The sequence below is a fragment of the Pseudomonas poae genome, from assembly GCF_001439785.1.
GTDB lineage: Bacteria > Pseudomonadota > Gammaproteobacteria > Pseudomonadales > Pseudomonadaceae > Aquipseudomonas > Aquipseudomonas poae.
The window spans coordinates 168,684-395,326 of record NZ_JYLI01000002.1 but is presented as its reverse complement, the minus strand read 5'-3'; the positions used below and the strand labels follow the sequence as shown (position 1 = coordinate 395,326).

Sequence of the window (226,643 nt, the reverse complement as noted above, 5' to 3'; positions counted from 1 at the left end):
CGCTCCAACTTGCCGCTTGCCGCTTACGACTTGAAGCTCCCCGGAGGGGCCCCATGAGCTATGTGATCGACCGACGCCTCAATGGCAAGAACAAGAGCACGGTAAACCGCCAGCGTTTCCTGCGGCGTTACCGTGACCACATCAAAAAGGCCGTGGAAGAAGCGGTCAGCCGCCGCTCCATCACCGATATGGAGCATGGCGAGCAGATCAGCATTCCCGGTCGGGACATCGACGAACCGGTGCTGCATCACGGGCGCGGCGGCAAACAGACGGTCGTGCACCCCGGCAACAAGGAGTTCACCACCGGCGAACACATCCAGCGGCCTCAAGGTGGCGGTGGCGGCAAGGGTGCGGGAAAGGCCGGCAACTCTGGCGAAGGCATGGACGAGTTCGTGTTCCAGATCACCCAGGAAGAATTCCTCGAATTCATGTTCGAGGATTTGGAACTGCCCAATCTGGTCAAACGCAACCTCACCGGCACCGACACCTTCAAGACCGTGCGCGCGGGGATCAGCAACGAGGGCAACCCGTCGCGCATCAATATCATCCGCACCCTGCGCTCAGCCCATGCACGGCGCATCGCTCTCTCCGGCAGCAGCCGCGCCAAACTGAGGGAGGCCAAGGAAGAACTGGCGCGGCTCAAACGCGAAGAACCGGACAATTTCGGCGATATCCAGCAGATCGAGGCGGAAATAGAGAAACTCAGCGCGCGTATTCATCGCGTGCCTTTTCTCGACACCTTCGACTTGAAATACAACCTGTTGGTGAAGCAACCCAACCCCAGCTCCAAGGCCGTGATGTTTTGCCTGATGGACGTGTCCGGCTCCATGACACAGGCCACCAAGGACATTGCCAAGCGCTTCTTTATCCTGCTGTACCTGTTTCTGAAGCGGAACTACGACAAGATCGACGTGGTATTCATCCGTCACCACACCAGTGCCCGGGAAGTGGACGAGGAAGAGTTCTTCTACTCGCGGGAAACCGGCGGCACCATCGTGTCCAGCGCGCTGAAGTTGATGCAGGAGATCATGGCAGAGCGCTATCCGGCCAATGAGTGGAACATTTACGCGGCCCAAGCCTCCGACGGTGACAACTGGAACGATGACTCGCCAATCTGCCGCGACATTCTGATCAACCAGATCATGCCGTTCGTGCAGTACTACACCTACGTCGAAATTACCCCCCGTGAGCACCAGGCCCTGTGGTTCGAATATGAGCGCATCGGCGACGCCTTTGCCGACACATTCGCCCAGCAGCAACTGGTCTCGGCCGGCGATATCTACCCGGTCTTCCGTGAACTCTTCCAGCGCAGGTTAGTGACATGACCGCCAAAAAAGAGACTAGGCGCCAACCTCTTTCCACTGGGTCCGAGTGGACCTTCGAACTGATCCAGGCCTATGACCGGGAAATCAGCCGTATTGCGGCCGGTTATGCGCTGGACACCTACCCCAACCAGATCGAAGTGATCACCGCCGAACAGATGATGGATGCCTATGCCTCGGTGGGCATGCCGCTGGGCTACCACCACTGGTCCTACGGCAAACACTTCCTCAGCACCGAGAAATCCTACACGCGGGGCCAGATGGGCCTGGCCTACGAGATCGTGATCAATTCAGACCCGTGCATCGCCTACCTGATGGAAGAAAACACCATCTGTATGCAGGCGCTGGTGGTGGCCCATGCCTGCTACGGGCATAACAGCTTCTTCAAGGGCAACTACTTGTTCCGCACCTGGACCGATGCCAGCTCGATCATCGATTACCTGGTGTTCGCCAAGCAATACATCATGCAGTGCGAGGAGCGTCACGGCATCGATGCGGTGGAAGACCTGCTCGACTCCTGCCATGCATTGATGAATTACGGGGTCGACCGCTACAAACGCCCCTATCCGATTTCCGCCGAGGAAGAACGCCTGCGCCAGGCGGAGCGCGAGGAGCATCTGCAGAAGCAGATCAACGACCTGTGGCGCACCATTCCTAAAAAGGCCGGCAAAAACAGCGACAAGGACAATGCACGCTTCCCCGCCGAACCACAGGAAAACATCCTCTATTTTCTGGAAAAACATGCGCCGCTGCTCGAACCCTGGCAGCGCGAAATTGTGCGTATCGTGCGCAAGATCGCGCAATATTTTTATCCACAGCGCCAGACCCAAGTGATGAATGAAGGCTGGGCAACGTTCTGGCACTACACCCTGATGAACGATCTGTACGACGAAGGCCTGGTCACTGACGGCTTCATGATGGAATTCCTCACCTCCCACACCAGCGTGGTGTTCCAGCCCGGCTTCGACAGCCCTTATTACAGCGGCATCAACCCTTACGCCCTGGGCTTCGCGATGTACCGTGACATACGGCGCATGTGCGAACACCCCACGGAGGAGGATCGCCGCTGGTTCCCGGAAATAGCCGGCAGCGATTGGCTATCGACCATCAAGTTCGCCATGAGCAGCTTCAAGGACGAGAGTTTTATCCTGCAGTATCTGTCGCCTCAGGTGATCCGCGATCTCAAGCTCTTCAGCATCATGGATGACGACCTCAAGGACGACCTGGTGGTGCCAGCCATCCACGATGAACCCGGCTACCGCACCATCCGCGAAACCCTGGCGGCGCAGTACAACCTGGGCAACCGCGAGCCCAACGTGCAGATCTACAGCATTGATGTGCGCGGTGATCGCTCGCTGACCCTGCGCCACCAGCAGCACGATCGCAAACCCCTGGGCGAATCCACCGAAGAAGTACTCAAGCACTTGCACCGGCTGTGGGGCTTCGACATTCACCTGGAAACCCTGCAAGGCGACCAGGTGATGAAAACCCATCATGTACCACCGCGCAGCGATCACGGCGATGGCGACTATGGCCGTCTGGATTTGTCCGTGGTCCATCTCTGAAACGGCAAAGCCTCCATTGGCCAGGCACAGGCGGTATCCTGTGGCGCTAATGGAGGCTTTTTCATGAAAATCTACAAAGTCGGCGGCGCCGTACGCGACCGCTTGCTGGGCATCAAGGTCACCGACATCGACCGCGTGGTGGTTGGTGCAACCGCCGAAGAAATGCTCGCCAAGGGCTACAAACCGGTGGGCGCGGACTTTCCGGTATTCCTCGACCCGAACAACGGCGACGAGTACGCCCTGGCCCGCACTGAACGCAAGAGTGGCCGGGGCTATGGCGGCTTTGTGTTTCACGCCAGCCCCGACGTGACGCTGGAGGAAGACCTGATCCGCCGCGACCTGACGATCAACGCCATGGCGGAGGACGACGACGGCCATGTGATCGACCCGTATCACGGCGAGCGCGACTTGCAAGCACGGGTTCTTCGCCACGTTTCACCTGCGTTCGCCGAAGATCCGTTACGTGTGCTGCGGGTAGCGCGCTTTGCCGCCCGTTACGCGCCCCTGGGTTTTACCGTGGCGCCGCAGACCCTGGAACTGATGCGCCAACTCAGCGAATCCGGCGAACTGGAAGCGCTGACGCCTGAACGCAGTTGGAAAGAAATTTCCCGTGCACTGATGGAAGATCAGCCTCAGGTCTTTATTCAGGTGCTGCGCGACTGCAACGCGCTGAAAACTTTAATGCCGGAAGTGGACGCCCTGTTTGGCGTGCCGCAGCCTGCAGCCCATCACCCCGAAATCGACACGGGGGTGCACACCTTGGGTGTGCTGGAACAGGCTGCCGTGCATCAGCAACCCCTGACGGTACGCTGGGCCTGCCTGCTGCACGACCTGGGCAAGGGCGCCACGCCTGTGGATAAGTTGCCGCAGCACATTGCCCATGAACAGCGAGGTTTGAAGCTGATCAAGGCAGTGAACGAACGCTTCAAGGTGCCGAGGGATTGCCAGGAGCTGGCATTGCTGGTTGGCCAATATCACACTCACGGCCACCGAGCGCTGGAGCTCAAAGCCTCGACGTTACTGGAGTTGCTGCAAAGTTTTGATGTTTACCGCAGGCCACAGCGCTTTGAAGAGTTTGTGGTGAGCTGTGAAATGGATGCGCGGGGTCGCACGGGGCTGGAACAGAGAAGTTATCCACAAGCGGACTATTTGCGCGGCGCAGCGAAAGCGGCGCGCGAGGTGCCAGTGGCGCCGCTGCTGGAAAAAGGCTTCAAAGGCCCGCAACTGGGCGAGGCACTCAAGCGCGAACGCCTCAAGGCACTGCAGGCCTATAAATCACTGTAGACGCGAGCTTGCTCGCGCCTATAGGAGGGCGTCTGGCGTCAGTTGCTGGCCTTGCCACTCGAGGCCGACAGGCGCCAGCACCTGGTCGATCTGTGCATCGCGCCACAGCTCGGCCAGGGTCTTGCGGGCCAGCGGATGCACACGATCCGGCGCCATCATCGACAGCGGCCAAAGCACGAAGGCGTTGGTGAGGATCTCTGCGCGCGGCAGGACCAAGCCTTCAAAATCACCCACCAGCTCGCCATACAACAGCACGTCGATATCCAGCGGCAGCCCTTTGCGGTCGGGTGCATAGCGGCCGTTTTCGGCCTCGATGAATTTCAGCCTGCGGTCCAGCTCCTTCAGCGGCAGGTCGGTATACGCCGACACCACCAGGTTGAAAAACGGCCCGCTCTTGATGCCAACCGGCTGGCTTTCAAACACGGCCGAGCAACGCATCCCGGTCAGAAAACCCGCCAATGCATCCAGCCCGGCGCGCAAACGAGGCTCACGCTCGATATTGCTGCCAAGGCCTAGGTAAACCTGAGTCAGCGACATCCGCGCTCGATCTCCACGCCCACGCCCCTGGCGGCCGGTACGGCGCCTGGCTTGGTCAACTTGAGGTGCAACCAGGGAATCTGAAACTCACTCATCAGTACTTGCGCAAGGCGTTCGGCGAAGGTTTCCACCAGTTGGTACTGGGACTCGTCGGCAAAGGCCTGGATGCGCGCGGACACGCTGGCGTAATCCAGCGCCAGGGTCAGGTCGTCACCGGCTGCGGCCGGGCGATTGTCCCAGGCGAAGCTCAGGTCCAGGCGCAAGCATTGCTTGATGCCGCGCTCCCAGTCGTAGGCGCCGATCACCGTGTCGACTTCCAGGCCTTCGATAAACACTCTGTCCAAGCACTCTTCTCCGCAGCACGACAAGGGCGCGATGCCCCGTTAGAATCAGGGCGTCCTCGCCCGGAATAGTTAGCATGTTTTGGTCACTGGCGATTTTCGCCTACCTGCTCGGCTCGCTGTCCTTCGCCATTTTGCTCAGCCGCCTGACGGGCAATCCCGATCCGCGAATGAGTGGCTCAGGCAATGCCGGCGCCACCAATATGTTGCGTTTGGCCGGCAAGAAACTTGCCGTATTGACCCTGCTGGGCGACGTCTGCAAGGGCGTGGTGCCCGTGCTGATCGCCAGCCTCGCCGGTCTGACCCTGCAACAGCAGGCCTGGGTGGGCGTATGCGCCGTCCTGGGCCATCTGTTTCCACTGTACTTTCGCTTTCGCGGCGGCAAAGGCGTCGCCACGGCGGCCGGCATGCTGCTGGGAATCTACCCTCCAGCAGCATTGCTGGCCATCGTGGCCTGGCTGCTGGCGTTCTACCTGACCCGCACCAGCTCGCTGGCCGCGCTGATCGCCACGCCGCTCACCCTGCCGCTGCTAGCCTGGCAGGCACCGGCAGCGTTGTTGCCGATGAGCGTGCTGACGCTGCTGATCGTCTGGCGCCACCGCGGCAATCTACGCGACCTGTTTGCCGGGCGCGAACGGCATTTTTAAATACGCCCGCTGAACCCGGCTCACGCGCAAGCCTCACAACGGTGACAGCTGCTCCATCGGCCAGCGCGCCTGCACGCTGATCGCCAGGCTTTCATGCTGCCCGGCCTGCAGGCGCTGGCAGCCCGCGTAGGCGATCATCGCGCCATTGTCGGTGCAGAACTCGGGGCGCGCATAGAACACTTCGCCTTTCATGTCTGCGAGCATTTTTTCCAGCGAAGCGCGCAAGGCCTTGTTGGCGCTGACGCCGCCAGCGATCACCAGGCGCTGCATGCCCGCCTGCTTGAGCGCGCGCTTGCACTTGATAGTCAAAGTCTCCACCACGGCCTGCTGGAATGCCAGAGCGATGTCGCAACGGGCTTGCTCACTGTCGTCCCCGGCGCTGACGCTGTGTTGCCAGGTGTTGAGCGCCGAGGTTTTCAAGCCGCTGAAGCTGAACATCAGCCCCGGACGATCACACATCGGACGCGGGAATGTGTAGCGACCGGCCAAACCCTTTTCGGCCAGACGCGCGATTTCCGGGCCACCAGGATAATTGAGGCCCATCATCTTGGCGGTCTTGTCGAACGCTTCACCGGCAGCATCGTCCAGGGACTCGCCCAACAGGGTGTATTGACCGATCCCATCGACCTGAACCAGCTGCGTATGGCCGCCCGACACCAACAAAGCGACGAACGGAAACTGTGGTGGTGTTTTTTCCAGCATGGGGGCCAGTAAATGGCCTTCCATGTGGTGCACACCGAGGGCGGGAATGCCCCAGGCAAACGCCAGCGCCTGGGCGCAAGAAGCCCCAACCAGAAGGGCTCCAACCAATCCGGGGCCGGCGGTGTAGGCGATGGCATCGATCTCGGTCGGCACACAGCCAGCCTCGTCCAGCACTTGGCGGATCAACGGCAGCATGCGCTTGACGTGATCGCGGCTGGCGAGCTCCGGCACTACGCCGCCATAGGCACGGTGCAGGTCGATCTGACTGAACAGTGCATCGGCCAAAAGCCCGCGTTCACTGTCGTAAAGTGCGACACCGGTTTCGTCGCAGGAGGTTTCAAGTCCCAGTACTAGCATGGGTTTGCGCCTTGTAGAGGCTGAATTCGAAGGCGCGCATAATAGTCGCCACTCCCCCTCCCGCCTAGCGGTTTTCGATCAGAGGCTTTGCATTCCGAGCAATGAGGGGTTAACATCCGCAACCCTTAAAAACCGACGACCTCAGCCGCGAATTTTTTGCGACGAGAACGTTGAATCCCGGTAATGAAAGAAGGTAGCTCTGGATGCCAGCCGTCAAAGTAAAAGAGAACGAACCCTTCGACGTAGCTCTGCGTCGTTTCAAGCGCTCCTGCGAAAAAGCCGGTGTTCTGGCTGAAGTTCGTAGCCGCGAATTTTATGAGAAGCCAACTTCTGAGCGTAAGCGCAAGGCAGCAGCCGCTGTTAAGCGTCACGCCAAGAAAGTTCAGCGCGAACAGCGCCGCGCCGTTCGTCTGTACTAATACACAGACGTTCGTAGCAAGCTTCTGCCAAGCCCGGCCCTCAGCCGGGCTGTTGGCATTTGCGGATATCGCTTGATGCTTCACTGTTGACGCCGCACACGCGACCGATACAACCGCTTCACACGTCAGGACTGGCTCTTTTGCCAGCGGTGCGCGTCTCTTCTGACGAGCCTAACAAGGCTACTGACGAGCACACTTATTCTTCAAACAGACGATCAACCGTGTCGGCTGTGCCCATTGACGAGTTCCGAGGCCGCCCACAGGCCAAGACCGGATACCGGGGCAACATTTCCATGCCGACTCCTGATAGAAACTTAACGTCAGAGAATATTCGGCAGATACACTTCCTGACAATCCATGCAGACGTAAGCGAGTCGAGCACGCGATAGCCGCGCTTGAACACTTTATGGACCCCGATTGACACGCAGTGATGACGAGAACGCCATGGCCGGGCTGATTCCCCAGAGCTTTATTGACGACCTTCTGAACCGCACCGACATCGTCGATGTTGTCAGCTCACGCGTGCAATTGAAAAAAGCCGGAAAGAACTACACCGCCTGCTGCCCGTTCCACAAGGAAAAGACCCCGTCGTTCAGCGTCAGCCCCGACAAGCAGTTCTACTATTGCTTCGGCTGCGGCGCAGGCGGCAACGCCCTCGGTTTCCTCATGGACCACGACAACCTGGATTTCCCCCAGGCAATCGAGGACCTGGCCAAAGCCGCCGGCATGGAAGTCCCCCGCGAAGAAAGCGGTCGCCCGCACAAACCGCGCCAGCCCACCGACTCGCCGCTGTATCCGCTGCTGACCGCTGCCGCCGACTTTTATCGTCAGGCGCTCAAGAGCCATCCGCAACGCAAGGCCGCCGTCGACTACCTCAAGGGCCGCGGCCTCACCGGCGAAATCGCCCGTGACTTTGGCCTGGGCTTCGCGCCACCCGGCTGGGACAACCTGTACAAGCACTTGAGCAGCGATACGCTCCAGCAAAAAGCCATGATCGATGCCGGCCTGCTGGTGGAGAACGCCGAAACCGGCAAGCGCTACGACCGCTTCCGCGACCGCGTGATGTTCCCCATTCGCGACAGCCGTGGTCGCATCATCGCCTTTGGTGGGCGCGTGCTGGGCGACGACAAGCCCAAATACCTGAACTCACCGGAAACCCCGGTGTTCCACAAGGGCCAGGAACTCTATGGCCTGTATGAAGCACGCAAGAACAATCGCAACCTCGATGAGATCATCGTGGTTGAAGGCTATATGGACGTGATCGCCCTGGCCCAGCAAGGTTTGCGCAACGCCGTGGCAACCCTCGGCACAGCCACCAGCGAAGAACACCTCAAGCGTCTGTTTCGCGTAGTACCCAGCGTGCTGTTCTGTTTCGATGGTGACCAGGCCGGCCGCAACGCCGCCTGGCGCGCCCTCGAAGCCACGTTGTCGAGCCTGCAGGACGGGCGCCGCGCGCGCTTCCTGTTCCTGCCCGAAGGCGAGGACCCGGACACTCTGGTACGCGCCGAGGGCACCGACGCATTCCGTGCGCGCATCAACCAGCATGCCCAGCCATTGGCTGATTATTTCTTCCAGCAGCTGACCGAGGAAGCCGACCCGCGCTCCCTTGAGGGCAAGGCCCACATGGCCACCCTCGCCGCGCCACTGATCGACAAGGTTCCGGGCGCCAACCTGCGCACCCTGATGCGTCAACGGCTGCTGGAAATCACCGGCCTGAGTGGCGAGGCCGTCAGCCAACTGGTGCACAGCGCGCCGCAAAACGCGCCACCGGCCTATGACCCGGGCATGGACTACGATGCCATGCCGGACTACGCCGACTTTCACCAGCCGCAGGACGCCCATGCGCCGCAGCAGGACTGGACGCCAAAGAAACCCGGCGCTGGCGGCAAGAAATGGGAAAAGAAACCCTGGAGCAAGAATTTCAAGCGCGGTGATCGCGACGAGGCTTATGCCCCCCGAACTCCGGTCGCCGTCGAAGCCCCTACGCTGATTGCCCTGCGCACGCTCATCCATCACCCGGAACTGGCGGGCAGGGTTGAAAGTGCCGAGCATTTTGCCAACGAGAGCAACACGTACGCTCAGGTGCTGATTGCCCTGATCGAAGCCGTGCAGAAAAATCCTAAGCTAAACTCCATCCAGCTGATGGCTCGCTGGCATGGCACCGAACAGGGCCGTTTGTTGAAAGCACTCGCGGAAAAGGAGTGGCTAATTGACGGCGATAACCTTGAACAACAGTTTTTAGACACCATTACTAGGTTATCCGCGGGTCAGCATACGCAGACCCTCGATGAGCTCATCAAGAGAGCCAGGCAGCCAGGATTGTCGGCTGAAGAGCAAATTCAGATAGCAAAACAGATGCGCGACCTATTAAAACAGAATGTTTCAGCATCTAACCCGACCTCAGCTGGCGTGTGAGGTCATAGCTCGGGTATAATCCTCGGCTTGTTTTTTGCCCGCCAAGACCTTCAGTGGATAGGGTGTTATGTCCGGAAAAGCGCAACAGCAGTCTCGTATCAAAGAGTTGATCACCCTTGGTCGTGAGCAGAAGTATCTGACTTACGCAGAGGTCAACGACCACCTGCCTGAGGATATTTCAGATCCCGAGCAGGTGGAAGACATCATCCGCATGATCAATGACATGGGGATCCCCGTACACGAGAGTGCTCCGGATGCGGACGCCCTTATGTTGGCCGACGCCGATACCGACGAGGCAGCCGCTGAAGAAGCCGCTGCCGCGCTGGCTGCGGTGGAGACCGACATCGGTCGCACGACTGACCCTGTGCGCATGTATATGCGTGAAATGGGCACCGTCGAGTTGCTGACGCGTGAAGGCGAAATCGAAATCGCCAAGCGCATTGAAGAGGGCATCCGTGAAGTGATGGGCGCAATCGCGCACTTCCCTGGCACGGTTGACCACATTCTCTCCGAGTACACTCGCGTCACCACCGAAGGTGGCCGCCTGTCCGATGTCCTGAGCGGTTATATCGACCCGGACGACGGCATTGCGCCACCTGCTGCCGAAGTACCGCCGCCGGTCGATCCGAAAGCCCCTAAAGCGGACGACGAGACCGAAGACGACGACGCTGAAGCCAGCAGCGACGACGAAGACGAAGTCGAAAGCGGCCCGGATCCGGTCATCGCTGCCCAGCGTTTTGGTGCGGTTTCCGATCAAATGGAAATCACCCGAAAGGCTCTGAAGAAGCATGGTCGCTCCAACAAGCAGGCAATTGCCGAGCTGTTGGCCCTTGCCGAGCTGTTCATGCCGATCAAGCTGGTGCCCAAGCAATTCGAAGGCCTGGTTGAGCGCGTTCGCAGCGCCCTTGAGCGTCTGCGTGCACAAGAGCGCGCAATCATGCAGCTGTGTGTGCGTGACGCACGCATGCCGCGCACCGACTTCCTGCGCCAGTTCCCGGGCAACGAAGTTGACGAAAGCTGGACCGACGCGCTGGCCAAGGGCAAGGCGAAATACGCCGAAGCCATTGGTCGCCTGCAGCCCGATATCATCCGCTGCCAGCAGAAGCTGACCGCGCTTGAGACCGAGACCGGTCTGACGATTGCCGAGATCAAGGACATCAACCGTCGCATGTCGATCGGTGAGGCCAAGGCCCGCCGCGCGAAGAAAGAAATGGTTGAAGCCAACTTGCGTCTGGTGATCTCCATCGCCAAGAAGTACACCAACCGTGGCTTGCAATTCCTCGATCTGATCCAGGAAGGCAACATCGGCTTGATGAAGGCTGTGGACAAGTTCGAATACCGTCGCGGCTACAAGTTCTCGACCTATGCCACCTGGTGGATCCGTCAGGCGATCACTCGCTCGATCGCCGACCAGGCACGCACCATCCGTATTCCGGTGCACATGATCGAGACGATCAACAAGCTCAACCGCATTTCCCGGCAGATGTTGCAGGAAATGGGTCGCGAACCGACCCCGGAAGAGCTGGGCGAACGCATGGAAATGCCTGAGGATAAAATCCGCAAGGTACTGAAGATCGCCAAAGAGCCGATCTCCATGGAAACCCCGATTGGTGATGACGAAGACTCCCATCTGGGTGACTTCATCGAAGACTCGACCATGCAGTCGCCAATCGATGTCGCCACTGTTGAGAGCCTTAAGGAAGCGACGCGCGACGTACTGTCCGGCCTCACTGCCCGTGAAGCCAAGGTACTGCGCATGCGTTTCGGCATCGACATGAATACCGACCACACCCTTGAGGAAGTCGGTAAGCAGTTTGACGTGACCCGCGAGCGGATCCGTCAGATCGAAGCCAAGGCGCTGCGCAAGTTGCGCCACCCGACACGAAGCGAGCATCTGCGCTCCTTCCTCGACGAGTGATACCAGAACCCCCGGCCCAGGCCGGGGGTTTTGCTTTCTGCATATTTCTTTCTACTTATTAACAGCTTCCCCCCTCCCTCCCCCCGCAATGCCCGTCTACACTCGAACCATTCCCCGTGCCATAACGAGACCGTTATGCCCAGATTGCCGACCGTGATACTGCTGTCGCTGCTGACCTGGACCGCAACGGCTGGCGCGTTGACGCTTACTGATGAAGAGCGTGGCTGGCTGTCGGACCATCAGGAGCTGAAACTCGGTGTGGACCCTTCATGGCCACCTTTTGAATACCGCGATGAAAATGGCCGCTACCAAGGCCTGGCGGCCGATTATGTTCGCCTGATTCAGGACCGACTGGGCGTCAGGGTCGAATTGATCGAGCCCGGAAGCTGGGGGGCGGTGCTTGAGCAGACCAAACGCAGTCAGCTCGACCTGCTGCCCAGCGTCATGTCCACTCCCGAGCGTCAGAGTTTCATCGCGTTCACGCGGCCCTACCTGGATTTCCCCATCGTCATCCTGGCCCACGAGGGCGGCGCCAAACCGCGCAACCTTCAGGACCTTTATGGGCTGAAAATCGCCGTGGTAGAAAACTACGCACCCCACGAGTTGCTGCGCAACCACCATCCCGACCTCAATCTGGTGGCCATGCCCAATGTCAGCTCGACCCTGCAAGCGCTGGCCACGGACGAGGTGGACGCGGTAGTCGGCGACCTGGCTTCCAGCGTCTGGAGCCTGCGCCAACTCAAGCTTGAAGGCCTGTACGTCAGTGGCGAAACGCCCTACCGCTATCAGTTGGCAATGGGCGTGCCGCGAGACAACAAAATCCTCGTGGGCATCCTCGATAAGGTACTTGCGGACCTCACCCCAGGCGAAACCGAAGCCATTCAGCAACGCTGGGTAGGCGGCATCAGCGATCACCGCACCTTCTGGAACGACCTGCTGACCTACGGCTTGCCCGCCGTGCTGGTGTTGATCACCGTATTAGCCATCGTAATTCAGATCAATCGCCGGCTCAGTTCGGAGATTTCCCGCCGCGTCGCCCTCGAACAGGAACTGCGCAGCAGCGAATACCACTACCGTGGCCTGGTCGAGAGCCTGTCTGCCATCGCCTGGGAAGCCAGCATCACCGATTTCACCTACAGCTACGTGTCGCCCCACGCTGAAAACTTACTCGGCTATCCCCGTGCCCATTGGCTGATCCCAGGCTTCTGGCGCAACATCATCCACCCCGCCGACCTGTCCCGCGCCGAAGCCTATTGCCACCGCGAAACCCGCGCCAACCGTGACCACAGCATCGATTACCGGGTGATCACCGCCGACGGCCATTGCCTGTGGGTGCGTGACATCGTGAGCCTGATCGAACACGGTCACGAACCGGTGCTGCGCGGGTTGATGATCGATATCAGCGAAGCCAAGCGCACAGAAGAGGCCCTGCAGCGCTCGGAGCAAAAATTTGCTTCAGTGTTCCAGCAATGCCCGGACATCCTGGTAATTGCCCGCCTTTCCGACGGTTGCCTGCTGGAAGTCAACAAAGCCTTCGAAGACCAGATTGGCCTGAATGCCGAGCAAGTGCTCGGCAAGGCCGGCACGGAGCTGGATATCTGGGGCATTCCAGGCATCGGCTCGGAGTTGCTGCAACGCGTCCAGACCACCAGCATCCGCAACCTTGAACTGCCCTTTCGGCGCAGCAATGGCCAGGCTTTTGTAGGGCTGATTTCCGCCGAACCGTTCCTGCTCGATACCACCGAGGCCATCGTCGTTGTAGTGCGCGATATCACCCAGCTCAAGGAAACCCAGCAACAACTGCAAACCTCCGAAGAGAAGTTCGCCAAGGCTTTCCATGCCTCGCCAGACGGTCTGTTGCTGAGTCGCCAGCGGGACGGCCTGTTGATTGAGGCCAACGAAGGCTTCAGCCGTCTCACCGGCTACCCCTGCGCCACGCCTCTGGAACACTCCGCCATGGAGTTGGGCATCTGGGTCGACCTCAACGAACGTAAACACATGCTGGAACTGATACGACGCGACGGCTTCGTGCGTGATTTCATTTGCCACATACGACGCAGCGACGGGGAGATCCGGCTCTGCGAAGTGTCCAGCCGGCCCCTGCCCATTGGCGATGAAGCCTGCATACTGACCATCGCCCGCGACATCACCGAACGCCAGTTGATGCAGGAGAAACTGCAACAGGCCGCCACCGTGTTCGAGAGCACCGCCGAAGGCGTGCTGATCACCGACACCTCGCAGAACATCAGCGCAGTCAACCGTGCCTTCAGCGAAATCACCGGCTACAGCGAGGCTGAAGCCCTCGGCCAAACCCCGCGCCTGCTCGCTTCCGGCCAGCACGACAGCGCGTTCTTCGCTGCGATGTGGCACCAGTTGGCCGCCCACGGGCATTGGCAAGGCGAGATCGCCAACCGCCGCAAGGATGGCGAGGTTTACCCCAGCTGGCTGACCATCAACGCCGTGCGTAATCGCGATGATGTGATCACTCACTTCGTTGCCGTGTTCGCCGATATCTCCAGCCTCAAACTTGCCCAGGCCCGCCTTGATTACCAGGCGCACCACGACCCGCTCACCGGCCTGCCCAACCGCACTCTGTTCGAAAGCCGGCTGCAGGCCGCGCTCAATGGTCACCAGGAAACCGGCCAGCAAGGCGCCGTTCTATTCCTCGACCTGGACCGTTTCAAACACATCAACGACAGCCTCGGCCACCCTATCGGCGACCTGCTGCTCAAAGGCATCGCCGTGCGCCTCAAAGAGCAACTGCGTGACATCGACACCGTTGCTCGCCTGGGAGGCGATGAATTCATCATCCTGCTGCCCGGTCTGCAAAACGCCAGCGACGCCGACTACCTGGCCAACAAGCTGCTCGCCTGCTTCACGCAGCCGTTCCAGGCGGGAGAACACGAATTCTTCATCAGTGCCAGCATCGGCACCAGCCTGTACCCCGAGGATGGCACCGACGTCGCTACCCTGGTCAAGAATGCCGACGCCGCCATGTACCGTTCCAAGGCCAAAGGCCGCAACCGGGTCGAAAGCTACACCAGCGACCTGACCACCCAGGCCAGCGAACGCGTGGCACTGGAGCACGAACTGCGCCGCGCCATTGAACGGGACGAACTGAGCCTGTATTACCAACCCAAACTGAGCCTGACGAGCCAGGAGCTGATCGGCGCCGAAGCCCTGATCCGCTGGCACCACCCCACTTTTGGCGAAGTGCCGCCCGAGCACTTCATCGCCCTGGCCGAAGAAAACGGCACCATCCTGCAGATCGGCGACTGGGTACTGGAACAGGCCTGCCAGCAGCTGCAGGCCTGGCAAGGCACCTTCGACACATTCGGCCCGCTGTCAGTCAACCTCGCCGGCGCCCAACTGCGCAGTCCCAACCTGCTGGCACGCATTGAACAACTGCTGCACGACTACCACCTCGAACCGAGCTGCCTGCAACTGGAGATCACCGAAAACTTCATCATGAGCCAGACCGAGGAAGCCCTGGGCGTGCTGCATCAGCTCAAACACCTCGGCGTGCAACTGGCAATCGACGACTTCGGCACAGGCTACTCCTCCCTCAGCTACCTCAAGCGCCTGCCCCTGGACTTCCTGAAAATCGACCAATCCTTCGTCCGCGGCCTGCCCGACGACCCGCACGACGCCGCCATCGTCCGCGCCATCATCGCCCTGGGCCACAGCATGCAATTCACCATCATCGCCGAGGGCGTGGAGAACGCGGCGCAACAGGAATTTCTGGCGGCAGAAGGGTGCGAACAGATGCAGGGCTACATCGTCAGCCTGCCACTACCGCCGCAGCTTTTTGCCGACGCGTTTCTTCGTACGAAGATTGAGAACTTTACGGATGGCACAGTGAAGAAACCGTCGTTATAATCCGCGACCTACTGAGGGCCTATAGCTCAGTTGGTTAGAGCAGGGGACTCATAATCCCTTGGTCGTAGGTTCGAGTCCTACTGGGCCCACCATACTCAAAGCCGCGCATTGCGCGGCTTTCGTCGTTTTTGGCCTCTGGAATTTCAGCGTGAATTTCCGCCGTAAACGCCAAAGTGTCCAGAAAGTGTCCACGCCCGTCTCGCTGACATCCCCATACAAGCCTGTAACATGCCCCCAAACGCCCCTCATCCCGGAGCCCCCTTTGGCCACCCTAGACGAAATCGACCGCCAACTGATCGCCGCGCTGCAACTCAACGCCCGCGAAAGCGTGGCCATGCTCGCACGGCAACTTGGCATCGCGCGCACTACGGTCACTTCCCGCCTGGCGCGGCTGGAGAAAACCCAGGTAATCACCGGGTACGGCGTGCGCCTCAGTCAACGCGTCGCCGATGGGGGTTTGCAGGCGTATGTTGGCATCACCGTGCAACCGCGCTCCGGCAAAGAAGTGCTGCGCAAACTCAGCGCCATGGCCCAGGTGCAGCAACTCTGCGCCGTCAGCGGCGAGTTCGATTACGTGGCCTGGCTGCGCACCGATTCCCCGGAGCAACTCGACCAACTGCTCGACCAGATCGGCAGTGTCGACGGTGTTGAAAAAACCACCACGTCGATCATCCTCAGCAACAAACTGGATCGCGCACAACCAATTTGATCAATCATCTCGTCATATTGGCCAAAACCAGCTCAATATGACGGCACATTGCGTCTTATTAATAACCTCTGCGCTCCCTAAACTGGCTGCCATCTTTTCCTATACTCAGCGGGTCGCGTCCCGTCGAGTCGTCCACAAGGTCAGCCATGAGCATTCCGTCCAGCACCCTCAGCAAGACCCTTCGCCACCCCGCCGACGGCAAAAAACCGATCACGATCTTCGGTCCGGATTTTCCGTTTGCCTTTGATGACTGGATCGAGCACCCGGCTGGCCTGGGCAGTATTCCTGCCGCCAATCATGGCGCCGAGGTGGCGATCGTCGGCGCGGGGATTGCCGGGTTGGTCGCGGCCTATGAGCTGATGAAGCTGGGCCTCAAGCCGGTGGTGTACGAAGCCTCGAAAATGGGCGGCCGTTTGCGCTCCCAGGCGTTTGAAGGCGCCGAGGGCATTATTGCGGAGCTGGGCGGCATGCGGTTTCCGGTGTCGTCCACGGCGTTCTATCACTATGTGGACAAGTTGGGGCTGGAAACCAAACCCTTCCCCAACCCACTCACGCCGGCCTCCGGCAGCACGGTGATTGATCTGGAAGGTGAGACTCACTACGCGCAGAAACTCTCGGACTTGCCGGCGCTGTTCCAGGAAGTGGCCGACGCCTGGGCCGATGCGCTGGAGGCCGGTTCGCAGTTCGGCGATATCCAGCAGGCGATCCGCGACCGCGATGTGCCGCGTCTGAAGGCACTATGGAACAAGCTCGTGCCGCTGTGGGACGACCGCACCTTCTATGATTTCGTGGCCACTTCGAAGGCGTTCGCCAAATTGTCATTCCACCATCGCGAAGTGTTTGGCCAGGTGGGTTTCGGCACGGGCGGCTGGGATTCGGACTTTCCCAACTCGATGCTGGAGATCTTTCGCGTGGTGATGACCAACTGCGACGATCACCAGCACCTGGTGGTCGGCGGCGTGGCGCAGGTGCCCATGGGCATCTGGCGTCATGTGCCGCAGCGTTGCGCCCATTGGCCGGCCGGCACCAGCCTCAGCTCATTGCACTGCGGCGCGCCACGAGCCGGGGTCAAGCGCATTGCCCATGCGGCGGATGGCCGTTTCGCAGTGACCGACAATTACGGTGATACCCGCGAGTACGCTGCGGTGCTCACCACCTGCCAGAGCTGGCTGCTGACCACGCAGATCGAATGCGATGAAACCCTGTTTTCGCAAAAGATGTGGATGGCCCTGGACCGCACGCGCTACATGCAGTCGTCTAAAACCTTCGTGATGGTCGACCGCCCGTTCTGGAAGGACAAGGACCCGGAAACCGGCCGCGACCTGATGAGCATGACCCTCACCGACCGTCTGACCCGTGGCACTTACCTGTTCGACAATGGCGACGACAAGCCGGGCGTCATCTGCCTATCGTACTCGTGGATGAGCGACGCGCTGAAAATGCTGCCGCAGCCCATCGACAAGCGGGTGAAACTGGCGCTGGACGCCCTGAACAAGATCTATCCGAAAGTTGACATCAAGGCGCGCATCATCGGCGATCCGATCACCGTGTCCTGGGAAGCCGACCCGCATTTCCTCGGTGCCTTCAAGGGCGCATTGCCCGGCCACTATCGCTACAACCAGCGGATGTACGCGCACTTCATGCAGAAGGACATGCCCGCCGAGCAGCGTGGGATTTTTATCGCCGGCGACGATGTGTCCTGGACGCCTGCGTGGGTCGAAGGCGCGGTGCAAACCTCCCTCAACGCGGTGTGGGGCATCATGAATCACTTTGGTGGCAGCACTCACCCCGAGAACCCGGGCCCGGGTGATGTGTTTGCTGAAATCGGGCCGATTGCCCTGCCTGAATAACTGCCCGAATCAAGGAGCTGGGTCATGCGTGTCGCCCTGTATCAATGCCCGCCACTGCCGCTGGACGTGTCCGGCAACCTAAAGCGCCTGCATCAGGTGGCGCAAGAGGCGGCCGGCGCCGATGTGCTGGTGCTGCCGGAGATGTTCCTCAGCGGCTACAACATTGGCGTCGAAGCGGCAGGCGCCCTGGCCGAGGCGCAGGACGGGGATTCTGCGCAGGCCATTGCCGAGATTGCGCGAAACGCAGGGTTGGCGATTGTGTACGGTTACCCGGAGCGCGCCGAAGATGGCCAGATCTACAACGCCGTGCAGTTGATCGATGCGCAGGGTCAGCGTCTGTGCAACTACCGCAAGACGCACCTGTTCGGCGACCTCGACCGTTCGATGTTCAGCGCCGGCGGCGATGATTTTCCGCTGGTGGAACTCAACGGCTGGAAGCTGGGACTGCTGATTTGCTATGACCTCGAGTTCCCGGAAAACACCCGGCGCCTGGCCCTGGCCGGGGCCGAGCTGATCCTGGTGCCCACGGCCAACATGGTGCCGTTCGACTTTGTGGCTGACGTCACGGTGCGGGCGCGGGCTTTCGAAAACCAGTGCTATGTGGCCTACGCCAATTATTGCGGGCATGAAGGCGAGATTCAGTATTGCGGGCAAAGCAGCATCGCCGCGCCGGACGGTCAGCGTGTCGCCCTGGCAGGATTGGACGAAGCCTTGATCGTGGGCGCGCTGGATCGCCAATCGATTCTCACTGCCCGGGCAGCCAACCATTATCTGCAAGACCGGCGCCCGGAGCTGTATGGCGCGCTGCACAAGCCCTGATCCAGCGGGTTTGTTAGCATAGGCACTTCCCTCGCTTCGGAAGTACCCATGCCCGCGCCGGCCCAATCTCATCCCATCCATCTGACCTTGACCAACGGCCTGTGCGTCTCGTTGCGCCATGCGCCGCGCTTGAAGCGTTGCGCCGCAGCCTTGCGCGTGGCTGCCGGTAGCCATGATGTGCCGTTGGCCTGGCCTGGGCTGGCGCATTTTCTTGAGCATTTGTTGTTCCTGGGGACCGAGCGCTTTCCTGCAAGCGAAGGGTTGATGGCCTATGTGCAGCGACACGGTGGGCAGGTCAACGCCAGCACTCGCGAGCGCACCACCGACTTTTTCTTTGAACTCCCGGTATTGACCTTTGCCGATGGGCTGGAACGGCTGGCAGACATGCTGACCCATCCTCGGCTGACTACCGAAGACCAGCTGCGCGAACGGGAAGTGCTGCACGCGGAGTTTATCGCCTGGTCCCAGGATGCGGCTGCGCAGCAGCAAGTGGCGCTTTTGCAGGGCCTGGCGGCCGATCATCCGCTGCGGGGTTTTCACGCAGGCAATCGCGACAGCCTGCCGGTGGAAAACGAGGCCTTCCAACAGGCCTTGCGGGCCTTTCACGCGCATTTTTATCAAAGCGGGCAGATGACGTTGAGCCTTGCAGGCCCCCAGCCGTTGGCAGAGCTCGAAGCGTTGGCGCAGCGCTTCAGTAAAGCCCTGGCTTCAGGCCCCCTGCACCCGCAAAGCGCGCCACCGACGCTGATGTCTGGCCAGGTACGGGGTTATCAACACCTGGCCGGCAATCACTTGTATCAGGTCATTTGCTGCGAAGCCCCTCGCGAAGCCCTGGAATTTCTGTCTACCTGGCTCAACGCATCGGCACCGGGCGGACTGCTGGCCGAGCTGAAAACGCAGCAACTGGCCACCGCGCTGCACGCCTCAGCGCCGTACGACTTTGCGGGGCAGGCGCTGCTGGTTATCGACTTCACCGTCGAGACTCAAGAAACGACGCAGATCGAGGCACTGCTGCACGATTGGCTAAGTTTTTTCGCCCACAGTGACTGGACGTCCTTGCGCGAAGAGTTCGCCCTGCTGGCCGCTCGCCAACAGCAGACCCAGGGCGCACTGGCACTGGCCCGCAACCACAGTGAAGCACTGTCGGAACCTGCGGTCGCAGCACTCAAGGCCATGCTCGACTCACTGCACCTGCCAAGGTCCCAACACAAGTGGCAGCTTGCTCCCAACAACCCATTCCTGCGTCCCCCCATCAAGGAGGAGCGTGCAGGCCTGATTCGCGGCCAGACCAGTGCCCACCGTGGGTTGCGCACCTTTGCCCAGGATCGTTCACGGGGCCGCAAAGACGTATCGGCGCTGACGTTCAGCCATGCGATGACCACTGACAGCGATGAAGGCGCGCTGTATCTGCAATGGCGCCTCAAGGCGGGCGCCCCTGAGCTGGGCAGCACGTCGCAGGCATTGCGCGAAAATGCCGGCCAGGCCGGCGTCGAATTGTCTTTCGAGGCTACGGGTAATGACTGGCGAGTAAAGATGATTGGTCTTCAACAGCCAATGCCTGCGGTGCTCGAAGCCGTGGCCCATGCGCTGAACCAGCCGCAAGCGCCAGCTCCCGCGCCGGTGCCGATGATCGCTATTCGGGCGCTGCTCAACGCGCTGCCTGAGTACTGTGCCAACGCAACCGCCGCCGATGAGACGCCAGCGTCATGGTCCGACGCCCGCTGGCAAGGCTTGGGTATTGGCCTGACAGCCACGTGCGAGGCAGCAATCAAAGCGGCCGCAGCGCGCTTGCCTGGGCAACCCGCGATCATCGAACGCGACGTGGCAGATCTTGCCGACCAACACCTGTGGCACGCCGTAACAACCGACACGAGCGAAGCCGCCCTGCTGCTGTTCTGCCCCACACCGAGCGGATCCCTGGCCGATGAAGCCGCCTGGCGCCTGCTCAGTCACCTGCTGCAAGCCCCCTTCTACCAACGCCTGCGCGTCGAGCTGCAATTGGGCTACGCCATCTTCAGCGGCGTCCGACAGATCAACGGGCAAACCGGACTGCTGTTTGGTGTGCAATCGCCCACAGCGTCACTGGAAGATATCGTCGAGCACCTGCAAACCTTCCTCCAGCAGTTGCCGGCGTTGATCGAGTGCAGCGACGAGTTGGGCAACCAGCCCTTGGCTGCACAGTTTGCTCCTGAAGCGCTGCCAACCGCCCAAGCCGCGGAGCTGTTATGGCACGCGCATCTGGCAGGCCACCCGTCGGATTACCTGCCGCAGTTGCAACAACGGATTCTGGCCTGCACCCAGGGCGACCTGCTGCAGGCCGCCCGGCAGTTGCAAGATGCGGCTGGCGGCTGGCGCTTTGTCGCCAATGGTCCGCGTGCGATCGGCTGAACAGCGATCATTGCTGCCTTTGCAAAAGGCTTTTTCCATCAAGACAGCGCTAACTTGAAAAGAATTGCGTAACATTCACACGCACACATCTGAACATCTCCGACAGGAGATGGACTATATGTATTACACATCCCATCCCTACGTAGGAGTAAGAACATGACCTGGTCCAAACCTGCTTACACTGATCTGCGCATTGGTTTCGAAGTCACCATGTACTTCGCCAGCCGTTAATTCGCTGGGTAATACAACGCCTCGGTTCGCCCGGGGCGTTTTTGTTTTGAGCTTTGCTTGATGGAGCGGCCATGTTTGTCCAGATTCTAGGTTCCGCCGCCGGCGGTGGTTTCCCGCAGTGGAACTGCAACTGCGTGAACTGCGCAGGTTTTCGCGACGGCAGCCTGCGCGCCCACGCGCGTACCCAGTCATCCATTGCGATCTCCGATGATGGCGTGAATTGGGTGCTGTGCAACGCCTCGCCGGATATCCGCGCGCAGTTGCAGGGCTTTGCGCCGATGCAACCGGGCCGCGCCCTGCGTGACACCGGCATCAGCGCGATCATCCTGATGGACAGCCAGATCGACCACACCACCGGCCTGCTGAGCCTGCGCGAAGGTTGCCCGCACCAGGTGTGGTGTACCGACATGGTTCATGAAGACCTGAGCACCGGCTTTCCGCTGTTCACCATGCTCACCCACTGGAACGGCGGCCTGGCCTGGAACCGCATCGAGCTGGACGCCAGTTTCACCATCCCGGCCTGCCCGAACCTGCGCTTTACCCCGCTGCCGCTGCGCAGCGCCGCGCCACCTTATTCGCCCCATCGCTTCGATCCGCATCCCGGCGACAACATCGGCCTGATCGTCGAAGACCTGCGCGCCGGCGGCAAGCTGTTTTACGCCCCAGGCCTGGGCAAGGTCGATGCGCCGTTGATGGAGATCATGGCCGGCAGTGACTGCCTGCTGGTGGACGGCACGATGTGGGACGACGATGAAATGCAGCGCCGCGGCGTCGGCACGCGCACCGGCCGCGAGATGGGCCACCTGGCGCAGAACGGCCCCGGTGGCATGCTGGAAGTACTTGAACAATTGCCCGAGCAGCGCAAGGTGCTGATCCACATCAACAACACCAATCCGATCCTCGATGAGGACTCACCCGAGCGAGCGGAACTGGCAAGGCGCAATGTCGAAGTGGCTTACGACGGCATGAGCATTGAATTGTAGGAGCGACCGAAATGACTGATACGGCCCTGACCACCGCCGAATTCGAAGCAGCCCTGCGCGCCAAGGGTGCCTTCTACCATATCCATCACCCGTACCACGTGGCGATGTATGAAGGCCGCGCCAGCCGCGAGCAAATCCAGGGTTGGGTCGCCAACCGCTTCTACTATCAGGTGAATATCCCCCTGAAAGACGCCGCGATCCTGGCCAACTGCCCCGACCGCGAAATCCGCCGTGAGTGGATCCAGCGCCTGCTCGACCATGACGGTGCGCCGGGTGAAGATGGCGGTATCGAAGCCTGGCTGCGCCTGGGCCAGGCCGTGGGCCTGGACCCCGACCAGTTGCGCTCCCAGGAACTGGTGCTGCCCGGCGTGCGCTTCGCAGTGGACGCCTACGTCAACTTCGCCCGCCGCGCCAGTTGGCAGGAAGCCGCCAGCAGCTCGCTGACCGAGCTGTTCGCACCGCAAATTCATCAGTCGCGGCTCGACAGCTGGCCCCAGCATTACCCGTGGATCGACCCGGCTGGCTATGAGTATTTCCGGACCCGTCTCGGCCAGGCGCGCCGCGACGTGGAGCACGGCCTGGCGATCACGCTTGAGCACTACACCACCCGCGAAGGCCAGGACCGCATGCTGGAAATCCTGCAATTCAAACTGGACATTCTGTGGAGCATGCTCGACGCCATGAGCATGGCTTACGAACTCAAACGCCCGCCGTATCACAGCGTGACCGAGCAGCGGGTCTGGCATAAAGGGATCACCCTATGAGCTTTGATCGCAGCAGAAAACCCGTGTGGCGCCAGGGCTATCGCTACCAGTACGAGCCTGCGCAAAAAGGCCATGTGCTGCTGTACCCGGAGGGCATGATCAAGCTCAACGAGAGCGCCGCACTGATTGGCGGCTTGATTGATGGCGAGCGCGACGTGGCGACCATCATCGCCGAGCTCGACCAGCAATTTCCCGGCGTGCCTGAACTCGGTGAAGACGTCGAGCAATTCATGGAGGTCGCCCGTGCTGAGCACTGGATCGAACTTGCCTGAAAAACCGCCTGTCGGCCTGCCGCTATGGCTGCTCGCCGAACTGACCTACCGCTGCCCGCTGCAGTGTCCTTACTGCTCTAATCCACTGGATTTTGCCGAGCAGGGCACGGAGCTGACCACGGAGCAGTGGATAAAGGTATTTCGCGAGGCGCGCGAGATGGGTGCTGCTCAGCTGGGATTTTCCGGCGGTGAACCGCTGGTGCGCCAAGACCTTGCCGAACTGATCGGCGAGGCGCGCAAACTCGGGTTCTACACCAACCTGATCACCTCCGGCATCGGCCTCACCGAACAGAAGATCAGCGACTTCAAGAAAGCCGGCCTCGACCATATCCAGATCAGCTTCCAGGCCAGCGACGAGCAGGTGAACAACCTGCTGGCCGGCTCAAAAAAAGCGTTCGCGCAGAAACTGGAAATGGCCCGCGCCGTAAAAGCTCACGGTTATCCGATGGTGCTGAACTTCGTCACCCATCGGCACAACATCGACAAGATCGACCGCATCATCGAACTGTGCATTGCGCTGGAGGCGGACTTTGTCGAGCTTGCCACCTGCCAGTTCTATGGCTGGGCGCAGCTCAATCGGGTGGGACTGCTGCCGACCCGAGAGCAACTGGTGCGCGCCGAGCGCATCACCAATGAATACCGCGCCAAGCTCGAAGCCGAGGGCCATCCCTGCAAGCTGATCTTTGTGACGCCGGATTATTACGAGGAGCGACCCAAGGCCTGCATGAACGGCTGGGGCAGCATCTTCCTGACCGTCACACCGGACGGCACTGCCCTGCCCTGCCATGGCGCGAGGCAAATGCCGGTGCAGTTCCCCAATGTGCGGGACCACAGCATGCAGCACATCTGGTATGACTCGTTCGGCTTCAATCGTTTTCGCGGCTATGACTGGATGCCCGAGCCGTGCCGTTCATGCGACGAAAAGGAAAAGGACTTCGGCGGCTGCCGCTGTCAGGCGTTCATGCTCACGGGCGATGCCAGCAATGCCGACCCTGTGTGCAGCAAGTCCGAGCACCACGGCATCATCCTGCAAGCACGCGAAGAGGCCGAGCACGCTACTCAGACCATCGAACAACTGGCGTTTCGCAATGAACGCAATTCACGGCTGATCGCAAAAGGCTGAGGGAACTTCAGGAGGTCTAAAAATGTGGGAGGGGGCTTGCCCCCGACAGCGGTGTTTCAGTCAACATATCAGTGACTGCTCCACTGCCATCGGGAGCAAGCACCCTCCCACATTTGATATTCGGCGCAATAGCGCAGACCTCAACGCTTGGCGATGATGTACACCGCATGGATGATGCCGGGGAAGTAACCGCACAGGGTCAACAGGATGTTCAGCCAGAACGCGCCGCCGAAACCTACTTGCAGGAACACACCCAGTGGCGGCAGCAGAATGGCGATGATGATGCGAATGATGTCCATGGGTCAGCTCCAGAAAATCGGCTCGTGTGAGCCGTGTAGCTAATCGACCTTGGGCGTCCGCGAGGGTTCAGTGGTTTCTGGCATTGCGCCATCGTTGGAACCTGCCTGACTTTTTCGCAGGCAAAAGAAAACCCCGCCGAAGCGGGGCTTTGCAGACTGTTTCCCTGACATCCATTTCACTCCGCCATCCTGGCAGAATCCTACGTGTCCATGTTGTTGCTTTGCGCTTCCTGCGCGACGTCCATGTGAAGTAGATTATCGATGGATCCAATTTGGCGATAGAGGACGAATAGCAGTACGTCATGTAAGAGAATGCTTACACGCCCTTCAAAGCCTTTAGAACAGGGCTTCATCCAGCAAAAACAATGATTCACTACCGGCTTTGACCGACGCACTCAGCGAATGAATACGCGGCAACAGGCGCGCAAAGTAGAAGCGCGCAGTGCCCAGCTTGCTGGCATAAAAGTCTTCCTGCGCCTGTTTGCCCCACGCTGCCTTGGCCATGCGTGCCCACATATAGGCGTAGGCCATGTAGCCAAAGGCGTGCAGATACTCCACCGACGCCGCACCGACTTCGTTCGGGTTGGTCTTGGCGCGATCCAACACCCAGGCGGTCAGCTCATCGAGGTTATCCACTGCCTTGCCGAGCGGACGGGTGAACTCGCCCAGTTCGGTGCCGGCGGTGGCGATGAACTCGCGCACCTCATCGGCGAACAGTGTGTAGAACGCGCCGTTACTGCCGACGATCTTGCGCCCCACCAGGTCAAGCGCCTGGATGCCGTTGGTGCCTTCGTAGATCTGGGTGATGCGCACATCACGCACCAGTTGCTCCTGGCCCCACTCGCGAATGTAACCATGGCCGCCAAACACCTGCTGGCCCAGCACAGTGGTTTCCAGGCCCAGGTCGCTGAGGAAGGCCTTCGACACTGGCGTCAGCAACGCCACCAGGTTGTCCGCACGCTCACGCGCGGCAGCGTCTTCGCTGAACTTGGCGATGTCCAGCTGCGTCGCAACATACGTGGAAAACGCGCGACCGCCTTCGTTTGACGCCTTCATGGTCAGCAGCATGCGACGCACGTCAGGGTGCACGATGATCGGGTCGGCCACTTTGTCTTTGGCCTGGACCCCGACTGGCGAGCGGCTTTGCAGGCGGTCGCGTGCGTATTCAATCGCGTTCTGATAAGAGCGCTCACCGGACGCCAGGCCCTGGATACCCACGCCCAGACGCTCGTAGTTCATCATGGTGAACATCGCCGCGAGACCACGGTTGGGCTCGCCCACCAGGAACCCCACGGCCCCGTCGAAATTCATCACGCAGGTGGCGGACGCCTGGATCCCCATCTTGTGTTCGATGGAGCCGCAGCTCACCAGATTACGCGCGCCCAGGCTGCCGTCGGCATTGACCATGAACTTGGGCACCAGGAACAGCGAAATGCCCTTGGGCCCGGCTGGCGCATCAGGCAGCTTGGCCAGCACCAGGTGGATGATGTTTTCAGTGAGGTCGTGTTCGCCACCGGTGATGAAGATCTTGGTGCCACTGAGGGTGTACGAACCATCCGCCTGCGGTTCGGCCTTGGTGCGGATAATGCCCAGGTCGGTGCCGGCATGGGCCTCGGTCAGGCACATGGAGCCGGCCCACTCACCGGAATACATCTTCGGCAGATAAGTGGCCTTGAGCGCTTCGGTGGCATGGGTGGCGATCGACACGCAGGCGCCGGAGGTCAGCATCGGGTACAGGCCAAACGCCAGGCTGGCCGAGTTGATCATTTCTTCAACCTGAGCCGATACCGCTTTGGGCATGCCCATGCCACCAAAGGCAGGATCGCCGCCCACGCCCACCCAGCCGCCTTCGGCGTAGGTTTTGTAGGCCTGTGGATAACCGTCCGGGGTAAACACGGCGGTGTCGTCCCAGCGACACCCTTGTTCATCGCCGCCACGGCTGATCGGGGCGATGGATTTGGCGGTGACTTTGCCGGCTTCCTCGAGGATCGCCTCGACGGTTTCGGCGTCGACGCTGTCTGCCAATGCCGGCAATTGGGCCCAGGTGGTGGCGACCTCAAACACTTCGTTGAGGACGAAGCGCATATCACGCAGCGGCGCTTTGTAATCAGCCATGGCAAACCTCGTGAGAACGTAAAAGTGATTCAATGGGATCGGTTTTACAGGCTCCAAGTGTAACCGAACAACTTTTCAGACACATAGCGTCAGTTCGTGACTACCAAGTATTTAAAAGTCACACCCAATCAATGTGAGAGGGGGCTTGCCCCCCTCCCCTACAGTTACAGCGCAAACCCATTCGCCGGCAAACTCATCAGGCAGTCACTGCCCGCCTCGACCGCCGCCCGGTGCATGCCCGTACGCGGCAGCAACCGCTTGAAGTAAAAGTCGCACGTCGCCAGCTTGGCCTGGGCAAACTCCGCATCATCCTGCGCCTGCGCGGCAATCGCCATGCGCAACCACAGGTAGGCGAGGATGATGTAACCGCTGTACATCAGGTAATCCACCGCCGCCGCACCCACTTCGTCCGGGTTCTTCATCGCCGCCATCCCCACGCTGCTCGTCAACTCGCCCCACTCCTGGTTCAGTTGATTGAGCTGCGCCACCTGCGCTTTGAGCTGCGCATGCTCGGCGTTCGCCCCACAGAACTTATGCACAATTTTAGTAAACCCGCGCAGCAACTTGCCCTGGCTACCCAGCACCTTGCGGCCCAGCAGGTCGAGGGCCTGGATGCCATTGGTGCCTTCATAAATCGGTGCAATCCGCGCATCACGCGCCAACTGCTCCATGCCCCATTCGCGGATATAGCCATGCCCGCCAAATACCTGCATGCCGTGGTTGGTTACCTCAAGCCCCGTGTCGGTCATGAAGGCCTTGCAGATCGGCGTGAGGAACGCCAGCAGGTCGTCGGCTTCCTGGCGCGCCGCGGCGTCGCTGCTCAGGTGCGCCGTGTCGATCAACTGCGCGGTGAAGTAGGTCAGCGCGCGGTTGCCCTCATTGAAGGCCTTCATGGTCAGCAGCATGCGCCGCACATCGGCGTGCACGATGATCGGGTCGGCGGCTTTGTCTGGTGCCTTGGCGCCGGTCAGCGAGCGCATTTGCAGGCGGTCGTTGGCGTATCTCACCGCCCCCTGGAAGCTCGTCTCGCCATTGCACAGCCCCTGCATCCCGGTGCCCAGCCGCGCGTGGTTCATCATGGTGAACATGCAGTTGAGGCCCTTGTTCGCCTCGCCGATCAAAAAACCCTTGGCACCCTCGAAATTCAGCACACACGTCGCGGACGCCTTGATACCCATCTTGTGTTCGATGGACCCGCAATGCACCGCGTTGCGCTCGCCCGAGTCGGCGTGGAACTTGGGCACGATAAACAACGAGATCCCCTTGGTGCCCGCCGGCGCATCCGGCAACTTGGCCAGCACCAGGTGGATGATATTGGCGCTCAGGTCGTGCTCGCCGGCCGAGATGAAGATCTTGCTGCCGCTGACCGCATAGCTGCCATCGGCCTGGGGCACGGCGCGGGTCTTGATCAGGCCCAGGTCAGTGCCGCAATGGGCTTCGGTGAGGCACATGGTGCCCGTCCACTCGCCGGCGGTGAGTTTGCTCAGGAACGTGGCTTTCTGTTCCTCGGTACCGTGGGCGTGGATCGCCGACATCGCGCCGTGGGTAAGGCCGGGGTACATGCCCCAGGACGTGTTGCTGGAACCGATCATCTCGCTCAGCACTAGGCCCAGTGACTGCGGCAGGCCCTGGCCGCCGTAGGCCGGGTCAGCCGCCAGGCCATGCCAGCCGCCTTCCACGTACTGGGCGAAGGCGTCCTTGAACCCCTTGGGCGTGGTGACCACCCCGTTGTCGAAATGGCAGCCTTCTTCATCGCCGCTGCGGTTGAGCGACGCGAGTACGTTTTCGCAGAATTTCGCGCCTTCTTCGAGGATCGCGTTGACCATGTCCGGGCTGGCGTCGGTTGCACCCAGAGCGGCGTAGTGGCCGTGGAAATCAAACACGTTGTTGATCAGAAAGCGCATGTCGCGCAGGGGAGCTTTGTATTCAGGCATGACAGTTTCTCCGGCAGCAGATGGTTTCAACCTACTGCTGGCCGCTGCCGCGAACAATCACTGTAGCGCCGCTGAATACAGCACCATCACTCAACCCGCAGCGCGCTCCATGCGTACCGCGCCGCGCCGGTTCTGCCCGGCCGCCACCACGCAGTTACGTCCCGCGCCCTTGGCCGCGTACAGCGCCTGATCGGCGGACTTGAGCACTTCTTCGGGCGTGCGCTGCTCGGCCTGGCGTTCGGCCACGCCAATGCTGACGGTCACCGATACACTCGACGCGCCGCTGTCAGCACGACGCTGGCGGCCTTGTTGATCGTCGTTGGGCCGATCCGGGTTGCGCAACTTGATGTCGTAATGGGCGACGATCTCGCGAATTTCCTCCAGGTGCGGCATGCACTCGTCCAGCGTCTTGCCGGCAAACACCACGGCGAATTCTTCCCCGCCGTAGCGATAGGCACGCCCGCCGCCGTTGACCTTTGACAGCTTGCTCGCCACCAGGCGCAGCACCTGGTCGCCCACATCGTGGCCGTGGGTGTCGTTGAAGCGCTTGAAGTGGTCGACGTCGGTCATTGCCAACACATAGTTGCGCCCCAGGCGCTGCATGCGCTCGTTCAGCGCGCGGCGCCCCGGCAAGCCGGTCAGCTCATCGCGAAACGCCATTTGATAAGCCTCATGCGCAACGCCGGCCGCGATCATCAGCATCACCTGGCTGCACATGATGTTCAGGGTAAACGGCAGGATGAACGTTTGCGGCAGCATCCAGAACAGGCCCAGCAACCCCACCACCTGCGCCGCATGCAAAGGGCGCGGCTGATACCAGTACTGGGCGGCCAGGGTGACGAACCCCACCAGGAACATCGGGTACGACAGCTGAATCAGGCTCATCCAACTGCCATGCAGCATCGGCCAGCGAATCTCCGCCAGCCAGTCCAGCAGCCCCTCGGGATAACGCTGCTCAACGGCCAGCGCTACGCTGCCCAGCGCCAGCAACACCGCGCAGCGTGCGATGAAATCGCGGAACAGGTGGGTCTTTTCCTGCCAAAGCGCGTAGACGCTGAACAGCAACGGCAGCAACAGGCAACACAGGTGAAAAACCACCGCCGCATCTGCGCGCACGCGGCCGTTATCGCGGTAGAAGTCGGTCTGGGTGTCGAGCAGGAAATACACGATGTACACGGTGATCATCAGGAACAGCTCGCGCTGACGGCGATAGACCGCGCAGTACGCACCGCCCAGCAGCAGCACCAGGGTTGGCAGTACGTTGAACAGTGAGGTGAAGAACACGTTGAGGTCCTTCAGGTACGCAGCCGAAAGCCCCGCCAGCAAGAGCAGCAATGAAGGCAGGAAATGACTGAAGCGCACTGCGGACACGCGTGACAAGGGTTGAACTCCGACCCGCAAATGGAGGATGGCATCGAGACACGGCGGCGACAGTTAAACATATTCTGCGGAGCATGCATCAAATCGCCATCACTTTAACGGCAGGCGGCCGCAATCCCTGAGCGTGACACCGTTTTTTTGTATTCAACATCAATTGAATGCGGGAAGAGGCTTGCTCCCACAAAAAAACCGCCGCCCCTGAGGGCGGCGGTTTCAGAAAACTTCGAAGGCTTAGTAAGCCAGGCCGAAGTGTTCTTCTTTCATGTCCATCAGGTTGTTGGCGCCCGACAGCATGGTAGCCACGTGGGTACGGGTACGCGGCAGGATGCGCTGGAAGTAGAAGCGCGCGGTCTGCAACTTGGCGGTGTAGAACGCCTCGTCACTGGTGCCGGACGCCAGCTTTTCGGCCGCCACTCGCGCCATGTCGGCCCAGAAGTAGGCCAGGCACGCGTAACCGGAATACATCAGGTAGTCCACCGAAGCAGCGCCGACTTCTTCACGGTCTTTCATCGCGGCCATGCCGACCTTCATGGTCAACTCACCCCACTCCTTGTTCAGCGCAGCCAGCGGCGTCACGAACTCCTGCACCGCCTCGACCCCCTCGTTGGCCTGGCAGAACTTGTGCACGATCTTGGTGAAGCCCTTTAGCGCTTCGCCCTGGGTCATCAGCACTTTACGGCCGAGCAGGTCCAGCGCCTGGATACCGGTGGTGCCTTCGTACAGCATCGAAATGCGGCTGTCGCGCACGTTCTGCTCCATGCCCCACTCGGCGATAAAGCCATGGCCGCCGTAGATCTGCACGCCGTGGTTGGCCGATTCAAAGCCGACTTCGGTCATGAACGCCTTGGCGATCGGGGTCATGAACGCCAGCAGGCCATCAGCCTGTTTTTTGGCTTCGTCGTCGGTGCCGTATTTGACGATGTCGACTTGCTTGGCGGTGAAGTACACCATCGCGCGATTGCCTTCGGCGAACGCTTTCATGGTCAGCAGCATGCGGCGCACGTCCGGGTGCACGATGATCGGGTCGGCGGCCTTTTCCGGCGCTTTCGGGCCGGTGAGGGAGCGCATCTGCAGGCGATCACGCGCGTATTTCAAGCCACCCTGGAATCCGATTTCGGCGTGGGCCAGGCCTTGCAACGCAGTGCCCAGGCGAGCGGTATTCATAAAGGTGAACATGCAGTTCAGGCCTTTGTTCGCCGGGCCGATCAAGTAGCCGGTGGCCGCGTCGAAGTTCATCACGCAGGTGGCGTTGCCGTGGATGCCCATCTTGTGTTCCAGGGAGCCACAGGTCACCGCGTTGCGCGCGCCGATCGAGCCATCTGCCTCTGGAATGAACTTGGGCACGATAAACAGCGAAATGCCTTTGGTGCCAGCCGGGGCGTCCGGCAGGCGGGCCAGTACGATGTGGACGATGTTGTCGGCCATGTCGTGTTCACCGGCCGAGATGAAGATCTTGGTGCCCGATACTTTGTAGGAACCGTCAGCCTGAGGCTCGGCCTTGGTGCGCAGCATGCCCAGGTCGGTGCCGCAGTGCGGTTCGGTCAGGCACATGGTGCCGGTCCACTCGCCCGACACCAGCTTGGTCAGGTAAGCCTCTTGCTGCTCGGGAGTGCCGTGCTCGGAGATGGTATTCATCGCACCATGGGACAGGCCCGGGTACATGCCCCACGACCAGTTGGCCTCGCCGACCATTTCGCTCACCGCCAGGCCCAGGGATTCCGGCAGGCCTTGGCCACCGTGCTCCACATCGTGGGCCAGGCTCGGCCAGCCGCCTTCGACGAACTGCTTGTAGGCTTCCTTGAAACCGGTCGGGGTCTTAACGCCTGACTCGCTCCAGGTGCAGCCTTCGATGTCGCCCACGCGATTCAGCGGTGCCAGCACCTGCTCGCAGAACTTGGCGCCTTCTTCGAGGATGGCGTCAACCATGTCCGGCGTAGCGTCCTGGCAAGCCGGCAGGCTTTGATAGTGCGCTTCATAGCCGAGCAGTTCGTCACGAACGAAGCGAATATCACGCAAGGGGGCCTTGTAGTCAGGCATAGCGATAAACCTCTGCTGATGAATCTGGGATGAACAAACCGCGCGGAAGTGCCAGGGCGGTCAAACAGGTGTTTGAAACATACGTTTACGACCTGGGGTTGTCAAGGGTCGTCCGGGCACCGTTTGTCTTGACGCAAATAAGCGCCACGCACGACAAAGCGCCCGCAAAGCCACTGTGTGAAAGTGAGTGTAAAGATTGATCAGGGGAGAAGAGGGACAACTATGGGAGAGGCAGCCCCCTCCCATATTTCAACTGTCAGGCATAGGTGTCGATCAAGCTGCCCAGCATTTCATCGGAAGCCTTGGCGACTTTTACGCCCAGCTCCACCTGAAATTTACCCTGAGCCATTTCAACCATGTTGCTCGCCGAATTGGTCGCCTGGGCACGGTCATTGGCTTGCAGCCGGTCGCTTTGCGCGGCCGAAGGCTGGGTGGTGGCGGCGCTGGCGATTTTGCCGGCGGCCTGGTCGACACGGCTTTGCCCGGTCTGAATGCTGCTCAGTCCCGAGTAAAACGCGCTGCTTCCAGAGATTTCCATGGCGTAGGCCTGCCTTTAGAGAATCGTGAACCTGAATTGAAGCAGACAAACTGGCAAAAGGCCCGCTAAAAACACTAATGGCACAATGCCTGTCGATAGCCAAAATCAGTCAAGCACGTTCAGATGCAGATAGTCGGCGACCGCTTCAGCCCCGGCGTGCGTGAGTTTCGGCACGCGCCCAAGGCAGGGCGCCGGAAGGCGCTCGGCCAGGGTGGCAAGGTTTTCTTCCAGACGGGAGGTCGCGGGATCAATGATATTCGCGACCCACCCCGCCAGCGTCAAACCGTCCCGCGCAATCGCTTCGGCCGTCAGCAGCGCATGGCTGATGCAGCCAAGACGTACGCCCACCACCAGAATCACCGGCAGCTTGAGCGCTATGGCCAGGTCCGACAGGTTGTCTTGATCCGCCAGGGGCACACGCCAGCCGCCCGCGCCCTCGATCAAGGTGAAATCCGCCTGGCGCGCAAGGATCTGCTGCATCGGCCCAAGCAATGACGGCACCGTCAAAGCCACACCCGCCTCGCGCGCCGCCAGGTGCGGCGCGATGGCTGGCGCGAAGGCGATCGGGTTGACCTCGGCATAGGTCAGCGGCACGGAACATTCGGCCAGCAACGCCAGGGCATCGGCATTGCGCAAGCCATTGGGTGTGACCTCACAACCCGACGCCACCGGCTTGCCCGCGGCGGTGCTTTTACCGGCGCGGCGCGCGGCATGCAGCAGGCCGGCGGCGACGGTGGTTTTGCCGACATCGGTGTCGGTACCGGTGATGAAATACGCTGCGTTCATCAAGGTTTCTCCAGTACGGCGTACACCACTTGATAGGTGGCCGGCAGGCCCAGGGGCTGACGAAACCGCTCATAAGCGTCCACCAGTGCAACCATCCGCGAGCGGCCGGTCAGGCCTCCCGGACGGCCCGGGTTCAGGTTGTGCGCCCCCAGCGCCTTCAGTTCGTGGGTCAGGCTGCGCACATCCGGGTAGTGCAACACATGGGCACGCCGCTCCAGGCTCACCACCCGCAAACCACTGGCCGCACACAACCGTTGATAGACCTCGAATGTGCGGAACCGATTCACATGAACCATGCCATCCGCAGCGCGCCAGCTTTCACGCAATTCATCCAGCGTACCCACGCACAAGCTGGCAAAGGCCAGCGCCCCGCCCGGTTGCAGCACGCGCGATGCCTCATCGAGCACCGCTTCGAAATGGCCACACCATTGCACCGCCAGGCTGGAGAAGAGCAGTTGCACGCTGTCAGCCTTGAGCGGCAAGCGTTCGGCATCCCCGGCGATGAACTGAGAAGCGCCACCCAGCGGCCGCGCGTGGTTGAGCATGCCTTCGGCAATGTCCAGCGCGATGCCTTGGCTGGCGGGCCAACGCTCGCCCAGCACACGGCTGAAATAGCCAGTGCCGCAGCCCATGTCCAGCCAGCGTTCTGGCGCGCAGGCCGCTGGCAAGCGCGCCAGCAGCGCATGCCCTACCGCGCGCTGTAACTCGGCCACGCTGTCGTAGCTGGCCGCGGCGCGGGAAAAAGAGGCTGCGACCTGGCGCTTGTCCGGTAAAGCGCCCGGCAAGGGAGGATGGGAGAGATCAGTCATCAACGCACTCGTGCAAAAAAGCCTGGATGGCCCCCGCGACACCGTGGGGATCCTCCAGAAGAAAAGCGTGACCGGCCTGTTCAATCAGGCCGATTTCCACATCGGGGAGCAACGCCAGCAAGTCGCCGGCCGCCTCGGCGGGCACCAGCCCGTCGTGGCCCGCAAACAGGTGCAACTGCGGCCCGCGAAACCCTTGCAGCGCGGCACGGGTGTCCAACTGGGCGAGCAATTCCAGGCCCGGCATCAGCACACTGGGGGCAGAATGCGGCGCGCCACTGACCAACAGCCGCGACATCCCGCGAGGGTCCGCGCTGCCCTTGGCACACAACAAACCAAAGCGTTTGAGAGTGACCTGGGAATCGGCGTGGCAGCCAGCGAGGAACGCATCGAAGGTCTCAGCCGGCATGCCGTGAGGCCAGCCGTCGTGGGCGACAAAACACGGGTTGCTCGCCAGGGTCAGCAGGCCACAGCAGCGCTCGCCGCGCCGCGCCGCGAGTTCCGAGGCGAGCATGCCGCCCAGGGACCAGCCGCCCAGCCAGGCGTTGTCCGGCAGCGCGGCATCGAGTTCGTCCAGCCATTCATCGAGGTTGCTGGAGGCCAGCGTCGGCAGCGGCTCGACCTGTACCTGCAGATGCGCGTCAAGCCCCAGCAGCGCGGCGGCCAGCGGTTCCAGCGGCGACACGCCAAGGCCCCAGCCGGGCAGCAGAATCAGGCGATCACGCATGCTCGGCCTCCAGGCACGCACACACTTCCAATGCGTTCAGCAACTGTTGCACTTGCGCTTCGCTGTGGGCTGCGGTCAACGTCACGCGCAAACGGGCGCTGCCGACGGGCACGGTGGGCGGACGAATGGCAGTCACCAAGATGCCGTGCTCGCGCAGCCGCCTGGACAGGCGCATGGCCTTGGCGCTGTCGCCAATCAGGATCGGCTGGATCGGCGTGAAACTGTCCATCAGCGCCAGGCCCATCTGCTCGGCCCCCTGGCGGAACTGGCGGATCAGCCCGTCAAGGTGCTCGCGCCGCCAATGCTCGGTGCGCAACAGCTCAAGGCTTTTAAGCGTGGCGCAGGCCAGCGCCGGCGGTTGGCTGGTGGTGTAGATGTACGGCCGGGCGAACTGGATCAGGCTTTCGATCAGTTCCTCACTGCCCGCCACAAACGCGCCAGCGGTGCCGAACGCTTTGCCCAGGGTGCCGACCAGTACCGGCACGTCCTCCTGGCTCAAGCCGAAATGCTCGACGATGCCACCACCATTGGCGCCCAGCGGACCAAAGCCATGGGCGTCGTCCACCATCAACCAGGCGCCCTTGGCGCGGGCTGCACGGGCCAGCGCAGGCAGATCGGCCAGGTCGCCGTCCATGCTGAACACGCCATCGGTGACCACCAGCGTATTGCCGGTGGCTTTCTCAAGGCGCTTGGCCAGACTCTCGGCATCGTTGTGCAAGTAGCGATTGAAGCGCGCGCCGGACAACAGTCCGGCATCCAGCAGGGAGGCATGGTTGAGACGGTCTTCAAGCACCGTATCGCCCTGCCCCACCAACGCCGTGACCGCGCCGAGGTTGGCCATGTAACCGGTGGTGAACAACAGCGCGCGCGGGCGACCGCTGAGGTCGGCCAGGGCTTCCTCCAGTTCATGGTGCGGCGTGGCATGGCCCACCACCAGATGCGAAGCACCGCCGCCCACGCCCCAACGCGACGCACCGGCGCGCCAGGCCTCGATCACCTGCGGGTGATTGGCCAGGCCCAGGTAATCATTGTTGCAAAAGGCCAGCAACGGCTGGCCGTCGACCACCACCTGCGGCCCTTGCGGGCTCTGTAGCAACGGACGTTGGCGGTAAAGGTGTTCGGCACGGCGGGCAGCGAGGCGCGCGGCGAGATCGAAGGACATGAGGCCTCGGTTTATCAGATTCAACTCGGCCAAAACTGTGGGAGGGGACTTGCGCCCGATAGCGGTGTGTCAGTCAATGCATCTACCTGCTGACACGCCCTCATCGGGAGCAAACCCCCTCCCACACTGGTCTCTCATTTCAATCAATCAAACAGCAGCGTTATAGAACTGCTCGCTGCTCTTGTGCTCCACCAGCGCCTGCTCGATTGCCGCCTGGTGCACCTCATCGGCGTGCTCTTCACGGGCCTCCGGCAGAATCCCCAGGCGCGAGAACAATTGCATGTCCTTGTCCGCCTGCGGGTTGGCGGTGGTCAGCAGCTTGTCGCCGTAGAAGATCGAGTTGGCACCGGCAAAAAACGCCAGCGCCTGCATCTGCTCGTTCATCGCCTCACGGCCAGCCGACAGGCGCACGTGGGACTGCGGCATCAGGATACGGGCCACGGCGAGCATGCGGATGAAATCGAACGGGTCGATGTCCTCGGCGTTTTCCAGCGGCGTGCCGGCCACTTTCACCAGCATGTTGATCGGCACCGACTCCGGATGCTCCGGCAGGTTGGCCAGTTGGATCAGCAGGTTGGCGCGGTCGTCGAGGGACTCGCCCATGCCCAGGATGCCGCCGGAGCAGATCTTCATCCCTGAATCGCGTACGTAGGCCAGGGTTTGCAGGCGCTCGCCGTAGGTGCGGGTGGTGATGATGCTGCCGTAGAACTCAGGCGACGTATCCAGGTTGTGGTTGTAGTAATCCAGCCCGGCCTGGGCCAGGGCTTCGGTCTGGTCCTGGTCGAGACGGCCGAGGGTCATGCAGGTTTCCAGGCCCATGGCCTTCACGCCCTTGACCATCTCCAGCACGTAGGGCATGTCCTTGGCCGACGGGTGTTTCCACGCCGCGCCCATGCAGAAGCGAGTCGACCCGATGGCCTTGGCGCGGGCGGCCTCTTCGAGGACCTTCTGCACTTCCATCAGTTTTTCTTTTTCCAGGCCCGTGTTGTAGTGGCCCGACTGCGGACAATATTTGCAATCTTCCGGGCAGGCGCCGGTTTTGATCGACAACAGGGTCGACACCTGTACGCGGTTGGCGTCGAAATGCGCGCGGTGCACGGTCTGCGCCTGGAACAACAGGTCATTGAACGGCTGCACGAACAGTGCTTTGACTTCGGCCAAAGACCAGTCGTGACGAAGAGTGGCAGTGAGGCTGGCGCTCATGGGCGATTCCTTGATTATGCTTGGGCAAACGCTGCGGGAAGGGCAATACCCACAGGCACGACACGGATGCTCGGCATAGTTAAGGAAGATTCATGCACTGTCAACTGAAGCGCAAACACGAAGTTTACATCTGGTTAAAAACCAACCAAACCTGTTTAGTCTGCGATGAAGCGACCCAATGCGCTGATAGTGTATGCAACGCCTGCGAAACCGAATTGCCCTGGCTGATGGACGCATGCGAAGTCTGCGCACTGCCTCTGCCGATGGAGGGTCTGACCTGCGGCCAGTGCCAGACAAAACCGCCGGCGTTTAAACACGTGATCGCGCCCTGGACCTTCAGCTTTCCCGTCGACACGCTGATCAGCCGCTTCAAGCATCAGGCCCGCTGGCCCCTCGGGCACATGCTGGCGCGCTTGCTCGGGGACTATCTGCAACACCGCTTTGACACCACCGGACTCACGCGCCCCGACTGCCTGCTGCCGGTGCCCATGGCGCCCAGGCGCCTGCGCGAGCGCGGCTACAACCAGGCCCTGATGCTGGCGCGCTGGCTCAGTACCGCCCTCAACATACCCTGCGATGCCGACCTGTTGCTGCGCCCTTTCGAGACCGTGGCCCAGCAGGATCTCGACGCCAAGACCCGCAAACGCAACCTGCTGCGCGCCTTCACCCTGGCCCCCGGCGCCCAGGTGCAAGGCCGTCACTTGGCACTGGTGGACGACGTCCTCACTACCGGCGCCACCGCCCACAGCCTGGCGCGGCTGTTGATGGCCGCCGGCGCACGCCGGGTCGACGTGTACTGCCTGGCCCGCACGCCCAAGCCCGGCGCTTGACTCTCATGCGCCACGGCGGCAACGTCCGCTCATCTCACTCACAATGTGCGCCCATGTCTCTGCCCACCTCCCTCAGCCAGCACATCATCCGCCGCCCGCAGCGCATTGCCCTGCTCGGGCATATCGCCGAGCAGGGCTCCATCACTCGCGCCGCCAAAGCGGCCGGCTTGAGTTACAAGGCTGCCTGGGATGCGATTGATGAACTCAATAACCTGGCGCAAAAGCCGTTGGTGGAACGCAGCGTCGGCGGCAAGGGCGGTGGCGGCGCCAGGCTGACGGCTGAAGGTGAGCGCGTGTTGCGCCTCTATCAGCGCTTGCAGGCATTGCAGGCCGAAGTGCTTGGCACTGACGAAGCGGCCCACGACTTCAACCTGCTGGGGCGCTTGATGTTGCGCACCAGCGCGCGCAACCAGTTGCACGGTCAGGTCATCGCCATCCAGGCCCAGGGCCGTAACGACCTGATCCGTCTGGAACTGCCCGGCGGACTTACCCTTGATGCGCGCATCACCCACGACAGCACGCAACGGCTGGAACTGGAGCCAGGCGTGGAAGTGGTGGCCCTGATCAAGGCCGGCTGGCTGCAACTGCTGGCAACCGACCACACTGCAACACCTGGACACAATTGCCTGAGCGGCACAATCGAGACGATTCTCGACGCCGACGACGGCCCCAGCGAAGTGCGCATCATCCTGCCCAATGGCCCGGTAGTGTGCGCCCTGGCGCAGCCCGCCGCGCTCACGGCACTCGATGCCGTCGAAGGCCAGCCGATCCAGGTGCAATTCGCGCCTGACAATGTCCTGCTCGGTACGCCCGTCTAGGCGCAGAGCGTCTTCAAGCTGCAACAATTTCGTCACGCGCGCTCCCTAAGGTGTCTGCAAAAACCGCTGGGAGCCTGCAATGAACCTATTAGAAGAAAACCAAGCCACCGACCTTGAACAGATGGTCGGCCTCACCCGCCGCCGCTTTATCGGCGCCGGCGCCCTGTGCGGGGCCGCGATGTTCCTCGGCGGCAACCTGCTCAGCCGTAGCGCCCTGGCCGTCAATGCCGCGTCCGCCAGTCCGCTGCTGGGCTTTGCCGGCATCGCCGCCGATACCCGCGACACCATCACCCTGCCGCCGGGTTACAGCGCTTCGGTGCTGATCAGTTGGGGCCAGCCGCTGAGCCGGCACGCTCCGGCCTTCGATCCGTCCGGCAACGGCAGCGCCAAGGCCCAGGAACAACAGTTCGGCGACAACAACGACGGCATGAGCCTGTTCGCCTTTCCCGGCGACAACAACCGCGCGCTGCTGGCGATCAACAACGAGTACACCAACTACCGCTACCTCTATGCCCACGGCGGCGCGCCGCAGTCGACAGAAGACGTGCGCAAGGCGTTGGCCAGCGAAGGCGTGTCGGTGATCGAGGTACGGCGCAGCGGCGACACCTGGCAGTTCGTCCAGAACTCACGCTACAACCGACGCATCCACGGCAACTCGCCGATTCGCCTGAGCGGCCCCGCCGCCGGCCATGACTGGCTGAAAACCAGCGCCGACAACACCGGCAAAAAAGTCCTCGGCACGTTCCAGAACTGCGCCAACGGCAAGACGCCGTGGGGCACGTACCTGACCTGCGAAGAAAACTTCACCGACTGTTTCGGCAGCAGCAACCCGCAGCAGGCCTTCGATGCCGCGCAAAAACGCTATGGCGTGGTCGCCGCCAGCAAAGAGATCAACTGGCACCCCCACGACCCGCGCTTCGACATGGCCAAAAATCCCAACGAACTCAATCGCCACGGCTGGGTGGTGGAGATCGACCCGTTCGACCCGCAATCCACCCCGGTCAAGCGCACCGCCCTGGGCCGCTTCAAGCACGAAAACGCAGCCCTGGCCGAAACCCGCGATGGCCGCGCCGTGGTGTACATGGGCGACGATGAGCGCGGCGAATTCATCTACAAGTTCATCAGCCGCGATCCGATCATCCACGACAATCCCAAGGCCAATAAAGACCTGCTCGACCACGGCACCTTGTACGTGGCGATCTTCGACGCGGGCGATGGCGACGCGGATCACCCCAGGGGCAAGGGCCAATGGGTCGAACTGACCCACGGCAAAAACGGCATCGACGCCAGCACCGGGTTTGCCAGCCAGGCCGAAGTGCTGATCCACGCACGCCTGGCCGCCAGCCTCGTCAAGGCCACGCGCATGGATCGCCCGGAATGGATCGTCGTGAGCCCCACGGACGGCCAGGTCTACTGCACCCTCACCAACAACGCCAAGCGCGGCGAAGACGGCCAGCCCGTTGGCGGGCCCAACCCGCGCGAGAAGAACGTGTATGGCCAGATCCTGCGCTGGAAGGCCGACGCCGATAACCATGGCAGCAGCACATTCAGCTGGGACCTGTTCGTGGTGGCCGGCAATCCCGGCGTGCACGCCGGCCAGCCCAAGGGGGGCTCGTCCAACATCAACCCGCAAAACATGTTCAACAGCCCCGATGGCCTGGGGTTCGACAAGGCGGGGCGCTTGTGGATTCTCACCGACGGCGACTACAGCAACGCCGGCGACTTCGCGGGCATGGGCAATAACCAGATGCTCTGCGCCGACCCGAATACCGGCGAGATCCGCCGCTTCATGGTCGGGCCGGTGGCGTGCGAGGTGACAGGCATCAGCTTTTCACCGGATCAGAAGACGCTGTTCGTGGGGATTCAACATCCTGGGGAAACCGGCGGGTCGACTTGGCCAGAGCATTTGCCCAATGGCAAGCCACGGTCCTCCGTGGTCGCGATCCGGCGCGACGATGGGGGCATTGTCGGCGCCTGACCGCTATAGCCGCCTACCTTGATTTCAGCCAACCCAAAACCTCTGTGGGGAGCGGCGCTGCGACTTGCCTGCGGAAGCGGTGGGGCAGTCGACCTCATGTTTGCTGGGCCGACGCCTTCGCGGGCAAGCCCGCTCCCACATTTGATCGCGTTCACATTCCCCATTCCGGTCGGCTCTCAGGCCGCCGCGCTTTTGCTTTTGATCTTAGGCGCCCCGTCAAACACGCTGGCCGAACGCAGGCTTTGGAGCGTGGGTAACCCGGCAGGACGCCGGGTTAGCCGCGCTGGGCCAGGGATGGCCCATCGCGGCGGCCAACGCTCCAAAGTCTGCGTTCGGGCACACCGAGCCTGGGCGAGGTGCCGAGTGTTGGGGCAAGAGCCCTTTGGTTACTTTGGGCTGGGCCGGCATTCCGGCTTTTCCAAAGTGACCCGCCGTAAGGGCGGAACCGACAGCAGCCGTTGCCGCAAAAACGGATATGTACACCGAAAAAGTCGCACCGCTCTTTACTGGGGTGCGAAGCGCCCCCAATTCAGCAACACGCGGTGTACCTGATACGGCTCAGCGCCTGGCTTTGGGGCTGCTGCGCAGCCCAACGCAGGACAAGCCTGCTCGCCACAGTTAAGCGTAAATCCCCTGTGGGGAGCGGCGCTGCGACTTGCCCGCGGAAGCGGTGGGGCAGTCGACCTCAATGTTTGCTGGGCCGACGCCTTCGCGGGCAAGCCCGCTCCCACATTTGATCGCGTTCACATTCCCCATTCCGGTCGGCTCTCAGGCCGCCGCGCTTTTGCTTTTGATCTGAGGCGCCGTAAGGGCGGAACCCTAAGTCGCCATCACCGCAGCAACGGATATGTACACCGAAAAAGTCGCACCGCTCTTTGCTTTGAACATCACGCTGGCTTAACTGAACGGCGTTGGGGTGCGAAGCGCCCCCAATCCAGCAACACGCGGTGTACCTGATACGGCTCAGCGCCTGGCTTTGGGGCTGCTGCGCAGCCCAACGCAGGACAAGCCTGCTCGCCACAGTAAGCCCGCTCGCCGCAGAGGTATCGCCACAGACACCACCCATCCCAGTCCCGGTGCGCTACCATGCGAGGCCCGACGCGGCGCCCTGCTGCGCGCAGGAGTTCGCATGGCCCACCCGTTTGAAACACTCACCCCCGATCTGGTCCTCGACGCTGTCGAAAGCATCGGTTTTCTCAGCGATGCACGCGTGCTGGCGCTCAACAGCTACGAAAACCGCGTGTACCAGGTGGGCATCGAAGACAGCGAGCCGCTGATCGCCAAGTTCTACCGGCCGCAGCGCTGGACAAACGAGGCGATCCTCGAAGAACACCGCTTCACCTTCGAGTTGGCCGAGTGCGACGTGCCGGTGGTTGCGCCGATGGTCCACAACGGCGAAAGCCTGTTCGAACACGCAGGCTTCCGCTTCACCCTGTTTCCACGCCGGGGTGGCCGAGCGCCGGAGCCTGGCAATCTGGATCAGTTGCATCGCCTTGGGCAACTGCTCGGCCGCTTGCACGCGGTGGGCTCCACCCGCCCGTTCGAACACCGCGAAGCCCTGGGCGTGAAGAACTTCGGCCATGACTCCCTCACCACCCTGCTCGAAGGCAACTTCATCCCCAAAAGCCTGCTGCCCGCCTACGAGTCGGTCGCCCGCGACCTGCTCAAGCGCGTGGAAGAGGTGTACAAGGCCACGCCGCACAAGAACATCCGCATGCACGGCGATTGCCATCCCGGCAACATGATGTGCCGTGACGAAATGTTCCACATCGTCGACCTGGACGACTGCCGCATGGGCCCGGCGGTGCAGGACCTGTGGATGATGCTCGCCGGTGATCGCCAGGAATGCCTGGGGCAGTTGTCGGAATTGATGGATGGCTACCAGGAGTTCCATGACTTCGACCCGCGCGAACTGGCGCTGATCGAACCGCTGCGCGCCCTGCGTCTGATGCACTACAGCGCCTGGCTCGCACGGCGCTGGGACGACCCGGCGTTCCCCCACAGTTTCCCGTGGTTCGGCAGCGAGCGTTATTGGGGCGACCAGGTGCTGGCGTTGCGCGAGCAGCTGTCGGCGCTCAACGAAGAACCCCTGAAGCTGTTTTAGCAGGTGGGAGGGAGCAAGCCCCCTCCCACATAAAGCAAAGCCATCCCCCAGGCTGACAAATATCCTTACAATCGCGCTTTGTCAGCTGCCTGAGCAAGGATTCTGCAATGCACGCCGCCAACCCCCGCAAGGGGTACTTTCTGGGCCTGAGTGCCTACATCATCTGGGGCCTGTTCCCGCTCTATTTCAAAGCCATCGCCAGCGTGCCCGCCGCCGAGATCATCGTGCACCGGGTGTTGTGGTCGGCGCTGTTCGGCGGCTTGCTGCTGATGGTGTGGAAACACCCCGGCTGGTGGCGCGAGCTGCGCGACAACCCCAAGCGCCTGGCCATCCTGGCCCTCAGCGGTTCGCTGATCGCGGCCAACTGGCTGACGTACGTGTGGTCGGTGAACAGCGGGCGCATGCTCGAAGCGAGCCTGGGTTACTACATCAACCCGCTGGTGAATGTGCTGCTGGGCATGCTGATCCTCGGCGAGCGCCTGCGCCGCCTGCAATGGGTGGCTGTAGGCCTGGCGGCGGTGGGCGTGGCGCAGCAGGTGTGGCAGGTCGGCAGTTTGCCGTGGGTGTCGCTGGTGCTGGCACTGACCTTCGGTTTCTACGGGCTGATCCGCAAGCAGGCGCCGGTCAAGGCGCTGCCGGGGCTGGTGGTGGAAACCTGGATGCTGGTGCCGATTGCCGTGGCGTGGTTGCTGTTCAACCCTTCGGCCCACAGCGCACAGATGGCATTCTGGAGCACTTCCGAAGCCTGGTGGCTGGTCGCGGCCGGTCCGGTCACGCTGGTGCCGCTGGTGTGTTTCAACGCCGCCGCACGGCATTTGCCTTACACCACCCTGGGCTTTTTGCAGTACATAGCGCCCACCCTGGTGCTGCTCCAGGCCGTGCTGCTGTTCGGCGAACACCTGGCGCCGGCCACGCTGGTCGCCTTCGCGTTCATCTGGGCCGGGCTTGCGGTGTACAGCGTGGACATCGGTTTGAGCGTGCGCAAACGCTGATCACTCCTCGCTGCGCAGCTCCACCATCAAGTCATCGGCCAGGGTTTCCAGGGATTCCTGCAAGGTTTCCAGGGACAAGCCGGACGGCACCTGCAGCAGGGCTTCGGCGCTGAACAGCGGGTCGCCACTCATGGGCGCCGGGCGCACATCGGTGCTCAGGCGCTCCAGGTTGACGCCCTGGCGGCTGAGCAGCGCCGTAATCTCGCGCACGATGCCCGCGCGGTCATTGCCCAGCAGCGTCATCACGATCGACTTGGACGTCGACGCCTGCCCACTGCTGCCCTCGCCCACCAGCACACGAATGCCATGGGTGGACAGGTCCTCCAGCGCGCCCACCAGCGCCTGTCGGCTCTCGGCCGGCACGCTCACACGCAGAATCCCGGCAAACTGCCCGGCCATATGGGCCATGCGGCTTTCCAGCCAGTTGCCACCGTGGGCGGCGATGTTCTGCGCAATGCGCTCGACGAGGCCGGGTTTGTCGGCGGCGATGATAGTGAGTACAAGATGGTCCATGGCATAGCCCTCTGGAAATCAATCTACAAGGTGGACCCGCAGGTCCCTGAAAACAAATCGTGTACCATTTTTATTTTTATATGGAACAATCCAGCGGTTTCTTGAGAACATCCGATTCTTCGCTGTGACCGCCTGACCAAAATGGGTCGCCAAACGACCTGTTTAGTCTGATGTTCACAAGCACAAATCATCATGTAGTATGCCCAACCGTGTACTACATAATGAACATCAGATAAAGCGCATAAGCTCCGCAGAGTGAGGCAAGCAATGACTGAACACGTTCAAGTCGGTGGCCTGCAGGTCGCCAAAGTCCTGTTCGACTTCGTCAACAACGAAGCGATTCCCGGCACCGGCCTCACGGCCGAGCAGTTCTGGGCCGGCGCCGACCAGGTCATTCACGACCTCGCGCCGAAGAACAAGGCCCTGCTCGCCAAACGCGACGATTTCCAGGCGCAGATCGACGCCTGGCACCAGGCTCATGCCGGCCAGGCCCATGACGCGGTGGCCTACAAGGCCTTCCTGCAAGACATCGGCTACCTGCTGCCGGAAGTCGCCGACTTCCAGGCCACCACCGAGAACGTCGACGACGAAATCGCCCGCATGGCCGGCCCGCAGCTGGTGGTTCCGGTGATGAACGCGCGCTTTGCCCTCAACGCCTCCAACGCCCGCTGGGGCTCGCTGTACGACGCGCTCTATGGCACCGACGCCATCAGCGAAGCCGACGGCGCCGAGAAGGGCAAGGGCTACAACAAGGTGCGTGGCGACAAGGTCATCGCGCTCGCCCGCGCTTTCCTTGACCAGGCCGCGCCACTCAGCGCCGGCAGCCATGCCGAGTCCACTGGCTACAAGATCGTCGATGGCGTGCTCATCGTCGCCCTTAAAGGCGGCAGCAACAGCGGCCTGCGCGACGATGCCCAGCTCATCGGCTTCCAGGGCCCGGCAGCCGAGCCGATTGCGATCCTGCTGAAAAACAACGGCCTGCACTTCGAAATCCAGATCGACGCCAGCACCCCGGTCGGCCAGACCGATGCAGCCGGCATCAAAGACATCCTGATGGAAGCCGCACTCACCACCATCATGGACTGCGAAGACTCCGTGGCCGCCGTTGATGCCGACGACAAAGTGGTGATCTACCGCAACTGGCTCGGCCTGATGAAGGGTGACCTGGCGGAAGAAGTCGCCAAGGGCGGCACCACCTTCACCCGCACCATGAACCCGGACCGCGTCTACACCGGCGTGCACGGCGAGGACGTGACCCTGCACGGCCGCTCGTTGCTGTTCGTGCGTAACGTGGGTCATCTGATGACCATCGACGCAATCCTGGACAAACACGGCAACGAAGTGCCCGAAGGCATTCTCGACGGCCTGCTCACCAGCCTGGCGGCAATCCACAGCCTCAACGGCAGCAGCAGCCGCAGCAACAGCCGCACCGGCTCCGTGTACATCGTCAAACCGAAGATGCACGGCCCCGAAGAAGCCGCGTTCACCCACGAGCTGTTCGGCCGCATTGAAGACGTGCTGAACCTGCCACGCAACACCCTCAAGGTCGGGATCATGGACGAGGAGCGCCGCACCACGGTCAACCTCAAGGCCTGCATCCAGGCGGCCAGTGAGCGCGTGGTGTTCATCAACACCGGTTTTCTCGACCGCACCGGCGATGAAATCCACACCTCCATGGAAGCCGGCGCGATGGTGCGCAAGGCCGCCATGAAAGCGGAAAAGTGGATCGGTGCCTACGAAAACTGGAACGTCGACGTTGGCCTGCGCGCCGGCCTGCAGGGCCGCGCCCAGATCGGCAAAGGCATGTGGGCCATGCCCGATCTGATGGCCGCCATGCTCGAGCAGAAAATCGCCCACCCGCTGGCCGGTGCCAACACCGCCTGGGTGCCGTCGCCCACCGCGGCCGCCCTGCATGCGCTGCACTATCACAAGGTCGACGTATTCGCCCGCCAGGCCGAACTTGCGCAGCGCGAACGCGCCTCGGTGGACGACATCCTGACGATTCCGCTGGCCAGCACTACCGATTGGTCTGACGAAGAAATCCGCAACGAGCTGGACAACAATGCCCAAGGCATCCTCGGTTACGTGGTGCGCTGGATCGACCAGGGCGTAGGCTGCTCCAAAGTGCCGGACATCAACGATGTAGGCCTGATGGAAGACCGCGCCACCTTGCGTATCTCCAGCCAGCACATTGCCAACTGGCTGCGCCACGGCATCGTCAGCCAGGCCCAGGTGCTGGAAAGCCTCAAGCGCATGGCGCCGGTGGTAGACCGCCAGAATGCCGGGGATGCGCTGTACCGGCCGTTGGCACCGGACTTCGACAGCAACATCGCGTTTCAGGCGGCGGTGGAGTTGGTGATTGAAGGAACCAAACAACCCAATGGTTACACCGAGCCGGTGTTGCACCGCAGGCGTCGGGAGTTCAAGGCCAAAAACGGGCTGTAAATGAAAAAGCCCTGATCGTGAGATCAGGGCTTTTTCTTTGGTTTGCGGGTAACTGGACTGGCGCTATCGGGAGCAAGCTCCCTCCCACATTTGGAAGGTATTCACAGCTGGACCTGTGGGAGTTGCTTGCGATGAGGCCAGCAACCTCATCCAACATCAGGAAATCATCCCCAACTCCTGCTTCACCATCTGCGCCAACTTCACGCTATCAATCGGCTTGAGCAAAAAATCCACCACACTCAAATGCATCGCTTCAATCACATCCGGCGCCTCGGCGTCACCCGACATGATGATGATCGGCAACGCTGCGCGGGTGGACTCACGCACCTGGCGGATCAACTCAAGACCGCTACCGGGGGCCATGCGCAGGTCGGTAATCAACAAGCCGATCGAGCTGCTGGTTTTCAATAGCTCCCACGCTGCCTCACCACTGTCGGCCGTCATGCAGCGAATGCCGTCCAGCCCCAGGATCTCCGCCAGCAGTTCACGCGCATCCTTGTCGTCATCAACAATCAACACACGTTGTGGCGGTAAATCAGGCTCCAGCATCACGGCGCTAAGCGCCTCGCGCTCGGCATCACTCAAAATATCGTGGTCGGACATACAGTTCTCAGCAGTTCTAATCAATCTCGCAGCACACTCGTCAGACATCTGCGCAAGGGCGTTCAATGTGCACTTCGTCGGAAACTTTGCCTAGTGGGCGTTCCACGGGGTTTCCATGACGGTCCCATAGGGTTTTCCCTAGTCCATGCAGTCACTTCGCTACCTAGACTTACGTCCAATGGGCACCCGCCGTGCACGAGTCGACCATGCAGCACGATAACGACAAAAACATTGCGGTCACTGTTATGAGTAAAGCTGATGCTTTCACCCAGGCGGGAAAAACCGCCGTCTTGCAGAATATCCACGGCACCCTGCAATTCCTGCAGCGTTTTCCACCCTTCAACCAGATGGAAAACGCACACCTCGCGTTTCTGGTGGAGCAATGCCAATTGCGCTTCTACGGCCCCGGCGACAGCATCCTCAAGCCGTCGGGCGGGCCAGTAGACCACTTCTATATCGTCAAGCAAGGCCGCGTGGTGGGCGAGCGCCCGGACTCGACCGAAACCACCTTCGAAATCACCACAGGTGAGTGCTTTCCGCTGGCCGCGTTGCTCGGTGAACGGGCAACCCGCACCGAACACAAAGCCGCTGAAGACACCTTCTGCCTGCAACTGAACAAGCCGGCCTTTATCAAGCTGTTTGCGCTGTCCAGCCCGTTCCGCGATTTCGCCTTGCGCGGCGTCAGCAGCCTGCTGGACCAGGTCAACCAGCAGGTGCAGCAAAAGGCCGTGGAAACCCTCGGCACCCAATACTCCCTGAACACCCGCCTGGGCGAATTGGCCATGCGCCATCCGGTCATGTGCAGCCCGCAGACACCGCTGCGCGAAGCGGTGACGCAGATGCACGAGCAGCAAGTGGGCAGCATCGTGATCGTCGACGATCAGCAGGCGCCCCTGGGCATCTTCACCCTGCGCGACCTGCGCCAGGTGGTGGCCGACGGCACCGGCGACTTCAGCCAGGCCATCGTGGGGCACATGACCCAGGCGCCGTTTTTTCTCACCCCGGACCACAGCGCCTTCGACGCCGCCATCGCCATGACCGAACGGCACATCGCCCACGTGTGCCTGGTCAAGGACCAGCGACTGTGCGGCGTGGTGTCCGAACGCGACCTGTTTTCCCTGCAACGGGTCGACCTGGTGCACCTGGCGCGCACCATCCGCAACGCGCCCAGGGTCGACCACCTGGTGGCGATGCGCGGCGAGATCGGCCAACTGGTGGAGCGCATGCTCGCCCACGGTGCTTCGTCCACCCAGATCACCCACATCATCACGCTGCTCAACGACCACACGTTGTGCCGGGTGATCGAGCTGAGCCTCGCCGAAAAGGGCGACCCGGGCGTGCCGTTCAGTTGGCTGTGCTTCGGCAGCGAGGGTCGCCGCGAACAGACGCTGTACACCGACCAGGACAACGGCATCCTGTTCGAGGCCAGGGACGCCGCTGAAGCCGCCGAGCTGCGCGGGCGGCTGCTGCCGTTGGCGCAACAGATCAACCAGAGCCTGGCGCTGTGCGGCTTCAGCCTGTGCAAGGGCAACGTCATGGCCGGCAACCCCGAGCTGTGCCTGTCACGCGCCGAATGGGCGCGCCGGTTTGCGGCGTTCATTCGCGAGGCCACCCCGGAAAACCTGCTGGGTTCGAGCATCTATTTCGACCTGCGCGTGGTGTGGGGCGATGAGCAGGGCTGCGAGCAACTGCGCCAGAGCATCCTTGACCAGGTCGCCGACAATCGGCTATTCCAGCGCATGCTGGCCGAGAACGCCCTGCGCCAGCGCCCGCCGGTTGGACGCTTCCGCGACTTCGTGCTGACGCGCAACGGCGCCGAAAAAGCCACCCTGGACCTCAAGGTGCAGGGCCTCACGCCATTCGTTGACGGCGCCCGCCTGCTGGCCCTGGCCAATGGAATCCACGCCAATAACACCCTGGAGCGCCTGCGCCAGCTGGTGATCAAGGCCGTGATCGAGCCGCTGGACGGCGCCGCGTATGAAGAGGCCTATCACTTTATCCAGCAGACCCGCATGCAGCAGCACCAATTACAAAGCCGGGAAAACCAACCGTATTCCAACCGCGTCGACCCGGACAGCCTCAACCACCTGGACCGGCGCATCCTGCGCGAATCCCTGCGCCAGGCCCAACGCCTGCAGACCAGCCTGACGTTGCGGTATCAGCTGTGAGCTGGTTCGGCTGGCTGCGTCAGAAAACACCGGGGCTCGACGCCGCGCAACAGCAGCGCCTGGCGCAACTGCCCACACCCTGCGCACTGGGCGACGCTTCTTTGCGCAGCCAGCGCTGGGTGGTGCTGGACCTGGAAACCAGCGGCCTGAACCTCAACCGCGACCAGGTGCTGTCCATCGGCGCGGTGGTGATCGAGGACGGCGCGGTGGACTTCTCGCAACTGTTCGAACGCACGCTGCACCGCGCCGACAGCCGGCTGCGCCCCAGCGTGCTGATCCACGGCCTGGGCCCCAGCGCCATCGCGGCCGGCAGCGACCCGGTAGAGGCGTTGCTGGACTTCATGGCGTTTGTCGGCGACAGCCCGCTGCTGGCCTTCCATGCGCCGTTCGATCAACACATGCTGGGCCGCGCGCTCAAGGACAGCCTGGGCTATCGCCTGGCCCACCCGTTCCTCGACGTGGCCGAGATCGCCCCGCTGCTGTGCCCCGACACGCCACTGCGTGAAGCCGGGCTGGACGACTGGATCCATCACTTTGGCCTGCACGTGGGTGAACGCCATCACGCCAGCGCCGATGCCCTGGCCACGGCGGAACTGATGCTGATCCTGTTCAGCCGCGCGCGCCGCCAACACATCGACTCGCCAAAGGCCTTGCAGGAACGCCTGGGCCAATGGAGACGGCGCAAACACGCGCCATCGTTTTAGTGTCATCTCCCGACAAACGCCAATTGCGCCTGCCCGATGCCTCTGCCACAATCGCGAATAATTCTCGTTAGTTTAAACAATTCGTTTATCCGGTGATGCCTTGTCGTCAGTCCAGCCTCCCCACAGTGAGCTTGTTGGCGCGTTGTACCGCGACCATCGTGGCTGGCTGCTGGCCTGGCTGCGGCGCAATGTGGCCTGCGCCAGCCGCGCCGAAGACCTCAGCCAGGACACCTTCGTGCGCCTGCTGGGGCGTACCGAACTGCGCGAACCCCGCGAACCGCGCGCCTTTCTGGTGGCCATCGCCAAGGGCCTGCTGTTCGACTACTTCCGTCGCGCGGCGCTGGAACAGGCCTACCTCACCGAATTGATGCTGATCCCGGAGAGCGAACATCCCTCACCCGAAGAACAGCAATTGATCCTCGAAGACCTCAAAGCCATCGACCGCCTGCTCGGCAAACTCTCGAGCAAGGCCCGCGCCGCGTTTCTGCACAGCCGCCTCGATGGCATGGGCCACGCCGAAATCGCCCAGCGCCTGGGCGTCTCCGTGCCACGCGTGCGTCAGTACCTGGCCCAGGGGATACGCCAGTGCTACATCGCCTTGTACGGCCAGCCGCTGTGATAGGCGCCAAACCGGTCTCGGCCCGAGTGCTGGATGCCGCGATTGCCTGGCAACTGTCCCTCGACGCGGGCGACGCCAGCGCGGTGGAGCAGGAAGAATTGCGCAAATGGCTGGCCAGCGATGCCGAACACGCCCGCGCCTGGCGCCAGTTGGGCATGCTCGATCAGCGTTTCAGCGCAGCCTCGGGCCCGGCACGCGCGGCCTTGCTGCAATCGCGCGACGGCATTCGCCACCGCGTGCGCAAGCTGGGCCGGGGCCTGGCGAGTATCGCCCTGGTGTGCGGGCTCGCACTGTTTGCCGGTGAGCGCTACGTGCCGCTGCATTACTGGCTGGCCGACAAACGCACCGCCACCGGCGAGCAACGCACCCTGACACTGGCCGATGGCACCTCGATCAACCTCAACACCCACAGCGCCATCGACGTGCGCTTTGATGAAAAGCGCCGCCTGATCGTGTTGCAGGCCGGGGAAATTCTGATCGAAACCGGCCATGACGACGCGCGCCCGTTTTACGTGCAAACCCCCGACGGCAGCCTGCGGGCGCTGGGCACGCGGTTCATGGTCAAGCGCGAAGACGACGCCACGCGCCTGAGCGTCTTGCAGTCAGCGGTGGCGGCGCAGCCTGAAAAGTTGCGTCAACCACAGATCGTCAAGGCCGGCCAGCAAGTGCTGATGCGCAGCGATGGCCTGGGGCCCGTGTTGGCCGCCTCCCCCGGCGCCGACGCCTGGACGCGCGGCATGCTGGTGGTCGACAACGCGCGTCTCGGCGACGTGATCAAGGAGCTCGGCCGCTACCGCAGCGGCCACCTGGGCGTGGACAAAAACGTGGCCGACCTGCGTATCACCGGCAGTTTCCCGCTGCGAGACACCAACCTGGCGCTCAATGCATTGCTGCCGACGCTGCCGGTGCAGATCGAGCAGCACACGCCGTGGTGGGTGACGGTGAGCGCCAAGCCTTAAAAAATCCAAAAAATATTGACCCCCTGCCCTATCACTTTCCAATTCTCATCCGGCACCTAGGCAATCAAGAGATATTTTCAGGAGCCGCCCTTCATGTCCCGCACGCTCAACACCCTGTTGCGCCCCAGCCTGTTAGCCGTGGCCATTGCCTTCGGCACCCCGCTCGCCAGCCCCTTGCTGCTTGCCGCCGAACAAGCCGCCAGCGTGCGCGCCTACAACCTGCCGTCTGCGCCTCTGGCCAGCACCCTGAACCAGATCGCCAGCCAGGCCGGACTTGCGCTGACCCTCAACCCGACCCTCGCCGCCGGCAAGACCTCGGCACCGGTCAAGGGTCAGTTCGATGCACAGAGCGCGCTGCGTGAAGCGTTGCGCGGGACGGGGCTGCAACTGGAGCAAGGCACGGCAGGGACGTTTACGTTGGTGCCGATTCCGGACGGGGTTGTGGCGTTGCCGCAGACCAGCGTTATCGGGCAGGGGGAGTATGAGAGTGCGTGGGGGCCGGTGGAGGGTTATGTGGCCAAGCGCACCGCCGCCGGCACCAAGACCGACACCGCACTGGTCGAAGCGCCGCGATCGATTTCCGTTGCCAACCGCCAGCAGATGCAGGACCGCAATGTCCAGAACCTGGACGATGCCGTCAAATATATGCCCGGCATTGTGTCCGCCAGCTACGGCAGCGACACGCGCTACGACTGGATGCGCGTACGTGGCTTCGAACCTACTCAATTTCTCGACGGCCTACCGCTACCGCGCGGTGTGTACGCCAACCCTAAAGCCGAAACCTGGAATCTGGACCGCCTCGCCCTGCTGCGCGGCCCGGCCTCGTCGGTCTATGGCCAGACCCCGCCGGGCGGTCTGCTGGACATGGTCAGTCGGCGTCCCAGTGCACAATCGAGTAACGCGGTGCAGGTGCAATACGGCAGTGACAACTACCGTCAGATCAACTTCGACAGCACCGGCAAAATCGACGACCAAGGCCAATTTCTCTACAGCCTCAGCGGTGTGCTGCGTGATGCGGGCACCCAGGTCGACCATATCGACAATAAGCGCTACAACATCGCGCCTAGTCTGACCTGGAATATCGACACCGATACCACGCTGACCCTGCTCTCACAGTTCACCCGTGACGATACCGGCACTACTAGCCAGTTCCTGCCGATCCAGGGCACCAAGATCAAATCGCCGCTGGGCGAGGTTTCCCACCACAAGAACCTTGGCGACCCCGATTACGATTTCTACGACCGCACCTACTACGCACTCGGCTACGCGTTCGAGCATCGCTTCAACGACACCTGGCAATTCAAGCAGAACCTGCGCTACACCAAGTCCGAGTTGGCGTTCCAGCAGTTGACGGTCGGCTCCTTCGCATTCTCCCCTGCCGATGCCAATGGCAATATCAGCCGCTCCTCGACCAATGTGGATGAGGACATCAGCCAGTTCGCAGTGGATAACAATTTCCAGGCTGACTTCGCTACCGGCGAGGTCACTCACACTCTGCTGCTGGGTCTGGATCATCAACGCACCGACACCTCTTACCTGGCGATTTTCGGCGACGGCGGCACCACTAATATTTTCAACCCGGTCTACGGCCAGCCGATCGTGCGCCCGGCGCGCTCGACGGCCTTCTATGACTACAACCAGAAAACCGTGCAGACCGGCCTTTACGTGCAGGACCAAATGGCCCTCGATAACTGGCGCCTGGCTTTGGGCGGCCGGGAAGACTGGGTACACCAGGGCACCACCTACTTCAATAAGAACGACGCCACCAATACCGACCGCAGCAAGAACTTCAGTGGCAACGCGGCGCTGAGCTATGTGTTCGACTCCGGTTTCGTGCCCTACCTCTCCTACGCAGAGTCGTTCCAGCCCGCGAGCAACGCCAGCGTGGACCCCGTCCAGTCGTTCAAACCCACCGAAGGCCAGCAGTGGGAACTGGGAGTGAAATACCAGCCGCCCGGCTCGAACACACTGCTCAGCGCGGCGGTTTACGACCTGACCCAGAAAAATGTGCAAGTCACCCGCTTCCAGTCCGGTGGCGCCTCGGTCACCGATCAGACAGGCGAAGTGAAAGTCAAAGGCCTGGAATTGGAAGCCGTGTCTGACGTGACCGACAACCTCAAGGTAATCGCGGCCTATACCCTGGCCAAGTCTGAAGTGCAAAAGGGCCAATACAAAGGCAACCGCCTGCAATTGATCCCTAATCAGCAAGCCTCACTGTGGACCGATTACACCTGGCATATCGGATCACTCGACGGTTTCGGTATCGGCTTTGGCGCGCGCTACACCGGCAACACCTATGGCGACCAAGCCAACACCTGGACCGGCAAAGCCAATGCCTACACCGTGTTCGACGGCACCGTGCACTATGACCTCGGACGTCTGGACAACAGCCTCAAGGGTGCATCGGTGAAAGTGAACGCCACCAACCTGTTCAACAAGGATTACATTTCCACCTGTGACGGTTCCTACTGCTACTTCGGCGACCAACGCAGCGTCGTCGCCAGCGCTACCTACCAGTGGTAAACCGCTGAGCTAATAACCAGGCCGTCCTCCGGGGCGGCTTCGGTGCGTCTGAAGGCTAGAAAAATGAAAAGCAAAACCATCCGCCGCTGGTCCTTCATCCACACCTGGACCAGCCTGATCTGCACTGTTTTCCTGCTGCTGCTCGCCCTCACCGGGTTGCCGCTGGTGTTCCATCACGAGATCGACCACCTGCTGGGCAACGAGCCGACGCTTGCGCAGATGCCGGCCGACACGCCGCAGCTCGATCTGGAACAACTGGTCGCCAAGGCCCAGGCCCATCGACCGGGCGAGGCCATGCAATACCTGGCCTGGGACGAGGACGACAAAAACGGGGTGATCGCGATCATGGCGGCGACGGCCGGCACCGAGCCCAATTCGTCGCACACCTTCATGCTTGACGCGCGCACCGGTGAATCGGTGGACATGCCGTCGGCCAATGGCGGCTTCACGCTGTTCGTGCTGCGCCTGCATGTGGACATGTTCGCCGGCCTGCCGGGCAAGCTGTTGCTGGCGTTCATGGGCGTGCTGTTTGTGCTGGCGATTGTCTCGGGCACGGTGCTGTACCTGCCGTTCATGCGCCGCTTGAAGTTCGGGACGGTGCGCCAGGATAAATCCACGCGCCTGCGCTGGCTCGACCTGCACAACCTGCTCGGCGCGGTCACCCTGACCTGGGCCCTTGTGGTGGGCGTAACCGGCGTGATCAGCGCCTGCGCCGACCTGATCATCGCCGCCTGGCGCACCGACAGCCTCAGCGCCATGATCGAACCCTACAAACACGCCCCGCCGCTGACGCAACGCGCACCGGCCAGCGAGTTGCTGAACATTGCCGCCAGGGCCGCGCCGGGCATGCAACCGGACTTCATCGCTTTCCCCGGTACGCGTTTTTCCAGCGAGCACCACTACGCCGTGTTCATGAAGGGCAGCACGCACCTGACCTCGCACCTGCTCACCCCGGTCCTGATCGACGCCCGCACCCTGGCCGTGACCGCCATTGCCGAGCGGCCGTGGTACATGGACGCCATGGGCATGTCGCAGCCGTTGCACTTCGGTGACTACGGCGGCATGCCGATGAAAATCCTGTGGGCATTCCTGGATGTGCTGACCCTTATCGTGCTGGGCAGCGGCGTGTACCTGTGGATCGTGCGGCGCAAGGCGGGCAAGGCATGAAACCGCGCCAGTCGAGTTTCTGGAAGGTGTTTGCCCTACCGCTGGGGATCGGCCTGCTCAGCGCGGCCGGGCTGTTTGCGGCGCTGTTGGGGGATGGGCTGTGGGACGTTTTGAGCTGGCTGGGGTTGGGGGTTCCTGCAGTGATTGGCACCTGGGGGCTGTTGGGGCGGCGCGGCCGATGAGACCCGCAAAAACACCACAATCCCCTCGCCAGCCATCGCCCAACCTTCTAGGCTAGGCTCCAGCCCATTTCGAGGAATGCCCATGTCCACGCCCAGCATGACCTTGTTCCACAACCCCGCTTCGCCCTTCGTGCGCAAAGTCCGTGTGCTGCTGATCGAGACCGGCCAGCAGGATCGCGTGGCGCTGCACAACTGCGTGCCAACGCCTGTCAGCGCGGACGCCGAGGTGGTGCAAGGCAACCCTGTCGGCAAAATCCCGGCCCTGCGCCTGGCCGATGGCAGCATGCTGCATGACAGCCGGGTGATCCTTGATTACCTCGATCACCAGCATATCGGCAACCCGCTGACGCCTCGCGACGGCTCGGCCCGCTGGCGCCGCCTGACCCTGGCCTCGATGGCCGACGGCATCCTGGATGCCGCCGTGCTGACGCGCTACGAAGTCGCTCTGCGCCCGGTGGAAAAGCACTGGGCTGCATGGCTGGATGAACAACGCAACAAGATACGCCGCATCCTCGACGAGCTGGAACACGAGGCAACGGCCGAGCTGACCAGCCACTTCGACATCGCCGCCATCAGCGTGGCCTGTGCACTGGGCTACCTCGATTTCCGCCATGCGGACCTGCAATGGCGGGCGAATAACCCCAAACTTGCGCAGTGGTATGCCGAGGTCAGCCAGCGTCCTTCGATGCTGCAGACCCAGCCACCTGCCTGACATTCTGTGGCGAGCGGGCTTGCCCTAATGCCGTTGAGTTAAGCGCAGATTCCCTGTGGCGAGCAGGCTTGTCCTGCGTTGGGCTGCGCAGCAGCCCCACAACCAGGCGCTGAGCCGTATCAGGTTCACCGCGTTTTGCTGGATTGGGGGCGCTTCGCACCCCAACGCGGGGCAAGCCCGCTCGCCACAACAGCGTGTTGATCCTGCTCACCAACTGGTCCCTTAACTGTTGATCCTCGCGCAAGCCCATCATGGCTGAGCCCCCTTGCGTCGGCCCACGCCGTACCAATCCAGTTTGCGCGTCAGCACCATCACTGTGCCGAGCAGGGCGAACAACAGCAGTGAGCCCATCAGCAGCGCATAATCCTCGGCGCTGAGCAGTCCGTACAACAGGCCATACAGTGCCGCCAACCCCGCCGAAAACCCCAGGCCATGGGCAACGCTGCGCAGCACATGACACACGTAAAACCCGATCAACAGCACACAGGCACTCGCCGAGATCAGATAGGCCAGGGCGAACCCCAGGTGCTCGGCCAACGACAGCAGCAGCAGGTAAAAGAAGGCCAGGGCCGCGCCCACCAGAGCGTACTGGATCGGGTGCACTGCCAGGTTCTTCAGCACTTCGAACAGGAAGAAGGCGCCAAAGGTCAGGGCGATGAACAGCAACGCGTATTTGATCGCGCGGTCGCTCTTGAGGTACTGGTCTACCGGGTCGATGAAGTTCACGCCGAAGCTGCGGTTGTTGAAGTCGTCACAGGCCTGGCGGTCCAGGCAGGTCTGCAGGGCCTGCTCAAGGTTGGTGGCGAAAAACGAGGTCTGCCAGTGGGCGGTAAAGCCCTTGTCCGTAACGTCCCTTTGCGTCGGCAGGAAGTTGCCGATAAAACTGGGGTGCGGCCAGTTGGACGCGAGTGACACCTGGCTGGTCTTGCCTACCGGCACCACTTGCAACTGCTCGGTGCCTTGCAGGCGCAGGTCAAAGGCGAACTCCAGCGCGGCGGGCTTGTGGCTGTCCAGCGCCGGCAGCGCCACGTGCACGCCCTCCCCCAGCCAGTCCACCTGGGAGCCCGGCGCGAATTCAAGGCGCTGGCTGCCCAGTTCCAGTTTCAGCGCATTTTCGATGCCGCGAATATCGCTGACACCCACCGCCAGAAACGCCGGCTCAAAGCGGTAATCGGCAAAATGCTCGGTAATGCCCAATTGCTCTGGCAACTCGAAACGCCCGCTGATGCGGTTATTGGCATGGAACAGCCGCGCCTGGTAAATGCCCCGTGCACGCAGTTCGGTCTGCACCTGGCCGTCGAGCTCAAAACGCTCCGGCAGGAAATACAGACGGCCGCGTTCTTCACGGGTTTGTTCGTAGCGTTGATTGAGTTTTTCATTGAGCTTCCACTCGCGCACGGTCCTGCGATACGGCACTACCATCACCGGCCCGGTGAGGCGCTGTGCGTAACTGGAGCTGCGGGCGATATCTGTCAATACGTCGTCGCGCCTCTGCTGGCGGTCACTGATGATGCCGTTGATCATCAGCAGCGGAATCAGCAACAGCAACATCAACAGCGCAATGGCGCCAAGTTTGAAAAGCAGGCTGCGGTTCATCGGGGCTCTCCCTGTTTTGGATGGGCAGAGCGTGAAACCCGCATGTGGGCGATTTATGTGGGCATCGTGGAGACTGTGTGGAGATGCAGCACCACTTGCACGCCGCCCGGCACATTGCCGATGTCCATGGCGCCGCCGTGCAGCTTCATCACTTCCTCGACAAAGTTGAGGCCCAGGCCGGTGCTTTTGCGTCCGCTGGCCGGGCGCGGCAGAGAGTAAAAGCGCTCGCTCAGGCGCGGCAGTGCGTAGTCAGGAATCGGCTGCGCCTGGTTGAACAGACTGACGTCTACATCGTGATGCAGCACCTGCGCGCTGAACCTCAGCGTGCCGCCCGCCGGGGTGAAATCCAGGGCGTTATCCAGCAGATTGCCCAGGGCCTGGCGCAACAGAAAGGGCTCGCCGAACACCTGCACATCCGCCGCAATGGCCTGCTCGACTTGCAGCCCGGCCCCTTCGATACGCGCGCATTGCGCCTTGAGCACCTCATCGACCAACGCGGCCAGCGAGATACTCGCCTGCTCGTCCAGCCCCTGGCGCTGTTCGACCTGCGCCAGATTCAGCAGGCGTTCGATCAACTGCTGCAGGCGCGCGCTTTCACTGTCGATATTGCCGACGAAGCGCTGCTGCTGCTCGCGGCTCATGTCGCCCTGCAACAACTCCGCAGCGCCGCGAATCGCCGCCAGCGGGCTTTTCAATTCGTGGGTCAGGGTGTGCACGTAATGCTCAACGTACGCCTTGCCTTCCAGTTGCGTGCGCATGTGCTCCACGGCGGTGGACAACTGCTTGAGCTCACCGCCACGATAATGCGGCAACTCGGCACGACGTCCTTCGCTGACCGCCTCGGCATAGGCGGTGAGGCGCCGCAAGGCAGCGCTCAGCCACCACGACAGCAACGCGCCGAGCAGCAGGCCGAGAACCACCAGCCCGGCGCCGTACCACAGCAAGCGGCGCTCGGTGCGGTCGACATAGGGCTGCAATGAGCTGTTGGGCTTGGCCACGGTGACCACGCCGATGATCTGGCCGTGGTCGCGGATCGGCGCGCCCACGTGCATCACCGACGAGGCCGGGTCGTCGGGGTCGCTGCGGGTGGAACGCGCGCCGTACTCGCCACGCAGGGTCAGGTACACGTCGTTCCAGCGGGAATAGTCCTGGCCCAGCGCTTGCCCCGTGGAGTCGAGCAGCACACGGCCCTGGGCGTCGGTCACGTAGATGCGGTGGTTGACCTGGTTTTTCGGCAGGCCCCAGATGGTCGCGCCCGGTTGGCGGCTGCCGTAGGCCTTGAGCAGTTCGGGCCAATGGCTTTGGCCGAGGGTGCCGTTCTGCACGTCATTGCGCAGCACTTCGGCCAGCAGGTTGGCGGTGTCCACCAGGGTTTCCTCGGTGGACTGACGCACGCCGGGGCGAATTTCGTTCATGACGGTGCTGAGCACGAAATAACCGGTAAGGCCGATAAACAGCGCATACACCAGGAAAATCCGCAGCCCCAGGCGCATCAGCTGTTGCCGGGGCTGTAGCTGTAGCCGAGGCCGCGATGGGTCTGGATCGGCTCGGCCTGCGCCGCCACGCTGCGCAATTTGCTGCGCAGGCTTTTGATGTGAGTGTCGATATTGCGCTCGTAGCCGGCGTCGGCGGGCACGCCCACCGCGTCCAGCAGTTGCTCGCGACTGAATACCCGCTCGGGCTGTTCCAGCAGGCTCTGCAGCAGGCGGAATTCATGGCGGGTCAGGCTCAGGGGCTGGCCGCGATAGGTGATCTGCATGCGCTCCAGATCGATCTGGAACACCGCCGGCGCCACCACCGGGCCGACCCGCTTGAGAATCGCCCGCACCCGCGCCGCCACTTCACGCGGGCTGAACGGCTTGACCACGTAGTCGTCGGCGCCGATCTCCAGCCCCACCACCCGGTCGATCTCGCCATCCCGGGCGCTGAGGAACATCACCGGCACTTCGCTGAAACGGCGCAGTTGCTTGCAGGTTTCAAAGCCGCTGATGTCCGGCAGGCCAATGTCGAGAATCACCAGGTCGGCCGGGGTCTGGCGCTGATGCGCAAGCGCCGCCTGGCCGAGGGTCAGCCAGGTGGTGGTGAACCCTTCGCCCTGCAGGGCGAAGATCAGCGTATCGGCAATTGCGGCTTCGTCTTCGACAATCAGGATGTGCGCCATGGCGGTCCGTCAGCAGTCCGGTTTATCGGCAGTGTAGCGCCGCGCCGGGTTCACCGCCGCGCCGAATTCGCGCAAGGCCTTGGCGCCGATCAGCAGCGGATAGTTGAAGCTGCTGCGGTCGGTGAGGTTGACCTCGACAGTGCGTTTGACGTCGCCCAGGCACATTTCCAGGTCAATCACCGGGCGTTTGGTCACGCTGGACTCGTCCTTGTCGTCATCCTCGTCGGCGCGGCTCTTGATTTTGCTGATGCGCGCAACCTTGTGCTCGTAGACCTTGTTCGACGCGTCCTGGCCGCCGAGGCGAAAGCGCACCCAGTCGTCGCCGTCGCGGGTGAAGGTCTGGATGTCGCGGGCCGACAGCGAGGCGGTGAGCGCACCTGTGTCCATCTTGGCCTTGAAGGTCTCGCCGATCTCCGGCAACTGGATGTATTCATAGCGCCCGTAGAGGGTCGGTTCGGCGGCCATGACGGGCAGGGCAACCAGGGTGAACGCGGCAAGGAGCAATTTCACGGCGTGATTTCCTCGAAAGAAGGTGGGCGGATTCTAGACCGCAAACCCGGCACTTAGTTGGATGACCGAGCATAGCGTGCCCGGTGTGAAACATTCGTCGGGCGATTTGCGATTTGGCCTGCGGACGTTGCTTGCTTATGATGAGCGGCCCACAGGAATTCCAAGAGTTGCTTATGCGCCGCCTGCTCACCGGCTGTTGCGTCACGTTGCTGCTGTTGCTCAATACGCTGATCCTGATCGGCCCGTTGCTGGTGTTCGCGCTGCTCAAGCTGGTCGCGCCAGGGCGCTGGCGTGACCATGCCTCGGCGGCGGTGATGTGGATCGCCGAGACCTGGGCCGAGATCGACAAGCTCATTTTCTCGCTGTGCATCCCGACCCAATGGGACATTCGCGGCGGCGCCGACCTGCGACGTGACACCTCCTACCTGGTGATCAGCAATCACCAGTCGTGGGTGGACATCCCGGCCCTGATCCAGGCACTCAACCGGCGCACGCCGTTCTTCAAGTTTTTTCTGAAAAAAGAACTCATCTGGGTGCCCTTTCTGGGCCTGGCCTGGTGGGCGCTCGACTACCCGTTCATGAAGCGCTACACCAAGGCGTTCCTGGCCAGGCACCCGGAGCTGGCGGGGCAGGACCTGAAGATCACCAAAGAGGCGTGCGAACTGTTCAAGCGCCAGCCGGTGACGGTGGTCAATTACCTGGAAGGCACGCGGTTCAACGAAGCCAAGCGGGCACAGCAGGCGTCGCCGTTCAGCCGCCTGCTCAAGCCCAAGGCGGGCGGCGTGGCGTTTGTGCTGGCGGCGATGGGTGAACAGCTGGACGCGATCCTCGACGTGACCGTGGTCTATCCACAGCAAAGGATCCCCGGATTCTGGGACTTGATCAGCGGCGGCGTGCCAACGGTGATCGTCGATATACGCACCCGCGAGCTGGATCCGGCGTTGTGGCAGGGGGATTACGAGAACGATCCGGTGTTTCGCCAGACCGTCCAGAACTGGGTCAACCAGCTCTGGAAGGAGAAAGACGCGCGCATCGAACAGCTGCGCGCGCAGCAGGTTTAGCTGCCGGTGCCCCAGGCCTGGGCCAGCTTGCCCAGTACCGAGCCGTTGGCCCCCTGACTGCCCAGGTATTGCAGGATCACTGGCGCAAACTGGCCGATCATCCCGCTGTCCATGCCCAGGGCGCTGAACGCCGTGTTCAGGTCATTGGTGTTTTTCACGTTGCCCAGCAGGCCGTCCAGGCCGCTGGTCTTGCTGCCGCCGCTCTGGCCGAGCATCCCGCTCAAGGCCCCGAGGCTGCCCAGTGCATTGTCGCCGGACAGCTTGTCCAACCCCGGCACGCTCTTGGCCAATTGCGAATAATCGTTGCCGCTCAGTTGGTTTTTGGCCAGGCCCAGCATGGCGCCGGTGCCGCCAACGGCCTGTTCGGGGGTAACGTTGAGTTGCGAGGTGAGTGCGCTCAGCAAACCGGCCGTCTCGGACGACGGTGCGGCGGCAGCGGCCTTGTTGTTGCCACCCTGCATGCCGGAAATCGCATTGGCCGCATCACCCAGGCTGAACCCTGCGGCAAACACCGGGGCCGCTACCAAGGTCATCAGGCAGGAAAAAGCGAAACCGCGTGAAATCTTCATCGAAACAACCTCTGCAGGTGGGGGGTGAAAGCAGGTGTTGGACTGGCGATGACAGGGCTTGTTCCCAACCGCATCCGAAACGCTGCGGCCTGCGTATAGCACTGACAGGCCGCCTCGGAGCTGGATGGAATGACTGCGCAAATTGAATTACCCTCTGCCCACCGTGCGCAGTCCCGTCGCCCTCGTTCGAGAGCCTGGAGAAACCCCATTACGCTGACCGATGCTGACCCATTACGCCCGCTGCTGGCCCAATGCGCCCTGGGCAACCGCCAGGCGTTCGAAACTCTGTACCGCAGCGTTTCGCCGCGCCTGCACGGGATAGCCTACCGCTTCATGGGCCGTTCGGACCTCGCCGAGGAGGTCTTGCAGGAGGCCTTCGTGCGCATCTGGTACAACGCGTCGCGCTACGAGCCACACCTGGCGGCGCCCATGACATGGATGGTGAACATCACCCGCAACCTGGCCATCGACCACTTGCGCAAACGCCGTGAGCAGCCTCTCGCTGATGGCCAGCAGGACGCCCTACTCGACGACAGCCCCAGCGCCCACGACCAGCTCGACAGCGAACGCAACGCCCGCGCACTCAACCGCTGCCTGGACACCCTCGACGGCATGCAGCGCCAATCGATCACCATGGCTTACTTTCGAGGCCTGTCGTGCTCGGAGCTGGCCGAACACCTGGCGGCCCCCCTGGGCTCGGTCAAATCCTGGATTCGTCGCGGCATGGAGCGCCTGCGCAGGTGCCTTGAATCATGAACTACCACACCACCGCCCTGCGCCGCGCCCTGGCCGCCGACTACGCAATCGGCCTGATGCCCGCCACCGCCCGTCGCCGCTTCGACGCCCTTCTGCTCAACGATGCCGCGCTGCGCGCAGAGCTTGGGCATTGGCAGGAGGCGCTTGCCAGCCTCACCGGCAGCCTGCCCGAACGCGCCGTGCCCGATCACGTGTGGGCAAGCATCCAGGCGCGGATCGAGCCGCAGCGGGTGCACGTACCGGCAAAAAAACCGTGGTGGATGAAGGTGCGCCTGCTGGCTGCCGCATGCGCCTTGATCGCGGCAGTGTTGACCGGCGTGCTCTACCAGCGCGACACGGGCCTTGCATACCGCGCCACGCTGGTCGCCGCCGACCAGCAGCCGGCGTTGCGGATCGACACGTTTGCCGATCACCTGCAGGTTGAACCACTGGCCCTGGCCGCAGTGACGCCTGCGCAGGCATTGGAATTATGGGTTATTCCAGCGGGTGGCAAACCGATCTCCCTGGGGTTGGTGCCGACTGCAGGCAAGGGCAGAATTCAGCTGAGCGAGGCGCAGCAAACGCTGCTCCAGGCCCCGGCCACCCTTGCTGTCACCCTCGAACCCGAAGGCGGTTCACCGAGTGGCCAACCTACCGGACCAGTGCTATATAAAGGCCAATTGGCATCACTCTGACGAAGATCGCCGACGATGGGTTCAGGAACCCATCGTCATTGGCAAGGTCCATGCTCTGACTACAAAATTTGTCAGGAAGAGACTTATGACTGCGATCCAAACCCCAGTGATTGAGCACAAGCCTCCATTCTGGAGCCGCCCTCGCCTGTTTATCGGCGCCTGTGTCGTCGTGGTGGCCGGTGTCGGCGGTGCGCTCTACACCAAAGACAGCGTCAAATCCGCCGCCACCCTGGTGACCACCGCCCAGCAGCCGGCCGCGCAGATCATGGCGCACAAGGATTACCTGGAAGTGCAGCCGATTGCCGCCACGGCACCGGCGCCCGACCAAAGCCTGGAACTGTGGGCCCTCCCCGAAGGCGGCACGCCCGTTTCCCTGGGGCTGTTGCCCGAGGACGGCAAAGGCATCATCGGCCTGAACCCGCGCCAGCAGGAAACCATCAGCAAACCAGTGGAGTTGATGGTGAGTTCGGAAACCAAGGGCGGTTCACTGAGCAAGCAACCGACAGGCCCGACGGTGTACCAGGGTGCACTGGCCACTCGCTGATTCCCCTCCCACCGTTGTTTTTCGGCAAAAAAAGGGCGACCCATGGGTCGCCCTTTTCATTGGCACAACGTTAAGCAGCGCTGAACAGCTTGTGCGGATCGATCACAAACTTCTTCGGCACACCTGAATCGAACTCGCCGTACCCACGCGGCGCGTCATCCAGGCTGATGACCTGCACGCCGACAATGTCGGCGATGTTGATGCGGTCCCACATGATCGCCTGCATCAGTTGGCGGTTGTACTTCATCACCGGCGTCTGCCCGGTGTGGAAGCTGTGGGATTTGGCCCAGCCCAGGCCAAAGCGAATGCTCAGGCTGCCCATTTTCGCGGCGGCGTCCACCGCGCCAGGGTCTTCGGTCACGTACAAACCCGGAATACCGATCTTGCCCGCCACGCGCACCACGCCCATCAACGAGTTGAGCACGGTGGCCGGCGCTTCGGCCTTGACGCCGTCATGCCCGTGGCCGCGCGCTTCGAAGCCCACGCAGTCAACGGCGCTGTCCACTTCGGGCTCGCCCAGCAGTGCGGCGATCTGTTCGTGCAGCGGGGTGTCGGTGGACAGGTCAGCAATTTCGAAACCCTGAGCCTTGGCGTGCGCCAGGCGGACCGGGTTGACGTCGCCGATGATCACCACCGCCGCGCCCAGCAGGCGCGCGGAGGCCGCAGCAGCCAGACCGACCGGGCCGGCACCGGCGATGTACACGGTGCTGCCTGGGCCAACGCCGGCAGTGACGGCGCCGTGGTAGCCGGTCGGCAGGATGTCGGACAGGCAGGTCAGGTCGCGGATTTTCTCCATGGCCTTGTCGCGGTCCGGCAGTTTGAGCAGGTTGAAGTCGGCGTACGGCACCAGCACGTATTCAGCCTGGCCGCCGGTCCAGTCGCCCATGTCGACATAGCCGTAGGCGCCACCGGCACGGGCCGGGTTGACGGTCAGGCACACGCCGGTGTGTTGTTCCTTGCACGAGCGGCAGCGGCCGCACGCCACGTTGAATGGCACCGACACCAGGTCGCCGAGTTTCAGGTTCTCGACGTCGCTGCCCTTCTCGATCACTTCGCCGGTAATTTCGTGACCGAGCACCAGGCCGGTCTGAGCGGTAGTGCGGCCACGCACCATGTGTTGGTCGGAGCCGCAGATATTGGTGGAAACCACGCGCAGGATGACGCCGTGTTCAATCTTCCTGCCACGGGGGTCCTGCATTTTGGGATAGTCGATTTTCTGTACTTCGACCTTGCCGTTGCCGAGATACACGACACCACGATTACCAGACATGCTTTCACCTCGCTGTTGTTTTTATGGAACTGCGTTGCCCTTGGGGCAGCGCGTTAAATGCTCGGGTTACAGATGCTGTTTCTTGTGTTGCTTGTAAGGGCCTCATCGCAGGCAAGCCAGCTCCCACAGTGGATCGGGTTCACACACCCAGAATGTGGGAGCTGGCTTGCCTGCGATAGCGATCTAGAGAACGACGGTGCGATTGGCATTCAAGAACACCCGCCGCTCAATGTGATACCCCACCGCCCGCGCCAACGTCAGCCCTTCGATGTCCCGCCCCTTGGCAATCAAGTCCTCGGGATAGTGGCTGTGGTCCACCACCTCCACGCCCTGGGCGATGATCGGGCCTTCATCCAGATCATTGTTGATGTAATGCGCCGTGGCACCGACCAGCTTCACCCCCTTGTTGTACGCCTGGTGATAAGGCTTGGCACCCTTGAACCCCGGCAGCAATGAGTGATGAATATTGATCGCCTTGCCGTCCAGCTTGCGGCACAGCTCCGGCGACAGCACTTGCATGTAGCGCGCAAGGATCACCAGTTCCGCGCCCGTCTCCTCAATCACCTGCCACACCTGACGCTCCTGGGACGGTTTGTCGTTGGGGTCGAGGGGGAAATGGTAGTAGGGAATCTGGTGCCAGTCGGCCAACGGCTGCAAATCAGGGTGATTGGACACCACCGCGACCACGTCCATCGACAGCTGACCGATGCGCTGGCGGTACAGCAGGTCGTTGAGGCAGTGATCGGCCTTGGACACCATGATCACCACTTTTGGCCGGTAGTTCGGCGCCGTCAGCTCGAAGATCATGCCAAAGGCTTCACCACGCGTGGCCAGGCCATCGCGGAAACCCTGCTCGTCAAAGCCGTCTGGCTGGCGAAATTCCACCCGAATAAAAAATCGTCCCGAGAGGCGGTCATCGAACGAATGGTGCTCGGTGACGTAGCAGCCCTGTTCGAACAGGTAGCGGGTGACCGCGTCCACCGTGCCGAGCACGCTGGGGCAGTCGGCAGTCAAAATCCATGTATCGGGTGCGCGGCTCATGGTTTATTCCTCAGGCGTGAACACTCAGGCCGAACTCGGCCGAGGCATCCTGCAGCCACAACCACCAGTAATCCGAGAAGCTGCGACGAATCAGCAGCTCCCAGGTGTCTTCTGCCGTGTGGCGGATCACCAGTTGCGACTTGGCGAATACCGTGCCCACCGCCTTGCCCACGGGGAAGTTGTTGGGGTGAACGTCGTAGCTGGTGGACTTCATCAGCACGTCGCGCACGTTCGGGCCGCTCAGTTCGAGAATCTGCTGGCCGCCGCTGACGTTGACGATCTGGATATGCAACTCGCCCAGGGCGGCGCGCAGGTTCTGCTCGGCGGCGAATTCTTCACCGCTTGCCACGATGAGCAACCACTCATCCGGGCCGAGCCATTGCAGGCTGGTTTCGCCCTTGATGATCACTTGCAGGGCGCCGGGCAACTCGATGCCCAGAGCCTTGTGCACGCCGGCGGCGAACGCGGCATCGTGGCCGTCACCACGAATGGTCAGGTGGCCGAGGAGTTTCTTTTCGCGCACGGTCACGCCGGCATTGTTACGGCCCTTGCCCACCAGGCTGGCGAGGTCGGCATGGTGCAGCGACGACTCGGCCTTGGCACCGGTGGTGGGGCGTTGTTGGTAAACGTTGGCTGCTGTCATAAAGCACCTGTTTGAATTCTGTAAGTCTCGCAGTGACTGTTCGGGCCTCATCGCGGGCAAGCCCGGCTCCCACATTTTTGAATTGCGAACACATTCAAAATGTGGGAGCTGGCTTGCCTGCGATGCAGGCACCGCGGTCTATCAGATGTTCTGCCGATCCCCTTTCGGATCAAAGAACACCGAAGACACAATCTCCGCCTCGATCACGCTGCCATCCGCCTGCGGCGAGAACACCCGCTCGCCGATGCGCTTCAAGCCGCCCTTGACCACACCCATGGCAAACGAATAACCCAGGGAGTTGTGTGCATAACTTGAGGTGACGTGGCCGACCATTTTCATCGGGATCGTCTGCTTGGCATCCAGCACAAGCTGCGCGCCTTCAGGCAGCCACACGTTCGGATCAATCGGCTTGAGCCCCACCAGTTGCTTGCGCTCTTCACGCACGCAGTCCTCACGGTTCATGCCGCGCCAGCCGATCCACGAGAACGGTTTGGTGCGCCCTACGCACCAGCCCATGTTCAGGTCGTCCGGCGTCATCGAGCCATCCGTGTCCTGGCCGACGATGATGAAGCCCTTCTCGGCGCGCAGTACGTGCATGGTCTCGGTGCCGTACGGGGTCAGGTTGTACTTTTTCCCGGCCTCGACGATTTTTTCCAGCACGCCCATGGCGTAGTCGGCCTGCACGTTGACTTCGTACGACAGCTCACCGGTAAACGAGATACGGAACACCCGCGCCGGTACGCCGCCGACCAGGCCTTCCTTCCAGGTCATGAACGGGAAGCCGTCCTTGTCCAGGTCGATGTCGGTCACTTCACTCAACAGCTTGCGGCTGTTGGGGCCGGACAAGGTCATGGTCGCCCAGTGGTCGGTAACCGAGGTGAAGTACACCTTGAGGTCCGGCCATTCGGTCTGCTGGTAAATTTCCAGCCACTGAAGAACGCGGGCCGCGCCGCCGGTGGTGGTGGTCATCAGGAAGTGGTTATCGGCCAGACAGGCAGTCACGCCGTCGTCGAAAACCATGCCGTCTTCCTTGCACATCAGGCCGTAGCGCGCCTTGCCCACGTCGAGCTTGGTCCACGCATTGGTGTAGATGCGGTTGAGAAACTCGCGGGCATCCGGGCCTTGAATGTCGATCTTGCCCAGGGTAGACGCGTCCAACAGGCCGACGCTGTCGCGCACGGCCAGGCATTCACGCTTTACCGCCGCGTGCAGGTCTTCACCGTTGCGCGGGAAGTACCACGGGCGTTTCCACTGGCCGACGTCTTCAAACTCGGCGCCGTTCTTCACGTGCCAGGCTTGCAGCGCGGTGTAGCGCACCGGCTCGAAGATGTGCCCACAGTGGCGCCCGGCGATGGCGCCGAAGGTGACCGGCGTGTAGTTGGGGCGGAACATGGTGGTGCCCATCTGCGGGATGGTCACGTTCAGCGAGCGCGCGGCAATCGCCAGGCCGTTGACGTTACCCAGCTTGCCCTGGTCGGTGCCGAAGCCCAGCGCGGTGTAGCGTTTGACGTGCTCGACCGACTCGAAGCCCTCGCGGGTCGCCAGTTCGATGGCGGCAGCGGTGACGTCGTTCTGCAGATCGACAAACTGCTTGGGCGCCCGTGCAGTGGCTTTGTCGTGGGGCACCTGGAACAGCGCCAGAGTCGGCTCTTCCAGACGGCTCAAGGCTTTGGGCAAGGTGCCTTCCACCGGCGCAAACCCGGCTTCGCTGGCCGCGCGCACGCCGCCTTCAAAACCGTCGGCCAACGAATCGCCAAGACCATAGACGCCATTGATACCGCCCACGCACACGCGTTTCTGCGGTGCTTCGCCCGGCACGAAACCGAGGATGTCTTCGCGCCAGGTCGGCTTGCCGCCCAGGTGCGAGGCCAGGTGCACCACCGGGCTGTAGCCACCGGAGCTGGCGACCAGATCACAGTCCAGCCATTCGCCGGGGCTGCTGACTTTGTGCGCTTTCACATCAATCGCGGCCACGCGGGCAGCGGCGACGTGCTTGCTGCCACGGGCCTCGATCACGGCGCTGCCGGTGAGGATACGAATGCCCTTGGCGCGGGCTTCTTCCACCAGCGCGCCGCCTGGGTTGTGGCGCGCATCGGCCACGGCGACTACTGTGAGGCCGGCGTCGAACCAGTCCAGCGCCACGCGGTAGGCGTGGTCGTTGTTGGTCGACAGCACCAGTTTCTTGCCCGGTGCCACGCCGTAGCGGCGCACGTAGGTCGACACCGCACCCGCGAGCATATTGCCCGGCACATCGTTGTTGCCGTACACCAGCGGACGCTCACACGCACCGGTGGCAAGCACCACACGCTTGGCACGTACACGGTGAATACGCTGACGCACCACGCCGATCGGCGCACGGTCACCGAGGTGGTCGGTGAGGCGTTCGTGAATGGTCAGGAAGTTATGGTCGTGGTAGCCGTTGACCGTGGCGCGTGGCAGCAGCACCACGTCCGGCAGGGCTTTGAGCTCGGCGATGACGCTGGCGACCCATTCTGCAGCCGGCTTGCCGTCGAGGCTTTCGCGCGAATCGAGCAATGAGCCGCCGAACTCTTCCTGCTCGTCGGCGATGATCACGCGGGCACCGCTGCGTGCAGCCGCCAGTGCAGCGGCCAGGCCGGCAGGGCCTGCGCCCACGACCAGCACGTCGCAGTGACGGTTGACGTTGTCGTAGGTGTCCGGGTCGTTCTCGGTCGGCGAGCGGCCAAGGCCAGCCGCCTTGCGGATGTACTTCTCGTAGGTCATCCAGAACGATTGCGGGTACATGAAGGTTTTGTAGTAGAAACCCGGCGGCATCAGCTTGCCGCCGACCTTGCCGAGAATGCCCATCATGTCGTTGTTCACGCTCGGCCAGCCGTTGGTGCTGGTGGCGACCAAACCTTGATACAGCGCCTGTTGCGTGGCGCGCACGTTAGGGATTTGCGTGGCTTCGGTGGCGCCGATCTGCAGCACCGCGTTCGGCTCTTCGGCGCCGGCGGCAAAGATGCCGCGAGGGCGCGAATACTTGAAGCTGCGGCCGATGATGTCGACGCCATTGGCCAGCAGGGCTGCGGCCAGGGTGTCGCCTTCAAAGCCCTTGTAGCTCTGGCCGTTGAAGGTAAACGTCAGGACCTTGTTGCGGTCGATGCGGCCACCGTTGGACAGGCGATTGATCTGGCTCATACCTTCTCTCCAGAGGCCTTGGCGGTGAATTGTGGCTGCTCACCGATCTTGTAGGTTTCAAGGATTTCGTAGGTCACGGTGTCGCGGGTGGCGTTGAAGTACTGACGGCAACCGGCGGCGTGGATCCACAACTCGTGGTGCAGGCCACGGGGGTTGTCGCGGAAGAACATGTAGTCGCCCCACTCGGCATCGGTGCAGGCGTTCGGGTCCAGCGGGCGCGGGATGTGCGCCTGGCCGGACGCGTGGAATTCCTCTTCGGAGCGCAGTTCGCCACAGTGAGGACAGAAGATATGCAACATAGGAAATTTCTCCTGTTAGTGGGCGACGGCCGCAGCGCCGTGTTCGTCGATCAACGCACCGTTGTGGAAACGGTCGATGGAAAACGGTGCCGCCAACGGGTGCATTTCACCCTTGGCGAGGCTCGCGGCAAACACGTTGCCTGAGCCCGGCGTGGCCTTGAAGCCACCGGTGCCCCAACCGCAGTTGAAGAACATGTTCGGTACCGGGGTCTTGGAGATGATCGGGCAGGCGTCCGGCGTGGTGTCGACGATGCCGCCCCACTGGCGGTTCATGCGCACCCGCGACAGCACCGGGAACATCTCGACGATGGCCTGGATGGTGTGTTCGATCACCGGGTACGAACCGCGCTGGCCGTAGCCGTTGTAGCCGTCGATACCGGCGCCGATCACCAGGTCGCCCTTGTCGGACTGGCTGATGTAACCGTGCACGGCGTTGGACATGATCACGCTGTCGATAATCGGCTTGATCGGCTCGGACACCAGTGCTTGCAGCGGGTGGGATTCGACTGGCAGACGGAAGCCCGCCAGCTTGGCCATGTGCCCGGAATTACCTGCGGTCACTACACCGACGCGCTTGGCGCCGATAAAGCCCTTGTTGGTTTCCACGCCGATGCACACACCGTTTTCCTTGCGAAAGCCGATCACTTCGGTCTGCTGGATCAAGTCCACGCCGAGTGCGTCAGCCGCACGGGCAAAGCCCCACGCCACGGCATCGTGACGGGCCACGCCGCCGCGCCGTTGCACGGTGGCGCCCAGCACCGGGTAGCGGGTGTTTTTTGAGCAGTCGAGGTATGGAATCTCGTCGGCCACTTGTTTGGCGTTGAGCAGCTCGCCGTCCACGCCGTTGAGGCGGTTGGCGCTGACGCGGCGCTCGGAATCGCGGATGTCTTGCAGGGTGTGGCACAGGTTGTAGACGCCGCGCTGGGAGAACATCACGTTGTAGTTCAGGTCCTGGGACAGGCCTTCCCACAGTTTCATCGCGTGTTCGTACAGGTGCGCCGACTCGTCCCACAGGTAGTTGGAACGCACGATGGTGGTGTTGCGCGCGGTGTTACCGCCGCCCAGCCAGCCTTTTTCGACCACGGCCACGTTGGTGATGCCGTGTTCCTTGGCCAGGTAGTAGGCGGTCGCCAGACCATGCCCGCCACCGCCGACGATGATCACGTCGTAGACCTTTTTCGGGGTCGGCGTACGCCACATCTTCTGCCAGTTTTCGTGATGGCTGAGGGAGTGCTTGAAGAGGCCGAAGCCCGAGTAGCGTTGCATAGTCATTACTCCAAAACCGCGCTCAGCGATAAACCGGGAAATCAGCGCACAGGGCAGACACGTGCTTGGCCACGTTGGCCTCGACGTCGGCATCGCCGAGGTTGTCGAGGATGTCGCAGATCCAGCCGGCCAACTCGACACACTGCGCAACCTTGAAACCACGCGTGGTCACCGCCGGGGTGCCGATGCGCAAGCCCGAGGTCACGAACGGCGACTGCGGGTCATTCGGCACGGCGTTCTTGTTGACGGTGATGTGGGCGCGACCGAGGGCGGCATCGGCGTCTTTGCCGGTGAGGCCCTGACGGATCAGGCTGACCAGGAACAAGTGGTTGTCGGTGCCACCGGAGACCACGTCATAACCGCGTTTGATAAACACGCCGGCCATGGCCTGGGCGTTGTCGATCACTTGTTGCTGGTAGACCTTGAAGCCAGGCTCGGCCGCTTCCTTGAAGCACACCGCCTTGCCGGCGATCACGTGCATCAGCGGGCCGCCCTGGGCGCCAGGGAATACGGCGGCGTTGAGTTTCTTCTCGATGGCTTCGTTGGCCTTGGCCAGGATCAAGCCGCCACGTGGACCGCGCAGGGTCTTGTGAGTGGTGGTGGTGACCACGTCGGCGTAGGGCAGCGGGTTTGGATACAGGCCGGCGGCGACCAGGCCGGCGACGTGGGCCATGTCGACGAACAGCAGCGCGCCGACTTTGTCAGCAATGGCACGAAAGCGCGGGAAATCCAGGGTCTTGGAGTAGGCCGAGAAACCGGCCACGATCATTTTCGGCTGGCACTCGACGGCCAGGCGCTCGACTTCGTCGTAGTCGATCAGGCCGGTGTCGGTGTTGATGCCGTACTGCACCGCGTTGTACAGCTTGCCCGAAGACGACACTTTGGCGCCGTGGGTCAGGTGACCGCCGTGGGCCAGGCTCATGCCCAGGATGGTGTCGCCGGCATTGATCAGCGCCAGGTACACGGCGCTGTTGGCGGACGAACCGGAGTGTGGCTGCACGTTGGCGTAATCGGCGCCGAACAGCTGCTTGGCGCGCTCGATGGCCAGGGCTTCGACCTTGTCCACATGCTCGCAGCCGCCGTAGTAGCGCTTGCCCGGGTAGCCTTCGGCGTATTTGTTGGTGAGGCCGCTGCCTTGAGCTTGCATCACACGTTTGCTGGTGTAGTTCTCCGACGCGATCAGCTCGATATGATCTTCCTGACGCTGCTCCTCGGCATTCATCGCCGCCAACAGTGCGTCGTCATATCCCTGGATCTGGTCTTGTTTGCTGAACATCGCGTCTCTCCCAGCCTTTCGTATTGTTGAGGCCCGTGCAGGGCCCTTTGATGCGATGGTAGGGCTGGGGCGTGCAGGTCAAATGCCTGCGCACGCCACGCAAAGGTGCGTTTACGACATGGACCGAAGAATGTGCAAACGCTTGCGTGGGAGCTGGCTTGCCTGCGATGGCATCGCTGCGGTGCAACTGGCAGACCGAGGTGTCTGCATCGCAGGCAAGCCAGCTCCCACAGGGGTTAGGCGATGATCTGGCGGATAAGTAGCAGCAGCAAGAAATGCAGTGGATATAAGGCATAGGCCCAACGCCGCATCGCTGGTGGCGAGACATTTTTGGCATGTCGCAACAAGACCAAACCCACCAATGGCGCAATCAGGCATGCTGCCAACCCCAACAGCGCCACCGGCGTGCCGCTATCAAGCAAAATCTGCCATTGGTTGGCAGCAACACAAACCAAGCCTGGAAGCACACTGAAATACCAAGGGCGACTGAACACCAGCAACATCGCCAAGGGCAGCAACACGCCGAAAAAGCCGAACATCAAATGCGTCGAAAACACCGCCGCAATACTGAGTGCTATCAGCGCCAAACCTCGATAAAAAAGCGCCTTTTGCTGCCATCCTCGGGCAGCCAGCAAACCTAACGCCAAGGTCGGCAGCACATTCAACGTATCGGCGTCCTCGATAAATAGCCGATATGGCACTTCGCTGATCACGCTGAACAGCAGCAACCAACCCAAGTAGCGCCAATGGCCGGTCACCGGTGCGTAACGAACGCGATGCAAATTAGCCGCAATCGCCAGGCAAAACCACGGGAACGCCAGGCGTCCCGGCACATACAGCCCATCCAGGCTCAAACCGACGTAGCGCAGGTGGTCGAGTACCATGCTCAGCAGCGCCAGCCACTTGAGCAGATCCAGACTGCCATCACGGACGCGTCCGACAGGCGTAGTGTGAGTACCGTGCATAATTCCCCAGTGACTTTGCATTTACAGCGCGTGCGCACCCCGGCCGATGTTGGGTAAAGTGCGCACCAACATCGACCACAGGAACGGGCCATGACCGACAAGAGCCAACAATTTGCCAGTGACAACTATTCCGGCATCTGCCCGGAAGCCTGGGCCGCCATGGAACAAGCCAACCAGGGCCATCAGCGCGCCTACGGTGATGATGAATGGACCCATCGCGCCGCCGACGGTTTCCGCAACCTGTTCGAAACCGACTGCGAAGTGTTCTTTGCCTTCAACGGCACCGCCGCCAACTCGCTGGCGCTGTCGTCCTTGTGCCAGAGCTACCATAGCGTGATTTGTTCGGAAACCGCCCACGTCGAAACCGACGAATGCGGCGCGCCGGAGTTTTTCTCCAACGGCTCCAAGCTGCTCACCGCGCGTACCGAAAACGGCAAGCTGACCCCGGACGCGATCCGCGAGATCGCCCTCAAGCGCCAGGACATTCACTACCCCAAGCCGCGCGTGGTCACGCTCACACAAGCCACTGAAGTGGGCAGCGTGTACACACCCGACGAAATCCGTGCCATCAGCGCCACTTGCAAGGAACTGGGCCTGAACCTGCACATGGACGGCGCACGCTTCGCCAACGCCTGCGCCTTCCTCGGCTGCTCACCGGCCGACCTGACCTGGAAAGCCGGGGTGGACGTGCTGTGCTTTGGCGGCACCAAGAACGGCATGGCGGTGGGTGAGGCGATCCTGTTCTTCAACCACGCACTGGCCGAAGACTTCGACTACCGCTGCAAACAGGCGGGCCAGCTGGCGTCGAAAATGCGCTTTCTCTCCGCGCCCTGGGTGGGCTTGCTGGAAAACGACGCGTGGCTCAAGCACGCCCGTCACGCCAACCACTGCGCACAGCTGCTGAGCAGCCTGGTGGCGGATATTCCCGGCGTGGAGTTGATGTTCCCGGTGCAGGCCAACGGCGTGTTCCTGCAACTCTCGGAACCGGCGATTACGGCGCTGACGGCCAAGGGCTGGCGGTTCTACACCTTCATCGGCAAAGGTGGCGCGCGGTTCATGTGTGCGTGGGATACCGAGGAAGAGCGTGTGCGTGAATTGGCTGCAGACATACGCGAAGTCATGAACGCCTGAGAACCAATGTGGGAGGGGGCTTGCCCCCGATAGCAGTCTTTCAGTCAATGCATCAGTGAGTGTTCCACTGCCATCGGGGGCAAGCCCCCTCCCACATTTGAACACTGTGTATCTGGGCGATCAGAACTCGATCCGCACATCCCCTTTAGGCACGCTGCAGCACGACAGGATGTAACCCTCGGCTTCGTCTTCTTCGGTGATGCCGCCGTTGTGCTCCATCTCTACCTCCCCGCCCAGCTTCATCACTTTGCACGTGCCGCAGATGCCCATGCCGCAGGCCTTCGGAATCAGCAGGCCCAGCTTGGCTGCTGCTGCATGCACGGTTTCGCCGGGAGCGACGCGGATGCTCTTGCCCGAAGCGATGAATTCCACCTGATGCAGGTCTGCCAGATCGACTTCCGGCGCGTCGGCGGCTTGTTCGGCTTGCTCGACCGCGTCGGCGCGGGCTTCCGGCGGCGTGGCGCCGAACGATTCTTCGTGATACCGCGTCATGTCGAACCCGGCCGCTTCCAGCAGGCGCTTCACCGCGCTCATGTACGGCGTTGGGCCGCAACAGAACACTTCACGCTCGAGGAAGTCCGGCACCATCAACTCGAGCATCTTGTGGTTCAGGTAGCCGCGATAACCCGCCCACGGTTCGCCCAGCCCATGCTTCTCGCAGATCAGGTGCAGGCTGAAGTTGTCGATCCGCGACGCCATGTGCTCCAGCTCGCGGTGGTAGATGATGTCTTTGGGCGAGCGCGCGCTGTGGACGAAAGTCATGTCCACATTGGCATTGGTGTCGTAGAACCAGCGCGCCATGGACATCACCGGCGTGATGCCGACACCACCGCTCAGGTACAGTACTTTGGGGCTGGGAAAGTCGATGGCGTTGAACAGCCCGACCGGTCCGTGCACCGCCAGCTCCTGCCCTTCATGCAGAGTGTCGTGCAGCCAGTTGGACACCCGGCCGCCCGGCACGCGCTTGATGGTCACCGAAAAACTGTAGGGCACCGACGGCGAACTGGAGATGGTGTAGGAGCGCATGATCGGCTGGCCTTCGATTTCCAGCTCCAGGGTGACGAACTGCCCCGGCTTGAAAAAGAACAGAATCGGCTGGTCGGCCATGAAGCAGAAGGTGCGCACGTCCCAGGTTTCCTGGATGACTTTGACGCAACGGACGATGTGCCGACCATTGGCCCAGGTCTGGGTCGTTACCGGATTCAGGAAATTGTTGGACATGCTTATTCTCCGTAGCCGTAGGTCGGCCTGATGGTGGCGATTCTGCGTAACGCCGGAACCACCCACTTACCTATCTGCGACATTCACATACTTACGGCGACCAGCCCCCAACGACAGGGGGTTGCGCGTCGGGATCAGATTGGGCCATGTCGCCCATGGATAAGGTTCGCCGCAACGCCGGCCCCACACTCACGCCCAACAAGACACTTTCTTTACGCCTTGCCTTGCAACAACCGTAGCCACTTTCACCGGCCACACAGAATGGCCTTGAGGACACACACGATGGACGTCACCGCAACCTTAAGCTTGGGCGATCCGCTGGAACCCGCACGCAAGGCCACCGCGCAAATGCTGCACGAGCGTGAGCGCACCTTTTCCCTGCCGCAGCCGTTTTACTCTGATGAGCGGTTGTTTGATATCGACATGCAGGAGATCTTCCAGAAAGAGTGGTTGATCGCCGGCATGACCTGCGAAATCCCCGCCAAGGGCAACTACTTGACCCTGCAGATCGGCAAGAACCCGATCATCGTGATCCGTGGCGCCGAAGGCGTGGTGCATGCGTTCCACAACGTGTGCCGTCACCGTGGCTCGCGTCTGTGCACCAGCGACAAGGGCAAGGTCGCCAAGTTGGTGTGCCACTACCACCAGTGGACTTATGAGCTCGATGGCCGTCTGCTGTTCGCCGGCACCGAGATGGGCGCCGATTTCGACATGAAGCAGTACGGTTTGAAGCCGGTGAACGTGAAGACCGCCGGCGGCTACATCTTCATCAGCCTGGCTGAAAACCCGCCGGCCATCGATGACTTCCTGTCGACGCTGAACCACTACATGGAACCCTACGACATGGAAAACACCAAGGTGGCGATCCAGACCACCTTGTTCGAAAAAGCCAACTGGAAGCTGGTACTGGAAAACAACCGCGAGTGCTATCACTGCAACGCGTCGCACCCGGAACTGCTGAAAACCCTGCTGGAATGGGACGACGTCACCGACCCACGGGCCGACCAGGCGTTCAAGGACCACGTCGCCGCCTCGGCCGCCGCCTGGGACGCCGAGAAAATCCCCTATGCCCACGCCAGCTTCGGCCTGCGCAACCGTATCGTGCGCATGCCGCTGCTCAAGGGCACCGTGTCGATGACCCTCGACGGCAAACAGGGCTGCGCCAAGCTGATGGGCCGCATCAAGAACCCGGACCTGGGCTCGATGCGCATCCTGCACTTGCCACACTCCTGGAACCACTGCATGGGCGACCACATCATCGTGTTCACCGTGTGGCCGATCAGCGCCCAGGAAACCATGGTCACCACCAAGTGGATCGTGCACAAGGATGCCGTGGAAGGTGTGGACTACGACGTCGACCGCATGCGCCAAGTGTGGGATGCCACCAACGACCAGGACCGTCGCCTGGCCGAAGAGAACCAGCGCGGCATCAACTCCACGGCCTACCAGCCAGGCCCGTACTCCCAGACCTATGAGTTTGGTGTGGTGAACTTCGTGGATTGGTACAGCGAGCGGCTGCTGAACAACCTCGGCGCGGCGCCAGCACCTTATCTCAAGGGTGTGGCGGCACACGAGTAACGCTTTAACTGTCTGGGTTCTGCGCTGTACAAAAAACAACCAGAACCCTGACAACCCCCACCTGCCCTGCCCTCCAGCCATTGCCCAACAACTTATCCACAGAGCCACCCACAGCAATTGTGGGCAACTGGTGTTTTTCTCTGAAATAAACTCAAGAAAATCCGTGACTTATTCAAAGTCAGAGGTTTTATCCGCTATTGGTTGTTTTTTGATCTAAAGCCTGCAAGCCACGGTTTATATGGGGTGCAGAGGAACGCAAACACCTTATCCACAGAAGCGCCAACAGACTTTGGGGGCAACTTTGGGGTGTCTGTGGAAAAGCGCGTGCGGGTGAGTAAAACCGAGGGTTTCAGCGGGATTTGGAGGGGAAAAGCCAGCATTGATCATTTTTTAAACATAACGCTACACGCCTTTATTTACGTAGCTTGCAGCGGACAGCAAACATCTTATCCACACGCAGGCTAACAGGCATTGTGGGTAAACCGGACACACCAAAAAACACTGTGGGAGGGGGCAAGTCGAATCGTCGCACCGCCCCTCCCACATTGTGTTTAGCGTACAACGCCTTCTTCTATGAGCAGCTTGAGGATGGCTTCGGCGCCGGCCTCAGGGCTGAGGCCCTTGAGCACTTGCCCACCGCCCCCACTGGCCTTGGCCGTCGCCGCCTTCATACGGTCCGCGCCGCTCTTGGCCTTGATCACCTTGAGGCGCTTGGGCCGTGGCTTGGCCGGTTGCAGCACCGCGCCTGTGAATAACTCGTCTTCTTCGATTTCAACCTCATGGGCCGCCAGCTCGCCGCGCTGCGCCGGGCCGTAAGCGCTTTGCCGTGGCTTGGGCGCCGCGTTATCCACAGTCGCCAGAAACGGCAGGCGCACTTTCAAGCGGCGCCGCTGGCCACGGGGCAAGGCTTGCAGCACATGGGCCACACCGCCGTCGATGGACTCAACCTGCGCGAGGCCCACAATCAGCGGCCAGCCCAATTGCTCGGCCAGCAGGAACGGCAGCATCCCCGAGCCTTCGCCGGTCTCCGCCTGGCTGCCGGTAAGCACCACCTGGGCGCCGGCATCGCGTAAATAATCACTGAGCACCGGCAGCGCATCGGCGCCGGCCGGCTGCTCCAACACGTGCAACTGCGGCAACCCCATGCCCAGGTAGCTGCGCAAGGTCGGTTCCTGAATATTGCCGGCGTGCAGCACCTGCAACTTATCCCCAGCCAGTTGCAGGCCCAGTTCGACGGCGCGGGCGTCCTGCTCGGCGCGGCGCGCGCGCCCTGAGGTGGGGTGGGCGCCGATGGACACCAGGCTGATTACATTGGTCGTCATGGCCATATCCTTAAGCTGCATCGCGCTTGGCGCCATTGCGGTAGGTGTCGACCGCAACGATCAAGGCTTGCAGAATCGCGGCGCTTTCGCCGATCACTGACAGGTCGGCCCGCTTGATCATGTCGCAACCCGGATCGAGGTTGATCGCCACCACCTTGTCGCAGGCACCGATGCCCTGCAGATGCTGGATCGCCCCGGAAATACCCACGGCCACATACACCCGCGCCGTGACCCAGGTGCCGCTGGCGCCGACCTGGCGATCCCGCGCCATGAAGCCATCGTCCACCGCCACTCGGGATGCGCCTTCGGTGGCGCCGAGTGCGGCGGCGGTCTGGTGAAACAGCGCCCAGTCCTTGACCCCATTGCCGCCGGAGAAAATGAATTCGGCTTCGGCCATGGGAATCGCCGCCGGATCCACCGCCACCGCGCCCAAATCTTCGATACGTGGCAGGCTGCGCGCCAGGGTTGTGGATAACTCCACGGGTAACACTTCATGCCGTGTGTCGCTGACCGGTTCAGCGCATTCCACAGCGGCGAGAATCAGGCGCGGCACCGGTCGCGCCACATCCTGCTGGCCCGCGCCGGCACGGCCGATGCACTGTTCGTCCTTGACCTGCCACACACGCGTGGCCGGACGCTCCTTGAGGCTGGCGGCAAAGCGTCGGCCCAGCTCACCGCCGCCGCTACGGCTGTCGGGCAGCAACCAGTGACGTGGGTTGAACTGGTTATCCACAGCACGCAGGCCCTGCACCCGTTGCTCCGGTGAATAACCGTCGAATTCGGAACCGTCCAGCACCAGCAGGCGGTCGACGCCAGCCGTGGCGAAGGCGCTTTCCTTGTGCTCGCCAAACACCACGGCCAGCACCGCGCCGTCGTGGCCGGCCAGTTGCCGCGCCAGGCCGAGCAAGTCGCGGTCGTGACTGCTCAGGCGGCCGCCGACCATGTCTGGCACCACGTTGATGTAAAACGCAGGCTCGGCAATCCGGTGCAACGGCAACTGCACGTCCACTGCCGCCGTCCGCTTGGCCGCGCCGCCCTGCTGGGCGCCGCTGCGGTCGATGCGCTTGATGCCGTTGGGGCCAATAAAGCCCACGCCATGCACGTTCTTGCGCATGACGCCGTTCGGGCCCATCCAACTCTGCTGCGCAGGCTGCATGGCCGCGTGCAAGGGATGCAGGCGGTTGCGGGCGATCCATTCGGCCCGTGGGTCGCGGCGGATAATGTCGCTCATCAATGCACCTCCGCAGGTTCACGTTTTAAAGGGGCTTTGGTCGGTGCCGCGTCTTCCAGCAACGCGTCAGCCACCAATTCGGCGATGTCCTTGATCAGCGGCCGCGGTTCGACCACGCCTTCAAGCATCGCCGTGCATTGCGGGCAGCCCACGGCGACCAGTTCGGCGCCGGTCTCGCGAATGTCGTCCATGCGCATGTCCGGGATCCGTTGCTTGCCGGGAATGTCAGTGATCGGCGCACCGCCACCGCCGCCGCAACAGCGTGAGCGAAAGCCCGAGCGTTGCATCTCCTTGACCTCGATGCCCAGCGCACGCAGCACCTGACGCGGCGCCTCGTACTCGCCGTTATAGCGGCCCAGGTAGCAAGGGTCGTGGTAAGTCACGCTGTTGCCCTTGTGCTGGCCCAGGTTAAGTGCGCCCGCGTCGATCAGTTCGGCCATGAAGGTGCTGTGATGCTGCACCTGATAGTTGCCATTGAAGGCGCCGTATTCGTTTTTGAGTACTTGGAAACTGTGCGGGTCGCAGGTGACGATGCGCTTGAAGCAGTACTTTTCCAGCGTCTGGATATTGCGTGTCGCCAGCAACTGGAAGGTCGCTTCGTCGCCCAGGCGTCGAGCCACGTCGCCGCTGTCGCGTTCTTCCAGGCCGAGCACGGCGAAGTCCACCTTGGCGGCCTTCAGCACTTTGACGAAGGCACGCAGGGTGCGCTGGTTGCGCATGTCGAAGGCGCCGTCGCCGACCCAGAACAGCACATCGCAGCTGGCCTTTTCGCTGAGCAGCGGCAGGTTCAGGTCCGCCGCCCAGTTGAGGCGACCGCCTGGGGCGAAACCACCGGGGTTGTCGGTGGCGATCAGGTTTTCGAGTACTTCAGCGCCCTTGTTCGGCGTGGCGCCCTTTTCCAGGGTGAGGTGGCGGCGCATGTCGACGATGGCATCCACGTGCTCGATCATCATCGGGCACTCTTCCACGCAGGCGCGGCAGGTGGTGCACGACCACAGGGTCTCGGCGTCCACCAGGCCGTTGACGATGGGTTGATGGGGGTTGCCGCTGTGTTCGCCCACCGGTTTGCCTGGATAGGGGCTGCCGGCGAATTTTGCATCGGTGCCACCCGCCAGGCCGACCACCATGTCCTGGATCAGCTTTTTCGGGTTCAGCGGTTGGCCGGCGGCAAAGGCCGGGCACGCCGCTTCGCACTTGCCGCACTGCACGCAGGCGTCGAAACCGAGCAGTTGGTTCCAGGTGAAATCCTTGGGCTTTTCCACGCCCAGGGGCACGCTTTTGTCCGTCAGGTCCAGTGGCTTCAAGCCGGTGGAGCGCCCGCCGCCAAAGCGTTCGGCGCGGCGGTGCCAGGCCAGGTGCAGGGCACCGGCGAAGGCGTGTTTCATCGGGCCGCCCCAAGTCATGCCGAAGAACATCTCGGACACGCCCCACGCCACGCCCACACTCAGCAGCGCGGCCAGCAGCCAGCCGCCGAAGTCGGCGGGCAGAATCCCGGCCACCGGCAAGGTGACGAGGAAAAAACTCACCGAGAACGCCAGCAGGCTTTTTGGCAGGCGCATCCACGGGCCTTTCGACAGGCGTGCAGGCGGGTTGCGGCGACGCAGGTACATAAAGATGGCGCCGACAAACATCAAGGTCGAGGCCAGCAGTAAGGCGTAGCCGAGAATGCGATTTTGCAGGCCAAACCCGTGCACCACGATCGCCAGCAGCGCCGACAGCACAAAGCCCAGCGCCGTGGCGACGTGGGTGTTGGCGATGTATTTGTCGCGGGCGACCACGTGGTGCAGGTCGACCATGTAGCGCTTGGGCATGGCCAGCAGGCCGCCGAGCAGGTCGACCTTGGATGCGCGGCCACGGCGCCACATGTTTGCCCGGCGCAGGGCGCCGAGGACGGCAAGGCCCAGGGCGGCGAAAAGCAGGATGGGAAGAAGGGTGTTCAACATGGTGAAGCTCCCAAAGACCACACGGGACTTGCATGGAAACCGGTTTAATGTGGGAGCTGGCTTGCCTGCGATGGCATCGCCTCGGTATCACTCAACACCGAGTCGCCTGCATCGCGGGCAAGCCCGGCTCCCACATTGACCGGTTTCCACATTGGTTCAGTGTTGGATCAGAAATCCTTGCACAAGCGCAGGGCGTCATAGATGGCGGCATGGGTATTTCGCTGCGCCACACAGTCACCGATGCGGAACAGCAAGTACCCCTCGCCCGCTTCGCTCAAGCAAGGCTGCGGCTTGATCGCAAACAAGGCTTCGACGTCGATCTGGCCCTTGTTGCGCGATCCTTCCTTGAGCCCGTAGTAAATGGCTTCGTCCGGACGCACACCGTTCTCCACCACCACCTGGTCCACCACCCGCTCCTCTTTGGCGCCGGTGTATTCGTTCTCCAGCACTGCCACCAGCTTGTCGCCCTCGCGGTAGACCTTTTCCAGCATCATGTCGCCGGTCATGATCACTTCTTTGGGGTACATGCTGCGGTAGTAGGTGGGGAATGACGTGCCGCCAATCGCTACGCCCGGCTTGATGTCGTCGGTGACGATCTCCACCTGGCAGCCCTTGTCGGCCAAAAAGTCCGCCACCGACATGCCGGTGAATTCACAGATGGTGTCGTAGACCAGCACGTTCTTGCCCGGCGCTACCTTGCCGTCGAGTACGTCCCAGCTGCTCACCACCAGGCCTTCGGCGGCGCCCCAGTGTTCGTTCTGCTCGATAAACGGATGCCCGCCCACCGCCAGCACTACCACGTCAGGGCGCAGGTCGAGAATGGTGTCGGCGTCGGCGGCCACGCCCAGGCGCAGGTCGACTTTCAAGCGCGCCAGCTCCAGCTGGAACCAGCGGGTGATACCGGCAATCTGGTCACGCTGCGGCGCTTTGGACGCGGTGGTGATCTGCCCGCCGATGAATTCCTTCTTCTCGAACAGAGTCACGTCGTGGCCACGTTCGGCCGCCACGCGCGCGGCTTCCATCCCGGCAGGGCCGGCACCCACTACCACGACTTTGCGCTTGGGCCCGGTGGATTTTTCGATGATGTGCGGCACGCCCATGTATTCACGGGAGGTGGCGGCGTTCTGGATGCACAGCACGTCCAGCCCCTGGTACTGGCGGTCGATGCAATAGTTGGCGCCCACGCACTGCTTGATCTGGTCGATCTGGCCCATCTTGATCTTGGCGATCAGGTGCGGGTCGGCGATGTGTGCACGGGTCATGCCGACCATGTCCACGTAGCCGCCTTCGAGGATGCGCGTGGCCTGGTTAGGGTCCTTGATGTTCTGTGCGTGCAGCACCGGAACCTTGACCACTTCCTTGATGCCGGCCGCCAGGTGCAGGAATGGCTCCGGCGGGTAGCTCATGTTGGGGATCACGTTGGCCAGGGTGTTGTGGGTATCGCATCCCGAGCCCACCACGCCGATGAAATCGAGCATGCCGGTGTCGTCGTAATACTTGGCGATCTGCTTCATGTCTTCGTGGGACAGGCCGTCCGGGTGGAACTCGTCGCCGCACAGGCGCATGCCCACGCAGAAGTCGTCGCCCACTTCGGCGCGCACGGCCTTGAGCACTTCCAGTCCGAACTTCATGCGGCCTTCAAAAGTGCCGCCCCATTCATCGGTGCGCTTGTTGACGCGCGGGCTCCAGAACTGGTCGATCATGTGCTGGTGCACGGCAGACAGTTCCACCCCGTCCAGGCCACCGGCCTTGGCACGGCGCGCGGCCTGGGCGTAATTACCGATCACGCGCCAGATTTCTTCCGGCTCGATGGTCTTGCAGGTGGCGCGGTGCACTGGCTCGCGCACGCCGGACGGCGACATCAGGGTCGGCCAGTTGAAACCGTCCCAGCGCGAGCGACGGCCCATGTGGGTAATCTGGATCATGATCTTGGCGCCATGCTTGTGCATGGCGTCGGCCAGGTTCTGGAAGTGCGGGATGATGCGGTCGGTGGACAGGTTCACCGAGCTCCACCATTCCTGCGGGCTGTCGATGGCCACTACCGAGGAGCCGCCGCAGATTGCCAGGCCGATACCGCCCTTGGCTTTCTCTTCGTAATACTTCACATAGCGGTCAGTGGTCATGCCGCCGTCGGTGGCATACACCTCGGCGTGGGCGGTACTGAGCACGCGGTTGCGGATGGTCAGTTTGCCGATCTGAATCGGCGCGAACATTGCTTCGAAAGCCATGGCACGGTCCTCGGCTTACAACGGCTTGACGGTGAACAAGCCATCTTCGTGACCCTCTTCGGAGCCTCCGTAGACTTGTTCGGCCACAGTGCGAATCTTGCTGCCACGGGCTTGCAGGATCTGGTCCATGGCGCCGGCAAACCAGCCGGTGAACATGTAGTCCACTTTGCGCCCGACCTTGCCATACACGTAGACGAAGGCCGAGTGTTCCAGCTTGACGCTGGCGGTGCCTTTGTCCAGATCGATGTCCTGGATCTTGAACAGGCCCCAGCCGCGTTGCGACAGGCGCTTCATGTAGTGCTCGAACACGGCGACGCCTTCCAGGCCGTGGCATTCGGCTTCCTTTTCACACCAGTGCCAGGCGGATTTGTAGCCGGCCTTGTAAAGGATCTCGGCGTAGGCGTCGGCGCCCAGCACTTCTTCGATACCCATGTGGTTGTTGACGAAGAAATGACGCGGCACGTACAGCATCGGCAGGGCGTCGGAGGTCCAGACACCGGTTTCGCTGTCGACTTCGATAGGCAATTGCGGGGCGATCTTGGCCATGGAAACTTAACTCCAGAAAAATTCGTAGTGGTGTAGCCGGTGGGTGTCTGGCTTATTCGCCCCAGACGTCCTTCAAGACGTTGACCCAGTTCTCGCCCATGATCTTGCGCACCACGCGTTCGCTGTGGCCGCGTTTGAGCAGGGTCTCGGTGAGGTTGGGGAATTCGCCCACGGTGCGGATGCCCAGCGGGTTGATGATCTTGCCGAAGCTGGTCAGGCGGCGGGCGTAGCCCTTGTCATGGGTCAGCATTTCGAAGAAATCCTGGCCGTGGCCCTGGGTGAAGTCGGTGCCGATACCGATGGCGTCTTCGCCGACGATGTTCATGGTGTATTCGATGGCTTCGGCATAGTCGTCGATGGTCGAATCGATGCCCTTGGCCAGGAACGGCGCGAACATGGTCACACCGACAAAACCGCCATGGTCGGCAATGAACTTGAGTTCTTCATCGGACTTGTTGCGCGGGTGCTCTTTAAGGCCGGACGGCAGGCAGTGGGAGTAGCACACCGGTTTTTTCGATTCGAGGATGACTTCTTCGCTGGTCTTGGAGCCGACGTGGGACAGGTCGCACATGATGCCGACGCGGTTCATCTCGCCGACGATCTCACGACCAAAACCGGACAGGCCGCCGTCGCGCTCGTAGCAGCCGGTGCCCACCAGGTTCTGGGTGTTGTAGCACATCTGCACCACACCCACGCCGAGCTGCTTGAAGATCTCGACGTAGCCCAGTTGGTCTTCAAAGGCGTGGGCATTCTGGAAGCCGAAGATGATGCCGGTCTTGCCCTGCTCCTTGGCTTTACGGATATCGGCGGTGGTTTTTACCGGGATCACCAGGTCGCTGTTCTCGCGGATCAGGGTCTGGCTGGCCACGATATTGTTGATCGTGGCCTGGAAGCCTTCCCACACCGACACCGTGCAGTTGGCGGCGGTGAGGCCACCCTTGCGCATGTCTTCGAACAGGTCGCGGTTCCACTTGGCAATAATCAGACCGTCGATAACGATGCTGTCGGCGTGCAACTCGGCTGGGCTCATCAGGCGTCCCCTTGTTTTGGCGATTCATGCGCCGAATCGTCTGCCGGCGCTTTGGGGCCAGCATATGCCCCGGGGCTGAACGGACCGGGTGCAAAAACGACAGGGGAATTGCCGAAAGCGTCAATCCGCGACAAAGGCTGTACAGACACGCCTGACTGGCGGCTGTTCTTTGTCTTACGCTTGAGCCAGAATCCGGCCATCACCTGATATGAGACGGCGCAATGAAATCGATTTTCCTGGCTTTGGCACTCATCGCAACCGGCGTCCACGCCGCCGAAGACACCGACAGCACGCCGTGCGACGGCATCGAAAACGACCAGCAGACCCTGGCCTGCGCCACCTACAACAAGACCACCGCCGAGCAATTGCTCAAGGACAACTATCAGGGCCTGCTCGATCGCATGGGTTCGACCTACGGCAGCGACAAGACCAAACTGGCCGACATTACCGCCCGTCTGAAGGACGCCCAGCAGAAATGGGAAAAACTGCGCGACGCCGACTGCGCCGTGGACACCTTCCCGGCGGTAACCGGCAGCAAGGCGTATGCGATTGCGCAGAATGATTGCCTGGCGCGGATGAGTGATGAACGGTCAGAGTTTTTGGAGTCGATTGGGCAGGAATAAGCGACAATCTGCGCCAACTTGATCTCATCCAGGGCTATTCATGACTATTTGCGGCATCGAAATCAAAGGCAGCGAAGCCATCATCGCGGTCGCCTCACTGGATAACCAGGCGCTGACCCATGTGGCCCTCTCCACCAAGAAAATCGCGCTGGAAGATGACGATGAAGCCGCCAACGTCAAAGCCTTCGCCGCCCAGGTGCAGGCGTTTGTGCAGGCCAACGCCATCAGCCGCATCGCGATCAAGAAGCGCAGCAAGAAAGGCGAGTTTGCCGGTGGCCCGACCACGTTCAAGATTGAAGGGGTGTTTCAGTTGCTGGACGGGGTTGAGGTGACGCTGCTGTCGCCGCAGACCATCAATGCGCAGAACAAGAAACACACCTTTGAGTTGCCGGCGACGCTGAACAAGTATCAGCATGAGGCCTACAAAGCCGCGTGCTCTGCCCTGGTGAAAAAATAAGCAACAACACATTTGGCCACTTTTATACCCAATTATGGAAACGGCTATAAATTATGGTCGCGACTATAATTGACTAAAAAATGATCAAACCACCTCTCGTCGCCGATCCTCTCTTGGGCACTTGGCAAACCGCGCTCTGTAGCTACGGGTGAAATACGACGGCGACTCAAACCCGCACGCAATGCTCACCTCCAGCACACTCATGCCGCTCTGGCGCAGCAGTTGCCGGGCTTTTTCCAGGCGCAGGCCGAGGTAGAAGTTGCTCGGGGTATCGTTCAGGTGCAGGCGAAACAGGCGTTCCAGTTGGCGGCGCGTCACCTTGATGGCTTCGGCCAAGGCCAGTGTGCTCAGCGGCGGTTCGGTGTGTTGCTCCATCTCGCCGATGACCTGCACCAGTTTCTTGTTGTTGATGCCGTAGCGCGTGGCGATCTGCATGCGCTGGTGGTCTTTGCGCGGGCGGATGCGGCCGAGCACGAACTGTTCGGAGACCTGGATCGCAAGGTCGGGGCAGTGGGCCTGGGCGATCAGGTCGAGCATCAGGTCGATGGAGGCGGTGCCGCCGGCGCAGGTGATGCGGCGGCGGTCGATTTCGAACAGCTCCTGGGTCACGCTCAGGTGCGGGTACGACTCTTTGAAGGCATCGATGGCTTCCCAGTGCAGCGTCACGCGGTGACCGTCCAGCAAGCCTGCTTCAGCCAGCACGCAGGCGCCGGTGTCGATGGCGCCCAGGGTCACGCCGTCATGGTCGAGGCGGCGCAGCCAGTGTTCCAGGGCGGGCGTGGCGAACTGCAGCGGTTCGAAGCCGGCCACCACCAACAGCGTCGCGCCTTTGTTCAGCGGTTCCAGCGCGGCGTCGGCGTTGACCGACATGCCGTTGCTCGCCAGCACCGCACCGCCGTCGGCGCTCAGTATGTGCCAGCGGTACAGCTCGCCGCGAAAGCGGTTGGCCACCCGCAGCGGTTCCAGCGCGGAGATGAAGCCGATGGCGGAGAAGCCGGGCATCAGCAAGAAGTAGACATCCTGGGACATGGTGGCGCGCTCGTCGGCAGGCTAAATGGCACTGTGATACTCCCGTTGCCGGGCGGTTTCAAGGGGGTAGGTCGCTGCAGTGCAAGCACCGGTCGCCGCTGTGCGTTTTGTGCGCGCCGAAGATCCGTAACGTGGCGTCACGGTGCACAAAGACGCCGGCCCCCACAATAACGAGCTGCCGAGGCCCCCACCATGAAACGACAGATCAGCCGCTATGCGCTCGCCCTGAGCGCCCTCTTGAGTACCCACGTGTTCGCGGCCGACGCAGCGTCCTGCCAGAACGTGCGCATGGGCGTGGTGAACTGGACCGATGTGATCGCCACCAGCGCCATGACCCAGGTGCTGCTCGATGGCCTCGGCTACACGACCAAGCAGACCAGCGCCTCCCAGCAGATCATCTTCGCCGGCATCCGCGACCGGCGCCTGGACCTGTTCCTGGGCTACTGGAACCCGCTGATGACCCAGACCATCACGCCGTTCGTTGACGCCCAGCAGGTCAAGGTCCTCGACAAACCCTCGCTGGAAGACGCTCGCGCCACCCTCGCCGTGCCGACGTACCTGGCCGACAAGGGCCTGAAAACCTTCGCCGACATTGCCAAATTCGAAAAAGAACTGGGCGGCAAGCTCTATGGCATCGAGCCAGGCTCGGGCGCCAACACGCAGATCAAGGCGATGATCGCCAAGAACCAGTTCGGCCTGGGCAAGTTCCAACTGGTGGAATCCAGCGAAGCCGGCATGCTCGCTGCCGTCGACCGCGCGGTGCGTCGCAAGGAAGCCGTGGTGTTCTTCGGCTGGGCGCCGCACCCGATGAACGTCAACATTGCCATGACTTACCTCAGCGGCAGCGACGACGCCCTGGGGCCGAACGAGGGCATGGCAAGCGTGTGGACCGTCACCTCGCCGACCTATGCCCAACAGTGCCCCAACGTGCACAAGCTGCTGACTAACCTGACCTTCACCGCCACCGACGAGAGCCGGATGATGCAGCCGCTGCTGGATCACAAGGATCCTCTCGCGTCCGCCCGGCAGTGGCTCAAGGACCACCCGCAGGACCAGGCACGCTGGCTCGAAGGCGTGACCACCTTCGACGGCAAACCGGCTGCGGCCAATCTGCAACTGACCGGTCAATAACCCGTTTGCAATCACCGTTTCGCGGTCGCTTTCGACCGCGAACGGACCACCACGCCTGTAAGGAACCGCACCATGAACCACGACGTCATCATCACCTGCGCACTCACCGGTGCTGGCGACACGACCAGCCGCAGCCCCCACGTGCCGATCACCCCCAAACAGATCGCCGCCGCAGCGGTGGAGGCCGCCAAGGCCGGCGCCACGGTGGTGCACTGTCACGTGCGCGACCCGCACAGCGGCAAGTTCAGCCGCGACGTGGCGCTGTACCGCGAAGTCATGGAGCGCATCCGCGAAGCCGATATCGACATCATCGTCAACCTCACCGCCGGCATGGGCGGCGACCTGGAGATCGGCGGCGGCGAGAATCCGATGGCGTTCGGCCCCAACACCGACCTGGTCGGCCCGTTGACCCGCCTGGCCCACGTCGAACAACTGCTGCCGGAGATCTGCACCCTGGATTGCGGCACCCTCAATTTCGGCGACGGCGACACCATTTACGTGTCCACTCCGGCGCAATTGCGCGCGGGTGCAAAACGCATCCAGGAGCTGGGCGTCAAGGCAGAGCTTGAGATCTTCGACACCGGCCACCTGTGGTTCGCCAAGCAACTGATCAAGGAAGGCCTGCTCGACAACCCACTGTTTCAACTGTGCCTGGGCATCCCGTGGGGCGCGCCGGCCGACACCACCACCATGAAAGCCATGGTCGACAACCTGCCGGCCGACGCGGTGTGGGCCGGCTTCGGCATCGGCCGCATGCAGATGCCGATGGCGGCGCAGGCGGTGTTGCTGGGTGGCAATGTGCGGGTCGGATTGGAAGACAACCTGTGGCTGGACAAGGGCGTGCTGGCCACCAACGGCCAGCTTGTGGAACGCGCGAGTGAAATCCTCAGCCGGCTGGGCGCCCGTGTCATGACCCCGGCAGAAGGGCGAATCAAGATGGGCCTGACCAAGCGCGGCTAACTCAGACACCACAGAACCCTGTGGGAGCCGGGCTTGCCCGCGATAGCGGTACATCTGCACCGAATACTTCAACTGGAACACCGCTATCGCAGGCAAGCCAGCTCCCACATTGATCACCGAACGCCTTAGGAATTTGACATGAGCTTTATCACTGAAATCAAAACCTTCGCCGCCCTCGGCAGCGGTGTTATCGGCAGCGGCTGGGTGTCCCGCGCCCTGGCCCACGGCCTCGATGTGGTGGCCTGGGACCCGGCGCCCGGCGCAGAAGCCGCCCTGCGCAAACGCGTCGCCAATGCCTGGGGCGCCCTGGAGAAACAGGGCCTGGCACCGGGTGCGTCACAGGATCGCCTGCGCTTTGTCGCCACTATCGAAGACTGCGTAAAAGACGCCGACTTCATCCAGGAAAGCGCCCCGGAACGCCTGGCGTTGAAACTGGAGCTGCACAGCAAGATCAGCGCAGCCGCCAGGCCCGATGCATTGATCGGGTCCAGCACCTCGGGCCTGTTGCCGAGTGAGTTCTACGAGGGCTCGACCCACCCGCAGCGTTGCGTGGTTGGGCACCCGTTCAACCCGGTGTATCTGCTGCCGCTGGTGGAAGTGGTCGGCGGCAAAAACACCGCGCCTGAAGCCATCCAGGCCGCGATTCAGGTGTACGAAAGCCTCGGCATGCGCCCGCTGCATGTGCGCAAGGAAGTCCCCGGGTTTATCGCCGACCGCCTGCTCGAAGCGCTGTGGCGTGAGGCGCTGCACCTGGTGAATGACGGCGTGGCCACCACTGGTGAGATCGACGATGCGATTCGCTTTGGCGCCGGGTTGCGCTGGTCGTTCATGGGCACGTTTCTTACTTACACCCTGGCGGGTGGCGATGCCGGTATGCGGCACTTCATGGCGCAGTTCGGCCCGGCGCTGCAATTGCCGTGGACCTACCTGCCCGCGCCGGAATTGACCGAAAAGCTGATCGACGATGTGGTCGACGGCACCCGCGATCAATTGGGTAAACACAGCATTTCGGCGCTGGAGCGCTATCGTGATGATTGCCTGCTGGCGGTGCTTGAAGCGGTGAAAACCACCAAGGCAAAACACGGTATGACCTTCGCCGAATAACCCAATGTGGGAGCGGGCTTGCTCGCGAACGCGGTGTGTCAGGCAACTAATTGGCTACTGATGTACCGCATTCGCGAGCAAGCCCGCTTCCACATTTTTGACCGAGTACAAAGCCCATGCCGCTACTGAAAACCTACACCACCAAGATCCAACCCGCCTGGGTGGACTACAACGGCCATTTGCGCGACGCGTTCTACCTGCTGATTTTCAGCTACGCCACCGACGCGTTGATGGACACGCTGGGTCTGGACAGCGACAACCGTGATGCCAGCGGTCACTCGTTATTCACCCTGGAGCTGCACCTGAACTACTTGCACGAAGTCAAACTCGGCGCCGAGGTGCAGGTGCACACCCAACTGATCGCTTTTGATGCCAAGCGCCTGCACCTCTATCACAGCCTGCACCTGATCGAAGAGGAAAAAGCACTGGCCGGCAACGAACAGATGCTGCTGCATGTCGACCTGGCTGGCCCGCATGCGACGCCGTTCAGCGAAGCCACACTGGCAAGACTCATGGAGCTCAGCGCCGGGCAGAAAGACCTTCCCACGCCTGCCCTGCTGGGCCGGGTGATCGGTTTGCCAACAAAAAAAGCCCCGAACCAGCCGTGACGGGATCGGGGCAGAGGTGCCTTGTGTGAGCCTGCATCCCGAGGGTGACCAAACCGTCAAGCTGCTTGCCTGGGTGCAGTGTGCCGGTTCATGGACCTGGCACCTGGCCCCAAAGCGACACGCTCATAGCCATCCGAGGCATTCGGGCATTCTGCCCTTGCCGACCGGTCGAGGGCCTACCAGAATCCGAGTCAATCCAGCTCCGTTAACCAGGGTAAACGTCATGATGCACGCTGATTTGATTGACCAGGATGACCTGCTGAGCCAGCTGCGCTCGCTGGGTTTCGAGGTGTCCAGCGGCGCCAGCGCCGAGCAGGCCTGCGAGTGTGCGGTGCGCGGCTTGAGTGAAGCCCGGGCGAAGGCACTCAAGGGGATGGTCGAGCAGATGTATGGCGGCAGTGCGACTATCCTGCCGGCGGTGAGGCAGGCGATTGACAAGCAGTTGTTGCCGGCCTTGATGCAGTTCAAACAGAACGCCAGCGCCTGACAGAGCGCTATCGGGAGCAAGCCCCTCCCACAGTTTGATTTTTGAACACAGTCAAATGTGGGAGCTGGCTTGCCTGCGATGCAGGCGACGCGGTCTACAGCCTTACACTGGCAAACGTCGACTCATTGCGCGCCTGGCTCAACGCCGACATCGGCCCCGACAACGGTGACAACAACGCCTGCGGAATCGGCAGCATCGCGACCTGCTGGGTGGTATTGGAACCGACGCGCTCATCGCGTGGCGGAATGCCGAAGTATTCGCGGTAGCACTTGGAAAAATGCGGCGTGGACACAAACCCGCACACCGACGCCACTTCGATGATCGACATCGGCGTTTGCTTGAGCAACTGCCGTGCACGGATCAGGCGCAGCTTGAGGTAGTAGCGCGACGGCGAGCAGTGCAGGTATTTCTGGAACAACCGCTCCAGCTGGCGCCGCGACACGGCGACATACACCGCCAGCTCGTCCAGGTCGATCGGCTCTTCGAGGTTGGCTTCCATCAGCGCGACGATTTCCTGCAGCTTCGGCTGGTTGGTGCCGAGCATGTGCTTGAGCGGCACGCGCTGGTGATCCTGTTCGTTGCGGATGCGTTCGTAGACAAACATCTCGGAGATAGCGGCCGACAATTCACGGCCGTGGTCGCGGCTGATCAGGTGCAGCATCATGTCCAGCGGCGCGGTGCCGCCGGAGCTGGTGAAGCGGTTGCGGTCGAGGGTGAACAGACGCGTGCTCATGGCAACGCGCGGGAAGGCTTCCTGCATCGACGCAAGGCATTCCCAGTGCACGCTGCAATCGAACCCGTCGAGCAAGCCGGCGCAGGCCAGTGCCCAACTGCCGGTGCACACCGCGCCCAGGCGGCGCGACTGGCGCGCCTGGCTTTGCAGCCACGACACGTGCTCGCGTGTCACGGTGCGCTGGATGCCCACGCCGCCGCACACAATCACGGTGTCCAGGGCCGGGGCTTTGTGCATGGAAGCATCGGGCGTGATTTGCAGACCGTCGCTGGCCCACACCTGGCTGCCGTCGGCACTCAGGGTGGTCCAGCGATACAGTTCACGGCCGGACAGCTGATTGGCCATGCGCAGCGGTTCCACCGCCGACGCCAGGGAAATCAGCGTGAAATTGTCCAGCAGCAAAAAGCCGATGGATTGAGGCGTACGGTTCTGGGGTTGGGCCCCTGAGTTGGACGACGACATCGCGGTATCTCCTCACACAAAGCAGTGGGTGGCCTCAGGCGAGGCTCTTGTTATTGCGCTCTTTATCCATAAAGAAGAGAGGCTTTGAATTGGTAGAGCAAATGCCGTGCCTGAATTTGAATGCCTATTCAATAAATCCTGAAAACGACCTGTTGACGCGTCTATATAAGCCCACGCGGGGAGTACGGGATAGAGCCGAAAAAGGCGCTCGTTCAAATGGGGTGAGCAGATCGGTAGCACTTGTGGGAAGGCGCTTTGCGGGCGTAGGAGAAGTCTGTAACCCCATGCGCGGATGACGGGTGCTGGAGGGGGAAATCGTTCGCTGGCTACTTATCTGTTTGCGACGCGCTAAAAGGTGGCGCTTTTGGGTTCGGGTGTTCACTTTATGAGCAGCTTTGTTTGAACCACCGCTATCGCAGGCAAGCCAGCTCCCACAGAAATACGCATTTCAAATGTGGGAGCTGGCTTGCCTGCGATGAGGGCATCATTGACTCAACACTCAACCGCGCTGACCGCCAGGCCACCGCGCGACGTTTCCTTGTACTTGTCATGCATGTCCGCACCGGTATCGCGCATGGTGCGGATTACCCGGTCCAGGGAGATAAAGTGCTGACCGTCACCCCGCAGGGCCATCTGCGCCGCGTTGATCGCTTTCACCGCGGCAATCGCATTGCGTTCGATGCACGGCACTTGCACCAGGCCACCGACCGGGTCGCAGGTCAGGCCGAGGTTGTGTTCCAGGCCGATTTCGGCGGCGTTGCACAGTTGCTCCGGGGTCGCGCCAAGAATCTCCGCCAGCCCCGCCGCCGCCATGGCGCACGCAGAACCCACCTCGCCCTGGCAACCGACTTCGGCGCCGGAAATCGACGCGTTCTTCTTGCACAGAATCCCCACCGCCGCGGCACCGAGCATGTAGTCGACCACGTTGGATTCGGTGACGTCTTCGCTGAATTTCATGAAGTAATGCAACACCGCCGGAATGATCCCCGCCGCGCCGTTGGTGGGGGCAGTGACCATGCGGCCGCCGGCGGCGTTCTCTTCGTTGACCGCCAGGGCGAACAGGTTGACCCACTCCATGGCGCTCAGGGTCGAGCCGATCACATTCGGCTTGCCCAGCTCCTGAAGGCTGCGGTGCAACCTGGCTGCACGGCGCCGCACGTTCAGACCGCCAGGCAGGATGCCTTCGTGCTTGAGACCTTGCTCCACGCAGTCCTGCATGGCGCGCCACAGCTTCATCAGGCCACTGCGGATTTCCTCTTCGGAGCGCCACACCTTTTCGTTGGCCAGCATCAGTTCGGCGACGCGCAGGTTGTGGGTCTTGCACAACTGCAACAACTCGGCCGCGCTGGAAAAATCATAGGGCAGCTCGGTGCGGTCCATGTCGGCCACGCCGCTTTGCGCCTGGGCCTCATCCACCACAAAACCGCCACCCACCGAGTAGTAGGTGTCTCGGTGCAGTTCACCGCGCTGGTCAAACACCACCAGGGTCATGGCGTTGGGGTGGAACGGCAGGTTTTCGTCGAGCAGGCGCATGTCTCGCGCCCACACGAAAGGCACCGGCAAACGCCCGTCGAGCAGCAGTGTGTCGGTTTCGCGCAGGGTGGCGATGCGGATGCCAATCTGCGACGGATCGATGGCGTCCGGCCACTCGCCCATCAGGCCCATGACGGTGGCGGTGTCGCTGCCGTGACCGATGCCGGTGGCCGACAATGACCCGTACAGCTGAACTTCAACGCGGCAAACCTGTTCCAACAGGTCACGTTCACGCAATGTCTGAACGAACAACGCCGCGGCGCGCATGGGGCCGACGGTGTGAGAACTCGAAGGCCCGATGCCGATCTTGAACAGGTCGAAAACACTGATAGCCATTAACGTGAAACTCCTCGGTGGACACAAATCGGACACCAGGGAGCTGCTACGCTCAGAGCGCCCAGATGGCGGCATCATCCGGCTTTTATCCGCCGTCACGGCGTCTCACACCGACGCAACCATGCTCACCAGCGTCGCCTGCGTGCAATCGTCTGTTTTGGCCGTTTTTGCGGTGTGCAAGGTTGAAAACTGCGGTTTTGCCTTGGGAAAAATCTGTAAGCGACGTCACCAATACTGGATACGACCCTCCCTGTACTGGATACGACGCCCCCTGTAGGCGTCAGATTTTCACTGGTACATGATCAGTCCCGACTCGTTTGCAAGGCACCGTGCCAAAGCGGCATCGCACGCTCCAACCGCAACACTTATAAAGCGCGGCGATTGCCGCCAGAAAAAACAGGAGTCTAGCCCTATGAAAGCTTCACCCTCGTTGTTGTTGGCCGCCATGCTGAGTCTGCCCGTCATGACTCACGCTGCAGAACCGGAACAGTGCAAGACCGTCAACTTCTCCGATGTCGGCTGGACCGACATTACCGTCACCACCGCGACCACCAGCGAAATTCTCAAGGGTCTGGGCTACAAGCCGCGCACCACGATGATTTCGGTACCTGTGACCTACAAGTCGCTGGCCGACGGCAAGAACATGGACATCTTCCTCGGCAACTGGATGCCGACCATGGAAAACGACATCAAGCAGTACCGTGATGCCGGCACCGTGGAAACCGTACGCGCCAACCTGGAGAACGCCAAATACACCCTGGCCGTGCCGGAAGCGCTGTACAACAAGGGCCTGAAAGACTTCGCCGATATCGCCAAATTCAAGGACGAGCTGGACGGCAAGATCTACGGCATCGAGCCAGGCAATGACGGCAACCGCACCATTCAGACCTTGATCGACAAAGACGCCTTCGGCCTCAAGACCGCTGGTTTCAAAGTCGTTGAATCCAGCGAAGCGGGAATGCTTTCGCAGGTGGAACGCGCAGCCCGGCGCGACAAGGCCATCGTGTTCCTCGGCTGGGAACCGCACCCGATGAACACCCGCTTCAAGATGAAGTACCTGACCGGGGGTGATGATTCATTCGGCCCCAACTACGGCCAGGCCACCATCTACACCAACACCCGCAAGGGCTACACCCAGGAATGCAGCAACGTGGGCCAATTGCTGAAAAACCTGGTGTTCAGCCTCGACATGGAAAGCACCCTGATGGGCAAGGTTCTGGACGACAAACAGAAGCCCGACGCCGCCGCCAAAGCCTGGCTCAAAGCCAACCCGCAAGTCCTCGATACCTGGCTCGCCGGTGTCACCACCGTTGATGGCAAACCCGGGCTCGACGCCGTTAAAGCTTACCTCGCCAAGTAACCTCCGCTGACCCCGGGCCGGTGCGCTGGCCCGGGATGTTTTCCCCTTCGCATGTGGACATTCACTACCATGCTGACTGAACAGAAAATCCCACTAGGCCAGTACATCGCTGCCTTCGTCGAATGGTTGACCGAACACGGTGCCAACTACTTCGACGCAATCGCATCGACACTGGAAACGATGATCCACGGCGTGACGTTCGCGCTGACCTGGTTCAATCCACTGGCATTGATCGGTCTGATTGCGCTGCTGGCTCACTTTATTCAACGCAAATGGGGACTGACTGTTTTCGTCATCGTCTCCTTCCTGCTGATCCTCAACCTGGGGTACTGGCAGGAAACCATGGAAACCCTCGCGCAGGTGCTGTTCGCCACCCTGGTCTGCGTGGTCATCGGCGTGCCGCTGGGCATTGTTGCCGCGCACAAGCCGATGTTCTACACCATGATGCGGCCGGTACTCGATCTGATGCAGACCGTACCGACCTTCGTCTACCTCATCCCTACCCTGACCCTCTTCGGGCTGGGTGTGGTGCCTGGTTTGATCTCCACGGTGGTGTTCGCGATTGCCGCGCCCATCCGGCTGACCTACCTGGGCATCCGCGATGTACCGCAAGAGTTGATGGACGCTGGCAAGGCCTTCGGCTGCTCGCGCCGTCAGTTGCTCTCGCGCATTGAACTGCCGCACGCCATGCCGAGCATTGCCGCCGGCATTACCCAATGCATCATGCTGTCGTTGTCGATGGTGGTGATCGCCGCCCTGGTGGGCGCCGACGGCCTCGGCAAGCCGGTGGTCAACGCACTGAACACCGCCGATATCGCCCTGGGCTTTGAAGCTGGCCTGGCGATCGTGTTGCTGGCCATCATGCTCGACCGCATCTGCAAACAACCCGAAGCCAAAGCAGGGGGTGATGCATGAGCATTATCCGATTCGACAAGGTCGACGTGATCTTCTCCAAAGACCCACGCGAAGCGCTCAAGCTGCTGGACCAGGGCATGAGCCGCAACGAAATCCTGAAAAAGACCGGGCAGATCGTCGGCGTGGAAAACGCCAGCCTGGACATCCAGAAAGGCGAAATCTGCGTGCTGATGGGCCTGTCCGGTTCCGGCAAGTCGAGCCTGCTGCGCTGCATCAACGGCCTCAACACCGTGAGCCGTGGCCAGTTGTTCGTCGAGCATGAAGGCCGCCAGATCGATATCGCCTCGTGCACACCCGCCGAGCTGAAGATGATGCGCACCCAACGCATTGCCATGGTGTTCCAGAAGTTCGCCCTGATGCCCTGGCTGACGGTGCGCGAAAACATCAGCTTCGGCCTGGAAATGCAGGGTCGCCCGGAGAAAGAACGACGCAAGCTGGTGGATGAAAAACTCGAACTGGTGGGCCTGACCCAATGGCGCAACAAGAAGCCGGACGAGCTGTCGGGCGGCATGCAGCAACGCGTGGGCCTGGCCCGTGCGCTGGCGATGGACGCCGACATCCTGCTGATGGACGAACCCTTCTCCGCCCTCGACCCGCTGATCCGCCAAGGCTTGCAGGATGAACTGCTGGAACTGCAGCGCAAGCTGAACAAGACCATCGTGTTCGTCAGCCACGACCTGGATGAGGCTCTCAAACTGGGCAGCCGCATCGCGATCATGAAAGACGGCAAGATCATCCAGTACAGCGTGCCCGAGGAGATCGTGCTGAACCCGGCCGATGACTATGTGCGCACTTTCGTCGCACACACCAACCCGCTGAACGTGCTGTGCGGTCGCAGCCTGATGCGCACGCTCGACAACTGCACGCGCGTCAACGGCTCGGTATGCCTGGACCCGGGCGGCGACTCGTGGCTGGACCTGGCCGAAGGCAATACCATCCAGGGCGCACGCCAGAACGGTGTGGTGATGAATCTGCAGAACTGGGCACCGGGCCAGGCGGTGGAAAGTCTGGAGCGGGTGCCGACGCTGGTGGATTCCAATATCGGCATGCGCGATGCGCTGCAGATTCGCTACCAGACCGGCAACAAGCTGGTGTTGCATGACAACAACAAGGTGGTGGGCATCCTGGGTGACAGTGAGCTGTACCACGCCCTCTTAGGCAAAAACCTCGGCTGACAGGCACTGCAAAAAATACAGGTGGGAGGGGGCTTGCTCCCGATAGCGGTGCATCAGCCACAAAGAGTGTGGCTGACAGCCTGCAATCGGGAGCACGCCCCCTCCCACATTTTTTTGTTGACGATTCCAGCCTGTGATTTTTTATTGATTGAACGTTCAATAAAAACAAAATAGACTGGCCCTCAAGCCGATGGACGCATTTGGCCCATCAGCGGCCTGAGAAAGAGGTGAAACATGCCCAAGGTCGGTATGCAACCCATACGCCGCCAGCAATTGATCGAGGCTACGTTGACGGCCATCGACCAGGTTGGAATGGCAGATGCCAGCATTGCGCTGATCGCGCGTTTGGCAGGTGTGTCGAACGGCATCATCAGTCACTACTTTCAGGACAAGAACGGCCTGATCGCGGCAACCATGCGTTACCTGATGAACGTGCTGACCGAGCGCGTCCAGGAGCGTCGACGGGCGTTGGAAGACGACAGCCCCCGAGCCCACCTGCAGGTGATCATCGGCGGCAACTTTGACGCCAGCCAGGTCAGTGGCCCGGCAATGAAAACCTGGCTGGCCTTCTGGGCCGCCAGCATGCACCACCCGTCATTGCACAGGTTGCAGCGGATCAACGATCACCGCCTGTATTCCAACCTGTGCTGCCAGTTCCGCCGGGTGCTGCCGCTGCCCGAAGCACGCAGCGCAGCCCGCGGCCTGGCGGCCCTGATCGACGGTTTGTGGTTGCGCGGCGCCCTCTCGGGAGACGCTTTCGACACGGCGCAGGCGCAGCGGATCGCTTACGAATACATGGACTTCCAATTGGCCAAGCAGGTGAGCTAGAGCGCGACTACGCGCTCAACTCCCGAACCGCGCCAACCACTTATGCACATGCGAGGACTTTATGGCCCGTTTCGAAACGCAAAAACTCTACATTGACGGCGGCTACAGCGACGCTGGCAGCGATGCCACCTTTGAAGCCATCAACCCGGCTAACGGTGAAGTGCTTGCCCACGTGCAACGCGCCACTGAAGAAGATGTCGAGCGTGCCGTGGTCAGCGCCGAAAAAGGCCAGAAGATCTGGGCTGCGATGACCGCCATGGAGCGTTCGCGCATCCTGCGTCGCGCCGTCGACATCCTTCGCGAGCGCAACGATGAGCTGGCCGCCCTGGAAACCCTGGACACCGGTAAAGCTTTCTCCGAAACCCAATTCGTCGACGTCGTCACCGGCGCTGACGTGCTGGAGTACTACGCAGGCCTGGTGCCCGCCATCGAAGGCGAACAGATCCCGCTGCGCGACACTTCGTTCGTCTACACCCGCCGCGAACCGCTGGGCGTAGTAGCCGGTATCGGCGCGTGGAACTACCCGATCCAGATCGCCCTGTGGAAATCCGCACCGGCCCTGGCCGCCGGTAACGCGATGATCTTCAAGCCCAGCGAAGTCACTTCGCTGACCACTCTGAAACTGGCCGAGATCTATACCGAGGCCGGCGTACCGGCAGGCGTGTTCAACGTGCTCACCGGCAGCGGTCGCGAAGTCGGCACCTGGCTGACCGAACACCCGCGCATCGAGAAAGTCTCGTTCACCGGTGGCACCGACACCGGCAAGAAAGTCATGGCCAGCGCTTCGAGCTCCTCGCTCAAGGAAGTGACCATGGAGCTGGGCGGCAAGTCGCCGCTGATCGTGTTCGAAGACGCCGACCTGGACCGCGCCGCCGACATCGCGATGATGGCCAACTTCTACAGCTCCGGTCAGGTCTGCACCAACGGCACGCGCGTGTTCGTGCCCAAGCAGCTGCAAGGGGCGTTCGAAGCCAAGATTCTTGAACGTGTGGCGCGCATTCGCGTTGGCGACCCGCAGGACGAAAACACCAACTTCGGCCCGCTGGTCAGCTTCGCTCACATGGAAAGCGTGCTGGGCTACATCGCCAAGGGCAAAGAGCAAGGCGCACGCCTGCTGTGCGGCGGCGACCGCATGACCGAGGGCGACCTGGCCAAAGGCGCCTACGTGGCGCCGACCGTGTTCAGCGATTGCACCGACGACATGGTGATCGTGCGTGAAGAAATCTTCGGCCCGGTGATGAGCCTGCTCACTTATGAGACTGAAGAGGAAGTGATCCGCCGCGCCAACGACACCGACTTCGGTCTGGCTGCTGGCCTTGTGACCAAGGACCTGAACCGCGCCCACCGCGTGATTCATCAGCTCGAAGCGGGCATCTGCTGGATCAACGCCTGGGGCGAGTCCGACGCGAAGATGCCGGTGGGCGGCTACAAGCAATCGGGTGTGGGCCGTGAGAACGGGATCAGCTCGCTGAACAACTTCACCCGCATCAAATCGGTCCAGGTTGAACTGGGCGATTACGCCTCGGTGTTCTAACACCCTGAGTTTTGTATTGCCTGTGAGGCCGCCATCGCGGGCAAGCCCGCTCCCACACTTGGAATGCATTTTCCTGTGGGAGCTGGCTTACCTGCGATGGGGCCAGACCTGACCAACTCCAAAGAGGGTGCATCCAATGTCCCAAGAATACGACTACATCATTGTGGGTGCCGGCTCCGCCGGTAACACCCTGGCGACCCGTCTGACCGAAGACGAAGGCGTCACCGTTCTGCTGCTGGAAGCCGGCGGCCCCGACTACCGTCTCGATTTCCGCACCCAGATGCCCGCAGCGCTGGCGTTCCCGCTGCAAGGCCGTCGCTACAACTGGGCCTACGAGACCGATCCCGAGCCACACATGGACGGACGCCGGATGGAATGCGGTCGTGGCAAGGGCCTGGGCGGTTCCTCGCTGATCAACGGCATGTGCTACATCCGTGGCAACGCGATGGACTATGACAACTGGGCCAAATTGCCAGGCCTGGAAGACTGGACGTACCTCGATTGCCTGCCGTACTTCCGCAAAGCCGAAACCCGCGACATCGGCCCGAACGACTGGCACGGCGGCGACGGACCGGTCAGCGTGACCACGCCCAAGGCCGGCAATAACCCGCTGTTCAGCGCCATGGTGGAAGCCGGCGTGCAGGCCGGTTACCCGCGTACCGAAGACCTGAACGGCTACCAGCAGGAAGGTTTCGGCCCGATGGACCGCACCGTCACGCCCAACGGTCGTCGCGCCAGCACCGCGCGCGGCTACCTGGACACCGCCAAGAAGCGTTCGACCCTGACCATCGTCACCCACGCCCTCACCGACAAGGTGCTGTTCGAAGGCAAACGTGCAGTGGGTGTGCGTTACCTGATCGGCGCCGCCGAAGAGCGCGTTGAAGCCCGTGCACGCAAAGAAGTGCTGGTGTGCAGCGGCGCCATCGCCTCGCCGCAACTGCTGCAACGTTCCGGCGTGGGCCCGGCCAAACTGTTGGAGAGCCTCGACATCCCGGTGGTCCACGACCTGCCCGGCGTCGGCGAAAACCTGCAGGACCACCTTGAGCTGTACCTGCAATACGCGTGCACCCAACCGGTGTCGCTGTACCCATCGCTGCTCTGGTACAACCAGCCGGCCATCGGCGCCGAGTGGCTGTTCAACGGCACCGGCATCGGCGCCAGCAACCAGTTCGAAGCCGGCGGTTTCATCCGTTCGCGCCCCGAGTTCGAATGGCCGAACATCCAGTATCACTTCCTGCCGGTGGCGATCAATTACAACGGCAGCAAGGGTGTGCAGGAACACGGTTTCCAGGCGCACATGGGCTCCATGCGTTCGCCAAGCCGTGGCCGTGTGCAGGTGAAGTCGAAGAATCCACGGGACTACCCGAGCATCCTCTTCAACTACATGGCCTCGGAGCAGGACTGGGAAGAATTCCGCGACGGCATCCGCCTGACCCGCGAAATCATGCAGCAGCCGGCGCTGGACCCTTACCGTGGCCGCGAAATCAGCCCCGGTATCGAGGTGCAAACCGATGAACAGCTCGACCAGTTCATCCGCGAGCACGCAGAGACCGCCTACCATCCGTCCTGCTCGTGCAAGATGGGCACCGACGAGATGGCCGTGGTCGATGGCGAAGGCCGCGTGCATGGCATGCAGGGTCTGCGTGTGGTGGATGCGTCAATCATGCCGATCATCACCACTGGCAACCTGAACGCGCCAACGATCATGATCGCCGAGAAAATCGCCGACAGGATCCGCAACCGCCAGCCGTTGCCGCGCAGCACGGCCGACTACTACGTGGCGGGCGATGCGCCGGTGCGCGGCAAGCCAATGCGTGAAATTGCGCAGTAACTGATACACCTTGTGGCGAGCAGGCTTGTCCTGCGTTGGGCTGCGCAGCAGCCCCAAAACCAGGCGCTGAGCCGTATCAGGTACACCGCGTTTTGCTGGAGTGGGGGCGCTTCGCGCCCCTACGCGGGGCAAGCCCGCTCGCCACAATAAGCCCACACATTTTCCTTAACTGAACGGCATCAGGGCTCGCCACAACGGTGCACCTGCCACAAAGAACTGCCTTTTCTTGATCAGCTCCCCGGCCCAGGCCTACTCTGTTCGCCTGCCCGCGCTGAGCCGCCCACAAGGAAGGCCCCATGTTCGACCACCACGCCACACTCAAACAGCACTTCAACGCCCTGCGCACCACCGCCGAATTCTTTTCGCTGCGCTACGTGCGCGAATCCGGCCAGCACCTCTCGGTCCGCAAAAACGTCGCCGAACCGCCGCACCTCAGCCATGACGAAGGCGCCATGCTCACCGTGCGTCTCAACGGCGTGCAGGCCTACGCGGCGACCAACGACATTTCCCCTGCCGGCCTGCAAGCCGCCCTTGAGCGCGCCGAACAGCAAGCCCGCCAGATCAAACCCCATGCCCTGCTCGACCTGCACCAGCAGCCGGTGTCCAGCGACGTGGCCGATTACCTGTCGCCCAATCTCGAACACGCCTTCCCGTCCCTCAGCGACTGCTACCAACTGCTGGGCGATGAATCCGCCGCCGTGCCCAGGGACGAGCGCCTGGTGAGCTGGGACGTGAGCCTGGGTCTCACCCACGTCGAGCAGATCTACCTCAACAGTGCCGGCGCCGAACTGCGCCAGGCCCAGCGCTTCGTGTTTCCCGGCGTCAACGTCACCGCCTTTGATGGTCACGACAGCCAGACCCGCACCCTGGGCGGCAGCAACTTCGGCCAGCAGGGCGGCTTTGATGTGATCAGTCGCTTCGGCCTGATCGGCGCCGCGCCGCGTGTCGCCGATCAAGCGCTGCAACTGCTGCTCGCGCCGAACACGCCCCAGGGCCCGCGCGACCTGCTGTTGATGCCCGACCAGATGATCCTGCAGATCCACGAGTCCATCGGCCACCCGCTGGAGCTCGACCGCATCCTGGGGGATGAGCGCAATTACGCCGGCACCAGTTTCGTCAAGGCCACAGACTTCGGCCATCTGCAATACGGCTCGCCGCTGCTCAACGTGACCTTCGACCCGGACATCCCCGAGCAGTTGGCCAGCTATCAGCATGACGATGACGGCACCCGCGCCAGCAAACAGTTCCTGATCCGCGAAGGGCTGCTGCTCAAGCCGCTGGGCGGCGCCTTGTCGCAGTTTCGCTCGGGGCTGCCCGGCGTGGCCAACAGCCGCGCCAGCGGTTGGAACCGTCCGCCCATCGACCGCATGGCCAACCTGAATATCGAGGCCGGCGACCAGAGCCTGGCGCAGATGATTGGCGCCATCGAGCACGGCATCCTGATGTCGACCAACCGTTCCTGGTCCATTGACGATGCGCGCAACAAATTCCAGTTCGGCTGCGAATGGGGCCAGTTGATTGAAAACGGCGAGCTCAAGGGCGTGGTGAAAAACCCCAACTACCGGGCCATTTCCGCACAGTTCTGGCGCAACCTCAGCGCCGTGGGCGACGCCAGCACCTTCCAGGTATTGGGCACGCCCAACTGCGGCAAGGGCGAGCCCAACCAGGTGATCCGCGTCGGCCATGCGTCGCCGGCCTGTGTGTTCAGCAACATCGATGTTTTCGGGGGAGATGCCTGATGAACGATTTCAAGGCGCTGGTGCAGTGGCTTCAGCAGGCCGTCACCGACAACGAACAATTTCACCTGGGCTACGCAGCCGAGTCGTCCGAATTCGTCCGTTTCAACCACGCCAAGGTCCGCCAGGCCGGGCATGTGCAGCAGGCCAGCCTGAACCTCAAGCTGATCAGCGATGGCCGGCATGCCGACCTCGGCATCACCCTGGCCGGCTCGCCGGCACTGGATCGCCAGCGCCTCGCCGATGGCCTGCAGCAATTGCGCGACACCTTGCCGTTACTGCCACAGGACCCTTACCTGCTGCTCAACGAGAACCCTTGGCAAAGCCACAATGAACAATCCAGGCCGCTGCCGGACCTGGCCCGCGTGCTGGAGGAAATCAGCCAGGCCGCCGCCGACGTTGACCTGGTCGGGTTCTACGCCGCAGGCCCGATCAGCCGTGGTTTTGCCAGTTCGAACGGCGCGTTCGGCTGGCACCAAGCCAATAGCTTCAACTTCGACTTCAGCGTGTTCCATGCCAACGGCGAGGCGGTAAAGGCCAGCTACGCCGGGCATACGTGGGACAGCGCCGAATTCGCCGCGCGCCTGCAGCAGGCGCGTGCGCAGTTGGCGTTTCTCGGTCGCACGCTGCACCCGTTGCCGCCCGGGCAATACCGCGCTTACCTGGCGCCGGCGGCACTGGAAGAGATCATCAGCATCATCACCTGGGGCGGTTTTTCGGCCCAGGCCATCGCCAGCAAAGGCAGCTCGCTGCAAAAGCTCTATGCCGGTGAACAGCCGCTGAGCCCATTGGTGACCGTCACCGAGCAGATCAGCGGCTCGCTGAGCCAGGCGTTTTCCACCGAAGGCTATCCGCGCAGCGATGTCACGCTGATCAAGTCTGGTGCTGCCTGCGACCAACTGGTGAATTCGCGCAGCGCGGCCGAATACGGCCTGCACGCCAACGGCGCCAGCAGTGATGAATCCCCCAGCGCCCTGCAGATAGCGGCGGGCACGCTGGCCCAGGCCGATATCCTCAAGCAACTGGGCACCGGGCTGTACATCAGCAACCTGTGGTACCTGAACTACTCCGACCTGCCGGCCGCCCGCCTCACTGGCATGACGCGCTTTGCCACGTTTTGGGTGGAAGACGGCGAAATCAAGGCACCGGTCAGCACCATGCGCTTTGATGACAGCGTCTACAGCCTGCTTGGCTCGCAGTTGGAAGCGCTGACGGCAGAGCGGGAATTGCTGTTGTCGCCGAGCACCTATGGCCAGCGCAATACCGCTTCCAATCTGCTTCCGGGCGCGCTGGTCAAACGGCTCACCCTCACCCTCTAATCCCTGTGGGAGGGGGGCAAGCCCCCTCCTACGTTGCTTTGTGTTGCTTTCTTACATCTCCTTCCGAACTTGCATGACTCCCTGTGCAGCCTGTTGTCGCCTTCTGAAAAGCTCGCTATAACGGTTAGTGGAATACCGCCACCTCACAGGAAGTGCGACGATGAATCATGGAAGTTTCGTCATAGAGAAGCTGTTCAAGCATTACAACATTCACGTAGAGCAACTGGGCAGCGACCCGCAGAAGAAAACCGTGCTGATGGTCAATGGCGCGCTGTCCACCACGCGCTCCTTTGCGCGCACCAGCAAGTGCCTGGCCGAGCATTTCAATGTGCTGCTGTTCGACCTGCCGTTCTCCGGTTACTCGCGCGAACACAACACCGACCTGGACCTGGTGACCAAGGACGACGAGGTGCACATCCTGTGTGCGCTGGTGGAGCGTTTCGAGGTCAACCACTTGGTGTCGGCATCCTGGGGCGGCATTTCCACATTACTGACCCTGGCCCATAACCCGCCGTCCATCGAAAGCTCGGTGGTGATGGCCCTGTCGCCCAACCTCAACCCCGTGATGCTCGACTACGTGGAACGCGTGCGCGTGCTGATCGAAGCCGATGACAAATCCGCCGTTGGCCATCTGCTCAATGAGACGGTCGGCCAGTACTTGTCGCCGCGCCTCAAGCGCAACAACCACCGCCATCTGTCGAACATGGCCACCACCGAGTACCGCCAGGCACGCTTTCATATTCATCAAGTACTGGCGCTGAGTGACGGCAACTACCTGCCAGCGCTGCGCCAGATCGACACCCCGGTGCACTTTCTCAATGGTGCGCTGGACGCCTACACGCCGGCCGCCGATGCGCGGTTGTTCAAGCAATACGTGGGGCGCAGCAGCTTTGCCGTGGCCGAACACACCGGCCACCTGCTCGACTTGGAATCGCGCGAGGCAGCGGCGGCAGTGCACCGGGCGCTGCTGGATTTCCTGGTGGGCAAGCACGCAACGCTGTCGGAATTAGACGAACCGCCAATGGGAAAACGCGCGGAGGATGGCGCATAATCGCCGATACATAGCCAGCTAACCAAAGGATTGCCATGCCGACCCGCGCTCCTCTCGATGCCAAGACCGCTCGCTGGCTGCCCTGGGTGGTGGCGATTGCCTTCTTCATGCAGTCGCTGGACGGGACGATTCTCAACACGGCCTTGCCGGCCATGGCGCAGGACCTCGCGGAAAACCCACTGCGCATGCAAGGGGTGGTGATCGCCTACATGCTCACCGTCGCCTTGCTGATCCCGGCGTCGGGCTGGATCGCCGACCGCTTCGGCACCAAGAAAATCTTCTTCGGCGCCATCATGCTGTTCAGCATCGGCTCGCTGCTGTGCGCGCTGTCCAGCAGCCTGAGCATGCTGGTGGGCGCGCGGGTCGTGCAGGGCCTGGGCGGCGCGCTGATGCTGCCGGTCGGCCGGCTGGTGGTGCTGCGCGCCTACCCGCGCTCCGAGCTGGTGCGGATCATGGGCTTCATCACGATTCCCGGCCTGCTCGGTCCGCTGCTCGGCCCGACCATGGGCGGCTGGATGGTGCAATACATGACCTGGCACTGGATCTTTCTGATCAACCTGCCGGTGGGCATCATTGGCTGCTTCGCCGTGTGGAAATTCATTCCTGACCTGCGCGGCAGCGAGCGCACGCGCTTTGACAGCATGGGCTTTGTGCTGTTTGGCGCGGCGATGGTGCTGATCACCATTGCGATGGAAGGCCTGGGCGAACTGCACCTGCCGCACCTGCGTGTGATGCTGCTGCTGTTCGGCGGGCTGGCCTGCCTGGCGGCATACTGGCTGCGCGCCGGGCATATCGAGAACCCGCTGTTTTCGCCGGTGCTGTTCAAGACTCGCACCTTTGCCGTGGGCATTCTCGGCAACCTGTTCTCACGCCTGGGCAGCGGCGCCCTGCCCTTTCTGGTGCCGCTGCTGCTGCAGGTGGCGCTGGGTTATTCGCCGTCCCAGGCCGGCATGAGCATGCTGCCCCTGGCAGCGGCGGCGATGTTCGCCAAGTCCATCGCGCGGCCGCTGATCGAGCGCCTGGGTTATCGCGTGGTGCTCACCGGCAACACCCTGGCGCTGGGCCTGATGCTGGCGAGCATGGGCCTGGTCAGCGAGCAGACGCCCTACCCGCTGCTGCTGGCCATGCTCGCGGTGTTGGGTGCGATCAACTCGTTTCAATTTACCGCGATGAACACCGTCACCCTGATCGACCTCGATGACGCGCAGGCCAGCAGCGGCAACAGTTTGCTGTCGGTGGTCGCGCAATTGTCCCTGAGCCTGGGTGTGGCCTGTGCTGGTGCGTTGCTCGGCGGGTTCACCGCCGAAGCCGGCAACGACGGCGTGAACACTGTGCTTGGCGCGTTCCAGTTGACCTTCCTCACCGTGGGCGTCATGGCGATGCTGGCGGCGGCGATCTTCCTGCAACTGTCGCCAAGCGACGGCAAGCGGGCGATCAACCGCGAACACGACCTCGAACACTGACGGGCGTCTCGCTCGTCTAGAACTTGCGGGGAAAATCCCACAGGGCTGCTACACTGCGCGACATTTTGTTTTGCAGAGCCAGTCCCGTGACTACCATCGCCACCGCTTTTAATACTTTGCCCCTGTCCGCCGCCATGCTGGCTAACCTCGACTCGCTGGGTTACGTCGAGATGACGCAGATCCAGGCGCAAAGCTTGCCGGTGATCCTCAAGGGGCTGGACCTGATTGCCCAGGCCAAGACCGGCAGCGGCAAGACCGCCGCCTTCGGCATCGGCCTGCTGAACCCGATCAACCCGCGCTACTTCGGTTGCCAGGCGCTGGTGATGTGCCCCACCCGTGAGTTGGCCGACCAGGTCGCCAAGGAAATCCGCCGCCTGGCCCGCGCCGAAGACAACATCAAGGTACTGACCTTGTGCGGCGGCGTGTCCCTCGGCCCGCAGATCGCCTCCCTCGAACATGGCGCCCACGTCATCGTCGGCACGCCGGGGCGCATCCAGCAACACCTGCGCAAGGGTTCGCTGGTGCTGGACGGCCTGAACACGCTGATCCTCGACGAAGCCGACCGCATGCTCGACATGGGCTTCTACGACGCCATCGAAGACATCATCAGCAAGACCCCGCCACGCCGCCAGACCCTGCTGTTCTCGGCCACCTACCCGGTGAGCATCAAGCAACTGGCGTCCAAGTTCATGCGCGCGCCGCAACAGGTGAAGGCCGAAGCGTTCCACTCCGATGACCAGATCGAGCAGCGTTTCTACGAGATCTCGCCGGAAGAACGCATGGACGCCGTGACCAAGGTGCTGGCGCATTTCCGCCCGGCATCGTGCGTGGCGTTCTGCTTTACCAAGCAGCAAGTGCAGGAAACCGTGGATCACCTGACCGCCAAGGGTATTTCCGCGGTTGGCCTGCACGGCGACCTGGAACAGCGCGACCGTGATCAGGTGCTGGCGATGTTCGCCAACCGCAGCACCTCGGTGCTGGTCGCCACCGACGTCGCCGCGCGCGGCCTGGACATCGACGCGCTGGACATGGTGATCAACGTCGAACTGGCCCGCGACTCGGAAATCCATATCCACCGCGTGGGCCGTACCGGCCGCGCCGGTGAGACCGGCATCGCGATCAGCCTGGTGGCGCCGTCCGAAGCACACCGCGCCCAGGCCATCGAGCAACTGCAGAAGTCGCCGCTGAACTGGGACCAACTGGACAACCTCAAGCCACAAGGCGGTGGTCCGTTGCTGCCGCAGATGAGCACCCTGTGCATCGCCGCCGGCCGCAAGGACAAGGTTCGCCCGGGCGACATTCTTGGCGCGCTGACCGGTGACGCGGGTATCCCGGGTGCCCAGGTCGGCAAGATCGCAATCTTTGATTTCCAGGCCTTCGTGGCTGTGGAGCGCGGCATCGCCAAACAGGCGCTGCAGCGCTTGAACGACGGCAAGATCAAGGGCCGCTCGTTGCGCGTGCGTATCCTGTAAGAACAACGAGTTCCTGTTGAAGGGGCCGAATCAATGTGGGAGCTGGCTTGCCTGCGATAGCGGTGGTGAATTCACTACAGCCATCGCAGGCAAGCCAGCTCCCACATTTGATTGCATTTCAAACCATAATTTGTGAGGACATGGCTGTGCGCTCGACCGAAGTTGTGATCATTGGCGCCGGCGCCGCAGGCTTGATGTGCGCACTGACCGCCGCCGGGCGCGGTCGCCAGGTGATGTTGCTGGACCACGCCAACAAGGCCGGCAAAAAGATCCTGATGTCCGGCGGTGGCCGCTGCAACTTCACCAACATGTACACCGAGCCTGCCAACTTCCTCTCGCACAACGCGCACTTCTGCAAGTCCGCGCTGGCGCGCTACACCCAGTGGGATTTCATCGCGCTGGTGGCCAAACACGGCGTGCCGTACCACGAGAAAAAACTCGGCCAGTTGTTCTGCGACAACAAGTCCAGCGACATCCTCGGCATGCTGCTCGACGAATGCATCCAGACCGGCGTGAGCCTGCACCTGGACACCTCGATCGAGACCATCGCCAGGGTCGACAACGGCTATCGGTTGCAGACCACCCTGGGGGAGCTGCACTGCGAATCGTTGGTGATCGCCACCGGCGGCCTGTCGATCCCGACCCTGGGCGCCACCGGCTTTGGCTATCAGGTAGCCAGGCAGTTCGGCCACGAACTGCTGCCAACCCGCGCCGGGCTGGTGCCGTTCACCATCACCGACCAGCTCAAGGAACTGTGCGGCGAGCTGTCCGGTACGTCGGTGGATTGCCTGGTCAGCTGCAACGGCCAGAGTTTTCGCGAGAACATCCTGTTTACCCATCGGGGCCTGAGCGGGCCGGCGATCTTGCAGATTTCCTCGTACTGGGAATCCGGCGACACGGTGGAGATCAACCTGCTGCCCGATCACGACGCGCACACCTGGCTGCAACAGCAACAGACCGAGCGCCCCAACAGCGAGCTAAAAACCCTGCTGGGCGAAATATTCACGAAAAAGATGGCCAACCTGCTGGCCGATACCTGGTTTGTGTCCAAACCGATGAAGCAGTACACCCATGCCGAAATCGCCGACATCGCCAACAAGCTGGGCAACTGGCAATGGGTGCCGGCTGGCACCGAAGGCTATCGCACCGCCGAGGTGACGCTGGGCGGGGTGGACACGCGGGAAGTGTCGTCCAAGACCATGGAGTCCCTGAAAAGCCCGGGCCTGTATTTTATTGGCGAAGTGCTGGACGTGACCGGGCATCTGGGCGGGTTCAACTTCCAGTGGGCCTGGGCGTCCGGCTATGCTGCCGCGCAATACGCCTGACGCCGCTTAAACCTTGAAATGCAAAAAACCTGTGGGAGCTGGCTTGCCTGCGATAGCGATGGTGAATCCAACGCCGCTATCGCAGGCAAGCCAGCTCCCACATTAGATTTGTGGTGCCTGGAAGTTATTTTGCGCAATCGATGTGATCGCTACGCTTGCCCTGGCGTCCTTGATAGCTCAATTTAGCGACATCGCTCTGGAAGACGCCCGACTTCATGTCATCGACCTCGTTCAAGCACTCCCTGCGGCGCCTGTGGGCGCTGGATAAATTCAGCTACAGCATTCGGGTGTTCATCGCCCTCACCGGCAGCATGGCGCTGTGCTGGTATCAGAATGAAATGGCACTGCTGATTCCGCTGTTCCTGGGGATCATCGCCAGCGCCCTGGCCGAGACCGACGACAGTTGGCAGGGCCGCCTCAACGCCCTGGCGGTGACGCTGGTGTGTTTCAGCATCGCCGCGCTGTCGGTGGAGCTGCTCTTCCCCTACCCCTGGTTTTTCGCCATCTCCCTTGCCCTGGCGACGTTTTGCCTGACCATGCTCGGTGCGCTGGGCGAACGCTATGGCGCGATTGCTTCGGCCACGCTGATTCTGTCGGTGTACACCATGATCGGCGTCGACCAGCGCGGTGGTGCGGTCAGCGACTTCTGGCACGAGCCGCTGCTGCTGGTGGCCGGTGCGGCCTGGTATGGCGTGCTGTCAGTGCTGTGGCAGGCGCTGTTTTCCAATCAGCCGGTGCAACAAAGCCTGGCACGGTTGTTTCGGGAATTGGGGCGTTATCTCAAGCTCAAGTCGTCGTTGTTCGAACCGATCCGCCAGTTGGACGTGGAAGCACGCCGCCTGGAACTGGCCCAGCAGAACGGCCGGGTGGTCGCCGCGTTGAACGCCGCGAAGGAAATCATCCTGCACCGCGTGGGCAATGGTCGACCGGGCTCGAAAGTCAGCCGTTACCTCAAGCTGTACTTCCTCGCCCAGGACATCCACGAACGCGCCAGCTCGTCCCACTACCCGTATAACGCGCTGGCCGAGGCGTTCTTCCATAGCGACGTCCTGTTCCGCTGCCAGCGCCTGTTGCGCCAGCAGGGCAAGGCTTGCCAGGCGCTCGGCGAGTCGATCCAACTGCGCCAGCCGTTTATCTATGACGACAGTTTCGCCGAGGCACTCGGCGACCTGAACGCCTCGCTGGAACACCTGCGCCTGCAAAACAATCCGGCCTGGCGCGGACTGTTGCGTTCGCTGCGGGCGCTGGCGGCCAACCTGTCGACCCTCGACCGCCTGCTCGGCGACGCCAGCAACCCCGACGCCCTGGCCGACGCCACCGACAGCAACCTGCTGGACCGAGCGCCGCGCAATCTCAAGGAAATGTGGACACGCCTGCGCACCCAGCTCACGCCGACATCGCTGCTGTTCCGGCATGCGTTGCGTCTGTCCCTGGCGCTGACCATCGGCTACGCCACCCTGCACGCCATTCACGCGTCCCAGGGTTACTGGATCATCCTCACCACGCTGTTTGTCTGCCAGCCCAACTACGGCGCGACGCGGCGCAAGCTCGGCCAGCGGATCATCGGCACGGCCATCGGCCTCACGGTGGCCTGGGCGCTGTTCGACCTGTTCCCCAGCCCCCTGGTGCAATCGATGTTCGCCATCACCGCTGGCCTGGTGTTCTTTATCAACCGCACCACCCGCTACACCCTGGCCACGGCCGCCATCACGCTGATGGTGCTGTTCTGCTTCAACCAGGTGGGCGATGGCTACGGGCTGTTCCTGCCAAGGCTGTTCGACACCTTGCTCGGCAGCCTGATCGCGGGCCTGGCGGTGTTCCTGTTCCTGCCGGACTGGCAGGGTCGGCGCCTGAACAAAGTGCTGGCCAACACCCTGACCTGCAACAGCATCTACCTGCGCCAGATCATGCAGCAATACGCCGCCGGCAAAAGCGACGACCTGGCCTACCGCCTGGCGCGACGCAACGCACACAACGCCGACGCGGCGCTGTCCACCACCCTGGCCAACATGCTGATGGAGCCTGGGCACTTTCGTAAGGAAGCCGATGTGGGGTTCCGCTTTCTGGTGCTGTCGCACACCTTGCTCAGCTATTTGTCGGGGCTGGGCGCGCACCGCGACACCCAACTGCCGGCGCAAATGCGCGAGGCGTTGATCGATAGCGCGGGCAGCAGCCTGGCGGCGAGCATCGATGAGATCGCCAGCGGCCTGGCCGACAAACAACCGATTGCGATTCAGAGCGATGCCGAAGAAGCCCTGGCGGCGCAGCTTGAGCAGATGCCGGACGAGATCGATGAAGGGCAGCGACTGGTGCAGACGCAGTTAGCGTTGATTTGTCGGCAGTTGGGGCCGTTGCGCACGCTGGCGGCGCATTTGATCAAGGATACCCGCGCGGCTTGAATCGCTATCGGGAGCAAGCCCCTCCCACAGTTTGATGTGTGAATACCTTTCAAATGAGGGAGGGGGCTTGCTCCCGATTGGTCCTCAAGAACATTACATTCCGTGCTGTTTCATCAACCGCGCATAACTGCCATCAGCCTTCATTCTGGCAATCTCGCGATCAAATCCCGCCACAATCTGCGCATGCTCGGGATTCTTCAGGCTCACCAGAATATGCAGGCTGTTTTCACTCAGTGGCTTGGGCAGAAACTCCACCGCATTGCGCACCCGCGCCGACTCACGCGCCAGGTAAAAGCGCGCCACGTATTCATCCTCCACCGTCAGCCGCACCCGCTCGGCCGCCAACATGCGCACGGCCATGGCGAAGTTGTGCACCGGGATCTTCTGTAACTGCGTGTCGGCATCGAACGTCGCCGAATACGCATAGCCGCGCACCACCGCGATGGGCGCCTCGTGCAATTGCGCCAGGTTCTCGAACTCGATGGGGTCTTCACGGCGCTTGATGAATCGCACGCGATTGAGTAGGTATTCGGCGGAAAACTGCCCCAACTGCGTGCGCGCCTCGTCATACCAGGCATTGATCAGCACGTCATAACGCCCATCGCCTACGCCCTTGAGCGCGCGGGCCCAGGGCACCTGCTCGAAGTCACTGGCGTAGCCTGCGCGGGCCAGGGCAGTGATGACGATATCGGTGGCCAGACCGCCATTGACCAGCGTGGCGTCGGTAAACGGCGGCCATGCATCCGCAGCCAGGCGCAAGCGCTGCGCACACGCGGGCTGGGCCAGCAACAACACTCCAAATAAAGCAACGGCACGAGAGAATCGCGGCATGCTCAAAATCCTTGGCAGGCAGGCGGTGGCCTTGGCTCAGGGCAGTCCTGAGGTTGTAACAGTAGCTCAGATTACACAAACCAGGCGGTGGTGCATGCAGACAAAGATGGCAAATTGAGGTCACTCACAAAAAAAGACCCTTTAGACACAAACCCGCGCCGCGCTTACTATCGGTCGCAGGCATTTATCGGGATTTCACCATGACAGTGGATTGGCTCTGCAAGCATCACACCGACCTGGGCAAGGAGCAGCTGTACGCCATCCTGCGCCTGCGTTGCGAAGTGTTCGTCGTTGAGCAGCAGTGCGTTTACCAGGACATCGACGGACAGGACCTGGACGGGGACACCCACCATCTGATGGCCTGGAAAGACGATGAACTGATGGCTTATCTGCGCCTGCTTGATCCGCAGCTACAGGGCGGCGATGTGGTCATCGGTCGGGTGATCGTGGCGCCCTCGGCGCGCGGTACGGGACTGGGGCACCAGATGATGAAGGAGACGCTCAGGCAGATTGAGCATATCTGGCCGGATACACCGATTTACCTGTCGGCCCAGGCGCATTTGCAGGGGTATTACGGGCGGTATGGGTTTGTGGCAGAGGGAGAGCAGTATCTGGAGGATGGAATTCCACATCGGGGTATGCGCCGTGCTTGAGGGCGCTATCGGGAGCCCAACCACCGCCGGCTTCAGGGATACCCCAACACCCGCTTGATCGATGCCAGATTTGCTTCAATCCACTTACGGTCTATCGCCCCCCAACTGCGCACCCGATAGCACCCCGCGTGGTTACGGGCGCCGTCTTGCTGCTCGAACTCACACACAATATCCAAATCCGCCAACGCCGCGATCGTGTCCTGAGCCGTGCGCCGGGGCATGCCCGTCACCTCGGTCAACGCCGGCACGCTGCTGGCCTGCCCGCTGTCGATCAGGTAGGCCACGTACAAGCGGCGGTAGAAACTGCTCTTGGTCTTGCTTACGTCCATGGTCGGTTGCCTTGTGGTTAGGGCTTGCCCTGCAAGTCGCGCCAGGTGAGGTACACCCGCAGGTCGAATTCCACCTGATGGTAGCCCGGCATCATGTATTCGCAGAGTTTGTAGAACGCCTTGTTGTGGTCCGATTCCTTGAAGTGCGCCAGCTCGTGCACCACGATCATGCGTAGAAATTCCGGCGCCGCCTCTTTGAACAACGCAGCGATGCGGATCTCTTTCTTGGACTTGAGGTTACCGCCCTGCACCCGCGAAATGGTGGTGTGCAGGCCGAGGGCACGGTGCGTGAGATCCAGACGGTTGTCGAACAGCACCTTGTCGATGGCTGGCGCATTGCGCAGGTGTTCCTGCTTGAGCGCCAGGGCGTACGCATACAGCGCCTTGTCGCTCTGCACGGCGTGGCGTTCGGGATAGCGTTGCTCGAGGTAGGCGCTCAACTGATCCCTGGCGATCAATTGGCGGACTTGTTCCTGGAGGGCCGCAGGGTAGGCCTGGAGGTATTTCAGGGTGGTCATTGAGGTCTGCAACAGGCTTGGAATGGGCGCCAGTGTAGCGAATTCAACGTTGGCAGGCGCGTGCCCAGTCGACGATCTCGTCGGCCATCAAGGGCTTGGATGCCCATGCGCCCTGAATGAACCGGCAGCCATTGGCCTTGAGCCAATCGGCCTGCGCCTGGGTGTCAACGCCCTCGGCCACCACCAGCACGTCGAAATGCGCGCACAACTCGATGATGCTGCGGGCCATCGCCGCATCTCGTGCCGACTCCGGCAGCCGGGCGACCAATTGCGGGTCCAGCTTCAGGGTGTCGAACGCCAGGTCGCGCAGGTGGGCGAGTGAACAGTTGCCTAAACCGAAATCGTCCAGGGCAATCCGTACACCGATGCGGCGCAACAGCTTGAGCTGCTTGATGGACTCTTCAAGGTTGCTCATCAGACTGTCTTCGCTGATTTCCACCTCCAACTGACGGCCATGCAACCCATGTCGGTCAAGGACCTGCTGCAACTGGGTCGCCAAGTTGGGCATATTGAACTGACTGCCGCTCAGGCTCACGCTCAGCACCAGTTCATCGTCGAAGCAGGTATGCCAGGCCTGGCGTTGCGCGGCGACATGCTGGTAAATCCAGGCGCTCAACTGGCTGATCAGCCGCGCCTCTTCCAGCAGCGGCAGGAACAGCCCCGGCGGCACGTCGCCGACGCTCGGGTGCTGCCAGCGCAACAGCGCTTCAACGCCGCGCAGACGACCGTCGTCCAGCGACACCTGAGGCTGGTATACCAGCGTAAATTCCTTGTTGTGGATCGCCGTGCGCACGCTGTCTTCCAACATCAGGCGCGAGCGTGCGCGGCCGTTCATTTCCTGGTCGTAATAGCGATACTGCTGACGCCCCGCGCGCTTGGCTTCGTACATGGCAATGTCAGCCGCGCGCAGCAGGCCGTTCAGGTCAGAGCCACAATCGGGGAACGTGGCAATGCCGATGCTGACCCCAAGCATCACATCCAAACCGTCAACCTGGTGACACACAGATACCCGCTCGATCAGTTGCTCTGAAATCTTGGCCGCCTGCTCCGGGAATTCCAGTTCCAGCAACGCGGTGAATTCATCACCCCCCATGCGCCCGATAAGGTTGCACGAGCCCAGGCACACCTTGATCTGCTCGGACACCCAGCGCAGCACCCGATCACCGGCGTCGTGACCCAACGAATCGTTGACCCGCTTGAACCCGTCAAGGTCCAGGTACAGCAGCACCAGCGACGTCTCACCGCGTTCGCTGCGCAGCAGAATGCTGTCCACCGCCTGTTGAAAGCCGCGGCGGTTCAACAGCCCGGTCAACGGGTCGGTCACGGCCTGGAACTCCAGCTGCTGATGCAGGTGACGCACTTCGGACATGTCCAGCACCGTCACCACCATGGCCTTCTGCTCGACGGGCAGGCGCGCGCAGGACAGCGCCACCGGCACCTGCTGGCCTCGGCTGGTGCGCAGGATGGCGTCGTGCAGGCGCCAGGTTTCGCCGCTGCGATAACCTGCGTACATCTGCGAATCGAGCCAGGCCGGCACATGGGGTTTCTGCAGGAAGCGCAGAAACTCCTGGCCCTGCAGCTCATCCGTCTTGGCATTGAGCAGGCGCGAGATCGCCGGGTTGGCGTACTGGATCACGCCGTCTTCGCCCACCACCAGGATGCCTTCGGCGGCATTGTCGAGCACCGAGGCGTTGAATGCGCGGGCCAGCTCCAGATCATGACTCAGGCGCTGCAGGGCCCGGCGGTTGCGCTGGTGGTCGAGCAACGCCTGGACCTTGGGTTTAAGGATAAGCGGGTCGAAGGGCTTGAACAGGTAGTCGATGCCGCCGCTGGCATAGCCCTCCAGCACGGAGGCCGGTGACTGCGCGTTGGCACTCAGGAAGATGATCGGCGTCATGCAGGTGCGCTGGCTGCCGCGCATCAGCCGGGCGACTTCAAAACCGTCCATGCCAGGCATCTTCACGTCCAGCAGCACCAGGTCGACGTCATGCGCCAACAACAGTCCCAGCGCTTGCACCCCGGAATCAGCGGTTATCACCTGCCAGTCGTCGTGCTGCAACAGCGCGCGCATGCTGACGAGGTTTTCCGGGTAATCATCGACCACCAGAAGAACCGAACTGCCATCGCGGTGGTGTGGAGCGCATTCCATGCTACGTCTCTTCCTTAGGAACTGACCCGGTCACTTCCGACAGAAAACCCGGACAAATACTGAGGCCTCACTCTAGCCTTGGAACCTGCAAATCAGAAGTGACGCAGGTGCCATCATTGCGCCAAAGCCAGGGAAGCCGACTAACGGTCGAGCGCTACACCCCACGGCGTACGGGAACATGGCTTTTTGGTATTCCTTTGACGCCAGAAATTTGCCACAAAATAATTAACAACCTGGTGAGTACCGCCTATAAATAACCTCTGGAGCCCTCGGGCTAAAGCCTTCTCCTTCTTTAAAAGGCCAACACCATGATCGACCTTTCCACCTGGAACCTGAGCATTCCGGTAGGCTCGCCCCCCTCGACCATCGACACGCCCAAGCTGATGAACGGCTTCAAGGATCAATACTTCCAGGCCGAAGGCAGCAACGTGCAATTCTGGACACCGGTGACCGGCACCCGCACCGACAATGCCATCTACCCCCGCAGCGAACTGCGCGAAACCTACGCTGACGGCCGCCTGCGCAACTGGAACTACCCTGACGCCGATAACTTCCTGCGCGCTACCCTGGAAGTGAATCAGGTGCCCTCCAGCGGCAAGGTCGTGATCGGTCAGATCCACGCTTACGACAGCCAAAAACCGCTGATCAAGCTGGAATATCAGTTCAAGGAAAAAACCCAGAGCGGCAACATCGTCGCCAAAGTGCGCATGCGCCCGGATGACGGCGAAAGCCGGGTGATCACCGTCGCCACCAATGTGCCGATGGACAAGAGCTTTACCTACGTCATCAACCTCAATAAAGCCGGGCTGCTGAGCGTGGAGGCTGCGGATGGGCAATGGAACGATCGCATCGGTGCGGCGTGGGGCGCGAAGCCTTTGTATTTCAAGGCGGGGGTGTATGTACAGGACAACAGCGGGGACAGCAAGGAAGGCGCGCGGGTGACATTTGCGAAGTTGGATATTGATCACCAGTGAACTGATTTGCCCCTGGCGACGCCAAGCCTATTCGCGCGTGAGCGCCGGACATGTCCGGTGCTCACGTAGCGCCGCTTCAGAAAATCAACACTATGGCGCCACCAACGTTATCTGTTTTGGTTGAAAAAGATAAATCGTATTAGCGGAAATTGAGGTAAAGGTAGAATTAATCTCAATATCTCCCGGCCCGAGGGTGCGCATTGAGGGCATATCCACGACCACCCTCAGGCTACTCGGGGTGGTGCCAGCTATTACCGTGTATAAATAATTAAAAACCGCCAAAGGATTGCCTGTTGTTATATTTTGAACATTGACCTCCCATGTATCGCCTGCCTGTGGCTTAACCGGCAGTACACTGACGGGCACCTTCAAACCAAAGCCGCCATAATATTGAAACGTCGCATAGGGTTTATTATATAGGGTGTAGGCCACGTTTGATTTATCGGTGGGATCAAACCCTACTTGATCCTCAAGTTTATCCGCAAAAAAGTCCGAATAGTAAGCGTCGGGCTCAACCGAGAGCACTCTGTATTTGAACGGCATCGCGCACCTCACATTGCAGTTGGTTAACTCATGTCTCTTGAAAAAGGCAGCCGTGCGTACCGGACTTGTCCGATGCTCACATTGCCCTCCCCACCCCTACATCACTACGGCATCACCAACGTTAGTTGTTTGGTCGGAAACACATAAACAGTGTTCGTGGCGTTGGATGTAAAAAAAGACTCAATCTCAATAATTCCCGGTCCGAGGGTATACATTCCGGGCCTGATACTTACCCCCGTGGCAAAATACTGCGGCGCGGTGCCAGGATGCACCGTCGACATATGATTAAATATGGCCGAAGGATTACCCGTCGTTATATTTTGCATATCCACGTTCCATGTATCACCCGCCTGCGGATTAACGGGCAACATACCGACGGGCACCCTTAAACTAAAGCCGCCATGGTATTGAAACCTCGCATAGGGTTTATTGTATAAAGTATATGCAACGTTTAGAGGATCTTTATGATCAAACCCGGCATAATCTTCGAGTTCATCCTGAAAATAGTCCGAATAGTAATAGTCAGGCTCATTCGAAAGCAATTTGTATCTGAATGGCATCATGCACCTCACATTACGACGGGGCCAAGATCTCGCCTAGTGCAAATTGATCATATTAGCCCTGCGAGGCAACGCAACTGTCAACCTTGACAGTTGACAACGTCCACTCATTGTCTTCCAGCGAAAAAGGCGCATGATGCCTGTGAGTTTCTTCACAGGCATCATGCGCCTACATCATGTTATTCACTGCACATCAGCATAAAGCCCATGGAAGAATCACCTGCGGGTTTGTTATCACCTACCTTGAGGGTCAGAACGTTAACGTAATTGATAGCGGGCGCACTGCCCAGCTTGGCGTGACCGTAGAAAATGTGATCATTGGAACTGACGTCAATAACCGATACCGTGCAGAAACCCGGTTTTTCTTTAAACGTACCAGGGATAAATCTGACTTTGTAATCTGAAAAATAGTCAGGTTGGGCAGTCAACTTCACCTCCTTTATCCACTGCGGTGATTGCGTGATAATCGTGCCATCTGTATCAATAGACGCCGTGAATATCTGATTTTTTGCGAATACGGGCACAGCCGTAGCCATCGCCAGCAAGGCCATGATTGCGCCAGCAGCTTTGATAAATCTCATCATCAATGTTCCTTTATTGAATGGGGCGTAACGCGTTGTAGCCGCTACCTTAAACCACCCATTCCGGATAAGATCACCGTTTCAAAGACCGTCAGACAAAATAGAAATGACTGCAGGCATTGAGGATTTAAACTTACAAAAGCAATGGAACACCCAAGCCACTTCCCAGCATCACGAGGTTATTTACGTTTGCCAGTCCAGCAGGAGGACACAAAACCGGACCTTGTCCAGCCTTAGCCCTTACGACTCGCTATTCATGAATAGCAAAAACTAAGACAGTATTAAATTTATACTTCCCGGCTGAAAAACATAGACTGCATTAGCAGAATACGATTTAAAATTACAATTGATTTCAATCATACCTGCCCCCAGCGTTCTAATCGCCGGCATATTTAAAAAAACACGCACATCCTGTTTACTGCCAGCATCAATTGTGCCCTTAGCATTAAAGACCGCTGCGGGATCATTCGTCGTGACATTCATAACATCAAAAACCCATTCATCGCCCACACCGGGCTTAACTGGCAATACACTGAAGGGCATCACTAACCCCATCCCCCCCAAATACTTAACTGCCACATCGGTATTGTTATTTGGGGTGCTTGCAGCGTTCAACGTGTTCTCAGGATCGAAATCCATTCCATCTTCGAGTTTGTCCGTATAAAAATCCGAACCATACACATCGAGGGATATCGACAGCAATTTATATTTGAATGGCATCGTACACCTCACACGGTTACTTAAAAAACGCCGTCTGTTGAACGATGATCATAGAAGCCTTACCCTTGAAAACAACTGCCAACCTTGACAGTTGACAAGCCTCATAACACCTACAACTCACAGCCACCGCATGTATTCTGGAAACGTGTGATCATTCGCTTCAAGGCAAATCCGAATAGCACAAAAAGTCCTAGCGTCGCCACTCTCTATTTCTTATAAATCTAGAAACCTGTCATTGTTCACAGGTCATTGACTGCAACGATAACCATACACTCTTGAAAGCGGTTAATAACCTAACACTTATTACTCGTTTCTGACGGCAGACATTCCTGTTACCTCAACCGACTGAGAAGAGAAAGGATCAATGTTCATTACCCCCATCACGGCACACGCAGCGTTTCCTGCATCAGCGGTTATCGATCTATTTCCTCAGTATAAAACACCGTACACCGGCCCTGTTCTAGTGGCCCTCCGACCTAAAATATTAACGACTGCCAGGCTAGATGTATTTGATATCGAGGCTTACCTTCCAAGGTGCATTAGAGCAAATTACACCCTGGAACTCAGACTTGAAAACCTTGCCACTAACACGATCAGTATCCTGACCATCGTCCCGTTGACTGACCGCATTGTTTATGAAGACATGGAACATCAGGGAGGTAAGCATCTAATAAAAAATTTTGATATGCGCAATACGACGTTCTCTCCCGGAGATTACGAATTCAGCTTCGAATTACGAAACGCCTCAAATGCGACGATGGCTGTATCTCTGCCGCAAGCGTATAAAATAACTTAACCCCTTGGCAGCCAACGTCAGCGCCCATTCAGCGACCTCATTAAGACATTGGGCGGCTGCTTATCGAAAAGCACATCCGGAAAACAAAAAAACCCGCCTTCCGGCGGGTTTCTTTTAAATCAACTCAACGCTCAGGATCAATTCACCTTAGCGTTCAACTCACCCTTCAAATACCGCTGATACATCGCTTCCAACGAAATCGGCTTGATTTTCGAAGCATTGCCCGCCGTACCAAACGCTTCATAACGCGCAATGCACACATCACGCATCGCAGTCACGGTGGCGCCGAAGAACTTGCGCGGGTCGAATTCGCTCGGGTTGGTGGCCATCAGGCGACGCATCGCACCGGTGGAGGCCAGGCGCAGGTCGGTGTCGATGTTGACCTTGCGCACGCCATGCTTGATGCCTTCAACAATTTCTTCAACCGGCACGCCGTAGGTTTCTTTGATGTCGCCGCCGTACTGGTTGATGATCGCCAGCCACTCCTGGGGCACGGAGGAAGAACCGTGCATCACCAGGTGGGTGTTGGGGATGCGCTTGTGGATTTCCTTGATGCGGTCGATGGCCAGTACGTCGCCGGTCGGCGGCTTGGTGAACTTGTAGGCGCCGTGGCTGGTGCCGATGGCGATGGCCAGGGCATCGACCTGGGTCTTTTTCACGAAGTCAGCGGCTTCTTCCGGGTCGGTCAGCATCTGGCTGTGATCCAGCACGCCTTCGGCGCCAATGCCGTCTTCTTCGCCGGCCATGCCGGTTTCAAGCGACCCCAGGCAACCCAGCTCGCCTTCCACCGAAACGCCGCAGGCGTGAGCCATGGCCACGGTTTGCTGGGTGACGCGTACGTTGTACTCGTAGTCAGTGGGGGTCTTGCCGTCTTCGCCGAGGGAGCCGTCCATCATGACCGAGCTGAAGCCCAGTTGGATGGAGCGCTGGCACACGTCAGGGCTGGTGCCATGGTCCTGGTGCATGCACACCGGGATGTGCGGGAATTCTTCGATAGCGGCGAGGATCAGGTGACGCAGGAACGGCGCACCGGCGTATTTGCGGGCACCGGCCGACGCCTGGACGATCACGGGGGAGTCGGTCTTGTCAGCGGCTTCCATGATGGCGCGCATCTGCTCAAGGTTGTTGACGTTAAAGGCTGGGACGCCATAGCCGAACTCGGCTGCGTGGTCCAGCATTTGACGCATGCTGATAAGTGCCATTGTGTTGTCTCTCCCGGTAGAGGGTCGTTAATCGTGCAAGCCTGCCGTAGCGGCGGCTGCTATTCAAGTTATTGCAGATCAAGGGGTTAAGCTTGATCTGCTGAATCGTTATTGCAATGTCCGGCTCACACATAAGTCACTTTGGAACCGGATCAATGTGGGAGCTGGCTTACCTGCTCCCACACTTGGATCTCATTTATCTTGAGATCGTGTTCTTACTGCGCCTTACAGCCGCGCCCAATCAAATCATCGGTGGCGACCCAGTAAACCAGGCCTTCCTCACCTTTTGTGTGAAACGCCAATTGGCCGTCGCTATACAGCACACCCGAGGCAGCAACCTCTTGCTTTAGGCGATAGACCTGGTCCGAACCGCCGAGGCGTACATCCACTTCGGAGCGGGCCGCATTGGCAAAGCGCCAGTTCACCTCGGCCTTGCTGTCGCACGTCCAGGTCGTCCACTTGTCAGCCGGCTCAGCCTTGCTGAACATGTTCATGCTGCTGCAACCGCCCAATAGGGCCACTGCCGCCAGGGCGAAAACGCCTTTCATTGCCAATCCTCGCAGGGCGGCCAACGGCCGCCAGTTGATCAGACCCATCAAGGGCAACCCTGTTCCTGACCGTTGGGCGCGGCGTCATATTTCTCCAGCCGTTCGTTGCCGATGCGCTTGTTGATCACCGGCATGGTCTCGGCTTGCCAGTCGGCCTGGTAGCAGCTCTTGTTCTGCGGCGCATCTGCCTTTTCGGGCGCAGGCGGCGCGCTGGGCGTGCTGCCGCAGCCGGCCAGCAGGCCCGCTGCGATCACCAGTGCCAACGACTTGATCATGGGAATGCTCCTTTTCCGGATCATGACGGGGCTCAGCCCTTGGCCCGGCTTTCCAGCACTTCCACGGCCGGCAGGACTTTGCCCTCGACGAACTCAAGGAACGCGCCGCCACCGGTGGAAATGTAGGAGATCTGATCAGCAACGCCATATTTATCGATGGCCGCCAAAGTGTCGCCACCACCGGCGATGGAGAATGCCGAGCTGTCGGCGATGGCCTTGGCCAGCACTTTGGTGCCGTTGCCGAACTGGTCGAATTCGAACACGCCGACCGGGCCGTTCCACAGAATGGTGCGGGACGCCTTCAGCAGTTCAGCAAAGTTGGCTGCGGTTTGCGGGCCGATATCCAGAATCATGTCGTCATCGGCAACGTCGGCGATGAGTTTGACGGTGGCCTCGGCGCTTTCCGCGAACTCCTTGGCAACGACCACATCGACCGGCAATGGCACGCTGACCTTGGCGGCAATGGCGCGGGCGGTGTCCAGCAGGTCCGGCTCGTACAGGGACTTGCCCACCGGGTGGCCGGCTGCGGCGAGGAACGTGTTGGCGATGCCACCGCCGACGATCAACTGGTTGCAGATCTGGCTGAGGCTGTTGAGTACGTCCAGCTTGGTGGACACTTTCGAGCCAGCCACGATGGCCGCCATCGGCTGTGCCGGCGCGCCCAGCGCCTTGCCCAGTGCATCCAGTTCAGCCGCCAGCAATGGGCCGGCAGCGGCAACCTTAGCGAACTTGGCCACGCCGTGGGTCGACCCTTCGGCGCGGTGGGCGGTGCCGAAAGCGTCCATCACGAACACGTCGCACAGGCCCGCGTATTGCCGGGCCAGTTCGTCGCTGTTCTTTTTCTCGCCCTTGTTGAAGCGCACGTTCTCGAACAGCACGATGTCGCCGGCTTTCACCTCGACGCCATCCAGATAATCGGCCACCAGCGGCACGTCACGACCCAGGGCCTTGCTCAGGTATTGCGCCACCGGCTTGAGGCTGTTTTCAGCCGAGAACTCACCTTCGGTCGGGCGACCCAAGTGGGAGCAGACCATCACGGCCGCACCTTTTTCCAGAGCCAGCTTGATGGTCGGCAGCGAGGCCAGGATTCGCGCATCGCTGGTGACTACACCGTCCTTGACGGGGACGTTGAGGTCTTCGCGAATCAGTACGCGCTTACCTTGCAGATCGAGGTCGGTCATCTTCAACACGGTCATGGGTCGCAGTTCCTGAATTACTGTTGAGGTTGTTGGGGTGAGGCCACTTGCAGGTAGTGCTGGGCGACGTCGAGCATGCGGTTGGCAAAGCCCCATTCGTTGTCGAACCAGGCCAGGATGTTCACCAGCCGTGGGCCGGAGACGCGAGTCTGGCTGGCGTCGACAATCGCCGAATGCGGGTCGTGGTTGAAATCACAACTGGCATGGGGCAACTCGGTGTAGGCCAGCAGGCCTTTGAGCGGGCCGCGGGTGGCAGCGTCGCGCAGTATCCGGTTGACCTCCAGCGCATCGGTATCGCTGATGCTCTGCAGGGTGATGTCCAGGCAAGACACGTTCACCGTCGGCACCCGTACGGCTTTGGCCTGGATTCGTCCGGCAAGTTCCGGCAGCAATCGCTCGATGCCACGGGCCAGGCCGGTGGACACCGGGATCACCGACTGGAACGCCGAGCGCGTGCGGCGCAGGTCTTCATGATGATAGGCGTCAATCACCGGCTGGTCGTTCATCGCCGAGTGAATGGTGGTGATCGACACGTAATCGATGCCGATGGACTGGTGCAGCAGGCGCAACAGCGGCACGCTGCAGTTGGTGGTGCAGGACGCGTTGGACACCAGCAGCTCGGCGCCGGTCAGGCAGTCCTGGTTGATGCCGTAGACGATGGTGGCGTCGACATCCGCCTCGCTGGCCATCGGCTGGGAAAACAGTACACGCGGCGCACCGGCGTCGAGAAAACGCTGGCCGTCGGCGCGAGTGTTATAGACACCGGAACATTCCAGCACCAGGTCGACGCCCAGTGACTTCCAGTCGATGCCTTCGGGGGTGGCACTGCGCAGCACTTGCACGCAGTTGCCATTGATATGCAGACAATCGTCTTCAACCCGCACTTCGCCTGGGAAGCGGCCGTGGGTGGAGTCAAAGCGTGTCAGGTACTCGATGCTGGCCATGTCGGCCAGATCGTTGATCGCGACAATCTCAAACCCGGCTGCCGCCCCTCGCTCGAACAGCGCACGCAAGACGCAACGACCAATGCGGCCGTAGCCGTTGAGTGCAACTTTGTAGGGACGCGGTGGGGCCATGGGGTTCTCGATCAAGGTTAGTTCGGTGTTGAATGCACCATCGCCATCGCGGGCAAGCCCGCTCCCACAGTAGACCGCAATCCACCTGTGGGAGCGGGCTTGCCCGCGATAGCGCCAGTACAGACAACGCAGACTGACTTAGTCTTCCAGCAGCTCTTCAGCCTGACCCAGGATGTTTTCCAGGGTGAAGCCGAACTCTTCGAACAACGCAGGCGCCGGCGCCGACTCACCGTAGGTGGTCATGCCGATCACGCGGCCTTCCAGGCCCACGTACTTGTACCAGTAGTCGGCGTGTGCCGCTTCAACGGCGATACGCGCGCTGACCTGCAACGGCAAAACCGATTGCTTGTAGCCGGCGTCCTGGGCTTCGAACACGCTGGTGCACGGCATGGACACAACGCGTACGTTGCGGCCTTGCGCGGTCAGCTTGTCATAGGCCTGCACGGTCAGGCCCACTTCGGAACCGGTGGAGATCAGAATCAGCTCGGGCTCGCCGATGCAGTCCTTGAGCACATAACCGCCACGGCTGATGTCGGCGATCTGCGCGTCGGTACGCACCTGATGCTGCAGGTTCTGACGCGAGAAGATCAGCGCCGAAGGGCCGTCCTTGCGCTCGATGGCATGCTTCCAGGCCACGGCGGATTCCACCGCGTCGGCTGGGCGCCAGCAATCCAGGTTCGGCGTGGTGCGCAGGCTGGTCAGTTGCTCGACCGGCTGGTGCGTCGGGCCATCTTCGCCCAGGCCGATGGAGTCGTGGGTGTACACATGGATCACGCGCTTTTTCATCAGCGCGGCCATGCGCACGGCGTTGCGCGCGTATTCCATGAACATCAGGAAGGTGGCGCCGTAAGGCACCAGGCCGCCGTGCAGGGACACACCGTTCATGATGGCGCTCATGCCGAACTCGCGCACACCGTAGTACATGTAGTTGCCGCTGGCGTCTTCGGCCGACACGCCTTTGCAGCCTTTCCACAGGGTCAGGTTGGAACCGGCCAGGTCGGCCGAACCGCCGAGGATCTCGGGCAGCAGCGGGCCAAAGGCGTTCAGGGTGTTCTGGCTGGCTTTACGGCTGGCGATGGTTTCGCCCTTGGCCGCGACTTCGGCGATGTAGGCCGAGGCTTTTTCCGAGAAATCGGCAGGCAGGTCACCGGCCAGGCGACGCACCAGTTCGTTGGCCAACTCCGGGAATTCGGCGGAGTAGGCTGCAAAACGCTGATCCCACTCGGCTTCAGCAGCCAGGCCTTTTTCCTTCGCGTCCCATTCGGCGGCAATGTCGGCCGGAATTTCGAACGGGCCGTAGTTCCACTTCAGCGCTTCGCGGGTCAGGGCGATTTCCGCGTCACCCAGAGGGGCGCCGTGGCAGTCTTCCTTGCCCTGCTTGTTCGGCGAGCCGAAGCCGATGGTGGTCTTGCAGCAGATCAGGGTCGGCTGCACGCTCTTGCGCGCGGTGTCGATGGCAGTCTTGATTTCTTCCGGATCGTGGCCGTCGACGTTGCGGATCACCTGCCAGTTGTAGGCTTCGAAACGTTTAGGCGTGTCATCGGTGAACCAGCCTTCGACTTCGCCGTCGATGGAGATGCCGTTGTCATCGTAGAAGGCAATCAGCTTGCCCAGGCCCAAGGTGCCGGCCAGGGAAGCGACTTCGTGGGAAATGCCTTCCATCATGCAGCCATCACCCAGGAACACATAGGTGTGGTGATCGACGATGTCATGGCCAGGACGGTTGAACTGCGCGCCCAGGACTTTTTCAGCCAGCGCAAAACCCACGGCGTTGGCCAGGCCCTGGCCCAGGGGACCGGTGGTGGTCTCCACGCCCGGGGTGTAGCCGAATTCCGGGTGACCCGGGGTGCGGCTGTGCAACTGGCGGAAGCTCTTGAGGTCGTCGATGGTGACGTCGTAGCCGGTCAGGTGCAGCAGCGAATAGATCAGCATCGAGCCGTGGCCGTTGGACAGCACGAAGCGGTCGCGGTCGGCGAAGGAGGGATTGCTCGGGTTGTGTTTCAGGTAATCACGCCAAAGTACCTCGGCGATATCCGCCATGCCCATCGGGGCACCGGGATGGCCGCTGTTGGCTTTTTGCACGGCATCCATGCTGAGGGCACGAATGGCGTTGGCACGCTCACGACGGCTGGGCATCGCTGTTCTCCTGCGGATATTGAATCGAGAATGAATAAAAGAAACGAAAAAAGGACCGGCATTTTCCCTCAGCCACCGCCTGCGGGCAATGACAGATACTCACTTGAGGCCCTTTTTCCTGTGGCGGGTGTACCAATGCCCTGTAGAACAGTGCCACCCACTCGTTCAGAAGACAGAACGGCGTCTTATAACCGCCACTTATCGCTCAATATCAAAACTTTTTGATATTGGTCTTGCAGGGACTCCACCCCGTCACTAGACTGCTGGCCTTATGAACATGACCGTGCCTTCCCTGCGTCCCGACGATAGCGATGAGCTGGCCGCCCTGTGCAAGGCCGCCGGTGATCCGTTGCGCCTGAACGTATTGCGCGCGCTGGCCAACGATTCGTTTGGCGTATTGGAGCTGTCGCGGATCTTCGCCATCGGTCAGTCCGGCATGAGCCACCACCTGAAGGTGCTGGCCCAGGCCGACCTGGTGGCCACACGCCGCGAAGGCAATGCGATTTTTTACCGACGCGCCCTGCCCCACACCGAGTTGCTCGGCGGCAAGCTGCACGGCGCCCTGCTCGAAGAAGTCGACAACCTGCACCTGCCCGGCGACGTACAAACCCGCATCAGCGAAGTGCATGGGCAACGCGCAGCCGCCAGCCAGGATTTTTTCTCACGGGTGGCCGAGAAGTTCCGTGCCCAGCAGGACTTGATTGCCGGCCTGCCTCAGTACCGCGAAAGCGTATTGGCGCTGCTCGACAAGTTGAGCTTCAGTAACAAGGCCACCGCACTGGAAGTCGGCCCCGGCGACGGCGGTTTCCTGCCGGACCTGGCGCGGCGCTTCGTGCAGGTTACAGCGCTGGACAACAGCCCGGCGATGCTGGAGCTGGCCCGCCAGCTGTGTGAACGCGAGGCGCTGGGCAATGTCACCCTGCAACTGGCTGATGCGTTGAGCGACACGCCCCTGCAGGCCGACTGCGTGGTGCTGAACATGGTCCTGCACCATTTCGCCGCCCCGGCAGACGCCCTCAAACAAATGGCCGGGTTGCTGCACCCCGGCGGTAGCCTGCTGGTTACAGATTTATGCAGCCACAACCAGAATTGGGCCAGGGAGGCCTGCGGTGATCTCTGGTTGGGTTTTGAACAGGACGATCTGGCCCGTTGGGCCACCGCTGCGGGACTCGTTCCCGGGGAAAGCCTCTATGTAGGTTTACGTAATGGTTTCCAGATCCAGGTCCGCCATTTTCAGCGACCGGCTGGCGACACTCACCATCGGTAAATATCAGGAAATCATCGAGATGAGCGAATACTCCCTTTTCACCTCCGAGTCCGTGTCTGAAGGGCATCCGGACAAAATCGCCGACCAGATTTCCGACGCGGTGCTGGACGCCATCATTGCTGAAGACAAATTCGCCCGCGTGGCGTGCGAGACGCTGGTGAAAACCGGTGTAGCGATCATCGCAGGCGAAGTGACCACCACCGCCTGGGTCGACCTGGAGCAGATCGTTCGTGACGTGATCACCGACATTGGCTACAACAGCTCCGACGTTGGCTTCGACGGCGCCACCTGCGGCGTGATGAACATCATCGGCAAGCAGTCCCCGGACATCAACCAGGGCGTGGACCGCGCCAAGCCGGAAGACCAGGGCGCCGGTGACCAGGGCCTGATGTTCGGCTACGCCAGCAACGAAACCGACGTACTGATGCCGGCGCCGATCACCTTCTCGCACCAGTTGGTGCAGCGTCAGGCCGAAGCGCGCAAATCCGGCGTGCTGCCGTGGCTGCGCCCGGATGCCAAGTCTCAGGTCACCTGCCGCTACGAAGGCGGCAAAGTCGTCGGCATCGATGCCGTGGTGCTGTCGACCCAGCACAACCCGGACGTTTCCTACGCCGACCTGCGTGAAGGCGTGATGGAGCTGATCGTCAAGCACGTGCTGCCGGCCGAGTTGCTGACCAAGGACACCCAGTTCCACATTAACCCGACCGGCCAGTTCATCATCGGCGGCCCGGTGGGTGACTGCGGGCTCACCGGGCGCAAGATCATCGTCGACAGCTACGGCGGCATGGCCCGTCACGGCGGCGGTGCGTTTTCGGGCAAAGACCCGTCCAAGGTGGACCGTTCGGCCGCCTACGCCGGTCGTTACGTGGCCAAGAACATCGTGGCCGCTGGCCTGGCCGAGCGCTGCGAGATCCAGGTTTCCTACGCTATCGGCGTGGCCCAGCCTACGTCGATTTCGCTGAATACCTTTGGCACCGGCAAGATCAGCGACGACAAGATCGTCAAGCTGGTGCGTGAGATCTTTGACCTGCGCCCTTACGCGATCACCACCATGCTCGACCTGCTGCACCCGATGTACCAGGAAACCGCAGCCTACGGCCACTTCGGTCGTACCCCTGCGCAGAAGACTGTCGGCGACGACACCTTCACCACGTTCACCTGGGAAAAAACCGACCGCGCCAACGACCTGCGCACCGCCGCCGGCCTGTAACTTCGGCAAGCGGAAATACCCGGTAAAAAGCCCCGCCCTGTCGGGGCTTTTTTGTGGCTGGGGGAATCATTTAGGCTGAGGACCCTTTTCGAGCAAGGATGCTCATCATGCGTCTGGCGATTGTTCTCTTACTCTGTACCCTGGCCTGTCGAGCATGGGCCCAGGACTGCCCCCCACAAGCGCAAACGCAGGTTGGTACCCTGGCTGAACAGATACGATTGTGGGACGACAGCTACCATCGACTGGGTCAGTCGCCCGTCAGCGATGAACTCTACGATCAGGCCCGTCAGCGCTTGGCCAGTTGGCGCGAGTGTTTCCCCCAGACCACCACGGTCGCTGATCAGCCATTGGCCAGCGCACGGGGAACGTTGCGCCATCCGGTCGCCCATACCGGTCTGGAAAAGCTGGCCAACGAAGCGGCAGTCGCCGCCTGGCTGGGCAGCCGGCATGACGTATGGGTGCAGCCCAAGGTCGACGGCGTTGCAGTCACGCTGCTGTACCGCAAAGGCCGTTTAACGCAGGTGATCAGTCGCGGCGATGGCCTGCTTGGCCAGGACTGGTCGGTGTCCGCGCGCAGAATCCCCGGTATTGTCCAGCAACTGCCGGAGCCCCTCGACCTGCTGCTGCAGGGCGAACTCTACTGGCGCCTCGACGACCACGTGCAATCGGCGCAAGGCGGCCTCAACAACCGCGGCAAAGTGGCCGGCCTGATGAACCGGCGGCAGTTGAGCGACGCCGAGGCCGCCGGCATCGGCCTGTTCGTCTGGGCCTGGCCGGAAGGCCCGTCCTCCTTCGTCGAGCGCCTGACCAACCTTGAACGCTTGGGTTTCACCGACACCCTGCGCTACAGCCGTCCCATTCAGAGCATCACCGACGCCACACACTGGCGCGCCTATTGGTACAACCAGCCCCTGCCTTTCGCCAGCGACGGCGTGGTGCTGCATCAGGCGCAGCGCGCACCCGCCGAGCGCTGGAAAGCCAGCCCGCCTTACTGGGCGGCCGCCTGGAAATACCCGGCGGCCAAAGCCCTGGCGCTGGTGCGTGACGTGCAGTTCAAGATCGGCCGCACCGGACGCATCACGCCCATACTGGAACTCGAACCGGTGCGGTTGGAAGACCGGCAGATCAGCCGGGTGAGTGCCGGCTCGCTGAAGCGCTGGCAGGCCCTGGACATACGCCCTGGCGACCAGGTGTCGATCACCCTGGCCGGCCAGATCATCCCGCACCTGGATCAGGTCATCCTGCGCAGCACCCACAGGGAGGACCTGGCCATACCCGACCCGCGTCACTATCACGCCTTGAGTTGCTGGCAACTGGACCCGGGGTGCGATGAGCAGTTACTCGCACGCCTGACCTGGCTAAGCGGTAACCAGGGACTCGCACTGCCCCATATGGGTCGCGAAACCTGGAGCCTGTTGATCGAGGCAGGTCTGATCGCCAGCCTGCTCGATTGGTTGACCCTGGATGCGACAGAGCTTGCTAACATTGACGGCTTCGGTGATCGCAGCCGCGCGCGGGTCATTGACAGCCTGCACAGCGCCCGGCAACGGCCGTTCGCGCAATGGCTCAAAGCCTTGGGCGTACCGCCTGCGGCCCGCAACAATCTGGAAGGCGACTGGCAGACGCTGGTCGCCAGAGACCACCAGGCCTGGCTCGCCATCGATGGCATCGGTCCGGGACGCGCGGCGCAACTGAGCGCTTTTTTTCGCGACCCGCACGTGCTGAGTCTGGCTGAAACTTTACGGGTGGCCGGTATAGACGGCTTTTGAACCTTGCCAGCCCCCTTCGATTGCGACCCTGGAGTAATACATGAAATTTCTAGCCCCTTTCGCCCTGTTTACCGTCGCCAGTTTCATGACCATGCCGCTGCTGGCCGCGCAAGAAGCCGACCCACTCACCGGCTGCGCCGCCAAGCGCCAGGCCATCAGCACCCAGATCGAGCAGGCCAAGACCCAAGGCAACGGCGCACAGCAGGCTGGCCTGGAAAAAGCCTTGAGTGAAGTCACCGCCAACTGCACCGACGCGTCCCTGAAGAAGGAACGCGAAAACAAGGTGCTCGACGCCAAGCACGAAGTCAGCCGCCGTCAGGCCGATCTCGACAAGGCGATGAAAAAGGGCGATGCCGACAAGATCAACAAGCGCAAGGACAAGCTCGCCGAGTCACGCAAGGCATTGCAGGACGCCGTGGAAGAGCTCGACCAATAACAGCCGTCAGTGATCGCGAAATCGTTTTCAGGAAGTGCATGCATGAATGTCACCGTTAAACCCTGGGGCCGCCGCCTGGCGTGGGCCCTCCCGATGATCGCGCTGCTGGCCGGCTGCGACATGGGCAAAGACACCGGCAACGTCGCCGTTGAACCAGAGCCTGCCAAGCCGCACGCCATCGCCACGTATGTCGGCGCGCCGTGGGAGGCCTTGCCGGCCGTGTCCGACAGCGATCTGCTGGCCGGGTTCGAATCCTGGCGCAGCGCTTGCCAGCGGCTCAAGGCCGACCCGGTCTGGGGCACTACCTGCGCCGCAGCGGCCAGCGTGCCCACCGATGCCGTGGCAGTGCGCGGTTTTCTCAAGGAGCGCTTGGATGTGTTCGGCCTGCGCTCGGCGCAGGACAGCGCAAACGGCTTGATCACCGGCTATTACGAGCCGGTCTACCCCGGCAGCCTGACCGAAACCGCCAGCGCCCATGTGCCGGTGTACGGTGTGCCGGACGACCTGATCATCGTCAATCTGGAGAGCATCTACCCCGAACTCAAGGGCAAGCGCCTGCGCGGGCGCCTTGAAGGCCGCGTACTCAAGCCCTATGACGATGCGGCCACCGTTAACAGCCAAGGCTCCACGGCCAAGCCGATTGCCTGGCTGACCAACCCCATGGACCTGCAATTTCTGCAGATCCAGGGTTCCGGGCGCATTCAACTGGCCGATGGGCGCCAACTGCGCGTCGGCTATGGCGACCAGAACGGCTATCCCTACCGCCCCATTGGACGCTGGCTGGTGGAGCAAGGCGAGCTGAAAAAAGAAGACGTGACCATGGGCGCCATCAGCGCCTGGGCCAAGGCGAACCCGCAACGCATCCCCGAATTGCTGGCAAGCAACCCCAGCTACGTCTTCTTCAGCGCCCGTCCCGACAGCAACGAAGGCCCACGCGGCTCGCTCAATGTGCCCCTGACCGCCGGCTACAGCGTGGCGGTGGACCGCAAGGTCATACCGCTGGGCAGCCTGCTGTGGCTGTCGACCACAAAACCGGACGGCTCACCCATCGCCCGACCGGTGGCCGCGCAGGACACCGGCGGCGCAATCACCGGCGAAGTGCGTGCAGATCTGTTCTGGGGGACCGGCGAGGCGGCGGGTGAGTTGGCAGGGAACATGAAGCAGCAAGGCCAGATCTGGATGCTCTGGCCCAAGGGCGTAGCGTTGCCGCACGTACCGGATGCGCCGACCGGGACCTGACAACGCTATCGCCCAGCACAAACTGAGGCTTTGTTGAGAGCAGGTCTGTTGTGGCGAGCGGGCTTGCCCCGCGTTGGGGTGCGAAGCGCCCCCCCCCAATCCAGCAACACGCGGTGTACCTGATACGGCTCAGCGCCTGGTTGTGGGGCTGCTGCGCAGCCCAACGCAGGACAAGCCTGCTCGCCACAGGGAGTCTGCGCTTAACTGAACGGCATTGGGGCAAGCCCGCTCGCCACAGATCAGCCCCGCCAAGACAGGCAGGCTTGCATCAGGCTTCAGATCGAAACGAAGAAGAAGCTCGCGATCAGCGCCATACCCACAAGCCACACCACCGAACGCAGCATCGCCCAGTCCGCCAGGTAGCAAATGATGTACAACAGGCGACTGGTGATAAACAGCACCGCCAGCACATTGATGGTCACCAGTTCGGCCGTGCCGGCCAGGTGCGCGATGATCACCGCTGCAGCGAACGCCGGTGTCACCTCAAAACTGTTGAGTTGCGCACTGTGGGCGCGCTTGGCAAACCCATCGAGGGTGTCCAGGTAGGCGCGGGGGTCGTGGTTCTGCCGTGGGCCGAACTTGCCGCCGCTGAATTTGGCTACTCCCGTGCACAAATAAGGCAAAAAAATCGCAATCAATACACACCAGAACGCTACCGTCATCACTGAATTCCTTTTGTCGTTTTATGCAGCGATTAGACTTCTAGCACTAAAAATGCCCAATCGCACCTAATCGCTTAGGTGCCATGGCACGCAGAAAGGTTCTATCGCGCTTTCGCCCTGGCGACCTGCAACCTCATGTTGATATTGCGGTCCATGCCCCATCAATCACTTTGCTTCTCTTCCAAGGACCCCGGATGCTTGAACTTGTCGCCGCCTTCATTTGCCTCACCACCCTGCTCACCTATGTGAACTATCGGTTTATCGGGCTGCCGCCCACCATCGGCGTGATGGTCACTGCGCTGCTGTTTTCCCTGATTCTGCAAGGCCTGAGCTTTCTCGGCTTTCCTGGCCTGGAAGAACGCATCCAGCAGCTCATCGGCCAGATCGACTTCGGCGACCTGCTGATGAACTGGATGCTCTCGTTCCTGCTGTTCGCCGGCGCCCTGCACGTCAACCTCAACGACCTGCGCAGCTACCGCTGGCCCATCGGCCTGCTGGCGACCTTCGGCGTACTGATCGCCACCGTGGTGATCGGCAGCCTGGCTTACTACATCTTTGCCCTGTTCGGCTGGCACGTCAGCTTCCTGTACTGCCTGCTGTTCGGCGCGTTGATTTCGCCCACCGACCCGATTGCGGTGCTGGGCGTTCTGCGTACCGCCAACGCCTCGAAGCCGCTGAAGACCACCATCGTCGGCGAGTCGCTGTTCAACGACGGCACTGCGGTGGTGGTGTTTACCGTGCTGTTGGGCATCGCACAGCTGGGAGAAACCCCCACGGTGGGCGCCACCGCAATGCTGTTCGCCCATGAGGCGATTGGCGGCGTGGTGTTCGGCGGACTGATCGGCTACCTCGTGTACCTGATGATCAAGAGCATCGAGCAGCATCAGATCGAAGTGATGCTGACCCTGGCGCTGGTGATCGGCGGCTCGGCGATGGCGTCCGAATTGCACGTCAGCGCGCCGATTGCGATGGTGGTGGCCGGCCTGATCATCGGCAACCTGGGGCGCAAGCTGGCGATGAACGACATGACCCGGCGCTACCTGGACGGCTTCTGGGAATTGCTCGACGACATGCTCAACGCGCTGCTGTTTGCGCTGATTGGTATGGAATTGCTGCTGTTGCCGTTCAACTGGCTGCACGTGTTTGCGGCCAGTTTGCTGGCGGTGGCCATCCTGCTCTCGCGCCTGCTCACCGTGGCGCCGGCGATTCTGCTGCTGCGACGCTGGCGCACTGTGCCACGCGGCACCATTCGCATCCTCACCTGGGGCGGACTGCGCGGCGGCGTTTCAGTGGCCTTGGCCCTGGCGTTGCCGCTGGGCCCGGAACGCGACCTGTTGTTGAGCATCACCTATATCGTGGTGCTGTCGTCGATCCTGCTGCAGGGGCTGAGCATCGGCAAATTGGTCAAGCGCGTGACCCGGGGTGAACCCGAGGCCACGCCCGACGCTCACTGATCCTTCTTCTTCACCTGCTGCGGATGCCTGGGGTCCGCAGCCTGTTTGCCGGGCAGGCTGCCTTCGCTGCGGATCTGCGCATGGCTGATCAAGGCAAAAATAAAGCTGCCGCCGATGATATTGCCGGCCAGGGTCGGGCCGGCGAACACCAGCCAGAAGTCATGCCACGACAGCTCACCGGCAAACACCAGGTAGGACACCTCCGCCGAGCCGACGACGATGTGGGTGAAGTCGCCCAGCGCCATCAGGTAGGTGATGAGGATGATGATCCACATCTTGGCGCTTTCCATCGACGGAATCATCCACACCATGGTGGCGATCATCCAGCCCGAGATGATGCCCTTGGCAAACATCTGACCCGCGTCGTTTTCCATGATCTTGCGGCCGATCTCGAGGAAGGCCATGTCGGTCTTGGCGTCAAAGATTGGCAGGTGCAGCATCACATACGCCACCAGCAAGGTGCCGCACAGGTTGCCCACCAGCACCACCGACCACAGGCGCAACAGCCGGCCGACATTGGCCAGCGTCGGCTTGCTCATCACCGGCAGCACGGCGGTCAGGGTGTTTTCGGTAAACAGTTGCTGGCGCGCGAGGATCACCGCCAGGAAGCCTGCGCAATAACCGAAGCTGGCGATGACCTTGAAGGCTTCACCGTCCGGCAGGCGTGAGTTGAGCAACCCCATGGCCATCAGCGACAGGCCCATGGTCAAGCCGGCGGCCAGTGCTGACCACCACAGTGCGGCGACATTGCGCTCCAGTTCCTGGTCGCCCTGAGTGCGGATAATTTCGTGCAGCACCGCCGCGCGAGGCGGCTGGTTCTCGTCTACGTCCTGCTGCTCTTCCTGCGACAGGTTGGGAGTCTTGCCGTCTGCTTGCGTGGCCATGGTGATACCTGAACGGGGGGCGATGTTCAGGTACGACCTATGGCCATTCAATAGCGTTCACTGGCCCCGGCAGTATTATTCGCTGAGGCCATCTCCCTGGAATTGGTCCTTCACGTACTTGATCTCGGTACGCCCGTGCGGCGCGGGCAAACCGTCCTCGCCGAGGTTCACGAAGACCATTTTCTCGACGGTCAGGATGCTCTTGCGGGTGATCTTGTTGCGCACTTCACAGGTGAGCGTGATGGAGGTTCGGCCGAACTCGGTGGCCGTAATGCCCAGCTCGATGATGTCGCCTTGGCGCGAGGCGCTGACGAAGTTGATTTCGGAGATATATTTGGTGACGACGCGCTGGTTGCCCAGCTGGACAATCGCATAGATCGCCGCTTCTTCGTCGATCCAGCGCAGCAGGCTGCCGCCGAACAGGGTGCCGTTGGGGTTGAGGTCTTCGGGTTTAACCCATTTGCGGGTGTGGAAGTTCATGGGTGACGGGCTCCGAGGGGTTTGAACGATAGAGTTCACCCCCCAGCTTCAAGTTTCAAGCGACACGCTGCAAGTAAAAGCCGATTCGCTTTTACTTGCAGCGTGTCGCTTGTTACTTGCCACCGGCCGGATAAAGAAAGCTATAATCGCCCCCGATTCAGAACGGCCACCACCGTTCTCCCGCCACCTGTCCGAGGGGCGCTGCAGCAGGTTCACCCTGTCAGGCTCGGATGGGGCGTTGCCCGGCCAGGTTTCACGGCTGGATACCAAACGCACAACGGCGCCCATTCGCACACTACGAATGGAGGCTCTCTATGAGCGCTGTCATCACGCCTGCAGAATTCAATGACTACAAAGTCGCCGACATGTCCCTCGCCGCCTGGGGCCGTCGCGAAACCTTTATCGCCGAATCCGAAATGCCTGCCCTGATGGGTCTGCGTCGCAAGTACGCCGCTGAGCAGCCGCTCAAGGGCGCGAAGATTCTCGGCTGCATCCACATGACCATCCAGACTGCCGTGCTGATCGAAACCCTGGTTGCCCTCGGTGCCGAAGTGCGTTGGTCGTCGTGCAACATTTTCTCGACTCAGGACCAGGCCGCTGCTGCCATCGCCGCTGCCGGTATCGCGGTATTCGCCTGGAAAGGCGAGACCGAAGAAGAGTACGAATGGTGCCTGGAGCAAACCATCCTCAAGGATGGCGCGCCATGGGATGCCAACATGATCCTCGACGACGGCGGCGACCTGACCGAGCTGCTGCACAAGAAGTACCCGGCCATCCTCGACCGCGTCCACGGCGTGACCGAAGAAACCACCACCGGCGTGCACCGCCTGTTGGACATGCTGGCCAAGGGCGAACTGAAAATCCCGGCCATCAACGTCAACGACTCGGTGACCAAGAGCAAGAACGACAACAAGTACGGTTGCCGTCACAGCCTCAACGATGCCATCAAGCGCGGCACCGACCACCTGCTGTCGGGCAAGCAAGCGCTGGTGATCGGTTATGGTGACGTGGGCAAGGGTTCGTCCCAGTCCCTGCGTCAGGAAGGCATGATCGTCAAGGTTTCCGAAGTTGACCCGATCTGCGCCATGCAGGCCTGCATGGACGGTTTCGAAGTGGTTTCGCCGTTCATCGATGGCGTCAATGACGGCACCGAGGCAAGCATCGACAAGGCCCTGCTGGGCAAGATCGACCTGATCGTCACCACCACCGGTAACGTGAATGTCTGTGATGCGAACATGCTCAAGGCCCTGAAAAAGCGCGCCGTGGTGTGCAACATCGGCCACTTCGACAACGAGATCGACACCGCTTTCATGCGCAAAAACTGGGCATGGGAAGAAGTGAAGCCGCAGGTGCACAAGGTTCACCGCACCGGCGCCGGCCAGTTCGATCCACAGAACGACGACTACCTGATCCTGCTGGCCGAAGGCCGCCTGGTTAACCTGGGCAACGCCACCGGTCACCCAAGCCGCATCATGGACGGCTCGTTCGCCAACCAGGTACTGGCGCAGATCTTCCTGTTCGAACAGAAGTACGCCGACCTGTCGCCCGCCCAGAAAGCCGAGCGCCTGACCGTGGAAGTACTGCCCAAGAAACTCGACGAAGAAGTGGCCCTGGAAATGGTCCGCGGCTTCGGCGGCGTGGTGACCCAACTGACCAAGACCCAGGCCGACTACATCGGCGTGACGGTCGAAGGCCCGTTCAAGCCGCACGCTTACCGCTACTGATCGGCCTTGCTGGCGCCGGCTCTTCTGTGGGAGCCGGGCTTGCCCTCGATGCAGACGCCTCGGTGTTCCAGTAACACCGAGCTGATGCTATCGCAGGCAAGCCAGCTCCCACAGAAAGCCAGGCACCCGCATCGATTGCGTATGCCTTCCAGGCTTTCGAGTTTCCAAGGGTATTACCATGTCCCAAGACCGTCGCTACAGCTTCGAGTTCTTCCCGACCAAAACCGATGCTGGGCATGAAAAACTGATGGCAACTGCCAAGCAGTTAGCCAGCTTCAACCCCGACTTCTTCTCCTGCACCTACGGCGCCGGCGGTTCGACCCGTGATCGCACGATCAACACCGTGTTGCAGCTGGAAAATGAAATCAAGGTTCCCGCCGCGCCGCACTTGTCGTGCGTGGGCGACAGCAAGGCCGATCTGCGCGGCCTGCTGACCCAATACAAAGCCGCCGGCATCAGGCGCATCGTCGCCTTGCGTGGCGACCTGCCATCCGGCATGGGCATGGCCAGCGGCGAGCTGCGCTACGCCAATGAACTGGTGAGCTTCATCCGCGAGGAAAGCGGCGATCACTTCCACATCGAAGTGGCGGCTTACCCGGAGATGCATCCGCAGGCGCGCAATTTCGAACACGATCTGCAAAATTTCGTGCGCAAGGCCAACGCCGGCGCCGACAGCGCGATCACCCAGTACTTTTTCAACGCCGACAGTTATTTCTATTTTGTCGAGCGCGTTCAGGCCATGGGCGTGAACATCCCGATCGTGCCGGGCATCATGCCGATCACCAACTACAGCAAGCTGGCGCGCTTTTCCGACGCCTGCGGGGCCGAGATCCCACGCTGGGTGCGCAAGCAACTGGAAGCCTATGGAGACGACGTCAAGAGCATCCAGGCGTTCGGCGAGCAGGTCATCACCGAGATGTGTGAACAATTGTTGCAAGGTGGCGCGCCAGGGTTGCACTTCTATACCCTGAACCAGACCGAGCCCAGCCTGGCCATCTGGAACAACCTCAAGCTGCCACGCTGAAGTTTGCCCGACCGTGCCAAGGCCCTCGTCTTTACGAGGGCCTTTGACGTTTTACCTGCCCACGGAACCCAGCCGTCCATGAATACAGCGTCCCCGACTTCCCGCCCGCAACTGGTGTACCTGGTCTTCGGCTCCGAGACCTACCACCAGGAAGCCGTCTTCAGCATCGCCAGCGCGCTGGCTTTTCTGCAGGCCACTCCGGACGCCGTGGATATTCAGGTATTCAGCGATAACCCCGAGCCGTATCGCCTGCTACCGGTGCGTGTGCGCCCGCTGGACGAAGCCACGCGCAAACGCTGGAGCGAGCCCCACGGCTACCACTTTCGCACCAAACACGTGGTGTTGCGCCAGGTGCTCGAAGAGTCGCCGGTGGCGATGCTGATCGACACCGATACCTTCTTCCACCATTCGCCCCTGGCCCTGTTCGAACGCGTGCAGCCCGGCACCCTGCTGTGCAACGCCTTCTACACCCGATACGGCGACAACCACGAAAGCATTCTCTACAGCGCGCTGCACCAGCGCCTGCTGGACATGGGGGTGGCGGACGATGACATGATGACCCTCAACTCCGGGGTCATGGGCCTGACCCGGCAGGATGTGGCGGTGCTGGATCGCTCGATTGAACTGATGGACGAGCTGTTCCCCCACGCCCAGGGCGCCTACACCCTGGAAGAGTTCTGCCTGTCGATTGCCGCCTACCGCACCGTCAACGTGCGCGAATGCCCGGACCTGATCCACCATTACTGGAGCCGCAAGCAGCTGTTCCGGGCCAAGGTCAAGGCGTGGATCGCCAAGCACGCGGCAGCGCCCACCAGCGCGCAGGCGTTGGCCGACACGCGCCAGGTGTCCGCGCACCTGCCACGCCCGCCACGCGTGCAACGCCTGATGTATAAATTGATCACGCTGATGCTGCCCAAGCATCAGCAACAGTTCATCCGCGAAATTCTCTACGGCTGCTACGAACACGAAAACGAATTCGATCAGGCATGTGGCCCGGTTTGGTGGGACAAGGCACGACAGAATCAGGAAGAGCGCCAGAAACGCCCCCTCGATGCCCACGAGCTTGAACACTGGTTCGCCAACCCCGTGGTGCGCCTGATTCTGGGCCAGCGGCGCACGGCAATCTACCAGCACCTGATGACCACGCCGAGTCAATAGCCCTCGCCGCAAAAGCCCGTGCCAGCGCTTCTCTTTAGTGCTGGAGCGTCGTAATCTCAGGGCATGCCTGCCCTTTTCAAGCTGTTGAGCGCTGCCCTTTTCACTTGCCTGAGCCTGGCCGCTCACGGCGAGACATTGCGCATTGTCACCGAGCCCTGGGCGCCCTATGTGTACGACGACAAGGGCACCATGCGCGGGCTCGACTATGAAACCACGGTCATTGTGTTCGAGCGCCTGGGCGTGGAGGTGCAATGGCAGTTCCTGCCCTGGAAGCGCTGCCTGGCGATGCTCGAGCAGGGCCACGCCGATGGTGTGCTGGATATCTTCCGAAACCATGAGCGCGACGCCCAGCTGCTGTACCCCAGCGAACCGCTGTCGACCGTGGAATTCGTGTTGTTCTATGCCAACGACCGCCCGCACCCGGCCAGTTCCCTGGACGATCTTGCCGGGCTGACGGTGGGTACGTCGCCAGGTTACCTGTATGCCGACGGCTTCAATGACGCCCCGCAGTTCAAGCGCGAGCCCGCCGCGAGCCATGAAGCCAACTTCGGCAAGCTGCTGCTCGGACGCATCGACCTGGCCATTACCGACCGCCGTGTAGGGCAACACCTGATCAAGCGCCTTGCGCTGCAGGACAAGGTCAGCCAGGCATCCCTGGTGATCAACCGCCAGCCGCAGTTTCTCGCCGTGCGCCGTGGCGCAGGCATGGACCTGCTGGTACAGCGCTTTGCCGCCGAGCTCAAACGCTTCAAGCAGGAGCCTGCCTACGCCGCCCTAAGCGCCAAATATGCCGGGAGCCAGGCCATTTCTGCAGCGCAAGGCACCGTTGAGCAGCAGGAAAGCGGCGTAAAGTGATTGCTCTGTTATACTCCGGCCTTCCCGCCAGGCTTACGCCCGGCCGCTGAGGTCTTGAAAAAGGCACCCAACCCCGCTACAGCGCAGCTTTGCAGCCCGCGCGAGCCGGTGGAGTGCCCGCCAGACGCAGCAGGACCGGACGGGATTACGCTCCCCTAAGCGCCATTCACGCCCGGCAAGATTATCCCTTTGGGCCAAGCCCTAACTAAAACAGGATTACTCATGTCCTTTGCTTCCCTCGGTCTCTCCGAGGCTTTAGTCCGCGCCATCGAGGCAGCGGGCTATACCGAGCCTACTCCGGTGCAACAGCGGGCTATTCCCGCCGTGTTGCAAGGTCGCGACCTGATGGTTGCGGCGCAGACAGGTACTGGTAAAACCGGCGGTTTCGCCCTCCCGATTCTGGAGCGGTTGTTCCCCAACGGTCACCCGGACAAATCCCAGCGTCACGGCCCGCGCCAACCGCGCGTACTGGTCCTGACCCCCACCCGCGAACTCGCAGCCCAAGTGCACGACAGCTTCAAGCTGTATGCCCGCGATCTGAAGTTCGTCAGCGCCTGCATCTTCGGCGGCGTCGGCATGAACCCGCAGGTTCAGGCCATGTCCCGTGGCGTTGACGTGCTGGTCGCCTGCCCGGGTCGCTTGCTCGACCTGTGCGGCCAAGGCAGCGTCGATCTGTCCCACGTGGAAATCCTCGTGCTGGACGAAGCCGACCGCATGCTCGACATGGGCTTTGTCCATGATGTGAAAAAGGTCCTCGCCCGCCTGCCGGCCAAACGTCAGAACCTGCTGTTCTCGGCGACGTTCTCCAATGACATCACCGCCCTGGCTGGCAAGCTGCTGCACAACCCGGAACGTATTGAAGTCACGCCGCCCAACACCACGGTCGAGCGTATCGAACAACGCGTCTTCCGCTTGGCCGCCAGCCACAAGCGCTCGCTGCTGGCGCACCTGATCACCCACGGTGCGTGGGAACAGGTGCTGGTATTCACCCGCACCAAGCACGGCGCCAACCGCCTGGCCGAGTACCTGGACAAGCACGGCCTCACCGCCGTCGCCATCCACGGCAACAAGAGCCAGAACGCGCGCACCAAAGCCCTGGCCGACTTCAAGGCCGGCACTGTGCGCATCCTGGTGGCCACCGATATCGCCGCGCGCGGCCTGGATATCGACCAGTTACCGCACGTGGTCAACTTCGAGTTGCCAAACGTCGACGAAGACTATGTGCACCGTATCGGCCGTACCGGCCGGGCCGGTCGTTCGGGCGAAGCCATCTCGCTGGTTGCACCGGACGAAGAAAAACTGCTTAAAAGCATCGAGCGCATGACCAAGCAGAAAATCGCTGACGGCGACCTGATGGGCTTTGACTCCAGCGCCGTAGAGGCCGAAAAGCCAGAAGTGCGCGAGCGTCCAGACGTGCGTAACCCGCGCAACCCACGCGGTCCGAAGGGCGATGGCCCCAACGGTGGCGGTGGCGGCGGTGGCCGTCGCGACAAGGGCAAGGACAAGGGCGGCAAGGACAAGGCGCCGGCCAATGCCCGTGGCGAACGCCCGGCCCGCGAGCAGAAGCCCCGTGAAGGCACTCCGGCGCGCGAACAGCGTCAGCCGAGCCAGCCGCCACGCGCCGCGTCGGACCGTGCCCCGGACGAGTTCCTGGACGACGATGTGGACAACTTCGGTAACCGCGTCGACTACGTGCCTCAGGCCAAACCGGCTCAGGGCCGTGGTCGGCGTCCGGGTGCTCCGGCACAAGGCGCTGGCACATCTGCGCCACGTGGCGGTCAGCCCCAAGGCGCTCGCCAGAACGGCCCACGCAACAGCAGCGGTGGCACCACCGGCACCCCGCCGGCCAAACGCAGCGGCCCGCGCAACGGCGCACCGCGTGACGGCCAGGCCCGCCGCGAAGACTCGCGCAGCAACAATCGCCGCCCGGCCCGTGACGAGCCACAACGCTCCTCCGAGCCGGCCGTGCAGAACCCGCGCAGTGGCACGGCGCCGAAGATTATCCACAAGGAGTCGAAAGCCGACCGCTTCCCGACACCCGAGCAGTTGGATCAACTGCCAGGCCGTCCTCGTGGTGAGAAACCAGCGCTGCTGACCCGCAACCGCTGAGTTTCAAAACGCCATAAAAAATGCCCCGGCTCTTTGGAGACGGGGCATTTTTTTGCCTGTGACACAGATCAAAAATGTGGGAGGGGGCTTGCCCCCTCCCACACTGAACGCATTCAGGCGCGAAAATTACTTCTGCTTCACGCCTTCCAGCGAGATGTCCAGGTCGACGGTCTGCGACGTCGGGCCTGGGCCCTTGATGCCGAAGTCGGTCAGGTTAAGCGTGGTCTTGGCATTGAAGCCAGCACGTTCGCCGCCCCATGGATCCTTGCCTTCCCCGTTGAAGGTGGCCTTGAATACCACGGGCTTGGTCACGCCGTGGAAGGTCAGGTCGCCGGTCACGTCAGCGGTTTTCTCGCCGGTGGATTTGACGGCGGTCGACACGAACTTGGCATCGGCAAACTTGGCAACGTCCAGGAAGTCTTTGCTGGCGATGTGCTTGTCACGCTCGGCGTGGTTGGACCACAGGCTCGCGGTCTTCACGTCGACTGCGATTTTGCTGGCTTCAGGCTTGGCGGCATCCCAGCTGAACGAGCCATCCCAATCCTTGAAGGTACCGTGAATGTAGCTGTAGCCCAGGTGGCTGATTTTCCAGTCGATGAAGGCGTGCTGGCCTTCCTTGTCGATCTTGTAGTCAGCGGCCATTACCTGACCTGCGGACAGCAGCGCGGTACCGATTGCCAGAGCAGCGAGGGTCTTTTTCAACATGCTTTCTATTCCTTGTGAGTCGAGGTTGAACATCAGGCTTTGCGCCCCAGCATTCGCAGCAGGGTCACATCACGATCGATAAAGTGGTGTTTCAACGCAGCCACGCCATGCAAGCCGGCGAAGACCACCAACACCCAGGCCAGGTACAGGTGCACCCAGCCGGCGGTGTCTGCCTGGTCCGGTAGACCGGAAACCAGCGCGGGAATTTCAAACAAGCCAAACACCGGGATCCCGACACCGTCTGCGGTGGAAATCAGGTAACCGGCAATCATCACCGCAAACAGGCCCACGTACAGAAAGAGATGGCCGAAGGCGGCACCGATACGGGTCATGCGGCTGTAGCTGGCCAGCGCCGGTGGCGGCGGGCTGAGCAGGCGCCACACCACCCGGACCAGCATGATGGCGAACAGCGTGATGCCAATGCTCTTGTGCAGGTCCGGCGCCTCTTTGCGCCACGCGCTGTAATAGTCCAGGCCGACCATCCACAGGCCCAGCGCAAACAGACTGAACACCACCAGGGCCACGCCCCAATGCAGAACCATGCTGACCCAACCGTAACGGGCCGAAGAATTGCGTAACTGCATGTACTTAATCCCGTAAGTGCTGCGCCCAAGACTAGCGATTTACTTATCGAATTAAAGCCGAAAATTTCGCTTTGAAATATCGAAAAATACGATCTGGAGGGTATGAACAGTAAATTAACATCGGATTAAGGACTATCCGGAATAAACGTGACACACCGTCCCGCGTTTACTGCCAATTCATCCGTAATGGGTTGTGACACAGCCGCCCATTGCATAGGCTTGCGCGATTGTTTCACCTGCGCCAGCGCAGGACCGCTTCGAGGAGATCACCGATGGGCCTGAATAACCAGTGGATGCAGCGCGACCTTGCGGTGCTGTGGCATCCCTGCACCCAGATGAAAGACCACCAGCAACTGCCGTTGATCCCGATCAAACGCGGTGAAGGCGTGTGGCTGGAAGACTTCGAAGGCAAGCGCTACCTCGACGCTGTCAGTTCATGGTGGGTCAACGTGTTTGGCCACGCCAATCCGCGTATCAACCAGCGCATCAAGGACCAGGTCGACCAGCTCGAACACGTGATCCTCGCCGGTTTCAGCCACCAGCCGGTGATCGAGCTGTCCGAGCGCCTGGTGGCAATGACGCCCGAAGGCCTGACCCGCTGCTTTTACGCCGACAACGGTTCGTCGTGCATCGAAGTCGCCTTGAAGATGAGCTTTCACTACTGGCTCAACCGCGGCCTGCCGAATAAAAAACGCTTCGTCACCCTCACCAATAGTTACCACGGCGAAACCATCGCAGCGATGTCGGTAGGCGACGTGCCGCTGTTTACCGAAACCTACAAGGCGCTGCTGCTCGACACCCTTAAAGTGCCAAGCCCCGACTGCTACCTGCGCCCCGAGGGCGTGAGCTGGGAAGAACACTCGCGCACGATGTTCCTGGCGATGGAACAGACCCTCGCCGACCACCACGACACCGTCGCCGCCGTCATCGTCGAGCCGCTGATCCAGGGCGCCGGCGGCATGCGCATGTACCATCCGGTGTACCTCAAGTTGCTGCGCGAAGCGTGTGATCGCTACGGCGTGCACCTGATCCACGATGAAATCGCTGTGGGCTTTGGCCGCACCGGCAGCATGTTCGCCTGTGAACAAGCCGGCATCCGCCCGGACTTCCTGTGCTTGTCCAAAGCCCTCACCGGCGGCTACCTGCCGTTGGCGGCCGTGGTCACCACCGACGACGTCTACGACGCCTTCTACGACGACTACCCCACCCTGCGCGCGTTCCTGCATTCGCACAGCTACACCGGCAACCCGCTGGCCTGCGCCGCGGCCCTGGCAACCCTGGATATTTTCGAAGAAGACAACGTCATCGAGAACAACAAGGCCCTGGCCCAGCGCATGGCCACGGCCACCGCGCACCTGGTGGACCATCCCCACGTCTCGGAAGTGCGCCAGACCGGCATGGTGCTGGCCATCGAGATGGTGCAGGACAAAGCCACCAAGACCGCCTACCCATGGCAGGAACGCCGTGGCCTCAAGGTCTTCGAGCACGCCCTGGAGCGCGGCGCGCTGTTGCGGCCACTGGGCAGCGTGGTGTATTTCCTGCCGCCGTATGTGATTACGCCGGAGCAGATCGACTTCCTCGCAGAAGTAGCCAGCGAAGGCATCGACATCGCGACCAACAGCAACATCAGCGTGGCGGTGCCGACGGACTTCCACCCAGGCTTCCGTGATCCGGGTTGATCGACCCATTCCTTGCAGAGGCGAGCTTGCTCGCTGCTGCATAACCCTCTTCAGAGAACAGACATGAGACTGTCCCGCTTTTTTACCGACGCGCCGCTGAGCCTTGGCGAGCATGAGCTGCCCGAAGCCCAGGCGCACTACATCAGCCGGGTGCTGCGCATGGTCGAAGGCGACGCCGTGCAATTATTCGACGGTTCCGGCGAGGAGTTCCTGGGCAGCCTGCTGGATGTGGGTAAAAAACGCGTCACCGTGCAACTCACCGAAAGCTTCGCTGGCCAAGCTGAATCGCCCCTGCACATCCACCTCGGCCAGGGCCTCTCGCGTGGCGAACGCATGGACTGGGCGATCCAGAAAGCCACCGAGCTGGGCGTCAACGCCATCACGCCGATTTTCAGCGAGCGCTGTGAAGTGCGCCTTAAAGACGAACGCGCCGACAAACGCCTGCAGCACTGGCGCCAGGTGGCGATCAGCGCGTGCGAGCAATGTGGGCGTTCGACGGTGCCGGTGATTCATCCGCCGCTGTTGCTGGCGGACTGGCTGAAGCAGACCGAGGCGGATTTGAAGCTGGTGCTGCACCCGGTGGCCGAGCCGATGGTCAGCCATGCGAAGCCGGCGAACCTGGCGTTCCTGATCGGGCCGGAGGGTGGGCTGACCGACAAAGAAGTCGAAATCGCGCAAACCGCCGGCTACCACGCCGCCCGCCTCGGCCCGCGCGTGCTGCGCACCGAGACCGCGCCCGTAGTCGCGCTGGCCGTCGCCCAACAACTCTGGGGCGACTTCTAACCTTGCCTTGCAAACTCAATCAAACATGTGGGAGCGGGCTTGCTCGCGAATGCGGTGGATCAGTCGCCCAATACACTGGCTGACACTCCATCTTCGCGAGCAAGCCCGCTCCCGCATTTGGATTGGGTTATCACTCCACCGGGTCACTCACCGGTTTGGCAATAATCGCCTTCAGCTCGCTGGTCATCGGGAACTCCAGGTTCAAGCCCTTCGGCGGGATCGGCTGTTCGAACCAGCGCTGGTAAATCCCATTAATCTCGCCACTGCGGTACAGGTCGCCGAGCGCCTCGTTGACCACCGCGAGAAACTGCGGGTCGTCCTTGCGCACCATGCAGCTGTAGATCTCCCGCGATTGCTCTTCGCCCACGACCACCCAGTGATGCGGGTCCCTGGCCTTGGCACGCTCGCCGTAGAGCAACGCGTCGTCCATGTAGAACGCCACGGCGCGGCCTGTCTCGAGCATCTTGAACGCTTCACCGTGGTCCTTGGCGCTGATCACAAACATATTGGCCTCATGTTCGGCGTTATAGCTCTTGAGGAATCGTTCGTTGGTGGTTCCGGCGGTGGTGACCACGTTCTTGCCATTGAGGTCGGCAAAGCCCTTGATGCCGCTGTCCTTCGCCGTCAGCAATTGCCCCTTCACGTAAATAAACCCATAGGAAAACGCCACCTGCTTCTGCCGGTCGGCCGTCACCCCGGTAGAGCCGCATTCCAGGTCGACGGTGCCGTTCTGCACCAGCGGAATACGGGTCTGTGAGGTCACCAGGTTGTACTTGACGTTGAGGTTGGCCACCCCGGTTTTCTGCTGGATACGCTCGACGATCTTGCTGGCCAGGTCCACCGAATAGCCCATGGGTTTGCCACTGTTATCACCCACGTAGGAAAACGGCACCGACGCATCGCGATAGCCCAGGGTGATGGACTTGGCATTGGCGATCTTGCTTAGCGTGCCGTCCAAAGGGGCTTGAGTCGCATAAGCCTGCGCGCCAAACAAAAGCCCCAGGGTGCAGCCGGTCAACAGGATATTTTTCATTGTTATGCTCCGTTGGTCTTCGAGTTATTTACGTACGGCAATCACGCTGATTTCCACCAGCACATTCGGCCGCGCCAGCTCCGCTTGCAGGGCGGTGCGTGCAGGCGCCATCCCCGGCGACAGCCACGCGGACCACACCTCGTTCATCGGTGCAAAACCGCTGCCGATGTCCTTCAAGTAAATCGTCGCGTTCAGCAGATGATCCTTATCGCTGCCCGCCTCGGCCAACAGCGCATCGATCTTGGCCAGCACTTCGCGGGTTTGCGTCATCACGTCCAGCCCGTCGCCCGGCACCTGGCCCGAGAGGAACACCAGGTCCTTGAAAGTGACTGCGCCACTGAGACGCTCGTTGCTGCTGATTCGGTCGATGGTCATGGGGCATCCTCAAGCGGCGCGGGGCGTCAGGCCCTGCATGTCAATGGAAGGAACCTGTTGGTTGATCAGTTCAGCCAACAGCTGGGCGCTGCCGCTGGCCAAGGTAAAACCGAGGGCGCCGTGACCGAGGTTCAGCCACAGGTTGCGATAAACACTGGCACCAATCAGCGGCACGCCAGTCGGCGTGGCCGGGCGCATGCCGGCCCACTCCACCGCGTGGGCGTAGTCGCCGGCCAACGGAAAAGTCTCCAGGGCCTGGCGTTTCATCAGGGCCAGCCGTTTGGGCTCAAGGCTGGCATCAAAACCGACGATATCCACCATGGCAGCTACGCGCAGTTGCTCACCGATGCGCGCGTAGACGATCTTGCGGTCATAGTCGGTGATGCTCACATTCGGCGCCTGGTGCTGCGCGCCAATCGGCACGTTCAGGCTGTAGCCCTTGAGCGGATACAGCGGCAGTGATAACCCCGGCAAGCCCAATTGCGCGCTGCGATGCCCTGCCGCCAGCACCACGTGCTCGGTCGGCATTACCTCATCACCCAATTGGAGGGTGTGCACCACTCCGTCGGTGTGACGAATCCCGGTGACCCTGCGCCCCAACAAAAACGTGCAACGCCCCGATGCTTCAAGCCGCGCCGCCAATTGCTGGCAAAAGGCATGACAATCCGCCACTTCCTCGTTGGGCGTGTAGATCCCGCCGACAAAATCATCACCCGTCAGCGTCGGTTCCAGGCGCGCGCAATCGCTAGCAGACAACACCTGCTGTTGCAGAACATTGGCCGCTTTTCTGCGGGCATGTTCAAAGGTATTGGCGTTGCGAAACGTCACCAGCTTGCCATTGCGTCGCCAGTCGAAGTCGCCCAGGCAATCTTCCTCGCGCCATTGCTGCAAGGTGTCCTGGCTCAGGGAGGCCAGGCGCAGCAGGTGCGTGGCATTGCGCTTGTTCACCGATCCACGGCAGGCGCCGATGAAGGCGGCCATCCAGCGCCATTGCCGGGGGTCGAGGCGCGGGCGCAGCTTCAATGGCGAGTCACCGCGCAGCAACCAGCCGATCGCTTGCAGCGGCACCCCGGCGTCGGCCAGCGGGGCAACATAGCGATAGGACAACTGCCCGCCATTGGCGTAACTGGTTTCGCTGGCCAGGCTGTCGCGCGCCTCGATCAGCGTCACTTCATGGCCGGCACGCACCAACGCATAAGCGCTCGCCAGGCCGATAACCCCACCCCCGATGATGCAAACCTGCCTGGCCATCCCAGCCCCCAGCCGTTGATTAAGAGGCGCTCAGCGTAGGGCCAGGTGACAGGCCGCCGACAATGAATAAAGATGGTGCACCTATAAACAAAGGTTATGGACTCGCCATGCGCTTGCGTCATATCGAAATCTTCCAGGCTATCCGCCAGACCGGCTCGGTCAGCGCTGCGGCGCAGTTGCTGCACGTCTCGCAACCGGCCGTCACCAAGGTATTGCAGCATGCCGAACTGCAACTGGGCTTCCCGCTGTTTCTGCGGGTACGCGGCAAATTGCAGCCCACGCCGGAAGCCCTGGCGCTGGAGCGCGAAGTCGAGAAAGTGACCGAGAGCCTGCAGAGCGTGAGGCGCCTGGCCAGGAGTTTGCGCCGCGCGCCGGGACACAGCGTGCGTATTGGTGCGATCCCGGCACTGGCATTGTCGTTGTTGCCGCCAGCGGTTTTGGAATGGCGGCGCGACTACCCGGACATCGCCTGCGAGCTGTCCAGCGACCACAGCCGCGAGCTGGTGCAGAAACTGTTGATGCGCGAGATTGACCTGGCGCTGACGCTGAATTTTTCCGGCCATCCGGGGCTTACCACCCAAGTACTGGCCAACGGCGTGCTGGTGGCGCTGGCGTCCAAGGGTTACTGGCCCGACGCGCAGCTGAGCCAGCCATTGCCCCTGGCCGACCTGGCGGGAGCTCCGCTGATCGGCCTTTCCAGCGCCGACCCGTTGGCCACCAAACTCGACAGTTACCTGGAAAATGTCAACCCGCCACCGCACGTGACGATATCGGTGCAGACTTACTCGCTGGCCCGCGCCATGGTCGAGTCCGGCGCCGGCCTGACCGTGATCGACCCCTTTACCGCGCTTGGCGCATCCACCGCCACCACCTGCATCCGCACACTCACCCCGCCGCTGCCGATCACCCTCTACGCCCTGACCCGGGCCGACGAGCCGCCGCCGCATATGCTGGCGAAGTTGCTGAACATCGCCAGCCAATGGGCACAAAAACAGTTGGCTACGCTATAACGGCAGAAGCGAGCGCCTGCCGTCTATGGATCAGAGCACGTAATGCATGATCGCCACAAAATGCAGCAGGCTGCCGCCGATCACGAACAAGTGCCAGATCCCGTGGGAATGCCGCAGCCGATCTTCCAATGCAAAAAAGATAATGCCCACCGTGTACAGCACTCCGCCCGACGCCAGCCACGCAAACCCCGCCGTGCCCAGCGCGGCGAGCAGCGGCTTGACCGCCACCAGCACGATCCAGCCCATCACGGCATAGATCACAATCGACAGGATCCGTGCTTCGGAGCGCGGCTTGATCTCCTGCAGGATGCCGATCACCGCCAGCCCCCACACAATCCCGAACAGCGTCCAGCCCCACGGCCCGCGCAGCGTCACCAGGCAAAACGGCGTATAGCTGCCAGCGATCAATAAATAGATCGAAAAGTGATCAACCTTCTGCATGATCTCTTTTCGCCGGCCCTGCACGCTGTGGTACACCGTCGAGGCGCTGTACAGCACCATCAACGTAAAGCCATAAATCGCCACGCTGACGATCTTCCAGGGGCTGCCGTCCAGGCTCGCCACCACCAACATCCACACGGCGCCCACACTCGCCGCGACGGCTCCGAGCAAATGGCTCCAGGCGTTGAATCGTTCTCCGTGGTACATCTGTCGTCAACCTCACGTCACCCAAAAGAACAAGCTGGCAAGCGTCCAGCCTTGCGCATCAGAGTGCAAGTGCCGTGTGTTGTTCCTGACTGGGAGCGCCGCGCGTTTGCAGGCACAATCGAGCGCATTCGAACCCGAGCCATGGCCATGCTGATCGACGAAGAGTTCACCCTCAAGAAGCTGGAAATCTTTCTGGCGTTCATGCGCACCGGCAACCTGGCCCGCGCCGCCGCCGAGTTGCACACCAGCAACGTCAGCGTGCACCGCGCCATTCACTCCCTGGAAAACGCCCTGCGCTGCCCGTTGTTCAAGCACGAGGGGCGCAACCTTACGCCGCTGGAAAGTGCCTATGTGCTGGAAGAACGTGCACAAAAACTGGTGGCCGACGTGGTCGACAGTGTGCGCCTCACTCGCGAAGCCGCCGGTTTCTCCGCCGAGCGTTTCAAGCTCGGCTCGCTCTACTCGCTGACCGTAAAGACCGTGCCGCAACTGATCATGGGCCTGAAGATCCGCCGCAGCGAACTCAACATCGACCTGATCCTGGGCTCCAATTTCGACCTGCTCTACAAGCTCAAGAACATGGAAGTGGACGCGATCCTCATCTCACTGGACGAACACGCCAACGACCCCGACTGCGAGCAGATTGCGCTGTTTTCCGACGATATTTTCCTCGCCACGCCCGCCGACTCACCCTTCGACCGCGAGCAGGAGATCGACCTGGCCGATGTGCGCGACGCCACTTTCATCACCCTCACCCAGGGCTTCGCCACCCATCAGGATGGCAATCGCGTATTCAAGCAGGCGGGGTTCGAGCCGAAGGTGGCGATGCAGGTCAACGACATCTTCACCTTACTGAGCATGGTCAGTTCCGGCGTGGGTTATGCCCTGCTGCCCGGGCGGATTGCGGCGGTGTACGAGAACCGCGTGAAGCTGATACCGCTGCAAGCCAGGTACCGCTTGCAGCAGCAGATTGGGGTGGTGTTCTTGAAGGCCAAGGAGCGAGATCCGAACTTGCTGGCGTTGCTGGCGGAGTGTCGGATGTATGCCAATCGGCAGCTGCGAGCCTGATAGCGCCAGACCCGCCGCCACCCACCTCGAATTCAGCCCACCAGCCCCCGCACAATGAAGTACAACAACGAAGGCCCCAGCAAACACCCAAGCCCGGTATGGAACGTCGCCGTCAACGCCCCATACGGCACCAACCGCCGGTCCGTCGCCGCCAGCCCCGCCGTCACCCCGCTGACCGTGCCGGCCAATCCCCCAAAAACCATCGCCGAACGCGGGTTGTCCAACCCCATCCAGCGCGCCGCCACCGGCGTGCCCACCATCACCAGAATCGCCTTGATCAACCCGGTGGCAATCGACAGCGCCATCACATCCGAGGTCGCGCCAATCGCCGCACCGGTTACCGGGCCGACGATGTACGTCACGGCGCCCGCGCCGATGGTGGTCATGCTGACCGCATCGCGATAGCCAAACACCCAGGCCATGCTCGCACCGACGATAAACGGCAGGACTGTGCCCAGCAGCAGCGCGACCACACCGATCATCCCGGCCTTGCGCGCTTCGGTGGCCTGCACCTCAAACGCGGTGGCGACGATGGCGAAGTCACGCAGCATTGCGCCGCCCATCAGGCCGATGCCGGAGAACAGCGCCAGATCCGCCAGGCCCTTTTGCCCGCCGGTCAACGTGCCGCCCACCCAGGCCAGCACCAGGCCAATCACGATGGCAATCGCCGAACCGTGAATGCGTCCGAACGTGAGGCGTTTGGACAGCACCACCGACATCCACATGACAACGCCGACGAAGGCAAACGCGGTGATCAGACCGTTATGTTCCAGGCCTTTCTCGATGAGGTCCCACATGTCAGCGACCTCCCGCAGCGAGGATCAACGGCTCTTCGGGCGGCAACGGCTCGCCCTTGTGTGTGCGGCTGATCAGGGCGATGGTGCACCCGCATACCACCACTGAACCGATCGCCGCGAGTACCGCCACCGGGCCGCCGTGCAACGCGGTGACCACGTTCTGTTGCGCCGCCATCGCCACCACTACCGGGATGTACAGGGCGCCCCAGAAGCCCACGCCCATTTCGCAATCCTTGGTCATGCCGCCGCGCTTTTGCATCCACAAACGCGCGCAGATCAGCAGGATCATCGCGATCCCCACCCCGCCCACATTGGATTTGACACCCAGCAACACGCCCAGCATGTCGCCCATGATCACGCCCGCCAGCGTGCAGATCGCCAGCAATGCCACACCGTAGATAATCATTGTCGTTGTCCTCAAAGTGTCGTTCGAACGTTTTTGTTGTTGTGCTTCGAAAGCCTTGGGTGGTGCTTTATCGGTGGCGGCGTTCCTCCTCTTGCAGCAGGGCCTGAAGGGTGTCCAGGCGCGCACCTTCGCAGGCGATCACCGTGCCCTGGTCAAACACGCGACGTGACAGGCCGGTGAGCACGGCGCCGGGGGGCAGTTCGATCTGCAGGCGCACACCGCGCTCGTAGGCGCTTTGCACAGTGCCGCGCCAGTCGACGATGCGGCACATGTTGAAGGCCAGGTCATCGCGCAACTGCTCGGGGTTGTGAATGGGCCGCGCGCGGGTGCTGCTCAGGTAGGTGATACGCGGTTTGGTGAGGGGCACGAACGCCTGCGCCAGCGCCTGGGCTGATTGTTCAAGCAGCGCGCAGTGGGACGGCACGCTGACGGCCAGGCGCCTGGCAACGCCATTGCCCTTGATGCGGTCGGCGACGCGCTGCATGGCCTCATCGCTGCCGGCGATGACGGTCTGGTTATCGGCATTGATATTGGCCAGGTACACCGGCGTTTCGGCGCTGTGGATCTCGGCCAGCAGGGTTTCGACGGTGGATAACTCGGGGCCGATCAGCGCGGTCATGCCGTAGCCCTGGGGATAAGCGCTTTGCATCAGCTCGCCGCGCAGGGCCACCAGCCTGAGCGCATCGGCAAAGTCCAGGGCCCCGGCGATCACCGCCGCCGGGTAGGCGCCGATGGACAGGCCCGCGACGTAATCCGGCGTGTGCTGCAACAACCGAGCGTGGGCGACGCCTGCGATCAACAGGCACAGCTGAACGGCGCGGGTCGAGGCGAGGGCCTGCGCCGAATCGAGTTGGCGCACCTCTTCACCGAGGGCAGCGCTGGCCTCGTCCAATACCTCGGCGGGCAGTTGCGCAAGCATGCCCGACCGTTGCGCGCCCTGCCCCGGAAACACCAGCAGACTGCTCATGCCACGGCCTGCCAGGGATCGGTAACCAGCTGCGCACCGCCGCAGGTTTTGAGCAGCACGCGGCGCGACTCGCCGGCCCATTCGCGCAGGGCCACGGCGCCGGACGGGGTTTGCAGTTGCAGGTCGACGACGCACCCCGCTGTGTCGAGGACGGCCAGCAGGTCCCGCGCGTCGCCGCGCTCAAGCCGCTCGGGGCTGCGCAGAATCAAATCCAGATCGCTGTGGGCATGCAGTGCTTCAATGCCAGTCGCCAATTCAAAGCCGGCGCTGCCGGTGACGCCCCAGGCGTACTGACCCAACAGCGGGCGCAGGTGATCGAGCGCGCGCAGCGCCGGGAGGTCCCGGGGCGAAACCACGGCGCCGAGCGCTTCCGGCGCCACCCCCCGTGTCACCTGCGCAATGGGCATCAGCGTGGCAAAGCGCTGCTCGCGCAAACGCCCGCGCACACCGACCGCCACCTGGCCCGGCGCGACAAGGGCGCGGCGCACCACCACCGGATGGTCGGCGCTGATGGCCTCCACCGCCCAGGCTGGGGCGTCGGCGGGCAATTGCGCCGGGGTCATGCCCCAGAGCAGGTCGTGGGCGTTCACCATTGCTCCCGCAGCAACTGGCGCACATGGCTGGAGGCGGCGCGATTGCTGGCGCCCAGGCGGCCGCTCAAGTCACGACCGTCTACATCCCGGATGGCCTTGAGCAGGCAGTCACCGACCCGCGCCACATCGTCCGCCGTGGGCTGTTCGATCTGGCTGACCGACAGGGTCTCCCACAGCAGGCCAAGGCTGGCAAAGCTTTCGATGTCGTAGGCCATGGGCGGCACACTGGCGGCCAGGGCTTCGAGCTCCTCGACACTGCGCAACGTCACCCGCGCGGCCGAGGCCTTGCCCATGGCATGCACCATCACGCCCGGATCGCGCAGGGCAATCAACCGGTTGGCCTGGTAGCCGTGGGCGAGAAACGCGCCGGACATGGCCTTGCCCACCAGCAGCGCGATCACCGGGTGCCCGGCCAGGCGTGCGCGGGCATAACTGTCGGCGGCGGCGGCCAGGGCCTGGTGGATGCCGAGGGCTTCTTCGCGCCGGCCGTAGGCCTGGCTCGGCACATCGACGATGGCGATGATCGGGCGCTGGTCGCCACGGGCGATGGCATCGTCCACGGCCTTGGCCAGGCCCCAGCCCTCCAGCAGGCCGACCTCGCCAGTGCGTGCACGGGGGAAACGGTTATCCGGGTCGGTGACCACGGCAATAAAGCGCACCGGCTGCCCACCCAACATGCCATCAGCGACTTTCAGCGAGGCCGGTAACCCTGCGACCGCTGCTGGGCCGGCGCTCAGTGCGTTAAACCACTGCAACCCTCTCATGAGCGTTCTCCCTGATACAGCGCGCGAACCGTAGCCGCATCGATGTGCGGCGAGGCATCCAGCTCGTTCAAACGCGCCAGGTAATGCTCGGCCTGCCGGCTGCGTTGCTGTGCGGGCACGCCTTGCTGCAACAGCGCGGTGACGGTCTGCTGGAGCTGCGCCACATCGTCGGCCACGTAACGGTCGGCCAGGCCGCTGTTGAAGCGCTGCTCGCCACCGGTCAGGCTCCAGATAAAGGGGCGGTCGCGGGAGTCGTATTCTTCCAGGCCCGCTTCCTGCTCGATCACTTGCGGGCCATTCAGGCCCAGGCGTGCTTCGCGGGTGACCACCAGATAGCTGCACAACCCGGCCGCGATGGACATGCCACCGAAGCAACCCACACTGCCCGCCACCACGCCGATCACCGGCTGGTATTGGCGCAGGTCGACAATCGCCGCGTGAATATCGGCAATCGCGGCCAGGCCCAGGTTGGCTTCCTGCAGGCGCACGCCGCCGGTTTCCAGCAACAATACGGCGCGGGTCTCGATACCCTTGCGGTTGTCTTCAGCCGCCAGTTCCAGCGCCCCGGCGATTTTTGCGCCGCCCACTTCACCGAGGCTGCCGCCCTGGAAATTGCCTTCAATGGCGGCGATCACCACCGGCAGACCGGCGATGCTGCCCTTGGCGATCACCACGCCGTCATCGGCCTGGGGCACCACGCCCTGACGGCTGAGCCACGGGGACATGACGCGTTGAAACGGGTCGATCAATTCGCGAAACGTGCCGCTGTCCAGCAAGGCCCTGGCGCGCTGCCGGGCACCGAGTTCGACGAAGCTGTGTCTGCTCAGCAAGTCAGTCATGGCCGATCTCCTCGAAGCCTTGCTCCAGGCGCAGGCGCACCACGCCCGGGGTGGCGCCGAAATCATGGATCTCGATGTTCAACGCCGGGGGCGTAGGTTGCTGGAAGATGCGTTCGAACAAGTGCTGCCAACGCAGCTGCGCGCCGTTCACCGAGGTCTGCACCTGGATGCTCAGCGTGCCGGGCGTGCCCGGCTCCAGCAGCACTTCCAGGTCGCCCGAGCCGACGCAGCCCACCAGCGCACGGCCTTTGGGCGGCTGCCCGGCAGGGAATTCAAAGGACAGGGTTTCCATCACAACGCTCCGTCGAGGCGGTCGATAAACAGGCAGGCGGCCAACAGGTCGGCGGCGCCACCGGGGGAGGCGTTCAGCGCCAGCAGTTGCTGGTCGAGTGCGTGCAACTGGCGGCGCCCGGCGAGGGTGGCGCTGCCGCCAGCGTCGAGCACAGCCCGGGCGCCCTGCTGCATTGCCCGCTGACCTTCAAGGCCGGCGCGGTAGAGCACGCAGGTGTCGGCCAGGTCGGTCATGATCGCGAGCAGGGCGTCCAGGCGCGCGTTCTGTTCGCCGGCATGCTGCTGACGGCTTTTGTGCAGTTGCGGCAGGCCGCGTTGCATCACCGAAGGAAACCCAAGCTGGGCTTCTTCACGGGCCCCGCGCGCGCCGTAACGCTGGGCAACCTGGGCACCGTGGCTTGCGGTCTGCGGCGCATGGCGGTCGTTGAGCAGGGCCAGTCTGGCGGCGTTCAGCGTAATGGCGCGTGGCGCCAGCGCAGCGGCGGCGGTGAGCAGGCCGAGCGCCCAGATCGCCCCGCGATGGGTGTTCACGCCGCCCGTGGTGACGAGCATCGCCTGCTCGCCTTCGCGGCCGATACGACCGAGGGCTTCGCGCAGGGGCACGCCTACCTCGCCGCATTCCAGCGCCGCTTCAGCCATCGCCTTGAACATCGGCCACAGCGACAACGCCGACGCATGCATCAGGCCCAGGTGCAGATCGCGGTGGGCGCCGTTGCCACGACGGTCCACCAGTGCGGGTTTGGGCGACAGGTCGGCTTCATCGATCAGCGCATCGACGGCCAGATCGGCAAGACGATCGGCCAGGCTCAGTTCATGCAGTTTGAGAGCGCGCATTTACCAGCTCCTGAATTTGGCGGGCGGGTTGTACAGGCCACCGGACCAGTCCACCAGGTCGGCCACGCTCTTGGCGGCCAGCAGCTCGCGGGTGGCGTCGGTGCGGCGGATGCCGAGGTCTTCGGGCAAGGCGATCAAGCCTTCGCGGCGCATGCGCGCGGTGTCCTTGGGGTTGTGACGCAGGCCGATGGCGGTGACCCCGGCAACCGCGGCGATCATCGCCTGGCGCTCTTCGAGGGAGCGCGCCTTGTACAAGTAGGCGATGCCTTCTTCGGTGAGCAAATGGGTGACGTCATCGCCGTAGATCATGATCGGCGCCAGGGGCATGCCGCTTTTACGCGCCACGTCCACCGCATCGAGGGTGTCGACGAAGGTGGGCTTGCCGCCTTCCTGAAAGGTCTCGACCATTTGCACCACGAGTTTCTTGCCGCGCTCAAGCAACGCTTCAGGCGCGTCGCCGTGGCGCATGTCCAGCCACGCCGGGGTGCCGTGGCGACGACCGCGCGGGTCGTGGCCCATGTTCGGCGCGCCACCGAAACCGGCGAGGCGGCCACGGGTGACGGTGCTGGAATGGCCGTCGCCGTCCACTTGCAGGGTGGCGCCGATGAACAGGTCCACCGCGTATTGGCCGGCCAGCTGGCTGAACATCCGGTTGGAGCGCATTGAGCCGTCGCGGCCGGTGAAGAACACGTCCGGGCGGGCGGCGATGTAGTTTTCCATGCCCAGTTCGGTGCCGAAGCAATGCACGCTTTGCACCCAGCCGCTTTCGATGGCGGGGATCAGCGTAGGGTGCGGGTTGAGGGTCCAGTTGCGGCAGATCTTGCCCTTCAGGCCCAGGGATTCACCGTAGGTGGGCAGGATCAATTCAATCGCGGCGGTGTTGAAACCGATGCCGTGGTTGAGCGACTGCACGTTGTGTTTTTCGTAGATGCCACGGATCGCCATCATCGCCATCAGCACATGCACCGGTTTGATATGGCGCGGATCGCGGGTGAACAGCGGTTCGATGTAGAACGGTTTGTCGGCCACTACCACGAAATCCACCCAACTGGCGGGGATGTCGACGCGGGGCAAGTCACTGACGTCGTCCACCAACTGATTGACCTGCACGATGACGATGCCATCGCTGAAGGCGGCAGGCTCGATCAGCGCCGGGGTGTCTTCAGTACTGGCGCCGGTGTAGATGTTGCCAGCGCGGTCGGCCATGAACCCGGCCGACAGCACCACGTTGGGGATCAGGTCCACCACCAGGCGCGCGTAGAGTTCGATGTAGGTGTGGATCGCGCCGATTTCCAGCAGGCCGTCTTCCAGCAACTGGCTGATGCGCAGGGATTGAGTGCCGGCGAAAGAGAAATCCAGCTTGCGCGCGATGCCTTTTTCGAACAGGTCCAGGTGCTCGGAGCGACCGACGCTGGGCATGATCATGTGCAAATCGTGAAGTTTGGCGGGGTCGGTCTTGGCCAGGGAACGGGAGAGGAAATCGGCTTGTTTCTGGTTATTGCCCTCCAGCACCACGCGGTCGCCGGGGAGGATCAGCGCCTGGAGGGCTTCGACGATCCTGTCGCCGGGCAACACGGCCCCGTCTGCGAAGTGCGAGACCAGCCCGAGCCGCCGCCGCTTCTCGTCGCGCCGCCGCGTCCAGCGCGCGTTCGGGGTGCTTGTTGTTGTCATGGTTGCTCCACGGGTTTGCTGTCGTGGGCTTACCTTAGGAGTGAATGGGCGGGGCTATCAATCAAGCTGGGCGGTGGAACGTTACGGTTGGAGTAATGGAGTATCAGCAAATGCTGACTTGGGCTGAGTGAAGATCAAAATGTGATGTTCAGTGGATAGCGGTCGCAAGGCTGTGAGAGCCATGGCATGAGCGGCGTTGTAAGCCAGGTCAAAACGACTGGCGAACGATAGCTGCGCGGTCGCGGCGTCTTTCAACCGGTCACGGGCCGAGCGCATCAGCCCATCACACTCATTGCGATCCGGCGGCTCGACTTTCAAACCACTACGTTGCAGATTCTCCAGGTTTGCCTTGCTGTCCATCCGTGGATTCCAGGGGTGTTCCCCCAATCAGATTGATCTTGTCCTGCTGCAAGACCCGCTGCACAAAACTGTTGCCGGCATTCCATTTGCCGATCCAGTCTTGAGGGGTGTAAAGCGTCGGGTTGATGGTGCGGCCCAATTGCTCTTCCAGCGGCATGAGCTGCTCCATGACTTCACTGTAGTTGAGGCTTTCGCCGATCAGCATGAGATCTATGTCACTGGATGAGTGCGCCTCATCTTTGGCGATGGAGCCGTAGATAAACGCCCAAGTTATCCGCGCGGCGAACGGTGCCAGTGCGTTGCGCAATGGCTCGTCCAGGCCAAGCGTCTTGCGTACGATAGCCAGCAACTCCGAGTAGATCGGGCACAGAGGGTTGGCCTGGTAATGGGTCTGGTTGCCCTGACGCGTCACGCTCAAAATACCGGCGAGCTGTAAACGCGTCAGCTCGCGGGTGAGACTCCCCTTACCCACCTGAGCCCAGCGCGCGATTTCATTGGTGAAAAAACTTTTCTCGGGCTTGCCGAACAGAAGGCCCAGCACTTTTTGCTGAGTGACGGTGAAAAGCGCGGTGCTGAGCGATAGGGTTTGCATGGTGATGGCCAGAGAGTCCCAATAAGGGAACGATAGGACCCTTTTTGGGAACGATCAAGTGCAAATGCGGGATGGGCTTGCTCCCGACAGCAGGCGTTCAGTTGATGAACTGGTAACTGACACACCCCTATCGGGAGCAGGTTTCGGTGGTTTGCTGGGGGGTGAACAGTTTCGTCGGACTTGCACGTCCGTGTCACCGTTTTTTGCGATGACGGAGCGAAGACTAGGCGCGCGGGCCGTGCTCAACAAGTTCATGCACAGCCCAAAATCCTGCAGGAAAATTCCGAGAGCCGTATTCGAGCGCGATTGAGTGTCGCAGGCTCCTTTCGCGCAGCAAACTGGAGCTTCTGTGGCGAGCGGGCTTGCCCCGCGTTGGGGTGCGAAGCGCCCCCAATCCAGCAACACGCGGTGTACCTGATACGGCTCAGCGCCTGGTTTTGGGGCTGCTGCGCAGCCCAACGCAGGACAAGCCTGCTCGCCACAGGGAATCTGCGCTTAACTGAACGGCATCAGGGCAAGCCGGCTCCCACATTTGGATCTTCACAGGAATATGCACAGGTGGGTAATCAGGCCAGGCCGGACTCGACCAGCAGCGCTTCAAGCCCCATCAAATCCGGCACCCTTGCCACATGCTCGCCCACCTGCACCGCCGCCAGTTCCAGCGGGCACAGGGGCACGTCGACGTAGCTCAATTCGCTGTCGAGTTTGTACGAGCGGGGAATCCCCTGAATCACCAGCGCGATGAACTTCAGCGTTGGCCGACCGCCGAGGGCGTTCAGCACCACGATGCGCGAACGCTCGCCGGTCAGGCTGGCCTCGCCGCACACCGCTTCAAAGCTGATCAAGGGTATTTGCCGATCACGCCAGGTTACCTGCCGCAAATACCACGGCGGTGCGTCACTGGCCGGTTCGCCGCGCTGGAAGTCGATCAGTTCGGCCACGGCGACGTTGGGCAGTATCAGGTGCCGGTCGGCCAAGGGCAGCAGCAGGCCGGTGAGTTGGCTGGCGCGGTGGTCAAGCATGGGACGTGCTCCAATAGGCGATGCTTTCCAGCAGCACCGACTCCTGGTACGGCTTGCCGAGGTAGTCGTTGACGCCGATGGCCATGGCGCGGTCGCGGTGTTTCTGGCCGGTGCGCGAGGTGATCATGATAATCGGCAGGCGCATCAGCCGTGGGTCATTGCGCACCTGGATCGCCACTTCGAAGCCGTCCATGCGCGGCATTTCGATGTCGAGCAGCATCAGGTCCGGGGTGTGTTCCTCAAGCACGGCCAGGGCGTCGATGCCGTCCTTGGCGGTGAGCACGTTCATGCCGTTGCGCTCCAGCAGGCGGCTGGTGACTTTGCGCACGGTGACCGAATCGTCCACCACCAGCACCAGCAGCGGACGTTTTTTCAGCGGGTCGTTGAGCACCAGCGGTGCCTCCAGCGCCTGCGCCGGCAACGCCGGTTGCCGCGCGCGGATATGCGCCAACAGATCGATGATCAGCACCACGCGGCCATCGCCCAGGATCGTTGCGCCGGACAGCCCCTGCACCCCGGCAAACTGCGGCCCCAGGCCCTTGACCACAATCTCGCGCGTGCCGGCCATGGCATCCACATGCACCGCCACGCGCCGCTCATTGCAGTGCACCAGCAACACCGGTACCGGCTGGTACTCGCCCAGCAGCTTCGGACGGCCGACGGTGTGCAGCAGGTCGCCCAGGTAGAACAGCTCATAGCGCTGACCGGCGTATTCGTAACACGGCGGGTCCTGCTGATAATGCCCGGCCAGTTCATGGGGGGGCACGCGCACCAGACCTTCAATGGTGTTGAGCGGGATCGCGTATTGATCGTCCGCGCACTGCACCATCAACGCCCGGTTGACCGACACGGTGAACGGCAGGCGAATACGAAAATGCACGCCGGCTCCCGAGGTCGAATCGATCACCATCGAGCCGCCCAGCTGGCGCACTTCTTCATGCACCACGTCCATGCCCACGCCACGCCCGGAAATCTGTGTGATTTTCTCGGCGGTGGAAAATCCCGGCTGCAGGATGAACTGCAACACGTCGCGGTCGCTCATTTCCTGATCGGGTTTGAGCAGCCCGCGCTTGATGGCCTTGCGCCGCACCGCGTCGAGGGGTACGCCGGCCCCGTCGTCGCGCATGTCGAATACAATGTCGCCGCCTTCGTGGGTCAGGTCCAGGCTGATGCGTCCCGTCTCGGGCTTGCCCGCCAACAGGCGCGCCTCACGCGATTCCAGGCCATGGTCGACGGCGTTGCGCAACATGTGCTCGAGCGGCGCGACCATGCGTTCCAATACGTTGCGGTCCATCTCGCCTTCGGCATTGCCGACCACGAACTCCACATCCTTGCCCAACTCTTGCGCCACCTGACGCACGATGCGCTTGAGGCGCGGCAGCATGCGCTCGAACGGCACCATGCGCGTGCGCATCAGGCCTTCCTGCAAGGCGGTGTTGATGCGCGCTTGTTGCTGCAACAGGTCATGGGCGTCCTGGTTGCGGCGCTCAAGGGTTTCCTTGAGGTCGAGCAGGTCGCTGGCCGACTCGGACAGCGCGCGGGACAACTGCTGCAACTGGGAGTGGCGGTCCATTTCCAGCGGATCGAATTCTTCATAGCCCAGGCGTTCAGCCTCGGCCTGCTGGCGGCTGAGCAGGCGGCCCTGGGTTTCGCTGTCGAGCCGGCGCAGTTGGTCGCGCATGCGTTCGATGGTGGTTTCCACCTCGCTCAACGCGGCACGCGCGTCGTTGACCTGCTGTTCGATACGGCCCCGGAAAATCGAGGTTTCGCCGGCCAGGTTGACCAGGTCGTCGAGCAGGTCGGCGGAGATCTTCACCATGTCGGCGTTGGGGTCGACGGCCGTTTCGCTCTTGCCCGCCGGCAACGCCACCGGCCCCAGCGGTTGCGCGCTGGGCTGCACCAGGCTTCTGATGCGCGTGATCAGCTTGTCCACTGAGCCCACCGGCAGGCCATCGGCGACCGCGTCGATCATCTGCGCCAGGCGGTCGTGGCAGCCTTGCAGCAAGGCAAACAGTTCGGCAGACGGCGCAAGCAACCCGGCGGACAGCCCTTCGTAGAGAAATTCCAGCTCATGGGCCAGGTCGCCAATCGGCGCGATCTCGACCATGCGCGCGCCGCCCTTGAGGGTATGCAGATCGCGCAGCAGGGTTTCGACTTCCTGGCGGCCGCCCGGCTCGGCCTGCCAGCGCAGCAGCGCGGCGCCGGAGCTGTCGAGGATATCGGCGGCCTCTTCGAGAAAGATATCCAGCAACTCGGGGTCGGCACTGGCGGCCTGCGCAGCGGCAACCGGTGCGGCCGGCGCACTGGCCTGGCGCAGCGCACGCAAGGTGTCGATCAGTTCGCGGCTATCGCTCAACGGCTGGTGGTCGTGCAGCGCTTCCAGCTGCAAGGCCAACTGCTCGTGACTCGCCATCAGCAGGCGCGACAGTTCGGCCGAGTAGCTGTAGCGGCGGTCCACCAGACCTTCGTACACACACTCAAGCTCCTGGGCCAGATCGCCCACCGGCTCGATTTCGGCCATGCGCGCGCCGCCCTTGAGGGTATGCAGATCGCGTTGCAGGGAGGACAGCGGCGCGGCGTTTTCCGGGTCCAGCAGCCAGCGTTTGAGGGACTGGCCGGCGCTGTCGAGAATGTCCACCGCCTCTTCGAGGAAGATCTCGACGATCTCATCGTCCATCGCCGTTTCCTGCTCCAACCGCGCCGTGGCGGCGCCCAGTTCGGCGATGTTCGGGACGCTATGGCCGTCGCGGGTGATCAGTCCGGTGGCGGACGGGTCGAGCGCATCGTCAAGCAACTCGCGCAGAGCCTGCAAGCGAGCCGGCGCCGGGCTGATTTCCTGACCGGCGGCCAATTGGTCGAGCATGTTGATCAGTGCTTCGTGGGCCTGTTCGGCCTCGTGGAAAAACTGCGCGCTGACCGCCAGGCTGCTTTCTTCCACCGCGCCGTAGAGGTCGAGCAAGGCTTCGCACAATGCGTCGATGGGGTGCAGGTCGGCGAGGTGTGCGCCCTCCCCCAGCGTGGTCAATTCGTCCAGCAGTGCGCTCAGTTCCTGACGCTCGCCGGGGTGTTGCTGCCAGCGGCGCAGCAGGCTTTCGGCATCCAGCAGAATGTCCATGCCCTGGGCCAGGAAGTTGCTGATCAACTGCGGGTCGCGCTTGATGCGCAGGCCCGTGCCCGGAGCGTCGAGCAAGGCTTGAAGCTGCTGGTCGAGCAGAACCTGGGTGCGGTTGATCAGGTCCGTCGCGCCTTCGATCGGCGCCAGCGGGTCGTTGTGCAACTGGCGCAGGCCTTGCTGGAACAGGCCTTCGGCTTCCAGCAACAATTCCACTTCGTCCAGGTCCAGCGGCAAGCGGTGGGCCTTGTATTCGCGGGTCAGGTGATCGAGCGGGCGAGCCAGCTCGGCAATGGGCAACACACCGGCCATGTAGGCGCTGCCCTTGAGGGTGTGCAGCGCGCGTTGCAGGGCGTCGCTCACATGCAGCGGAACATGTTCGGCCGCCTGGTGCAGAAAGAGGTTGAGGCTCTCGAGGTGGCTCTGGGCTTCGTTGCGGAAAATCTCCAACAGCATCGGGTCGTGGGGTTCGACGGCGTGGGTTGGCGTGCCGCTGGCCAAGGCGTGGGCGCGCGCGGCCAGGGCGTCGACTTCATCGCGCTGGTGCTGGTCGTCGCTGGCAAAATCGGCGATCAGCTCCGGCAGCAGGGCCACGCTTTCATCCAGCACCTGTTGCACGTCGGCGCCAAGAACCACGCTGCGCTCCAGCACGCGGTTGAGCAGGTTTTCTACGGCCCAGGCCAGCTCGGCCAGTACCAGCGCGCGCACCATGCGACCGCTGCCCTTGAGGGTGTGGAAGGCGCGGCGCATTTCAGCCTGGGCGGTTTTGTCGGCACTGTTGGGCAGGTCACGGTGCAGCACCTCGAGGACTTCTTCGGTTTCTTCGAGGAAGACTTCGCGCAGTTCATCGTCGATGGGGGCTTCGTCGGCGGGCGGCGGCAACAGGCTGCCGGGGCGTTGTCGGGCCGGCGGGTTCAGGCGTGAGGTGGGGCTGGCCAGGGCGTCGAACTGCGACTGGCTCGGCGCTTCATCGCCCGCCAATGCACCCTCCGGCGCCACCAGCGCCTGGCGCCAGGGTTTGGCCGCAGGCAGGTAGCCCAGCGCGGTCAGGCCCTGGGTGGCCATTTCCAGCACCCGCTCGCCGTCGGCGTCGGGGTCCTGGAGCATGCGTTCGAGGTAATACTCCAGGCTGCTGATCACCTCGGCAAAATGCTCCAGCTGCACGGCGGACGGCGCGGCCTCGTTGACCATCAACTGTTTATTCACGTAATCGGCGCAGCCGCGCATCAGGCTTGCCGCGCGGGGCAAGGGGATCATGGCCAGCGCGCCACGCACCTGACTCAGCAGCTCCGGCAGCGACTCCAGGTGCTGGCGGTCCCAATCGGCTTCGAGGCAATCGATCACCAACTCCCGGGCTTGCTTGAGACACTGGCAGGATTCGCGGATCACCAGCTGGTGAATCTGCGTCAGGTCGGTGGTGGGCAGGCGGCTCTCTTCGCGGCCCTGCGCCTCCACGGTGCCGACCATGCCCGCCAGCGTGGCTTCGACGTAGAGCAACGCGCCTGCCACGTCCATCAGCACCGGGTCATTGGGCTCGCGCTGACCCTGGGCCAGGCTCTGCACCACGGCCAACTGGTCGATGATCACTTTGCGCGGCTGGCCGAAGCCCAGCACCGCCAGGGTGTCGGCGATCTGGCGCAGCGGCGCCAGCAGCGCGTCAAGGTCGCCGATGTGCTGGCGGTCGCTGCGCACGAACAGGTCCAGCCGCTCCTTGACCCGCACCAGCTCCTCACACAACGCACCGAGCACCGAGCCCATGGCATTGCGGTCCGGCCCCGCCAGGCGCGCGCGTTCGGCATCCACCAGCGCGCTGTCGGGCAAAGCGTCATCCAGGCCGTAGCGCTCCCGCAAACTCTGCATGCGCGGCGTAGGACGGGTGACCTTGGCGACGTAGAACAACAGGCTTTTGAGCAAGCCATCCGGGGCCAGTTGGTTGATCCCGCCTATGCCCTGGGCGAGCAGGCGTTTGAGTTGTTTGCCACTGGCCTTGAGCAGGCTGCGCAACGCCGGGCTGTTGGCGATCACGCCGGTGAGCATGCCCTCGACCAGCGCCGAGGTGACTTGCCACAAGGGCAGCAGCGGCGCGCCCTGGCACAGCGCTTCGAGGCGCGCGAACACCCGCGCCATGTCTTCCAGGTTGCTTGGGTCGTGGTCCTCGCGCAGCAACCCGGCCAGCGCCTGTTGCAGCCAGTGCTGCCACTGGCGCAATTGCTCGTGAAGCTCGGGCTGATCGCGCTGGGCCAGGGCGTCGTCGGGCAGCGGTGCAATCGACAGCAACTGCGGGCTGAACAGGCTGGTTTCCGACAACAGGCTTTCGCCACGGGCGCTGCGCAGGTCGTTGAGCAGCGGCAGCACCACCAGCGGCAAATCGCGCCGGGCGCTGTGTACGCGGTCCAGATACAGCGGCAGTTGGCCAAGGGCTTGTTGCAGCAGGCGGATGCTTTCGTCGCGCTGGCTGACGCGTTCGGCCTGCAGCGCCAGGGCCAGTTCCTCGATCTCTTCGGCGAGCAGCGCCGCGCCGTAGAACTCGACCATTTGCAGCGCGCCATGCACTTGATGGATGCACGCAAGGCACTCGCCCAGGGCGTCGGCGTCGCGGGTTTCGACAAACGCGTCCAGCGCCGAACGGGCCTGTTTCAGGGTTTCGGCAATGTCGCCCTTGACCCATTCGAGGGCCACGTAGTCGTGCCGATCAACCATAACTGCTCCGCTTAGAATTCGTGGGTTGCTGGTGGTGCCAAGAACAATGGATATCCCACATTTGAACTGTGGTGTTCTTGAGATAGCATTTCAATCGTCGACCGGCTTGGGCGGCGGAAGGGTGAAACCCGACACCGAACGCCGCAACTGGCTGGCCATTTTTGCCAGGTTGCCGATGCTCTCGGCGGTCGCCGTCGAGCCCGATGAGGTCTGGGTGGTGATCTGCTGAATCACGTTCATGGTCAGGGAGATCTGCCCCGCCGACGACGTCTGTTGCTGCGCCGCGTTGGAAATACTCTGGATCAACGCCGCCAGGGTCTTGGACACGCCTTCGATCTCCTCCAGCGCCACGCCGGCGTCCTGGGCCAACCGCGCGCCGCGCACCACCTCGGTGGTGGTCTGCTCCATGGAAATCACGGCTTCGTTGGTGTCGGCCTGGATCGCCCGCACCAGGGTTTCAATTTGCCGGGTGGCGGCCGATGAGCGCTCGGCCAAGCGTTGCACTTCGTCGGCCACCACGGCGAACCCGCGCCCGGCGTCACCGGCCATGCTCGCCTGGATCGCGGCGTTCAGGGCGAGGATGTTGGTCTGGTCGGCAATGTCGTCGATCAGGCTGACGATATCGCCGATTTCCTGGGACGACTCGCCCAGACGCTTGATGCGCTTGGCGGTGTCCTGAATCTGTTCGCGAATGTTGTCCATGCCGTGGATGGTGTTGTGCACCACCTCGTTGCCTTTGTTGGCGATCTCCACCGAGCGCTCCGCCACCGCCGAGGATTCGGCGGCGTTGGCCGAGACGTGGTCGATGGATTGGGCCATCTGGTTGATCGCGGTGGAGGCTTCGGCGATCTGCTGGGCCTGATGCTCCGAGGCCTGGGCCAGGTGCATGGCGGTGGCCTGGGTTTCTTGCACGGCACCGGCAACCTGGCCCGCCGTGAGGTTGATGGTGGCGACCAGATCGCGCAGCTGGTCCACGGAATAGTTGATCGAGTCGGCGATGGTGCCGGTGAAGTCTTCGGTCACCGAGGCCGTCACGGTGAGGTCGCCGTCGGCCAGGTCTTCGATTTCATCGAGCAGGCGCATGATCGCGTTCTGATTGCGCTCGTTCTTTTCGGCGGTTTCACGCAGTTGGCGGTTGGTTTCGCGCACCATCACCAGGCCGATCAGGATGATCGAGGTCAGCGCCAGCAAGCCCAGCACGTAGCCGCCGATGGTGTCGAAGCTGCGTCCGCTGGCGAGGTTTTCGAAACCGGTGGCCAGGTGCGAGGCTTCATCGAGCAGGGTCTGCGACAGGTTGAAGATGTTGCTCGCCGAGGCGCGCACCTGGAACAGCTGCGGCGAGGTTTCGAGGATTTCATCCACGGAGCCCGACACGAACTCGAACAGCTCGGCGATTTCCGTCAGCCGCGCGCGGGCGTCGCGGTCTTCGACCTGGGTGATGCGCAGCCCGGGGTTGCCGTTGAGCATGCCATTGAGCACCACGCCAAAGCGGTTGGCGTCGCGGCCAAACGCATCGGCGGCCTGCACGGCGGTTTCGTCGCCGGCGAGCACCGTGTTGACCGCGCCCAGAATACGCTCGGCCAGCAACGACTGGCGCTGGGCCAGGGCCACCTGACTGGCCGGGGCACCGCGCTGCAGCAGGATGTCGACGACCTTTTCCGATTCCATCTGCAACTGCGGCACGGTTTCGGCCAGGGTCGCGGCCACCTGGTGCAGGGACAGCACCGTTTGTTCGCTGGCGAGGATAGCGTCGGTGTTCTTCAGCAGCGCTTCCCAGTCGGTCTGCACCGCGCGCATTTCGTTGCGCACGGCACTGGGTGCGGCGGGCAGGCCGGTGTCCCGGTCACCTTTTTTCAGGTAGCCCCAACGTTGCGCGAAGTCGTTGCGTGCCTCAGCGAGCAGCTTGAAGGCCGCCGCCTTGCCGGCAGCGGCTTCGGTGGCGTTCTTGGCGATGCGCTGGGACAGCACGCGCAGCTCGCCGGCGTGGCCGATGTACTGCTTGTCGTAGGTGGACTGGGTATTGAGGTAGGCGAAGTTGGCGAACAGCAGCATGATAAACACGATCAACGCGATGAACAGCACGATGATCTGTGAACGGCTGCGCGACGCGGCCTGGGGCCTGGGCGTGGTCGGGGTGGTCATGCGGCAACATCCATAAAGCCCGAGGCATCGGCCAGGGCGAAGGGGCTGAACACCTGCCACTGCGACTCGCCGTCGAAGCGGCCCTGGATATACGGCGTGTCGGGGCGGGCATCGCTCACCAGCGCGTCTTGTGCGAAATGCTGCATCCCCACCACCTCGTCCACCAGCAGCCCGACAAACAGCTCGTTGAATTCCACCACCAGTACCCGCCGCTGCTTGCGCGCCCTGGACAGCGGCAGGCCGAGGAACCCGCCCAGATCCATCACCGGCAACAGTCGCCCGCGCAGGTTGGCCACGCCCTTGACCCAGGGTTTCACGCCGGGCATCAGGGTGCAGCGCGGTTCATGCAGCACCTCGGCGACTTCGCCTATGGGCGCCACATACCAGTGCTGCCCCAGACGAAAGCCGATGCCGCTCCAGCGCTGCAGGCGGGTTTCCTGGGACGGCAGGTCGGCGGCCAGCAGGCGACAGCGGCGGTCGATGTCCAGCAGCAGCTCGAAGGCGGTGTGCGACTCGGTCATGATGGCGTGCCGTCAGCCGGCCAGCACCTTGTTGAGGGTGGCGATCAGGGTGTCTTCGTCCACCGGCTTGGTCAGGTAATCCTTGGCGCCCTGGCGCGCGCCCCAGATCTTGTCGGTTTCCTGGTCCTTGGTGGTGATAATGATGATCGGGATGCCGTTGGTTTCCGGCTCCTTGGACAGTTGGCGCGTGGCCTGGAAGCCGTTGAGACCGGGCATCACGATGTCCATCAGCACGGCGTCGGGTTTTTCCTGACGGGCCAGGGCCACGCCGTCCGCGCCGTTCTCGGCTTTCAGTACCTGGTGGCCGTGCTTTTCGAGCATGCCGGTGAGTTTGTACATTTCGGTCGGCGAATCGTCGACGATCAGAACACGTGCCATGGTTTTCCCCACTACATTGGTCGGCGCCGGCCCTCGGGGGACGGCGTCAGTGTGCTTGTTCTACTGCGGCAAACCCCGGCACGCAGGCCTTGATCGCGCCCAGCAGTTCTTCCTTGCTGAACGGCTTGGTCAAAAACTGATCGACCCCCACGATGCGACCCTTGGCCTTGTCGAACAGACCGTCCTTGGACGACAGCATGATCACCGGGATCGCCTTGAACGCCGGGTTGTTCTTCACCAGCGCGCAAGTCTGGTAGCCATCCAGGCGCGGCATCATGATGTCGACAAAGATAATGTGCGGGTGATGATCGACAATCCGCGCCAGGGCATCGAAACCGTCGATGGCCGTGATCACGTCGCAGCCCACGTTCTTCAACAGGGTCTCGGCGGTGCGGCGGATCGTTTTCGAATCGTCGATCACCATCACTCTCAAGGCGTTGGAATGCTGTTCCATAGTTGCTCTACCATCGCCACGGCGAATCGGTTTTTCGTGCGTGCTGCCTGATGTCGCACAGCATGAGCGCCGCAAGCCTTGGAATTCAAGGGCTGGTGCGCTGTGGCAGTCTTTTTAGCACAGTCTCGGGGGTGCAATCTATCGAGGCACCCGCCCGGTGGTTTTTCCTTGACCCACAACAGCCACAGCGCCACTCTGACGCCACTTTTTATGCGCCCTATCTGCAGAGGAAAATCCCCCATGAGCGTTCGCGTCGGCATTGTCATGGATCCTATCGCCAGCATTTCCTATAAAAAGGACAGCTCGCTGGCCATGCTGCTGGCCGCCCAGGCACGCGGCTGGACTCTGTTCTATATGGAGCAGCGCGACCTTTACCAGGGCGACGGCGAGGCCCGTGCCCGCATGCGCCCGCTGCAGGTGTTCGCCAACCCCGAGAAGTGGTTCGAGCTGCAGGACGAAATCGACAGCCCGCTGAGCGATCTGGACGTGATCCTGATGCGCAAGGACCCGCCGTTCGACATGGAGTTCGTCTACTCCACCTACTTGCTGGAGCAGGCCGAGCGCGCCGGCGTGTTGATCGTCAACAAGCCGCAGAGTCTGCGCGACTGCAACGAAAAGCTGTTCGCCACGCTGTTCCCACAGTGCACGCCGCCCACCGTGGTCAGCCGTCGTGCCGATGTGCTGCGTGAATTTGCCGCCAAACATGGGGATGTGATCCTCAAGCCGCTGGACGGCATGGGCGGCACCTCGATTTTCCGTCACCGGGCCGGCGACCCCAACCTGTCGGTGATTCTGGAGACCCTGACGGTGCTGGGCACCCAGCAGATCATGGGCCAGGCCTACCTGCCGTCGATCAAGGACGGCGACAAGCGCATCCTGATGATCGACGGCGAACCGGTGGATTACTGCCTGGCGCGGATTCCGGCAGCGGGCGAGACGCGCGGCAATCTGGCGGCGGGTGGGCGCGGTGAAGCGCGTCCGCTGTCGGACAAGGATCGCTGGATTGCGCAACAGGTCGGCCCGACCCTGCGCGAGAAGGGCCTGCTGTTCGTCGGCCTGGACGTGATCGGTGAGAACCTCACGGAAATCAACGTCACCAGCCCGACCTGTATTCGCGAGATTGATAATGCATTTGGCACGAACATCGGCGAAATGCTGATGGCCGCGATTGAGCGCAAGCTGCAATCCAAGTGACATAGACCGCCGGACACACGCCAACATTGCGTTATCATGCCCCACCTGTGAAACGCGCGATGTTGGTTTTTTTGTCATGACGCTCCCGCCCGAACTGCCCCCCGAACTCTCCCACAACAGCGTGCGCCCGGCTGATCGGCTCGGATTTACCCTGTTTCTGGCAGCGTTGATTCACCTGGCACTGATTCTCGGCGTGGGCTTTACCATGGTCGAGCCCAGGCAGATCACGCGGACGCTGGAAATCACCCTCGCCACGTTCAAAAGCGAAAAAGCACCCGAGAAGGCCGATTTTCTCGCCCAGGAAAACCAGCAGGGCAGCGGCACACTCGACAAGAAAGCCGTGCCCAAGACCACTGAAGTGGCGCCCTTCCAGGACAACAAGGTCAATAAGGTCTCCCCGCCTCCGACGCCAAAGCCTGAGGTCAAACAGGCCACGCCCAAGCCTGCCGTCACCACCGTCGCGCCCAAACCGCAGAAAGCGCCGGTGCAACGTGAAAAAACCAGAACCGACCCGCAGCCCGAACCGGCAAAGCCGGCACCGACGTTCGACAGCTCGACCCTGTCCGACGAGATCTCCAGCCTGGAAGCCGAACTGGCCCACGAACAGCAGCTGTACGCCAAGCGCCCGCGCATCTACCGCCTCAACGCGGCCTCGACGATGCGCGACAAGGGTGCCTGGTATAAGGATGAGTGGCGCAAGAAGGTCGAGCGCATCGGCAACCTCAACTATCCGGAAGAAGCGCGGCGCCAGCAGATTTACGGAAATTTGCGTCTATTGGTGTCAATCAACCGTGATGGCACCCTGTACGAAGTTCAGGTGCTGGAGTCCTCCGGACAGCCGCTGCTGGACCAGGCCGCCCAGCGCATCGTGCGCCTGGCCGCGCCCTTTGCGCCGTTTTCCGGCGACCTGAACGACGTGGACCGCCTGGAAATCATCCGCACCTGGAAATTCGCCAAGGGTGATCGGCTGTACAGCAACTGATGACAATTGCCGTGTGCAATTCATCCCCGGCTTGTCAGGTCGCCCCTCCGCCGCCACACTACCGGACATGAAAAATGTCAGCCCGACCTACCTCAAGCACCACTTCCTGATCGCCATGCCCCACATGGCCGACCCGAACTTTGCGCAGACCTTGACCTACATCGTCGAGCACACCGCCAATGGTGCCATGGGGTTGGTGGTGAACCGCCCGCAGGAGCTGAACCTGTCCGATATCCTTGAGCAATTGCGCCCGGAGATCGACCCGCCCTCCAGTTGCCAGAGCGTGCCGATCTACATCGGCGGGCCGGTGCAGACCGATCGTGGCTTCGTCCTGCACCCGACCGGGCCGACGTTCCAGGCCACGGTGGACTTGGACGGTGTGTCGCTGTCCACCTCCCAGGATGTGTTGTTCGCCATCGCCGACGGCGTGGGCCCGGAGCAAAGCGTGATCGCCCTGGGCTACGCCGGCTGGGAAGCCGGGCAACTGGAGGCGGAGCTTGCGAGCAACGCCTGGCTCACCTGCCCGTTCGACGCCGACATCCTGTTCAATACAGCCAGCGAACTGCGTCTGGAAGCGGCCGCCGCCAAGCTGCGGGTCAACCTTAACCTGCTGACCAGCCAGGCGGGGCACGCCTGATGGCTTTGCGCTTGATCCTGGGGTTTGACTACGGCACCAAACAGATCGGCGTGGCCGTCGGCCAGGTGATCACCGGCCAGGCCCGCGAACTGTGTACCTTGAAGGCCCAGAACGGCGTGCCGGACTGGAATCAGGTCGAAGCGCTGATCAATGAATGGAAGCCCGACGCCGTGGTGGTCGGTCTGCCCTTAAACATGGATGGCACCCCCAGCGAGATGTGCCTGCGCGCCGAGAAATTCGCGCGCCGTCTCAATGGCCGCTACAACCTGCCCTTCTATACCCACGATGAACGCCTGACCACCTTTGAAGCCAAGGGTGAACGCCGCGACCGTGGCGGGCAGAAGGGCAGCTACCGCGACAACCCGGTGGACGCCATCGCCGCCGCGTTGTTGTTGCAGGGCTGGCTGGATGAAAACACGGCTTTATTTGCATCCTGACTGACGCGGCATGCCGCGTCTTTTTACGTTTGAGCCCGGACCTTGCCTGTGCGAGGCCAACCAAGGAGCCCCCCATGAGCCTGCCCAATCCCGCCGAACTGATCACCCAGATGGCGACACGCCTCACGGCCCACCTGAAACACCGTGGCATCAGCGAACCGCGCTTCATCGGCATCCGCACCGGCGGCGTGTGGGTAGCCCAGGCTTTGCTGACCGAGCTGGGCAGCGAGTCGCCACTGGGCACCCTGGACGTGTCCTTCTACCGCGACGACTTCAGCCAGAACGGCCTGCACCCGCAAGTGCAACCCTCGGCGCTGCCATTTGAAGTGGAGGGCCAGCACCTGGTGCTGATTGACGACGTACTGATGAGCGGTCGCACCATTCGCGCGGCCCTGAACGAGCTGTTCGACTACGGGCGCCCGGCCAGCGTGACGCTCGTGTGCCTGCTGGACCTGGACGCCGGCGAATTGCCGATCAGCCCGGACGTGGTCGGCGCCACGCTGTCTTTGGCAGCCCACCAGCGGGTAAAATTGTCCGGTCCCACGCCGCTCGAACTCGAACTGCAAGACCTCGCCCTTTAAACCGCCTTGTAAAGAGTCCCCGCGATGACGCCTCTAGATGCCAAGCGCCCGCTGCAGCTCAATGCTCAGGGTCAATTGCAACATTTCTTGTCCCTCGACGGTTTGCCCCGCGAACTGCTCACCGAAATCCTCGACACCGCCGACTCGTTCCTCGAAGTCGGCGGACGCGCGGTAAAAAAGGTCCCGCTGCTGCGCGGCAAGACCATCTGCAATGTGTTCTTCGAGAACTCCACGCGCACCCGCACCACCTTCGAACTGGCGGCACAGCGCCTGTCGGCCGATGTGATCACGCTGAACGTGTCCACGTCGTCGGCCAGCAAGGGCGAAACCCTGCTCGACACCCTGCGCAACCTTGAGGCCATGGCCGCCGATATGTTCGTGGTGCGCCACGGCGACTCCGGCGCCGCGCACTTCATCGCCGAGCACGTGTGCCCGCAGGTGGCGATCATCAACGGCGGCGACGGCCGTCACGCCCACCCGACCCAGGGCATGCTCGACATGCTCACCATCCGGCGGCACAAGGGCAGCTTTGAAAACCTCTCGGTGGCCATCGTCGGCGACATCCTGCACTCGCGGGTGGCGCGCTCCAACATGCTGGCCCTCAAAGCTTTGGGCTGCCCGGATATCCGCGTGATCGCGCCCAAGACGCTGCTGCCGATCGGCATCGAGCAATACGGCGTCAAGGTCTACACCGACATGACCGAAGGCCTCAAGGATGTGGACGTGGTGATCATGCTGCGCCTGCAACGCGAACGCATGTCCGGTGGGTTGCTACCCAGCGAGGGTGAGTTCTACCGCCTGTTCGGCCTGACCACCGCACGCCTGGCCGGCGCGAAACCGGATGCCATCGTGATGCACCCCGGCCCGATCAACCGGGGGGTAGAGATTGAGTCGGCGGTGGCCGACGGCAACCAGTCGGTGATTCTCAACCAGGTGACCTACGGCATCGCCGTGCGCATGGCGGTAATGTCCATGGCCATGAGCGGGCAAACCGCGCAACGTCAATTCGAGCAGGAGAACGCCCAGTGAAGCTCAGCATCCTTGGCGCGCGTGTTATCGACCCGGCCAGTGGCCTGGATCAAGTCACCGATCTGCACCTGGAGGCCGGCAAGATCATCGCCATCGGCGCCGCCCCCGGCGGCTTCAGCCCCAGCCAAACCATCGACGCCAACGGCCTGGTGGCCGCGCCGGGCCTGGTGGACCTGAACGTCGCCCTGCGCGAGCCGGGCTATAGCCGCAAAGGCAGCATCGCCAGCGAAACCCGCGCCGCCGCTGCCGGGGGCGTCACCAGCCTGTGCTGCCCGCCGCACACCAGGCCGGTGCTGGACACCTCGGCGGTGACCGAACTGATCCTCGACCGCGCCCGCGAGGCCGGCAACTGCAAGGTGTTCCCCATCGGCGCCCTGAGCAAAGGCCTGGACGGCGAACAACTGGCCGAGCTGATTGCCCTGCGCGACGCCGGTTGCGTGGCGTTCGGCAACGGCCTGGAGAGCTTTCGCAGCACCCGTACCCTGTGCCGTGCTCTGGAATACGCGGCCACCTTCGACCTGACGGTGATCTTTCATTCCCAGGACCGTGACCTGGCCGAAGGCGGCCTGGCCCATGAGGGCGCCGTGGCCAGCTTCCTCGGCCTGCCGGGCATCCCGGAAACCGCCGAGACCGTGGCCCTGGCACGCGACCTGCTGCTGGTGGAACAAAGCGGCGTGCGCGCGCATTTCAGCCAGTTGACCAGCGCACGCGGCGTTGCCCTGATCGCCCAGGCCCAGGCCCGTGGCTTGCCGGTGACGGCGGACGTGGCGCTGTACCAGTTGATCCTCACGGATGAAGCGCTGATCGACTTCTCCAGCCTGTACCACGTGCAGCCGCCGCTGCGCACATTGGCCGACCGCGAGGGTTTGCGGGCGGCGGTCAAATCCGGTGTGGTGTCGGCGATTTCCAGCCATCACCAGCCCCACGAACGCGACGCCAAGCTGGCGCCGTTTGGCGCAACCGAGCCGGGTATCAGCAGCGTTGAGCTGTTGCTGCCCCTGGCGATGACCCTGGTGGAAGACGGCTTGCTGGACTTGCCAACGCTGCTGGCGCGCCTGAGCAGCGGCCCGGCGCAGGCCTTGCGCCTGCCGGCGGGCAAGTTGGCGGTGGGTGCAGCGGCGGATCTGGTGGTGTTTGATCCGACAAGCTCCACGGTTGCCGGGGAGCAGTGGTTGTCCAAGGGCGAGAACTGCCCGTTTATCGGCCATAGCCTGCCGGCGACGGTGCGTTATACCTTGGTGGACGGTCGCATCAGCTACCAGGCCTGACACCGCTTTAACGTGGGCACAGTACATGTGGGAGGGGGCTTGCTCCCGATTGGGGTGGGTCAGCCACAGATGAGCTGACGGGTCCACCGCTATCGGGAGCAAGCCCCCTCCCACACTTGCATCTCTATCTGGCTAGAGAGGTTCAGCGTCCGCTGTTGCGCTCGGCATTGCGGATCGATATCTGCGTATTCAAGGTCCAGAAGTCATACAGCACGCCCACCAGAAACAATCCGCCGGTCAGCAGGTAGATCAGGCCGGTGATCCATTTGCCCTGGTACATGCGGTGCACACCAAACACGCCCAAAAACGCCAGCAGAATCCACGCAATGTTGTATTCGATAGGCCCGGCGGTAAAACGCAGGTCGGCTTCACGGTCCATGGCCGGGATCAGGAAGAAGTCGATCAGCCAGCCGATACCCAGCAAGCCCAGGGTGAAAAACCAGATCGTTCCGGTCACGGGTTTGCCGTAATAAAAGCGATGCGCGCCGGTAAAACCGAAAATCCACAGCAGGTAACCGATCACCTTGCTGTGGGTATCTTGCTGTTGGCCAATCTGTTGATAGGTATTCATCGCGTACCTCATTTGCCTCGATAGATAAATTTTTTCAGTTTCTTTGTGACTTTTTTACAAGCGCCCGACGTACGGCAAATGGTATCTTCCCTGCCCTGAAAGCCTTATGCCACCTGACTTGTGTCCGAAAATGGCAGTCAATCGTCGCCTTTTTCCTGATTTTGCCGTCAAGGTTGAGTCGACAAACGGCCTGAGATCGACACAAAAAGCTGTTATAAAGTTGCGCGCTAACCCATATGAGCCACGCCGAATGCGACCTTTCTTCAAGACATGGCTAACCATCTGCCTATTAATGCCACTGGCCGCCCACGCCACCAATCGTGAGCAACGTCTTCCCAACGTTAACGGTTTCACCCCTAAAGTTCATAGCGCTGCGGTCAACGCCAAATCAGCCAAGCTGACCGTCAAGCGTCCTACTCAACTGAGCAAGGCCCACGGCAAAGCCACTCCAGCGCTGATGGCCGTCAACACCAAGCAGAGCAGCACCGTGCTCAGCCGCGCCGTGAATGTGCTCGGTACTCCTTATCGTTGGGGCGGCAGTAGCCCAAGTAAAGGGTTCGACTGCAGCGGTTTGGTGAAATATGCCTTCAATGACGTCAAGGCGGTCGATCTGCCGCGTACGTCCAACGCCATGGCCGCCGGCCACGGGCAGAAGGTTGAACGCAAGGACCTGAAGCCGGGCGACCTGCTGTTCTTCAAGTTGAAGAGCCGCCAGGTGAACCACGTTGCCATTTACCTGGGCAACGATCGTTTCATCCACGCACCGCGCCGTGGCAAATCAGTGAGCATCGACACGCTGAAAAAGCCGTTCTGGAACAAGAACTACGTGATCGCCAAGCGTGTGCTGCCCAAAGAGCAGAACAACAACCTGCGGATCGTGCAGCGCTGATTTTCCCGGTTCAAATGCAGTAAATGTGGGAGGGGCTTGCCCCCTCCCACATGGGTTTCCATTGTTTTTGAGACCTATATGTCCCCAGGCACCGTCGCCTTCTCGCGCGCCTCTTCCCGGCTGACCAGCCCCTCGCCCACCAGCGCCCTCAAGCTCATATCCAGCGTCTTCATCCCCACCGCCCCGCCGGTCTGAATCGCCGAGAGCATCTGCGCCACTTTGTTCTCGCGAATCAGATTACGAATGGCCGGCGTGCCCAGCATGATTTCATGGGCCGCCACGCGCCCGCCGCCGAGCCTCTTGACCAGCACTTGTGACACCACCGCCTGCAGTGATTCCGCCAACATCGAGCGCACCATGGCCTTTTCCCCCGCCGGGAACACATCCACCAGACGGTCCACGCTTTTGGCCGCTGACGTGGTGTGCAGGGTGCCGAAGACCAGGTGCCCGGTTTCCGCCGCCGTCAATGCCAGGCGAATGGTCTCCAGGTCGCGCAACTCGCCGATCAGAATCACGTCCGGGTCTTCGCGCAGGGCCGAGCGCAGGGCCGTCGAGAAGCTGTGGGTATCGCGGTGCACCTGACGCTGATTGATCAGGGCCATGTTCGGCCGGTGGATAAATTCGATGGGGTCTTCCAGCGTGAGGATGTGCTGGCGGCGATGCCGATTCAGGTCATCGATCATCGCCGCCAGCGTGGTGGACTTGCCCGAGCCGGTGGGACCGGTCACCAGCACCAGGCCGCGCGGCAAGCGCGCGATGCGCTGGAAGACTTCGCCCAGCCCCAGGCTCTCCAGGCTCTGAACCTCGCAAGGAATGGTGCGAAACACCGCCCCCACGCCACGCGCCTGGCGGAACACGTTCACGCGGAACCGCGCCACGCCCGGCAGCTCGAATGCAAAATCCGTTTCAAGAGATGTTTCGAAATCCTTTTGCTGGTGCTGATTGAGCAAAGGGCTCAACAAGTCCGCCACTTGCGGCGGTGAAAGCACCGGCCAATCCAGTGGCCATACCTCGCCATCAACCCGCAACATCGGCACCAGACCAGCCGAAAGATGCAGGTCGGAGGCGCCACGGCGCACGCTGGCCGTCAGCAATTGAGTGATATCCATAGGGCTTTCCATTTCCAGTAGAATGCCGCGGACTCCATATCCACGGGTGCATCTTGAATGTCGACGATAGCAGACAACATCGGCCAGGTTAGCCAGCGCATCCGCGCCGCGGCCGACGCCGTGCAACGTGACCCGAGCAGCATCCACCTGCTGGCCGTGAGCAAGACCAAACCTGCCGAGGCTGTGCGCGAGGCCTATGCCGCCGGCGTGCGCGACTTCGGCGAGAACTACCTGCAGGAAGCGTTGAGCAAACAGGCGCAATTGTCCGACCTGCCCTTGAGTTGGCACTTCATCGGCCCCATTCAATCGAACAAGACTCGTGCTATCGCCGAGAACTTCGCCTGGGTGCATTCCGTGGACCGCCTGAAAATCGCACAACGCCTGTCCGAGCAACGCCCGGCGGACCTGCCGCCGCTGAATATCTGCATCCAGGTCAACGTCAGTGGCGAAGCCAGCAAGTCCGGCTGCACACCCGCCGACCTGCCGGCCCTGGCGAACGCCATCAGCGCCCTGCCGCACCTGAAGCTGCGCGGCCTGATGGCAATCCCTGAGCCGACTGAAGACCGCGCGGCGCAGGACGCGGCGTTCGCCAGTGTGCGCGAACTGCAAGCCAGCCTGAATCTGGCGCTGGACACACTTTCCATGGGCATGAGCCACGACCTCGCGTCGGCCATCGCCCAAGGCGCCACCTGGGTGCGGGTCGGTACCGCGCTGTTTGGCGCCCGCGACTACAGCCAGCCGTCACATGGCTGACGTTCATTTAGCTAAGGACCTGTCATGAAAGACACGCGTATTGCCTTTATCGGCGCCGGTAACATGGCGGCCAGCCTGATCGGCGGCCTGCGGGCCAAGGGCCTGGACGCCACGCAGATCCGCGCCAGCGACCCGGGCGAAGAGACCCGCGCCCGCGTCAGCGCCGAGCACGGTATCGAAACCTTCGCCGACAATGCCGAGGCCATCCACGGCGTCGACGTGATCGTGCTGGCGGTCAAGCCACAGGCCATGAAGGCTGTGTGCGAAAGCCTGCGACCAAGCCTGCAGCCGCATCAGCTTGTGGTTTCGATTGCCGCCGGTATCACCTGCGCCAGCATGAACAATTGGCTCGGCGCCCAACCGATCGTGCGCTGCATGCCCAATACCCCGTCGCTGCTGCGCCAGGGCGTGAGCGGCCTGTACGCCACCGCCGAAGTCAGCGCCACACAGCGTGACCAGGCCCAGGCGTTGCTGTCTGCGGTGGGCATCGCCGTATGGCTTGAGCAGGAGCAGCAACTGGATGCGGTCACCGCCGTGTCCGGCAGCGGCCCGGCGTACTTTTTCCTGCTGATCGAAGCCATGACCGCCGCCGGCGTCAAACTGGGCCTGCCCCATGACGTGGCGGAACAGCTGGCTGAGCAAACAGCGCTGGGCGCGGCAAAAATGGCTGTCGCCAGCGAGGTGGACGCCGCCGAACTGCGCCGTCGCGTGACCTCGCCGGGCGGCACCACGCAAGCGGCCATCGAATCGTTCCAGGCCGGGGGCTTTGAAGCCCTGGTGGAAAAGGCACTGGGTGCTGCGGCACACCGTTCGGCCGAGATGGCCGAGCAACTGGGCAAATAGTCGTCCCTTACCAAGGTAATCAAACATGCTCGGAATCAATGACGCTGCCATTTTCATCATCCAGACCCTGGGCAGCCTGTACCTGCTGATCGTGCTGATGCGCTTCATCCTGCAACTGGTGCGGGCGAACTTCTACAACCCGCTGTGCCAGTTCGTGGTCAAGGCCACGCAACCGCTGCTCAAGCCGCTGCGCCGTGTGATCCCGAGCCTGTTTGGCCTGGACATGTCGTCGCTGGTGCTCGCGCTGCTGCTGCAAATGCTGCTGTTCGTGGTGATCCTGATGCTCAGCGGCTACCAGCCCTTTACGGTGCTGCTGTTGCCGTGGGCGCTGATCGGGGTGTTCTCGCTGTTCCTGAAGATCATTTTCTGGTCGATGATCATCAGCGTGATCCTCTCGTGGGTTGCACCGGGCAGCCGCAGCCCGGGCGCCGAGTTGGTGTACCAGATCACCGAGCCGGTGCTGGCGCCGTTCCGTCGTCTGATCCCGAACCTGGGCGGTTTGGATATTTCACCGATCTTTGCGTTCATCGCGATCCAGTTGCTGCAAAGCTGGGTGATTCCGCGTTTGGCGTTCTATGCGTTCATGCCCAAAGAGCTGTTCGGCCTGATCTGACAGGTGGGAGCTGGCTTGCCTGCGATGCAGGCACCTCGGTGCGTCAGTCACGCCAAGGTGATGCGATCGCAGGCAAGCCAGCTCCCACACAAACCAGCACTGAAATTTGTATCTGCGTACTGGCGCAGGCCTTTGCTTGCCGCTGGCCCCACCGCTCTTTAGACTTACGCCTCATTTAAACGAGAGCAGGGTCGATGTCAGCTGCCTTCCCCCCCGATTCTGTTGGACTGGTCGTGCCCCAGGTGGCGCACTTCAGCGAACCGCTGGCCCTGGCCTGCGGCCGGTCGCTGCCGGCCTATGACCTGATCTATGAAACCTACGGCCAGTTGAATGCCACGGCGAGCAACGCCGTGCTGATCTGCCACGCCCTGTCCGGCCATCACCACGCCGCCGGCTTCCACAGCGCCGACGAGCGCAAGCCCGGCTGGTGGGACAGTTGCATCGGCCCCGGCAAACCCATCGACACCCATAAATTCTTCGTGGTGAGCCTCAACAACCTCGGAGGCTGCAATGGCTCCACCGGCCCGAGCAGCCTCAACCCCGAAACCGGCAAGCCGTTCGGCGCCGACTTCCCGGTGCTCACCGTGGAAGACTGGGTGCACAGCCAGGCACGCCTGGCCGACCTGCTCGGCATCACGCAGTGGGCGGCGGTCATCGGCGGCAGCCTGGGTGGCATGCAGGCCCTGCAATGGACCATCACCTACCCGGATCGCGTGCGCCACTGCCTGGCCATCGCCTCGGCGCCAAAACTGTCGGCGCAGAACATCGCCTTCAACGAAGTGGCACGCCAGGCGATCCTCACCGACCCCGAGTTCCACGGTGGTTCGTTCCAGGAAGCCGGCGTGATTCCCAAGCGCGGCCTGATGCTCGCACGCATGGTCGGGCACATCACCTACCTGTCCGATGACTCCATGGGCGAGAAATTTGGCCGTGGCCTCAAGAGCGAAAAGCTCAACTACGACTTCCACAGCGTGGAATTCCAGGTGGAAAGCTACCTGCGTTATCAGGGCGAGGAGTTCTCCGGACGCTTTGACGCCAACACCTACCTGCTGATGACCAAGGCCCTGGACTACTTCGACCCGGCGGCCAACCATGACGATGACCTGGCGAAAACCTTCGAACACGTCACCGCCAGCTTTTGCGTGATGTCGTTCACCACCGACTGGCGCTTCTCGCCAGCGCGTTCGCGCGAGCTGGTAGACGCCTTGATGGCCGCCAAAAAGGATGTCTGCTACCTGGAGATCGACGCACCCCAAGGCCATGACGCCTTCCTGATCCCGATCCCGCGCTACTTGCAGGCTTTCAGCAACTACATGAACCGCATCATTTTGTGAGAACGCCATGAGAGCCGACCTGGACATCATCCAAGACTGGATCCCCGCCGGCAGCCGCGTGCTCGACCTGGGCTGCGGCGATGGCGAATTGCTGAGCTGGCTGCGCGACCACAAGCAAGTCACCGGCTACGGTCTGGAAAACGACCCGGACAACATCGCCCAGTGCGTGGCCAAGGGCATCAACGTGATCGAACAGGACCTGGACAAGGGCCTGGGCAACTTTGCCAGCAACAGCTTCGATATCGTGGTGATGACCCAGGCCCTGCAAGCAGTGCACTACCCGGACCGCATCCTCGACGAAATGCTGCGCGTGGGTCGCCAGTGCATCATCACCTTCCCCAACTTCGGCCACTGGCGCTGCCGCTGGTACCTGGCGACCAAGGGCCGCATGCCGGTCTCGGATTTCCTGCCCTACACCTGGTACAACACGCCGAACATCCACTTCTGCACCTTCGAAGACTTCGAAGCGCTGTGCGGCGAGCGTGAAGCCAAGGTGATCAACCGCCTTGCCGTCGATCAACAACACCGCCACGGCTGGGCGAGCAAGCTATGGCCCAACCTGCTGGGCGAAATTGGTATCTACCGGGTCAGCAGTCCTGGCCTGACCGACCACAAGATTGCCGTTTAATCATTTTCAAGAGGGACGCTCATGAGTCGCCTTGCTGTTTTTCTATTGACCGCATGCCTGGGCGCCAGCGCCATGGCCGCCGACGTTATCGACCCCAACCGCACCAAGGAATTCGGCGATATCACCGTGCGTTACAACACCTTCACCTCCAGCTTCCTGCAACCTGAAACCGCCCAGAAAGTTGGCGTGGTGCGCAGCAAGGAGAAGGGCTTGATCAATGTGACCGTGATCAAGGGTGTAACCCCGGTCGCAGCGCAGGTGACCGGCACCATCAAGGACCTGGGTGGCAAAAGTGAAATCCTGACATTCAAACAAGTCGAAGAGAAAGGCGGGATCAGCTACCTGGCGCCTTACTCCGTGACGCAGCGGGAATACAAGACGTTTACCATCAATGTTGAAACCGGCGGCAAGGCCCATGGTTTCCAATTCAACCAAGAACTGTTTCCGGCCGAATGATGAACCTCTCCCAACTCGTACTGGCCAGCCATAACGCCGGCAAACTCAAAGAACTCCAGGCCATGCTCGGCGAATCCGTGCAACTGCGCTCGATTGGCGAGTTCAGCCAGGTCGAGCCGGAAGAGACCGGCCTGTCGTTCGTCGAGAACGCCATTCTCAAGGCACGCAACGCTGCACGCATTTCGGGACTGCCAGCGCTGGCCGATGATTCGGGGCTGGCGGTGGATTTCCTGGGTGGCGCGCCGGGCATCTATTCGGCGCGCTATGCCGACGGCAAAGGCGACGCGGCCAACAACGCCAAGCTGCTGGACGCGCTCAAGGACGTGCCGGACGCGCTGCGTGGCGCGCAGTTCGTCTGCGTGCTGGCGCTGGTGCGCCATGCCGATGACCCGTTGCCGATTCTGTGTGAAGGCCTGTGGCACGGGCGCATCCTGCACGCCGCCAGCGGCGAGCACGGTTTTGGTTATGACCCGCTGTTCTGGGTGCCGGAGCGCAATGTCTCCAGCGCCGAACTGAGCCCGGCCGACAAGAACCAGATCAGTCATCGCGCCCGTGCCATGGTGTTGCTGCGCCAGCGTCTGGGCTTGAAATGACTCTGAACACCTCTGCGCAGCCGCTGATCCACGGCGGTACGCAAACGCCCCGGGCGGCCTTGCCGGTGCTGCCACCCCTGGCGCTGTACATCCACATTCCGTGGTGCGTGCGCAAATGCCCGTATTGCGACTTCAACTCCCACACTGCGAGCACAGTGCTACCGGAAGAGGAGTATGTGGACGCCCTGCTGGCCGACCTCGACCAGGACCTGCACGCCGTTTACGGTCGCGAGCTGAGCTCGATCTTCTTCGGTGGCGGCACGCCCAGCCTGTTCAGCGCAGCGGCGCTGGGCCGCCTGCTCGAAGGCGTGCAGGCGCGCATCCCGTTTGCGGCCGATATCGAGATCACCCTGGAAGCCAACCCCGGCACGTTCGAGCAAGAGAAGTTCGTGGCGTACCGCAAGCTGGGGATCAATCGCCTGTCCATTGGCATCCAGAGTTTCCAGCAGCAAAAGCTCGAGGCTCTGGGCCGTATCCATAATGGCGACGAGGCGGTACGCGCGGCGGGCATGGCGCGCCAGGCCGGCTTCGACAACTTCAACCTGGACCTGATGCACGGCTTGCCCGATCAGTCCCTGGACGACGCCCTCGGCGACCTGCGCCAGGCCATTGCGCTCAAGCCAACGCACCTGTCCTGGTACCAGCTGACCCTGGAACCCAACACCGTGTTCTGGAACCAGCCGCCCGCGCTGCCGGAAGACGACACCCTGTGGGATATCCAGGAAGCCGGCCAGGCACTGCTCGCCGAACACGGTTACGCACAGTATGAAGTATCGGCCTACGCCCAACCCGGCCGACCGGCGCGGCACAACCTCAATTACTGGAGTTTTGGCGACTTTATCGGCATTGGCGCAGGCGCCCACGGCAAGCTCAGCCACCCTGATGGACGCATCGTGCGCACCTGGAAAACCCGCGCGCCGAAGGACTACCTCAACCCGGCCAAAAGCTTCCAGGCCGGGGCAAAAGAACTGACCAACGACGAGCTGCCGTTCGAGTTCCTGATGAACGCCCTGCGCCTCACCAAAGGGGTCGACGCCAGGCTCTATCCCGAACGCACCGGCCTCGACCTGGTCAGTCTCGATGCAGCGCGGCGCGACGCAGAACAAAGTGGCTTAATGCAGGTCGAACCGTCACGCCTGGCGGCGACCGACCGTGGGCAACTCTTTCTCAATGACCTGCTGCAGAAATTTCTGAGCTGACGCTTCTTAAGGAAATCGAATGGATCTGGTACTCGACCTGCTCGCCACCGCATCCCGCTGGAGCCGCAGCAACCTGTCGGAAATATCCCTGGCCCTTGTGGGCTGCCTGCTGGTGCTGTTCGGCGCCGACATCAAAGGCTGGGTGGAAGCCCGTCTGGGCAGCATCGCCGGCGCGTTGCGCGTGCCCTTGATGGCGTTGCTTTGCCTGATCGGCAGCGGCGCCGCGCTGATCTACGCCACACCGTGGATTGTGCGCGGGCTAGGCCAGTTCAATAACTACAGCCTGGCGCCAGTGCTGGTGGTGGTGCTGGTTTTGATTGGGGTTGTAGCGGATCGTCGCTGACCTCAAGTACACCGCCAAACAACTGTGGGAGCTGGCTTGCCTGCGATGCAGGCACCTTGGTGTATCAGTGATACCCAGGTGATGCTATCGCAGGCAAGCCAGCTCCCACATTGGACTGCATTTCAAATCAGGCCAGCTTTTCGAACTTCAAATCCCACACCCCATGCCCCAACCGCTCACCGCGCCGTTCGAACTTGGTGATCGGACGCTCGGCCGGGCGTGGCACGCATTTGCCGTCTTCAGCGATGTTGCGATAGCCAGGCGCGACGTTCATCACTTCCAGCATGTATTCGGCATAGGGCTCCCAGTCGGTGGCCATGTGCAGGATGCCGCCGACTTTCAGCTTGCTGCGCACCAGCTCCGCGAAGGAGGCCTGGACGATGCGACGCTTGTGGTGGCGGGCTTTGTGCCATGGGTCAGGGAAGAACAGCATCAGGCGGTCGAGGCTGTTGTCGGCGATGCAGCGGTTGAGCACTTCAATCGCGTCGCAGTCATAGACTCGCAGGTTGGTCAGGCCTTGGGTGAGCACGCCGTTGAGCAGCGCGCCGACACCTGGGCGGTGCACTTCAACACCGATGAAATCCTGCTCCGGCGCGGCGGCGGCCATTTCCAGCAGGGAGTGGCCCATACCGAAGCCGATTTCCAGGGAACGCGGGGCCGAGCGACCGAATACCTGGTCGTAGTCCACCGGCGCATCGGCCAGGGGCAGCACGAACAGCGGCGTGCCCTGCTCCAGGCCCTTTTGCTGGCCTTCGGTCATGCGGCCGGCGCGCATCACGAAGCTCTTGATGCGGCGGTGCCTGGAGTCGTCGGCAGCGTCCACGGTGTTCGGCGTTTCGTTTGATTCAGTCATCAATGGCTCTTACTTGATCAGACCATCCAGCGGCGAAGAAGCGCTGGCATAGAGTTTTTTCGGCATGCGCCCGGCGAGGTAAGCCAGACGGCCCGCGACAATGGCGTGTTGCATGGCTTCGGCCATCATGATCGGTTGTTGGGCATGGGCGATGGCCGAGTTCATCAGCACCGCGTCGCAGCCCAGCTCCATGGCGATGGTCGCGTCGGAGGCGGTGCCTACGCCGGCATCCACCAGCACCGGGATCTTGGCTTCTTCAAGGATGATCTGCAGGTTGTACGGATTGCAGATACCCAGGCCGGAGCCGATCAGACCGGCCAGCGGCATCACGGCGATGCAGCCGATTTCCGCCAATTGACGGGCGATGATCGGGTCATCACTGGTGTAGACCATCACGTCGAAGCCTTCCTTGACCAGGGTTTCAGCGGCCTTGAGGGTTTCGATCACGTTGGGGAACAGGGTTTTCTGGTCGGCCAGCACTTCCAGCTTCACCAGGTTGTGGCCGTCGAGCAGCTCACGGGCCAAGCGGCAGGTGCGCACGGCTTCGATGGCGTCATAGCAACCGGCGGTGTTCGGCAGGAAGGTGTAGCGATCCGGCGACAGCACTTCGAGCAGGTTCGGCTCGCCCTCGATCTGGCCAAGGTTGGTGCGGCGCACGGCGAAGGTCACGATCTCGGCACCCGAGGCTTCGATGGCCAGGCGGGTTTCTTCCATGTCGCGGTACTTGCCGGTGCCGACCAGCAGGCGGGACTGGTAGGTACGACCGGCCAGGACGAAAGGCTTGTCGCTACGAACGATGCTCATGGGAAATCCTCGTAATGGGGTGAGGTTCTGCAGAATGCGAGGTGGCGACTAGCCGCCGCCGATGGCGTGGACCACTTCGACCTGGTCACCGTCGGCGAGCGCAGTGGCGGCGTGCTGACTGCGCGGGACGATATCCTGATTGAGTTCCACTGCGACACGGCGCCCGGTCAGTTCCAGGCGGGTCAACAGGGCCTCGACGGAGGCACCGTCGGGCAATTCAAAGGGTTCGCCGTTCAACTGAATGCGCATGCCAGGGGCCGCCATCGTTTTTAGGGGCCAGCATTCTAGCGTGATTGGGACCTGAAGGTCAGCTCCAAGCGTCAAGCGGTCAGCTGCAGGCGCCACGCCGCCAAACCGAGGAAGAACCAGCCAAGCAGAAACGCCAGCCCGCCGAACGGGGTGATGATGCCCAGCTTGCTGATGCCGGTCAGGGTCAACGCGTAGAGGCTGCCGGAGAACAGCAGGATGCCGACCACAAACGCGATGCCTGCCCAGGTCACCATGCGGCCGGGGATATGGGCGGCCAGCAGCGCCACGCCGAACAGTGCCAGGGCGTGCACCAACTGGTAGGTCACGCCGGTTTGGAAAATCGTCAGGTACTCGGCGCTCAGGCGGCTTTTCAGGCCATGGGCGGCAAAGGCCCCGAGGGCGACACCGGTGAAGCCAAAAAAGGCAGCCAACATCAGAAAGCTACGCAGCATGTGGAACTCCAATCAGACGCATCGGGCAGGGTCTGTATAATGGCCCGCTCAACGGGTTCGGCCAAGCCATCTCTATGCTGCGTATCCTCTTCAGTCGTTTTCTCAAAGTCGTGAAATGGTTTGCCGTCGGCAGCGTTTTGCCGGTGCTGCTGTTGCGCGTCGTGCCGCCGCCGTTCACGGCGCTGATGGTGGAGCGCAAGATCGAGTCGTGGTTCGACGGCGAACCCATTGACCTGCAACGCAGCTGGGTGGCGTGGGATGACATTTCCGACGACCTCAAGCTGGCGGTGATGGCCGGTGAAGACCAGCGCTTCCCGCAGCACTGGGGGTTCGATTTCGGCGCGATCCAGGCAGCCATCGTGCACAACGAGCGCGGCGGGTCGATTCGGGGCGCCAGCACATTAAGCCAGCAGGTGTCGAAGAACCTGTTTCTGTGGTCTGGCCGCAGTTATCTGCGCAAGGGGCTGGAGGCCTGGTTTACCGGCCTGATCGAGGTGCTATGGCCCAAGCAGCGAATTCTTGAGGTGTACCTCAACAGCGTGGAATGGGATGACGGCGTGTTTGGCGCAGAGGCGGCGGCGCGGCATCATTTTGGGGTGAGTGCCAAAGGGCTTTCGCGGCAGCAGGCCAGCTATCTGGCGGCGGTGCTACCCAATCCAAGAGTGTGGAGCGCGAGCCATCCGACGGCGTATGTGGCGCGGCGGGCAGCCTGGATTCGCCAGCAGATGAATCAACTCGGTGGTGATGGCTACCTGCTTGAGCTGAACAACTCCCGCAAGGCCCCCTGGTCCGACTGACCCAACACACAAACAAATGTGGGAGGGGGCTTGCTCCCGATAGCAGTGAATCAGCCAGCTTATCTGTAGCTGACCCACTGAAATCGGGAGCAAGCCCCCTCCCACATGGTTTTAAGCGGCGATCGACAGCTTCAGCTTGTTCATCGCGCTTTTCTCAAGCTGACGAATCCGCTCGGCCGACACGTTGTACTTCTGCGCCAGGTCGTGCAGCGTGGCTTTTTCTTCCGCCAGCCAGCGCTGGTAGAGGATGTCACGGCTGCGGTCGTCCAGCACTTCCAGCGCTTCGTGCAGGTTGTGATTGGCGTTGTCGCTCCAATCGGCATCTTCCAGTTGACGCGCCGGGTCGTACCGGTGGTCTTCCAGGTAGTTGGCCGGCGACTGGAAAGCACTGTCGTCGTCCGCTTCGGCGGCCGGATCGAAAGCCATGTCATGGCCGGTCAGGCGGCTTTCCATCTCGCGCACTTCACGGGGCTCAACGCCGAGGCTTTCGGCCACGCGGTGGACTTCCTCGTTGTTCAGCCACGCCAGACGTTTTTTCTGGCTGCGCAGGTTGAAGAACAGCTTGCGCTGGGCCTTGGTGGTCGCGACTTTCACGATGCGCCAGTTGCGCAGGATGAACTCGTGGATTTCCGCCTTGATCCAGTGAACGGCAAACGACACCAGGCGCACACCCATCTCGGGGTTGAAGCGCTTGACCGCTTTCATCAGGCCGACATTGCCTTCCTGGATCAGGTCAGCCTGGGCCAGCCCGTAGCCGCTATAGCTGCGGGCGATATGTACGACAAAACGCAGGTGGGCGAGCACCATCTGCCGAGCCGCCCCCAAATCCTGCTCATAGTAGAGACTCTCGGCCAGTTCACGCTCCTGCTCGGGCGTCAGCAATGGAATGCTGTTGACCGTGTGCACATAGGCTTCCAGGTTTCCACCTGGAACCAGGGCATACGCAGGTTGCAAAGAAGTGGTCATACGAAAAAACCTCCGACTCACATAACTCGTGCAGTTCAGCACTGCGAAAATTGACCGGGGAACCGTAGGACAAGTTCCCTATACCGCTGATACGGTCAATACAAACGAAACCACATTAATCTGGCATTAACTACTTGGGCGCCAGCTCACGTAAATGCCGCGCCACGGCAATCCAGGCACCGATATAACCCAACAATACCGCGCCAAGCAAGAGCGAGAGACCATCGGCCACAGGCACCCCGGCCAGGGCAAAATCACTGCCGTACAAGCCGGCAAGGCCCGTCACCGCGTCGTTCAGCCAGTCCAGGCCGAAAGCCAGCACGCCCCAGGACAAAAACCCGGCACCCAGGCCATAAAGCGCGCCCATGTACAGAAAAGGACGACGCACATAGCTGTCCGTGCCGCCGACAAGTTTAATCACTTCTATCTCGGTGCGACGGTTTTCAATATGAAGACGAATGGTATTGCCTATCACCAAAAGTAATGCAGACACCAACAGCACCGTCAAACCGAACACAAAACGGTCGCCCAGCTTGAGGATCGCGGCCAGGCGCTCTACCCAGACTAGATCAAGTTGCGCCTGTTGCACCTTGGGCATCTGCGCCAGTTTCTGGCGCAGGGCTTCCAGGGTCGGCTTGTCGACTTCGTCCGGCGTCACCAGCACCACGCCCGGCAGCGGATTCTGCGGCAGCTCCTTGAGCGCCTCGCCCAGGCCGGATTGCTGCTGGAATTCTTCAAGGGCCTGGTCGCGGCTGACGTACTCGGCATCCGCCACGCCCGGCATGTTCTTGATTTCATCGCGCAGCGCTTCGCCCTGCTGGGTGCTGGCATCCAGGTTCAGGTACAGCGAAATCTGCGCCGCGCGCTGCCAGGACCCGCCCAGACGCTCCACGTTATTGAGCAGCAGCGACAAGCCCATCGGCAGGCTGAGGGCCACGGCCATCACCAGGCAGGTAAAAAAACTGCCGACCGGCTGCTTGCCCAGCCGACGCAGACTGTCGAGCAGGCTGGCGCGATGGCTTTCGATCCAGGCGTGCAGCAGCGTGCTGAAGTCCGGGCCGTCATCGTCGTCGCGTTTTTTCTTCTTCGGTTGCGGGTCGGCCGGTTTCGGCGCCACCCGTTCGGATACTTTTGGACTGCGTGTAGCACTCATACGCCTGCCTCCCCGTCACCGATGAGGCGACCGCGTTGCAGAGTCAGCATGCGGTGGCGCATGCGCGCGATCAGCGCCAGGTCGTGACTGGCAATCAGCACGCTGGTACCCAGGCGATTGATGTCTTCGAATACGCCCATGATTTCCGCCGCCAGACGCGGGTCGAGGTTACCGGTGGGTTCGTCCGCCAGCAGCAGGGCCGGACGGTGCACGATGGCGCGGGCGATGCCGACGCGCTGTTGCTGGCCGGTGGAGAGGTCGCCGGGGTAGAGGTCGGTCTTGTCCGAGAGCGCCACGCGCTCAAGGGCCGAATCAACGCGTTTGACGATCTCGGCCTTGGACAGCCCGAGAATCTGTAACGGCAAGGCAACGTTGTTGAACACCGTGCGATCGAACAGCAACTGGTGATTCTGGAACACCACGCCGATCTGGCGGCGCAGAAACGGGATTTGCGCATTGCTGATGGTGGCCAGGTCCTGGCCGGCCAGCAGCAGTTTGCCGGTGGTCGGGCGCTCCATGGCCAGCAGCAGACGCAACAACGTACTTTTGCCGGCCCCGGAGTGACCGGTGACGAAAAGAAACTCGCCGCGCCGCACCCGAAAGCTCAGCTCATGCAAGCCCACATGCCCGTTGGCATAGCGTTTACCGACCTGTTCGAATCGAATCATGAACGCTCCCGCTCGGCAAACAGCGCCTGTACAAAGGGTTCGGCTTCAAAGGTGCGCAGGTCGTCGATGCCTTCACCAACGCCGATATAACGAATCGGCAACCCGAACTGCTTGGCCAGGGCAAAGATCACACCGCCCTTGGCCGTGCCGTCGAGCTTGGTCAAGGCCAGACCGGTCAGTTGCACCGTCTGGTTGAATTGCTTGGCCTGGCTGATGGCGTTCTGACCAGTACCGGCGTCGAGCACCAGCAGCACTTCATGGGGGGCGTCGGCGTCGAGCTTGCCGATCACGCGGCGCACCTTCTTCAGCTCTTCCATCAGATTGTCTTTGGTGTGCAGGCGACCGGCAGTGTCGGCGATCAACACGTCGATATTGCGCGCCTTGGCGGCCTGCACCGCGTCGAAGATCACCGAGGCGGAATCGGCGCCGGTGTGCTGGGCGATCACCGGAATCTTGTTGCGCTCGCCCCACACCTGCAATTGCTCCACCGCAGCGGCGCGGAAAGTGTCGCCGGCGGCCAGCATGACTTTCTTGCCTTCCAGCTGCAGCTTCTTGGCCAGCTTGCCGATGGTGGTGGTCTTGCCGGCGCCGTTGACGCCCACCACCAGGATCACGAACGGCTTGTTCGGAGTGATCACCAACGGTGCTTCCACGGGTTTGAGCATCGCCGCCAGTTCGGCCTGCAAGGATTTGTACAGCGCGTCGGCGTCGGTGAGCTGCTTGCGCGCGACCTTCTGGGTCAGGCTCTGGATGATCACTGCTGTGGCTTCGACGCCCACGTCGGCGGTGAGCAGACGGGTTTCGATGTCTTCCAGCAGTTCGTCATCGATGGTCTTGCGACCCAGGAACAGGCTGGCCATGCCTTCGCCGATGCTGGCGCTGGTCTTGCTCAGGCCTTGCTTGAGGCGGGCGAAGAAGCCGGTCTTGCCGGTTTCGACGGCAATGGGTGCCGGCTCGATGACGGCAGGCACGGCGGCTGCGACGATGGGCGCCGACTCAACTACCGGTTCAGCCACCACGGGAATCGGCGGCGCGACGTGCTCAGCGTGCACGTCTTCAACCAGCGCCACGGGCTCTTCGGCCACGGGCAGCTCGGGCCACGGCTCGGGCTCGGGTTCAGATTCCGGCTCGGGTTCCGGCGCCACCTCGGCCACCGGCTGCAACACCGGCTCAACGATCGGCAACACCACCGGCGCCGGGACGTGGTCAACCGGCTCGGCTTCTACTATAGGCTCGGGGATCGGCTCAGCTTGAACCTGCGGCTCTGGTTCGACGGCATCCTGCGGTTTCTTACGCAGCCAGCCGAACAGGCCTTTCTTCTCGCCAGCCGCAGCTGGGGTCTTCTTGTCGTCGTTGGAACCAAACATGGAGACGGCTATCTCAAGGTAGCGATGCGCCAGGGGGCACGTCGGTAAATAAAATTCGATGCGTAACAGACTGTTTTTCAGCCAGCTCGTTCATGCGCAACATTTTGTAAGGCCTAAACAGGGCCTTAACTGGACCGCCACAGTGGCCGTCCGCAAATCCGATCAGTATCCTAGCACCTCCTCGCCCGCCGACGCTAAGACCAAGCGGGCAGCCCAACAGGTTTAAAAACGAATGAATGCTCTAGCCCGCCGCGCCGCAGGCCTGCTGTTCGGTACAGTTTGTCTGCCTCTTTCAGCTTTGGCTGCCGATCCCCAACCCACCCATGAATTCACCCTCGACAACGGCCTCAAAGTGGTCGTGCGCGAAGACCATCGCGCGCCAGTGGTGGTTTCCCAGGTCTGGTACAAGGTTGGCTCGAGCTACGAAACCCCGGGCCAGACCGGTTTGTCCCACGCCCTTGAGCACATGATGTTCAAGGGCAGCGCCAAGGTGGGGCCGGGCGAAGCCTCGCTGATCCTGCGTGATCTGGGCGCTGAAGAAAATGCGTTCACCAGCGATGACTACACCGCCTATTACCAGGTGCTGGCCCGCGACCGCCTGGGCGTCGCCTTCGAGCTGGAAGCCGATCGCATGGCCAGCCTGCGCCTGCCGGCCGACGAGTTCAGCCGCGAGATCGAGGTTATCAAGGAAGAACGCCGCCTGCGCACCGACGACAACCCGATGTCCAAGGCCTTCGAGCGCTTCAAGGCCATGGCTTTTCCGGCCAGCGGCTACCACACGCCGACTATCGGCTGGATGGCCGACCTGGAGCGCATGAAGGTCGAGGAACTGCGCCACTGGTACCAGGCCTGGTACGTGCCGAACAACGCTACGCTGGTGGTGGTCGGCGACGTGACCCCGGACGAGGTGAAGACCCTGGCCCAGCGCTACTTCGGCCCGATCCCCAAGCGTGACGTGCCCCCGGCCAAAATCCCCATGGAGCTGGCCGAACCCGGCGAGCGCCTGCTGACAATGCGCGTGCAGACCCAACTGCCCAGCGTGCTCCTCGGCTTCAACGTGCCCGGTCTTGCCACCGCTGAAGACAAGCGCTCGGTACAGGCCCTGCGCCTGATTTCGGCCCTGCTCGACGGCGGCTACAGCGCGCGTATCTCGGCCCAACTGGAGCGCGGTGAAGAACTGGTGTCTGCGGCCTCCACCCGCTACGACGCCTACAGCCGTGGCGACACCCTGTTCATTCTCTCGGCCACGCCCAACCAGCAGAAGAAAAAGACCATCGCCCAAGCCGAAGCCGGCCTGTGGCGGCTGCTGGAAGAACTGAAAGCCAAGCCACCGACCGCCGAAGAGCTGGAGCGTATTCGCGCCCAGGTCATCGCCGGGCTGGTGTACCAACGAGACTCCATCACCAGCCAGGCCACGTCCATTGGCTCCCTGGAAACCGTGGGCCTGTCCTGGCAGCTCATGGACACCGAACTCGCCGACCTGCAAAGCGTGACCCCGGAAGATATCCAGAAGGCTGCGCGCACCTATTTCACCCGCGAGCGTCTGAGCGTCGCCCATATTCTGCCCGAGGAGACCGCTCATGAGTGATCGCAAAAGCCTGATCCTGCCCGGCCTGATCGCCGTCACGCTGGTGGCAGCGAGCGCGGTGTACGTTTTGCGCCCAAGTGAATCAGTGGCCAGCCCGGCGCTGGAAAAAGCCCAGTCCGCCAGCAAGCTGCAATCGCTGGCCGAGCTGGACGGCAAGGCGCCGACCAACCGCACGCTCGATGTGCAAAGCTGGACCACCGCCGAAGGCGCCAAGGTGCTGTTCGTCGAGGCCCATGAACTGCCGATGTTCGACATGCGCATCCTGTTCGCCGCCGGCAGCAGCCAGGACGGCGACGTGCCAGGCCTGGCGCTGATGACCAACGCCATGCTCAACGAAGGGGTGCCGGGCAAGGACGTCAGCCAGATCGCCAGCGGCTTTGAAGGCCTGGGCGCCGACTTTGGCAATGGTGCTTACCGCGACATGGCGCTGGTATCCCTGCGCAGCCTGAGCGCCAGCGACAAGCGCGATGCGGCACTGGCGCTGTTCGACGACGTGATCGGCAAGCCGACCTTCCCCGCCGACTCACTGGCGCGGATCAAGAACCAGATCCTCGCCGGTTTCGAATATCAGAAGCAGAATCCCGGCAAGCTGGCGAGCCTTGAGCTGTTCAAGCGCCTGTATGGCGACCACCCTTACGCACATCCGAGCGAAGGCAACGCCGACAGCGTGCCGAAGATCAGCCTGGCGCAGTTGCAGGCGTTCCATGCCAAGGCCTACACAGCAGGCAACGCGGTGATTGCGGTGGTGGGCGACCTGACCCGCGCCGAAGCCGAAGCCATGACCGCCAAGGTGTCTGCCTCACTGCCCAGGGGACCGGCGCTGGCGAAGATCGCCCAGCCGACCGAACCCAAGGCCGGCCTGAGCCATATCGAGTTTCCGTCCAAGCAGACGCACCTGCTGTTCGCGCAATTGGGCATCGACCGGGCCGACCCGGACTACGCGGCCTTGTCCATGGGCAACCAGATCCTCGGTGGCGGTGGCTTTGGCACTCGCCTGATGAGCGAAGTGCGCGAAAAACGCGGCCTCACGTACGGCGTGTACTCGGGCTTCTCGCCGATGCAGGTGCGCGGTCCGTTCATGATCAACCTGCAGACCCGCGCCGAAATGAGCGGCGGCACCCTGCGCCTGGTCGAGCAGGTGCTGGCCGATTACCTCAAGACCGGCCCGACGCAAAAGGAGCTGGATGACGCCAAGCGCGAACTGGCCGGCAGCTTCCCGCTGTCCACCGCGAGCAACGCCGATATCGTCGGACAGCTGGGCGCCATGGGTTTCTACAACCTGCCGCTGAGCTATCTGGAAGATTTCATGAAACAATCCCAGGCCCTGACCGTAGACCAGGTCAAGGCGGCCATGAACAAACACGTGAGCGCCGACAAGATGGTCATCGTGACCGCCGGCCCGACGATTGCGCAAAAGCCACTACCGCCCCCCACTGATAAACCCGCCGAGCAGCCGCTCGGGGTTCCGGAGCATTAATGGCCAGTTCATCTCGCCCGAAAAAACCTGTCCACAACGTGCATAACGGTGTGGGCCAACTGCGCATCATTGGCGGTGAATGGGGCAGCCGCAAGCTGAGCTTCCCCGACGTCGTGGGCCTGCGCCCGACGCCCGACCGCGTGCGTGAAACCCTGTTCAACTGGCTCGCGCCTTACATCGCGGGCGCCAAGGTGCTGGACCCGTTTGCCGGCAGCGGCGCGCTGTTCCTGGAGGCGCTGTCCCGTGGCGCGTCCCAGGCCCAGGCGCTGGACGCGAGCAACGTGGCGGTTTCCAGCCTCAAGGAACACCTGGGCACCCTGCGCTGCACCAACGGCCAGGTGCAGACCGCCGATGCGCTGCGTTACCTGGAAACCCAGGCAGCCAGCGAATACGACGTGGTGTTCCTCGACCCGCCGTTCAACCAGAACCTGCTGCCGACGGTGTGCACGCTGCTCGAAGATCGCCAATGGCTGGCGCCGGATGCGTGGATCTACACCGAGAGCGAAACCGCGCCGTCCACCCTCGGCCTGCCGGGCAGCTGGCGCTTGCACCGGGAACAAAAGTCCGGCCGGGTGTATTACGCGCTGTGGCATCGCCTGGTCGAAAGCGCGGTCTGAGCCGGCGGTTACTTTTTGTGGCTGGCGGGCTTGCCCTGGCGAGCCCGCTCGCCATAGTGAGCCGGTTCGCCACAAAAAAGAGAGTGCAATGACCCCCTCCCCCAACCTGTTCAAACCCGCTTTCGGCCTCGGCAACCCCCACCTGCAAACCTTGTGGGGGCCGTTATGGCGCCCCACCACTCACCTCGAACGCCAACGCGAGCGTCTGTGGCTGGACGATGGTGACTTCCTCGACCTCGACTGGCATGGCCCCCACGACGCCAAGGCACCGCTGGTGCTGGTGTTGCACGGGCTCACCGGTTCATCCAACTCGCCCTACGTCGCTGGCCTGCAAAAGGTCCTCGCCGCCCAGGGCTGGGCCAGTGCCGCATTGAACTGGCGCGGCTGTTCCGGCGAGCCAAACCTGTTGGCGCGCAGCTATCACTCGGGGGCCAGCGAGGATCTGGCGGCAGCGATTGCCCATCTGCACGCCAAGCGACCGCTGGCGCCGTTATATGCGGTGGGCTATTCGCTGGGCGGCAATGTGCTGCTCAAGCACCTGGGAGAAACCGGCGCGGCATCTGGGCTGCAAGGCGCTGCGGCGGTGTCGGTGCCGTTTCGCCTGGACCAGTGCGCCGACCGCATCGGCCTGGGTTTTTCGCGGGTCTATCAGAAGCACTTCATGCGCGAAATGCTGGCGTATATCCGCGTCAAGCAAAGCCGCTTTACGCAGGATGGCCGCACGGACGACCTGAAAACCCTGGAAGCCCTGGGTTCCCTGGAAAAGATGCGCACGTTCTGGGACTTCGATGGGCGGGTGACTGCGCCGCTGCATGGTTTCGTGAGTGCCGAGGATTACTACCGCAAGGCGTCGAGTCGCTATTACCTGGGCGGTATCCGAACGCCGACCCTGATTATTCAGGCGGCGGACGATCCGTTCGTGTTTGCCCATAGCCTGCCCGAGGCCAGCGAACTGTCCGATTGCACCGAGTTCGAGTTGCTGGCCAAGGGCGGGCATGTGGGGTTCGTGGACGGCTCGTTGAGGCGCCCGACCTATTACCTTGAACGCCGAATCCCCCAATGGCTGCTGACACAACAGCGCTAAACGTGTGGGAAGGAGCTTGCCCCCTCTCACCATTGATTGGGTTTACAGGCCAAGGGGCTCATTCGCCCGTGGCGATGCCCCGCGCGGGATCCGTGATCCACTCACTCCACGACCCCGCATACAACTTGCCCAACGGGTAACCCGCCAACCCCAGGGCAAACAGGTTATGGCAGGCGGTGACGCCGGAACCGCAGTACGCCACCAGTTCCTGGGGCGAACGCCCCTGCAACTGCGCGGCAAACCGCTGCTTGAGCTGCTCGACCGGCAGAAACCGCCCATCGCTGCCCAGGTTCTCATTGAACGCTGCGCATTGCGCGCCGGGGATATGCCCGGCAATCGGGTCGATGGGCTCAACGTCGCCACGAAAACGCGCCGGAGCGCGCGCATCGATCAGGGTCAGGCCCGACTGCCCCAGACGGTTTTGCAGATGCTCGGCATCCACCACCAGGCCGTTATCAGGCGCGCCCGCAAAGTCGCCCGGCTCGATCATCGGTGCGTCCAGGCTCAAGGGGAAACCGGCGGCATGCCAGGCCTTCAAGCCACCGTCCAGGATATACACGCCGTCCCGCTTGCCCAACCACACCAGCAACCACCAGGCGCGGGCGGCAAAGGCACCAGGGCCATCGTCATACAGCACCACCTCGGTGTCAGCACTGATGCCCCACGCGCGCAGTTGTTCGACGAAGGTCTGCGCTGTCGGCAGCGGATGACGCCCGGTCACGCCCTTGGTCACCGGGCCGCTGAGATGGCGCTCAAGGTCGGCATATTGCGCGCCTTCGATATGCCCTTCGGCATAGCTGCAACGCCCATAGTCCGGGTCTTCCAGGGCAAAACGGCAATCGAGGATCACCAACGCGCCGCGCGTTTGGCGCTCGGCCAGGTGCTGAGGGCTGATCAGTTGGGCAAGCGGCATGACAGACTCCTGTAAACAGATTCGGGAAAGGTCCTACTTCACTTCATCCAGCGCCTGATTCAGCGGCACGTAAAACTCCTTGAACAGCCCATCCACCGCTTCCTTGGCCTGGGGCGTGACGAATCCCGCCTCCAGCACCAGCACCTGATACACACCGCGCTTGATCGCTTCGGCACTCAAATGGGTGGAATTTTCGTTGGTGGTGCACAAAAAGCGCACCCAGGAAGTGAGGATAATCCAGGCGTTGAGGGTCAGGGCTTCGGTCTGGATCGGGTCCATATTGAGGATGCCGGCATCGACGAACCCCTGGTAGATGGCCCCGCCCTGGGTCAGGCAGCGCTGGGAAAACCGCCGGTAGCCGGTGGCCATTTCGGGGTCGCTTTCCAGCAGGTGCTCGAGGTCGCGGTGCAGGAAACGGTAGCGCCACATGCCGGCCAGCACGGCCTGCAGGTAGAAGCGCTTATCTTCCACACACATCGCGCGGCCCTGGGGCGGGCGCAGGAAACTGTCCACCAGCGCTTCGTACTCGCGAAACAGTACGGCGATGATCGCCTGCTTGTTGGGGAAGTGGTAGTACAGGTTGCCCGGTGAAATTTCCATATGAGCGGCGATGTGGTTGGTGCTGACACTGCGCTCGCCCTGCTGATTAAAAAGCTCCAGGCTGGTGTGCACAATGCGTTCGCTGGTCTTTACTCGTGGTGCCATGGGGGATCAGCTTCCATACACGGAATGGGCCATCTTACGGCCTAACCGTGGCGGGATAAATCCGCATGTGGCTGCAATGATATTTGACAATTTAGAGCAATGACTCTAAAAGTCCAGGCAGACCAATAACAATCGGGGCTGCACCATGTCTGCCACTGTTGCCTACCTGCAAGACTCCCAAGCGCTGGATCAGCTTCAGCCGCTGTTCGACGCCCAGCGCCGCGCCTACGCCGCCAACCCGATGCCGCCCGCCGCGCAACGCCAGCAATGGCTCAAAGCCCTGCGCGAGTTGCTCAGCGACGAACGCCAGGCGTTGATCCGCGCGATCAGCGAGGATTTCAGCCACCGCAGCGCAGACGAAACCCTGTTCGCCGAACTGATGCCCAGCCTGCATGGCATCCACTACGCCAGCAAACACCTCAAGGGCTGGATGAAACCGTCGCGCCGCGCCGTAGGCATTGCCTTCCAGCCCGCGTCAGCCAAAGTCATCTACCAACCGCTGGGCGTGGTCGGCGTAATCGTGCCCTGGAACTACCCGCTGTACCTGGCCATCGGCCCGCTGGTCGGTGCGCTGGCGGCCGGTAATCGGGTGATGTTGAAGCTCAGCGAGTCCACTCCCGCCACCGGCGAACTGCTCAAAAGGCTGCTGGCGAAGATCTTCCCCGAAGACCTGGTGTGCGTGGTGCTCGGCGAAGCCGACGTGGGCATGGCGTTTTCCAGGCTGCGTTTCGATCACCTGCTGTTCACCGGCGCCACCAGCATTGGCAGGCATGTGATGCGCGCGGCCGCCGAGCACCTCACGCCGGTCACGCTGGAGCTGGGCGGCAAGTCGCCGGCGATTGTCTCTGCCGATGTGCCGCTCAAGGACGCCGCCGAACGCATCGCTTTCGGCAAAGCCCTGAATGCCGGCCAAACCTGCGTAGCGCCGGACTACGTGCTGGTGCCGGAACACCGCGTGGATGCGTTCGTCGAGGCCTATGGCAAGGCGGTTCGCGGGTTCTATCCGACGCTGGTCGATAACCCGGACTACACCGCGATCATCAACGAACGACAATTGGCGCGGCTCAATGCCTACGTAAAGGACGCCACCGACAAGGGCGCCACGCTGGTCCCCCTGTATGAACAGGGCCAGGCACGGCGCATGGCCCACAGCCTGCTGCTGAATGTCAGCGACGACATGACCGTGATGCAGGATGAAATCTTCGGCCCGGTGCTGCCCGTCGTGCCCTATGGCGACATCGACCAGGCATTTGCCTACATCAACCAACGCCCTCGCCCGCTGGCGCTGTATTACTTCGGCTACAACAAGCGCGAACAGGACCGGGTGCTGCACGAAACCCATTCCGGCGGCGTCTGCCTGAACGACACCCTGCTGCACGTGGCCCAGGACGATCTGCCGTTTGGCGGCGTCGGCCCATCGGGCATGGGCCACTACCACGGCCACGAGGGCTTTCTCACCTTCAGCAAGGCCAAGGGCGTGCTGGTGAAACAGCGCCTGAACGCAGCGAAGCTGATCTACCCGCCCTACGGAAAATCGATCCAGAAGCTGATTCAGAAGCTGTTTGTTCGCTGATTCCGCCACCCACGGGACAACAATAACAATGAACCCCAGCCTGACTGATTCACCCGCGCTGTCACGGCGCGGCATCCTGAAGATCGGCCTGTGCGCCAGTGCTTTCCTGGCCACCGCCGGGTTGGGCGCCAGCCTCAGTGGCTGCTCTGCCAGCACCCCGGCCAGCGGCTTTGTCATGCTGCGCAGCAGCGACCTGCCGTTTTTGCGGGCGGTGATGCCGGTGTTGCTCGACGGTGTCGCCAGCGCCCAGGAGGTCGCCGCCGGCATTGAAGACGCGCTCAAAAAGCTCGATTACAGCCTGCAACACCTGTCGCCGGAGATGATCAAGCTCACCCGGCAGTTGTTCGACGTATTCGCCATGGGTATTACCCGCGGCCCGCTGACCGGCATCTGGGGCAGTTGGGAAAACGCCAGCAGCGAGCAGATCCGCCACTTCCTGCAGCGCTGGGAGAACAGCAGCCTCAACCTGCTGCGCATGGGTCAGGGCTCGTTGCTCAAGCTAGTGATCATGGCGTGGTATTTCCGGCCGGCGTCCTGGGCCCATTGCGGTTACCCCGGCCCGCCCCACATCTGATTCGCGCAACAAAAACAACGCACAACAAAAACAAGAGTGCCCACCTATGCCCGTACCCGATCTGTTCCGCGACGGCCTGGCCCGTGGCTGGAAAACCCACAACGGCGCCGCCCTCGACCGCGACCTGACCCTGGAAGCCGATGTGGCGATCATCGGCAGCGGCGCTGGCGGCGGCACCACTGCCGAGATTCTCAGCGCTGCCGGTTACAGAGTGCTGCTGATCGAGGAAGGACCGCTCAAGACCAGCAGCGACTTCAAGCTGCTGGAGGACGAGGCCTACGCCAGCCTGTATCAGGAAGGCATCGGACGCATGAGCAAGGACGGCGCCATCACCATCCTGCAGGGCCGGGCCGTGGGTGGCACCACGCTGATCAACTGGACCTCCAGCTTTCGCACGCCGGACGCCACCCTCGCCCACTGGGCCAGCGAATACGCGGTGACGGGCCACAGCAGCAGCGAGATGGCGCCCTGGTTCGAAAAAATGGAGCAGCGCCTGGGCATCGCGCCCTGGGCACTGCCGCCGAACGCCAACAACGATGTGATCCGCAAGGGCTGTGAAAAGCTCGGCTACAGCTGGCACGTGATCCCGCGCAACGTGCGCGGCTGTTTCAACCTGGGTTATTGCGGCATGGGCTGCCCGGTGAATGCCAAGCAGTCGATGCTGGTGACCACCATTCCCTCCACCCTGGAGCAAGGCGGCGAGCTGCTCTACCTGGCGCGCGCCGAGCAGTTCAACTACAGCGGGGACGCCATCAGCAGCCTGGAATGCGTGGCCATGGACGCACGTTGCGTGGCGCCCACCGGGCGCAGGGTCACGGTGAAAGCCAGGCATTACGTGCTGGCCGGCGGCGGCATCAACAGTCCGGCGCTGCTGATGCGCTCCAACGCGCCGGACCCGCATTCGCGGCTCGGCAAGCGCACCTTTCTGCATCTGGTGAACTTCTCTGCGGGTCTATTTGATGAGGTGATCAACCCGTTCTACGGCGCGCCGCAGTCGATCTATTCCGACCATTTCCAATGGCAGGACGGCGTTACCGGCAAAATGTCCTACAAATTGGAAGCGCCGCCCCTGCACCCCGGATTGGCCAGCACGCTGTTTGGCGGCTACGGCAGCGCCAACGCGCTGGACATGAGCCAACTGCCCAACACCCACGCCATGCTCGCGCTGTTGCGCGACGGGTTTCACCCCGACAGCACGGGAGGCACCGTCGGTTTACGCGGTGACGGCACGCCGGTGCTCGACTATCAGGTCTCGCCCTACGCCTGGGACGGCCTGCGCCGCGCGTTTCACAGCATGGCCGAGATTCAGTTCGCAGCGGGCGCAAGGTCCGTGAAGCCGTTGCACCATGATGCGCGTTACGTAAACACCCTGGCCGAGGCTCGCCGCATGATTAACGAGCTGAGCCTGGAACTGCACCGAACAACCCTGGGCAGCGCCCATGTGATGGGCGGTTGTGCCATGGGCGAAGACCCGAAGAATGCGGTGACCGACAGCCTCGGCCGTCATCACCAGCTGCGCAATCTGTCGATCCACGATGGCTCGCTGTTCCCCACCAGCATTGGCGCCAACCCGCAATTATCGGTGTACGGCCTGAGCGCCAAACTGGCGACCGCGTTGGCCGAACGTCTGAAAACGGCATGAAAAAACCGCCGATCAGCGGTATGTATCTACATAAGGCGACTTTCCCGACCGGGATGGCTGCGATACCATCCGGTTCCCCAACGGACTCCGCCAGGACGACGCGATGAACCGAGTGTTGTATCCAGGAACCTTCGACCCGATTACCAAAGGCCATGGCGATCTGGTCGAGCGCGCCTCTCGCCTGTTCGACCATGTGATCATCGCGGTCGCCGCCAGCCCCAAGAAAAACCCGCTGTTTCCTCTGGAGCAGCGCGTTGAACTGGCACGTGAAGTCACCCGACACCTGCCCAACGTCGAAGTGGTGGGCTTTTCGACGTTGCTGGCGCATTTCGCCAAGGAGCAGAACGCCAATGTGTTTCTGCGTGGCCTGCGCGCCGTGTCCGATTTCGAATACGAATTCCAACTGGCCAACATGAACCGCCAGCTGGCGCCGGACGTCGAGAGCCTGTTCCTGACCCCTTCTGAGCGTTACTCGTTCATTTCTTCGACGTTGGTGCGAGAAATCGCCGCGCTGGGCGGAGATATCACCAAATTCGTTCATCCTGCCGTGGCGGATGCGCTGACGCTGCGCTTCAAGAAGTAGGGGTCGACAGGTCGCGTTGGTCTGTTGCCGCAGGTCATGTGCGCTCGCACTGCGGGCGCCAATGCGGCACAATTGCGCGCATTAGTCGTTTTCAGTTGCCTTGGCTGCGGCCCTGGCAGGAGTTTTCATGTCCCTGATCATCACCGACGATTGCATCAATTGCGACGTCTGCGAACCCGAGTGCCCGAACGCTGCGATTTCCCAGGGCGAAGAGATTTACGTGATCGACCCCAACCTGTGCACCCAGTGCGTCGGCCACTACGACGAGCCGCAGTGCCAGCAAGTGTGCCCGGTGGATTGCATTCCGCTGGATGAGGCACACCCTGAAACCGAAGAGCAGTTGATGGAGAAGTACCGGTTGATTACCGGCAAGGCCTGAACAGTTGTGTTGCCCCTGCCGAGCCTCGTCGGGGAGTTGAACGCGATCCACTGTGGAAGGGGGCTTGCTCCCGATGGCACTCTCAGCCAACACCCGGCAATCAGCGCTGGCACTTGGGGCAAAACACACTCGCCCGCTGCCCCAACAGCACATTGCGCAACTCGGTCCCGCACACCTTGCATGCTTCGCCGCCCCGGCCGTAGGCGAACAGCTCCTGCTGGAAATACCCCGTCTGCCCGTCACCGCCAATAAAGTCGCGCAACGTGGTACCGCCGCGCTCGATGGCCGCCGCCAGCACTCGCTTGATCTCGATCGCCAATTTCACATAGCGCGCCCGCGAAATGCCGCCCGCCGCGCGACGCGGATCGATCCCCGCCGCAAACAGTGCTTCGGTCGCGTAGATATTGCCCACGCCCACCACCACCGCGTTGTCCATGATGAACGGCTTGATTGCCATCGACCGCCCGCGAGACATCTGGAACAGCCGCTCGCCGTCAAACAGGTCGGTCAGCGGCTCCGGCCCCAGGCTCAGCAGCAAGGTGTGGTTGTGCGGGTCCTGGCTCCAGAGCATGGCGCCGAAACGTCGCGGGTCGGTGTAGCGTAGCGCCAGGCCCGATTCCAGCTCGATATCCACATGCTCATGCTTGGCTGCCGGCAGCCCGGTTTCGACCATGCGCAGGTTGCCCGACATGCCCAGATGGCTGATCAGCGTGCCCACTTCGGCATTGATCAACAGGTACTTGGCGCGCCGCTCCACCCCCACGATGCGCTGCCCGGACAGGCGCACATCCAGGTCCTCCGGGATCGGCCAGCGCAGGCGTCGCTCACGCACCACCACACGGCTGACGCGCTGGCCTTCCAGGTGCGGCGCAATCCCGCGACGGGTGGTTTCGACTTCGGGTAACTCGGGCATGTGTACCTCTTGGCTGACGGGTCAGTTCGCGCCCAGCTCGCGGATCGACAACTTCATGCTTTCAAAGTCGTAGTCCGACAGGCCGACGTAATCGAGCACCAGGTGACCGATGGCATTCCACTCATGGTCTTCTGCCTGACCGCCCAGTACGCGGTGAGAGGAACAGATGTGCTCGGCCATCTTCAGGATCGCCAGCAGGTTTTTAAGCGGCGGGGTGCGCGACGACTCATCGCTGAAAATCGCCAGGGCATTGTGGTGGTTGGCGATGGCGTCGGTCACATGCTCCGGCAAACGCCAGGATTTGGCCGTGTAGTAGCCAACCACTGCATGGTTGGTGTTGAACGCGTTGTTCTCTGTGTCGACCACCCGGCAGTCGGGGCCGGCATTGGCGTAGGCCTGCTCGAGCACCGTCATGTAGTCGGGGAAGCGCTTGAGCATCAGCGGCACGCCGCAATCGTGGAACAGGCCCAGGGCATAGGCTTCATCGACAGTCTGCGAGCCGGTGCGCTTGGCAATGGTGAGGCAGGTCATGGCCACGTCCTGAGCGGTGTCCCAGAAGCGATTGAGGGTGACGATGGTGTCATCGCTCATCTCGCCCTTGATCGACTGCGCATTGATCAGGTTGATGATCGAGCGGCTGCCCAGCAGGTTCACCGCGCGCTGGATCGAGGCGATCTTGTTGCTCAGGCCGTAATACGGCGAGTTGACGATTTTCAGCAGCGCGCCGGACAGGCCCGGGTCCTGGGAGATCAACCGAGCGATCACGCCCAGGTCCGGGTCAGGCATATACTGCTCCATCTGCAGATCCACCATGATCTGCGGTTGGGGCGGTACGCTGATGCCTTGCAGGGCCTGCTGGATCTGCTCGGCGGAAAGCTCTTGGGACATAAGTACACACTCTTGGCTGAGTGGCGATTCTAACCTCTAAGCAAACCTGACCGACACCTCAAAACCGGATCAAATGTGGGAGCTGGCTTGCCTGCGATGGCATCAATGTGGGAGCTGGCTTGCCTGCGATGGCATCAATGTGGGAGCTGGCTTGCCGGCGATGGCATCAACGCCGTTTGTCAGATACACCGCAGTGCCTGCATCGCGAGCAAGCCCGGTCCCACATGTCCGGCAGCGGGGCGAGTTCCTGCACAACACGGTATACTCCCGCTCTTTTTTCCGGAGCGACGTCATGTCCCTGCCAAGCCTGCGTCTCAAAGCCAACGCTGATCGTCGTTTGCGCAACGGCCACCTGTGGGTCTACAGCAACGAAATCGACGTGGCTGCCACCCCACTTCACGGCTTCCAGGCGGGCGACCAGGCCATCCTCGAAGCGGCCGGCGGCAAGACCCTGGGCATCGTGGCCATGAGCCCGAACAACCTGATCTGCGCCCGCCTGCTGTCGCGCGACATCAAGTTGCCGCTGGACAAGTCGCTGCTGGTGCACCGTCTCAACGTCGCCCTGTCCCTGCGTGATCGCCTGTTCGACAAGCCGTTCTACCGCCTGGTCTACGGCGATTCCGACCTGTTGCCGGGCCTGGTGGTCGACCGTTTCGGCGACATTCTGGTGGTGCAGATCGCGTCGGCAACCATGGAAGCCCATAAGGACGACGTGATCGCCGCCCTCACCCAGGTGCTCAAGCCCAGCGGCATCCTGTTCAAGAACGACTCCGCCGCGCGCGATGCCGAAGGCCTCAACCGTTACGTCGAAACCGTGTTCGGCCTGGTGCCGGAGTGGGTCGCACTGGAAGAGAACGGCGTGAAATTCGAAGCCCCGGTGATCCAGGGCCAGAAGACCGGCTGGTTCTACGACCACCGCATGAACCGCGCCCGCCTGGCCCCGTATGCCAAAGGCAAACGCGTGCTCGACCTGTACAGCTACATCGGCGGCTGGGGCGTGCAGGCTGCGGCCTTTGGCGCCAGTGAAGTGTTCTGCGTCGATGCCTCGGCCTTCGCCCTCGACGGCGTAGAGCGCAACGCCGCGCTGAACGGCGTGGCCGAGAAAATGACCTGCATCGAAGGCGACGTCTTCGAAGCGTTGAAAGAACTCAAAGCCAGCGAAGAACGCTTCGACGTGATCGTCGCCGACCCACCGGCCTTCATCAAACGCAAAAAAGACATGAAAAACGGCGAAGGCGCCTACCGCCGCCTGAACGAACAAGCCATGCGCCTGCTCAGCAAGGACGGCATCCTCGTCAGCGCTTCGTGCTCCATGCACCTGCCGGAAGACGACCTGCAAAACATCCTCCTCACCAGCGCCCGCCACCTGGACCGCAACATCCAGATGCTCGAACGCGGCGGCCAGGGCCCGGACCACCCGGTGCACCCGGCGATTGTCGAGACGCGGTATATCAAGAGCATTACGTGCCGGTTGCTGCCTAATAGCTGATTGAAACCGAATCATCTGTAGGCGCAAGCTTGCTCGCGCCTACAGGCAGACGGCCATTCCCTCCAGCCGCCAGCGGTGTAGAATCGGCCCTATTCATCGCCAGTCATCCCCCGGCGGGTTTATGAGCTCGAGGCCCAGGCATGCGGCGATCCCGCGATGCGAGAGGCAACTTTTGCGCACACAGCCATTTTCTGAGTGCGTCAGACGTCCATAGAAGCTCACTCCCCTCAAGAACCTGATTAGCCGCCCGGAGTGCTCCATGCCAGATTACCGCTCGAAAACATCCACCCATGGCCGCAACATGGCCGGCGCGCGCGCGCTGTGGCGTGCCACGGGGATGAAGGATGACGACTTCAAGAAGCCGATCATCGCGATTGCCAACTCGTTCACCCAGTTCGTGCCCGGCCACGTACACCTCAAGGACCTGGGCCAACTGGTCGCCCGCGAGATCGAACGCGCAGGTGGGGTGGCCAAGGAATTCAACACCATCGCCGTGGACGACGGCATCGCCATGGGCCATGACGGCATGCTGTATTCGCTGCCGAGCCGCGAGATCATCGCCGACTCCGTGGAATACATGGTCAACGCCCACTGCGCCGACGCCATCGTGTGCATCTCCAACTGCGACAAAATCACCCCTGGCATGCTGATGGCCGCCCTGCGCCTCAACATCCCGGTGATCTTCGTGTCCGGCGGGCCGATGGAAGCCGGCAAGACCAAACTGGCCTCCCACGGCCTCGACCTGGTTGACGCCATGGTGATCGCCGCCGATTCCAGCGCTTCTGACGAGAAGGTTGCGGAATACGAGCGCAGCGCTTGCCCGACCTGCGGTTCGTGTTCCGGCATGTTCACCGCCAACTCGATGAACTGCCTGGTCGAAGCCCTGGGCCTGGCCTTGCCGGGCAACGGTTCCACCCTGGCCACCCACAGTGACCGCGAGCAGTTGTTCCTGCAGGCCGGCCGCACCATCGTCGAGCTGTGCAAGCGTTATTACACCGACAACGATGACTCGGTACTGCCGCGCAATATCGCCAACTTCAAGGCGTTCGAAAACGCCATGACCCTGGACATCGCCATGGGCGGTTCCACCAACACCATCCTGCATTTGCTCGCCGCCGCCCAGGAAGCCGAGATCGATTTCGACCTGCGCGACATCGACCGCCTGTCCCGCCATGTGCCGCAGCTGTGCAAGGTCGCGCCGAACATCCAGAAGTACCACATGGAAGACGTGCACCGCGCCGGCGGGATCTTCTCGATCCTCGGCTCCCTGGCCCGTGGCGGCCTGCTGCACACCGACCTGCCGACCGTGCACAGCACATCCATGGCCGAAGGCATCGCCAAATGGGACATCACCCAGACCGACGACGAAGCGGTGCATCACTTCTTCAAGGCCGGCCCGGCGGGCATCCCCACCCAGACCGCGTTCAGCCAGTCGACCCGTTGGGACACCCTGGACGACGACCGTGAAAACGGCTGCATCCGCAGTGTCGAGCACGCCTACTCGCAAGAAGGCGGCCTGGCCGTGCTGTACGGCAACATCGCCCTCGACGGTTGCGTGGTCAAAACCGCCGGCGTGGACGAGTCGATCCATGTGTTCGAAGGTCGCGCCAAGATCTACGAAAGCCAGGACAGCTCGGTACGCGGCATCCTCGCTGACGAAGTGAAGGAAGGCGACATCGTGATCATCCGCTACGAAGGCCCCAAAGGCGGCCCGGGTATGCAGGAGATGCTGTACCCGACGTCGTACCTCAAGTCCAAAGGCCTGGGTAAAGCGTGCGCATTGCTCACCGACGGCCGCTTCTCCGGCGGCACCTCGGGCCTGTCCATCGGCCATGCTTCACCGGAAGCCGCTGCCGGCGGCGCGATTGGCCTGGTGCAGGATGGCGACAAGGTGCTGATCGACATTCCGAACCGCTCGATCAACCTGTTGATCAGCGACGAAGAACTGGCGGCGCGACGGGTGGAGCAGGACAAAAAAGGTTGGAAGCCGGTTGAGAAGCGTCCACGTAAAGTGACGACCGCCTTGAAGGCTTATGCCCTGCTGGCCACCAGCGCCGACAAGGGTGCTGTGCGTAACAAGGCGATGCTTGACGGTCTGTAAGCCGCGCTCGTAAAAATGCCCCGCCAAGTGCGGGGCATTTTTTTGCCTGGAGCAATTTTTCAGAACATTGCAGACCAAAAAGTGGGAGCTGGCTTGCCTGCGATAAGGGCAACTCGGTCTTACTGAATCTCCTCCGGCTTGACGATCACCCAGTTCTTGTCCGCCGTCACCGGCAACCCTTCCTTGGCCTGCGCCGCTGCGTGCTTGGCCATCATCCCGTTGAGTTGGGTCATGTATTTGTCCTTGCGGTTGATCCACAGGTGGATGCCGCCCTTGGCCACGTCCACGTCGTGGAACAGCATGTAGCCATCACTGGTCGGCGTGTCGCCGCCGACGATCACCGGTTTTTTCCATTCATCGATATACGTGAGAATCGCTGCGTGCTTGCCGGCCATCCAGGTCGCCGGGGTCCACAGGTAGGGGGTGAGCTCCAGGCCGAGGTTGGCCTTCTCGTCATACTTGCCGGCAGCGATCTGTTTGCGTGCAGTGGTCAGCTCGCCGGTCTTGCGGTCCTTGAGCAAGGTGCTCACGCCGATGACGTTTTCGGGTTTGACGTTATAGCCGTACTTCGGATCGGCCGCGACCATGCGCACCAGCTCCTCGGACGCGGCCGTCATAACGTACACCTCGATGCCGTTCTCCATCAGCTTGTTGAACAGCTCGGCCTGGCCGGTGAAGACCTTCGGCGGCTGTACCTCGGATTGCTTCACCGCATCGCCTTCGAAGTAGCTGACCGGTACCGGCTTGCCCGACGCCATCAGCTCATCCACCTGCACCTTCAGCTCCTTGAGGGTGAAGCCAGAGAACACCTGGGCCACCCACGGGTAGCAGACCATGTCGTCCACTTCGCACAGGCGATAGTAGTAACTGAACAGGCTTTCCTTGTGATCGGCGGTGTCTTTGAACGGCATCAGCTTGAGCGAGGGGTCGAGACTGTCACGCGTGATCAGCCCCTTGTTCTCCATGTACGGCAGCAGGGATTCTTCGAGGTCGTAGCGGTAACTGGTGTTGTCCATGTCGAAGACCGCGTAGTTACCCTTGTTGGCGTTGGCCGCGATCATTTCATTGAGTTGCTTGGCGGCCGGCGCAGGCCAGTGTTTCAACTCGGTGGCGGCGAACGCCTGAGCGGCGAGGCCGAGGCAAAGGGCGGCGGCAAGAAGTTTCGGCGCGAGCTTCATAGGCGTTGGTTCCCAGAGTGAAAGACACCGACCCTAACAAATCCCTGTGACAGTTCCCATGTCGTGCACGACCGTGCGCATCGTGATTGCGCCAGGCGCATACGCCTGAACGTCACTCGCTTATTCCAAAAACGACAGTCACCATTCCATATCGGTATTAAATCAATATATTTCAAGGTGTTAGCCTTCCCGGTTCGCAATCGCAGGCTCTCGCGATTGGCTGCCTTCTCATTGGAGCTTCAATGAATCTGCCCCTGATCCTCAATTTGCTGGTGTTCGTGGCCCTGCTGCTGGGCCTGGCACAAACCCGTCGCACCCACTGGAGCCTTGCGAAAAAGGTGCTGTTTGCCTTGGCGCTTGGCGTGGCGTTCGGTGTGGTGTTGCACGCTATCTATGGCGCCGGCCACCCCGTGCTCAAGGCCTCGATCGGCTGGTTCGACCTGGTCGGCAACGGCTACGTACAACTGCTGCAGATGATCGTGATCCCGCTGGTGTTCGCCTCGATCCTCAGTGCCGTGGCGCGCCTGCATAACGCCTCGTCCCTGGGCAAGATCAGCTTCCTGACCATCGGCACGCTGCTGTTCACCACCGCGATTGCCGCCTTGATCGGCATCGGCCTGACCAACCTGTTCGGCCTCACCGCCGAAGGGCTGGTGGCCGGCACCCAGGAAATGGCGCGCCTGCAAGTGATCCAGAACGATTACGCGGGCAAGGTCGCCGACCTGAATATCCCGCAATTGCTGCTGTCGTTCGTGCCGGCCAATCCGTTCGCCGACCTGGCGCGGGCCAAGCCGACGTCGATCATCAGCGTGGTGATCTTCGCCGCGTTCCTCGGGGTTGCCGCGCTGCAATTGCTCAAGGACGACGTGGAAAAAGGCCGCAAGGTCGTCAACGCCATCGACACCCTGCAAGCCTGGGTGATGCGCCTGGTGCGCCTGGTGATGAAACTGACGCCCTACGGTGTATTGGCGCTGATGACCAAGGTGGTCGCCAGCTCCAACCTGCAGGACATCATCAAGCTCGGCAGCTTCGTGGTGGTGTCGTACCTGGCCCTGGGCCTGATGTTTGTGGTGCACGGCCTGCTGCTGTCGCTGGCCGGGGTCAACCCGCTGCGGTTTTTCCGCAAGGTGTGGCCAGTGCTGACCTTCGCCTTCACCAGCCGCTCCAGCGCGGCGGCGATTCCGCTGAGCATTGAAGCGCAGACCCGTCGCCTGGGCATCCCGCAATCAATCGCCGGCTTTGCCGCCTCGTTCGGTGCGACCATCGGCCAGAACGGCTGCGCCGGGCTCTATCCCGCAATGTTGGCGGTGATGGTTGCGCCGACCGTGGGCATCAATCCACTGGACCCGCTGTGGATCGCAACGCTGGTGGCGATTGTGACCTTGAGTTCGGCCGGTGTGGCCGGCGTGGGCGGCGGCGCGACCTTTGCCGCGCTGATCGTACTGCCGGCGATGGGCTTGCCGGTGTCACTGGTGGCGCTGCTGATTTCCGTGGAACCGCTGATCGACATGGGCCGCACGGCGCTGAACGTGAATGGCTCGATGACCGCGGGTGCGATTACCAGCCAGGTCATGGGGCAGACGGATAAGGCGTTGCTGGAAGCCGATGAGCATGCGGAGTTAGCGCAGGCCTGATAGACCGCTTTCGCAGGCAAGCCAGCTCCCACATTTGAATGTATTCACAATTCAAAATGTGGGAGCTGGCTTGCCTGCGATGCTTTTAGGCTTTTTCCCACACTTCGAAGTTGTACGCCGGCTTATCCCCCTCGGCCGCATTCTCGACATTCGACACCAGCGTCCACTGGCTGCGATCAAACGCGGGAAACCAGGCGTCCCCCTCCGGGCTCAGCGCCACTCGCGTCAGATAAAGCCGATCCGCCTGCTCCAGTCCCTGCGCATACAATTGCGCGCCGCCGATCAGCATCAGCTCATCCACGCCCTGCTCCAGCGCCCATTCTTCAGCGCGCTGTACCGCTGCTTCCAGTGACGGAAAAACTTGCGCACCTTCAAGCGCCAAGTCGGTCTGACGGCTGACCACAAGGTTCAAGCGCCCCGGCAACGGTCGGCCCAGGGAATCCCAGGTCTTGCGCCCCATGATGATCGGCTTGCCCAGGGTGGTGGCCTTGAAATATTTGAAATCCCCCGGCAAGTGCCAGGGCATGCTGTTGTCGACGCCGATCACGCGGTTTTCACCGAGGGCTGCGATCAGGCTTAAAGGGAGAGTTTTTTTCATGGCGACGAGAATACCAGAGCCGCCAGACTGCGGTTATGCTCCAGGCTCACTTGTTCAACAGGACCACGCGTGACAGCACTGACCCCCCTGCAAAAACTCTGGCTGACGGAAGCCGTGCGCCTGCGCGAAGAACACGCCGGCCCCCTGGAAGACCTCGAAGCCAACCGCCTGGCCCGCACGGCCGGTGGCGACCTGCCAATACGCATTGTGCACCGCGCCCTGCGCCTGGCCGAACGCGACGGGCTGAGCGCCGCCCTCACCCGCTGGCTGCAAGGCGCGCGCCTGGCGCTGGTGTTGCTGGCGATAGTCGCCGTGGTCAGCGGCGCCGGCCTGGGGTTTGCCGCACTGGGTAACGGCCTTGTGCCGGTGAATGTGTTCTGGGCCCTGGGCAGCCTGCTCGGCTTGAACCTGATCCTGTTGATGAGCTGGGCGCTGGGCCTTTTGTTTGCCGGCGAACACAGCGCCAGCCTGGGGCGCCTGTGGCTGTGGCTCAGCGAAAAACTCGCCCGCGACGCCAGGGCCGCCCAACTGGCGCCGGCCCTGTTGCTGCTGTTGCAACGCCGCAAACTCAATCGCTGGGCGGTCGGCGTGCTGGTCAACAGCCTGTGGCTGCTGGCCCTGCTCAGCGCCCTGGTGATTGTGCTGACCCTGCTCGCCACCCGCCGCTACGGCTTTGTGTGGGAAACCACCATTCTCGGTACCGACAGCTTCGTCGCCGTGACCCAGGCCCTCGGCGCCCTGCCCGCCGCGCTCGGTTTCAACGTGCCGAACGTCGAAATGATCCGTGCCAGCGGTGACGCCGCACTGACGTTCGAAAGCGCCCGTCAGGCCTGGGCCGCCTGGCTGGTGGGCGTATTGCTGGTCTACGGCGTGCTGCCAAGGCTGGTGCTCGCCGTGCTGTGCCTGTGGCGCTGGAAACGCGGGCGCGCGGCCCTGAGCCTGGACCTCAACCTGCCCGGCTACAGCCCACTGCGTGAGCGCCTGATGCCGAGCAGCGAACGACTGGGCATCAACGATGCTGCACCGCCACAGCTGCATCACGTCACCGGCGGCATCAGCGACCTGGCGAGCGACGGCGCCCTGCTGGTGGCCATCGAACTGGACGATCAGCGCAGTTGGCCGCCGAAACTGCCTGCCAACGTAAAGCACGCTGGCGTCCTCGACAGTCGCGAATCGCGCAACACCCTGTTGGAGCAACTCACCCGCTTCCCGCCCAAGCGCCTGGTCATCGCCTGCGACCCCCGCCGCTCACCGGATCGCGGCAGTCTGGCGCTGATCGCCGAACTGGCGCGCAGTGCCACCGCCACCCGTGTTTGGCTGCTGCAAGCGCCGCCCGGCCAGGCGCTGGACGCCGAGCGCCTGGGCGATTGGCACAGCGCGCTGCAACAGCTGGAACTGCCCTTCGCCGACAGCGCGCCACTGAACTGGCTGGAGACCGGTCATGACTAAACCGCTGAGACTCGCCGTGGTCGGCCACACCAACGTGGGCAAGACCTCGCTGCTGCGCACCCTCACCCGTGACGTGGGGTTCGGCGAAGTCTCGCACCGCCCCAGCACCACGCGGCATGTGGAGGGCGCGCGCCTGTCGGTGGACGGCCAAGCCTTGCTGGAGCTGTACGACACGCCCGGCCTGGAAGATGCCATCGCGCTGCTCGACTACCTGGAACGCCTGGACCGCCCCGGCGAACGACTCGACGGCCCGGCGCGCCTGGCCCGCTTCCTCGACGGCAGCGAGGCCCGCCAGCGTTTCGAACAGGAGGCCAAGGTGCTGCGCCAATTGCTGGCCTCGGACGCCGGCCTGTATGTGATCGACGCCCGCGAGCCGGTGCTGGCCAAGTACCGCGACGAGTTGCAGGTGCTGGCCAGCTGCGGCAAACCGTTGCTGCCGGTGCTCAACTTTGTCAGCAGCAGCGAGCACCGCGAACCGGACTGGCGAGAAGCCCTGGCGCGCCTCGGCCTGCATGCGCTGGTGCGTTTCGACAGCGTGGCGCCGCCGGAAGACGGCGAGCGGCGTCTGTATGAAAGCCTGGCGCTGCTGCTGGAAAACGCACGGCCACAGTTAGAGCGCTTGATCCTCGATCAGGAAGCCCAACGTCAGGCTCGCCAGCAAAGCGCGGCGCGCTTGATCGCCGAGTTGCTGATCGACTGCGCGGCGTGCCGGCGCAGCGTGGTCACTGAAGATGAGCAGCGAGCCATCGGCGATTTGCGCAAGGCCGTGCGCCAGCGCGAACAAAAATGCGTGGAGGCGTTGCTCAAGCTGTTTGGCTTTCGCCCCCAGGACGCCGCCGCCAGTGACCTGCCGCTGCTCGACGGGCGTTGGGGCGATGACCTGTTCAACCCGGAAACCCTCAAGCAGCTCGGCGTGCGCGTGGGTGGCGGGATTGCCGCCGGCGCGGCGGCCGGGGCCGGGGTGGACCTGCTGGTCGGCGGCCTGACCCTGGGCGCCGCCGCCCTGGCGGGCGCCATCGCCGGCGGCGCGCTGCAAACCGCGCGCAGCTACGGCAGCCGCCTGCTGGGCAAGATCAAGGGCCAGCGCGAACTGACCGTCGACGACAGCGTGCTGCGCCTGCTCGCCCTGCGCCAGCGCCAGTTGCTCAAGGCCCTGAACCTGCGCGGCCATGCGGCGCTGCACAGCATCAAGGTGGACACGCCTCAGGACAAGACCTGGCGCGAAGGCAAGCTGCCAGACGCGCTGCACAAGGCCCGTGCCCATCCGCAATGGTCGTCGCTCAACCCCGGCGCCAAAGTCAGCCAGGCCGAGCGTCAGGAGCAGGTCGAAGCGCTGGCCAGGCGGCTGGACGAAACCTGAGTCGCCAACACTTGCCGGGCCTTGGCCTTGAGCAGGTCGAGATCGAGCACCGGTACGTGCATCACTTTGGCCTGCTCGTCCCAATGACGCAGGCGCAGGCTGATGTGGCACAGCGGGTCCTGTTCAAAAGCCTGGGCCTCTTCGGCGCTCATCACGCCGCCCTGATACGCCAGGGTGCGCCGGCTGGCTTCGCTTAGCCGCGCGTAATAATCCGGCTGGATGAAGGTGAGGTAACGCTTGGCCTGCACGTGGTATTCCACCAGCCGGGCCAGGCGTTCGCCGAAGCCGGCACGGCGCAGGTAGTCCGCCCCCAGCCGCTCATGGCTGACCACGCCATAGCCGCCCATGTTCTCGCGATCCTGCCCGCACAGATGGCCGATATCGTGGAAGAACGCCGCCAGCACCACTTCATCGTCAAAACCCTCGGCCATCGCCCGTTGTGCGGCCTGGGACATGTGCTCGAGCTGCGACACCGGCTCGCCGATGTAATCCGCCGTGCCGTGTTGCTCGTAGAGGCCGAATACGTCGGCTATCGCCTGCTCCGGGTTCATCACGCCGCACCCCACAACGTGGCGATATTGCGCTCGCCAAGCGCCGGCCCCACGCTCATGCCCACGCCGGTGTGCATCAACGCCGCGCTCACGCCCGGCGCCGCGCGCAGAAATGAAAATGGCCCCGGCCCCCGCGAGCCATAGACGCCCTGCCAGCGCTCCACCACCCGGACCTTGCAACCCAGGGTCTGCTCGGCCAGTTCGATCAGCCAGTCGTCGACCTGTTCGGCGTTGAACGGCGAGGCATCGCTGCCGTAGTCGTGGGAATCGCCGATGATCAGCTCGCCGTGGGGCGTGGGACTGATCAGCAGGTGAATGCCGTGTTCGTGCAGGTGCGGCGCGTCGCGCAGGATCTGCGCCTGCACCGGCGCGGCCTCTGGCAAGTCGGCAAACGCACCGTAATGCACGCAACTGAGACCCGTGAGCAAGGCGTGTTGCAGGTTGAGGTTGTGCGCAGGCCGGGCGCGCAGCATTTGCAGGCGGCAGATATGCGGGTTGAGCTGGGCCAGCGGTTCGGCCAGCAGGGTCTGGTAGTCGTGGCCGGAGCAGACAATGATCTGCTCACCGCGAAAACTCCCCGCCGTGCTGTGCAACTGGCCGGGTTCGACGTCGCGCACCAGCGTGGAAAAATAGAACTCCACGTTCAGTGTTTGGCTGAGGTAGTGGATCAGCGCCGGGATCGCTTCGCGCGAATACAACTGCTGATCGTCCTTGCCATGCAGCGCGGCGCGGTGGTGGCGGAACTGGCCGTCGTACAGGCCGCGCATCGCGGCGCCCTGCAACAGCTCGACGTTGTAGCCGTGCTCACGGGCACGCCCGGCACAGAAGGCTTCGAGCAGATGCTCTTCGGCCTCGGTGCGGGCGAACAGGTAAGCGCCATTGCGCTTGAGTTGCAGGCCGGCGACCTCAGCCCAGTGGCCCCAGATGGCGCGGCTGTCGCGCGCCAGGTCGAGCATCGTACCCGGCGGCTGGCCGGTGACCAGGGCCTGGCCGAAGTTGCGCACCGAGGCGCCCGAGGGCGTGGCGCTGCGCTCGAACACCTTGACCTTGAGGCCGCGTCTGGCGGCGGCGTAGGCGTGGGACAGGCCGAGGATGCCGGCGCCGACGATTAACAGATCACTGTGTTGTGTCATGGAGTGATGTCCTGAATTGAAGACCGCCATCGCAGGCAAGCCAGCTCCCACAGGGGAATGCATTCCAACGGTGGAAGATCACTGTGCAGTGTCATGGAACGATGTGCTGAATGTGAGAAAGCTATCGGGAGCAGCCTAAAAAAAACCTTATTGGCCCGCCACCTTCTCCGACTTGCCGTCATAGCGCTTGCGCCATTCGGTCAGGATGCTGTCGCGGTTCTTCGATGCCCATGCAAAGTCATTCTTGATCAAGCGCTGCTCGTAGTCCGCTGGCAATTCGGTCTGCGGTTTGGCGATACCCGGCTGGGCGAGCACGGCAAAGTTGTCCTTGTAGAGGTCCATCGCTGCCGGGCTGGCGGAGAAGTCGGCGAGCTTTTTGGCCGCGTCGGCGTGGGCGGTGCCCTTCATCACAGCGGTGGCTTCAATGTCCCAGCCCAGGCCTTCCTTGGGCAGGATGATGTCCAGCGGCGCGCCCTGGCGTTTCAACTGCACGGCCGGGTATTCAAACGAGATACCAATCGGGAATTCCCCGGAGGCGGCCAGCTTGCACGGCTTGGAGCCGGAGTGAACGTACTGGCCGATGTTCTGGTGCAGGTCGTCCATGTACTGCCAGCCCTGCTTCTCGCCGAAGGTCTGCAGCCATGCACTCACGTCGAGGAAACCGGTGCCGGAGGACGCCGGGTTGGGCATCACGATCTTGCCCTTGTACTCGGGTTTGGTCAGGTCCTGCCAGCTCACTGGTTTGGTCAGGCCCTGCTTCTCGGCCTCGACGGTGTTGAAGCAAATGGTCGCGGCCCACACATCCATGCCAACCCAGGCCGGCGGGTTGGCGGCGTCGCGGTAGTGTTTGCCGATCTTGTCCAGATCCTTCGGCGCGTAGTTTTCAAGCATGCCCTGCTGATCGAGGATCGCCAGGCTCGATGCCGCCAGGCCCCACACCACGTCAGCCTGCGGGCGGGCTTTTTCGGCCAGCAGCTTGGCGGTGATGATGCCGGTGGAGTCGCGCACCCATTTGATCTCGACGTCAGGGTTGGCTTTTTCGAAGGCTTGCTTGTAGCTCTTCAATTGCTCGGCTTCGAGGGCCGTGTACACGGTGAGTTCGGTCTTGGCGAAGGCATTCAGGCTGAATGCGGTGAGGACGGCAGCGACCAGCGTCAGGGGCTTGAACATGGAACACCTCCTTCAAGGGTTATTGGCCGGGCGCGCTTTGGCGCCAGGCTTGGGAGCGGCGCAATGCGCCACGTGAGGCCCACGCCAGCAACAGCGAGACGCTGCCTGAAGTGAACAGAATCAGGGTCGACATGGCCGCCGCGCCGCCTACATTGCCGGCGTCGTCCATGTTCAAGACGGCGACGGCGGCGAGGATGGTGTCGGGGCTGTAAAGGAAGATGGCGGCGGACACGGTGGTCATCGCCGACACAAACAGGTAGCGCACGATGTCCAGCAGCGCTGGCAGGCAGATCGGCACGGTCACGCGCAAATAATGGCGGTACAGCGGCGCCTTGAGGGACAGCGCAGCGGCTTCGAACTCGGCGTCCAACTGACGCAGCGCAGTGGTGGCGGTCATCTGGGCAGTGGTCAAATAATGAGCAATGGTGCACACCACCAGCAGGGTCATGGTCCCGTAGAACACGTGCAGCGGATTACCGTTGAGGTTGAAAAAGAACACGTAGCCCAGGCCCAGCACCAGGCCCGGCACCGCCATCGGCACGAAGCTGAGCAGGCGCAGGGCCAGGTTCAGGCCCTTCTGACCCTTGGTTTTTTCCATCAGATAAGCGCCGGTGAAGATCAGCATGCTGCCGATCAATGCGCTGCACAGCGCCAGGGTCAGGCTGTTGCGATAGGCCAGCCAGCCACCGCCGGCGGTGTCTTCGAACTGGTAGTGACTGAGCGACAACGACAGGTTGTACGGCCAGAATTTCACCAGCGAGGAGTACACCGCCATGCCGAAGACCAGCAACAGCGCGGCGCAGATCAGCACCACAATGGCCAGGTAGCAGACGTCCCGTGCCCGCGATGGCGCCGGCCGGAAGACCTGGGCGCGGCCGCTCATGGCGTCGCCGTGGCGACGGCGCAACCAGGCATCCATGCCAAAGCTGAACAGCGCCGGCAGCAGGAGTACCATGCCGATCAACGCGCCGCGCCCGAACTGTTGCTGGCCGACCACGGCTTTGTAGGCTTCCAGCGCCAGCACCTGGTAATCACCGCCCACCACCACAGGCACGCCGAAGTCGGTGATGGTGAGGGTAAACACCAGGCAGAACGCGGCGAACACGGCCTGGCGCGTGGCCGGCCAGGTGATGCTGCGAAACGCCCGGGCGGGACTGGCGCCCATGCTTGATGCGGCATCGAACAGCCGCGCATCCGCCAACGAAAGCGCCGACAGCAGAATCATCAAAGCGTGTGGGAAGGTGTAGATCACCTCCCCCAGCACGATCCCCCAGAAACCGTAAATATTGTCTGCGAGCACGCCACGCAGCAGGCCCTGGTTGCCGAACAGGTAGACCAGCGCAATGCCCGGCAGCATCGACGGTGCCATCAGCGGCAGCAGCGACAGGCCACGCCAGATCGGCTTGGCGGGAATCAACGTGCGTTGCAGCGCGTAGGCAAACAGGTAGGCCAGCGGTACGACAATCGCCGCGACGCTGAGGGAGACTTTCAGACTATTGCCCAGCAGCCAGTGGAAGGTGTCGCTGGTGAGCAGTTCGCGCGCCGCCACCAGCCCGCCGCCCTGCCCGGCCTCGCTGCTGAAGCCGCGCCAGAAGATCGCCAGCAACGGCAGCAGGACCGCGACGCCCAGCAGCAGCAACCACACCAGCTTGCCGCCGAGTACGAACAGGCGATCACCGGTTTCAGTACGGGACACCTGGCGCGGCAACGTCATGACCGCCGCCATCTCAGGCGAACACCTGCAGGCTGCGCGGCGGCAAGGCCACCCAGATGTGCTGGGCGCCCAGGCGCGGCATGGCTTCCGGGGCCAGTTCGGCCAGCAGCGGGTGGCCGGGCAGGTGTTCCAGCTCGAAGCTCATACGGCAGCGGTTGCCGAGAAACGTGATCTCGCGCACCTTGGCCGGGAACAGGTTTTCTTCATGCATGGGCGGGTTGACGCTGATGGCTTCCGGTCGGCAGAACAGCCGCCCGGAGGTGGCCACACCCGCGTCCTCGGCCAGGCGCATGTTCAGCCCGCCGACCTGGGCGTGGCTGGCGCTGTTGCGGCTGAACGGCAGCCAGTTGCCCTGACCGACAAACTCCGCCACAAACGGCGTGGCCGGGCGGTCGTAGATCGCCTGGGGTGTGGCGTATTGCTCGACCTTGCCGTTGTTCATCACGGCAATGCGGTCGGCCATCAACATGGCTTCGTCCTGGTTATGGGTGACCATCAGGGTGGTGACGCCCAGGCGTCGTTGCAGTTGGCGCAGCTCGGTGCACAGATGCTCACGCACACGGGCGTCGAGGGCCGACATCGGTTCGTCCAGCAACAGCAACGACGGCGCCGGGGCCAGGGCGCGCGCCAGGGCCACGCGCTGCTGCTGGCCGCCGGAGAGTTGGCCGGGGTATTTCTTTTCGCTGCCGATCAGGTCCACCAGTGCGAGCATCTGACCGACGCGCTGACGCACCTCATCGCGGCCGCTGCCGGTAAGGCCGTAGCCGATGTTCGCTTCGACGGTAAGGTTGGGAAACAGCGCGTAGGACTGGAACAGAATGCCGTAGTCCCGCGCCTGGGGCGGCAGCAGCGACACATCGCGCTCGCCCAGATAAAGCTCACCGCTGTCCTGACGCTCAAGGCCAGCGATGCAACGCAGCAAGGTGGTCTTGCCGCAACCGGAGGGGCCCAGCAGGCACACCAGCTCGCCGGCGGCGACGTCCAGGGACACGTTGTCCAGCGCGGTGAAGGCACCGAAGCGCTTCTGGATACCGCGCACCCGCATCGGCGCGCCGGGGTTGTTCAGGGCTGTGGTCATGGGGCACCTCATCAAACGGATGAAGGCCATGCTAGGGGGGCAATGCGTCGCGGGTGTGGCAGGAAGGCAAAACCCGGTGATAGTGGTATTGGTGGGTTTGGGTAGGCATAAAGAAACGAGTTGTCTGGGCCGCCGTCATCGCAGGCAAGCCAGCTCCCCTGTTGAAATGCATTCCCCTGTGGGAGCTGGCTTGCCTGCGAAAACAATTCAAAGGCCACCACCAGACCTCAGAGCGGCGACATCTCCTGCGCCAGCCCGAGAAACGCCGCGGGCAAGCGCGCGACTTTCCTCTCCTTGAGGCAGTACAGGTACTCCGGAATCTGCGGCGCATTCTCGATGGTCAGCACACGCAACTGCGGGTCATGGGGCACTTCCTGTCGCGCAATGATGCTGATACCGATATTGCGCAGCACCGCCTCGCGGATCGATTCGCGGCTGCCGATTTCCAGCAACGGGCCGTAACTCACGCCGGCGTCCTGCAACATCGCTTCGGTCAGCCGGCGCGTGGTGGAGCCCGCTTCGCGCATCAGCAAGGTGTGCCCGGCCAGCGCCATGAGCGGCACATGATCGAGCGCGGCCAGCGGATGATTGCGATGCACCGCCAGCACCAGCGGGTCGCTGCCCAACACGCGGCGAATCAGCCGAGGGTCTTCCAGCAGTTGCGAGGACGCGGCGACGTCGACACGGTAGTCATCCAGCGCTTCCAGCACGTGCTGCGAGTTGCCGATTTCCACTGACACGTCCACCAGCGGCAGGCGCTCGCGGAAGGCTTTGACCAGATCGAGGATGTAGTACGGCGCCGTGGCGGCAATTCTCAGCGCGCCCTGCACCTGGCCGTTGTTGCGCAGGAAAAACTCGATGTCCGCTTCCTGCTGCAACAGCGCCTTGACCATTGGCAGCAAGCGCGCGCCGTCGTCGCTGACCGTCAGGCGGCGCCCGCCACGGTAGAACAGCTCAACGCCGTACTGGCTTTCCAGATGACGAATCTGGGTGGTGACCGTGGGCTGGCTCAGGCCGAGCTTTTTCGCCGCCTGGGTGATGCTGCCCAGGCGGGTGACCATGAAAAACGCTTTCAGCTCGGCACTCAGCACACCCGTCCCTCGTCGTTTATTTGCGCAACAGGCGCAGGCCATTGAACACCACCAGCAGGCTCACGCCCATGTCGGCGAACACCGCCATCCACATGGTGGCCATACCAAGAAAGGTGACGGCCAGGAAGATCGCCTTGATCACCAGCGCCAGCGCAATGTTCTGCTTGAGGATACTCGAGGTTTGTCGCGACAAACGAATGAAGGCCGGGATCTTGCGCAAGTCATCATCCATCAGCGCGACGTCGGCGGTTTCGATGGCGGTGTCGGTGCCCGCAGCCGCCATGGCAAAGCCGATTTCCGCGCGGGCCAGGGCCGGGGCGTCGTTGATGCCGTCGCCGACCATGCCGACGCGATGGCCCTGCTGGTAGAGGGTTTCGATGGCTTGCAGCTTGTCGGTGGGCAACAGGTCGCCCTGGGCCTGATCGATCCCCACCTGGGCGGCAATCGCCTGCGCTGTGTGGGTGTTGTCGCCGGTGAGCATCAGGGTCTTGATGCCCAGCTCGTGCAATTGCCGGATGGCTTCGCGGCTGCTGTCTTTCACCGTGTCGGCCACGGCGAACAACGCCAGCGGGCCGGACGCGTCGAGCAGCAGCACCACGGACTTGCCTTGTTTCTCCAGAGCGAACAGTTTTTCTTCCAATGCGGGCGAGCACAGGCCCAGGTCTTCCACCAAGCGGTGGTTGCCCAGGTGGTAGGTCTGGCCGTTGATATCGCCGCGCACCCCGCGACCGGCCAG

208 protein-coding genes, 1 tRNA gene, 1 pseudogene and 1 riboswitch (1 of these 211 only partly in view) are annotated in these 226,643 nt (G+C 62.1%); of the genes and pseudogenes, 108 read left to right on the top strand and 102 right to left on the bottom strand.

From position 1 onward, the window contains the following. Positions 1–53: 53 nt before the first annotated feature. The 3 genes from TU75_RS03475 (at position 54) to TU75_RS03465 (ending at position 4,171) form a co-directional block, all read left to right on the top strand. Positions 54–1,325 carry a YeaH/YhbH family protein gene (locus TU75_RS03475; protein WP_003232613.1) on the top strand — a complete coding sequence of 424 codons (1,272 nt, stop codon included), beginning with the start codon at positions 54–56 and terminating at the stop codon, positions 1,323–1,325. After that, a complete protein-coding gene (locus TU75_RS03470; protein ID WP_003232614.1) occupies positions 1,322–2,887 on the top strand; it encodes a SpoVR family protein in 1,566 nt (521 codons plus the stop codon). The genes TU75_RS03475 and TU75_RS03470 overlap by 4 nt, the downstream gene beginning before the upstream one ends. A gap of 63 nt (positions 2,888–2,950) precedes the next feature. Further along, positions 2,951–4,171: a multifunctional CCA addition/repair protein gene (locus TU75_RS03465; RefSeq protein ID WP_060548209.1), complete on the top strand. Its 1,221-nt coding sequence runs from the start codon at positions 2,951–2,953 to the stop codon at positions 4,169–4,171. 18 nt (positions 4,172–4,189) lie between these two features. Here TU75_RS03465 and folK read toward each other — a convergent pair whose 3' ends face one another. Together folK and folB are read right to left on the bottom strand one after the other, a co-directional pair. Next, positions 4,190–4,708: a 2-amino-4-hydroxy-6-hydroxymethyldihydropteridine diphosphokinase gene (folK, locus tag TU75_RS03460; RefSeq protein WP_060548208.1), complete on the bottom strand. Its 519-nt coding sequence runs from the start codon at positions 4,706–4,708 to the stop codon at positions 4,190–4,192. Next, positions 4,699–5,052, bottom strand: coding sequence for a dihydroneopterin aldolase (gene folB, locus TU75_RS03455; RefSeq protein ID WP_003232620.1), 354 nt, complete (start codon positions 5,050–5,052; stop codon positions 4,699–4,701). The genes folK and folB overlap by 10 nt, the downstream gene beginning before the upstream one ends. 74 nt (positions 5,053–5,126) lie before the next feature. Here folB and plsY point away from each other — a divergent pair, with 74 nt between their 5' ends. Continuing rightward, complete coding sequence (gene plsY, locus TU75_RS03450) at positions 5,127–5,696, top strand: glycerol-3-phosphate 1-O-acyltransferase PlsY (RefSeq protein ID WP_060548207.1); 570 nt, start codon at positions 5,127–5,129, stop codon at positions 5,694–5,696. A gap of 33 nt (positions 5,697–5,729) precedes the next feature. Here the strand turns inward: plsY and tsaD are convergent, their stop codons facing one another. Continuing rightward, positions 5,730–6,755, bottom strand: a complete 1,026-nt coding sequence (gene tsaD / locus TU75_RS03445; protein WP_003232625.1) for a tRNA (adenosine(37)-N6)-threonylcarbamoyltransferase complex transferase subunit TsaD — start codon at positions 6,753–6,755, stop codon at positions 5,730–5,732. A gap of 203 nt (positions 6,756–6,958) precedes the next feature. On the opposite strand from tsaD, the gene rpsU reads away from it, so the two are divergent. The 14 genes from rpsU to pqqE all read left to right on the top strand — a co-directional run bounded on the left by rpsU (position 6,959) and on the right by pqqE (position 24,525). Then, on the top strand, positions 6,959–7,174 hold the full coding sequence (rpsU, locus tag TU75_RS26230) for a 30S ribosomal protein S21 (protein ID WP_002551877.1): 216 nt from the start codon (positions 6,959–6,961) through the stop codon (positions 7,172–7,174). A 444-nt stretch (positions 7,175–7,618) separates the two neighbouring features. Beyond that, complete coding sequence (dnaG, locus tag TU75_RS03435) at positions 7,619–9,589, top strand: DNA primase (RefSeq protein ID WP_060548232.1); 1,971 nt, start codon at positions 7,619–7,621, stop codon at positions 9,587–9,589. 67 nt (positions 9,590–9,656) lie between these two features. Beyond that, positions 9,657–11,507 (top strand): RNA polymerase sigma factor RpoD, encoded by a 1,851-nt coding sequence (gene rpoD, locus TU75_RS03430; RefSeq protein WP_003232629.1) that lies wholly within the window; start codon positions 9,657–9,659, stop codon positions 11,505–11,507. Between the two features lie 135 nt (positions 11,508–11,642). Further along, complete coding sequence (locus tag TU75_RS03425; RefSeq protein WP_060548206.1) at positions 11,643–15,386, top strand: EAL domain-containing protein; 3,744 nt, start codon at positions 11,643–11,645, stop codon at positions 15,384–15,386. A gap of 15 nt (positions 15,387–15,401) precedes the next feature. Beyond that, positions 15,402–15,478 (top strand) — tRNA-Ile (locus TU75_RS03420). A gap of 170 nt (positions 15,479–15,648) precedes the next feature. After that, positions 15,649–16,095, top strand: a complete 447-nt coding sequence (locus tag TU75_RS03415; protein ID WP_003232633.1) for an Lrp/AsnC family transcriptional regulator — start codon at positions 15,649–15,651, stop codon at positions 16,093–16,095. 146 nt (positions 16,096–16,241) lie between these two features. Next, positions 16,242–17,945 carry a flavin monoamine oxidase family protein gene (locus TU75_RS03410; RefSeq protein WP_003232635.1) on the top strand — a complete coding sequence of 568 codons (1,704 nt, stop codon included), beginning with the start codon at positions 16,242–16,244 and terminating at the stop codon, positions 17,943–17,945. A gap of 24 nt (positions 17,946–17,969) precedes the next feature. Then, positions 17,970–18,764, top strand: coding sequence for a carbon-nitrogen hydrolase family protein (locus TU75_RS03405; protein ID WP_003232636.1), 795 nt, complete (start codon positions 17,970–17,972; stop codon positions 18,762–18,764). A gap of 48 nt (positions 18,765–18,812) precedes the next feature. Continuing rightward, on the top strand, positions 18,813–21,152 hold the full coding sequence (pqqF, locus tag TU75_RS03400; protein ID WP_060548205.1) for a pyrroloquinoline quinone biosynthesis protein PqqF: 2,340 nt from the start codon (positions 18,813–18,815) through the stop codon (positions 21,150–21,152). A gap of 156 nt (positions 21,153–21,308) precedes the next feature. Continuing rightward, positions 21,309–21,383, top strand: coding sequence for a pyrroloquinoline quinone precursor peptide PqqA (gene pqqA / locus TU75_RS26225; RefSeq protein WP_003194766.1), 75 nt, complete (start codon positions 21,309–21,311; stop codon positions 21,381–21,383). 71 nt (positions 21,384–21,454) lie between these two features. Next, positions 21,455–22,366, top strand: coding sequence for a pyrroloquinoline quinone biosynthesis protein PqqB (gene pqqB / locus TU75_RS03395; protein ID WP_060548204.1), 912 nt, complete (start codon positions 21,455–21,457; stop codon positions 22,364–22,366). 11 nt (positions 22,367–22,377) lie between these two features. Beyond that, positions 22,378–23,130 (top strand): pyrroloquinoline-quinone synthase PqqC, encoded by a 753-nt coding sequence (gene pqqC / locus TU75_RS03390; protein WP_003232641.1) that lies wholly within the window; start codon positions 22,378–22,380, stop codon positions 23,128–23,130. After that, positions 23,127–23,402, top strand: a complete 276-nt coding sequence (pqqD, locus tag TU75_RS03385; RefSeq protein WP_003232643.1) for a pyrroloquinoline quinone biosynthesis peptide chaperone PqqD — start codon at positions 23,127–23,129, stop codon at positions 23,400–23,402. Before pqqC ends, pqqD begins: the two co-directional genes overlap by 4 nt. After that, positions 23,395–24,525, top strand: a complete 1,131-nt coding sequence (pqqE, locus tag TU75_RS03380; RefSeq protein WP_268975797.1) for a pyrroloquinoline quinone biosynthesis protein PqqE — start codon at positions 23,395–23,397, stop codon at positions 24,523–24,525. The genes pqqD and pqqE overlap by 8 nt, the downstream gene beginning before the upstream one ends. Before the next feature lie 140 nt (positions 24,526–24,665). Here pqqE and TU75_RS26220 read toward each other — a convergent pair whose 3' ends face one another. From TU75_RS26220 to bioB, 11 genes are all read right to left on the bottom strand, one after another. Next, on the bottom strand, positions 24,666–24,824 hold the full coding sequence (locus tag TU75_RS26220; protein ID WP_003194776.1) for a YqaE/Pmp3 family membrane protein: 159 nt from the start codon (positions 24,822–24,824) through the stop codon (positions 24,666–24,668). A gap of 336 nt (positions 24,825–25,160) precedes the next feature. Next, complete coding sequence (locus TU75_RS03375; RefSeq protein ID WP_060548202.1) at positions 25,161–26,939, bottom strand: acyl-CoA dehydrogenase C-terminal domain-containing protein; 1,779 nt, start codon at positions 26,937–26,939, stop codon at positions 25,161–25,163. Between the two features lie 164 nt (positions 26,940–27,103). Beyond that, positions 27,104–28,873, bottom strand: a complete 1,770-nt coding sequence (locus TU75_RS03370; RefSeq protein WP_060548201.1) for an acyl-CoA dehydrogenase C-terminal domain-containing protein — start codon at positions 28,871–28,873, stop codon at positions 27,104–27,106. Positions 28,874–28,963: 90 nt separating this feature from the next. Beyond that, positions 28,964–30,253 (bottom strand): GGDEF domain-containing protein, encoded by a 1,290-nt coding sequence (locus TU75_RS03365; RefSeq protein ID WP_015373111.1) that lies wholly within the window; start codon positions 30,251–30,253, stop codon positions 28,964–28,966. Between the two features lie 231 nt (positions 30,254–30,484). After that, entirely contained in the window at positions 30,485–32,290 is a 1,806-nt protein-coding gene (locus TU75_RS03360) for a phenylacyl-CoA dehydrogenase (RefSeq protein ID WP_060548200.1), read from the bottom strand. A 256-nt stretch (positions 32,291–32,546) separates the two neighbouring features. Further along, on the bottom strand, positions 32,547–32,828 hold the full coding sequence (locus TU75_RS03355) for a hypothetical protein (protein ID WP_003232654.1): 282 nt from the start codon (positions 32,826–32,828) through the stop codon (positions 32,547–32,549). A gap of 105 nt (positions 32,829–32,933) precedes the next feature. Continuing rightward, positions 32,934–33,614 carry a dethiobiotin synthase gene (bioD, locus tag TU75_RS03350; protein WP_060548199.1) on the bottom strand — a complete coding sequence of 227 codons (681 nt, stop codon included), beginning with the start codon at positions 33,612–33,614 and terminating at the stop codon, positions 32,934–32,936. Beyond that, positions 33,614–34,423 (bottom strand): malonyl-ACP O-methyltransferase BioC, encoded by an 810-nt coding sequence (bioC, locus tag TU75_RS03345; RefSeq protein ID WP_060548198.1) that lies wholly within the window; start codon positions 34,421–34,423, stop codon positions 33,614–33,616. The genes bioD and bioC overlap by 1 nt, the downstream gene beginning before the upstream one ends. Beyond that, positions 34,416–35,147 (bottom strand): alpha/beta fold hydrolase, encoded by a 732-nt coding sequence (locus TU75_RS03340; RefSeq protein ID WP_003232662.1) that lies wholly within the window; start codon positions 35,145–35,147, stop codon positions 34,416–34,418. Before TU75_RS03340 ends, bioC begins: the two co-directional genes overlap by 8 nt. Continuing rightward, positions 35,140–36,309 (bottom strand): 8-amino-7-oxononanoate synthase, encoded by a 1,170-nt coding sequence (bioF, locus tag TU75_RS03335; RefSeq protein WP_060548197.1) that lies wholly within the window; start codon positions 36,307–36,309, stop codon positions 35,140–35,142. The genes TU75_RS03340 and bioF overlap by 8 nt, the downstream gene beginning before the upstream one ends. A gap of 147 nt (positions 36,310–36,456) precedes the next feature. After that, the gene (bioB, locus tag TU75_RS03330) at positions 36,457–37,512 is read right to left on the bottom strand and encodes a biotin synthase BioB (RefSeq protein WP_003232664.1); all 1,056 of its coding nucleotides are present in this window, start codon (positions 37,510–37,512) and stop codon (positions 36,457–36,459) included. 92 nt (positions 37,513–37,604) lie between these two features. Between bioB and TU75_RS03325 the strand changes: the two genes are divergently transcribed. The 5 genes from TU75_RS03325 (at position 37,605) to rarD (ending at position 44,234) form a co-directional block, all read left to right on the top strand. Beyond that, positions 37,605–38,342 (top strand): ComFC family protein, encoded by a 738-nt coding sequence (locus TU75_RS03325; RefSeq protein WP_060548196.1) that lies wholly within the window; start codon positions 37,605–37,607, stop codon positions 38,340–38,342. Between the two features lie 53 nt (positions 38,343–38,395). Then, entirely contained in the window at positions 38,396–39,160 is a 765-nt protein-coding gene (locus TU75_RS03320) for a TOBE domain-containing protein (RefSeq protein WP_060548195.1), read from the top strand. Positions 39,161–39,239: 79 nt separating this feature from the next. Next, positions 39,240–41,138, top strand: coding sequence for a PhoX family protein (locus tag TU75_RS03315; RefSeq protein ID WP_015373118.1), 1,899 nt, complete (start codon positions 39,240–39,242; stop codon positions 41,136–41,138). A 1,129-nt stretch (positions 41,139–42,267) separates the two neighbouring features. Further along, a complete protein-coding gene (locus TU75_RS03310; protein ID WP_060548194.1) occupies positions 42,268–43,242 on the top strand; it encodes a serine/threonine protein kinase in 975 nt (324 codons plus the stop codon). Positions 43,243–43,349: 107 nt separating this feature from the next. Then, positions 43,350–44,234: an EamA family transporter RarD gene (gene rarD, locus TU75_RS03305; protein ID WP_060548193.1), complete on the top strand. Its 885-nt coding sequence runs from the start codon at positions 43,350–43,352 to the stop codon at positions 44,232–44,234. On the opposite strand, the gene TU75_RS03300 is transcribed toward rarD, so the two are convergent. Then, entirely contained in the window at positions 44,235–44,747 is a 513-nt protein-coding gene (locus tag TU75_RS03300; RefSeq protein WP_015373120.1) for a glycine cleavage system transcriptional repressor, read from the bottom strand. Between the two features lie 267 nt (positions 44,748–45,014). Here TU75_RS03300 and TU75_RS03295 point away from each other — a divergent pair, with 267 nt between their 5' ends. After that, on the top strand, positions 45,015–47,192 hold the full coding sequence (locus tag TU75_RS03295; RefSeq protein ID WP_060548192.1) for a malate synthase G: 2,178 nt from the start codon (positions 45,015–45,017) through the stop codon (positions 47,190–47,192). Positions 47,193–47,348: 156 nt separating this feature from the next. Here the strand turns inward: TU75_RS03295 and TU75_RS03290 are convergent, their stop codons facing one another. Further along, a complete protein-coding gene (locus TU75_RS03290; RefSeq protein WP_003238032.1) occupies positions 47,349–47,795 on the bottom strand; it encodes a response regulator in 447 nt (148 codons plus the stop codon). 245 nt (positions 47,796–48,040) lie between these two features. Between TU75_RS03290 and TU75_RS03285 the strand changes: the two genes are divergently transcribed. The 8 genes from TU75_RS03285 (at position 48,041) to TU75_RS03250 (ending at position 56,829) form a co-directional block, all read left to right on the top strand. Next, entirely contained in the window at positions 48,041–49,963 is a 1,923-nt protein-coding gene (locus tag TU75_RS03285; RefSeq protein ID WP_060548231.1) for a putative nucleotidyltransferase substrate binding domain-containing protein, read from the top strand. Further along, positions 49,960–50,667 (top strand): 3'-5' exonuclease, encoded by a 708-nt coding sequence (locus tag TU75_RS03280; RefSeq protein ID WP_060548191.1) that lies wholly within the window; start codon positions 49,960–49,962, stop codon positions 50,665–50,667. Before TU75_RS03285 ends, TU75_RS03280 begins: the two co-directional genes overlap by 4 nt. 100 nt (positions 50,668–50,767) lie before the next feature. Next, positions 50,768–51,286 (top strand): RNA polymerase sigma factor, encoded by a 519-nt coding sequence (locus TU75_RS03275; protein WP_003238039.1) that lies wholly within the window; start codon positions 50,768–50,770, stop codon positions 51,284–51,286. After that, a complete protein-coding gene (locus tag TU75_RS03270; RefSeq protein ID WP_173664753.1) occupies positions 51,283–52,245 on the top strand; it encodes a FecR domain-containing protein in 963 nt (320 codons plus the stop codon). Before TU75_RS03275 ends, TU75_RS03270 begins: the two co-directional genes overlap by 4 nt. Before the next feature lie 93 nt (positions 52,246–52,338). Next, positions 52,339–54,768, top strand: coding sequence for a TonB-dependent siderophore receptor (locus tag TU75_RS03265; RefSeq protein WP_060548189.1), 2,430 nt, complete (start codon positions 52,339–52,341; stop codon positions 54,766–54,768). Positions 54,769–54,831: 63 nt separating this feature from the next. Beyond that, positions 54,832–55,935 carry a PepSY-associated TM helix domain-containing protein gene (locus TU75_RS03260; protein ID WP_060548188.1) on the top strand — a complete coding sequence of 368 codons (1,104 nt, stop codon included), beginning with the start codon at positions 54,832–54,834 and terminating at the stop codon, positions 55,933–55,935. Then, entirely contained in the window at positions 55,932–56,117 is a 186-nt protein-coding gene (locus TU75_RS03255) for a hypothetical protein (RefSeq protein ID WP_060548187.1), read from the top strand. The genes TU75_RS03260 and TU75_RS03255 overlap by 4 nt, the downstream gene beginning before the upstream one ends. A gap of 82 nt (positions 56,118–56,199) precedes the next feature. Beyond that, complete coding sequence (locus TU75_RS03250; RefSeq protein ID WP_060548186.1) at positions 56,200–56,829, top strand: glutathione S-transferase; 630 nt, start codon at positions 56,200–56,202, stop codon at positions 56,827–56,829. Positions 56,830–57,078: 249 nt separating this feature from the next. On the opposite strand, the gene creD is transcribed toward TU75_RS03250, so the two are convergent. From creD to rloA2, 4 genes are read right to left on the bottom strand one after another with little or no spacing between them, the layout of a single operon-like run. Further along, entirely contained in the window at positions 57,079–58,425 is a 1,347-nt protein-coding gene (gene creD / locus TU75_RS03245; protein WP_060548185.1) for a cell envelope integrity protein CreD, read from the bottom strand. A gap of 53 nt (positions 58,426–58,478) precedes the next feature. Then, positions 58,479–59,918, bottom strand: a complete 1,440-nt coding sequence (gene creC / locus TU75_RS03240) for a two-component system sensor histidine kinase CreC (RefSeq protein ID WP_060548184.1) — start codon at positions 59,916–59,918, stop codon at positions 58,479–58,481. After that, the gene (gene creB / locus TU75_RS03235; protein ID WP_003238055.1) at positions 59,918–60,586 is read right to left on the bottom strand and encodes a two-component system response regulator CreB; all 669 of its coding nucleotides are present in this window, start codon (positions 60,584–60,586) and stop codon (positions 59,918–59,920) included. Before creB ends, creC begins: the two co-directional genes overlap by 1 nt. Positions 60,587–60,595: 9 nt before the next feature. Next, positions 60,596–61,096, bottom strand: a complete 501-nt coding sequence (gene rloA2 / locus TU75_RS03230; protein ID WP_003238058.1) for a retropepsin-like aspartic peptidase RloA2 — start codon at positions 61,094–61,096, stop codon at positions 60,596–60,598. A gap of 173 nt (positions 61,097–61,269) precedes the next feature. On the opposite strand from rloA2, the gene TU75_RS03225 reads away from it, so the two are divergent. After that, positions 61,270–62,157: a 1-acylglycerol-3-phosphate O-acyltransferase, YihG family gene (locus TU75_RS03225; RefSeq protein WP_015373128.1), complete on the top strand. Its 888-nt coding sequence runs from the start codon at positions 61,270–61,272 to the stop codon at positions 62,155–62,157. On the opposite strand, the gene TU75_RS03220 is transcribed toward TU75_RS03225, so the two are convergent. After that, positions 62,154–62,726: a DUF2780 domain-containing protein gene (locus TU75_RS03220; RefSeq protein ID WP_003238063.1), complete on the bottom strand. Its 573-nt coding sequence runs from the start codon at positions 62,724–62,726 to the stop codon at positions 62,154–62,156. The genes TU75_RS03225 and TU75_RS03220 overlap by 4 nt on opposite strands. A 129-nt stretch (positions 62,727–62,855) precedes the next feature. Here TU75_RS03220 and TU75_RS03215 point away from each other — a divergent pair, with 129 nt between their 5' ends. The 3 genes from TU75_RS03215 (at position 62,856) to TU75_RS03205 (ending at position 64,700) form a co-directional block, all read left to right on the top strand. Next, positions 62,856–63,482: an RNA polymerase sigma factor gene (locus TU75_RS03215; RefSeq protein ID WP_060548183.1), complete on the top strand. Its 627-nt coding sequence runs from the start codon at positions 62,856–62,858 to the stop codon at positions 63,480–63,482. Beyond that, a complete protein-coding gene (locus TU75_RS03210) occupies positions 63,479–64,156 on the top strand; it encodes an anti-sigma factor (protein ID WP_060548182.1) in 678 nt (225 codons plus the stop codon). Before TU75_RS03215 ends, TU75_RS03210 begins: the two co-directional genes overlap by 4 nt. 85 nt (positions 64,157–64,241) lie before the next feature. Continuing rightward, positions 64,242–64,700, top strand: coding sequence for an anti-sigma factor domain-containing protein (locus tag TU75_RS03205; protein WP_060548181.1), 459 nt, complete (start codon positions 64,242–64,244; stop codon positions 64,698–64,700). A 70-nt stretch (positions 64,701–64,770) separates the two neighbouring features. On the opposite strand, the gene fdhA is transcribed toward TU75_RS03205, so the two are convergent. The 8 genes from fdhA to TU75_RS03165 form a co-directional block, all read right to left on the bottom strand. Beyond that, positions 64,771–65,970, bottom strand: a complete 1,200-nt coding sequence (gene fdhA, locus TU75_RS03200) for a formaldehyde dehydrogenase, glutathione-independent (protein WP_060548180.1) — start codon at positions 65,968–65,970, stop codon at positions 64,771–64,773. 183 nt (positions 65,971–66,153) lie between these two features. Further along, complete coding sequence (gene purU / locus TU75_RS03195) at positions 66,154–67,011, bottom strand: formyltetrahydrofolate deformylase (protein ID WP_003234431.1); 858 nt, start codon at positions 67,009–67,011, stop codon at positions 66,154–66,156. A gap of 10 nt (positions 67,012–67,021) precedes the next feature. After that, complete coding sequence (locus tag TU75_RS03190) at positions 67,022–67,654, bottom strand: sarcosine oxidase subunit gamma (RefSeq protein ID WP_060548179.1); 633 nt, start codon at positions 67,652–67,654, stop codon at positions 67,022–67,024. Positions 67,655–67,795: 141 nt separating this feature from the next. Then, positions 67,796–70,813: a sarcosine oxidase subunit alpha gene (locus TU75_RS03185; RefSeq protein WP_060548178.1), complete on the bottom strand. Its 3,018-nt coding sequence runs from the start codon at positions 70,811–70,813 to the stop codon at positions 67,796–67,798. Further along, the gene (locus TU75_RS03180; protein WP_003234437.1) at positions 70,810–71,112 is read right to left on the bottom strand and encodes a sarcosine oxidase subunit delta; all 303 of its coding nucleotides are present in this window, start codon (positions 71,110–71,112) and stop codon (positions 70,810–70,812) included. Before TU75_RS03180 ends, TU75_RS03185 begins: the two co-directional genes overlap by 4 nt. Positions 71,113–71,127: 15 nt before the next feature. Next, a complete protein-coding gene (locus TU75_RS03175; RefSeq protein WP_003234439.1) occupies positions 71,128–72,378 on the bottom strand; it encodes a sarcosine oxidase subunit beta in 1,251 nt (416 codons plus the stop codon). A 22-nt stretch (positions 72,379–72,400) separates the two neighbouring features. Continuing rightward, positions 72,401–73,654, bottom strand: a complete 1,254-nt coding sequence (gene glyA, locus TU75_RS03170) for a serine hydroxymethyltransferase (protein ID WP_003234441.1) — start codon at positions 73,652–73,654, stop codon at positions 72,401–72,403. A gap of 236 nt (positions 73,655–73,890) precedes the next feature. Then, positions 73,891–74,619 (bottom strand): TraX family protein, encoded by a 729-nt coding sequence (locus TU75_RS03165; protein ID WP_060548177.1) that lies wholly within the window; start codon positions 74,617–74,619, stop codon positions 73,891–73,893. A 90-nt stretch (positions 74,620–74,709) separates the two neighbouring features. On the opposite strand from TU75_RS03165, the gene TU75_RS03160 reads away from it, so the two are divergent. After that, positions 74,710–75,750, top strand: coding sequence for a threonine aldolase family protein (locus tag TU75_RS03160; protein ID WP_060548176.1), 1,041 nt, complete (start codon positions 74,710–74,712; stop codon positions 75,748–75,750). A 120-nt stretch (positions 75,751–75,870) separates the two neighbouring features. Here TU75_RS03160 and gbcB read toward each other — a convergent pair whose 3' ends face one another. Then, on the bottom strand, positions 75,871–76,971 hold the full coding sequence (gene gbcB / locus TU75_RS03155; RefSeq protein WP_003234447.1) for a glycine-betaine demethylase subunit GbcB: 1,101 nt from the start codon (positions 76,969–76,971) through the stop codon (positions 75,871–75,873). A 282-nt stretch (positions 76,972–77,253) separates the two neighbouring features. On the opposite strand from gbcB, the gene gbcA reads away from it, so the two are divergent. Further along, entirely contained in the window at positions 77,254–78,549 is a 1,296-nt protein-coding gene (gene gbcA / locus TU75_RS03150; protein ID WP_015373135.1) for a glycine-betaine demethylase subunit GbcA, read from the top strand. A 551-nt stretch (positions 78,550–79,100) separates the two neighbouring features. Here gbcA and etfB read toward each other — a convergent pair. From etfB to TU75_RS03120, 6 genes are all read right to left on the bottom strand, one after another. Further along, complete coding sequence (etfB, locus tag TU75_RS03145; protein WP_060548175.1) at positions 79,101–79,871, bottom strand: electron transfer flavoprotein subunit beta; 771 nt, start codon at positions 79,869–79,871, stop codon at positions 79,101–79,103. 10 nt (positions 79,872–79,881) lie between these two features. Then, positions 79,882–81,102 carry an electron transfer flavoprotein subunit alpha gene (etfA, locus tag TU75_RS03140; RefSeq protein WP_060548174.1) on the bottom strand — a complete coding sequence of 407 codons (1,221 nt, stop codon included), beginning with the start codon at positions 81,100–81,102 and terminating at the stop codon, positions 79,882–79,884. Then, complete coding sequence (gene dgcB, locus TU75_RS03135; protein ID WP_060548173.1) at positions 81,102–83,045, bottom strand: dimethylglycine demethylation protein DgcB; 1,944 nt, start codon at positions 83,043–83,045, stop codon at positions 81,102–81,104. Before dgcB ends, etfA begins: the two co-directional genes overlap by 1 nt. A gap of 167 nt (positions 83,046–83,212) precedes the next feature. After that, the gene (gene dgcA / locus TU75_RS03130) at positions 83,213–85,273 is read right to left on the bottom strand and encodes a dimethylglycine demethylation protein DgcA (protein WP_003234456.1); all 2,061 of its coding nucleotides are present in this window, start codon (positions 85,271–85,273) and stop codon (positions 83,213–83,215) included. Positions 85,274–85,288: 15 nt separating this feature from the next. Further along, positions 85,289–85,819 (bottom strand): DUF5943 domain-containing protein, encoded by a 531-nt coding sequence (locus TU75_RS03125; RefSeq protein ID WP_003234458.1) that lies wholly within the window; start codon positions 85,817–85,819, stop codon positions 85,289–85,291. Positions 85,820–85,871: 52 nt separating this feature from the next. Continuing rightward, positions 85,872–86,849: a dipeptidase gene (locus tag TU75_RS03120; protein WP_015373138.1), complete on the bottom strand. Its 978-nt coding sequence runs from the start codon at positions 86,847–86,849 to the stop codon at positions 85,872–85,874. Positions 86,850–87,070: 221 nt separating this feature from the next. Here TU75_RS03120 and TU75_RS03115 point away from each other — a divergent pair, with 221 nt between their 5' ends. Together TU75_RS03115 and TU75_RS03110 are read left to right on the top strand one after the other, a co-directional pair. Next, positions 87,071–87,472, top strand: coding sequence for a lysozyme inhibitor LprI family protein (locus tag TU75_RS03115; RefSeq protein ID WP_003234461.1), 402 nt, complete (start codon positions 87,071–87,073; stop codon positions 87,470–87,472). A gap of 40 nt (positions 87,473–87,512) precedes the next feature. After that, positions 87,513–87,929, top strand: coding sequence for a DUF3010 family protein (locus TU75_RS03110; RefSeq protein ID WP_060548172.1), 417 nt, complete (start codon positions 87,513–87,515; stop codon positions 87,927–87,929). Between the two features lie 84 nt (positions 87,930–88,013). Here TU75_RS03110 and TU75_RS03105 read toward each other — a convergent pair whose 3' ends face one another. Beyond that, complete coding sequence (locus tag TU75_RS03105) at positions 88,014–88,958, bottom strand: GlxA family transcriptional regulator (RefSeq protein WP_060548171.1); 945 nt, start codon at positions 88,956–88,958, stop codon at positions 88,014–88,016. Positions 88,959–89,150: 192 nt separating this feature from the next. Between TU75_RS03105 and TU75_RS03100 the strand changes: the two genes are divergently transcribed. The 5 genes from TU75_RS03100 (at position 89,151) to TU75_RS03080 (ending at position 93,248) form a co-directional block, all read left to right on the top strand. Then, positions 89,151–90,089: a choline ABC transporter substrate-binding protein gene (locus tag TU75_RS03100; protein WP_060548170.1), complete on the top strand. Its 939-nt coding sequence runs from the start codon at positions 89,151–89,153 to the stop codon at positions 90,087–90,089. A gap of 72 nt (positions 90,090–90,161) precedes the next feature. After that, positions 90,162–91,049: a 3-dehydrocarnitine:acetyl-CoA trimethylamine transferase CdhC gene (gene cdhC / locus TU75_RS03095; RefSeq protein WP_060548169.1), complete on the top strand. Its 888-nt coding sequence runs from the start codon at positions 90,162–90,164 to the stop codon at positions 91,047–91,049. Positions 91,050–91,187: 138 nt separating this feature from the next. Beyond that, the gene (locus TU75_RS03090) at positions 91,188–92,153 is read left to right on the top strand and encodes an L-carnitine dehydrogenase (RefSeq protein WP_060548168.1); all 966 of its coding nucleotides are present in this window, start codon (positions 91,188–91,190) and stop codon (positions 92,151–92,153) included. Positions 92,154–92,269: 116 nt separating this feature from the next. Next, positions 92,270–92,761 (top strand): thioesterase family protein, encoded by a 492-nt coding sequence (locus TU75_RS03085; RefSeq protein WP_003234467.1) that lies wholly within the window; start codon positions 92,270–92,272, stop codon positions 92,759–92,761. 223 nt (positions 92,762–92,984) lie between these two features. Next, positions 92,985–93,248: a hypothetical protein gene (locus TU75_RS03080; protein WP_003234468.1), complete on the top strand. Its 264-nt coding sequence runs from the start codon at positions 92,985–92,987 to the stop codon at positions 93,246–93,248. A gap of 94 nt (positions 93,249–93,342) precedes the next feature. On the opposite strand, the gene gbdR is transcribed toward TU75_RS03080, so the two are convergent. After that, positions 93,343–94,443 carry a choline metabolism transcriptional regulator GbdR gene (gene gbdR, locus TU75_RS03075; RefSeq protein WP_003234469.1) on the bottom strand — a complete coding sequence of 367 codons (1,101 nt, stop codon included), beginning with the start codon at positions 94,441–94,443 and terminating at the stop codon, positions 93,343–93,345. A gap of 492 nt (positions 94,444–94,935) precedes the next feature. Next, a complete protein-coding gene (locus TU75_RS03070) occupies positions 94,936–96,312 on the bottom strand; it encodes an L-serine ammonia-lyase (protein ID WP_060548167.1) in 1,377 nt (458 codons plus the stop codon). 412 nt (positions 96,313–96,724) lie between these two features. Between TU75_RS03070 and TU75_RS03065 the strand changes: the two genes are divergently transcribed. The 13 genes from TU75_RS03065 (at position 96,725) to yccS (ending at position 114,720) form a co-directional block, all read left to right on the top strand. Further along, positions 96,725–97,672 (top strand): choline ABC transporter substrate-binding protein, encoded by a 948-nt coding sequence (locus TU75_RS03065; RefSeq protein ID WP_060548166.1) that lies wholly within the window; start codon positions 96,725–96,727, stop codon positions 97,670–97,672. A gap of 69 nt (positions 97,673–97,741) precedes the next feature. After that, entirely contained in the window at positions 97,742–98,587 is an 846-nt protein-coding gene (gene choW / locus TU75_RS03060) for a choline ABC transporter permease subunit (RefSeq protein ID WP_015373144.1), read from the top strand. Then, the gene (gene choV, locus TU75_RS03055) at positions 98,584–99,762 is read left to right on the top strand and encodes a choline ABC transporter ATP-binding protein (RefSeq protein ID WP_003234473.1); all 1,179 of its coding nucleotides are present in this window, start codon (positions 98,584–98,586) and stop codon (positions 99,760–99,762) included. The genes choW and choV overlap by 4 nt, the downstream gene beginning before the upstream one ends. Positions 99,763–99,996: 234 nt before the next feature. After that, positions 99,997–100,590 carry a transcriptional regulator BetI gene (gene betI, locus TU75_RS03050; RefSeq protein WP_060548165.1) on the top strand — a complete coding sequence of 198 codons (594 nt, stop codon included), beginning with the start codon at positions 99,997–99,999 and terminating at the stop codon, positions 100,588–100,590. Positions 100,591–100,651: 61 nt separating this feature from the next. Next, positions 100,652–102,124 carry a betaine-aldehyde dehydrogenase gene (gene betB, locus TU75_RS03045; protein WP_015373146.1) on the top strand — a complete coding sequence of 491 codons (1,473 nt, stop codon included), beginning with the start codon at positions 100,652–100,654 and terminating at the stop codon, positions 102,122–102,124. 136 nt (positions 102,125–102,260) lie between these two features. Beyond that, entirely contained in the window at positions 102,261–103,955 is a 1,695-nt protein-coding gene (gene betA / locus TU75_RS03040; protein WP_003234480.1) for a choline dehydrogenase, read from the top strand. Positions 103,956–104,251: 296 nt separating this feature from the next. Continuing rightward, positions 104,252–105,694, top strand: coding sequence for a TldD/PmbA family protein (locus TU75_RS03035; RefSeq protein WP_015373148.1), 1,443 nt, complete (start codon positions 104,252–104,254; stop codon positions 105,692–105,694). Beyond that, positions 105,694–107,010 carry a TldD/PmbA family protein gene (locus TU75_RS03030; RefSeq protein ID WP_060548164.1) on the top strand — a complete coding sequence of 439 codons (1,317 nt, stop codon included), beginning with the start codon at positions 105,694–105,696 and terminating at the stop codon, positions 107,008–107,010. The genes TU75_RS03035 and TU75_RS03030 overlap by 1 nt, the downstream gene beginning before the upstream one ends. Before the next feature lie 160 nt (positions 107,011–107,170). Next, entirely contained in the window at positions 107,171–108,061 is an 891-nt protein-coding gene (locus tag TU75_RS03025; protein WP_015373150.1) for an alpha/beta fold hydrolase, read from the top strand. Positions 108,062–108,096: 35 nt separating this feature from the next. Further along, on the top strand, positions 108,097–109,524 hold the full coding sequence (mdtD, locus tag TU75_RS03020; protein WP_015373151.1) for a multidrug transporter subunit MdtD: 1,428 nt from the start codon (positions 108,097–108,099) through the stop codon (positions 109,522–109,524). A 134-nt stretch (positions 109,525–109,658) separates the two neighbouring features. Next, positions 109,659–110,996, top strand: a complete 1,338-nt coding sequence (gene dbpA, locus TU75_RS03015) for an ATP-dependent RNA helicase DbpA (protein ID WP_231982056.1) — start codon at positions 109,659–109,661, stop codon at positions 110,994–110,996. A 146-nt stretch (positions 110,997–111,142) separates the two neighbouring features. Next, positions 111,143–112,321, top strand: coding sequence for a BaiN/RdsA family NAD(P)/FAD-dependent oxidoreductase (locus TU75_RS03010; RefSeq protein WP_003234492.1), 1,179 nt, complete (start codon positions 111,143–111,145; stop codon positions 112,319–112,321). A gap of 215 nt (positions 112,322–112,536) precedes the next feature. Beyond that, a complete protein-coding gene (gene yccS / locus TU75_RS03005; RefSeq protein WP_060548163.1) occupies positions 112,537–114,720 on the top strand; it encodes a YccS family putative transporter in 2,184 nt (727 codons plus the stop codon). Between the two features lie 93 nt (positions 114,721–114,813). Here the strand turns inward: yccS and TU75_RS03000 are convergent, their stop codons facing one another. Then, positions 114,814–115,551, bottom strand: coding sequence for a substrate-binding periplasmic protein (locus tag TU75_RS03000; RefSeq protein WP_003234496.1), 738 nt, complete (start codon positions 115,549–115,551; stop codon positions 114,814–114,816). 200 nt (positions 115,552–115,751) lie between these two features. Between TU75_RS03000 and TU75_RS02995 the strand changes: the two genes are divergently transcribed. Beyond that, entirely contained in the window at positions 115,752–116,204 is a 453-nt protein-coding gene (locus tag TU75_RS02995) for a GNAT family N-acetyltransferase (protein ID WP_060548162.1), read from the top strand. 32 nt (positions 116,205–116,236) lie between these two features. On the opposite strand, the gene TU75_RS02990 is transcribed toward TU75_RS02995, so the two are convergent. From TU75_RS02990 to TU75_RS02980, 3 genes are read right to left on the bottom strand one after another with little or no spacing between them, the layout of a single operon-like run. Continuing rightward, positions 116,237–116,533 (bottom strand): winged helix-turn-helix domain-containing protein, encoded by a 297-nt coding sequence (locus tag TU75_RS02990; protein ID WP_060548161.1) that lies wholly within the window; start codon positions 116,531–116,533, stop codon positions 116,237–116,239. A gap of 17 nt (positions 116,534–116,550) precedes the next feature. After that, positions 116,551–117,051 (bottom strand): M48 metallopeptidase family protein, encoded by a 501-nt coding sequence (locus tag TU75_RS02985; protein WP_003234503.1) that lies wholly within the window; start codon positions 117,049–117,051, stop codon positions 116,551–116,553. Between the two features lie 43 nt (positions 117,052–117,094). Beyond that, on the bottom strand, positions 117,095–119,200 hold the full coding sequence (locus tag TU75_RS02980) for a putative bifunctional diguanylate cyclase/phosphodiesterase (RefSeq protein ID WP_015373155.1): 2,106 nt from the start codon (positions 119,198–119,200) through the stop codon (positions 117,095–117,097). A 308-nt stretch (positions 119,201–119,508) separates the two neighbouring features. Here TU75_RS02980 and TU75_RS02975 point away from each other — a divergent pair, with 308 nt between their 5' ends. After that, the gene (locus TU75_RS02975) at positions 119,509–120,174 is read left to right on the top strand and encodes a polysaccharide lyase family 7 protein (RefSeq protein ID WP_003234508.1); all 666 of its coding nucleotides are present in this window, start codon (positions 119,509–119,511) and stop codon (positions 120,172–120,174) included. 90 nt (positions 120,175–120,264) lie between these two features. Here the strand turns inward: TU75_RS02975 and TU75_RS02970 are convergent, their stop codons facing one another. The 4 genes from TU75_RS02970 to TU75_RS02955 form a co-directional block, all read right to left on the bottom strand. Next, a complete protein-coding gene (locus tag TU75_RS02970) occupies positions 120,265–120,717 on the bottom strand; it encodes a hypothetical protein (protein WP_060548160.1) in 453 nt (150 codons plus the stop codon). A 104-nt stretch (positions 120,718–120,821) separates the two neighbouring features. Further along, positions 120,822–121,280 (bottom strand): hypothetical protein, encoded by a 459-nt coding sequence (locus TU75_RS02965; RefSeq protein ID WP_060548159.1) that lies wholly within the window; start codon positions 121,278–121,280, stop codon positions 120,822–120,824. A gap of 176 nt (positions 121,281–121,456) precedes the next feature. Further along, the gene (locus tag TU75_RS02960) at positions 121,457–121,858 is read right to left on the bottom strand and encodes a hypothetical protein (RefSeq protein ID WP_060548230.1); all 402 of its coding nucleotides are present in this window, start codon (positions 121,856–121,858) and stop codon (positions 121,457–121,459) included. A gap of 270 nt (positions 121,859–122,128) precedes the next feature. After that, positions 122,129–122,578 carry a hypothetical protein gene (locus TU75_RS02955; RefSeq protein ID WP_060548158.1) on the bottom strand — a complete coding sequence of 150 codons (450 nt, stop codon included), beginning with the start codon at positions 122,576–122,578 and terminating at the stop codon, positions 122,129–122,131. A 364-nt stretch (positions 122,579–122,942) separates the two neighbouring features. On the opposite strand from TU75_RS02955, the gene TU75_RS02950 reads away from it, so the two are divergent. After that, positions 122,943–123,374: a hypothetical protein gene (locus tag TU75_RS02950; RefSeq protein ID WP_015373158.1), complete on the top strand. Its 432-nt coding sequence runs from the start codon at positions 122,943–122,945 to the stop codon at positions 123,372–123,374. 137 nt (positions 123,375–123,511) lie between these two features. Here TU75_RS02950 and fba read toward each other — a convergent pair whose 3' ends face one another. The 6 genes from fba to tkt form a co-directional block, all read right to left on the bottom strand. After that, positions 123,512–124,576 (bottom strand): class II fructose-bisphosphate aldolase, encoded by a 1,065-nt coding sequence (fba, locus tag TU75_RS02945; protein WP_003234513.1) that lies wholly within the window; start codon positions 124,574–124,576, stop codon positions 123,512–123,514. Positions 124,577–124,791: 215 nt separating this feature from the next. Then, positions 124,792–125,124: an MliC family protein gene (locus TU75_RS02940; RefSeq protein WP_015373160.1), complete on the bottom strand. Its 333-nt coding sequence runs from the start codon at positions 125,122–125,124 to the stop codon at positions 124,792–124,794. Positions 125,125–125,171: 47 nt separating this feature from the next. Continuing rightward, on the bottom strand, positions 125,172–125,399 hold the full coding sequence (locus tag TU75_RS02935) for a hypothetical protein (RefSeq protein ID WP_003234516.1): 228 nt from the start codon (positions 125,397–125,399) through the stop codon (positions 125,172–125,174). A gap of 32 nt (positions 125,400–125,431) precedes the next feature. Beyond that, positions 125,432–126,595: a phosphoglycerate kinase gene (locus tag TU75_RS02930; protein WP_060548157.1), complete on the bottom strand. Its 1,164-nt coding sequence runs from the start codon at positions 126,593–126,595 to the stop codon at positions 125,432–125,434. Between the two features lie 17 nt (positions 126,596–126,612). Then, positions 126,613–127,671: an erythrose-4-phosphate dehydrogenase gene (gene epd / locus TU75_RS02925; protein WP_060548156.1), complete on the bottom strand. Its 1,059-nt coding sequence runs from the start codon at positions 127,669–127,671 to the stop codon at positions 126,613–126,615. A gap of 138 nt (positions 127,672–127,809) precedes the next feature. Further along, the gene (gene tkt / locus TU75_RS02920; RefSeq protein ID WP_003234522.1) at positions 127,810–129,807 is read right to left on the bottom strand and encodes a transketolase; all 1,998 of its coding nucleotides are present in this window, start codon (positions 129,805–129,807) and stop codon (positions 127,810–127,812) included. 271 nt (positions 129,808–130,078) lie between these two features. On the opposite strand from tkt, the gene TU75_RS02915 reads away from it, so the two are divergent. From TU75_RS02915 to mltA, 5 genes are all read left to right on the top strand, one after another. Beyond that, entirely contained in the window at positions 130,079–131,074 is a 996-nt protein-coding gene (locus tag TU75_RS02915; RefSeq protein ID WP_015373162.1) for an ArsR/SmtB family transcription factor, read from the top strand. Positions 131,075–131,093: 19 nt separating this feature from the next. After that, positions 131,094–132,284: a methionine adenosyltransferase gene (gene metK, locus TU75_RS02910; protein ID WP_060548155.1), complete on the top strand. Its 1,191-nt coding sequence runs from the start codon at positions 131,094–131,096 to the stop codon at positions 132,282–132,284. Between the two features lie 107 nt (positions 132,285–132,391). Further along, positions 132,392–134,053: an NAD-dependent DNA ligase LigB gene (ligB, locus tag TU75_RS02905; RefSeq protein ID WP_082630274.1), complete on the top strand. Its 1,662-nt coding sequence runs from the start codon at positions 132,392–132,394 to the stop codon at positions 134,051–134,053. Positions 134,054–134,093: 40 nt separating this feature from the next. Beyond that, complete coding sequence (locus TU75_RS02900) at positions 134,094–134,489, top strand: DUF1090 domain-containing protein (RefSeq protein ID WP_003234530.1); 396 nt, start codon at positions 134,094–134,096, stop codon at positions 134,487–134,489. Positions 134,490–134,531: 42 nt separating this feature from the next. Further along, on the top strand, positions 134,532–135,728 hold the full coding sequence (gene mltA, locus TU75_RS02895) for a murein transglycosylase A (RefSeq protein ID WP_003234532.1): 1,197 nt from the start codon (positions 134,532–134,534) through the stop codon (positions 135,726–135,728). A 275-nt stretch (positions 135,729–136,003) separates the two neighbouring features. On the opposite strand, the gene TU75_RS02890 is transcribed toward mltA, so the two are convergent. Then, on the bottom strand, positions 136,004–136,390 hold the full coding sequence (locus TU75_RS02890; RefSeq protein ID WP_003234534.1) for an MAPEG family protein: 387 nt from the start codon (positions 136,388–136,390) through the stop codon (positions 136,004–136,006). A 194-nt stretch (positions 136,391–136,584) separates the two neighbouring features. On the opposite strand from TU75_RS02890, the gene TU75_RS02885 reads away from it, so the two are divergent. Continuing rightward, positions 136,585–137,844 (top strand): cation:proton antiporter, encoded by a 1,260-nt coding sequence (locus tag TU75_RS02885; RefSeq protein WP_057006562.1) that lies wholly within the window; start codon positions 136,585–136,587, stop codon positions 137,842–137,844. On the opposite strand, the gene TU75_RS02880 is transcribed toward TU75_RS02885, so the two are convergent. Both TU75_RS02880 and TU75_RS02875 read right to left on the bottom strand, forming a co-directional pair. Continuing rightward, the gene (locus TU75_RS02880; protein WP_003234537.1) at positions 137,838–138,728 is read right to left on the bottom strand and encodes a formate/nitrite transporter family protein; all 891 of its coding nucleotides are present in this window, start codon (positions 138,726–138,728) and stop codon (positions 137,838–137,840) included. The two genes, TU75_RS02885 and TU75_RS02880, sit on opposite strands and share 7 nt — an antisense overlap. Before the next feature lie 75 nt (positions 138,729–138,803). Continuing rightward, on the bottom strand, positions 138,804–139,208 hold the full coding sequence (locus tag TU75_RS02875) for an acyl-CoA thioesterase (RefSeq protein WP_003234538.1): 405 nt from the start codon (positions 139,206–139,208) through the stop codon (positions 138,804–138,806). A 187-nt stretch (positions 139,209–139,395) separates the two neighbouring features. Continuing rightward, positions 139,396–139,501: riboswitch (S-adenosyl-L-homocysteine riboswitch) on the top strand. Positions 139,502–139,522: 21 nt separating this feature from the next. Here TU75_RS02875 and ahcY point away from each other — a divergent pair. From ahcY to rhlE2, 5 genes are all read left to right on the top strand, one after another. Next, positions 139,523–140,932 (top strand): adenosylhomocysteinase, encoded by a 1,410-nt coding sequence (gene ahcY / locus TU75_RS02870; RefSeq protein WP_015373191.1) that lies wholly within the window; start codon positions 139,523–139,525, stop codon positions 140,930–140,932. Between the two features lie 178 nt (positions 140,933–141,110). Further along, the gene (gene metF / locus TU75_RS02865; protein WP_060548154.1) at positions 141,111–141,956 is read left to right on the top strand and encodes a methylenetetrahydrofolate reductase [NAD(P)H]; all 846 of its coding nucleotides are present in this window, start codon (positions 141,111–141,113) and stop codon (positions 141,954–141,956) included. Between the two features lie 78 nt (positions 141,957–142,034). Next, positions 142,035–143,114, top strand: a complete 1,080-nt coding sequence (locus TU75_RS02860; protein ID WP_003234542.1) for a hypothetical protein — start codon at positions 142,035–142,037, stop codon at positions 143,112–143,114. A 63-nt stretch (positions 143,115–143,177) separates the two neighbouring features. Next, positions 143,178–143,969, top strand: a complete 792-nt coding sequence (locus tag TU75_RS02855) for a substrate-binding periplasmic protein (protein ID WP_003234544.1) — start codon at positions 143,178–143,180, stop codon at positions 143,967–143,969. Positions 143,970–144,191: 222 nt separating this feature from the next. After that, positions 144,192–146,078, top strand: a complete 1,887-nt coding sequence (gene rhlE2 / locus TU75_RS02850; protein ID WP_060548153.1) for an RNA helicase RhlE2 — start codon at positions 144,192–144,194, stop codon at positions 146,076–146,078. Between the two features lie 126 nt (positions 146,079–146,204). Here rhlE2 and TU75_RS02845 read toward each other — a convergent pair whose 3' ends face one another. Both TU75_RS02845 and TU75_RS02840 read right to left on the bottom strand, forming a co-directional pair. After that, positions 146,205–146,783 carry a YceI family protein gene (locus tag TU75_RS02845; RefSeq protein ID WP_003234547.1) on the bottom strand — a complete coding sequence of 193 codons (579 nt, stop codon included), beginning with the start codon at positions 146,781–146,783 and terminating at the stop codon, positions 146,205–146,207. A gap of 32 nt (positions 146,784–146,815) precedes the next feature. Beyond that, entirely contained in the window at positions 146,816–147,367 is a 552-nt protein-coding gene (locus TU75_RS02840) for a cytochrome b (protein WP_060548152.1), read from the bottom strand. 272 nt (positions 147,368–147,639) lie between these two features. On the opposite strand from TU75_RS02840, the gene TU75_RS02835 reads away from it, so the two are divergent. Further along, complete coding sequence (locus tag TU75_RS02835) at positions 147,640–149,046, top strand: adenosylmethionine--8-amino-7-oxononanoate transaminase (protein ID WP_003234550.1); 1,407 nt, start codon at positions 147,640–147,642, stop codon at positions 149,044–149,046. Between the two features lie 63 nt (positions 149,047–149,109). Beyond that, the gene (locus TU75_RS02830; protein WP_003234553.1) at positions 149,110–149,829 is read left to right on the top strand and encodes a 16S rRNA (uracil(1498)-N(3))-methyltransferase; all 720 of its coding nucleotides are present in this window, start codon (positions 149,110–149,112) and stop codon (positions 149,827–149,829) included. 130 nt (positions 149,830–149,959) lie between these two features. Here TU75_RS02830 and TU75_RS02825 read toward each other — a convergent pair whose 3' ends face one another. Genes TU75_RS02825 through TU75_RS02815 form a run of 3 tightly spaced genes read right to left on the bottom strand, consistent with a single transcriptional unit; the run spans position 149,960 to position 152,488 of the window. Then, positions 149,960–150,862, bottom strand: a complete 903-nt coding sequence (locus tag TU75_RS02825; protein WP_003234555.1) for a transporter substrate-binding domain-containing protein — start codon at positions 150,860–150,862, stop codon at positions 149,960–149,962. A 24-nt stretch (positions 150,863–150,886) separates the two neighbouring features. Next, the gene (locus TU75_RS02820) at positions 150,887–151,237 is read right to left on the bottom strand and encodes a RidA family protein (protein ID WP_060548151.1); all 351 of its coding nucleotides are present in this window, start codon (positions 151,235–151,237) and stop codon (positions 150,887–150,889) included. Positions 151,238–151,246: 9 nt separating this feature from the next. Beyond that, entirely contained in the window at positions 151,247–152,488 is a 1,242-nt protein-coding gene (locus TU75_RS02815; protein WP_060548150.1) for a D-amino acid dehydrogenase, read from the bottom strand. A gap of 107 nt (positions 152,489–152,595) precedes the next feature. Between TU75_RS02815 and TU75_RS02810 the strand changes: the two genes are divergently transcribed. Next, positions 152,596–153,498: a LysR family transcriptional regulator gene (locus tag TU75_RS02810; protein WP_003234560.1), complete on the top strand. Its 903-nt coding sequence runs from the start codon at positions 152,596–152,598 to the stop codon at positions 153,496–153,498. A 30-nt stretch (positions 153,499–153,528) separates the two neighbouring features. Here TU75_RS02810 and trhA read toward each other — a convergent pair whose 3' ends face one another. Beyond that, complete coding sequence (gene trhA, locus TU75_RS02805) at positions 153,529–154,146, bottom strand: PAQR family membrane homeostasis protein TrhA (RefSeq protein ID WP_003234562.1); 618 nt, start codon at positions 154,144–154,146, stop codon at positions 153,529–153,531. 147 nt (positions 154,147–154,293) lie between these two features. On the opposite strand from trhA, the gene TU75_RS02800 reads away from it, so the two are divergent. Then, complete coding sequence (locus TU75_RS02800) at positions 154,294–155,214, top strand: LysR family transcriptional regulator (RefSeq protein ID WP_015373201.1); 921 nt, start codon at positions 154,294–154,296, stop codon at positions 155,212–155,214. 32 nt (positions 155,215–155,246) lie between these two features. Here the strand turns inward: TU75_RS02800 and madM are convergent, their stop codons facing one another. The 17 genes and pseudogenes from madM to pilG form a co-directional block, all read right to left on the bottom strand. Next, positions 155,247–156,011: a malonate transporter subunit MadM gene (gene madM / locus TU75_RS02795; protein ID WP_060548149.1), complete on the bottom strand. Its 765-nt coding sequence runs from the start codon at positions 156,009–156,011 to the stop codon at positions 155,247–155,249. A 1-nt stretch (position 156,012) separates the two neighbouring features. Further along, positions 156,013–156,417 carry a malonate transporter subunit MadL gene (gene madL / locus TU75_RS02790; protein WP_003234565.1) on the bottom strand — a complete coding sequence of 135 codons (405 nt, stop codon included), beginning with the start codon at positions 156,415–156,417 and terminating at the stop codon, positions 156,013–156,015. Positions 156,418–156,484: 67 nt separating this feature from the next. Further along, positions 156,485–157,384, bottom strand: coding sequence for a malonate decarboxylase subunit epsilon (mdcH, locus tag TU75_RS02785; protein WP_060548148.1), 900 nt, complete (start codon positions 157,382–157,384; stop codon positions 156,485–156,487). Next, a complete protein-coding gene (locus TU75_RS02780; protein WP_060548147.1) occupies positions 157,381–157,977 on the bottom strand; it encodes a malonate decarboxylase holo-ACP synthase in 597 nt (198 codons plus the stop codon). The genes mdcH and TU75_RS02780 overlap by 4 nt, the downstream gene beginning before the upstream one ends. Next, positions 157,971–158,741, bottom strand: coding sequence for a biotin-independent malonate decarboxylase subunit gamma (gene mdcE, locus TU75_RS02775; protein ID WP_060548146.1), 771 nt, complete (start codon positions 158,739–158,741; stop codon positions 157,971–157,973). Before mdcE ends, TU75_RS02780 begins: the two co-directional genes overlap by 7 nt. Continuing rightward, entirely contained in the window at positions 158,738–159,580 is an 843-nt protein-coding gene (locus TU75_RS02770; RefSeq protein ID WP_015373203.1) for a biotin-independent malonate decarboxylase subunit beta, read from the bottom strand. The genes mdcE and TU75_RS02770 overlap by 4 nt, the downstream gene beginning before the upstream one ends. Next, entirely contained in the window at positions 159,573–159,872 is a 300-nt protein-coding gene (locus TU75_RS02765) for a malonate decarboxylase subunit delta (protein WP_060548145.1), read from the bottom strand. The genes TU75_RS02770 and TU75_RS02765 overlap by 8 nt, the downstream gene beginning before the upstream one ends. Continuing rightward, positions 159,872–160,705: a triphosphoribosyl-dephospho-CoA synthase gene (locus TU75_RS02760; protein WP_003234576.1), complete on the bottom strand. Its 834-nt coding sequence runs from the start codon at positions 160,703–160,705 to the stop codon at positions 159,872–159,874. Before TU75_RS02760 ends, TU75_RS02765 begins: the two co-directional genes overlap by 1 nt. Next, entirely contained in the window at positions 160,706–162,376 is a 1,671-nt protein-coding gene (gene mdcA / locus TU75_RS02755) for a malonate decarboxylase subunit alpha (protein WP_060548144.1), read from the bottom strand. 162 nt (positions 162,377–162,538) lie between these two features. After that, positions 162,539–162,736: pseudogene (locus tag TU75_RS02750) on the bottom strand (hypothetical protein); the annotation flags it as partial. After that, the gene (locus TU75_RS02745) at positions 162,699–163,328 is read right to left on the bottom strand and encodes a nucleotidyltransferase domain-containing protein (RefSeq protein WP_060548143.1); all 630 of its coding nucleotides are present in this window, start codon (positions 163,326–163,328) and stop codon (positions 162,699–162,701) included. The gene TU75_RS02745 and the pseudogene TU75_RS02750, both read right to left, overlap by 38 nt. A gap of 566 nt (positions 163,329–163,894) precedes the next feature. Further along, positions 163,895–164,350, bottom strand: a complete 456-nt coding sequence (locus TU75_RS02740; RefSeq protein WP_041931662.1) for a chemotaxis protein CheW — start codon at positions 164,348–164,350, stop codon at positions 163,895–163,897. Beyond that, on the bottom strand, positions 164,343–170,162 hold the full coding sequence (locus tag TU75_RS02735; protein ID WP_060548142.1) for an Hpt domain-containing protein: 5,820 nt from the start codon (positions 170,160–170,162) through the stop codon (positions 164,343–164,345). The genes TU75_RS02740 and TU75_RS02735 overlap by 8 nt, the downstream gene beginning before the upstream one ends. A gap of 90 nt (positions 170,163–170,252) precedes the next feature. Next, the gene (locus tag TU75_RS02730) at positions 170,253–172,304 is read right to left on the bottom strand and encodes a methyl-accepting chemotaxis protein (RefSeq protein ID WP_060548141.1); all 2,052 of its coding nucleotides are present in this window, start codon (positions 172,302–172,304) and stop codon (positions 170,253–170,255) included. Continuing rightward, entirely contained in the window at positions 172,301–172,825 is a 525-nt protein-coding gene (locus TU75_RS02725) for a chemotaxis protein CheW (RefSeq protein ID WP_060548140.1), read from the bottom strand. The genes TU75_RS02730 and TU75_RS02725 overlap by 4 nt, the downstream gene beginning before the upstream one ends. Positions 172,826–172,837: 12 nt before the next feature. Continuing rightward, positions 172,838–173,203 (bottom strand): twitching motility response regulator PilH, encoded by a 366-nt coding sequence (pilH, locus tag TU75_RS02720; RefSeq protein ID WP_003234583.1) that lies wholly within the window; start codon positions 173,201–173,203, stop codon positions 172,838–172,840. A 46-nt stretch (positions 173,204–173,249) separates the two neighbouring features. Then, positions 173,250–173,657, bottom strand: a complete 408-nt coding sequence (gene pilG / locus TU75_RS02715; protein WP_003234584.1) for a twitching motility response regulator PilG — start codon at positions 173,655–173,657, stop codon at positions 173,250–173,252. A 240-nt stretch (positions 173,658–173,897) separates the two neighbouring features. On the opposite strand from pilG, the gene gshB reads away from it, so the two are divergent. The 7 genes from gshB to TU75_RS02680 all read left to right on the top strand — a co-directional run bounded on the left by gshB (position 173,898) and on the right by TU75_RS02680 (position 179,785). Next, positions 173,898–174,851 (top strand): glutathione synthase, encoded by a 954-nt coding sequence (gshB, locus tag TU75_RS02710; protein ID WP_003234586.1) that lies wholly within the window; start codon positions 173,898–173,900, stop codon positions 174,849–174,851. A gap of 76 nt (positions 174,852–174,927) precedes the next feature. Beyond that, the gene (locus tag TU75_RS02705) at positions 174,928–175,833 is read left to right on the top strand and encodes an energy transducer TonB (RefSeq protein ID WP_003234587.1); all 906 of its coding nucleotides are present in this window, start codon (positions 174,928–174,930) and stop codon (positions 175,831–175,833) included. Positions 175,834–175,900: 67 nt separating this feature from the next. Next, positions 175,901–176,470, top strand: a complete 570-nt coding sequence (locus TU75_RS02700) for a YqgE/AlgH family protein (RefSeq protein ID WP_060548139.1) — start codon at positions 175,901–175,903, stop codon at positions 176,468–176,470. Further along, positions 176,470–176,907: a Holliday junction resolvase RuvX gene (gene ruvX, locus TU75_RS02695; protein ID WP_003234589.1), complete on the top strand. Its 438-nt coding sequence runs from the start codon at positions 176,470–176,472 to the stop codon at positions 176,905–176,907. Before TU75_RS02700 ends, ruvX begins: the two co-directional genes overlap by 1 nt. A gap of 74 nt (positions 176,908–176,981) precedes the next feature. Further along, the gene (gene pyrR, locus TU75_RS02690) at positions 176,982–177,488 is read left to right on the top strand and encodes a bifunctional pyr operon transcriptional regulator/uracil phosphoribosyltransferase PyrR (protein ID WP_003234590.1); all 507 of its coding nucleotides are present in this window, start codon (positions 176,982–176,984) and stop codon (positions 177,486–177,488) included. A 24-nt stretch (positions 177,489–177,512) separates the two neighbouring features. Then, positions 177,513–178,517, top strand: a complete 1,005-nt coding sequence (locus TU75_RS02685; RefSeq protein ID WP_003234591.1) for an aspartate carbamoyltransferase catalytic subunit — start codon at positions 177,513–177,515, stop codon at positions 178,515–178,517. Further along, the gene (locus tag TU75_RS02680) at positions 178,514–179,785 is read left to right on the top strand and encodes a dihydroorotase (RefSeq protein WP_060548138.1); all 1,272 of its coding nucleotides are present in this window, start codon (positions 178,514–178,516) and stop codon (positions 179,783–179,785) included. The genes TU75_RS02685 and TU75_RS02680 overlap by 4 nt, the downstream gene beginning before the upstream one ends. Before the next feature lie 142 nt (positions 179,786–179,927). Here TU75_RS02680 and TU75_RS02675 read toward each other — a convergent pair whose 3' ends face one another. Further along, positions 179,928–180,338, bottom strand: a complete 411-nt coding sequence (locus tag TU75_RS02675; protein ID WP_163001024.1) for an NINE protein — start codon at positions 180,336–180,338, stop codon at positions 179,928–179,930. Positions 180,339–180,606: 268 nt separating this feature from the next. On the opposite strand from TU75_RS02675, the gene TU75_RS02670 reads away from it, so the two are divergent. Continuing rightward, positions 180,607–181,245, top strand: a complete 639-nt coding sequence (locus tag TU75_RS02670) for a C40 family peptidase (RefSeq protein WP_032870762.1) — start codon at positions 180,607–180,609, stop codon at positions 181,243–181,245. Positions 181,246–181,319: 74 nt separating this feature from the next. Here the strand turns inward: TU75_RS02670 and TU75_RS02665 are convergent, their stop codons facing one another. After that, the gene (locus TU75_RS02665; protein ID WP_060548137.1) at positions 181,320–182,354 is read right to left on the bottom strand and encodes a type IV pilus twitching motility protein PilT; all 1,035 of its coding nucleotides are present in this window, start codon (positions 182,352–182,354) and stop codon (positions 181,320–181,322) included. Between the two features lie 57 nt (positions 182,355–182,411). On the opposite strand from TU75_RS02665, the gene TU75_RS02660 reads away from it, so the two are divergent. From TU75_RS02660 to TU75_RS02620, 9 genes are all read left to right on the top strand, one after another. Further along, entirely contained in the window at positions 182,412–183,107 is a 696-nt protein-coding gene (locus TU75_RS02660) for a YggS family pyridoxal phosphate-dependent enzyme (protein WP_003234596.1), read from the top strand. Between the two features lie 24 nt (positions 183,108–183,131). Beyond that, positions 183,132–183,950 (top strand): pyrroline-5-carboxylate reductase, encoded by an 819-nt coding sequence (gene proC, locus TU75_RS02655; RefSeq protein WP_060548136.1) that lies wholly within the window; start codon positions 183,132–183,134, stop codon positions 183,948–183,950. 25 nt (positions 183,951–183,975) lie between these two features. Further along, complete coding sequence (locus tag TU75_RS02650) at positions 183,976–184,563, top strand: YggT family protein (protein WP_003234598.1); 588 nt, start codon at positions 183,976–183,978, stop codon at positions 184,561–184,563. A 194-nt stretch (positions 184,564–184,757) separates the two neighbouring features. Beyond that, positions 184,758–185,897 carry a homoserine O-succinyltransferase MetX gene (gene metX / locus TU75_RS02645; RefSeq protein ID WP_015373214.1) on the top strand — a complete coding sequence of 380 codons (1,140 nt, stop codon included), beginning with the start codon at positions 184,758–184,760 and terminating at the stop codon, positions 185,895–185,897. A 7-nt stretch (positions 185,898–185,904) separates the two neighbouring features. Then, the gene (metW, locus tag TU75_RS02640) at positions 185,905–186,525 is read left to right on the top strand and encodes a methionine biosynthesis protein MetW (RefSeq protein WP_003234603.1); all 621 of its coding nucleotides are present in this window, start codon (positions 185,905–185,907) and stop codon (positions 186,523–186,525) included. A 21-nt stretch (positions 186,526–186,546) separates the two neighbouring features. Continuing rightward, a complete protein-coding gene (locus TU75_RS02635) occupies positions 186,547–186,981 on the top strand; it encodes a DUF4426 domain-containing protein (RefSeq protein ID WP_003234607.1) in 435 nt (144 codons plus the stop codon). Then, a complete protein-coding gene (rdgB, locus tag TU75_RS02630) occupies positions 186,978–187,574 on the top strand; it encodes an RdgB/HAM1 family non-canonical purine NTP pyrophosphatase (RefSeq protein ID WP_015373215.1) in 597 nt (198 codons plus the stop codon). Before TU75_RS02635 ends, rdgB begins: the two co-directional genes overlap by 4 nt. Continuing rightward, positions 187,571–188,773, top strand: coding sequence for a radical SAM family heme chaperone HemW (gene hemW / locus TU75_RS02625; RefSeq protein WP_060548135.1), 1,203 nt, complete (start codon positions 187,571–187,573; stop codon positions 188,771–188,773). The genes rdgB and hemW overlap by 4 nt, the downstream gene beginning before the upstream one ends. A gap of 19 nt (positions 188,774–188,792) precedes the next feature. Further along, positions 188,793–189,116, top strand: coding sequence for a DUF3392 domain-containing protein (locus TU75_RS02620; RefSeq protein ID WP_003234612.1), 324 nt, complete (start codon positions 188,793–188,795; stop codon positions 189,114–189,116). A 127-nt stretch (positions 189,117–189,243) separates the two neighbouring features. Here the strand turns inward: TU75_RS02620 and trmB are convergent, their stop codons facing one another. The 4 genes from trmB to TU75_RS02600 form a co-directional block, all read right to left on the bottom strand. Further along, a complete protein-coding gene (gene trmB / locus TU75_RS02615) occupies positions 189,244–189,969 on the bottom strand; it encodes a tRNA (guanosine(46)-N7)-methyltransferase TrmB (protein ID WP_003234613.1) in 726 nt (241 codons plus the stop codon). 9 nt (positions 189,970–189,978) lie between these two features. Then, on the bottom strand, positions 189,979–190,773 hold the full coding sequence (locus TU75_RS02610) for a thiazole synthase (RefSeq protein WP_003234615.1): 795 nt from the start codon (positions 190,771–190,773) through the stop codon (positions 189,979–189,981). 48 nt (positions 190,774–190,821) lie between these two features. Then, positions 190,822–191,022, bottom strand: coding sequence for a sulfur carrier protein ThiS (thiS, locus tag TU75_RS02605; protein WP_003234616.1), 201 nt, complete (start codon positions 191,020–191,022; stop codon positions 190,822–190,824). A gap of 71 nt (positions 191,023–191,093) precedes the next feature. Then, a complete protein-coding gene (locus TU75_RS02600; RefSeq protein WP_003234618.1) occupies positions 191,094–191,474 on the bottom strand; it encodes a DUF423 domain-containing protein in 381 nt (126 codons plus the stop codon). Positions 191,475–191,548: 74 nt separating this feature from the next. Here TU75_RS02600 and mtgA point away from each other — a divergent pair, with 74 nt between their 5' ends. Beyond that, positions 191,549–192,271, top strand: coding sequence for a monofunctional biosynthetic peptidoglycan transglycosylase (gene mtgA / locus TU75_RS02595; protein ID WP_060548134.1), 723 nt, complete (start codon positions 191,549–191,551; stop codon positions 192,269–192,271). Positions 192,272–192,382: 111 nt separating this feature from the next. Here the strand turns inward: mtgA and rpoH are convergent, their stop codons facing one another. The 4 genes from rpoH to ftsY form a co-directional block, all read right to left on the bottom strand. Continuing rightward, a complete protein-coding gene (rpoH, locus tag TU75_RS02590; RefSeq protein WP_003234621.1) occupies positions 192,383–193,237 on the bottom strand; it encodes an RNA polymerase sigma factor RpoH in 855 nt (284 codons plus the stop codon). Between the two features lie 130 nt (positions 193,238–193,367). Then, positions 193,368–194,390, bottom strand: a complete 1,023-nt coding sequence (ftsX, locus tag TU75_RS02585; protein WP_003234623.1) for a permease-like cell division protein FtsX — start codon at positions 194,388–194,390, stop codon at positions 193,368–193,370. After that, on the bottom strand, positions 194,387–195,058 hold the full coding sequence (ftsE, locus tag TU75_RS02580) for a cell division ATP-binding protein FtsE (protein ID WP_003234627.1): 672 nt from the start codon (positions 195,056–195,058) through the stop codon (positions 194,387–194,389). The genes ftsX and ftsE overlap by 4 nt, the downstream gene beginning before the upstream one ends. Further along, entirely contained in the window at positions 195,055–196,425 is a 1,371-nt protein-coding gene (gene ftsY / locus TU75_RS02575; protein ID WP_060548133.1) for a signal recognition particle-docking protein FtsY, read from the bottom strand. Before ftsY ends, ftsE begins: the two co-directional genes overlap by 4 nt. Before the next feature lie 232 nt (positions 196,426–196,657). Here ftsY and TU75_RS02570 point away from each other — a divergent pair, with 232 nt between their 5' ends. The 4 genes from TU75_RS02570 (at position 196,658) to TU75_RS02555 (ending at position 201,191) form a co-directional block, all read left to right on the top strand. Further along, positions 196,658–198,013: a M16 family metallopeptidase gene (locus tag TU75_RS02570; protein ID WP_060548132.1), complete on the top strand. Its 1,356-nt coding sequence runs from the start codon at positions 196,658–196,660 to the stop codon at positions 198,011–198,013. Further along, positions 198,006–199,490, top strand: a complete 1,485-nt coding sequence (locus TU75_RS02565; RefSeq protein WP_003234633.1) for a M16 family metallopeptidase — start codon at positions 198,006–198,008, stop codon at positions 199,488–199,490. The genes TU75_RS02570 and TU75_RS02565 overlap by 8 nt, the downstream gene beginning before the upstream one ends. Then, the gene (gene rsmD / locus TU75_RS02560) at positions 199,490–200,107 is read left to right on the top strand and encodes a 16S rRNA (guanine(966)-N(2))-methyltransferase RsmD (RefSeq protein ID WP_003234636.1); all 618 of its coding nucleotides are present in this window, start codon (positions 199,490–199,492) and stop codon (positions 200,105–200,107) included. Before TU75_RS02565 ends, rsmD begins: the two co-directional genes overlap by 1 nt. Positions 200,108–200,195: 88 nt before the next feature. Then, a complete protein-coding gene (locus TU75_RS02555) occupies positions 200,196–201,191 on the top strand; it encodes a hydrolase (RefSeq protein ID WP_060548131.1) in 996 nt (331 codons plus the stop codon). Between the two features lie 58 nt (positions 201,192–201,249). Here the strand turns inward: TU75_RS02555 and TU75_RS02550 are convergent, their stop codons facing one another. Further along, a complete protein-coding gene (locus TU75_RS02550; protein WP_060548130.1) occupies positions 201,250–202,104 on the bottom strand; it encodes a sulfurtransferase in 855 nt (284 codons plus the stop codon). A 33-nt stretch (positions 202,105–202,137) separates the two neighbouring features. Continuing rightward, a complete protein-coding gene (locus TU75_RS02545; RefSeq protein WP_003234642.1) occupies positions 202,138–202,809 on the bottom strand; it encodes a TetR/AcrR family transcriptional regulator in 672 nt (223 codons plus the stop codon). Between the two features lie 145 nt (positions 202,810–202,954). Between TU75_RS02545 and TU75_RS02540 the strand changes: the two genes are divergently transcribed. The 5 genes from TU75_RS02540 (at position 202,955) to TU75_RS02520 (ending at position 207,560) form a co-directional block, all read left to right on the top strand. Further along, the gene (locus TU75_RS02540) at positions 202,955–204,382 is read left to right on the top strand and encodes a coniferyl aldehyde dehydrogenase (protein ID WP_060548129.1); all 1,428 of its coding nucleotides are present in this window, start codon (positions 202,955–202,957) and stop codon (positions 204,380–204,382) included. A gap of 28 nt (positions 204,383–204,410) precedes the next feature. Continuing rightward, positions 204,411–204,956, top strand: coding sequence for a hypothetical protein (locus TU75_RS02535; RefSeq protein WP_060548128.1), 546 nt, complete (start codon positions 204,411–204,413; stop codon positions 204,954–204,956). A 46-nt stretch (positions 204,957–205,002) separates the two neighbouring features. After that, a complete protein-coding gene (locus TU75_RS02530) occupies positions 205,003–206,598 on the top strand; it encodes a GMC family oxidoreductase (RefSeq protein ID WP_060548127.1) in 1,596 nt (531 codons plus the stop codon). A gap of 103 nt (positions 206,599–206,701) precedes the next feature. Further along, positions 206,702–207,181 carry a pantetheine-phosphate adenylyltransferase gene (gene coaD / locus TU75_RS02525; RefSeq protein ID WP_003234650.1) on the top strand — a complete coding sequence of 160 codons (480 nt, stop codon included), beginning with the start codon at positions 206,702–206,704 and terminating at the stop codon, positions 207,179–207,181. Positions 207,182–207,308: 127 nt separating this feature from the next. After that, positions 207,309–207,560, top strand: a complete 252-nt coding sequence (locus TU75_RS02520) for a YfhL family 4Fe-4S dicluster ferredoxin (RefSeq protein WP_003213796.1) — start codon at positions 207,309–207,311, stop codon at positions 207,558–207,560. A 100-nt stretch (positions 207,561–207,660) separates the two neighbouring features. Here TU75_RS02520 and mutM read toward each other — a convergent pair whose 3' ends face one another. Both mutM and TU75_RS02510 read right to left on the bottom strand, forming a co-directional pair. Further along, complete coding sequence (gene mutM, locus TU75_RS02515; protein WP_060548126.1) at positions 207,661–208,473, bottom strand: bifunctional DNA-formamidopyrimidine glycosylase/DNA-(apurinic or apyrimidinic site) lyase; 813 nt, start codon at positions 208,471–208,473, stop codon at positions 207,661–207,663. 21 nt (positions 208,474–208,494) lie between these two features. Continuing rightward, positions 208,495–209,361 carry an HDOD domain-containing protein gene (locus tag TU75_RS02510; protein ID WP_003234656.1) on the bottom strand — a complete coding sequence of 289 codons (867 nt, stop codon included), beginning with the start codon at positions 209,359–209,361 and terminating at the stop codon, positions 208,495–208,497. Between the two features lie 292 nt (positions 209,362–209,653). Here TU75_RS02510 and TU75_RS02505 point away from each other — a divergent pair, with 292 nt between their 5' ends. Then, entirely contained in the window at positions 209,654–210,850 is a 1,197-nt protein-coding gene (locus TU75_RS02505; protein WP_015373227.1) for a class I SAM-dependent rRNA methyltransferase, read from the top strand. Between the two features lie 259 nt (positions 210,851–211,109). After that, complete coding sequence (ilvD, locus tag TU75_RS02500; RefSeq protein ID WP_015373228.1) at positions 211,110–212,951, top strand: dihydroxy-acid dehydratase; 1,842 nt, start codon at positions 211,110–211,112, stop codon at positions 212,949–212,951. A gap of 119 nt (positions 212,952–213,070) precedes the next feature. Here ilvD and TU75_RS02495 read toward each other — a convergent pair whose 3' ends face one another. Further along, positions 213,071–214,129 (bottom strand): HAD family hydrolase, encoded by a 1,059-nt coding sequence (locus tag TU75_RS02495; RefSeq protein ID WP_003234672.1) that lies wholly within the window; start codon positions 214,127–214,129, stop codon positions 213,071–213,073. A gap of 242 nt (positions 214,130–214,371) precedes the next feature. Between TU75_RS02495 and TU75_RS02490 the strand changes: the two genes are divergently transcribed. After that, positions 214,372–215,763: an L-cystine transporter gene (locus tag TU75_RS02490; protein WP_003234674.1), complete on the top strand. Its 1,392-nt coding sequence runs from the start codon at positions 214,372–214,374 to the stop codon at positions 215,761–215,763. 85 nt (positions 215,764–215,848) lie between these two features. On the opposite strand, the gene TU75_RS02485 is transcribed toward TU75_RS02490, so the two are convergent. Next, positions 215,849–216,361, bottom strand: a complete 513-nt coding sequence (locus TU75_RS02485; protein WP_060548125.1) for a dihydrofolate reductase — start codon at positions 216,359–216,361, stop codon at positions 215,849–215,851. A 69-nt stretch (positions 216,362–216,430) separates the two neighbouring features. Here TU75_RS02485 and TU75_RS02480 point away from each other — a divergent pair, with 69 nt between their 5' ends. Continuing rightward, positions 216,431–217,810, top strand: coding sequence for a DUF2868 domain-containing protein (locus tag TU75_RS02480; protein ID WP_060548124.1), 1,380 nt, complete (start codon positions 216,431–216,433; stop codon positions 217,808–217,810). Beyond that, a complete protein-coding gene (locus TU75_RS02475; protein ID WP_060548123.1) occupies positions 217,803–219,170 on the top strand; it encodes a GTPase/DUF3482 domain-containing protein in 1,368 nt (455 codons plus the stop codon). Before TU75_RS02480 ends, TU75_RS02475 begins: the two co-directional genes overlap by 8 nt. Here TU75_RS02475 and TU75_RS02470 read toward each other — a convergent pair. From TU75_RS02470 to TU75_RS02440, 7 genes are all read right to left on the bottom strand, one after another. Next, entirely contained in the window at positions 219,125–219,721 is a 597-nt protein-coding gene (locus tag TU75_RS02470; protein ID WP_060548122.1) for a phosphonate degradation HD-domain oxygenase, read from the bottom strand. The genes TU75_RS02475 and TU75_RS02470 overlap by 46 nt on opposite strands. Further along, complete coding sequence (locus TU75_RS02465) at positions 219,721–220,854, bottom strand: TIGR03364 family FAD-dependent oxidoreductase (protein WP_060548121.1); 1,134 nt, start codon at positions 220,852–220,854, stop codon at positions 219,721–219,723. Before TU75_RS02465 ends, TU75_RS02470 begins: the two co-directional genes overlap by 1 nt. A gap of 147 nt (positions 220,855–221,001) precedes the next feature. Then, the gene (locus tag TU75_RS02460; RefSeq protein WP_003234689.1) at positions 221,002–222,024 is read right to left on the bottom strand and encodes a putative 2-aminoethylphosphonate ABC transporter substrate-binding protein; all 1,023 of its coding nucleotides are present in this window, start codon (positions 222,022–222,024) and stop codon (positions 221,002–221,004) included. 19 nt (positions 222,025–222,043) lie between these two features. Beyond that, positions 222,044–223,750: a putative 2-aminoethylphosphonate ABC transporter permease subunit gene (locus TU75_RS02455; protein WP_060548120.1), complete on the bottom strand. Its 1,707-nt coding sequence runs from the start codon at positions 223,748–223,750 to the stop codon at positions 222,044–222,046. Between the two features lies 1 nt (position 223,751). Then, positions 223,752–224,816 (bottom strand): putative 2-aminoethylphosphonate ABC transporter ATP-binding protein, encoded by a 1,065-nt coding sequence (locus tag TU75_RS02450; protein WP_141719154.1) that lies wholly within the window; start codon positions 224,814–224,816, stop codon positions 223,752–223,754. 227 nt (positions 224,817–225,043) lie between these two features. Then, positions 225,044–225,907 (bottom strand): LysR family transcriptional regulator, encoded by an 864-nt coding sequence (locus TU75_RS02445; RefSeq protein ID WP_060548119.1) that lies wholly within the window; start codon positions 225,905–225,907, stop codon positions 225,044–225,046. A 16-nt stretch (positions 225,908–225,923) separates the two neighbouring features. Continuing rightward, positions 225,924–226,643: the 3' end of a heavy metal translocating P-type ATPase gene (locus TU75_RS02440; RefSeq protein ID WP_060548118.1), read on the bottom strand. 1,506 nt of this gene lie beyond the right edge of the window; the window shows 720 of its 2,226 coding nt (coding positions 1,507–2,226); its start codon lies off the right edge, out of view — the gene reads right to left on this strand; its stop codon occupies positions 225,924–225,926.

What these genes read in the sequence shown, in the direction of transcription:
- TU75_RS03475 (WP_003232613.1), top strand. Translation starts at nt 54, where the DNA reads ATGAGCTATGTGATCGACCGACGCCTCAATGGCAAGAACAAGAGCACG.
- TU75_RS03470 (WP_003232614.1), top strand. Translation starts at nt 1,322, where the DNA reads ATGACCGCCAAAAAAGAGACTAGGCGCCAACCTCTTTCCACTGGGTCC.
- TU75_RS03465 (WP_060548209.1), top strand. Translation starts at nt 2,951, where the DNA reads ATGAAAATCTACAAAGTCGGCGGCGCCGTACGCGACCGCTTGCTGGGC.
- folK (WP_060548208.1), bottom strand. Translation starts at nt 4,708, where the DNA reads ATGTCGCTGACTCAGGTTTACCTAGGCCTTGGCAGCAATATCGAGCGT.
- plsY (WP_060548207.1), top strand. Translation starts at nt 5,127, where the DNA reads ATGTTTTGGTCACTGGCGATTTTCGCCTACCTGCTCGGCTCGCTGTCC.
- tsaD (WP_003232625.1), bottom strand. Translation starts at nt 6,755, where the DNA reads ATGCTAGTACTGGGACTTGAAACCTCCTGCGACGAAACCGGTGTCGCA.
- rpsU (WP_002551877.1), top strand. Translation starts at nt 6,959, where the DNA reads ATGCCAGCCGTCAAAGTAAAAGAGAACGAACCCTTCGACGTAGCTCTG.
- dnaG (WP_060548232.1), top strand. Translation starts at nt 7,619, where the DNA reads ATGGCCGGGCTGATTCCCCAGAGCTTTATTGACGACCTTCTGAACCGC.
- rpoD (WP_003232629.1), top strand. Translation starts at nt 9,657, where the DNA reads ATGTCCGGAAAAGCGCAACAGCAGTCTCGTATCAAAGAGTTGATCACC.
- TU75_RS03425 (WP_060548206.1), top strand. Translation starts at nt 11,643, where the DNA reads ATGCCCAGATTGCCGACCGTGATACTGCTGTCGCTGCTGACCTGGACC.
- TU75_RS03410 (WP_003232635.1), top strand. Translation starts at nt 16,242, where the DNA reads ATGAGCATTCCGTCCAGCACCCTCAGCAAGACCCTTCGCCACCCCGCC.
- TU75_RS03405 (WP_003232636.1), top strand. Translation starts at nt 17,970, where the DNA reads ATGCGTGTCGCCCTGTATCAATGCCCGCCACTGCCGCTGGACGTGTCC.
- pqqF (WP_060548205.1), top strand. Translation starts at nt 18,813, where the DNA reads ATGCCCGCGCCGGCCCAATCTCATCCCATCCATCTGACCTTGACCAAC.
- pqqB (WP_060548204.1), top strand. Translation starts at nt 21,455, where the DNA reads ATGTTTGTCCAGATTCTAGGTTCCGCCGCCGGCGGTGGTTTCCCGCAG.
- pqqC (WP_003232641.1), top strand. Translation starts at nt 22,378, where the DNA reads ATGACTGATACGGCCCTGACCACCGCCGAATTCGAAGCAGCCCTGCGC.
- pqqD (WP_003232643.1), top strand. Translation starts at nt 23,127, where the DNA reads ATGAGCTTTGATCGCAGCAGAAAACCCGTGTGGCGCCAGGGCTATCGC.
- TU75_RS26220 (WP_003194776.1), bottom strand. Translation starts at nt 24,824, where the DNA reads ATGGACATCATTCGCATCATCATCGCCATTCTGCTGCCGCCACTGGGT.
- TU75_RS03375 (WP_060548202.1), bottom strand. Translation starts at nt 26,939, where the DNA reads ATGGCTGATTACAAAGCGCCGCTGCGTGATATGCGCTTCGTCCTCAAC.
- TU75_RS03370 (WP_060548201.1), bottom strand. Translation starts at nt 28,873, where the DNA reads ATGCCTGAATACAAAGCTCCCCTGCGCGACATGCGCTTTCTGATCAAC.
- TU75_RS03360 (WP_060548200.1), bottom strand. Translation starts at nt 32,290, where the DNA reads ATGCCTGACTACAAGGCCCCCTTGCGTGATATTCGCTTCGTTCGTGAC.
- TU75_RS03355 (WP_003232654.1), bottom strand. Translation starts at nt 32,828, where the DNA reads ATGGAAATCTCTGGAAGCAGCGCGTTTTACTCGGGACTGAGCAGCATT.
- bioD (WP_060548199.1), bottom strand. Translation starts at nt 33,614, where the DNA reads ATGAACGCAGCGTATTTCATCACCGGTACCGACACCGATGTCGGCAAA.
- bioC (WP_060548198.1), bottom strand. Translation starts at nt 34,423, where the DNA reads ATGACTGATCTCTCCCATCCTCCCTTGCCGGGCGCTTTACCGGACAAG.
- TU75_RS03340 (WP_003232662.1), bottom strand. Translation starts at nt 35,147, where the DNA reads ATGCGTGATCGCCTGATTCTGCTGCCCGGCTGGGGCCTTGGCGTGTCG.
- bioF (WP_060548197.1), bottom strand. Translation starts at nt 36,309, where the DNA reads ATGTCCTTCGATCTCGCCGCGCGCCTCGCTGCCCGCCGTGCCGAACAC.
- bioB (WP_003232664.1), bottom strand. Translation starts at nt 37,512, where the DNA reads ATGAGCGCCAGCCTCACTGCCACTCTTCGTCACGACTGGTCTTTGGCC.
- TU75_RS03325 (WP_060548196.1), top strand. Translation starts at nt 37,605, where the DNA reads ATGCACTGTCAACTGAAGCGCAAACACGAAGTTTACATCTGGTTAAAA.
- TU75_RS03320 (WP_060548195.1), top strand. Translation starts at nt 38,396, where the DNA reads ATGTCTCTGCCCACCTCCCTCAGCCAGCACATCATCCGCCGCCCGCAG.
- TU75_RS03315 (WP_015373118.1), top strand. Translation starts at nt 39,240, where the DNA reads ATGAACCTATTAGAAGAAAACCAAGCCACCGACCTTGAACAGATGGTC.
- TU75_RS03310 (WP_060548194.1), top strand. Translation starts at nt 42,268, where the DNA reads ATGGCCCACCCGTTTGAAACACTCACCCCCGATCTGGTCCTCGACGCT.
- rarD (WP_060548193.1), top strand. Translation starts at nt 43,350, where the DNA reads ATGCACGCCGCCAACCCCCGCAAGGGGTACTTTCTGGGCCTGAGTGCC.
- TU75_RS03300 (WP_015373120.1), bottom strand. Translation starts at nt 44,747, where the DNA reads ATGGACCATCTTGTACTCACTATCATCGCCGCCGACAAACCCGGCCTC.
- TU75_RS03295 (WP_060548192.1), top strand. Translation starts at nt 45,015, where the DNA reads ATGACTGAACACGTTCAAGTCGGTGGCCTGCAGGTCGCCAAAGTCCTG.
- TU75_RS03290 (WP_003238032.1), bottom strand. Translation starts at nt 47,795, where the DNA reads ATGTCCGACCACGATATTTTGAGTGATGCCGAGCGCGAGGCGCTTAGC.
- TU75_RS03285 (WP_060548231.1), top strand. Translation starts at nt 48,041, where the DNA reads ATGAGTAAAGCTGATGCTTTCACCCAGGCGGGAAAAACCGCCGTCTTG.
- TU75_RS03265 (WP_060548189.1), top strand. Translation starts at nt 52,339, where the DNA reads ATGTCCCGCACGCTCAACACCCTGTTGCGCCCCAGCCTGTTAGCCGTG.
- TU75_RS03260 (WP_060548188.1), top strand. Translation starts at nt 54,832, where the DNA reads ATGAAAAGCAAAACCATCCGCCGCTGGTCCTTCATCCACACCTGGACC.
- TU75_RS03255 (WP_060548187.1), top strand. Translation starts at nt 55,932, where the DNA reads ATGAAACCGCGCCAGTCGAGTTTCTGGAAGGTGTTTGCCCTACCGCTG.
- TU75_RS03250 (WP_060548186.1), top strand. Translation starts at nt 56,200, where the DNA reads ATGTCCACGCCCAGCATGACCTTGTTCCACAACCCCGCTTCGCCCTTC.
- creD (WP_060548185.1), bottom strand. Translation starts at nt 58,425, where the DNA reads ATGAACCGCAGCCTGCTTTTCAAACTTGGCGCCATTGCGCTGTTGATG.
- creC (WP_060548184.1), bottom strand. Translation starts at nt 59,918, where the DNA reads ATGCGCCTGGGGCTGCGGATTTTCCTGGTGTATGCGCTGTTTATCGGC.
- creB (WP_003238055.1), bottom strand. Translation starts at nt 60,586, where the DNA reads ATGGCGCACATCCTGATTGTCGAAGACGAAGCCGCAATTGCCGATACG.
- TU75_RS03225 (WP_015373128.1), top strand. Translation starts at nt 61,270, where the DNA reads ATGCGCCGCCTGCTCACCGGCTGTTGCGTCACGTTGCTGCTGTTGCTC.
- TU75_RS03220 (WP_003238063.1), bottom strand. Translation starts at nt 62,726, where the DNA reads ATGAAGATTTCACGCGGTTTCGCTTTTTCCTGCCTGATGACCTTGGTA.
- TU75_RS03215 (WP_060548183.1), top strand. Translation starts at nt 62,856, where the DNA reads ATGACTGCGCAAATTGAATTACCCTCTGCCCACCGTGCGCAGTCCCGT.
- TU75_RS03210 (WP_060548182.1), top strand. Translation starts at nt 63,479, where the DNA reads ATGAACTACCACACCACCGCCCTGCGCCGCGCCCTGGCCGCCGACTAC.
- TU75_RS03205 (WP_060548181.1), top strand. Translation starts at nt 64,242, where the DNA reads ATGACTGCGATCCAAACCCCAGTGATTGAGCACAAGCCTCCATTCTGG.
- fdhA (WP_060548180.1), bottom strand. Translation starts at nt 65,970, where the DNA reads ATGTCTGGTAATCGTGGTGTCGTGTATCTCGGCAACGGCAAGGTCGAA.
- purU (WP_003234431.1), bottom strand. Translation starts at nt 67,011, where the DNA reads ATGAGCCGCGCACCCGATACATGGATTTTGACTGCCGACTGCCCCAGC.
- TU75_RS03190 (WP_060548179.1), bottom strand. Translation starts at nt 67,654, where the DNA reads ATGACAGCAGCCAACGTTTACCAACAACGCCCCACCACCGGTGCCAAG.
- TU75_RS03185 (WP_060548178.1), bottom strand. Translation starts at nt 70,813, where the DNA reads ATGAGCCAGATCAATCGCCTGTCCAACGGTGGCCGCATCGACCGCAAC.
- TU75_RS03180 (WP_003234437.1), bottom strand. Translation starts at nt 71,112, where the DNA reads ATGTTGCATATCTTCTGTCCTCACTGTGGCGAACTGCGCTCCGAAGAG.
- TU75_RS03175 (WP_003234439.1), bottom strand. Translation starts at nt 72,378, where the DNA reads ATGCAACGCTACTCGGGCTTCGGCCTCTTCAAGCACTCCCTCAGCCAT.
- glyA (WP_003234441.1), bottom strand. Translation starts at nt 73,654, where the DNA reads ATGTTCAGCAAACAAGACCAGATCCAGGGATATGACGACGCACTGTTG.
- TU75_RS03165 (WP_060548177.1), bottom strand. Translation starts at nt 74,619, where the DNA reads ATGCACGGTACTCACACTACGCCTGTCGGACGCGTCCGTGATGGCAGT.
- TU75_RS03160 (WP_060548176.1), top strand. Translation starts at nt 74,710, where the DNA reads ATGACCGACAAGAGCCAACAATTTGCCAGTGACAACTATTCCGGCATC.
- gbcB (WP_003234447.1), bottom strand. Translation starts at nt 76,971, where the DNA reads ATGTCCAACAATTTCCTGAATCCGGTAACGACCCAGACCTGGGCCAAT.
- gbcA (WP_015373135.1), top strand. Translation starts at nt 77,254, where the DNA reads ATGGACGTCACCGCAACCTTAAGCTTGGGCGATCCGCTGGAACCCGCA.
- etfB (WP_060548175.1), bottom strand. Translation starts at nt 79,871, where the DNA reads ATGACGACCAATGTAATCAGCCTGGTGTCCATCGGCGCCCACCCCACC.
- etfA (WP_060548174.1), bottom strand. Translation starts at nt 81,102, where the DNA reads ATGAGCGACATTATCCGCCGCGACCCACGGGCCGAATGGATCGCCCGC.
- dgcB (WP_060548173.1), bottom strand. Translation starts at nt 83,045, where the DNA reads ATGTTGAACACCCTTCTTCCCATCCTGCTTTTCGCCGCCCTGGGCCTT.
- dgcA (WP_003234456.1), bottom strand. Translation starts at nt 85,273, where the DNA reads ATGGCTTTCGAAGCAATGTTCGCGCCGATTCAGATCGGCAAACTGACC.
- TU75_RS03125 (WP_003234458.1), bottom strand. Translation starts at nt 85,819, where the DNA reads ATGGCCAAGATCGCCCCGCAATTGCCTATCGAAGTCGACAGCGAAACC.
- TU75_RS03120 (WP_015373138.1), bottom strand. Translation starts at nt 86,849, where the DNA reads ATGAGCCCAGCCGAGTTGCACGCCGACAGCATCGTTATCGACGGTCTG.
- TU75_RS03115 (WP_003234461.1), top strand. Translation starts at nt 87,071, where the DNA reads ATGAAATCGATTTTCCTGGCTTTGGCACTCATCGCAACCGGCGTCCAC.
- TU75_RS03110 (WP_060548172.1), top strand. Translation starts at nt 87,513, where the DNA reads ATGACTATTTGCGGCATCGAAATCAAAGGCAGCGAAGCCATCATCGCG.
- TU75_RS03105 (WP_060548171.1), bottom strand. Translation starts at nt 88,958, where the DNA reads ATGTCCCAGGATGTCTACTTCTTGCTGATGCCCGGCTTCTCCGCCATC.
- TU75_RS03100 (WP_060548170.1), top strand. Translation starts at nt 89,151, where the DNA reads ATGAAACGACAGATCAGCCGCTATGCGCTCGCCCTGAGCGCCCTCTTG.
- cdhC (WP_060548169.1), top strand. Translation starts at nt 90,162, where the DNA reads ATGAACCACGACGTCATCATCACCTGCGCACTCACCGGTGCTGGCGAC.
- TU75_RS03090 (WP_060548168.1), top strand. Translation starts at nt 91,188, where the DNA reads ATGAGCTTTATCACTGAAATCAAAACCTTCGCCGCCCTCGGCAGCGGT.
- TU75_RS03085 (WP_003234467.1), top strand. Translation starts at nt 92,270, where the DNA reads ATGCCGCTACTGAAAACCTACACCACCAAGATCCAACCCGCCTGGGTG.
- TU75_RS03080 (WP_003234468.1), top strand. Translation starts at nt 92,985, where the DNA reads ATGATGCACGCTGATTTGATTGACCAGGATGACCTGCTGAGCCAGCTG.
- gbdR (WP_003234469.1), bottom strand. Translation starts at nt 94,443, where the DNA reads ATGTCGTCGTCCAACTCAGGGGCCCAACCCCAGAACCGTACGCCTCAA.
- TU75_RS03070 (WP_060548167.1), bottom strand. Translation starts at nt 96,312, where the DNA reads ATGGCTATCAGTGTTTTCGACCTGTTCAAGATCGGCATCGGGCCTTCG.
- TU75_RS03065 (WP_060548166.1), top strand. Translation starts at nt 96,725, where the DNA reads ATGAAAGCTTCACCCTCGTTGTTGTTGGCCGCCATGCTGAGTCTGCCC.
- choW (WP_015373144.1), top strand. Translation starts at nt 97,742, where the DNA reads ATGCTGACTGAACAGAAAATCCCACTAGGCCAGTACATCGCTGCCTTC.
- choV (WP_003234473.1), top strand. Translation starts at nt 98,584, where the DNA reads ATGAGCATTATCCGATTCGACAAGGTCGACGTGATCTTCTCCAAAGAC.
- betI (WP_060548165.1), top strand. Translation starts at nt 99,997, where the DNA reads ATGCCCAAGGTCGGTATGCAACCCATACGCCGCCAGCAATTGATCGAG.
- betB (WP_015373146.1), top strand. Translation starts at nt 100,652, where the DNA reads ATGGCCCGTTTCGAAACGCAAAAACTCTACATTGACGGCGGCTACAGC.
- betA (WP_003234480.1), top strand. Translation starts at nt 102,261, where the DNA reads ATGTCCCAAGAATACGACTACATCATTGTGGGTGCCGGCTCCGCCGGT.
- TU75_RS03035 (WP_015373148.1), top strand. Translation starts at nt 104,252, where the DNA reads ATGTTCGACCACCACGCCACACTCAAACAGCACTTCAACGCCCTGCGC.
- TU75_RS03030 (WP_060548164.1), top strand. Translation starts at nt 105,694, where the DNA reads ATGAACGATTTCAAGGCGCTGGTGCAGTGGCTTCAGCAGGCCGTCACC.
- TU75_RS03025 (WP_015373150.1), top strand. Translation starts at nt 107,171, where the DNA reads ATGAATCATGGAAGTTTCGTCATAGAGAAGCTGTTCAAGCATTACAAC.
- mdtD (WP_015373151.1), top strand. Translation starts at nt 108,097, where the DNA reads ATGCCGACCCGCGCTCCTCTCGATGCCAAGACCGCTCGCTGGCTGCCC.
- dbpA (WP_231982056.1), top strand. Translation starts at nt 109,659, where the DNA reads ATGCTGGCTAACCTCGACTCGCTGGGTTACGTCGAGATGACGCAGATC.
- yccS (WP_060548163.1), top strand. Translation starts at nt 112,537, where the DNA reads ATGTCATCGACCTCGTTCAAGCACTCCCTGCGGCGCCTGTGGGCGCTG.
- TU75_RS03000 (WP_003234496.1), bottom strand. Translation starts at nt 115,551, where the DNA reads ATGCCGCGATTCTCTCGTGCCGTTGCTTTATTTGGAGTGTTGTTGCTG.
- TU75_RS02995 (WP_060548162.1), top strand. Translation starts at nt 115,752, where the DNA reads ATGACAGTGGATTGGCTCTGCAAGCATCACACCGACCTGGGCAAGGAG.
- TU75_RS02990 (WP_060548161.1), bottom strand. Translation starts at nt 116,533, where the DNA reads ATGGACGTAAGCAAGACCAAGAGCAGTTTCTACCGCCGCTTGTACGTG.
- TU75_RS02985 (WP_003234503.1), bottom strand. Translation starts at nt 117,051, where the DNA reads ATGACCACCCTGAAATACCTCCAGGCCTACCCTGCGGCCCTCCAGGAA.
- TU75_RS02980 (WP_015373155.1), bottom strand. Translation starts at nt 119,200, where the DNA reads ATGGAATGCGCTCCACACCACCGCGATGGCAGTTCGGTTCTTCTGGTG.
- TU75_RS02975 (WP_003234508.1), top strand. Translation starts at nt 119,509, where the DNA reads ATGATCGACCTTTCCACCTGGAACCTGAGCATTCCGGTAGGCTCGCCC.
- TU75_RS02970 (WP_060548160.1), bottom strand. Translation starts at nt 120,717, where the DNA reads ATGCCGTTCAAATACAGAGTGCTCTCGGTTGAGCCCGACGCTTACTAT.
- TU75_RS02965 (WP_060548159.1), bottom strand. Translation starts at nt 121,280, where the DNA reads ATGATGCCATTCAGATACAAATTGCTTTCGAATGAGCCTGACTATTAC.
- TU75_RS02960 (WP_060548230.1), bottom strand. Translation starts at nt 121,858, where the DNA reads ATGAGATTTATCAAAGCTGCTGGCGCAATCATGGCCTTGCTGGCGATG.
- TU75_RS02955 (WP_060548158.1), bottom strand. Translation starts at nt 122,578, where the DNA reads ATGCCATTCAAATATAAATTGCTGTCGATATCCCTCGATGTGTATGGT.
- TU75_RS02950 (WP_015373158.1), top strand. Translation starts at nt 122,943, where the DNA reads ATGTTCATTACCCCCATCACGGCACACGCAGCGTTTCCTGCATCAGCG.
- fba (WP_003234513.1), bottom strand. Translation starts at nt 124,576, where the DNA reads ATGGCACTTATCAGCATGCGTCAAATGCTGGACCACGCAGCCGAGTTC.
- TU75_RS02940 (WP_015373160.1), bottom strand. Translation starts at nt 125,124, where the DNA reads ATGAAAGGCGTTTTCGCCCTGGCGGCAGTGGCCCTATTGGGCGGTTGC.
- TU75_RS02935 (WP_003234516.1), bottom strand. Translation starts at nt 125,399, where the DNA reads ATGATCAAGTCGTTGGCACTGGTGATCGCAGCGGGCCTGCTGGCCGGC.
- TU75_RS02930 (WP_060548157.1), bottom strand. Translation starts at nt 126,595, where the DNA reads ATGACCGTGTTGAAGATGACCGACCTCGATCTGCAAGGTAAGCGCGTA.
- epd (WP_060548156.1), bottom strand. Translation starts at nt 127,671, where the DNA reads ATGGCCCCACCGCGTCCCTACAAAGTTGCACTCAACGGCTACGGCCGC.
- tkt (WP_003234522.1), bottom strand. Translation starts at nt 129,807, where the DNA reads ATGCCCAGCCGTCGTGAGCGTGCCAACGCCATTCGTGCCCTCAGCATG.
- TU75_RS02915 (WP_015373162.1), top strand. Translation starts at nt 130,079, where the DNA reads ATGAACATGACCGTGCCTTCCCTGCGTCCCGACGATAGCGATGAGCTG.
- metK (WP_060548155.1), top strand. Translation starts at nt 131,094, where the DNA reads ATGAGCGAATACTCCCTTTTCACCTCCGAGTCCGTGTCTGAAGGGCAT.
- ligB (WP_082630274.1), top strand. Translation starts at nt 132,392, where the DNA reads ATGCGTCTGGCGATTGTTCTCTTACTCTGTACCCTGGCCTGTCGAGCA.
- TU75_RS02900 (WP_003234530.1), top strand. Translation starts at nt 134,094, where the DNA reads ATGAAATTTCTAGCCCCTTTCGCCCTGTTTACCGTCGCCAGTTTCATG.
- mltA (WP_003234532.1), top strand. Translation starts at nt 134,532, where the DNA reads ATGAATGTCACCGTTAAACCCTGGGGCCGCCGCCTGGCGTGGGCCCTC.
- TU75_RS02890 (WP_003234534.1), bottom strand. Translation starts at nt 136,390, where the DNA reads ATGACGGTAGCGTTCTGGTGTGTATTGATTGCGATTTTTTTGCCTTAT.
- TU75_RS02885 (WP_057006562.1), top strand. Translation starts at nt 136,585, where the DNA reads ATGCTTGAACTTGTCGCCGCCTTCATTTGCCTCACCACCCTGCTCACC.
- TU75_RS02880 (WP_003234537.1), bottom strand. Translation starts at nt 138,728, where the DNA reads ATGGCCACGCAAGCAGACGGCAAGACTCCCAACCTGTCGCAGGAAGAG.
- TU75_RS02875 (WP_003234538.1), bottom strand. Translation starts at nt 139,208, where the DNA reads ATGAACTTCCACACCCGCAAATGGGTTAAACCCGAAGACCTCAACCCC.
- ahcY (WP_015373191.1), top strand. Translation starts at nt 139,523, where the DNA reads ATGAGCGCTGTCATCACGCCTGCAGAATTCAATGACTACAAAGTCGCC.
- metF (WP_060548154.1), top strand. Translation starts at nt 141,111, where the DNA reads ATGTCCCAAGACCGTCGCTACAGCTTCGAGTTCTTCCCGACCAAAACC.
- TU75_RS02860 (WP_003234542.1), top strand. Translation starts at nt 142,035, where the DNA reads ATGAATACAGCGTCCCCGACTTCCCGCCCGCAACTGGTGTACCTGGTC.
- TU75_RS02855 (WP_003234544.1), top strand. Translation starts at nt 143,178, where the DNA reads ATGCCTGCCCTTTTCAAGCTGTTGAGCGCTGCCCTTTTCACTTGCCTG.
- rhlE2 (WP_060548153.1), top strand. Translation starts at nt 144,192, where the DNA reads ATGTCCTTTGCTTCCCTCGGTCTCTCCGAGGCTTTAGTCCGCGCCATC.
- TU75_RS02845 (WP_003234547.1), bottom strand. Translation starts at nt 146,783, where the DNA reads ATGTTGAAAAAGACCCTCGCTGCTCTGGCAATCGGTACCGCGCTGCTG.
- TU75_RS02840 (WP_060548152.1), bottom strand. Translation starts at nt 147,367, where the DNA reads ATGCAGTTACGCAATTCTTCGGCCCGTTACGGTTGGGTCAGCATGGTT.
- TU75_RS02835 (WP_003234550.1), top strand. Translation starts at nt 147,640, where the DNA reads ATGGGCCTGAATAACCAGTGGATGCAGCGCGACCTTGCGGTGCTGTGG.
- TU75_RS02830 (WP_003234553.1), top strand. Translation starts at nt 149,110, where the DNA reads ATGAGACTGTCCCGCTTTTTTACCGACGCGCCGCTGAGCCTTGGCGAG.
- TU75_RS02825 (WP_003234555.1), bottom strand. Translation starts at nt 150,862, where the DNA reads ATGAAAAATATCCTGTTGACCGGCTGCACCCTGGGGCTTTTGTTTGGC.
- TU75_RS02820 (WP_060548151.1), bottom strand. Translation starts at nt 151,237, where the DNA reads ATGACCATCGACCGAATCAGCAGCAACGAGCGTCTCAGTGGCGCAGTC.
- TU75_RS02815 (WP_060548150.1), bottom strand. Translation starts at nt 152,488, where the DNA reads ATGGCCAGGCAGGTTTGCATCATCGGGGGTGGGGTTATCGGCCTGGCG.
- TU75_RS02810 (WP_003234560.1), top strand. Translation starts at nt 152,596, where the DNA reads ATGCGCTTGCGTCATATCGAAATCTTCCAGGCTATCCGCCAGACCGGC.
- trhA (WP_003234562.1), bottom strand. Translation starts at nt 154,146, where the DNA reads ATGTACCACGGAGAACGATTCAACGCCTGGAGCCATTTGCTCGGAGCC.
- TU75_RS02800 (WP_015373201.1), top strand. Translation starts at nt 154,294, where the DNA reads ATGCTGATCGACGAAGAGTTCACCCTCAAGAAGCTGGAAATCTTTCTG.
- madM (WP_060548149.1), bottom strand. Translation starts at nt 156,011, where the DNA reads ATGTGGGACCTCATCGAGAAAGGCCTGGAACATAACGGTCTGATCACC.
- madL (WP_003234565.1), bottom strand. Translation starts at nt 156,417, where the DNA reads ATGATTATCTACGGTGTGGCATTGCTGGCGATCTGCACGCTGGCGGGC.
- mdcH (WP_060548148.1), bottom strand. Translation starts at nt 157,384, where the DNA reads ATGAGCAGTCTGCTGGTGTTTCCGGGGCAGGGCGCGCAACGGTCGGGC.
- TU75_RS02780 (WP_060548147.1), bottom strand. Translation starts at nt 157,977, where the DNA reads ATGGTGAACGCCCACGACCTGCTCTGGGGCATGACCCCGGCGCAATTG.
- mdcE (WP_060548146.1), bottom strand. Translation starts at nt 158,741, where the DNA reads ATGAGAGGGTTGCAGTGGTTTAACGCACTGAGCGCCGGCCCAGCAGCG.
- TU75_RS02770 (WP_015373203.1), bottom strand. Translation starts at nt 159,580, where the DNA reads ATGACTGACTTGCTGAGCAGACACAGCTTCGTCGAACTCGGTGCCCGG.
- TU75_RS02765 (WP_060548145.1), bottom strand. Translation starts at nt 159,872, where the DNA reads ATGGAAACCCTGTCCTTTGAATTCCCTGCCGGGCAGCCGCCCAAAGGC.
- TU75_RS02760 (WP_003234576.1), bottom strand. Translation starts at nt 160,705, where the DNA reads ATGCGCGCTCTCAAACTGCATGAACTGAGCCTGGCCGATCGTCTTGCC.
- mdcA (WP_060548144.1), bottom strand. Translation starts at nt 162,376, where the DNA reads ATGACAACAACAAGCACCCCGAACGCGCGCTGGACGCGGCGGCGCGAC.
- TU75_RS02745 (WP_060548143.1), bottom strand. Translation starts at nt 163,328, where the DNA reads ATGCAAACCCTATCGCTCAGCACCGCGCTTTTCACCGTCACTCAGCAA.
- TU75_RS02740 (WP_041931662.1), bottom strand. Translation starts at nt 164,350, where the DNA reads ATGCTTGACCACCGCGCCAGCCAACTCACCGGCCTGCTGCTGCCCTTG.
- TU75_RS02735 (WP_060548142.1), bottom strand. Translation starts at nt 170,162, where the DNA reads ATGGTTGATCGGCACGACTACGTGGCCCTCGAATGGGTCAAGGGCGAC.
- TU75_RS02730 (WP_060548141.1), bottom strand. Translation starts at nt 172,304, where the DNA reads ATGACCACCCCGACCACGCCCAGGCCCCAGGCCGCGTCGCGCAGCCGT.
- TU75_RS02725 (WP_060548140.1), bottom strand. Translation starts at nt 172,825, where the DNA reads ATGACCGAGTCGCACACCGCCTTCGAGCTGCTGCTGGACATCGACCGC.
- pilH (WP_003234583.1), bottom strand. Translation starts at nt 173,203, where the DNA reads ATGGCACGTGTTCTGATCGTCGACGATTCGCCGACCGAAATGTACAAA.
- pilG (WP_003234584.1), bottom strand. Translation starts at nt 173,657, where the DNA reads ATGGAACAGCATTCCAACGCCTTGAGAGTGATGGTGATCGACGATTCG.
- gshB (WP_003234586.1), top strand. Translation starts at nt 173,898, where the DNA reads ATGAGCGTTCGCGTCGGCATTGTCATGGATCCTATCGCCAGCATTTCC.
- TU75_RS02705 (WP_003234587.1), top strand. Translation starts at nt 174,928, where the DNA reads ATGACGCTCCCGCCCGAACTGCCCCCCGAACTCTCCCACAACAGCGTG.
- TU75_RS02700 (WP_060548139.1), top strand. Translation starts at nt 175,901, where the DNA reads ATGAAAAATGTCAGCCCGACCTACCTCAAGCACCACTTCCTGATCGCC.
- ruvX (WP_003234589.1), top strand. Translation starts at nt 176,470, where the DNA reads ATGGCTTTGCGCTTGATCCTGGGGTTTGACTACGGCACCAAACAGATC.
- pyrR (WP_003234590.1), top strand. Translation starts at nt 176,982, where the DNA reads ATGAGCCTGCCCAATCCCGCCGAACTGATCACCCAGATGGCGACACGC.
- TU75_RS02685 (WP_003234591.1), top strand. Translation starts at nt 177,513, where the DNA reads ATGACGCCTCTAGATGCCAAGCGCCCGCTGCAGCTCAATGCTCAGGGT.
- TU75_RS02670 (WP_032870762.1), top strand. Translation starts at nt 180,607, where the DNA reads ATGCGACCTTTCTTCAAGACATGGCTAACCATCTGCCTATTAATGCCA.
- TU75_RS02665 (WP_060548137.1), bottom strand. Translation starts at nt 182,354, where the DNA reads ATGGATATCACTCAATTGCTGACGGCCAGCGTGCGCCGTGGCGCCTCC.
- TU75_RS02660 (WP_003234596.1), top strand. Translation starts at nt 182,412, where the DNA reads ATGTCGACGATAGCAGACAACATCGGCCAGGTTAGCCAGCGCATCCGC.
- proC (WP_060548136.1), top strand. Translation starts at nt 183,132, where the DNA reads ATGAAAGACACGCGTATTGCCTTTATCGGCGCCGGTAACATGGCGGCC.
- TU75_RS02650 (WP_003234598.1), top strand. Translation starts at nt 183,976, where the DNA reads ATGCTCGGAATCAATGACGCTGCCATTTTCATCATCCAGACCCTGGGC.
- metX (WP_015373214.1), top strand. Translation starts at nt 184,758, where the DNA reads ATGTCAGCTGCCTTCCCCCCCGATTCTGTTGGACTGGTCGTGCCCCAG.
- metW (WP_003234603.1), top strand. Translation starts at nt 185,905, where the DNA reads ATGAGAGCCGACCTGGACATCATCCAAGACTGGATCCCCGCCGGCAGC.
- TU75_RS02635 (WP_003234607.1), top strand. Translation starts at nt 186,547, where the DNA reads ATGAGTCGCCTTGCTGTTTTTCTATTGACCGCATGCCTGGGCGCCAGC.
- rdgB (WP_015373215.1), top strand. Translation starts at nt 186,978, where the DNA reads ATGATGAACCTCTCCCAACTCGTACTGGCCAGCCATAACGCCGGCAAA.
- hemW (WP_060548135.1), top strand. Translation starts at nt 187,571, where the DNA reads ATGACTCTGAACACCTCTGCGCAGCCGCTGATCCACGGCGGTACGCAA.
- TU75_RS02620 (WP_003234612.1), top strand. Translation starts at nt 188,793, where the DNA reads ATGGATCTGGTACTCGACCTGCTCGCCACCGCATCCCGCTGGAGCCGC.
- trmB (WP_003234613.1), bottom strand. Translation starts at nt 189,969, where the DNA reads ATGACTGAATCAAACGAAACGCCGAACACCGTGGACGCTGCCGACGAC.
- TU75_RS02610 (WP_003234615.1), bottom strand. Translation starts at nt 190,773, where the DNA reads ATGAGCATCGTTCGTAGCGACAAGCCTTTCGTCCTGGCCGGTCGTACC.
- thiS (WP_003234616.1), bottom strand. Translation starts at nt 191,022, where the DNA reads ATGCGCATTCAGTTGAACGGCGAACCCTTTGAATTGCCCGACGGTGCC.
- TU75_RS02600 (WP_003234618.1), bottom strand. Translation starts at nt 191,474, where the DNA reads ATGCTGCGTAGCTTTCTGATGTTGGCTGCCTTTTTTGGCTTCACCGGT.
- mtgA (WP_060548134.1), top strand. Translation starts at nt 191,549, where the DNA reads ATGCTGCGTATCCTCTTCAGTCGTTTTCTCAAAGTCGTGAAATGGTTT.
- rpoH (WP_003234621.1), bottom strand. Translation starts at nt 193,237, where the DNA reads ATGACCACTTCTTTGCAACCTGCGTATGCCCTGGTTCCAGGTGGAAAC.
- ftsX (WP_003234623.1), bottom strand. Translation starts at nt 194,390, where the DNA reads ATGAGTGCTACACGCAGTCCAAAAGTATCCGAACGGGTGGCGCCGAAA.
- ftsE (WP_003234627.1), bottom strand. Translation starts at nt 195,058, where the DNA reads ATGATTCGATTCGAACAGGTCGGTAAACGCTATGCCAACGGGCATGTG.
- ftsY (WP_060548133.1), bottom strand. Translation starts at nt 196,425, where the DNA reads ATGTTTGGTTCCAACGACGACAAGAAGACCCCAGCTGCGGCTGGCGAG.
- TU75_RS02570 (WP_060548132.1), top strand. Translation starts at nt 196,658, where the DNA reads ATGAATGCTCTAGCCCGCCGCGCCGCAGGCCTGCTGTTCGGTACAGTT.
- TU75_RS02565 (WP_003234633.1), top strand. Translation starts at nt 198,006, where the DNA reads ATGAGTGATCGCAAAAGCCTGATCCTGCCCGGCCTGATCGCCGTCACG.
- rsmD (WP_003234636.1), top strand. Translation starts at nt 199,490, where the DNA reads ATGGCCAGTTCATCTCGCCCGAAAAAACCTGTCCACAACGTGCATAAC.
- TU75_RS02555 (WP_060548131.1), top strand. Translation starts at nt 200,196, where the DNA reads ATGACCCCCTCCCCCAACCTGTTCAAACCCGCTTTCGGCCTCGGCAAC.
- TU75_RS02550 (WP_060548130.1), bottom strand. Translation starts at nt 202,104, where the DNA reads ATGCCGCTTGCCCAACTGATCAGCCCTCAGCACCTGGCCGAGCGCCAA.
- TU75_RS02545 (WP_003234642.1), bottom strand. Translation starts at nt 202,809, where the DNA reads ATGGCACCACGAGTAAAGACCAGCGAACGCATTGTGCACACCAGCCTG.
- TU75_RS02540 (WP_060548129.1), top strand. Translation starts at nt 202,955, where the DNA reads ATGTCTGCCACTGTTGCCTACCTGCAAGACTCCCAAGCGCTGGATCAG.
- TU75_RS02535 (WP_060548128.1), top strand. Translation starts at nt 204,411, where the DNA reads ATGAACCCCAGCCTGACTGATTCACCCGCGCTGTCACGGCGCGGCATC.
- TU75_RS02530 (WP_060548127.1), top strand. Translation starts at nt 205,003, where the DNA reads ATGCCCGTACCCGATCTGTTCCGCGACGGCCTGGCCCGTGGCTGGAAA.
- coaD (WP_003234650.1), top strand. Translation starts at nt 206,702, where the DNA reads ATGAACCGAGTGTTGTATCCAGGAACCTTCGACCCGATTACCAAAGGC.
- TU75_RS02520 (WP_003213796.1), top strand. Translation starts at nt 207,309, where the DNA reads ATGTCCCTGATCATCACCGACGATTGCATCAATTGCGACGTCTGCGAA.
- mutM (WP_060548126.1), bottom strand. Translation starts at nt 208,473, where the DNA reads ATGCCCGAGTTACCCGAAGTCGAAACCACCCGTCGCGGGATTGCGCCG.
- TU75_RS02510 (WP_003234656.1), bottom strand. Translation starts at nt 209,361, where the DNA reads ATGTCCCAAGAGCTTTCCGCCGAGCAGATCCAGCAGGCCCTGCAAGGC.
- TU75_RS02505 (WP_015373227.1), top strand. Translation starts at nt 209,654, where the DNA reads ATGTCCCTGCCAAGCCTGCGTCTCAAAGCCAACGCTGATCGTCGTTTG.
- ilvD (WP_015373228.1), top strand. Translation starts at nt 211,110, where the DNA reads ATGCCAGATTACCGCTCGAAAACATCCACCCATGGCCGCAACATGGCC.
- TU75_RS02495 (WP_003234672.1), bottom strand. Translation starts at nt 214,129, where the DNA reads ATGAAGCTCGCGCCGAAACTTCTTGCCGCCGCCCTTTGCCTCGGCCTC.
- TU75_RS02490 (WP_003234674.1), top strand. Translation starts at nt 214,372, where the DNA reads ATGAATCTGCCCCTGATCCTCAATTTGCTGGTGTTCGTGGCCCTGCTG.
- TU75_RS02485 (WP_060548125.1), bottom strand. Translation starts at nt 216,361, where the DNA reads ATGAAAAAAACTCTCCCTTTAAGCCTGATCGCAGCCCTCGGTGAAAAC.
- TU75_RS02475 (WP_060548123.1), top strand. Translation starts at nt 217,803, where the DNA reads ATGACTAAACCGCTGAGACTCGCCGTGGTCGGCCACACCAACGTGGGC.
- TU75_RS02470 (WP_060548122.1), bottom strand. Translation starts at nt 219,721, where the DNA reads ATGAACCCGGAGCAGGCGATAGCCGACGTATTCGGCCTCTACGAGCAA.
- TU75_RS02465 (WP_060548121.1), bottom strand. Translation starts at nt 220,854, where the DNA reads ATGACACAACACAGTGATCTGTTAATCGTCGGCGCCGGCATCCTCGGC.
- TU75_RS02460 (WP_003234689.1), bottom strand. Translation starts at nt 222,024, where the DNA reads ATGTTCAAGCCCCTGACGCTGGTCGCTGCCGTCCTCACCGCATTCAGC.
- TU75_RS02455 (WP_060548120.1), bottom strand. Translation starts at nt 223,750, where the DNA reads ATGGCGGCGGTCATGACGTTGCCGCGCCAGGTGTCCCGTACTGAAACC.
- TU75_RS02450 (WP_141719154.1), bottom strand. Translation starts at nt 224,816, where the DNA reads ATGACCACAGCCCTGAACAACCCCGGCGCGCCGATGCGGGTGCGCGGT.